This is a genomic window from Pseudomonas orientalis (genome assembly GCF_022807995.1).
GTDB classification, from domain to species: domain Bacteria; phylum Pseudomonadota; class Gammaproteobacteria; order Pseudomonadales; family Pseudomonadaceae; genus Aquipseudomonas; species Aquipseudomonas orientalis_B.
This window is the reverse complement of the sequence record NZ_CP094351.1, coordinates 3124492-3355177: the sequence shown is the minus strand read 5'-3', so window position 1 is coordinate 3355177 and position 230686 is coordinate 3124492. Positions and strand designations below refer to the sequence as shown.

Annotated in this window: 174 protein-coding genes, 6 pseudogenes and 2 riboswitches (2 of these 182 running past the window's edge); of the genes and pseudogenes, 78 read left to right on the top strand and 102 right to left on the bottom strand. The window is 61.8% G+C overall.

The genetic code is table 11. The annotated features are described in order from the left end of the window. The 3 genes from MRY17_RS14865 to MRY17_RS14855 all read left to right on the top strand — a co-directional run. On the top strand, positions 1 to 13753 hold the 3' portion of the coding sequence (locus tag MRY17_RS14865) for a non-ribosomal peptide synthetase (RefSeq protein WP_243352386.1). It extends 719 nt beyond the left edge of the window; 13753 of the gene's 14472 nt are visible here — the last part of the coding sequence; the start codon falls outside the window, past its left edge; the stop codon is at positions 13751 to 13753. Between the two features lie 714 nt (positions 13754 to 14467). Then, entirely contained in the window at positions 14468 to 15619 is a 1152-nt protein-coding gene (gene macA / locus MRY17_RS14860; protein ID WP_181285242.1) for a macrolide transporter subunit MacA, read from the top strand. A 3-nt stretch (positions 15620 to 15622) separates the two neighbouring features. After that, positions 15623 to 17581 (top strand): MacB family efflux pump subunit, encoded by a 1959-nt coding sequence (locus MRY17_RS14855; RefSeq protein WP_243352385.1) that lies wholly within the window; start codon positions 15623 to 15625, stop codon positions 17579 to 17581. 404 nt (positions 17582 to 17985) lie between these two features. Here the strand turns inward: MRY17_RS14855 and MRY17_RS14845 are convergent. From MRY17_RS14845 to pvdM, 5 genes and pseudogenes are all read right to left on the bottom strand, one after another. Continuing rightward, a pseudogene (locus MRY17_RS14845) lies at positions 17986 to 18066 on the bottom strand (LuxR family transcriptional regulator); the annotation flags it as partial. Positions 18067 to 18530: 464 nt separating this feature from the next. Then, positions 18531 to 18611, bottom strand: a pseudogene (locus MRY17_RS14840) (LuxR family transcriptional regulator); the annotation flags it as partial. A 193-nt stretch (positions 18612 to 18804) separates the two neighbouring features. Continuing rightward, positions 18805 to 19677, bottom strand: coding sequence for a formylglycine-generating enzyme family protein (locus MRY17_RS14835; RefSeq protein ID WP_181284975.1), 873 nt, complete (start codon positions 19675 to 19677; stop codon positions 18805 to 18807). Between the two features lie 27 nt (positions 19678 to 19704). After that, on the bottom strand, positions 19705 to 20973 hold the full coding sequence (locus MRY17_RS14830) for an aminotransferase class V-fold PLP-dependent enzyme (RefSeq protein WP_243352384.1): 1269 nt from the start codon (positions 20971 to 20973) through the stop codon (positions 19705 to 19707). Continuing rightward, on the bottom strand, positions 20970 to 22331 hold the full coding sequence (gene pvdM / locus MRY17_RS14825) for a pyoverdine-tailoring dipeptidase-like protein PvdM (protein ID WP_243352383.1): 1362 nt from the start codon (positions 22329 to 22331) through the stop codon (positions 20970 to 20972). Before pvdM ends, MRY17_RS14830 begins: the two co-directional genes overlap by 4 nt. A 142-nt stretch (positions 22332 to 22473) precedes the next feature. On the opposite strand from pvdM, the gene MRY17_RS14820 reads away from it, so the two are divergent. Next, the gene (locus tag MRY17_RS14820) at positions 22474 to 24102 is read left to right on the top strand and encodes a PvdJ/PvdD/PvdP-like protein (RefSeq protein WP_181284972.1); all 1629 of its coding nucleotides are present in this window, start codon (positions 22474 to 22476) and stop codon (positions 24100 to 24102) included. Between the two features lie 249 nt (positions 24103 to 24351). Beyond that, positions 24352 to 24579 (top strand): hypothetical protein, encoded by a 228-nt coding sequence (locus MRY17_RS14815; RefSeq protein WP_243352382.1) that lies wholly within the window; start codon positions 24352 to 24354, stop codon positions 24577 to 24579. Positions 24580 to 24760: 181 nt separating this feature from the next. Here MRY17_RS14815 and MRY17_RS14810 read toward each other — a convergent pair whose 3' ends face one another. Next, positions 24761 to 25483: a pirin family protein gene (locus MRY17_RS14810; RefSeq protein WP_181284970.1), complete on the bottom strand. Its 723-nt coding sequence runs from the start codon at positions 25481 to 25483 to the stop codon at positions 24761 to 24763. Between the two features lie 183 nt (positions 25484 to 25666). On the opposite strand from MRY17_RS14810, the gene MRY17_RS14805 reads away from it, so the two are divergent. Next, entirely contained in the window at positions 25667 to 26617 is a 951-nt protein-coding gene (locus MRY17_RS14805) for a GlxA family transcriptional regulator (RefSeq protein WP_191956483.1), read from the top strand. A gap of 149 nt (positions 26618 to 26766) precedes the next feature. Beyond that, positions 26767 to 28218 (top strand): winged helix-turn-helix domain-containing protein, encoded by a 1452-nt coding sequence (locus MRY17_RS14800; protein ID WP_181284968.1) that lies wholly within the window; start codon positions 26767 to 26769, stop codon positions 28216 to 28218. Here MRY17_RS14800 and MRY17_RS14795 read toward each other — a convergent pair. After that, positions 28165 to 30936, bottom strand: coding sequence for an ATP-binding protein (locus tag MRY17_RS14795; protein WP_181284967.1), 2772 nt, complete (start codon positions 30934 to 30936; stop codon positions 28165 to 28167). The two genes, MRY17_RS14800 and MRY17_RS14795, sit on opposite strands and share 54 nt — an antisense overlap. Before the next feature lie 58 nt (positions 30937 to 30994). Continuing rightward, entirely contained in the window at positions 30995 to 31393 is a 399-nt protein-coding gene (locus tag MRY17_RS14790) for a helix-turn-helix domain-containing protein (RefSeq protein WP_181284966.1), read from the bottom strand. A gap of 204 nt (positions 31394 to 31597) precedes the next feature. On the opposite strand from MRY17_RS14790, the gene MRY17_RS14785 reads away from it, so the two are divergent. The 5 genes from MRY17_RS14785 (at position 31598) to MRY17_RS14765 (ending at position 36879) form a co-directional block, all read left to right on the top strand. Continuing rightward, entirely contained in the window at positions 31598 to 32503 is a 906-nt protein-coding gene (locus MRY17_RS14785) for a LysR family transcriptional regulator (protein WP_181284965.1), read from the top strand. Positions 32504 to 32730: 227 nt separating this feature from the next. Next, positions 32731 to 33321, top strand: a complete 591-nt coding sequence (locus MRY17_RS14780; protein WP_181284964.1) for an antibiotic biosynthesis monooxygenase — start codon at positions 32731 to 32733, stop codon at positions 33319 to 33321. Further along, complete coding sequence (locus MRY17_RS14775; protein WP_243352381.1) at positions 33318 to 35156, top strand: amidohydrolase; 1839 nt, start codon at positions 33318 to 33320, stop codon at positions 35154 to 35156. Before MRY17_RS14780 ends, MRY17_RS14775 begins: the two co-directional genes overlap by 4 nt. A gap of 27 nt (positions 35157 to 35183) precedes the next feature. Continuing rightward, on the top strand, positions 35184 to 35801 hold the full coding sequence (gene ycaC, locus MRY17_RS14770; RefSeq protein WP_057722054.1) for an isochorismate family cysteine hydrolase YcaC: 618 nt from the start codon (positions 35184 to 35186) through the stop codon (positions 35799 to 35801). Between the two features lie 196 nt (positions 35802 to 35997). Further along, positions 35998 to 36879, top strand: coding sequence for a LysR family transcriptional regulator (locus MRY17_RS14765; protein ID WP_243352380.1), 882 nt, complete (start codon positions 35998 to 36000; stop codon positions 36877 to 36879). Here the strand turns inward: MRY17_RS14765 and MRY17_RS14760 are convergent. Together MRY17_RS14760 and MRY17_RS14755 are read right to left on the bottom strand one after the other, a co-directional pair. Continuing rightward, the gene (locus MRY17_RS14760) at positions 36866 to 37903 is read right to left on the bottom strand and encodes an AraC family transcriptional regulator (RefSeq protein WP_243352379.1); all 1038 of its coding nucleotides are present in this window, start codon (positions 37901 to 37903) and stop codon (positions 36866 to 36868) included. The genes MRY17_RS14765 and MRY17_RS14760 overlap by 14 nt on opposite strands. Before the next feature lies 1 nt (position 37904). Next, the gene (locus MRY17_RS14755; RefSeq protein WP_181284960.1) at positions 37905 to 38819 is read right to left on the bottom strand and encodes a GGDEF domain-containing protein; all 915 of its coding nucleotides are present in this window, start codon (positions 38817 to 38819) and stop codon (positions 37905 to 37907) included. Positions 38820 to 39199: 380 nt separating this feature from the next. Here MRY17_RS14755 and MRY17_RS14750 point away from each other — a divergent pair, with 380 nt between their 5' ends. The 5 genes from MRY17_RS14750 (at position 39200) to MRY17_RS14730 (ending at position 45610) form a co-directional block, all read left to right on the top strand. Continuing rightward, on the top strand, positions 39200 to 41713 hold the full coding sequence (locus MRY17_RS14750) for a TonB-dependent receptor (RefSeq protein WP_243352378.1): 2514 nt from the start codon (positions 39200 to 39202) through the stop codon (positions 41711 to 41713). An 81-nt stretch (positions 41714 to 41794) separates the two neighbouring features. Further along, positions 41795 to 43660, top strand: coding sequence for a phytase (locus MRY17_RS14745; protein ID WP_124423335.1), 1866 nt, complete (start codon positions 41795 to 41797; stop codon positions 43658 to 43660). A gap of 47 nt (positions 43661 to 43707) precedes the next feature. Then, positions 43708 to 44400 carry a protein TolQ gene (gene tolQ, locus MRY17_RS14740; protein ID WP_181285757.1) on the top strand — a complete coding sequence of 231 codons (693 nt, stop codon included), beginning with the start codon at positions 43708 to 43710 and terminating at the stop codon, positions 44398 to 44400. A gap of 14 nt (positions 44401 to 44414) precedes the next feature. Next, positions 44415 to 44861, top strand: a complete 447-nt coding sequence (gene tolR / locus MRY17_RS14735; protein WP_065952812.1) for a protein TolR — start codon at positions 44415 to 44417, stop codon at positions 44859 to 44861. Then, the gene (locus tag MRY17_RS14730) at positions 44858 to 45610 is read left to right on the top strand and encodes an energy transducer TonB (protein WP_181285755.1); all 753 of its coding nucleotides are present in this window, start codon (positions 44858 to 44860) and stop codon (positions 45608 to 45610) included. Before tolR ends, MRY17_RS14730 begins: the two co-directional genes overlap by 4 nt. Before the next feature lie 42 nt (positions 45611 to 45652). Here MRY17_RS14730 and MRY17_RS14725 read toward each other — a convergent pair whose 3' ends face one another. From MRY17_RS14725 to MRY17_RS14710, 4 genes are all read right to left on the bottom strand, one after another. Then, positions 45653 to 46993, bottom strand: coding sequence for an LLM class flavin-dependent oxidoreductase (locus MRY17_RS14725; RefSeq protein WP_191951838.1), 1341 nt, complete (start codon positions 46991 to 46993; stop codon positions 45653 to 45655). Between the two features lie 10 nt (positions 46994 to 47003). Continuing rightward, positions 47004 to 47978, bottom strand: coding sequence for an ABC transporter substrate-binding protein (locus tag MRY17_RS14720; RefSeq protein ID WP_181285753.1), 975 nt, complete (start codon positions 47976 to 47978; stop codon positions 47004 to 47006). Between the two features lie 83 nt (positions 47979 to 48061). After that, positions 48062 to 49645, bottom strand: a complete 1584-nt coding sequence (locus MRY17_RS14715; RefSeq protein ID WP_191951837.1) for a rhodanese homology domain-containing protein — start codon at positions 49643 to 49645, stop codon at positions 48062 to 48064. Next, on the bottom strand, positions 49642 to 50253 hold the full coding sequence (locus MRY17_RS14710; RefSeq protein ID WP_181285751.1) for a cysteine dioxygenase: 612 nt from the start codon (positions 50251 to 50253) through the stop codon (positions 49642 to 49644). Before MRY17_RS14710 ends, MRY17_RS14715 begins: the two co-directional genes overlap by 4 nt. A gap of 212 nt (positions 50254 to 50465) precedes the next feature. On the opposite strand from MRY17_RS14710, the gene MRY17_RS14705 reads away from it, so the two are divergent. The 4 genes from MRY17_RS14705 (at position 50466) to MRY17_RS14690 (ending at position 55963) form a co-directional block, all read left to right on the top strand. Then, positions 50466 to 51371 (top strand): LysR family transcriptional regulator, encoded by a 906-nt coding sequence (locus MRY17_RS14705; RefSeq protein ID WP_191951836.1) that lies wholly within the window; start codon positions 50466 to 50468, stop codon positions 51369 to 51371. 490 nt (positions 51372 to 51861) lie between these two features. Next, the gene (gene metE, locus MRY17_RS14700; protein WP_243352377.1) at positions 51862 to 54150 is read left to right on the top strand and encodes a 5-methyltetrahydropteroyltriglutamate--homocysteine S-methyltransferase; all 2289 of its coding nucleotides are present in this window, start codon (positions 51862 to 51864) and stop codon (positions 54148 to 54150) included. A 50-nt stretch (positions 54151 to 54200) separates the two neighbouring features. After that, complete coding sequence (gene zapE / locus MRY17_RS14695; protein WP_243352376.1) at positions 54201 to 55310, top strand: cell division protein ZapE; 1110 nt, start codon at positions 54201 to 54203, stop codon at positions 55308 to 55310. A gap of 161 nt (positions 55311 to 55471) precedes the next feature. Then, positions 55472 to 55963, top strand: coding sequence for a GNAT family N-acetyltransferase (locus MRY17_RS14690; protein ID WP_181285278.1), 492 nt, complete (start codon positions 55472 to 55474; stop codon positions 55961 to 55963). A 102-nt stretch (positions 55964 to 56065) separates the two neighbouring features. On the opposite strand, the gene MRY17_RS14685 is transcribed toward MRY17_RS14690, so the two are convergent. From MRY17_RS14685 to MRY17_RS14670, 4 genes are all read right to left on the bottom strand, one after another. After that, positions 56066 to 56278, bottom strand: coding sequence for a hypothetical protein (locus MRY17_RS14685; protein ID WP_181285277.1), 213 nt, complete (start codon positions 56276 to 56278; stop codon positions 56066 to 56068). 143 nt (positions 56279 to 56421) lie between these two features. After that, positions 56422 to 58659: a TonB-dependent siderophore receptor gene (locus tag MRY17_RS14680; protein ID WP_243352375.1), complete on the bottom strand. Its 2238-nt coding sequence runs from the start codon at positions 58657 to 58659 to the stop codon at positions 56422 to 56424. A 128-nt stretch (positions 58660 to 58787) separates the two neighbouring features. Further along, positions 58788 to 60530 (bottom strand): phosphoethanolamine transferase CptA, encoded by a 1743-nt coding sequence (locus tag MRY17_RS14675; RefSeq protein ID WP_181285275.1) that lies wholly within the window; start codon positions 60528 to 60530, stop codon positions 58788 to 58790. Positions 60531 to 60684: 154 nt separating this feature from the next. Further along, positions 60685 to 60861 (bottom strand): DUF6026 family protein, encoded by a 177-nt coding sequence (locus MRY17_RS14670; RefSeq protein ID WP_274597942.1) that lies wholly within the window; start codon positions 60859 to 60861, stop codon positions 60685 to 60687. A gap of 259 nt (positions 60862 to 61120) precedes the next feature. Between MRY17_RS14670 and gnd the strand changes: the two genes are divergently transcribed. From gnd to MRY17_RS14655, 3 genes are read left to right on the top strand one after another with little or no spacing between them, the layout of a single operon-like run. Continuing rightward, a complete protein-coding gene (gene gnd / locus MRY17_RS14665; RefSeq protein WP_181285273.1) occupies positions 61121 to 62104 on the top strand; it encodes a phosphogluconate dehydrogenase (NAD(+)-dependent, decarboxylating) in 984 nt (327 codons plus the stop codon). After that, positions 62101 to 63624, top strand: coding sequence for a glucose-6-phosphate dehydrogenase (gene zwf, locus MRY17_RS14660; RefSeq protein WP_191951832.1), 1524 nt, complete (start codon positions 62101 to 62103; stop codon positions 63622 to 63624). Before gnd ends, zwf begins: the two co-directional genes overlap by 4 nt. Next, a complete protein-coding gene (locus MRY17_RS14655; RefSeq protein ID WP_191956499.1) occupies positions 63621 to 64445 on the top strand; it encodes an HAD family hydrolase in 825 nt (274 codons plus the stop codon). The genes zwf and MRY17_RS14655 overlap by 4 nt, the downstream gene beginning before the upstream one ends. Before the next feature lie 52 nt (positions 64446 to 64497). On the opposite strand, the gene MRY17_RS14650 is transcribed toward MRY17_RS14655, so the two are convergent. Beyond that, complete coding sequence (locus MRY17_RS14650; protein WP_181285270.1) at positions 64498 to 64758, bottom strand: hypothetical protein; 261 nt, start codon at positions 64756 to 64758, stop codon at positions 64498 to 64500. Between the two features lie 328 nt (positions 64759 to 65086). Here MRY17_RS14650 and MRY17_RS14645 point away from each other — a divergent pair, with 328 nt between their 5' ends. Beyond that, the gene (locus MRY17_RS14645) at positions 65087 to 66412 is read left to right on the top strand and encodes a sigma-54 dependent transcriptional regulator (protein ID WP_181285269.1); all 1326 of its coding nucleotides are present in this window, start codon (positions 65087 to 65089) and stop codon (positions 66410 to 66412) included. A 587-nt stretch (positions 66413 to 66999) separates the two neighbouring features. Here the strand turns inward: MRY17_RS14645 and MRY17_RS14640 are convergent. From MRY17_RS14640 to MRY17_RS14610, 7 genes are all read right to left on the bottom strand, one after another. Further along, the gene (locus MRY17_RS14640; RefSeq protein ID WP_181283610.1) at positions 67000 to 68301 is read right to left on the bottom strand and encodes a hypothetical protein; all 1302 of its coding nucleotides are present in this window, start codon (positions 68299 to 68301) and stop codon (positions 67000 to 67002) included. Between the two features lie 49 nt (positions 68302 to 68350). Then, positions 68351 to 69094: a hypothetical protein gene (locus MRY17_RS14635; RefSeq protein WP_181283609.1), complete on the bottom strand. Its 744-nt coding sequence runs from the start codon at positions 69092 to 69094 to the stop codon at positions 68351 to 68353. Positions 69095 to 69131: 37 nt separating this feature from the next. Further along, a complete protein-coding gene (locus MRY17_RS14630) occupies positions 69132 to 69812 on the bottom strand; it encodes a C39 family peptidase (RefSeq protein WP_181283608.1) in 681 nt (226 codons plus the stop codon). A gap of 60 nt (positions 69813 to 69872) precedes the next feature. Next, positions 69873 to 70610 carry a hypothetical protein gene (locus tag MRY17_RS14625; protein WP_243352374.1) on the bottom strand — a complete coding sequence of 246 codons (738 nt, stop codon included), beginning with the start codon at positions 70608 to 70610 and terminating at the stop codon, positions 69873 to 69875. Between the two features lie 69 nt (positions 70611 to 70679). Next, the gene (locus tag MRY17_RS14620; RefSeq protein ID WP_243353945.1) at positions 70680 to 71231 is read right to left on the bottom strand and encodes an adhesin; all 552 of its coding nucleotides are present in this window, start codon (positions 71229 to 71231) and stop codon (positions 70680 to 70682) included. Further along, positions 71231 to 71680: a hypothetical protein gene (locus tag MRY17_RS14615; protein ID WP_191951828.1), complete on the bottom strand. Its 450-nt coding sequence runs from the start codon at positions 71678 to 71680 to the stop codon at positions 71231 to 71233. The genes MRY17_RS14620 and MRY17_RS14615 overlap by 1 nt, the downstream gene beginning before the upstream one ends. Positions 71681 to 71980: 300 nt before the next feature. Then, positions 71981 to 72976 (bottom strand): FecR family protein, encoded by a 996-nt coding sequence (locus MRY17_RS14610; RefSeq protein ID WP_243352373.1) that lies wholly within the window; start codon positions 72974 to 72976, stop codon positions 71981 to 71983. 148 nt (positions 72977 to 73124) lie between these two features. Between MRY17_RS14610 and MRY17_RS14605 the strand changes: the two genes are divergently transcribed. Beyond that, on the top strand, positions 73125 to 73394 hold the full coding sequence (locus tag MRY17_RS14605; RefSeq protein WP_191951826.1) for a PepSY domain-containing protein: 270 nt from the start codon (positions 73125 to 73127) through the stop codon (positions 73392 to 73394). Positions 73395 to 73414: 20 nt separating this feature from the next. On the opposite strand, the gene MRY17_RS14600 is transcribed toward MRY17_RS14605, so the two are convergent. Further along, positions 73415 to 78553, bottom strand: coding sequence for a dermonecrotic toxin domain-containing protein (locus MRY17_RS14600; RefSeq protein ID WP_243352372.1), 5139 nt, complete (start codon positions 78551 to 78553; stop codon positions 73415 to 73417). 172 nt (positions 78554 to 78725) lie between these two features. Between MRY17_RS14600 and MRY17_RS14595 the strand changes: the two genes are divergently transcribed. Then, on the top strand, positions 78726 to 79757 hold the full coding sequence (locus tag MRY17_RS14595; protein ID WP_243352371.1) for an Ldh family oxidoreductase: 1032 nt from the start codon (positions 78726 to 78728) through the stop codon (positions 79755 to 79757). A 32-nt stretch (positions 79758 to 79789) separates the two neighbouring features. On the opposite strand, the gene MRY17_RS14590 is transcribed toward MRY17_RS14595, so the two are convergent. Then, positions 79790 to 80110, bottom strand: coding sequence for a DUF883 family protein (locus tag MRY17_RS14590; RefSeq protein ID WP_124358238.1), 321 nt, complete (start codon positions 80108 to 80110; stop codon positions 79790 to 79792). Between the two features lie 163 nt (positions 80111 to 80273). Here MRY17_RS14590 and MRY17_RS14585 point away from each other — a divergent pair, with 163 nt between their 5' ends. Beyond that, positions 80274 to 80528, top strand: coding sequence for a hypothetical protein (locus tag MRY17_RS14585; RefSeq protein ID WP_003190904.1), 255 nt, complete (start codon positions 80274 to 80276; stop codon positions 80526 to 80528). Here the strand turns inward: MRY17_RS14585 and MRY17_RS14580 are convergent. Next, entirely contained in the window at positions 80521 to 81420 is a 900-nt protein-coding gene (locus MRY17_RS14580) for a LysR family transcriptional regulator (RefSeq protein ID WP_181283601.1), read from the bottom strand. The genes MRY17_RS14585 and MRY17_RS14580 overlap by 8 nt on opposite strands. Before the next feature lie 91 nt (positions 81421 to 81511). On the opposite strand from MRY17_RS14580, the gene MRY17_RS14575 reads away from it, so the two are divergent. Continuing rightward, positions 81512 to 82438 carry a carbon-nitrogen hydrolase family protein gene (locus tag MRY17_RS14575; RefSeq protein WP_243352370.1) on the top strand — a complete coding sequence of 309 codons (927 nt, stop codon included), beginning with the start codon at positions 81512 to 81514 and terminating at the stop codon, positions 82436 to 82438. A 476-nt stretch (positions 82439 to 82914) separates the two neighbouring features. Here the strand turns inward: MRY17_RS14575 and MRY17_RS14570 are convergent, their stop codons facing one another. Both MRY17_RS14570 and MRY17_RS14565 read right to left on the bottom strand, forming a co-directional pair. Beyond that, positions 82915 to 83376 (bottom strand): LEA type 2 family protein, encoded by a 462-nt coding sequence (locus tag MRY17_RS14570; RefSeq protein WP_243352369.1) that lies wholly within the window; start codon positions 83374 to 83376, stop codon positions 82915 to 82917. A 12-nt stretch (positions 83377 to 83388) separates the two neighbouring features. Further along, the gene (locus MRY17_RS14565; RefSeq protein WP_191951804.1) at positions 83389 to 84819 is read right to left on the bottom strand and encodes a nucleobase:cation symporter-2 family protein; all 1431 of its coding nucleotides are present in this window, start codon (positions 84817 to 84819) and stop codon (positions 83389 to 83391) included. Between the two features lie 232 nt (positions 84820 to 85051). On the opposite strand from MRY17_RS14565, the gene MRY17_RS14560 reads away from it, so the two are divergent. Further along, on the top strand, positions 85052 to 86677 hold the full coding sequence (locus MRY17_RS14560) for a methyl-accepting chemotaxis protein (RefSeq protein WP_181283718.1): 1626 nt from the start codon (positions 85052 to 85054) through the stop codon (positions 86675 to 86677). 630 nt (positions 86678 to 87307) lie between these two features. On the opposite strand, the gene MRY17_RS14555 is transcribed toward MRY17_RS14560, so the two are convergent. The 9 genes and pseudogenes from MRY17_RS14555 to MRY17_RS14515 all read right to left on the bottom strand — a co-directional run bounded on the left by MRY17_RS14555 (position 87308) and on the right by MRY17_RS14515 (position 95693). After that, positions 87308 to 88285 (bottom strand): 2-hydroxyacid dehydrogenase, encoded by a 978-nt coding sequence (locus MRY17_RS14555; protein ID WP_191956903.1) that lies wholly within the window; start codon positions 88283 to 88285, stop codon positions 87308 to 87310. Continuing rightward, positions 88282 to 89580, bottom strand: a complete 1299-nt coding sequence (locus MRY17_RS14550; RefSeq protein WP_181282752.1) for an MFS transporter — start codon at positions 89578 to 89580, stop codon at positions 88282 to 88284. Before MRY17_RS14550 ends, MRY17_RS14555 begins: the two co-directional genes overlap by 4 nt. Before the next feature lie 45 nt (positions 89581 to 89625). Then, positions 89626 to 90567, bottom strand: a complete 942-nt coding sequence (locus MRY17_RS14545) for a sugar kinase (protein ID WP_181282753.1) — start codon at positions 90565 to 90567, stop codon at positions 89626 to 89628. Beyond that, entirely contained in the window at positions 90560 to 91342 is a 783-nt protein-coding gene (locus MRY17_RS14540) for a sugar phosphate isomerase/epimerase family protein (RefSeq protein ID WP_181282754.1), read from the bottom strand. Before MRY17_RS14540 ends, MRY17_RS14545 begins: the two co-directional genes overlap by 8 nt. A gap of 84 nt (positions 91343 to 91426) precedes the next feature. Continuing rightward, complete coding sequence (locus MRY17_RS14535) at positions 91427 to 92488, bottom strand: LacI family DNA-binding transcriptional regulator (protein WP_181282755.1); 1062 nt, start codon at positions 92486 to 92488, stop codon at positions 91427 to 91429. A gap of 107 nt (positions 92489 to 92595) precedes the next feature. Continuing rightward, entirely contained in the window at positions 92596 to 93183 is a 588-nt protein-coding gene (locus tag MRY17_RS14530; protein WP_181282756.1) for a LysE family translocator, read from the bottom strand. Positions 93184 to 93234: 51 nt separating this feature from the next. Beyond that, a pseudogene (locus tag MRY17_RS14525) lies at positions 93235 to 93924 on the bottom strand (helix-turn-helix domain-containing protein); the annotation flags it as partial. Continuing rightward, a pseudogene (locus MRY17_RS14520) lies at positions 93921 to 94544 on the bottom strand (efflux RND transporter permease subunit); the annotation flags it as partial. The pseudogenes MRY17_RS14525 and MRY17_RS14520, both read right to left, overlap by 4 nt. A 6-nt stretch (positions 94545 to 94550) precedes the next feature. After that, on the bottom strand, positions 94551 to 95693 hold the full coding sequence (locus MRY17_RS14515; protein WP_191951797.1) for an efflux RND transporter periplasmic adaptor subunit: 1143 nt from the start codon (positions 95691 to 95693) through the stop codon (positions 94551 to 94553). 289 nt (positions 95694 to 95982) lie between these two features. Here MRY17_RS14515 and MRY17_RS14510 point away from each other — a divergent pair, with 289 nt between their 5' ends. Further along, the gene (locus MRY17_RS14510) at positions 95983 to 96684 is read left to right on the top strand and encodes a response regulator transcription factor (RefSeq protein ID WP_124358253.1); all 702 of its coding nucleotides are present in this window, start codon (positions 95983 to 95985) and stop codon (positions 96682 to 96684) included. 3 nt (positions 96685 to 96687) lie between these two features. Beyond that, entirely contained in the window at positions 96688 to 97989 is a 1302-nt protein-coding gene (locus tag MRY17_RS14505; protein ID WP_057722191.1) for an ATP-binding protein, read from the top strand. Here MRY17_RS14505 and MRY17_RS14500 read toward each other — a convergent pair whose 3' ends face one another. The 3 genes from MRY17_RS14500 to MRY17_RS14490 all read right to left on the bottom strand — a co-directional run bounded on the left by MRY17_RS14500 (position 97990) and on the right by MRY17_RS14490 (position 99798). Continuing rightward, positions 97990 to 98664, bottom strand: coding sequence for an anti-sigma factor (locus MRY17_RS14500; protein WP_243352368.1), 675 nt, complete (start codon positions 98662 to 98664; stop codon positions 97990 to 97992). After that, positions 98661 to 99191, bottom strand: a complete 531-nt coding sequence (locus MRY17_RS14495) for a sigma-70 family RNA polymerase sigma factor (RefSeq protein WP_181282762.1) — start codon at positions 99189 to 99191, stop codon at positions 98661 to 98663. Before MRY17_RS14495 ends, MRY17_RS14500 begins: the two co-directional genes overlap by 4 nt. 85 nt (positions 99192 to 99276) lie before the next feature. Continuing rightward, positions 99277 to 99798, bottom strand: a complete 522-nt coding sequence (locus tag MRY17_RS14490) for a DUF3455 domain-containing protein (protein WP_243352367.1) — start codon at positions 99796 to 99798, stop codon at positions 99277 to 99279. A 192-nt stretch (positions 99799 to 99990) separates the two neighbouring features. Between MRY17_RS14490 and MRY17_RS14485 the strand changes: the two genes are divergently transcribed. Then, entirely contained in the window at positions 99991 to 100776 is a 786-nt protein-coding gene (locus tag MRY17_RS14485; RefSeq protein WP_181282764.1) for a sulfite exporter TauE/SafE family protein, read from the top strand. A gap of 597 nt (positions 100777 to 101373) precedes the next feature. Here the strand turns inward: MRY17_RS14485 and MRY17_RS14480 are convergent. Together MRY17_RS14480 and MRY17_RS14475 are read right to left on the bottom strand one after the other, a co-directional pair. After that, on the bottom strand, positions 101374 to 103500 hold the full coding sequence (locus tag MRY17_RS14480) for a TonB-dependent receptor (protein ID WP_243352366.1): 2127 nt from the start codon (positions 103498 to 103500) through the stop codon (positions 101374 to 101376). Between the two features lie 92 nt (positions 103501 to 103592). Continuing rightward, on the bottom strand, positions 103593 to 103982 hold the full coding sequence (locus tag MRY17_RS14475; protein ID WP_243352365.1) for a DUF2946 family protein: 390 nt from the start codon (positions 103980 to 103982) through the stop codon (positions 103593 to 103595). Positions 103983 to 104075: 93 nt separating this feature from the next. Here MRY17_RS14475 and MRY17_RS14470 point away from each other — a divergent pair, with 93 nt between their 5' ends. From MRY17_RS14470 to MRY17_RS14460, 3 genes are all read left to right on the top strand, one after another. Further along, positions 104076 to 104513: a DUF3995 domain-containing protein gene (locus MRY17_RS14470; protein ID WP_191951795.1), complete on the top strand. Its 438-nt coding sequence runs from the start codon at positions 104076 to 104078 to the stop codon at positions 104511 to 104513. A gap of 82 nt (positions 104514 to 104595) precedes the next feature. Then, complete coding sequence (locus tag MRY17_RS14465; protein ID WP_181284934.1) at positions 104596 to 104925, top strand: hypothetical protein; 330 nt, start codon at positions 104596 to 104598, stop codon at positions 104923 to 104925. A gap of 88 nt (positions 104926 to 105013) precedes the next feature. Beyond that, positions 105014 to 105241 carry a hypothetical protein gene (locus MRY17_RS14460; protein WP_181284935.1) on the top strand — a complete coding sequence of 76 codons (228 nt, stop codon included), beginning with the start codon at positions 105014 to 105016 and terminating at the stop codon, positions 105239 to 105241. A gap of 310 nt (positions 105242 to 105551) precedes the next feature. Here MRY17_RS14460 and MRY17_RS14455 read toward each other — a convergent pair whose 3' ends face one another. Beyond that, the gene (locus MRY17_RS14455) at positions 105552 to 105914 is read right to left on the bottom strand and encodes an NUDIX hydrolase (protein WP_181284936.1); all 363 of its coding nucleotides are present in this window, start codon (positions 105912 to 105914) and stop codon (positions 105552 to 105554) included. 124 nt (positions 105915 to 106038) lie between these two features. Between MRY17_RS14455 and MRY17_RS14450 the strand changes: the two genes are divergently transcribed. Both MRY17_RS14450 and MRY17_RS14445 read left to right on the top strand, forming a co-directional pair. Continuing rightward, the gene (locus MRY17_RS14450) at positions 106039 to 107016 is read left to right on the top strand and encodes a Gfo/Idh/MocA family protein (protein ID WP_191956908.1); all 978 of its coding nucleotides are present in this window, start codon (positions 106039 to 106041) and stop codon (positions 107014 to 107016) included. A gap of 47 nt (positions 107017 to 107063) precedes the next feature. Continuing rightward, a complete protein-coding gene (locus MRY17_RS14445; RefSeq protein WP_191951793.1) occupies positions 107064 to 107693 on the top strand; it encodes a ribonuclease T2 family protein in 630 nt (209 codons plus the stop codon). 48 nt (positions 107694 to 107741) lie between these two features. Here MRY17_RS14445 and MRY17_RS14440 read toward each other — a convergent pair. Next, positions 107742 to 107849, bottom strand: a pseudogene (locus MRY17_RS14440) (transcriptional regulator); the annotation flags it as partial. A gap of 585 nt (positions 107850 to 108434) precedes the next feature. On the opposite strand from MRY17_RS14440, the gene MRY17_RS14435 reads away from it, so the two are divergent. After that, positions 108435 to 109022, top strand: a complete 588-nt coding sequence (locus MRY17_RS14435; RefSeq protein ID WP_243352364.1) for a LysE family translocator — start codon at positions 108435 to 108437, stop codon at positions 109020 to 109022. Here MRY17_RS14435 and MRY17_RS14430 read toward each other — a convergent pair. The 8 genes from MRY17_RS14430 to gloB form a co-directional block, all read right to left on the bottom strand. Further along, positions 108964 to 109857, bottom strand: coding sequence for an AraC family transcriptional regulator (locus MRY17_RS14430; protein ID WP_243352363.1), 894 nt, complete (start codon positions 109855 to 109857; stop codon positions 108964 to 108966). The genes MRY17_RS14435 and MRY17_RS14430 overlap by 59 nt on opposite strands. Before the next feature lie 17 nt (positions 109858 to 109874). Beyond that, positions 109875 to 111476 (bottom strand): ABC transporter ATP-binding protein, encoded by a 1602-nt coding sequence (locus MRY17_RS14425; RefSeq protein WP_181284942.1) that lies wholly within the window; start codon positions 111474 to 111476, stop codon positions 109875 to 109877. A 1-nt stretch (position 111477) separates the two neighbouring features. Further along, on the bottom strand, positions 111478 to 112497 hold the full coding sequence (locus MRY17_RS14420) for an ABC transporter permease (RefSeq protein ID WP_191951788.1): 1020 nt from the start codon (positions 112495 to 112497) through the stop codon (positions 111478 to 111480). Between the two features lies 1 nt (position 112498). Beyond that, positions 112499 to 113575 (bottom strand): microcin C ABC transporter permease YejB, encoded by a 1077-nt coding sequence (locus tag MRY17_RS14415; RefSeq protein WP_124358723.1) that lies wholly within the window; start codon positions 113573 to 113575, stop codon positions 112499 to 112501. After that, on the bottom strand, positions 113576 to 115414 hold the full coding sequence (locus tag MRY17_RS14410) for an extracellular solute-binding protein (protein WP_191956910.1): 1839 nt from the start codon (positions 115412 to 115414) through the stop codon (positions 113576 to 113578). It abuts the gene before it with no gap. After that, on the bottom strand, positions 115411 to 117240 hold the full coding sequence (locus MRY17_RS14405) for an extracellular solute-binding protein (protein WP_243352362.1): 1830 nt from the start codon (positions 117238 to 117240) through the stop codon (positions 115411 to 115413). The genes MRY17_RS14410 and MRY17_RS14405 overlap by 4 nt, the downstream gene beginning before the upstream one ends. Before the next feature lie 211 nt (positions 117241 to 117451). Further along, the gene (locus tag MRY17_RS14400) at positions 117452 to 118852 is read right to left on the bottom strand and encodes a transglycosylase SLT domain-containing protein (RefSeq protein WP_191951785.1); all 1401 of its coding nucleotides are present in this window, start codon (positions 118850 to 118852) and stop codon (positions 117452 to 117454) included. A 98-nt stretch (positions 118853 to 118950) separates the two neighbouring features. After that, complete coding sequence (gene gloB / locus MRY17_RS14395) at positions 118951 to 119718, bottom strand: hydroxyacylglutathione hydrolase (protein ID WP_181284947.1); 768 nt, start codon at positions 119716 to 119718, stop codon at positions 118951 to 118953. Positions 119719 to 119783: 65 nt separating this feature from the next. Between gloB and MRY17_RS14390 the strand changes: the two genes are divergently transcribed. The 5 genes from MRY17_RS14390 to MRY17_RS14370 all read left to right on the top strand — a co-directional run bounded on the left by MRY17_RS14390 (position 119784) and on the right by MRY17_RS14370 (position 124833). Further along, positions 119784 to 120542 carry a class I SAM-dependent methyltransferase gene (locus MRY17_RS14390; RefSeq protein ID WP_243352361.1) on the top strand — a complete coding sequence of 253 codons (759 nt, stop codon included), beginning with the start codon at positions 119784 to 119786 and terminating at the stop codon, positions 120540 to 120542. Between the two features lie 31 nt (positions 120543 to 120573). Then, positions 120574 to 121026 (top strand): ribonuclease HI, encoded by a 453-nt coding sequence (gene rnhA, locus MRY17_RS14385; RefSeq protein ID WP_003173571.1) that lies wholly within the window; start codon positions 120574 to 120576, stop codon positions 121024 to 121026. 67 nt (positions 121027 to 121093) lie between these two features. Beyond that, positions 121094 to 121834 carry a DNA polymerase III subunit epsilon gene (dnaQ, locus tag MRY17_RS14380; protein ID WP_163001637.1) on the top strand — a complete coding sequence of 247 codons (741 nt, stop codon included), beginning with the start codon at positions 121094 to 121096 and terminating at the stop codon, positions 121832 to 121834. Between the two features lie 153 nt (positions 121835 to 121987). Further along, positions 121988 to 124243 (top strand): Orn/Lys/Arg decarboxylase N-terminal domain-containing protein, encoded by a 2256-nt coding sequence (locus tag MRY17_RS14375; protein ID WP_243352360.1) that lies wholly within the window; start codon positions 121988 to 121990, stop codon positions 124241 to 124243. Between the two features lie 8 nt (positions 124244 to 124251). Beyond that, positions 124252 to 124833, top strand: coding sequence for a GNAT family N-acetyltransferase (locus tag MRY17_RS14370; RefSeq protein WP_124432525.1), 582 nt, complete (start codon positions 124252 to 124254; stop codon positions 124831 to 124833). A gap of 8 nt (positions 124834 to 124841) precedes the next feature. Here MRY17_RS14370 and MRY17_RS14365 read toward each other — a convergent pair whose 3' ends face one another. Then, entirely contained in the window at positions 124842 to 125750 is a 909-nt protein-coding gene (locus MRY17_RS14365) for a LysR substrate-binding domain-containing protein (RefSeq protein WP_181284950.1), read from the bottom strand. Between the two features lie 182 nt (positions 125751 to 125932). On the opposite strand from MRY17_RS14365, the gene MRY17_RS14360 reads away from it, so the two are divergent. Further along, positions 125933 to 126271, top strand: coding sequence for a hypothetical protein (locus MRY17_RS14360; RefSeq protein WP_191951781.1), 339 nt, complete (start codon positions 125933 to 125935; stop codon positions 126269 to 126271). Positions 126272 to 126318: 47 nt separating this feature from the next. Here MRY17_RS14360 and MRY17_RS14355 read toward each other — a convergent pair whose 3' ends face one another. After that, entirely contained in the window at positions 126319 to 126555 is a 237-nt protein-coding gene (locus tag MRY17_RS14355; protein ID WP_065885254.1) for a hypothetical protein, read from the bottom strand. 227 nt (positions 126556 to 126782) lie between these two features. Between MRY17_RS14355 and MRY17_RS14350 the strand changes: the two genes are divergently transcribed. Beyond that, positions 126783 to 127340, top strand: coding sequence for an NADPH-dependent FMN reductase (locus MRY17_RS14350; RefSeq protein WP_181284951.1), 558 nt, complete (start codon positions 126783 to 126785; stop codon positions 127338 to 127340). A 42-nt stretch (positions 127341 to 127382) separates the two neighbouring features. On the opposite strand, the gene poxB is transcribed toward MRY17_RS14350, so the two are convergent. From poxB to MRY17_RS14310, 8 genes are all read right to left on the bottom strand, one after another. Next, a complete protein-coding gene (gene poxB / locus MRY17_RS14345; RefSeq protein WP_243352359.1) occupies positions 127383 to 129107 on the bottom strand; it encodes a ubiquinone-dependent pyruvate dehydrogenase in 1725 nt (574 codons plus the stop codon). Between the two features lie 117 nt (positions 129108 to 129224). Further along, positions 129225 to 130781, bottom strand: a complete 1557-nt coding sequence (locus tag MRY17_RS14340) for a type VI immunity family protein (protein ID WP_243352358.1) — start codon at positions 130779 to 130781, stop codon at positions 129225 to 129227. Positions 130782 to 130783: 2 nt separating this feature from the next. Continuing rightward, positions 130784 to 131662, bottom strand: a complete 879-nt coding sequence (locus MRY17_RS14335) for a VRR-NUC domain-containing protein (protein ID WP_243352357.1) — start codon at positions 131660 to 131662, stop codon at positions 130784 to 130786. A gap of 10 nt (positions 131663 to 131672) precedes the next feature. Then, the gene (locus MRY17_RS14330; RefSeq protein WP_243352356.1) at positions 131673 to 133226 is read right to left on the bottom strand and encodes a type VI immunity family protein; all 1554 of its coding nucleotides are present in this window, start codon (positions 133224 to 133226) and stop codon (positions 131673 to 131675) included. A gap of 1 nt (position 133227) precedes the next feature. After that, positions 133228 to 134106, bottom strand: coding sequence for a VRR-NUC domain-containing protein (locus MRY17_RS14325; protein WP_243352355.1), 879 nt, complete (start codon positions 134104 to 134106; stop codon positions 133228 to 133230). Then, the gene (locus MRY17_RS14320; RefSeq protein WP_243352354.1) at positions 134106 to 136472 is read right to left on the bottom strand and encodes a type VI secretion system Vgr family protein; all 2367 of its coding nucleotides are present in this window, start codon (positions 136470 to 136472) and stop codon (positions 134106 to 134108) included. The genes MRY17_RS14325 and MRY17_RS14320 overlap by 1 nt, the downstream gene beginning before the upstream one ends. Before the next feature lie 36 nt (positions 136473 to 136508). Then, positions 136509 to 137219 carry a type IVB secretion system protein IcmH/DotU gene (gene icmH / locus MRY17_RS14315; RefSeq protein WP_243352353.1) on the bottom strand — a complete coding sequence of 237 codons (711 nt, stop codon included), beginning with the start codon at positions 137217 to 137219 and terminating at the stop codon, positions 136509 to 136511. A gap of 281 nt (positions 137220 to 137500) precedes the next feature. Continuing rightward, positions 137501 to 138724, bottom strand: coding sequence for an NADH:flavin oxidoreductase/NADH oxidase family protein (locus MRY17_RS14310; protein WP_243352352.1), 1224 nt, complete (start codon positions 138722 to 138724; stop codon positions 137501 to 137503). A gap of 71 nt (positions 138725 to 138795) precedes the next feature. On the opposite strand from MRY17_RS14310, the gene MRY17_RS14305 reads away from it, so the two are divergent. Next, on the top strand, positions 138796 to 139200 hold the full coding sequence (locus MRY17_RS14305) for a MerR family transcriptional regulator (RefSeq protein WP_181284958.1): 405 nt from the start codon (positions 138796 to 138798) through the stop codon (positions 139198 to 139200). Positions 139201 to 139352: 152 nt separating this feature from the next. Here MRY17_RS14305 and MRY17_RS14300 read toward each other — a convergent pair whose 3' ends face one another. Next, positions 139353 to 139847 carry a DUF934 domain-containing protein gene (locus MRY17_RS14300; RefSeq protein ID WP_104503205.1) on the bottom strand — a complete coding sequence of 165 codons (495 nt, stop codon included), beginning with the start codon at positions 139845 to 139847 and terminating at the stop codon, positions 139353 to 139355. Further along, complete coding sequence (locus tag MRY17_RS14295) at positions 139831 to 141489, bottom strand: nitrite/sulfite reductase (RefSeq protein ID WP_065933525.1); 1659 nt, start codon at positions 141487 to 141489, stop codon at positions 139831 to 139833. The genes MRY17_RS14300 and MRY17_RS14295 overlap by 17 nt, the downstream gene beginning before the upstream one ends. A 425-nt stretch (positions 141490 to 141914) precedes the next feature. On the opposite strand from MRY17_RS14295, the gene MRY17_RS14290 reads away from it, so the two are divergent. Continuing rightward, complete coding sequence (locus tag MRY17_RS14290) at positions 141915 to 142982, top strand: ABC transporter substrate-binding protein (RefSeq protein WP_243352351.1); 1068 nt, start codon at positions 141915 to 141917, stop codon at positions 142980 to 142982. Here the strand turns inward: MRY17_RS14290 and MRY17_RS14285 are convergent. Both MRY17_RS14285 and MRY17_RS14280 read right to left on the bottom strand, forming a co-directional pair. Continuing rightward, a complete protein-coding gene (locus MRY17_RS14285; RefSeq protein ID WP_181285290.1) occupies positions 142979 to 143197 on the bottom strand; it encodes a DUF2970 domain-containing protein in 219 nt (72 codons plus the stop codon). The two genes, MRY17_RS14290 and MRY17_RS14285, sit on opposite strands and share 4 nt — an antisense overlap. Before the next feature lie 61 nt (positions 143198 to 143258). Next, a complete protein-coding gene (locus MRY17_RS14280) occupies positions 143259 to 148091 on the bottom strand; it encodes a hypothetical protein (protein ID WP_243352350.1) in 4833 nt (1610 codons plus the stop codon). Positions 148092 to 148566: 475 nt separating this feature from the next. On the opposite strand from MRY17_RS14280, the gene MRY17_RS14275 reads away from it, so the two are divergent. Together MRY17_RS14275 and MRY17_RS26430 are read left to right on the top strand one after the other, a co-directional pair. Further along, positions 148567 to 149499 (top strand): NEL-type E3 ubiquitin ligase domain-containing protein, encoded by a 933-nt coding sequence (locus MRY17_RS14275; protein ID WP_279308331.1) that lies wholly within the window; start codon positions 148567 to 148569, stop codon positions 149497 to 149499. Next, the gene (locus MRY17_RS26430; RefSeq protein WP_279308330.1) at positions 149496 to 149909 is read left to right on the top strand and encodes an NEL-type E3 ubiquitin ligase domain-containing protein; all 414 of its coding nucleotides are present in this window, start codon (positions 149496 to 149498) and stop codon (positions 149907 to 149909) included. The genes MRY17_RS14275 and MRY17_RS26430 overlap by 4 nt, the downstream gene beginning before the upstream one ends. A gap of 143 nt (positions 149910 to 150052) precedes the next feature. On the opposite strand, the gene metH is transcribed toward MRY17_RS26430, so the two are convergent. The 3 genes from metH to MRY17_RS14260 form a co-directional block, all read right to left on the bottom strand. Further along, the gene (gene metH, locus MRY17_RS14270) at positions 150053 to 153763 is read right to left on the bottom strand and encodes a methionine synthase (protein WP_243352349.1); all 3711 of its coding nucleotides are present in this window, start codon (positions 153761 to 153763) and stop codon (positions 150053 to 150055) included. A gap of 285 nt (positions 153764 to 154048) precedes the next feature. Next, entirely contained in the window at positions 154049 to 158413 is a 4365-nt protein-coding gene (locus MRY17_RS14265) for an SET domain-containing protein-lysine N-methyltransferase (protein WP_243352348.1), read from the bottom strand. A 36-nt stretch (positions 158414 to 158449) separates the two neighbouring features. Next, positions 158450 to 158629, bottom strand: a complete 180-nt coding sequence (locus MRY17_RS14260; RefSeq protein ID WP_243352347.1) for a hypothetical protein — start codon at positions 158627 to 158629, stop codon at positions 158450 to 158452. Between MRY17_RS14260 and nfuA the strand changes: the two genes are divergently transcribed. Further along, the gene (gene nfuA, locus MRY17_RS14255; protein WP_003190728.1) at positions 158628 to 159212 is read left to right on the top strand and encodes a Fe-S biogenesis protein NfuA; all 585 of its coding nucleotides are present in this window, start codon (positions 158628 to 158630) and stop codon (positions 159210 to 159212) included. The two genes, MRY17_RS14260 and nfuA, sit on opposite strands and share 2 nt — an antisense overlap. A 109-nt stretch (positions 159213 to 159321) precedes the next feature. On the opposite strand, the gene cobM is transcribed toward nfuA, so the two are convergent. The 4 genes from cobM to MRY17_RS14235 are packed head-to-tail and all read right to left on the bottom strand — an operon-like array spanning position 159322 to position 161435. Continuing rightward, positions 159322 to 160071 (bottom strand): precorrin-4 C(11)-methyltransferase, encoded by a 750-nt coding sequence (cobM, locus tag MRY17_RS14250; RefSeq protein WP_243352346.1) that lies wholly within the window; start codon positions 160069 to 160071, stop codon positions 159322 to 159324. A gap of 40 nt (positions 160072 to 160111) precedes the next feature. Next, a complete protein-coding gene (locus MRY17_RS14245) occupies positions 160112 to 160534 on the bottom strand; it encodes a cobalamin biosynthesis protein (protein ID WP_181285294.1) in 423 nt (140 codons plus the stop codon). Continuing rightward, on the bottom strand, positions 160531 to 161235 hold the full coding sequence (locus tag MRY17_RS14240; protein ID WP_191951773.1) for a CbtA family protein: 705 nt from the start codon (positions 161233 to 161235) through the stop codon (positions 160531 to 160533). Before MRY17_RS14240 ends, MRY17_RS14245 begins: the two co-directional genes overlap by 4 nt. A gap of 11 nt (positions 161236 to 161246) precedes the next feature. Beyond that, positions 161247 to 161435: a CbtB domain-containing protein gene (locus MRY17_RS14235; protein WP_104503193.1), complete on the bottom strand. Its 189-nt coding sequence runs from the start codon at positions 161433 to 161435 to the stop codon at positions 161247 to 161249. Positions 161436 to 161533: 98 nt separating this feature from the next. Beyond that, a riboswitch (cobalamin riboswitch) is annotated at positions 161534 to 161759 on the bottom strand. Positions 161760 to 161911: 152 nt separating this feature from the next. On the opposite strand from MRY17_RS14235, the gene MRY17_RS14230 reads away from it, so the two are divergent. From MRY17_RS14230 to MRY17_RS14210, 5 genes are all read left to right on the top strand, one after another. Then, the gene (locus MRY17_RS14230; RefSeq protein WP_243353944.1) at positions 161912 to 163384 is read left to right on the top strand and encodes a M10 family metallopeptidase C-terminal domain-containing protein; all 1473 of its coding nucleotides are present in this window, start codon (positions 161912 to 161914) and stop codon (positions 163382 to 163384) included. A 32-nt stretch (positions 163385 to 163416) separates the two neighbouring features. Continuing rightward, positions 163417 to 163615: riboswitch (cobalamin riboswitch) on the top strand. A gap of 92 nt (positions 163616 to 163707) precedes the next feature. After that, positions 163708 to 164769, top strand: a complete 1062-nt coding sequence (gene cobW / locus MRY17_RS14225; protein ID WP_181285297.1) for a cobalamin biosynthesis protein CobW — start codon at positions 163708 to 163710, stop codon at positions 164767 to 164769. 2 nt (positions 164770 to 164771) lie between these two features. Further along, on the top strand, positions 164772 to 168533 hold the full coding sequence (gene cobN, locus MRY17_RS14220) for a cobaltochelatase subunit CobN (RefSeq protein ID WP_243352345.1): 3762 nt from the start codon (positions 164772 to 164774) through the stop codon (positions 168531 to 168533). After that, complete coding sequence (locus MRY17_RS14215) at positions 168533 to 169531, top strand: ATP-binding protein (protein ID WP_181285299.1); 999 nt, start codon at positions 168533 to 168535, stop codon at positions 169529 to 169531. The genes cobN and MRY17_RS14215 overlap by 1 nt, the downstream gene beginning before the upstream one ends. Positions 169532 to 169584: 53 nt before the next feature. After that, on the top strand, positions 169585 to 170187 hold the full coding sequence (locus MRY17_RS14210; protein WP_181285308.1) for a vWA domain-containing protein: 603 nt from the start codon (positions 169585 to 169587) through the stop codon (positions 170185 to 170187). Positions 170188 to 170296: 109 nt separating this feature from the next. Here the strand turns inward: MRY17_RS14210 and MRY17_RS14205 are convergent, their stop codons facing one another. After that, positions 170297 to 171244 carry a DUF1853 family protein gene (locus MRY17_RS14205; RefSeq protein WP_191951769.1) on the bottom strand — a complete coding sequence of 316 codons (948 nt, stop codon included), beginning with the start codon at positions 171242 to 171244 and terminating at the stop codon, positions 170297 to 170299. A 156-nt stretch (positions 171245 to 171400) separates the two neighbouring features. On the opposite strand from MRY17_RS14205, the gene MRY17_RS14200 reads away from it, so the two are divergent. The 6 genes from MRY17_RS14200 to pepN are packed head-to-tail and all read left to right on the top strand — an operon-like array spanning position 171401 to position 177901. Continuing rightward, positions 171401 to 172291, top strand: coding sequence for an NAD(+) kinase (locus MRY17_RS14200; protein WP_057725186.1), 891 nt, complete (start codon positions 171401 to 171403; stop codon positions 172289 to 172291). Next, on the top strand, positions 172291 to 173262 hold the full coding sequence (locus MRY17_RS14195; RefSeq protein ID WP_181285301.1) for a metallophosphoesterase: 972 nt from the start codon (positions 172291 to 172293) through the stop codon (positions 173260 to 173262). The genes MRY17_RS14200 and MRY17_RS14195 overlap by 1 nt, the downstream gene beginning before the upstream one ends. Next, positions 173259 to 174128, top strand: coding sequence for a rhomboid family intramembrane serine protease (locus MRY17_RS14190; protein WP_181285302.1), 870 nt, complete (start codon positions 173259 to 173261; stop codon positions 174126 to 174128). The genes MRY17_RS14195 and MRY17_RS14190 overlap by 4 nt, the downstream gene beginning before the upstream one ends. 14 nt (positions 174129 to 174142) lie before the next feature. Beyond that, on the top strand, positions 174143 to 174403 hold the full coding sequence (locus tag MRY17_RS14185) for a YeaC family protein (RefSeq protein WP_065895393.1): 261 nt from the start codon (positions 174143 to 174145) through the stop codon (positions 174401 to 174403). Beyond that, positions 174400 to 175230, top strand: coding sequence for a DUF2797 domain-containing protein (locus MRY17_RS14180; RefSeq protein ID WP_243353941.1), 831 nt, complete (start codon positions 174400 to 174402; stop codon positions 175228 to 175230). Before MRY17_RS14185 ends, MRY17_RS14180 begins: the two co-directional genes overlap by 4 nt. Positions 175231 to 175243: 13 nt before the next feature. After that, complete coding sequence (pepN, locus tag MRY17_RS14175) at positions 175244 to 177901, top strand: aminopeptidase N (RefSeq protein ID WP_243352344.1); 2658 nt, start codon at positions 175244 to 175246, stop codon at positions 177899 to 177901. A gap of 724 nt (positions 177902 to 178625) precedes the next feature. Here the strand turns inward: pepN and MRY17_RS14170 are convergent. The 7 genes from MRY17_RS14170 to MRY17_RS14140 form a co-directional block, all read right to left on the bottom strand. After that, complete coding sequence (locus tag MRY17_RS14170; protein WP_243352343.1) at positions 178626 to 179027, bottom strand: cupin domain-containing protein; 402 nt, start codon at positions 179025 to 179027, stop codon at positions 178626 to 178628. Between the two features lie 82 nt (positions 179028 to 179109). Continuing rightward, on the bottom strand, positions 179110 to 180543 hold the full coding sequence (locus MRY17_RS14165) for a PLP-dependent aminotransferase family protein (RefSeq protein WP_243352342.1): 1434 nt from the start codon (positions 180541 to 180543) through the stop codon (positions 179110 to 179112). A gap of 69 nt (positions 180544 to 180612) precedes the next feature. Continuing rightward, the gene (locus tag MRY17_RS14160) at positions 180613 to 181380 is read right to left on the bottom strand and encodes an SDR family oxidoreductase (RefSeq protein WP_191956822.1); all 768 of its coding nucleotides are present in this window, start codon (positions 181378 to 181380) and stop codon (positions 180613 to 180615) included. 22 nt (positions 181381 to 181402) lie between these two features. Next, positions 181403 to 182470 carry a phosphotransferase family protein gene (locus tag MRY17_RS14155; RefSeq protein ID WP_243352341.1) on the bottom strand — a complete coding sequence of 356 codons (1068 nt, stop codon included), beginning with the start codon at positions 182468 to 182470 and terminating at the stop codon, positions 181403 to 181405. A 129-nt stretch (positions 182471 to 182599) separates the two neighbouring features. Further along, complete coding sequence (locus MRY17_RS14150; RefSeq protein ID WP_191951765.1) at positions 182600 to 183553, bottom strand: 2-hydroxyacid dehydrogenase; 954 nt, start codon at positions 183551 to 183553, stop codon at positions 182600 to 182602. 100 nt (positions 183554 to 183653) lie between these two features. Beyond that, the gene (locus tag MRY17_RS14145) at positions 183654 to 184178 is read right to left on the bottom strand and encodes a cysteine hydrolase family protein (protein WP_181285202.1); all 525 of its coding nucleotides are present in this window, start codon (positions 184176 to 184178) and stop codon (positions 183654 to 183656) included. A 255-nt stretch (positions 184179 to 184433) separates the two neighbouring features. Beyond that, positions 184434 to 184877, bottom strand: a complete 444-nt coding sequence (locus tag MRY17_RS14140) for a hypothetical protein (RefSeq protein WP_191951763.1) — start codon at positions 184875 to 184877, stop codon at positions 184434 to 184436. Positions 184878 to 185151: 274 nt separating this feature from the next. On the opposite strand from MRY17_RS14140, the gene MRY17_RS14135 reads away from it, so the two are divergent. Continuing rightward, complete coding sequence (locus tag MRY17_RS14135) at positions 185152 to 186429, top strand: serine/threonine transporter (RefSeq protein WP_181285204.1); 1278 nt, start codon at positions 185152 to 185154, stop codon at positions 186427 to 186429. A gap of 229 nt (positions 186430 to 186658) precedes the next feature. Here MRY17_RS14135 and acnB read toward each other — a convergent pair whose 3' ends face one another. Further along, on the bottom strand, positions 186659 to 189268 hold the full coding sequence (gene acnB / locus MRY17_RS14130) for a bifunctional aconitate hydratase 2/2-methylisocitrate dehydratase (protein WP_243353940.1): 2610 nt from the start codon (positions 189266 to 189268) through the stop codon (positions 186659 to 186661). A 396-nt stretch (positions 189269 to 189664) separates the two neighbouring features. Between acnB and MRY17_RS14125 the strand changes: the two genes are divergently transcribed. Beyond that, positions 189665 to 190135 carry a DUF1289 domain-containing protein gene (locus MRY17_RS14125; RefSeq protein ID WP_243352340.1) on the top strand — a complete coding sequence of 157 codons (471 nt, stop codon included), beginning with the start codon at positions 189665 to 189667 and terminating at the stop codon, positions 190133 to 190135. 134 nt (positions 190136 to 190269) lie between these two features. Here MRY17_RS14125 and MRY17_RS14120 read toward each other — a convergent pair whose 3' ends face one another. Beyond that, on the bottom strand, positions 190270 to 191133 hold the full coding sequence (locus tag MRY17_RS14120; protein ID WP_181285206.1) for a universal stress protein: 864 nt from the start codon (positions 191131 to 191133) through the stop codon (positions 190270 to 190272). Between the two features lie 145 nt (positions 191134 to 191278). Between MRY17_RS14120 and MRY17_RS14115 the strand changes: the two genes are divergently transcribed. Then, positions 191279 to 191881 (top strand): tRNA-(ms[2]io[6]A)-hydroxylase, encoded by a 603-nt coding sequence (locus MRY17_RS14115; RefSeq protein WP_243352339.1) that lies wholly within the window; start codon positions 191279 to 191281, stop codon positions 191879 to 191881. On the opposite strand, the gene MRY17_RS14110 is transcribed toward MRY17_RS14115, so the two are convergent. Continuing rightward, complete coding sequence (locus MRY17_RS14110; protein ID WP_181285208.1) at positions 191837 to 193036, bottom strand: MFS transporter; 1200 nt, start codon at positions 193034 to 193036, stop codon at positions 191837 to 191839. The two genes, MRY17_RS14115 and MRY17_RS14110, sit on opposite strands and share 45 nt — an antisense overlap. A gap of 157 nt (positions 193037 to 193193) precedes the next feature. Here MRY17_RS14110 and MRY17_RS14105 point away from each other — a divergent pair, with 157 nt between their 5' ends. Beyond that, a complete protein-coding gene (locus tag MRY17_RS14105) occupies positions 193194 to 193901 on the top strand; it encodes a winged helix-turn-helix domain-containing protein (RefSeq protein ID WP_243352338.1) in 708 nt (235 codons plus the stop codon). Next, positions 193902 to 195203, top strand: a complete 1302-nt coding sequence (locus MRY17_RS14100) for an ATP-binding protein (RefSeq protein WP_243352337.1) — start codon at positions 193902 to 193904, stop codon at positions 195201 to 195203. Between the two features lie 16 nt (positions 195204 to 195219). On the opposite strand, the gene MRY17_RS14095 is transcribed toward MRY17_RS14100, so the two are convergent. Beyond that, on the bottom strand, positions 195220 to 199245 hold the full coding sequence (locus MRY17_RS14095) for a hypothetical protein (protein WP_243352336.1): 4026 nt from the start codon (positions 199243 to 199245) through the stop codon (positions 195220 to 195222). A 184-nt stretch (positions 199246 to 199429) separates the two neighbouring features. After that, positions 199430 to 200587: a class C beta-lactamase gene (gene ampC / locus MRY17_RS14090; RefSeq protein WP_375154679.1), complete on the bottom strand. Its 1158-nt coding sequence runs from the start codon at positions 200585 to 200587 to the stop codon at positions 199430 to 199432. A gap of 125 nt (positions 200588 to 200712) precedes the next feature. Here ampC and MRY17_RS14085 point away from each other — a divergent pair, with 125 nt between their 5' ends. Then, positions 200713 to 201585, top strand: coding sequence for a LysR family transcriptional regulator (locus MRY17_RS14085; RefSeq protein WP_181285213.1), 873 nt, complete (start codon positions 200713 to 200715; stop codon positions 201583 to 201585). Positions 201586 to 201623: 38 nt separating this feature from the next. On the opposite strand, the gene yghX is transcribed toward MRY17_RS14085, so the two are convergent. After that, complete coding sequence (gene yghX, locus MRY17_RS14080; RefSeq protein WP_191951755.1) at positions 201624 to 202511, bottom strand: YghX family hydrolase; 888 nt, start codon at positions 202509 to 202511, stop codon at positions 201624 to 201626. Between the two features lie 69 nt (positions 202512 to 202580). After that, positions 202581 to 203471, bottom strand: a complete 891-nt coding sequence (locus MRY17_RS14075) for a DMT family transporter (RefSeq protein WP_243352335.1) — start codon at positions 203469 to 203471, stop codon at positions 202581 to 202583. 87 nt (positions 203472 to 203558) lie between these two features. Here MRY17_RS14075 and MRY17_RS14070 point away from each other — a divergent pair, with 87 nt between their 5' ends. Continuing rightward, a complete protein-coding gene (locus tag MRY17_RS14070) occupies positions 203559 to 204884 on the top strand; it encodes a PLP-dependent aminotransferase family protein (protein WP_243352334.1) in 1326 nt (441 codons plus the stop codon). 29 nt (positions 204885 to 204913) lie between these two features. Here MRY17_RS14070 and MRY17_RS14065 read toward each other — a convergent pair whose 3' ends face one another. Then, the gene (locus tag MRY17_RS14065; RefSeq protein ID WP_191951754.1) at positions 204914 to 205345 is read right to left on the bottom strand and encodes a nuclear transport factor 2 family protein; all 432 of its coding nucleotides are present in this window, start codon (positions 205343 to 205345) and stop codon (positions 204914 to 204916) included. Positions 205346 to 205501: 156 nt separating this feature from the next. Between MRY17_RS14065 and MRY17_RS14060 the strand changes: the two genes are divergently transcribed. Then, on the top strand, positions 205502 to 205708 hold the full coding sequence (locus MRY17_RS14060; RefSeq protein WP_065885299.1) for a DUF6434 domain-containing protein: 207 nt from the start codon (positions 205502 to 205504) through the stop codon (positions 205706 to 205708). Positions 205709 to 206278: 570 nt separating this feature from the next. On the opposite strand, the gene MRY17_RS14055 is transcribed toward MRY17_RS14060, so the two are convergent. Next, positions 206279 to 207985 (bottom strand): amidase, encoded by a 1707-nt coding sequence (locus MRY17_RS14055; RefSeq protein WP_243352333.1) that lies wholly within the window; start codon positions 207983 to 207985, stop codon positions 206279 to 206281. A 120-nt stretch (positions 207986 to 208105) separates the two neighbouring features. Between MRY17_RS14055 and MRY17_RS14050 the strand changes: the two genes are divergently transcribed. Next, positions 208106 to 208414, top strand: coding sequence for a DUF2834 domain-containing protein (locus tag MRY17_RS14050; protein WP_181285597.1), 309 nt, complete (start codon positions 208106 to 208108; stop codon positions 208412 to 208414). 105 nt (positions 208415 to 208519) lie between these two features. Here MRY17_RS14050 and MRY17_RS14045 read toward each other — a convergent pair whose 3' ends face one another. Continuing rightward, positions 208520 to 209731 carry an MFS transporter gene (locus tag MRY17_RS14045; protein WP_057725219.1) on the bottom strand — a complete coding sequence of 404 codons (1212 nt, stop codon included), beginning with the start codon at positions 209729 to 209731 and terminating at the stop codon, positions 208520 to 208522. 97 nt (positions 209732 to 209828) lie between these two features. Here MRY17_RS14045 and MRY17_RS14040 point away from each other — a divergent pair, with 97 nt between their 5' ends. After that, positions 209829 to 210650 (top strand): AraC family transcriptional regulator, encoded by an 822-nt coding sequence (locus MRY17_RS14040; RefSeq protein ID WP_243352332.1) that lies wholly within the window; start codon positions 209829 to 209831, stop codon positions 210648 to 210650. Here MRY17_RS14040 and MRY17_RS14035 read toward each other — a convergent pair. Beyond that, positions 210643 to 211830, bottom strand: coding sequence for an MFS transporter (locus MRY17_RS14035; RefSeq protein ID WP_243352331.1), 1188 nt, complete (start codon positions 211828 to 211830; stop codon positions 210643 to 210645). The genes MRY17_RS14040 and MRY17_RS14035 overlap by 8 nt on opposite strands. A 169-nt stretch (positions 211831 to 211999) precedes the next feature. Between MRY17_RS14035 and MRY17_RS14030 the strand changes: the two are divergent. Continuing rightward, positions 212000 to 212922: pseudogene (locus MRY17_RS14030) on the top strand (AraC family transcriptional regulator N-terminal domain-containing protein). Here the strand turns inward: MRY17_RS14030 and MRY17_RS14025 are convergent. The 5 genes from MRY17_RS14025 to MRY17_RS14005 form a co-directional block, all read right to left on the bottom strand. Beyond that, on the bottom strand, positions 212897 to 213403 hold the full coding sequence (locus MRY17_RS14025; protein ID WP_181285602.1) for a GAF domain-containing protein: 507 nt from the start codon (positions 213401 to 213403) through the stop codon (positions 212897 to 212899). The pseudogene MRY17_RS14030 and the gene MRY17_RS14025 sit on opposite strands and share 26 nt — an antisense overlap. A gap of 52 nt (positions 213404 to 213455) precedes the next feature. Continuing rightward, positions 213456 to 214958, bottom strand: a complete 1503-nt coding sequence (gene proP, locus MRY17_RS14020) for a glycine betaine/L-proline transporter ProP (protein ID WP_065885310.1) — start codon at positions 214956 to 214958, stop codon at positions 213456 to 213458. A 212-nt stretch (positions 214959 to 215170) separates the two neighbouring features. Continuing rightward, entirely contained in the window at positions 215171 to 216580 is a 1410-nt protein-coding gene (gene mapR, locus MRY17_RS14015) for a GntR family transcriptional regulator MpaR (protein WP_191956840.1), read from the bottom strand. Between the two features lie 165 nt (positions 216581 to 216745). Beyond that, a complete protein-coding gene (gene ccoG, locus MRY17_RS14010) occupies positions 216746 to 218155 on the bottom strand; it encodes a cytochrome c oxidase accessory protein CcoG (RefSeq protein WP_243352330.1) in 1410 nt (469 codons plus the stop codon). Between the two features lie 245 nt (positions 218156 to 218400). Then, positions 218401 to 218640 (bottom strand): DUF3203 family protein, encoded by a 240-nt coding sequence (locus MRY17_RS14005; protein ID WP_065950383.1) that lies wholly within the window; start codon positions 218638 to 218640, stop codon positions 218401 to 218403. Positions 218641 to 218761: 121 nt separating this feature from the next. On the opposite strand from MRY17_RS14005, the gene MRY17_RS14000 reads away from it, so the two are divergent. Further along, positions 218762 to 219253, top strand: coding sequence for an MgtC/SapB family protein (locus tag MRY17_RS14000; protein ID WP_181285605.1), 492 nt, complete (start codon positions 218762 to 218764; stop codon positions 219251 to 219253). Here the strand turns inward: MRY17_RS14000 and MRY17_RS13995 are convergent. Next, the gene (locus MRY17_RS13995; RefSeq protein WP_191951747.1) at positions 219231 to 219407 is read right to left on the bottom strand and encodes a hypothetical protein; all 177 of its coding nucleotides are present in this window, start codon (positions 219405 to 219407) and stop codon (positions 219231 to 219233) included. The genes MRY17_RS14000 and MRY17_RS13995 overlap by 23 nt on opposite strands. Before the next feature lie 207 nt (positions 219408 to 219614). On the opposite strand from MRY17_RS13995, the gene MRY17_RS13990 reads away from it, so the two are divergent. The 4 genes from MRY17_RS13990 to MRY17_RS13975 all read left to right on the top strand — a co-directional run bounded on the left by MRY17_RS13990 (position 219615) and on the right by MRY17_RS13975 (position 229133). Further along, positions 219615 to 221603 carry an alpha-1,4-glucan--maltose-1-phosphate maltosyltransferase gene (locus tag MRY17_RS13990; RefSeq protein WP_243352329.1) on the top strand — a complete coding sequence of 663 codons (1989 nt, stop codon included), beginning with the start codon at positions 219615 to 219617 and terminating at the stop codon, positions 221601 to 221603. Between the two features lie 145 nt (positions 221604 to 221748). Beyond that, positions 221749 to 225096, top strand: a complete 3348-nt coding sequence (gene treS, locus MRY17_RS13985; protein ID WP_243352328.1) for a maltose alpha-D-glucosyltransferase — start codon at positions 221749 to 221751, stop codon at positions 225094 to 225096. Then, a complete protein-coding gene (gene glgB, locus MRY17_RS13980; RefSeq protein ID WP_191951744.1) occupies positions 225093 to 227330 on the top strand; it encodes a 1,4-alpha-glucan branching protein GlgB in 2238 nt (745 codons plus the stop codon). The genes treS and glgB overlap by 4 nt, the downstream gene beginning before the upstream one ends. 675 nt (positions 227331 to 228005) lie before the next feature. Next, positions 228006 to 229133 (top strand): GGDEF domain-containing protein, encoded by a 1128-nt coding sequence (locus MRY17_RS13975; protein WP_191956364.1) that lies wholly within the window; start codon positions 228006 to 228008, stop codon positions 229131 to 229133. Here the strand turns inward: MRY17_RS13975 and MRY17_RS13970 are convergent. Then, positions 229112 to 230686, bottom strand: the 3' portion of a protein-coding gene (locus MRY17_RS13970) for a GAF domain-containing protein (RefSeq protein WP_191956363.1). It continues 636 nt past the right edge of the window; only the last 1575 of its 2211 coding nucleotides appear in the window; its start codon lies beyond the right edge, outside the window; it ends in the stop codon at positions 229112 to 229114. The genes MRY17_RS13975 and MRY17_RS13970 overlap by 22 nt on opposite strands.

Here is a 230686-nt window from a genome sequence, read left to right as displayed (position 1 = left end):
GATGCTGCTGTTTCATCATATGGCCCTGGACCACAGCGCGCTGGACGTAGTGCGCCATGAACTGCAGGCGCTGTTGCAAGGCCGTGGCGAACAGTTGGGCCAGCCCATCCCGTTTCGCAATTACGTGGCGCAGGCGCGGCTGGGCGTCAGCGAGCAGGAGCACGAGGCGTTTTTCCGTCAGATGCTCAGCGATATCAGCGAGCCGACCTTGCCTTTCGGTCTGCAGGATGTGCAGGGCGATGGCCGCGATATCGTCGAAGCGGATTTGCCGCTGTCGGCAGCGCTCAATCAACGTATCCGCGAGCAGGCACGCCAACTGGGCGTCAGTGCCGCGAGCGTGTTCCATATGGCCTGGGCGCAGGTGCTGAGCGTGCTGGCAGGCAAGCAAAGTGTGGTGTTCGGTACGGTGTTGATGGGGCGCATGCAGGGCGGTCAGCAGACCGACAGAGCGCTGGGGATTTTCATCAATACGTTGCCGTTTCGGGTGGATGTCGGTCATGCGGATGTGCGCACGGGCATCAGGGACACCCATGCACGGCTGACGACGTTGCTGCGCCATGAGCACGCACCTTTGGCGTTGGCCCAGCGCTGCAGCGGAGTGACTGCGCCTACGCCTCTGTTCAGTGCGTTGCTCAATTACCGGCACAGTGGTTCCGGCAACCAGGCCGAGGCTGTGGCGGCATGGAAGGGCATCGAAATGTTGAGTTCGCAGGAGCGCACCAACTACCCGCTGACCCTGAGCGTGGATGACCTGGGCGATAGCTTTATCTTGCGTTTGCTCGCCTGCCCCCAGGTCGACCCGCACCGCGTTTGCGCCTACCTGCAAACCGCCCTGGAAAACCTGGTGAGTGCGTTGGAACAGTCGCCGCACACCGCGCTCAACCAACTGCCGGTGGTGCCGCTGGCCGAGCAGCGCCTGCTGCTCGAGCAGTTCAACGCAACCCAGGCGGTGTTCCCCCAGGGCAGCACCTTGCACGCGCGCATCGAGGCCCAGGCCGCGCTGACGCCGGACGCCATCGCGGCGGTCTGCCTGGACCGCACGCTGAGCTACGCCGAACTCAATCAGCAAGCCAACCTGCTGGCTCATCATCTGCTGGCGCTGGGGGTCAAGCCCGATGACCGCGTGGCCATCGTCGCGCGCCGTGGCCTGGACACCCTGGCCGGCTTGCTGGCGATCCTCAAGGCCGGCGCCTGTTATGTGCCGGTAGATCCGTCCCACCCGGCCGAGCGCCTGAGCTATCTGCTCAGCGACAGCGCCCCGGTGGCCGTGCTGACCCAGCACGCGTTGCTCGAGCGCCTGCCGGATCTGGACGTGCCGGTGATCAACCTGGACCGCTACACCTGGCAGCACCACTCGGCGAGCAATCCCGACGTGGCCATGACGGCGTCGAACCTGGCCTATGTGATCTACACCTCCGGCTCCACCGGCCTGCCCAAAGGGGTGATGGTGGAGCACCACACCGTGGCCAATCTGGTGGACTGGCATTGCAGCGCCTTTGACCTGCGCGCCGGGCGGCACACCGCCAGCGTGGCCGGCTTCGGCTTTGATGCGATGGCCTGGGAAGTGTGGCCGGCGCTGTGCGCGGGCGCCACCTTGCACCTGCCGCCGGCCCGCGACGGCGCCGAGGATGTCGACGCGCTGCTTGCCTGGTGGTGCGCGCAGCCGCTGGACGTGTGCTTCCTGCCGACGCCGGTGGCCGAGTACGCCTTCAGCCAGAACATCGAGCACCCGACCCTGCGCACGCTGTTGATCGGCGGCGACCGCCTGCGCCAGTTCGGGCGTGCGCAGCGCTTCGAGCTGATCAACAACTACGGCCCCACCGAAGCCACGGTGGTCGCTACCGCCGGCAAGGTCGAGGCGGGCCAGCCGTTGCATATCGGCAAACCCATCGCCAATGCCAGGGTGTATCTGCTGGACGAGCAGCTGCGCCCGGTGCCGCTGGGGGTGGCGGGCGAACTGTATGTAGGCGGCAAGGGCGTGGCCCGCGGTTACCTCAACCGCCCGGAGCTGACCGCCGAGCGTTTCCTGCGCGACCCGTTCAGCAGCGGGCGCATGTACCGCACCGGCGACCTCGCGCGCTGGCTGCCCGACGGCAATCTCGAGTACCTGGGGCGCAACGATGACCAGGTGAAGATCCGTGGCATGCGCATCGAACTGGGGGAAATCGAGACCCGGCTCAACCAGCTGCCGGGTATTCTGGAGGCGGTGGTGCTGGTGCGTGAGGAGCGGTTGGTGGCGTATTTCACCGAAAGCCCGCAACTGGATGCGCTGGCCGTCGCTGATATCCGTGCGCACCTGGTGGCCCATCTGCCGGACTATATGGTGCCGGTCGCTTTCATGAAGCTCGACACGCTGCCCTTGACCGCCAACGGCAAGCTCGACCGCCAGGCTCTGCCGGCCCCCGATATGGCCGCGGTATTCAGCCGCGAGTACGAGACGCCGCTGGGCGAGATCGAAAGCGTGTTGGCGCAGATCTGGGCCGATGTGTTGCAGGTGGAGCGGGTCGGGCGGCGCGATCACTTCTTTGAGCTGGGCGGGCATTCGCTGCTGGCCATGCGCATGGTGTCCCAGGTGCGCCAGCGCCTGGGGGTGGAGCTGGTGCTGGGCGACCTGTTCGCCAACGCCGAACTGGCGGCGGTCGCTCAAGTGCTGGCCCAGGCGGGTCGCAGCACCTTGCCGGATATTCTGCCGGCCAATCGCGGCGAGGATGTGCCGCTGTCATTCGCCCAGCAGCGCCTGTGGTTTCTGGCCAACATGGACGGCGGCAACAGTGCCTACAACATTCCCATCGGTCTGGCCCTGCGTGGGCAATTGCACGTGCAGGCGCTGCAAAAGGCGTTGGCCTGTATCGTCGGACGCCATCACACGCTGCGCAGCCGTTTTGTCCGGTCAGGCGATGACACTCAGGTGTTGACCGTGCCTGGCGACGAAGAAATGCCGCTGCAATTGCAGGACCTGCGTCGTCAGCCCGAGCCGCAACAGGCCCTGGACGCGCTGATCCGCCACGAGGCCTCGGCGACGTTTGACCTGGAGCGCGGCCCGCTGCTGCGCGGGCACCTGGTGATGATGGCCGACGATCATCATGTGCTGCTGCTGACCTTGCACCACATTGTTTCCGATGGCTGGTCCATGGGCGTGCTGACCCGCGAGCTGATGGCGCTGTACCAGGCGTTCGTCCACGGCCAGCCCGACCCGCTGCCGCCGTTGACGATCCAGTACGGTGACTTCGCCATTTGGCAACGTTTGTGGCTGAGCGGTGAAGTGCTGCATCGCCAGAGCGATTACTGGCAGCGCGTGCTGACGGATGCGCCGGCCGTGCTTACTCTGCCCACTGATCGTCCACGTCCGGCGCAGCAGGACTACGCCGGCAGCAGCGTCGAGGTGCATGTGGACGAGCGCCTGACCGCCGGCTTGAAGGCTTTGAGTCAACGCTATGGCGTCACGCTTTACATGACCCTGTTGAGCGCCTGGGCAGCGCTGATGGCACGGTTGTCCGGCCAGCAGGACCTGGTGATTGGCTCGCCGGTGGCAAACCGGACGCGCAGTGAAGTGGAAGGGCTGATCGGTCTGTTCGTCAATACCCTGGCCCTGCGGATCGATACCTCGGGTGAACCGAGCACCGAAGCGCTGCTGGCACGGGTCAAGGCGGTGTCGCTGGCGGCCCAGTCCCATCAGGATCTGCCGTTCGAACAGGTGGTGGAGATTACCCAGCCTGTGCGCAGCCTGGCCCACACGCCGCTGTTTCAGACACTGCTGGCCTGGCAGGACGCCAGTGTGCCCACCCTGACCTTGGGCGATCTGGTGATTGAGGGGGTGGCTCAGCAGAGCCTGTTCGCCAAATTCGAGCTGACCCTGGACCTCGGTGAAGACCAGGGCAGGATCCGGGGTGCGCTGCAATACGCTGTCGCGCTGTTCGATGAGGTGACGGTGCAGCGCTACGTCGGCTACTTCACCCGCCTGTTGCAGGCCATGGTCGCCGACGACCGAGCGGTGCTGGCCCATGTGCCGCTGATGGAGGAACCTGAGCGTCAGCGCGTGCTGGTGGACTTCAATGCGACCTCGATGCCCGGCAACGTCGAGCCTACCGTGCACGGGCTTGTCGCCGCTCAGGCCGAACGCACACCCGATGCCATCGCGGCCAAGGCCGGTGAGCAATACCTGACCTATGCCGAACTCGACAGGCAAGCCAGCCATCTGGCAAATCACCTGCGCGGCCTGGGCATCAAGCCCGATGACCGCGTGGCCATCGTCGCCCGGCGCGGCCTCGACACCCTGGTCGGGTTGCTGGGGATCCTCAAGTCCGGCGCGTGTTATGTACCGGTCGATCCCGCGCATCCCGCCGAGCGCCTGGCCTATCTGCTCAGCGACTGCGCGCCCGTGGCCGTGCTGACCCACCGCGCGCTCCTGCCAAGGCTGCCGGCCCTTGAGGTACCGGTAATCGAGCTGGATGGCGCTGACTGGCTTGCTCCCACGCAACCTCATCCCGAAGTTGCTGCCGGCGCGTCCAATCTGGCCTATGTGATTTACACCTCCGGCTCCACCGGCTTGCCCAAAGGTGTGATGGTGGAACACCACAGCGTGGTGAATCTGGTGGACTGGCACTGTCGTGCTTTCGACCTGAGTGCCGGGGGCCATACGGCCAGTGTCGCCGGCTTCGGATTCGATGCGATGGCCTGGGAAGTCTGGCCGGCGCTGTGCGTCGGCGCGACCCTGCACTTGCCACCGGCCCATGACGGCGTCGAGGATGTCGACGCGCTGCTCGCCTGGTGGTGCGCGCAACCGCTGGACGTTTGCTTCCTGCCGACGCCGGTCGCCGAGTACGCCTTCAGCCAGCACATCGAACATCCGACGCTGCGTACCTTGCTGATCGGTGGCGACCGCTTGCGCCAGTTCACCCGCCCGCTGCGTTACGCACTGGTCAATAACTACGGGCCCACCGAAGCCACAGTGGTCGCCACCTCCGGCCGGATCGAGGTCGGCCGGCCGCTGCATATCGGCAAGCCTGTCGCCAATGCCACGGTATACCTGCTCGACGACCAGCAGCGCCCGGTGCCGCTGGGGGTGACCGGAGAATTGTATGTCGGCGGCAAAGGCGTGGCGCGCGGTTACCTGAACCGCTCGGAACTGACCGCCGAACGCTTCCTGCATGACCCGTTCAATGAGGGACGCATGTACCGTACCGGTGACTTGGCGCGTTGGTTGTCCGACGGCACCCTTGAGTACCTGGGGCGCAACGACGATCAGGTGAAAATCCGTGGTGTGCGCATCGAACTGGGTGAAATCGAAACCCAACTCAACCAGTTGCCGGGTATCCAGGATGTCGTGGTGCTGGTATGTGATGAGCGGCTGGTGGCGTATTTCACCGCGCATCCGTCGGCAAGCCCCTTGGCTGCCGGTGATATCCGTGCGCACCTGGTTGCGCGCCTGCCGGGCTACATGGTCCCGGCCGCTTACGTGCGGCTCGATGCGCTCCCGCTGACGGCCAACGGCAAGCTCGATCGCAAGGCCCTGCCAAAGCCGGACCTGTCGGCGCTGTTTATCCGTGAGTACATTGCGCCCGAGGGTGAGCTTGAAAGCGTGCTCGCGCAGATTTGGGCCGATGTGTTGCAGGTGGCGCAAGTAGGCCGGCGCGACAACTTTTTCGAGCTCGGCGGTCACTCGCTGTTGGCCATGCGCATGGTGTCCCAGGTGCGTCAGCGCCTGGGCATAGAGCTGCTGCTGAGCGATTTTTTCGCCAATGCCGAACTCAGCGCCGTCGCCGCCGTACTGGCCCAGTCCGGTCGCAGCACTTTGCCGGATATTCTGCCGGCCAGTCGCGAAGAACACGTCCCGTTGTCGTTCGCCCAGCAACGTCTGTGGTTCCTGGCGTTGATGGAAGGCGCCAATACCGCCTATAACATTCCCATCGGCTTGCGACTGCGCGGGCAATTGCATGTGCAGGCGCTGCAACGCGCCTTGGCACGTATCGTTGCGCGACATGAAACCCTGCGCAGCCGCTTTGCCCAGCAGGGTGACGACGCCCGGGTGCTGATTGCACCGCCTGAAGAGGTGTTGCCGCTGCAACTGCAGAACCTGCGGCGTCACTCCCAGCCTCAGCAGGCCTTGGACGCATTGATCCACGGCGAAGCCTCGGCTCCGTTCGACCTGGAACAGGGTCCGCTGATACGTGGACGCCTGGTGGCAATGGCCGACGATCACCATGTGCTGTTGCTGACCCTGCACCATATCGTTTCTGATGGATGGTCCATGGGCGTGCTCACCCGGGAGCTGATGGCGCTGTATCAGGCCTTCAGTCATGGCCTGCCCGACCCGTTGCCGCCACTGCCGATCCAGTACGCCGATTTTGCCGTGTGGCAACGGCGCTGGCTGAGTGGCGAGGTCCTGAACCGCCAAAGCGCTTATTGGCAGCAAACCCTGGCTGGCGCGCCGCCGTTGCTGTCCCTGCCTACCGATCGCCCCCGCCCGGCGCAGCAGAGCTATGCCGGCGATACGGTCCAGGTGCGCCTGGATGAACGTCTGACCGCCGGGCTCAAGGCGTTGAGCCAGAGGCACGAGGTGACGCTGTACATGACAGTGATGAGCGCCTGGGCGTCACTGCTTGCACGCTTGTCCGGTCAGCACGACCTGGTGATCGGCTCGCCGGTAGCCAACCGTGCGCGCAGTGAGGTGGAGGGGCTGATTGGCTTGTTCGTCAACACCCTTGCCGTGCGCATCGACACTTCCGGCGAGCTGAGCACCGAGGCACTGCTGGCGCGGGTCAAGGCGGTGACACTGGCCGCTCAGTCTCACCAGGACCTGCCGTTCGAAAAAGTCGTGGAGATCCTCCGGCCGCTGCGCAGCCTGGCCCATAGCCCGATATTCCAGGTGCTGCTGACCTGGCAGGACAGCAGTGCACCGGCGCTGGCCCTCGGCGACCTGACGCTGGAAGCGATCGTGGAGAATAGTCACTTTGCCAAGTTCGATCTGGCATTGAGCCTGGGCGAAGTCGACGGCTGCATACTGGGCACTCTGGAATACGCGGTGGCCTTGTTCGATGAGGCGACAGTGCAGCGTTACGTCGGCTACCTGATGTGTCTGTTGCAGGTGATGGTCGAAGACGACCAGGCGGTGCTGGAGCATGCGCCGTTGCTGGGCGCGCGCGAGCGTCAGCAGGTGCTGGTTGATTTCAACGCTACGGCAGTCGACTACAACCTCGACCAGACCCTGCATGGCCTGTTCGAAGCGCAGGTTGAACGCACGCCGGATGCGATTGCGCTCAAGGCCGGCACGCAGCAATTGACCTATGCCGAACTCAATAGCCGGGCCAACCAATTGGCTCATCACCTGCTGGCGCTCGGTGTGCAGCCGGATGCCCGCGTAGCCATCTGCGCAGAGCGTGGCCTGGACATGGTTATCGCCCTGTATGCGGTGCTCAAGGCCGGCGCGGCCTATGTACCGCTGGATCCGGCATATCCCCAGGAGCGGATCGCCTACATGCTGCAAGACAGTGCACCGCAGGTGGTGCTCGCCCAGGTCGCTACGCGTGGTTTGCTGGGCGAGGTGCCGGTGCTTGAACTGGACCAGCCGTGCTGGCAGCACCAGCCGCACGACAACCCCGCAGTACGCGGTGCAAGCGCTTATGTGATCTACACCTCAGGCTCCACCGGGCAGCCCAAGGGGGTGATCAACGATCATGGCGGGGTGGTCAACCGCCTGCTGTGGATGCAGGACGAATACGGACTGACCTGCGACGACGCAGTCCTGCAGAAAACCCCGTTCAGCTTTGACGTGTCGGTGTGGGAATTCTTCTGGCCGTTGTCCACCGGTGCTCGGCTGGTAATGGCGCGTCCCGGCGGTCACAAGGACCCCGCTTACCTGTGCGAGGTCATCGAAGGTGAAGCGATCACGACGCTGCACTTTGTGCCGTCAATGCTCGATGTCTTCCTTGCCTATGGCGATGTCAGCCAGGTAGCGGGCCTGCAACGCGTGATGTGCAGCGGTGAAGCGCTGCCAGGCAGCCTGGTGCGGCGCTTCAAGCAACAACTGCCGGGCGTCAACCTGTATAACCTGTACGGTCCGACTGAAGCGGCGGTGGATGTGACGGCGTGGTGCTGCTCACCTTGCGAAGTGCCGGACAACACGCCCATCGGAAAACCGATCGCCAACACCCGCATGTACGTGCTGGACACGCAGATGCAGCCAGTGCCCCTGGGCGTGGTGGGCGAGTTGTTCATTGGCGGCGTACAAGTGGCGCGGGGCTACTTGAACCGTCCTGAACTGACGGCCGAGCGCTTCCTCGATGACCCGTTTACCGAGGGACGCTTGTACCGTACCGGTGACCTCGGCCGTTATCTGCCCGACGGCACGCTCCAATACCTGGGACGCAATGACGACCAGGTGAAAATTCATGGCTTGCGCATCGAACTGGGGGAAATCCAGGCGCGACTGACCGAGCACCCCGCAGTCAACGAAGCGGTGGTGGTGGCCCGTGAGCAACGCCTGATCGCTTACTACACCGCCGACGCTTGCGACATCGATGCGCTGCGCAGTCATGTGGCGCAACAGCTTCCGGCGTTCATGGTGCCGGCTGTGTTTGTGCACCTGGACGCATTGCCGCTGAGCCCCAACGGCAAGCTCGATCGCAAGGCACTGCCTGCGCCGGGCGTGGAGTCAATGAGCGTGCGCGACTACGAAGCGCCAGAGGGCGATACCGAAATCGCCTTGGCCAGCGTATGGGCCGAGTTGCTGGGGGTGGAGCGCATAGGGCGCCAGGATAACTTCTTCGAGCTGGGCGGGCATTCATTGATGGCCGTGAGCCTGGTAGGGCGCCTGCGGCGCCTCGGGTTGTCGGCGGACATGAACGTGCTGTTCAGCCAGCCGACGTTGGCGGCCCTGGCGGCGACCCTGGGCGGCAGCCGGGAAGTATCCGTACCTGCCAATGGCATCGCCGCCGATTGCGACGCCATCACGCCGTCCATGCTGACGCTGGCGCGCCTGGATCAGCCGGCCATCGACCGTCTCGTCGCCGCCATCCCCGGCGGGGCCGCGAATGTGCAGGATATCTATCCGCTGGCCCCGTTGCAGCAGGGAATTCTGTACCACCACCGCGCGGTGCAGGAGGACGACGTGTATGTGCTGCAGGCGCACTTTGCCTTCGACAGCACGGCACGCTTGCACGCATTTGCCGAGGCATTGCAGGCGGTGATCCGGCGTCATGACATCCTGCGTTCCTCGTTCCATTGGGACGGCTTGCAAGAGCCGATGCAAGTGGTGTGGCGTGAGGCGTCCCTGCGCGTTGAGAAAGGGCCGTTGCCGCAGCGCCTGGACCTGGCTCAGGCACCGGTGATGCGCCTGGTCTACACCGAGGAACCGCAGCGCGTGGTGGCCACTTTGCTGTTTCATCACTTGGTGATGGACCACGTGACCCTGGGCATCCTCAAGCATGACATGCAGGCATTCCTGAGTGGCAAAGGCGATACGCTGAGCGCACCGGTGCCGTATCGCAATTACGTTGCCCAGACCCGCCTGGGCATCACCGACGAAGAGCATGAGGCGTTCTTTCGCGACATGCTCGCCCAAGTCGATGAGCCGACCTGCCTGTGCGAGCTGGGCCCGGTTGAGCAGGTGCAAAGCCTGCTCGATCATGCGCTGAGCCAGCGCCTGCGTACGCAGGCACGTCGGGCCGGTGTGAGCGCTGCCAGCGTCACGCACCTGGCCTGGGCCCTGGTCATGGGCAAGGTGGCCGTGCGCGAGTCGGTGGTGTTCGGCACCGTGATGCTGGGCCGCCTGCAGGGCGGCGAAGGTGCCGAACGGGCCATGGGGGTCTTTATCAATACCTTGCCGCTGCGCGTCGACCTGGGTGAACACTCGGTGCGGGGTGCGCTGCGCGACACTCACGCGCGTCTGGCGCAGTTGCTCAAGCACGAACACGCGCCCCTGGCGCTGGCGCAACGTTGCAGCAGCGTGCCGACGGGTACGCCGTTGTTCAACGTGCTGTTCAACTATCGTCACAGTGCCGAGGTGCCCGGCGCGCCAAATGACGATGCAGCAAAGGCATGGCAGGGTATCTATTTGCTCGAGGGCGAAGAGCGCTCCAGCTACGGCCTGTCGATGAGCGTGGATGACCTGGGCGACAGTTTCAGCCTGAGCGCCGCGGGGCAGGGCGCGCGGCGCCTTTGCGCTTACCTGGCCACGGCGCTTGAGCAGATGGTGACGGCGTTGGAGGACACCGTCGACAGCACCATCAGCGCTGTGTCGATCCTGCCGGCTCACGAACGTCGACAATTGATCGAGGACTTCAACGCTACCGCCCGCGAATTCCCCCGCGCACATACGGTGCAACGCCTGTTCGAGGCCCAGGCCGGGGCTCGTCCCAGTGCGCTGGCAGTGGTGCATGGCGAACAGCGCGTGAGCTACTTTGACCTGAACATTCGCGCCAACCGCCTGGCCCATCACCTGCTCGGGCTCGGCGTGCGCGCCGGGGACAGTGTGGCGATTCTGCTGCCACGCGGCGTGGACTTGATAGTCGGCCAACTGGCCGTGTTGAAATGCGCCGCCGCCTACGTGCCGCTGGATATCAACGCCCCTGCCGAGCGCCAGGCTTTCATGCTGCAGGACAGCGGCGCGGTGCGGCTGTTGACCCGCAGCGATATAGCCGTTGATTACCCGGCTCAACGCCTGGACCTCGATACCCTGACCCTCGATGCACAACCTGACCACAACCCCGACCTGTCGCAATCGTCGGACAGCGTGGCCTACCTCATGTACACCTCCGGGTCGACCGGCACGCCGAAGGGCGTAGTGGTGCCTCATCGTGGCATCACCCGGCTGGTCATCAACAACGGCTATGCGGATTTCAACGCGGGTGATCGTGTGGCATTTGCCTCCAACCCGGCCTTTGACGCCAGCACGATGGATGTGTGGGGGCCCTTGCTCAACGGCGGGCAGGTGCAGGTCATCGATCATTCCATATTGCTCGATCCGGTGGCGTTTGGCGCTGCGTTGGAGGGGGCGACGATACTGTTCGTCACCACGGCGCTGTTCAATCAGTACGTGCAACTGATACCCGATGCGCTGGCGGGGTTGCGCATCCTCCTGTGCGGCGGCGAGCGCGCTGATCCGGCAGCGTTCCGCAGTCTGTTGGCGCGGGCACCGGCACTGCGTCTTGTGCATTGCTACGGGCCGACGGAAACCACCACTTACGCGACCACCCATGAAGTGCGCGCACTCGCCGACCACACGGACAGCGTGCCGATCGGTCGACCGATTTCCAATACTCAGGTGTATGTGCTGGATGCGCAGTTGCAGCCGGTACCATTGGGCGTGACCGGTGAAATCTGCATCGGTGGCGACGGCGTGGCCCTGGGGTATTTGAATCGTGCGCAATTGAGCGCCGAACAGTTTGTGCAAGACCCCTTCAAGCCCGAGGCCCTGATGTACCGCACCGGCGACCTGGGTCGCTGGAACGCGGACGGCTTGCTGGAGTGCGTGGGTCGCAACGATGACCAGGTGAAAATTCGCGGTTTTCGTATCGAGCTGGGCGAGATTGAAGCACGCCTGGCCACCCACGCCGCCATTCAGGAGGCGGTGGTGCTGGCCCGTGAAGACGCCCCGGGCGACAAACGCCTGGCGGCCTATTTCACCTGGGCGGCAGAGCCGGTTGGCATCGACAGCCTGCGTGCCCATCTGCAAGAGCAACTCCCGGACTACATGGTGCCGTCAGCCTATTTGCCACTGGAGCGGTTACCGCTGACGGCCAATGGCAAGATCGACCGTAAAGCCTTGCCGGTCCCAGCGCTGCAAACCCTGGCTGGCCGCGTGTTCGAGCCGCCTCGCGATGCAGTGGAGCACAGGCTGGCTCAGCTATGGGCCGACGTGCTCAAGCTTGAGCAGGTCGGCCGCGATGACAGTTTCTTCGAGCTGGGCGGTCATTCCTTGCTTGCCATTCGCCTGGTCGGCCTGATGGAGGAGGCGGGTCTGCAGGTCAGCCTGGCCGAGCTTTTTGAACATGTCAGCGTGGCGAACGTGGCCTCAATGTTGCGCGAGCGTGACGAGCAGGCCGCGCGCAGCACCACGGTGGTGACCGTGCGCAGCAGCGGTGCCCAGCCGGCATTGTTCCTGGTGCACGAGTTCAGCGGCATGGACGTGTATTTCCCGGCGCTGGGTCAGCACCTGCCGGGTGACTACCCGATCTATGGTCTGCCGGGCCTGGCGCTGGGCGAGTCGCACCTGAACACCATGGAGGGCTTGGCGGCGCGCCTGGTCGGTTTGATTCGCGAGATCCAGCCGCACGGACCCTATCGTGTGGCGGGATGGTCGTTCGGCGGGGTGCTTGCCTATGAAGTGGCCATGCAACTGTTGGGGCTGGACGAAACCGTCGCGTTCCTTGGCTTGATCGACACCTTCGTGCCGCGCATGACCGATCAGGGCAAGGCGCGCTGGGAAGGGCCGCAGGCGCTCAAGCAGCATTTGCTGCTGCAGTGCACGGCACATTGGACCGTACAAGGAGGCGTGCATGAAGTGGCGAGATTGGCGCAGCTGGAAGCAGACACTCAACAGCTGGACCTTGCGGGCCTGCTGCAATGTTGTCGCGATGAAGGTTTGCTATACCCGCAAATGGCGGCGGCCGCGGACGCCGACTTGATGAGTTTCATCGAGCGGGAAGTCGGGCACGGGCATGCGCTGGCGCATTACAGCCTGTTCCCGCTGCCGATTCCGGTGCATCTGTTCAGCGCCCAGGAACGGCCGACCGAACTGTCGCGGCGCAGTGAGTCGTTGGGCTGGGAGGACGCGCTGGCATCCGGGCAATTGCGCCAGATTGAAGTGCCCGGCAATCACCAGAGCATGATGCAGGCGCCGCATATCCGCAGCCTGGGCGCGGCCATGTCCCAAGCATTGGCTGAGTCTTTACCGGTGATGGAAGCGGCGCATCAGCCCTTGCTGCGTATCCAGGGCGGCAAGACTGGGCATGCGCCGGTGTTCTGTGTACCGGGGGCGGGCGACAGCGTGACCGGCTTTGTCGGCTTGAGCGAGGCGCTGGGGCGCGACTGGCCGTTGTATGGCTTGCAGCCGCGTGGGCTGGACGGTGAAGCGGTGCCGCACAGCCAGGTGGAAGCGGCCGCGCAGTGTTACCTGACGGCGCTGATTCAGGAGTGCCCGGCGGGGCCGGTGCACCTGGTCGGGCATTCGTTTGGCGGCTGGGTCGCGCTGGAAATGGCGGTGCGCCTGCAGGCGATGGGGCGTCAGGTGGCGTCGTTGACGGTGATCGACAGTGAGTCGCCGGGGGGCAATGGCGTGGTGGGGCGGCCGTATACCTCGACGGCGGCGCTGTTGCGGTTGATCGAGGCGATGCAGTTGGCGGCCGGGAAGTCCCTGGGCATTGACCCGTTGGATTTCGCCGCGAGCGATGAGGTGGCGCAGCGCCAGGCGTTGCATGCCGGGATGGTCGGGGTTGGGTTGTTGCCGGCGCGGTCTGCCGGGGATGCGATGGTCGGCCCGGCGCGAACTTATGCGGCGGCGTTGCGTACGGTGTATCGGCCGCAGGCGCGGTACGACGGGGTGGTGCGCCTGGTGCTGGCGCGGGACCCGGCGCTGGATGCGGCGGGCAATCAGCGTGAGCAGGGGTTGATGATCGAGGGGTGGCGGGGTCAGGGGCGTGGGTTGCAGGTTTGGTATGGCGGGGGCAATCACTTCACTTTGCTCAAGGCGCCGAATGTGTTGGCGTTGGCCAGGTGGTGGGTTGAGGGTGTCGGGGTTGGGGAGGTGGTGTCTTGACGGCCGCCAAAGGTGGGAAGGGGCTTGTTCCTGATACGCCTCGGTCCAAATGTGGGAGGGGGCTTGCCCCCGATGGCGGCCTCTGGGCCGACCGGGATGTTGGATTGGACCGGGTACATATCCGCGGCCTGTCAGCCGACGGTTACCCATCTGATACACCTCGGTCCAAATGTGGGAGGGGGCTTGCCCCCGATGGCGGCCTCTGGGCCGACCGGGATGTTGGACTAGACCGGGTACATATCCGCGGCCTGTCAGCCGACGGTTACCCATCTGATACACCTCGGTCCAAATGTGGGAGGGGGCTTGCCCCCGATGGCGGCCTCTGGGCCGACCGGGATGTTGGACTAGACCGAGTACATATCCGTTTCTGCGGTCACGGCTGCTATGGGTTCCGCTCTTACAGCGGCTCACTTTTGAAAAGCGCAAAAGTAAGCAAAACGCTCTTGCCCCACCACTCGGCACCTCGCCTGGGCTCGGTGTGCCCTCTCTCCGGCTTGAATCCGTGGGCCGCCGCAATGGGCCATCCATGGCCCAGTGCGGCTAACCCGGCGTCCTGCCGGGTTGCCCACGGATTCAAGCCTGCGTTCGGCCAGCGTGGTTTAACGGGGCGCCCAGGATCAAAAGCCAGATCAAGATCAAGAGCGACTCGCTGCGCATCGTGGTTAGGGTTTGGATACCCGTGCTCAATCAAAAAGCTCAATTTTATGGTCATTTATGCAAACGTCTAAGTTACGCAAAATCGGGATATTCGCAGTCGTGGCGATCGCCATCGGCTTGATCATTTACACCGTCAAGGCGCCTGCCGACGCGCCCCAGTACCTCACCGCCACGGTTGAACGCGGCGATATCGAAAACGCGGTTCTCGCCACCGGCCTGCTGGAGGGGGTCAAGCAGGTCGATGTCGGCGCGCAGGTTTCCGGTCAGTTGAAGTCGCTCAAGGTCAAGGTGGGTGACAAGGTCAAGAAAGGCCAGTGGCTGGCCGAGATTGATCCGCTGATTCTGCAGAACACGCTGCGCAAGGCCCAGGTCGACGAGGAGAATCTGCAGGCTCAGCGCCGCGCTACGGCGGCGCAGGTCAGGCAGGCCAGGTCGGTGTATGAACGCTACAAGGGCTTGCAGGCCGATGAGTCGGTGTCGCGCCAGGATTTCGAAGACGCCGAGTCGACCTTCCAGGTGCAGCAGGCCAATCTGCTGTCGCTGGATGCGCAGATCAAGAGCGCGCATATCCAGATCGACACGGCCAAGGTCAACCTGGCCTATACCCGCATCAACGCGCCCATCGACGGCGATGTGGTGGGTATCGTTACTCAGGAAGGCCAGACGGTCATCGCCAACCAGCTGGCGCCGGTGCTGCTCAAGCTGGCTGACCTGGACACCATGACGGTCAAGGCCCAGGTGTCGGAAGCGGATGTGATTCACATCAGCCCCGGCCAGCAGGTGTACTTCACCATTCTCGGTGAGGCCGACAAGCGCTATTACGCCAAACTGCGTGGCACTGAACCGGCACCGCAGAATTTTCTGGAAACCCAGACCGCCGGCACGCCCAAGCAGAATACGGCGGTGTTCTATAACGCGCTGTTCGATGTGCCCAACCCCGATCACCGTCTGCGCATCGCCATGACCGCCCAGGTGCGTATCGTGCTCGACACCGCCGAGGCTGTGCTGATGGTGCCGGTGGCGGCGTTGGGCGCGCGCAATGCCGAGGGCGGCTATGCAGTGCGGGTGTTGGATGCCAAGGGCAAGGCGCAGGTGCGTGAGGTGAAGACCGGCATCAACAACAACGTCAAGGTGCAGATCCTCGACGGCCTGGTCGAGGGCGACAAGGTGGTGATTGGCGACGCCTCGCCTGCCGTGGCGGGGAATTGAGCCATGACTCAACCCCTGCTGGAGCTCAAGGGCATCACCCGCAGTTTCATGGCTGGCGAGCGCGAATTCATCGCCCTCAAGGGCATTGACCTGACCATTCACGCCGGGGAAATGCTGGCGATCATCGGCGCCTCGGGTTCGGGTAAATCGACGCTGATGAACATCCTCGGCGGCCTGGATTACGCCACCGCCGGCAGCTACAAAATCAACGGCATCGAAACCCGTTCCCTGGGCGATGAGCAATTGGCGGAACTGCGCCGCGATTACTTCGGGTTTATCTTCCAGCGCTATCATCTGCTGGCGCATCTGAGTGCCTTGCACAACGTGGAAATGCCGGCGATCTACGCCGGTATCCCGGAAAGCCAGCGCCACAGTCGCGCGCGGGAGTTGCTCGCGCGCCTGGGTCTGTCGGGGCATGTCACCCATCGGCCGAGTCAGTTGTCCGGTGGGCAGCAGCAGCGCGTGAGTATCGCCCGGGCCTTGATGAATGGCGGCGAGGTGATCCTGGCCGACGAACCCACCGGTGCCCTCGACACCCACAGCGGCAAGGAGGTGATGCGCATCCTCGCCGAGCTGCACGCGGCCGGGCACACGGTGATCATCGTCACCCACGACCCCAAGGTGGCGGCCAATGCCCAGCGTATCGTCGAGGTGTGCGACGGTGAGATCGTCAGCGACAAGGCCAACGAACGTGTCGATCTGGATCTGCCCCACGAAGCGCCAATCGAGCCCCGGCGCAGCGGCGCGCGACGCCTGGTGGCGAGCCTGGGGTTGTTCAAGGAAGCCTTCAATATGGCCTGGGTCGCGCTGGTTTCCCACCGCATGCGCACCTTGCTGACCATGCTCGGCATTGTCATCGGCATCACCTCGGTGGTGTCGATCTCGGCCATCGGCGAGGGCGCCAAGCGTTATGTGCTCAAGGACATCCAGGCCATCGGCAGCAACACCATCGATATCTTTTCCGGCACCAGTTTCGGTGACAGTCGCGCCTCCGCCATCGAGACCCTGATGCCTGCGGATGTGGACGCGTTGAACCAGCTGTATTACGTCGACAGCGCCACGCCGATGGTGGGGCGCAACCTGTTGCTGCGCTTTGGCAATATCGATGTGGATGCCCAGGTCAACGGCGTCAGCGACCGCTACTTCAAGGTCAAGGGCCTCAAACTCGAAGTCGGTATCGCCTTCAGTGAAAGCGATGCACGGCGTCAGGCGCAGGTGGTGGTGATCGACCACAACACCCGGCATCGCCTGTTCGGGCCGAACGTCGACCCCCTGGGCCAGGTGATCCTGGTCGGCAACCTGCCGTGCACGGTGATCGGGGTGACGGCGGACAACAAGAACCTGTTCGCCGCCAGCAAGGCGCTGAACGTGTGGGTGCCGTATGAGACGGCCGCGGGGCGCCTGTTGGGGCAGCGCCATCTGGACAGCATCACCGTGCGTATCAAGGACGGCCAGCCGAGCAAGGTGGTGGAGGACAACGTCAACAAGCTCATGCTGCAACGCCACGGCACCAAGGACTTCTTTACCAACAACCTCGACAGCATCATGCAGACGGTGCAGAAAACCAGCCGTTCGCTGGCGCTGCTGTTGTCATTGATCGCGGTGATTTCGTTGCTGGTGGGTGGCATTGGCGTGATGAATATCATGCTGGTGTCGGTCACCGAACGTACCCGCGAGATTGGCATTCGCATGGCGGTAGGGGCGCGGCAATCGGATATCCGCCAGCAGTTTCTGGTGGAGGCGGTGATGGTGTGTCTGATCGGCGGGATTATCGGTATCTCGCTGTCCTATGCCATCGGCTACTTGTTCTCGCTGTTCGTGAAGGAGTGGGAGATGGTGTTTTCCCTGGGTTCGATCATCACCGCGTTTGCCTGCTCGACGCTGATCGGCATCGTGTTCGGCTTCGTGCCGGCACGCAATGCGGCGCGGCTGGATCCGATCGAGGCATTGGCTCGGGATTGATCTCTTTCGGTCGCTGGAGATCAAATGTGGGAGGGGGGCTTGCCTTCGATGGCAGCGTGTCAGTCAATGCATAGGCAAGCTGATACTCCGCTATCGGGGGCAAGCCCCCTCCCACATTTTGACCTGTGTCGGCTTAGAGACTGGTGTTGTTGTCGGTGGCGTACATCCACCGCAACAACGAATGCCGCCCGCTGATGCCCAGCTTGATCGCGGCTTCATACCGACGCGCAATGCGGCGCGGCTGGACCCGATCGAGGCATTGGCTCGGGATTGATCTCTTTCGGTCGCTGGAGATCAAATGTGGGAGGGGGCTTGCCCCCGATGGCAGCGTGTCAGTCAATGCATAGGCAAGCTGATACACCGCCATCGGGGGCAAGCCCCCCCACATTTTGACCTGTGTCGGCTTAGAGACTGGTGTTGTTGTCGGTGGCGTACATCCACCGCAACAACGAATGCCGCCCGCTGATGCCCAGCTTGATCGCGGCTTCGTGCCGACGCGCAATGCGGCGCGGCTGGACCCGATCGAGGCATTGGCCCGGGATTGATCTCTTTCGGTCGCTGGAGATCAAATGTGGGAGGGGGGCTTGCCCTCGATGGCAGCGTGTCAGTCAATGCATAGGCAAGCTGATACTCCGCTATCGGGGGCAAGCCCCCTCCCACATTTTGACCTGTGTCGGCTTAGAGACTGGTGTTGTCGTCGGTGGCATACATCCACCGCAACAACGAGTGTCGCCCGCTGATGCCCAGCTTGCGCGGCTTCGTGCCGACGCCCAATGCGGCGCGGCTGGACCCGATCGAGGCATTGGCTCGGGATTGATCTCTTGCGGTCGCTGGAGATCAAATGTGGGAGGGGGCTTGCCCCCGATGGCAGTGTGTCAGTCAATGCATAGGCAAGCTGATACTCCGCTATCGGGGGCAAGCCCCCTCCCACATTTTGACCTGTGTCGGCTTAGAGACTGGTGTTGTCGTCGGTGGCATACATCCACCGCAACAACGAGTGTCGCCCGCTGATGCCCAGCTTGATCGCGGCTTCGTGCCGACGCGCAATGCGGCGCGGCTGGACCCGATCGAGGCATTGGCCCGGGATTGATCTCTTTCGGTCGCTGGAGATCAAATGTGGGAGGGTGGCTTGCCCCCGATGGCAGCGTGTCAGTCAATGCATAGGCAAGCTGATCCTCCGCTATCGGGCGCAAGCCCGCTCTCACAATGGATTGGTGTATGGCTTAGAGATCGCGCACTACGCGAAAGCCAATCCAGTCACCGCGCGTCTGCGGGTAGATGTTGTTGCGGTTGCCGGAACGGGAAAATACCGGCGCCTCGCCCCAGTCATTGCCGCGAATCTGGTACGACGCGCAGTTCGGTTCCATCCAGGCACTGCCGTCAGTCGGCGCGCCGACGTAGTTCGGGTGTTCACAATCGGCAACCCGCTCATAAACGTTGCCGTGCATGTCGTACATGCCGAACGCATTCGGCGGATAGCTGCCCACCGGTGATGAATAGCTGTAACCGTCCGCCGGGCCGTAGGTGTTGGCGTGCCTGGCGATGCTGTAGCCCTTGCCCTCGTCGAACGGGAAGGGGAACGGACCGCTGGTGCCGGCGCGGGCGGCGTATTCGCGTTGGGCTTCGCTGACCATGTGGTACTGCTGGCCGGTCTTTTTCGATAGCCAGGCCACGTAATTCTTGATGTCGTCCATGTCCATGCACACCGCCGGCTGGCGCGGGCCCTGGGGGTAGCGCGGCTTGCCGGCGATGCATTCACGGCCGGGACGGTCATCGCCATTGGCGATTTTCACCCCGGTCTGACGCACGTAGCTGTCCCATTCTCCGGCGGTGACGTGGAAGCGGCTCATGGCGAAGGGCTTGGCGAAGGTCACTTCATGCATCGGGCCTTCGTCGGGCTCGCGGCCGACTTCGTCTTCCGGGGTGCCCATGGTGAAGGTGCCTGCAGGCAAGACCACCATTTCCGGGCAGTCCTTGCAGTCCTTGAAGACTTTTCCAGGTTGCGGTGCCGCCGCCTGGGCCAGGCCGGGGAGCAGGGCGCCGCACAGTGCGGTCAGCGCCAGGGCCGTCAGGGGTTTGAGTCGAAATGGCGTCATGGGAGCGTCTCGTTCAAATAAAAAGGGTCACAGCCGTTGGCTCAGCAGCGCCATGAAGCGCTGGATGTCATCCGAGCTGTTGAGCAGGCCGGGAGAGGTGCGGATCACCGGCCCGACATCACGGTCCACGGCGTCGATTACCACACGGTTTTTCATCATGTAGCTGGCCACCGCATCGCAGCCCCGGCCCTTGACCCGAAAGAAGGTAAAGCCTGCCGATAGTTCAGGGCTGCGCGGCGTGACCAGTTCTATCCGCGGATGCGCCAGCAGTTGCTCTTTAAGCTCGGTGTTGAGTGCATGAATACGCGCCTGCACCCGCGCCTTGCCCAATTGCAGGTGCAGCTTGAAGGCCTCGTCGGCGGCCCAGCGATGCTCGAACGCGTGGTAGCCGCCGGGCGTCATGATGGTGGCGAAATCCTTGTCTTCGGAGAAGGTCGGCACCATTGGCGTGACGTAGGTATTGTCGGGGCTGCGAGCGCACACCAGGCCGGTGCCGCGCGGGCCGAACATCCATTTATGGGTACCGGCGATGAAGAAATCGCAGTGCATGGCGGGGAAGTCGAGGTTTTCCACGCCGAAGCCGTGCACGCCGTCGACCACATAGAGAAGACGGTCGGCATCGTCGCGGTTGCGGTTGTATTCATCGACCAGTTGGCCGATTTCGCTGATCGGCAATTTGACACCGCTGCCCGACTGTACCCAGGTCATGCCCAGCACGCGGGTGTTGGGGCGAATATTGCGCTGGATATTGCCCAGCACTTCATCGGCGGACACGCGGCTGGCACTGTCGAACAGCCGGATGCGGCGTACCTGGGTGCCTTCCCTGCGCACGCGAAAATCCAGGACGTTCTGCGTCGCGTAATGCTCATGCTCGGTGGTGAGGATTTCCTGGTCGGCGCGCACCTTGATCCCGCCGTAAATCATCGCCAGCCCCTCGGAGGTGCTGCCGGTCAGGGCGATCTGTGGCGGTGTGGCGTTCAGGTAGCGGCCCGCCCACTCACGCACCTGGCCTTCGCGTTTCCAGGTTTCCTGCAGGTCCCAGTCCATCGCCCGGCCGGGGTTGCGGTCGATCTGCGCGCGGTAGCGATCGATGGCCTCGCGCACCGGCCTGGGGTGCGACGCCACCAGGAAGTTGGAAAAATGCAGGTAATCCGGGTCCTGGTTGAACAGCTGTTTGAAGTCCGTCCATGGGTCGTTCGTGGCGGCGGCCAGCGCCTGGGGAATCAGCGTGTTGCCCAGCGGCAGGCTAGCGGCCAATACGCCGGCCTGTTTGAGGAATGTACGGCGGTCGGTCATGGACTGACTTCTTGATGGGCCAAGGGTTTGGCGGCTTTGCGGACCTGCTCCCACACCCGCAGGAAGTTGCCTCCCCACAGCTTGGCGATATCGGCTTCGGAGTAACCTCGCTGGATCAGCTCGGCGGTGACGTTGCGCACCTCACCCACGTTCTCCCAACCCTGCAGGCCGCCGCCGTCGTTGAAGTCCGATGCGATGCCGACGTGGTCGATGCCGATCTTGCGCACGGTGTAGTCGATGGCGTCGCCCCAGTCCTTGAGGGTCGCCTTGGGTTCTTCTTCGAGAATCGCGTACAGCTCGCTGGCGTACTGGCCGAAGCGCTGTTCGGGCCATGCGGCGATGATCGCATCGCCCGGCATCAGGGCCATCGCCAGGTTCGGCAGCGGCGGCAGGTCGAAGCGGGCGCGCAGGGCATTGAGCTTGTCCTGGGTCGGCTGGCTCAGCGGACGCAGGTAGGCGGGAAAGCCCACCACCTGCACCACACCGCCGCTGCGCTTGATCAGTTGCAGTTCCTTGTCGCTGAGGTTGCGCGGGATGTCCACCGACGCGCGGGGGGCCGAGTGGGACGCCACCATCGGCGTACGGCTCAACTGCGCGACCTGTTCCAGGGCCTTGGTCGACATCTGCGACACGTCGATGATCACGCCCAGATCATTGAGGCGCTGCACCGCCTGCTGGCCGATGGGCGACAAGCCCTCGAGGGCGTCGGTGGTGTCATTGAAAAACGGCAGCGGGCGCGACGAATCCGACCAGGCGTTATTGCCGATGTAACTGAAGCCGAACATGCGCATGCCGCGCGCCGCCCACAGGTCCAGCTGGTTCAAGTCATTACCCAATGGGTAGGCGTTGAGCATGCTGATGAAGATCGCGAACTTGCCTTCGCCGTGCAGGCGGCGCATGTCGTCCGGGCTGTAGGCAATGCCGACCTGGTTGGGAAAATCGCGGACCATGCCGGAGATGATCTTGTAGCGCACCTCCTGCTCATGGCGGGCTTCCTCGACAAAGCCGTCGGTGGGTTTGTGCGGGGCGTTGGGGCCGTTCCAGATTTCCGGCCAGCCGAAAATGGTCAGGGCCGCGCCGGATAATCGCCCGCGCGCCGCCTTGGCCAGGTCGAACTGGCCGCTGCCGTCCTTGTCGGCTTCATTGCCGGCGGTGCCGAAATCCATGGGCACGGTGATATGGCTGTCGAACGACAACAGGCGGTCCTGCATTTCATTGGCCTGCTTGATCACCTCCAGCGGGTAGCCGGCGTTGCCCTTGAACCAATGATCCCAGACCAGAAAGCCGGCCCCGGCAGTGACCGCCAGTGCCAGCGGCAAGCCGATATACAGCGCCTTTTTCGAACGTGGTTTTGTCATTGCCATCTCAGTCAGTTGAGGCCTTTGCTATCAGGGAAGAACGAGCGATGACCGGGGAAATTTAGCGGGCGCTGCCCTGGCGGTAAATTTCCCCTTGTTGCAAACGTTCTAGCTCTGATTAAGCCGTTTCCTAAGGTAGACAATGACGATCTCTCGACGTGGGTTCATCGCAGGCCTGGCGCTGACCGGCGCGGCGGTGCCCGCGGCCTTTTATGCCCATCGCGAGCTGACGCGGGAAGAAGAATTCCCGGTCACCCCCGGCGAAGCCACGGTAGACCTGGCCGACACCCAGGGCCAGCACCTGGCGAACACCTTGCGCGGTGTGTGGAGCCTGCGTCTGGAAGGCCGCGATGCCGGCCTCAGGGGCTTGCCGTCCCACGGCCTGGAACTGCTGTTGGACATCGCCCCCCGTGGGCGCGGCTTGCGCGGTTACCTGGACACCGCCGAGAACCTGCGGGCCGACGGCGAGCCGCGCTACCGCGTATTGGGCGATCTGCTGACGGGCGAGGGCGCCTTGCTGTACTGGCGGCTGATCGACCGCGATTCGGCGGCGGGCATCCCGGCCTACGAATTCAAGATGACCCTTGATGAAGTCTGGGCCGACTTCGGCAATGCCGGCAGCGGCACCCTCAGCGGGCAGATCCTCGACCTTGAACGGCCCCTGGCGTTGACCGAGCGCGACAACCGATTCATCGCCCACAAGCAGCTGTTCCCTGAAGCCCGCCAGCGTATCGGCCTCAACCCGACCTTGCTGGCCTGGCTGATTGCTCCCGAACATCGCCTGTTTCACCAGCTGTGGCATGCCACCCGTGACCAATGGCACAAGCTGTCCGAGGACAAGCGCGAGGCCCTGCGCGGCATCGGCTGGCAACCGGGGCCGCGTGGCCGGGAGCGCGATGCACGGGGCAAGCTCAAGGACCGTAACGGCTCGGGCATCGACTTTTTCTTCATGCACCGCCATATGCTCGGCACTGCCCGCTCCATGCAGGACCTGCCATCGTGGCCGCATTTCCCCGAGCCCCAGCCGGCGCTGGAGCGCGATCGCCAGGGCTTCGTGCGTTATTTCAATAACCACGACGGCTTTGCGCTGCCGCCCTGCTGGTCGGCGCCGGATGACGCCGATTACACCCAGTGGGTCAGCGACATCAAGGCTGCCGAGACCTACCACAGTAATTTCCAGGTGTGGGAATCCCAGTACCGCGACCCACGCTACCTGGCCAGGCTGACCCTGGGCCAATTGGGCTCGGAGATGGAGCTGGGCCTGCACGACTGGCTGCACATGCGCTGGGCTTCTGTGCCGCGCGACCCGTCCAACGGCGCACCGGTGCCGTTTGCCCGCGACCCTGCGGACTTCGCCGCACGCTGGTACGCACCAGAGAACGACTTCCTCGGCGATCCGTTTTCATCCCACGTGAACCCGGTGTTCTGGCACTTCCACGGCTGGATCGATGACCGCATCGAAGACTGGTTCCGCGCCCACGAGCGCTTCCATCCGGGCGAAGTCACCCGGCTTGAGGTCAACGGCGTAGCCTGGTTCGCACCGGGACGCTGGGTTGAAGTGAGCGATCCCTGGCTCGGCCCGGATACCCACGGCTGCAGCACCACGCCGGGACTGCAGCAGGGCCGCTCGATGGAAATGGACCCGGAAATCATGAAACTGGCCCTGCGCATCACCTTCGGCGCCGATGAGGAGCGGCTCAAGGGCCTGTTCAAGCGCGTGCCGCAGCGGCCCTGGTATGCGCGACATTTGAAGGTCAAGCGCCAAGCGTAAGGTTTACCCGCATACCTGTGGCGAGGGAGCTTGCTCCCGTGACGGCTTCCCGGTCGACACGGGCTGTGTGAGTGGGCAGGTTCAGGACTGCTGCGCAGTCCCACGGGAGCAACCTCCCTCGCCACACAGTGAGGCAACTGACACCTGCACGTTAGTGTTTGCAAACCTGCTTCAAAGCACAAATCGGAGACGAAAAAAAACCGGCTGATCAGGCCGGTTTGGGGTTCCCTTCAACAGCAGGGGTTATACGTGGTTGCTCAGCAGGCGTTCAGCGCCGCCCTCGGCCAGGCCACGTTCCTGCAGACGATCCGCACCGCCCTCAGCCAGGCCACGTTCCTGCAAGCGGTCAGCACCACCTTCAGCCAGACCGCGTTCCTGCAGACGATCCGCGCCACCTTCGGCCACACGGGTTTCAATCATGCGATCGGCGCCGCCTTCAGCGACTACCGGGTGGGCGAAAGCGTTTGCAGCGAGTAACGAGAAAGCGAGGCTAAGCAAGAGTTGGCGTTTCATGAGGGTGTGCTCCAAGTGTTTTAGTCGGGTGCCGTTTGGCATGGGTTTGATGTTACGCGTCGCATTTTTTAAGAGAACTTCATTGCGCTGATGGTGACTATCGATGCCAGCGATGGTCCCGCTCACGGGGCCATTACTGCGACCGTCATGGCATCTGCGGCACTTCATTGGGGCGCAGGTCAAACACCAGCACCTCGGCGTCCTCGCCGTGGCTGAGGCGAATCTGGCGCTCGTCCCGTACGCGCACGCCGTCGCCTTCCTGCAAGCGCTGGCCATTGAGTTCGACGCTGCCGCGCGCCACATGGATGTAGGCGTAGCGATCCGGTGCCAGGTCCAGTTGCGCGCTTTCATCGCCATCGAACAGCCCGGCATATACCCGCGCATCCTGGCGCACATTCAACGAACCGTCGGCGCCATCCGGCGAGATGATCAACTGCAGGCGTCCGCGTTTTTGCGCCTCGCTGAAGTGCTCCTGCTGATAGCGCGGCTTGGCCCCGGCTTCATTCGGCACGATCCAGATTTGCAGGAAGTGCACGCCCAGGCGCTGACTGTGGTTGAACTCGCTGTGGGCCACGCCGCTGCCGGCGCTCATCAGTTGCACATCGCCGGGGCGGATCACCGAACCGGTGCCCAGGGTGTCCTTGTGTTCCAGGGCGCCTTCGAGCACATAGGAGAAAATCTCCATGTCACGGTGCGGGTGCTGGCCGAAGCCTTTGCCGGCGGCGACGCGGTCGTCATTGATCACCAGCAGGTCGGAAAAACCCTGTTCCTTGGGGTTCCAGTAGTTGGCGAAGGAGAAGGTGTGGAACGACTTCAACCAACCGTGATTGGCGGCGCCGCGTTCGGAAGCTTTGCGAAGGGTCAGCATGGTCCAGTCCTCAAGTGAGCGCGGGGCTGCGAGATGCAGGGCGCTTGCGTTGAGAAGAAGGTTAATGGTTAACGGTATATTCATTAAGAAGATGAAATCTGAATAACTGTCCCTTATGAGTTGACAGTTAAAGGCATGCCATAATGCCCGTCGCATTCCCTTCCCGATGGACGTTTCCCGCTTATGAAAACCGTGGCCATGGCGCTGTTCCCGGACTTCCTGCTGCTCGACATGGCCGGGCCGCTTGAAGTGTTTTCGATTGCCAACCGCTACCTGCCGGTGGCCGACCACTACCGCATCCTGACCATCGGCACCGAGCCCGGGCCGTTGCGCGCCTCCAATGGCGTCACAGTGCAGACCGATCTGCTGCTGGAGCAGGCCCAGGCGGCCTATGACGTGCTGCTGGTACCGGGCGGCCCGGGTGCCTATAACGAGTGCCATCCCGCGCTGCTGCCCTGGCTCAAGGCGGCCGCGCCAAAGGCTCGGCGTTTCGGTTCGATCTGCACCGGTGCCTTTGTGCTCGGGCACGCCGGCTTGCTCGACGGGCACCGCGTGACCACCCACTGGCATTACACCGAGCGCTTGATCAAGGCGTTCCCCAACGCCATCGTCGAGACCGATCGCATCTACCTGCAGGACCGGCGGTTGATCACTTCGGGCGGCGTCACGGCCGGTATCGACCTGGCCCTGTCGATTGTCGCCCAGGACCATGGCAAGCAGGTGGCGGTGGACGTGGCCAAGGTGCTGCTGGTGGTGATGAAGCGCCAGGGTGGCCAGGCCCAGTTCAGCCCGATGACCGCCGCCGTGGCGCCCCAGGAAACCGCGATCACTCGAGTGCAGCACCATGTGCTGGCCCATCTCGAACAACCCTTTACCATCGAGTCGATGGCCGAACTGGCCGGCATGAGTGCGCGTCACTTTGCGCGGCTGTTCGCCAAGGACGTGCAGATGACGCCCATGGCGTTCCTGCAAGGCGCACGCATCGACCGTGCCCGGCAGTTGCTGGAAACCACTGACCTGCCGCTCAAGACGGTGGCGTTCCACGCAGGCTTCGGCAGCGTGCGGCATATGCGCTTTCTGTTCAGTGAAAAGCTCGGCCTGAACCCTACCCAATATCGACAACAGTTCAGTTAACGACACAATGTCCGTCTGAGGCACCCGATTGTCCGTATCGCTCCCCGTGCCAGCATTGTCCTGTCACCGCCAACTGGCAAGATAACGCCGAGCCCACGGAAAAGGATGCGCAGGCACTCAAGCACGGGTGTTTCAGCGCTGTTACGGACATGAATCATGCTGCGGCGGTGAGCTTTGGCCCCTATACGTTTCATCGGCACCAGCGTCTGGTCAGCAAGGCCGGCTGGCCGGTGCCGCTGGGCGGGCGCGCCCTGGATATCCTCGCCGTGTTGCTGGAAGCGCCGGGGCACTTTATCAGCAAGGCGACCTTGATCGAACGGGTCTGGCCCGACAGCGTCGTCGAAGACAATAACCTGCGCGTGCACATCGCCGCGTTGCGTCGCGCCCTCGATGTGCAACCTCTGATCCTCAATCATCCGCAGCGCGGGTATTGCTTCGCGGCGCCCGTGCACGGCGCGCTGCCGACACTGGCGGCACAGCACAACCTGGCGGCGCGGCTGAGCCCGGTGGTCGGTCGCGATGAGCTGCTGGGCGTGCTGGTGCGGCGCATGGCCGGGCAACGGCTGGTGACCCTGACCGGAGTGGCCGGCATCGGCAAAAGTACCCTGGCCCTGGCGCTGGCCGAGCGCGTGTTGCCACGCTATCGGGACGGGGTGTGGTGGGTTGACGTGAGCGACTTGCGCACGTTGGGCGAACTGCTCGGGCACCTGGCCACGCTATTACAGTTGGACCCGGCCGACAGTCTCGATGAGCTGTGCCGACGATTGGCCGCGCGCCGGTTGTTGCTGGTACTCGATGGGGCCGACCTGCTGCTCGGTGCCTGCCGCAAGCTGCTGCGCGCGCTGCACCAAAGGGCGCCCGAGGTCAGCGTGCTGGTCAGCAGCCGCGAGGCCTTGCTGGCGCCGGGCGAATGCCTCGTGCGCGTGCCGCGGTTGGGCGTGCCGCCCCCCTCGGTGCTGGGCAGTGTCGAGCAGGCCATGGCCTGTCCCGCCGTGCAACTGTTCGTCGCACGGGCGCGCGCCAGTCAGCAGGGTTTTGTGTTGCGGCCCCAGGAATTGGCGGCGTTGCGCGATATTTGTCGGCGCCTGGACGGTATCCCGTTGGCCCTCGAACTGGCGGCCGCCCAGGTCGACGCGCTGGGCGTCAGCGGGGTGCAGCGGCAATTGCGCACCGGCCTGCACGGACTGAGCCGTGGCCGTCGCACGGCAGTGGAGCGCCATCGCTCACTGAGTGCCGCGCTGGACTGGAGCTACCAGCGCCTGAGCCTGCCGGAGTGCTGGCTGTTTCTGCAGCTGGGCCTGTTCAAGATGGCAGTAACCCTGCCCACCTTGAATGAACTGGTCAGCGGTACCGAGCTTGAACACGCCGATTTGTCTTACCTGCTGGCGCGTCTGGTCAACCTGTCGCTGCTCACCATCGAGCCTGGCCTGGGCCCGACGCGCTATCGCCTGCTCAATTGCGTGCGCAGTTATGCCCTGGCGCAACTGCGCGATCCGCGTCAGGTAGAGCGCCTGCAGCAAGGCTACGGGCAGTGTCCGGGTGGGTTTTCAGGCCCGCCGTTTGTCCTGCAACTCATCGAGCAGGCGGCGTACGCGCAGTAGATCGCGGGTGGCGAAGCCTTCGGTAAAGCGAGCGTAGATGGGCTCCAGCAAGTCCCTGGCGGCTTGCCTGCGCCCTTGTTGCTGCCACCGTTGCGCCAGGCAGCCCGCGCAGCGCAACTCCCAGGCCAGGGCCCCTTGCTGGCGCGCCAGGCCGAGGGCTTCGAGCAGCAGCGTTTCAGCGCCGTGGGTATTACCCTCGAGCGCCGCCTGCCCGGCGTACACCCGTAGCACTTCCGGGGCGCACCAGCCCGCCGCACCGCTGCGCGCGCGTTGCATGCCCGGCTCATCGACCTGACTCATGCCAAAGGTGACCAGGGTATCCTCGATCAGTCCCAGGCCCTGTAGATCCTGGTTGCTCTGGATACCGGCGTAGTGCCCGGCCCAGGTCTGGAACAGTTGCACCGAATGCTTGTGCGCCTGCTCAAGCAGCAGGCGCTGCATGGCGTGGGCCTCGTCGTCGGCACCGTTGTAGCGAGCGATCACCACACCGGCCAGGGCGAGGGTGTAGCAGATCGAGGTGCCGTGGTTGATCTGCAGCGCCAGCTCCAGTGCCTGGCTTGCGGTGCGCCAGGCGCGATCGGGGAAGCCCTGTAGCCAAAGGATACGCGCCAGTAAGGTCAGGGAGGCGACGCTCTGGTCGTATTGCACGCCAACGCCATGGGCGAAGCGGTTCATGTGGCCGCTGTGGCTCATGCGCTGCAGCACCTGCTCGGCCTGGTGTCGGGCCAGTGCCTGATTGCCGGTGTAATGCTGGGCCAGGGCGCGCAGGCGCTGAGTGCTCAGGTCCAGCAGCGGCTCGGTACGCGGGTCGAGGCGATCAAATTGCAGGCTCTGTTCCAGCGCCTGGCCATAGCGCCCGGCGCACAGGTTCACCGCCATATGCCCGGAGACCGCACGCAACTGGCCGGCCAGGTCCTGGCGCTCTTCGGCCAGGCGTGCGGCACCGACAAACGCTGCAATGGTCTGCGGCGCGGCGCCCAGGGCGTGGTAGGAGAGGCTGCCCAGGGCCAATTGCAGCTGCAGGGTCAATTGCGTACAGGGCACCTCGACCTGATCGATCAGTGCCAGCGCCTTGTCCACGTAACCGGCATGCTCGCGCAGCAGTGACAGTTCCTGCCACAGGGGCATCGCACTGACCGTCAGGCGGATCGCCAGCAAGTGCCCCGTGGCGTCGGCAAACCCCCAGTCGAGGGCGGCGCGCACGTCTTCGCGCAGCGGTGCGTAGCGCTCGATCCAGGGCTGGGTGGCGATCAGTTCCCAATCGCCCTGGGCCTGTTCCATCAGCGCCAGGCAGCGCGCCGCGTGGCGCTCGCGCGTGGCCTGCAACTCACCCGCCAGGCTGAGTTTTTCCAGGGCGTAGGTGCGGGTGATATCCAGCAGGCGATAGACCATCTCGTCCTCGCCGGCGTCCACATTCAGCAGCGACTTGGCTACCAGGTGCGTGATGGACCCGAGCACTTCGGCCGGGGCGATGTGTTCTCCGGCGATCACCGCCGCCGCGCTGACCAGGCTGAAGCCGCCGCGAAAGACCGCGAGCCTTCGCAGGCAGATTTTTTCGCATTCGGTGAGCAGGTCAAAGCTCCAGTCGAGCGTGGCCCGCAGGGTTTGCTGGCGGGGCAGGGCGCTGTGTCGTCCGCGGGTCAGCAGGCGCAAGTTGTCTTCCATCTGCACCAGCAGCCCCGACAAGCCAAAACGCTCGATCTGTGCCGCCACCAGTTCGATCGCCAGGGGAATACCGTCCAGGCGCTGGCAGATATCGATCGCCAGCGGCAGTTCGGCATCGCTGAGGCTAAAGCTGTCGTGATGGGCCATGGCCCGCTCGATCAGCAACTGCATGGCCGGGTAACCGAGGGCCTGGGCGCGGTTGCCGGTGGCGGGCGGGCAGCTCAACGGCTCCAGGCGTTGCACGGCTTCACCCTCGGCGCGCAGGGCTTCGCGGCTGGTGGTGAGGATGTGCAGGTGCGGCGCATGGCGCAACAGGGTTTCGCTGATCAGGGCGATGTCGTCGAGCAGGTGCTCGCAGTTGTCGATCACCAGCAGCAGCTGGCGTGCCTGCAGGCTGCGGGCGAAGCTGACCAGTTGCGTGCTCTCCCCAGGTGCGACGCCAAGCAGGGCGGCGAGGTTGGGCAGGATCATCGAGGCGGCACTGAGCGGCGCCAGGTCGAGCAGATGAATACCATCGCGGTAATGCCCGATCAGCAACTCCGCGACGCGCAGAGCCACGGTGGTCTTGCCGATGCCGCCGGCACCGGTCAGGGTGATGAAACGTTGCTGCGGCAGTTGCTGCACCAGCGCATCGATCAGGGCCTGACGGCCGATCATGCGCGTGCGCCGCAGCGGCAGGTTATGGCTGGGGCGCTGGGGCGCGCCGTCGATGGGTAGCGTCATCGGTTCGATGCTCAGTGGCGCGACAAAACTGTAGCCGCGCTGGGCGACCGTGACGATATAGCGCTGCCCGGCCTGGCCGTCGCCCAGGGCCTTGCGCAACGCGGCCATGTGTACCCGCAGGTTGCCGTCCTCCACCACACTTTTGGGCCAGACCCGGGCGATCAGTTCCTGCTTGCTCACCACATTGCCGGCGTGTTCCAGCAGGATCAGCAGAATATCCACCGCCCGCCGTCCCAGGCGCAGCGGGCGACCGGCCTCCAGCACCAGGCGCTCGCGCGGATGGATGCGGTAGGGGCCGAAGTGCACGGCCTGGTCGCTCAAATCATTCATGGCTGCCCGGGTTCAAAAGTAAATGATGGGCCAGCATATTCCAGGTGCTTGAAGACCACTAGGCTGCGATCACCTCGGGCTTGGAGCGCGAGTGGTGGTTTCGCCAGGTCATCGGGTTCACGCCTTCACTGCGGGTGAACATGTGACAGAAGTGCGCCTGGTCGCAAAAACCGCATTCCAGGCTGATTTGCGTAAGGCTCAGGGACGAGCCGGTGATCAGTTCCTTGGCGCGCAGGATGCGCTGCTGGCGAATCCACTCCTGGGGCGAGACCCCGGTGGAACACTTGAAGGCGCGGGAAAAGTGGCTGCGCGACAAGGCGCAAGCCTGGGCCAGCTCGGTAATGCTCAGGCTTTCGCCGAGGTTGGCGAGAATCAGCTGTTTGGCGATGCGTTCGCGCCGGTGGCACAGGCCTCCGGTGGCGGATAGACGAGGGGTATATTGCTCGAGTCGGGCCATGACAAATATCCGCAGTCGATGGGAGCGTTCCCGTTGAATGGATGCAGTGTAGACGCCGCTCATCTTGTTGCCGGACCGCCTGGCTGACGAGTTAATCGTTGTTAATTTCGCCAGGTGCGGGCGTGGAAAAGACAGCACAGCTATGCAATCCAAGGCGTTGCGGGCATGCTTCCCTGACCCCCTGCAAACCGTCCGGATACCGCCATGAATCGCAACGACCTGCGCCGCGTCGACATGAACCTGCTGGTGATTTTCGAAGCCCTGATGTTCGAGAAGAACCTGACCCGGGTCGCCGAGAAGCTCTTTATGGGCCAGCCGGCGGTGAGCGCGGCACTGGGCCGCCTGCGCGATCTGTTCGACGACCCGTTGCTGCTGCGTAACGGCCGCGGCATGGAGCCCACGCCACGGGCGGTGGCGATACTCAAGGAGCTGCAACCGGCCATGGACACCATTTCGGGCGCGGTCAGCCGCGCCAAGGATTTCGACCCCTCCACCAGCTGCGCGGTGTTTCGCATCGGCCTGTCCGACGACGCCGAGTTCGGGCTGTTTCCGCCGTTGCTCAGTCGCCTGCGCGAAGAGGCGCCCGGCATCATCGTGGTGGTGCGCCGGGCCAATTATTTGTTGATGTCGGCGTTGCTGGCCAGCGGCGAGATCTCGGTGGGCGTGAGCTATACCACCGAGCTGCCGGCCAACGCCAAGCGCAGGAAGCTGCGCGATATTCCCTGCAAGGTGCTGCGCGGGGATGACGGCGAGGCGCCACTGACCCTGGACGATTACTGCGCCAGGCCCCATGCCATGGTGTCGTTCTCGGGCGACCTGAGCGGCAACATCGACCTGGACCTGGCACGCATCGGCCGCTCGCGGCGGGTGGTGCTGGCGGTGCCGCAGTTCAGCGGGCTGCGCGCATTGCTGGCGGGTTCGCAGATCATTGCGACGGTGCCCGACTACGCGGCGTGCGCCTTGACCGAGGGCTCCCGCCTGCGGGCCGAGGACCCGCCGTTCGCGATCGATGCGGCAGAGCTGTCGATGGTGTGGAGCGGGGTGCATGACAATGACCCGGCCGAGCGCTGGCTACGCGGGCGGATTGCCGAGCATATGGCGGCGAGTTGACTGCCAAGTGACTGTCGGTGACCCCCTGTAGGAGCGAGCTTGCTCGCGAAAAACGTACAGGCGCCGCGTTCATTCAGGAAGCACGCTTTATCGTTGACGTTTTTCGCGAGCGAGCTCGCTCCTACAGAGGGCAAGCACCCTCCCACAACAGCACATACATCCAATTCCCCACCGCCTCAGCCCGGCAAACTTCCCCCATCGCTCAATCCTGCGGGGAACACCCAACCATGGATCCAACACCCAACACCAGCCCCGACGAAGTCGTCACGCTGGTCGTCAAGCACCGGGTCAAGCCCGGCCGTGAAACCGAGTACGAAGCCTGGCTGCGCCGCATCGTGCGTATCGCCGGCGAACGTCCCGGTCACCTTGGCGTCGACGTGGTGCGCAGCCAGCAGAGCGGCATGGCCCTGTTTACCTGCGTACTGCGCTACCGCTCCACCGACGCCCTGGAGTTGTGGCTCGAATCCCCGCAACGCCAGGCCTTGATCGACGAAGCCGCGCCCATGCTGGCCGACGGCGACCAGACCGAAATCGGCGCCGCCAATGAATTCTGGTTCGCCCCCCAGGCCGACGGCGCCGTCAAGCCGCCGCGCTGGAAGCAGGCGGTGGTGAGCCTGTGTGTGATCCTGCCGCAAACCCTGCTGCTGCCGTTTATCTGGGGGCCGATCCTGCGGTTGCACCCGTTTCTGTCCAACTACGTGGTCTCCACCTTCCTGGTCACCCTGACCATCGTGCTGCTGGTGGTTTATCTGCTGATGCCGGCTGCCACCCGCCTGTTCGCTCCCTGGCTTGAAGCCTCTGTAAAGGAAACCCTATGAACGCCGATCTGATTCTGTTCAATGGCCAGTTCCACACCGTGGACCGGGAAAACCCCCGCGCCAGTGCCGTCGCCATCCGTGACGGGCGCTTCGTCGCCGTGGGCACCGACGGTGAAGCCATGGCCCTGCGCGGCAGCGGCACCCAGGTCATCGACCTCAAGGGCCGCACCGTGATTCCCGGCCTCAACGACTCGCACTTGCACCTGATTCGTGGCGGGTTGAACTACAACCTTGAACTGCGTTGGGAAGGCGTGCCGTCCCTGGCCGATGCCTTGCGCATGCTCAAGGACCAGGCCGACCGTACCCCCACGCCGCAGTGGGTGCGCGTGGTGGGGGGCTGGAACGAATTCCAGTTCGCTGAAAAGCGCATGCCCACCCTGGAAGAACTCAACCAGGCCGCCCCGGACACCCCGGTGTTCGTGCTGCACCTGTACGACCGCGCCTTGCTCAACCGCGCCGCACTGCGGGTGGCGGGCTACACCAAGGACACGCCGAACCCGCCGGGCGGTGAGATCGTGCGCGACAGCAACGGCAACCCCACCGGCATGCTGGTGGCGCGGCCCAACGCGATGATTTTGTATTCGACCTTGGCCAAGGGCCCGAAACTGCCCCTGGAATATCAGGTCAACTCCACCCGCCAGTTCATGCGTGAACTCAATCGCCTGGGCCTGACCAGCGCCATCGACGCCGGCGGCGGTTTCCAGAACTATCCCGACGATTACGCGGTGATCGAGCAACTGGCCAGGGACCAGCAGTTGACGGTGCGCATCGCCTACAACCTGTTCACCCAGAAGCCCAAGGAAGAGCTCAGCGACTTCAAGAACTGGACCGGCAGCGTCACCCTGCATCAGGGCGATGACTACCTGCGCCACAACGGTGCTGGCGAGATGCTGGTGTTCTCCGCCGCCGACTTCGAAGACTTCCTCGAACCGCGTCCGGACCTGCCGCTGACCATGGAGCAGGAGCTCGAACCGGTGGTCCGCCACCTGGTGGAACAGCGCTGGCCGTTCCGCCTGCACGCCACGTACGACGAATCCATTTCGCGCATGCTCGACGTGTTCGAGAAGGTCAACCGCGACATTCCGTTCAATGGCCTGCCGTGGTTTTTCGACCACGCCGAAACCATCACCCCGAAAAACATCGAGCGCGTGCGTGCCCTCGGCGGCGGCATTGCGATCCAGGACCGCATGGCGTTCCAGGGCGAATACTTCGTTGAACGCTACGGCGCCAAGGCCGCCGAAGCGACGCCACCGATCAAGCGCATGCTCGCCGAAGGCGTACCGGTAGGCGCGGGCACCGACGCCACGCGGGTGTCGAGCTACAACCCGTGGACGTCGCTGTACTGGATGGTCAGCGGTCGCACCGTGGGCGGCCTGGAACTGCACGCCGAAGGCCTGCCGCGCCTCACCGCGCTGGAGCTGTTTACCCACGGCAGTGCGTGGTTCTCGTCCGAGCAGGGCAAGAAGGGCCAGATCAAGGTGGGTCAATTGGCCGACGTTGCGGCGTTGTCGGCGGATTTCTTCAGCGTCGACGAAGAAGCCATCAAGTGGATCGAGTCGGTACTGACCGTGGTCGGCGGCAAGGTGGTGTATGGCGCCGGCGACTTCGAAGATTACGCACCGCCGCGCGTTCCGGTACTGCCGGACTGGTCGCCGGTGGTCAAGGTGCCGGGGCACTGGCGCCCGACTTCAGCGTTGCAGGCTCAAGTTCACCACTGCAGCGGCCCCTGCGGCGTGCATGCCCACAGCCATGAAAAAGCCCGTCTTTCCAGCGTGCCGGTCAGCGACTTCCAGGGTTTCTGGGGTGCGTTCGGCTGCTCGTGCTTTGCCTTCTGATTGTCACTACCCAAAGGAGTTACCCGCATGACTTATTCGCGCTTGAACAAAGATGACGCTGTTGTACTGCTGGTCGATCACCAGACCGGCCTGATCTCGCTGGTGCAGGATTTCTCCCCCAACGAATTCAAGAACAACGTGCTGGCCCTGGCCGACGTGGCGAAGTTCTTCAACCTGCCGACCATCCTCACCACCAGCTTCGAAAGCGGCCCCAACGGCCCACTGGTGCCGGAACTCAAGGCACTGTTCCCGGACGCGCCGTACATCGCGCGCCCTGGCCAGATCAACGCCTGGGACAACGAAGAGTTCGTCAAGGCCGTCAAGGCGACCGGCCGCAAGCAGATCATCATTGCCGGTGTCGTGACCGATGTGTGCGTTGCATTCCCGACCCTGTGTGCCCTCGATGAAGGCTTCGAGGTGTTCGTGGTCACCGACGCCTCCGGCACCTTCAACGAAACCGTGCAACAAGCGGCCTGGGCGCGCATGACCGCCGCCGGTGCGCAACTGGTGAACTGGTTCGCCGTGGCCTGCGAGCTGCAGGTGGACTGGCGCAACGACATGGAAGGCCTGGCCAACCTGCTGTCCCCGCGCATTCCCAACTACCGCAACCTGATGAACAGCTACTCGGCGTTCACCGCCAAGTAACTCGGTCTCAAAGCTGTCGATAATCCCTGTGGGAGGGGGCTTGCCCCCGATTGCGGTGCAACAGTCACAATTGCTGTGTCTGAACCACCGCTATCGGGGGCGAGCCCCCTCCCACATTTGATTGTGTTTCACATTGGGTTTGTGGTGTGACCACTGACCGGTTATAAAACAGCCCATCGTCCACCGAGAAGCGACAATGAACCCCTTCGAAGACATGCGCCTGTTCTGCCAGGTCATGGAGTCCGGCAGTTTTACCGCCGCCGCCGAGCAACTGGGCCTGTCCAAGCAGTTCGTCAGCCGTCGCCTGATCCAGCTGGAAGACCGCCTGGGTGTGCGCCTGCTCAATCGCTCCACGCGCCGCCTGGATGTCACGCCGCTGGGCCAGAGTTACTACGAATCGGCCTTGCGTTTGCTCAATGATGTCGAGCAAGTGGAGCAGGGCATCGCCGGCCAGAACAGCGAGCCGCGCGGCACCATTCGCCTCAGCGCGCCGCTGTCGTTTGCCATGGCGCATTTGGGTTGCCTGCTGCCGCTGTTCCTGCAGCGCTATCCCGACGTGGCGGTGGAAGTCGACCTCAGCGACCGCCCGGTGGACCTGATCGGCGAAGGCTACGATCTGGTGCTGCGCATCGGCACCCTGGAAGATTCCACCTTGATCGCCCGGCGTATTGCCAGCATCCCGCGCGTCTACTGTGCCAGCCCCGATTACCTGGCCCTGCACGGTACGCCGCAAAAACCCGATGACCTCGCCGATCACGATTGCCTGCCGTACGGGCACGGCCGCCAGGTGCAATGGCGTTTCAAGGGCAAGCTGCAAGCGCTGAATGTGAGCGGGCGCATGCGCGTCAATAACGGCGATTTGCTGCGCGATACCGCGATTGCCGGCCTGGGCGTGACCTACCTGCCGACCTTTATCGTCGGCGATGCGTTGAAGGACGGCCGCCTGGTCAGCGTACTGGACGACTTCGCCCCCGAAGCCCTGACATTGTCGGCAGTGTACCCCCAGCACCGGCAGAGCTCGCGGCCAGTGCAGGCGCTGGTCGAATTCCTGCGCGAGCGTTTGGCTAGCGGCTGCTGAACAACTGCCGGATCAGGTTGGGCGTGCTGCCGGTCCAACGCTTGAACGCGCGCCGAAAGTTCGCCGCATCGTTGAAGTTCAGGTAGGCGGCCACCTCGTCGTTACTCAGTCCCTTGACCTGATACAGGTGCAACGCCATGTGCTTGCGCACCCGGTCCACCTGTTGCTGATAGCCGGTGTCGTGCTTGTGCAGCTTGCGCTTGAGGGTGGCCGGGCTCATGGCGAAGGCCAGTGCGGCCTGCTCCAGGCTGGGCGGCTGGCGCACGTGCTCGCGCAGGTAGTCGTTAAGGCTGTCGAGAAAGCTGGCGGCAAAACCCAACTGTTCGATCTGTTCGCGGGCGTGCTGGCGCGCCACCTGGCCGGCCGTGGCCGAGGCGCCGGGCCAGGCGCGGGTGAGGTACTCGCGCGGCAGGCACATCATGTCCAGCGGGCGTTCGAAGCGCGTCTGTTCGCCCAGGTGCACCCAGTATTGCTCTACGTACCGCGGCTCGGCATGGCTGAAGCTGCACACCCACGGCAGGCGCTCGCCGCCGAGCCATTGGCTCATGGCAACCAGCGCGGTCATGCTCGCTTCGAGCAAAAAGCGCCACTGCTCGCCGGCGCCGCAACTGTCCAGCCAGTACAGGTAGGCGTGGTGCTCATCCAGCTCCAGATGCGGCGTGACCAGCGGGCTGAGCAGTACGTGCTGCTGGATCAGGATCTCCAGCGCCTGGTGCAGGTTCTGCGCATGCCCCAGGGCATGGCTGGCCGCGCCGTAGTGGCCGGGCAGCAGGCGCTGGCCAAACAGAAAACTGCTGTCATCGGCGTCCAGCAGTTTGCGGCTGTTGCCGATCAGACCGAGCAACTGCTGCGGGCTCAAGTGGGCGTCGCCGGCCAGGATGTCCTCATGGAACAGCCCGGTGCCGCGCAGCAGGCGATGGCTGTCGATGTCCCGGGACAGGGCCAGGTCGATCAACGTAGCGGGTTGGTGATGGCCGGGAATGAAGCGGCTGTCGCGTTCATACCAGTTGGCTTTCACCGCCATATCAGGCGCTTTTCGCCAGGGGTTGCTTGGCCCGCGCCAGCGCCAGGTTCAGGCGCTTGAGCAGGTCGTGGGGCGGCTCGTCCAGGGCCATCACCACCGCCGTGGTCGCCGCCAGTTGCAGGCGCTCGCCCTGTAGCCGGGTTTTGTGCGCCAGGCTCTGCACCGCCTGCTGCAACTCAAGCGCCAGCCCCTGGGCCTGGCGCTCGCCGGTGTTGGGCAGCAGCACCACAAAACGGTCGCCGGCCAGGCGGCATAACAAATCCTGACGGCGCAGGTTGAGCAGCAGCACATGGCTGACCGCCTGCAACACCGCATCGCCTTCGGTATGCCCATAAGCCTGGTTGACGGCGGCGAAGCGGTCCAGGTCCAGGACCAGCAGCGACAGCGGTTGCTGCTGGTCGCGGCTGTCGTGCAGGCTCTCCTGGAGTTGGCGCTTGAGGTAGTCGGCACCGGCCAGGGGCGTGAGTTTGTCGAACAGCCGATGCTCGCGAAACAGCCGCTCGCGCTTTTCCATCTGCGCGCTGATCGCCAGTTGTTCGCGATGCCAGTGGTAGATGCCGATGGTCAGCAGAATCATGCCCACCGGCATCGGCCCCGACTCCAGCCAGTGATCCCAGGTGATGCTGTCGGGCAGGCGGATGAACTCGTCGAGGCTGTCGATCCACCAGGAAAAGAAGATGCACGACAAACCCAGTGCCAGGTAGTTTGTGACCCGTCCGGCGGGCCGGCTTTTGAGCACCAGGCCCAGCCAGATCAGCGCGAGCAGCGCCGAACCGCCTTCGCCGACGATATCCAGCCACACCCATTCACTGACGCTTTTGAGCTCGCCGCAGGCCAGGTGCAGGATCAGCCCGAGGTTGGCTGCGATCAGCAGCAGGGCGAGTTTCCAGCGGTGGGGTTTGAGCACGCGAAACATGGCTGCGGTCCTTGGACAGGTAAGCGATGGACGCCAGCACAGCAGATGCATGTGACGGTTGGATGACGGTGGGGGAGGGTCGAATCAGCTCACATCAACGGGCGATGAAAATCAAAAATGTGGGAGGGGGCTTGCCCCCGATAGCGGTGTGTCAGCGGCAAATAAGCTGGCTGATAGACCGCTATCGAGGGCAAGCCCCCTCCCACAAGGGATCTCCACAAGTCATATCAGCTCATTCCAGGTCAATAGTCCCCGCAAAGCCGCGATTTACGGGCCTCGCCGCCCAACGCTGTCACAGAACCGTCATCCCCCACCCCTAGCTTGCCCTCCCAGTTGCCGGGCCCCTTGCCTGGCGCCAACGGATTCTTGGGGAGGGTTTCATGTACAAGCGCACCGGGCTCGTCAGCTTCACGCTTACCGCCTTGGCCCTGGCAATCGCCTGCGAGCGGCTCAACGCTGCCGAAGCGGCCGCCACCGAGCATGTGGATGTGGTCGGGCAGGCCGCCGCCATTGGCAGCGCCCTCAAGGAGCAACGCGTCTCCGACAGCATCAAGAGCGTGGTGCATGCCGACGGTGTGGCCCAGTTGCCGGATGAAAACGTCGCCGAAGCGGTGCAGCGCCTGCCGGGGATCAGCGTCGAACGTGACCAGGGCGAAGGCCGGTTTGTCAGCGTGCGCGGCCTGGGGCCGGACCTCAACAGCGTGACCATCAACGGCACTCTGGTGCCCTCGCCCGAAAGCGAGCGCCGCGCCGTGGCTCTCGACGTACTGCCCTCGGAACTGGTGCAGTCGCTGTCGGTGATCAAGACGCTGACGCCGGACATGGACGCCAACTCCCTCGGCGGCACCGTCGACGTAAAAAGCCTGTCGGCGTTCGACCACAAGGGCCTGTTCTACACCGGCAGCACCGAGGCCAGCTACGACAAGAACACCCGCCAGACCAGCCCGAAATTCTCCGGCGCCGCCAGCAACCGCTTCAGCCTTGGCGAGGGTGTCGAAAATTTCGGCGTGGCCGCGGCCCTCAGTTGGCAGAAGCGCGATTTCGGCTCGGACAACGTCGAAACCGGCGGCGCCTGGGACTTTCGCAACGGCGCCAGGCTCAACGAGTTCGAGCAGCGCGACTACGACATCAGTCGCGAGCGCGCCGGTGGCGGCCTGAACTTCGACTACACGCCCGATGACCTGAGCAGCTACTACCTGCGCACCCTCTACAGCCGCTACAAGGACACCGAAACGCGCAACGCCGCCAGCCTCGAATTCGCGGAACCACAAGCGCCGGGCGAACTGGGCGAGGCCGACGGCAAGCGCAAGCTCAAGAACCGCGAAGAAACCCAGCAGATCCAGTCCTACGTGTTCGGCGGCGAGCGGATGCTCGGCCTGTGGACCTTGAGCGGCCAGGCCGGTTACAGCCGCTCCAGTGAAGACAGCCCGGCGCATATCGCCGGCGCCACCTTCGACGGCGGTGACTTCGCAGGCAGCGGTTTCTACGACAAGGCCAAGCCACGCCCGATCATCGGCAGCGGCTTCTACGACGCCGGCAATTTCAGCCTCGATAAAGTCGACTGGGAGAAACAGCACACCCAGGACACCGAGAAAAACCTGCGCCTGGACCTGGCCCGCGATTATGACCTGAGTGGCTACGCTTCCCAGTTCAAGTTCGGCGGCAAGGTCAGCCGCCGCCATAAAGACAACGACCTGGAAGCCTGGGCCTACAAGGACCTGGATGAACAGGGCTTCACTGACGAGCAGCTCAACCTCACGCAGTTCCAGAAGGGCAACGTCGATTACCGTCTCGGCCGCTTTGGCCCAGGCATCAGCGCGGGCAATATCCGCCAGTTGATCGGTGGCCTCAACCGTGATGACTTCTACGACCCGACCGAATCGCGGGTCAACGACTTCACCATCCGCGAGGACATCAACGCCGGCTACCTGATGAACACCGTCGACATCGACGACTGGCGGTTCATTGCCGGGATGCGCTACGAGGGCACCGAATTCGACGCCAAGGGCACCGGCGCCACGGACGGTCAGTTCAGCACCACCGAGACCAAACGCCGTTATCACCACTGGTTGCCGGGCCTGCACGCGCGCTACCAGATCGACAAGAACACCCAGGTGCGTGCCGCCTGGACCAAGTCCGTGGTACGCCCGACCTTTGGTCAACTGGCCCCAGGTTTCGTGATCGACGATGACGAAGCCACCTTCGGCAACCCGGACCTCAAGCCCCTGGAGTCGAGCAACCTGGACCTGGGCATCGAACACTTCATGGGCCGCGCCGGTACCGTGTCGGCGTTCGTGTTCTACAAGGACATCCAGAATTTCGTCTACAACACCGACGTCGCCGGCACGGGCGCCTGGACCAACTTCGCCGAGGCCCACACCTTTGCCAACGGTGACAGCGCCAAGCTGTATGGCCTGGAACTGGCCTACTCACAAAAATTCGACTGGCTGCCTGCGCCGTGGAACGGCCTGCTGATCGGCGCCAACAGCACCTTCAGCCGCTCCAGCGCGGACATCGAGGGCTTCGACAGTGCCGGCGGGCGCAACCGCAAGCGCAACATCAGCCTGCCCAACCAATCGGACAGCGTCGGCAATCTGATGCTGGGCTGGGAAGACGAGAAACTCAGCCTGCGCCTCTCCGCCAACTACAAGTCGGCCTACCTGTACGAGCTGGCGTCGATCAACGACAAAGCCCATGACCTGCATGTGGATGCGCAGACCTTCGTCGATTTCAGCGCGCGTTATTCGCTGAGCAAAAACCTGCAAGTGAGCTTCGAGGCACAGAACCTGACGGATGAGTCGTACTTCGTCTACACCGGCCACCGCAGCTACAACGGCCAGTACGAAGAGTACGGGCCCACTTACAAGCTGGGCCTGACCTTCACCCATTTTTGAATTCAACCCATTCCCAATGTGGGAGGGCGCAAGCCCCCTCCCACAGTGGATCTTCACCGTATTCGAAGGATTTGCCTGTTCATGAGAACTTCCAGGCTGTACCTGCTGATCGCGCTGGTCATCAGCGCTAATGCATTCGCCACTGACCTGCCGCTGACCCCCTGGGCGCCGGGCCTGAATGCCGAGGCTGTGGCATTCCTGCCCAACCGCACCGACCGTGTGGTCGCCAGTACCCGCGATGGCCTGTTGCTGCTTGACGAAAAAGGCGCCGAACTGGCCCGATTCAACGGCAATTTCAGCAGCCTTGACAGCCGCACCGCTGGCAACCGATCGCTGGTCACCAGCCTCGACAACGATCGCCAGCAGGCCGTGTTGATCAGCCTTGATGTCGCCGGCAAGGCCTGGGGCAAGCCGCTGTATCTGCCCACCCGCGACTTCCCGGTGAACGGCCTGTGCCTGTACCGCGATGCGGCGGCCAATCTGTTCGTGTTCCTGGTGGGTGAGGAGGGCAAGGGCGAGCAATGGCTGGTGGGCAGTGGCGCGACGCTGCTGGCCCAGGCGCAGCGCGTGCGCGGCCTGCCGCTGCCGCCGTCGGCGCAGTTCTGTCAGGTGGACGATGAGGCCGAGCGCCTGCTGGTGAACGAAGCAAACGTCGGCTGGTGGGCCTACCCGGCGCACCCGGAAGCCGAGGTGAAACGCACGCCCGTGGCGCTGTTCGACAATCCCGGGCGCGAAGCGGGCGCCATGGCGCTGATGCCGGGTGGGCTGGTGGCACTGGACCCGAAAACCGCTCGCTTGCATCTGTTCCAGCAGACCGGCGAACGCTGGGCCGAGCAATCGAGCCTGACCTTGCCGGGCCTCAAGGAGCCGGAGCAACTGGCGATCAACGGCCGGCAGCTGTTGGTGCGCGATGATGACAGCGGCCTGCTCTACCAGGGCCAACTCGACTGGCAGGCCACGCCGGTACCGGCCGCCCCGGGGCTGGCGCAGGTCACGGCTCTGCGCCAGACCGAGCCGGTGAGTCGCCAGGGCGATGCGGCGGATGACCCGGCCATCTGGATTCACCCGCACACACCCGCGCACAGCCGCGTATTGGGCACCAACAAGAAGCAGGGCCTGCTCGTCTATGACCTGGACGGCAAGCTGCTGCAGGAACTGGCGGTCGGGCGCCTGAACAATGTCGACGTACGCCCCAACTTCAAGCTGGGCACGCAGACCGTCGACCTCGCGGTCGCCAGCAATCGCGATCGCAACAGCCTGAGCCTGTTCAGCATCGACCGCCAGAGCGGCGAGCTGCAGGAAGCCGGCGAAGTGCCGACGCCGCTCAAGGAGATCTACGGCATCTGCCTGTTCCAGCCCGCCGGCGGCGAGCTGTATGCGATTGCCAATGGCAAGGACGGCACCTTCCTGCAATACCGCCTGAGTGCGCCGACCGGGCGTGTGCAGGGCGAGCTGGTGCGCCAGTTCAAGGTCGACAGCCAGCCGGAAGGCTGCGTGGCCGATGATCAACGCCAGCGCTTGTTCCTGGGGGAGGAGGACGTCGGCGTGTGGGCGCTGGATGCCCGCGCCGACCAACCTGCCACGCTGACCAGCGTGATCAAGGTCGGCGCGCAACTGCACGCGGATGTCGAAGGCCTGGCGCTGTACCAGAGCGTCGCGCGGGATTACCTGGTGATATCGAGCCAGGGCAATGACAGCTACCTGGTGCTGGATGCCGAGCCGCCGTTCGCCGTGCACGGTGCCTTTCGCGTCGGCTTGAACGCCGCCGCCGGCATCGACGGGGCCTCCGAAACCGACGGCCTGGAAGCCACCGCCATCAACCTGGGCGGACCGTGGAGCCAGGGCATGCTGGTGGTGCAGGACGGGCGCAAGCGCATGCCCGAGCAAGCCCAGAACTTCAAGTTCGTGCCCTGGGCCGAGGTGACCCGCGCGCTGAAATTGCCTTGAGCTGTCATCACGCAGTCATCCGTTTTTAATCGAATAGGAGTTTCACCATGCACGCGACGATGGAACATATGACGATCTGGAGCTTGATCAGCGATGCCAGCCTGTTGGTCAAGGCGGTGATGATCACTTTGCTGCTGGCGTCCCTGCTCAGTTGGTACCTGATCATTCGGCGCGGCAGTGTGCTGCGGCGCCTGGAGCGGCAATTGAATGATTTCGTGGCGCGCTTTCGCGTCGCATCGGACTTGCAGCCGCTGTACCACGACGCCGTGCTGGCGGGCGAGGGCGGTGTTGCGCCGATCTTTATCGCCGGTATGCAGGAATACCAGCACCTGCACACCCATGACCCTGCGGTGCTCGAAGGCGTGGAACGTGCGCTGCAGGTGGCAATCACCGAGCAGGAGCTGGAGCTGGAAAAGGGCCTGCAGTTTCTTGCGACGGTGGGTTCGGTCAGCCCCTATATCGGGTTGTTCGGCACTGTGTGGGGCATCATGAATTCGTTCCTGGGCTTGTCCCAGGTACAACAGGCCACCTTGTCCACGGTGGCGCCGGGGATTGCCGAAGCCTTGATCGCCACGGCCATTGGCCTGTTTGCGGCGATTCCGGCCGTGATCGCCTATAACCGTTTTGCCGCGCGCAGCCAGACCCTGCTCACCCGCTACTACGCCTTCGGCAACGAACTGCAAGTGCGCCTGCATCGCGCCCTGCGCGGTACCTCAATCAACCTGGCCGTGGCCGCCTGAACAGGAGCGAACCTATGTTGACCAGGCCGCAACGCAAACACGGGCCCAAGGCCGAGATGAACGTGGTGCCCTATATCGATGTGATGCTGGTGCTGCTGGTGATCTTCATGGTCACCGCGCCCATGCTGACCCAGGGCGTGAAGATCGAATTGCCCAAGGTCGCCGCCGAGGCGCTGGCCACCGACACCCGCCAGCAAATCCTCACGCTGTCGGTGAAGGCGGACGGCGGTTACTACTGGAACCTGGGCGGCGAACTCGACACCCGGCACCAGACCGACAGCGCCGTGAGCCTGGAAGACATGGGCGCCAAGGTCATGCAGGTGGTGGCGGCGCGCAGCGACACCCAGGTGTATATCCGCGCTGACGACAACGCCGGGTACGGTCGCGTGGTGGCCGCCATGGCGGTGTTGCAAAAGGGGGGTGTCACCCACCTGGGGCTGGTGACCGAGGCCCCCCAATGACCGCGATGATCATGCACGGTGCGACGCGGGCGCAGATGCCGGACAGCGACGGGCTGTGGCGCAACAGCCTGGCGGCAGGCCTGGCCGTGGCGCTGCATGTGGCGGTAGCGGCGGCGCTGATGCTGGGCTGGTCGCCGGAAAAACCGCAGGCAGACGCGCCGAGGGTGATGCACACGCAGTTGGTGATGATGCCGGCGCCAGCGCCTGAGCCGGTAGCCCCGCTCACTCCCGTAGCGCCTGAGCCTGTTGTTGTCCCTGTACCGGCCAAACCAACGGTTGACCCGCAGATTCAGGCGCAAAAACTTGAGAAAGCCGCCCTGGCGCGCAAACGGGTCGAAGCGCAGAAAATCGAACAGCAGCGCCTGGCCGCCGAGCAACGCAATCGGGAGCTGGAGCAGCAACGTCTGAACCAGGAGCGTGTGGCTGCTGAAAAAGCTCGAGCCGCCGTGCCCGTGCCCGCACCTGCGGCGGCGTTCGACAGCCGCCAATACCAGCCCTTGAGCAAGGAAGCACCGGACTACCCGGAGCGCGCGCTGGACAAGAACATCGAAGGCGACTGCTCGGTGGAATACACCGTCAATCCCCAGGGCCGGGTGGAAAACCCCAAGGTACTGGACGGCTGTCACCCATTGTTTATCCGGCCCTCACTGGCGGCGGCGAACACCTTTCGCTATCAGCCGAGGATCGTCGACGGCAAGCCCGTCGCCGTACCGGCGGTGCGCAACACCTTCCACTACCGCATAAAATGAGATCCACCAGTACCCCGATAAAACTGTGGGAGGGGATAGTGGTCAGGCCAGGGCGTTTTCGGCGGCTTCAACCGAGCTGTAGCGGTTGGCCGGCACTTGCAGGCCGAGGTTGTCGCGCAGCGTCTGCCCGCTGTACTCGGTACGGAACAGCCCACGCTGCTGCAACACCGGTACCACCAGCTCCGTGAAGTACTGCAAGCCATCGGGCAGCACCGAGTTGATGATGAAACCATCGCTGGCACCCGCCTCGAACCAGCGCTGGATCGCATCGGCGACCTGTTCCGGCGTGCCGACAAAATCACGCCTGGGCCGCGAGAACCGCAGCGCCACTTCACGCAAGGTCAGGCCTTCGTCCCTGGCCAGTTGCTTGATGCGTTCGGAGCCGCCTTGCTGGCTGTTGGCACCCAGGTCGCCCAGTTCGGGGAACGGTGCGTCAAGCGGGTATTGGCTGAAGTCATGGTCATTGAACGGACGGCCGAGGGCGACGATCGCATCTTCCACGCTGACCAGCTCCACCGCCTGCTGGTACCGGCTTTCCACTTCGGCGGCATCGCGTCCCACGATCGGCCGGATACCCGGCAGGATCGACAGGCTGTCGGCATCCCGCCCGAAGCCCCTGGCGCGGCGTTTCAAATCGGCCGTATAGGTTTTGGCCTCGTCGATGTCCTCGACATGCACAAAGATCGCGTCGGCGTTCTGCGCGGCAAAGTTGCGCCCGTCTTCGGAGGTGCCGGCCTGGAAAATCACCGGCTGGCCCTGGCGCGAACGCGCGATATTCAGCGGGCCCTTGACCGCGAAGAATTCGCCCTTGTGGTTGAGTGCATGCAACTTGTGCGGGATGAAGAATTCGCCGCTTTGCTTGTCATAGGCAAAGGCGTCGTCCTCCCAGGAGTCCCACAGGCCCTTGACCACCTTCAGGTGTTCCTTGGCGATGCGGTAGCGCACGGCGTGAGGCGGGTGTTCGGCCTTGCCGAAATTGTCGGCGGTGCCGCTCAGCCACGAGGTGACCACGTTCCATCCGGCGCGGCCGCCGCTGATATGGTCCAGCGAGGCCAACTGGCGCGCCACCTGGTAGGGCTCGGTATAGCTGACAGTCACGGTGGCGACGAGGCCGATATGGCTGGTCAGCGCGGCGAGGGCCGACAGAATCGTCAGCGGTTCGAAGCGGTTGAGGTAGTGCGGGCTGGATTTGGTGTGGATATGCAGGCTGTCGGCGATAAACACGAAGTCGAACCGGGCGGCTTCGGCCAATTCGGTCTGCTGCCTGTAAAAGCCGAAATTCGTACTGGCGTCGGGCTGCGCCTGTGGGTGGCGCCATTCGCCCCAACCGTGGCCGACACCGTGCACCATGGCTCCGAGTTTCAATTGACGTGGCTTGCTCATGGGCTGCTCCTTAGCGTGAGGCTTGGGAATTGGGGGCGCGCAGGGCGTTGAAGCGTTTGTCGAAGCCTTGCGACACGTCGATATGCCGGCTCAACAGACCTTCCTTCTGGTAGGTGTCGGCGGTGGCTTGCAGGCCGCTGATCACGCCGTCGTCGATCAGTACCGGCGACAGACGGGTGTCCTTGGCCACTTCGATGTGCACGGCCAACGGCAGGCCGGTGATTTTGGCCTGGGCGGCGGCGTACTCGTCGGGGTGGCGGTTGGCCCAGGCGTAGGCGCGGTCAACCCGGGCGACGAAGTCATCCAGTTGCACGCGCTTGTCGGCAATGGCCTGGTCGGTGGCGGCGAAGTACAGGTGGTTGCTCAACAGGTGTTTGCCGCTGACCAGCACACGGGCGTTGCTTTGCGAGGTGACCACGGTGGTGTATGGGTCCCAGGTGGCCCAGGCGTCGGCGGTGCCGTTATCCAGCACCAGCCGCGATTCGGCGGGCAGCAGGAAGATGAACTGCACATCCTGTGAGGTCAGGCCTGCGCTGGCCAGGGCCTTGATCGCCAGGTAGTGCCCGATCGAGCCGCGCCCGGTGACGATCTTCTTGCCCTTGAGGTCGGCGGCGGTCTTGATCGGCGAATCCTGCGGCACCAGCAGGGCAGTGGTGTTACGCCCTTCGGCGTGGATGATGCTGATCACTTTGAGCGACGCACCGGCGCCGAGGGCGAACACATAGGGCGCATCGCCCAGGGCGCCGACATCCACCGCACCGGCATTCAGCGCTTCGCCCAGGGGCGAGGCCGAGGGGAATTCCGACCACTTGATCTCGTACGGTACGTTTCGGGTTTCGCCCGAGGCTTCCAGCAGCGCTTTGATCGTCGACTTCTGGTTGGCCACGCGCAGGGGTTGCAGGTCGGCGGCGTGGGCGTTGCCGAGCAGGCCGAGCGCCAGGGCGCCGCCCAGCAACAGGCGCTTGAATGGGGTAGTAAACGGCATGGGACAGACTCCAGGCGTTGGGTAAGGGAAGGTGCCTCCGCCTGGAGAAGGGGTCGGATTTCCGGGAACGGTGCAGCAGTGGATCAGATCACGTAGAAACCGTGGGTGGCGTCGCGCGCCAATTGCTCGACCAGGCCGAATTCCCAGTCCAGGTAGGCCTGCATGGCTTCCCGCGGGTTATCGGTGCCTTCGTAGGGGCGGCGGTAGCGGTCGATGCGCGGTGAGGCAAGATGGCGCTCACCTTCTTCCAGCGGCAGTTGCGCGGCGATCCAGGCGGCGGTGCCGTCCTGCAACAGGAACACCTGCCTGCCGGTCAACGCTTCGACTTCGGCCACCGCCAGGCGCGCCAACTGGCTGCTGCCGCAGGTCAATACGTAGCGCTGCGCAGTGGGCACCCTGGTCAGCGCTTCGGGCAATTGCGCGCGCAGCACCCACCAGGCACCGGGGATATGACGTTTCACGTAATTGGCGCTGGCGGTGAAATCCAGCACCACGGTGTCGCCATGGTCAAGCCACTCGGCGAGTGTCTGCGCACTGATCAGTTCGGCCTGGGGCGGTGCGGGCACCGGGGCGACCCAGGCGCCTTGTGCGCTGAAATGCGTGTCTTGCAGTTCGTCCAGCACAAAGACTTCCCAGCCCAGTTGAGCGAGCCAGGACGCCGACATGTTTGCGCGCACACCGTCATCGTCCACCAATACCAGGCGCGCGCCACGCACGCTGGCAACGTGGTCGGTTTCCTGCACCAGTTGCCCGCCCGGTGTGGAGCGGGCGCCGGGCAGGTGGCCGGCTGCGAATTCTTCCGGGGTGCGCACGTCGAACAGGTAGGTGGTGCGTGTCTCATCCTGCTGCCAGCGTTGCAGTTCATCGAGGGTTACACGGCCGACTCCAGCCTTGTCGGCCACGCCGCGCGCCTGGTGGGCGGCGAGCCGGCGATTTTCTTCAGCGGTCGGCGCAAAGCGGCGCGCCTGGCCATGGGCGAGTGCTTGCCCGGCCAGGGTCCAACCGATGGTGCCATTGCGCAGCGCCGACACCGGGTTGGCCACGCCGGCGTTGATCAACGACTGGGTGCCGATAATGCTGCGGGTACGCCCGGCACAGTTGACGATAATGCGCGTGGCCGGGTCCGGGGCCAGTTCACGGGCGCGCAGCACCAGCTCGGCACCCGGCACGCTGATGCCGGTGGGGATACTCATGGTCTGGTATTCATCGAAACGCCGCGCATCGAGCACCACCACATCGGCCTGGCTGTCGAGCAGCGCCTGGACTTCCTCGGCCGCCAGGGACGGCGTGTGGCGCTGGTTTTCCACCAGTTCGCCAAAGGCTTTGCTTGGCACATTGACGTCGATAAACAGCTCGCCACCGGCCTGGCGCCAACCCTCAAGCCTATCCTCAAGCAGGCTGACCCGCGTGTAACCCAGCGCAACCAGGCGCTCGGCGGCGCGTTCGGCCAATCCTTCACCGTTGTCGTACAGCGTAACCTGGGTATCGCGGCGTGGAATGCGCGAATACACCTCCAGTTCCAGCTTGGACAGCGAGATATTCGCGGCAAACAGCGGATGGCCTTGGGCAAACGGCGCTTCCTCGCGCACGTCTACCAGGGCGACTTCCTCACGGTTCAACAGGGCCTGGCGAATCTGGGCAAAGCTGCGGGTCGGTACGGTGCTCATAGGGCAGGGCTCTTTTCTTTGGACAGGTCCCAGATATTCGGGAGGTAGGCGTTGGAATAACCGGAGATGAACAGTTTCTCGCTGCCGTCGGGTTGATACACCGCACGGCGCACCGCGCCGATGTTGGCGCCGTACGCATGAATGCTGATGGACACCTGGTCATCGTGGGCATTGCTCACCTGATGGATATCACCGACCTTGGGCGACACCGCCTCGACCTGGCCCGGCCGCAGGTGCACCGGTGTGCCCTCGGCAACCAGCGCGCCATCGGCGGTGCGGGCAAACCCCTGGGAAAACTCCGCGCCGCGCAACATGCCGATCAACCCCCATACCCGATGATCGTGAATCGGCGTGCGTTGCCCTGGCCCCCAGACAAAACTGACGATGCTGAAGCGCTGGCGCGAATCGGCGTGCAGCAAAAATTGCTGGTAGCGCTCGGGGTCGGGTTGGGCGAACGCGTCGGGCAGCCAGTCGTCATGGCTGACCAGTTGCGCCAGCAGCTTGCCGCCACGGTGCAGCAGGTCGCCTTCGCGCGGGTTGCCGTCGATCAGCTCAGCTAAGGCGCCAATAAAGGCGCGCAGTCTCTCGGGGTGTCGGGCCTGGCTCATGAACATTCCATTGGCGGTATTGATGGCCTTATCTAAGCATAATGTTAATGGTTAATATGCTATTTTTTAATGATTAGCTTATAGCTGCAGGTAATTTAGAACCGCTCTGCATGGTGTTAGACGTTATCGATCACAGGGCGGGCTATCCAGACCCGGTTGTGCCCACTATGCTTACCACACATCTTAATGACTGTTCTCTATGTGCGGCCCAAATGAAAATTGACGATATCGATGCCTTTGTCGAAGTGATTCGTTGCCAATCCATCAGCCATGCCGCCGAGTCGTTGCAATTGACCCAGCCGGCCATCACCCGCCGTGTGCAGAACTTCGAGCAGGCGCTGGGGGTGGAGTTGTTCGACCGCAACACCAAACCCCTCAAGCCCACGCTGATCGGTACCCGGGTGTATGAGCAGTGCCGGCTGATCCTGCGTGAAATGGATGCGCTGCGCGAGTTGGTCGCCACCGATGCACCGCCCACCGGCGTGCTGCGCCTGGGTGTGCCGCAGACCATCGGCGACGTGGTGCTGCTCGATGCGCTCAAGCACCTGCGCACCGAGTACGCCGACCTGCGCGCCCAGGTGGCCACGGGCTGGGGCAGCCAATTGGTGGGCAAGATCGAACGCGGCGAGCTGGATGCGGCGGTGGCGTTGTTCCCGGCGGGCAAGATCTTTGCGGACACTGTCGTCGGTGAGTCCATCGGCAAGATGGAACTGGTGGTGGTGTGCGCCAGGGCGCAGCTGCCGAAAAAACCGTGCAAGCTTGCCGATGTGTACCAGCACGGCTGGGTCCTCAACCCGGACGGGTGCGGCTTTCGTGCCGGCTTGCAGCGCACCCTGGCGGATCAGGGGCTGGCCTTGCGGGTCAACCTGGAGACCTTTGGTACTGAGTTGCAACTGGGGCTGGTGGCGGATGGGCTGGGCCTGGGCCTGGTACCACGGCCGTTGCTCGAGCGCAGTGCCCACCGCGAACAACTGGCCGTGATGCCGTTGAAGGATTTCAAGCCGGTGATGGATCTATGGCTGATCTATCCGCACTTCCTCGGCAACCTGCAAGGGCCGGTGGATGCGTTTGGCAAATGGGTGGCCGATTCACTGCACAAGATCCGCAACGCGGCCTGAACCCCCCGGGAGCTTGCTCCCTTCACGGTGTCCCAAGCTTCCCAACTGAGACGCCTCGGTCCAAATGTGGGAGGGGGCTTGCCCCCGATGGCGGCCTCAGGACCGACCAGGATGTTGGATCAGATCGAGTACATATCCGTTTCTGCGTCACGGCTGCTATGGGTTCCGCTTTACAGCGGCTCACTTTTGAAAAGCGCAAAAGTAAGCAAAACGCTCTTGCCCCACCACTCGGCACCTCGCCTGCGTTCGGCCAGCGTGGTTTAACGGGGCGCCTAAGATCAAAAGCCAGATCAAGAGCGACTCGCTTCGCATCGTGGTTACGGTTGGGCGCTACAGCATTGCGTTGCTGTCTGAACGGCTGTTGAAGCGAGCAGCAGTATCCATTCTGTATGAATGAATTTTGTATTCATCTCGAGAAAAATGAGTTTGTCTCACTATCGCCGCGTCCCGACAATGACTGCCATAAATATCGACATTGGAGATAACAGTCATGGCAGTCGCTCATTCCCTCGGATTCCCGCGTATCGGACGCGACCGTGAACTGAAAAAAGCGCAGGAAGCGTTCTGGAAGGGTGAGCTTGACGAAGCCGGTTTGCGCGCCGTGGGGCGTGACTTGCGCAGAGCCCATTGGGATCTGCAGAAACAGGCCGGCATCGAGCTGCTGCCCGTCGGTGATTTCGCCTGGTATGACCAGGTGCTGACCCATTCGCTGATGTTCGGTGTGATTCCGGAGCGGTTCCGCCCGGCCGATGGCCAGGCTACGCTGCAGACGTTGTTCGGCATGGCCCGTGGCGTCAGCGACACGTGCTGCGCCGGTGTTCATGCCCAGGAAATGACCAAGTGGTTCGATACCAATTATCACTACCTGGTGCCGGAGTTCAGCGTCGATCAGCAATTTCACCTGGGCTGGGACCAGTTGTTCGAGGAAGTCCAGGAAGCCCGCGATTTGGGGCATACGGTCAAGCCGGTGGTGATCGGCCCGCTGACGTACCTGTGGCTGGGCAAGGCCAAGGGCGCAGAGTTCGACAAGCTCGACCTGCTCGACCGCCTGCTGCCGCTGTACGGCCAGATCTTCCAGCGCCTGGCCGAGCTGGGCGTGGAGTGGGTGCAGATCGACGAGCCGATCCTGGTGCTGGACTTGCCGCAGGAGTGGAAGAACGCGTTTGAGCGCGCCTACAACCTGATCCAGCGTGACCCGTTGAAAAAGCTGGTGGCCACCTACTTTGGCGGCCTGGAAGAAAACCTCGGCCTGGCCGCCAATCTCCCGGTCGACGGGCTGCACATCGACCTGGTGCGCGCGCCGGAGCAATACCCGACCATTCTTGATCGCCTGCCGGCTTATAAGGTGCTGTCCCTGGGCGTGGTCAATGGCCGTAACGTATGGCGGTGCGACCTGGAAAAAGCCCTGGCGACGTTGCAACACGCCCAGGAAAAACTGGGTGATCGCTTGTGGGTCGCGCCGTCCTGCTCACTGCTGCACAGCCCGGTGGATCTTGCGCGTGAAGACCAGTTGGACGCCGAGCTGAAAAGCTGGCTGGCCTTTGCCTTGCAAAAGTGCGCGGAAGTCGCGGTACTGGCCCAGGCTGTCGACCAGCCCGAGGCGCCCGCGGTGCTGGCCGCGCTGGCTCACAGCCGCGCGGTACAGGCTGCGCGCGCCGCTTCGCCGCGTATTCACAAGCCCGCCGTGCAAGCGCGCGTTGCCGCGATCAGCGCGAACGACAGCCAGCGCCAATCGCCCTTTGCCCAGCGTATCGAGACACAACGGGCCGGCCTCCACCTGCCGCTGTTTCCCACCACGACCATCGGTTCGTTCCCGCAAACCGCGTCGATCCGCCTGGCGCGCCAGTCGTACAAGGCCGGCAAGTTGAGCGAAGCCGAATACGTTGAAGCAATGCACAGCGAGATCCGGCACGCGGTCGAGGTTCAGGAAAACCTCGGCCTGGATGTGCTGGTACACGGTGAAGCCGAGCGTAACGACATGGTCGAATACTTCGCCGAGCAATTGGACGGCTACGCGTTCACCCGCTTCGGCTGGGTGCAGAGCTACGGTTCGCGCTGTGTGAAACCGGCGCTGATTTATGGCGACCTGAGCCGTCCGAAGGCGATGACGGTGGAGTGGATTCGCTATGCCCAGGGCCTTACGCACAAGGTGCTCAAGGGCATGCTGACGGGTCCGGTGACCATGCTGATGTGGTCGTTCCCACGCGAAGACGTGAGCCGCGAGGTGCAGGCCCGGCAGTTGGCCCTGGCGTTGCGTGACGAAGTGCTGGACCTGGAAGCCGCCGGCATCCGCATCGTGCAGATCGATGAAGCCGCGTTCCGCGAAGGTTTGCCCTTGCGCCAGGCACACTGGCCGCATTACCTGGACTGGGCCACCGAAGTGTTTCGCCTGTGCGCCTGCGGCGTGCGTGACCAGACGCAGATCCACACCCACATGTGCTACAGCGAGTTCAACGATGTGATCGAGTCCATCGCGGCGATGGATGCCGACGTCATCACCATTGAGACCTCGCGCTCGGACATGGCGTTGCTCGATGCGTTCGAAGCCTTCGACTATCCCAACGACATCGGCCCTGGCGTCTACGATATCCACTCGCCACGGGTGCCGGAGGTGGCGCAGATGGTTGACTTGCTGCGCAAGGCGGCCAAGCGGATTCCGGCCGAGCGATTGTGGGTGAATCCCGATTGCGGCCTGAAAACCCGTGGCTGGCCGGAGACTGAGGCGGCGTTGATTCACATGGTTGCAGCGGCGCGTCAGCTGCGTGCGCAACTGGGCTGAGGGCGAAGAATGCGCGGCTGAGGTTCGCGTTGTGCGTCATACTGGCGCCCATGACTTTCGACTCTCCGTTCGCCGCTTATCAACACGCTATCGCCCGGCAGGGCTTCGTGCCCGACGATGCTCAACGTCGGGCGGTAGACGCCTTGCAAACCTGTCACCAGGCGTTGCACCTGGGTGTTTCGCCGATTACGGGTGTTTACCTGTGGGGCCCGGTGGGGCGCGGCAAGACCTGGCTGATGGACCAGTTCCATCAAAGCCTGCGCGTGCCCGCGCGCCGTCAGCATTTTCATCACTTCATGGCCTGGGTGCACCAGCGCTCGTTCCAGCTCACCGGTACCCGGGACCCGCTGCAGGCGGTGGCGCGGGAACTGAGCCGGGATGTACGTGTACTGTGCTTCGACGAGCTGTTCGTCAATGACATCGGTGACGCAATCATTCTTGGTCGCCTGTTTCAGGTGATGTTCGAGGAGGGCGTGGTGATGGTCTGTACTTCCAATCAACCCCCTGAGCAGCTGTACGCCGACGGTTTCAACCGCGAGCGTTTCCTGCCGGGTATCGAGGCGATCAAGCGGCATATGCAGGTGATGGCGGTGGACGGCGGTGAGGATCATCGTTTGCATCCAGGTGTTGGCCTGCAGCGCTATTGGGTGAATCAGCCCGATGCACTGGCCACGCTGTTCGGGCAGTTGAGCGACGGGCAAACGGTCAGCGAGGGGAGGGCGGTAAGCGTGGGGCATCGCACGATTACGGCGGTGCAGGCCAGTGACGCGGTACTGTGGTGCCGCTACGCCGAACTCTGCGAGCAGCCCTTGGCCGCGATGGATTTCATGCTGTTGTGCGATCGTTTCAAGGCCATCCTGCTGGGGGAGGTGCCCAACCTCAGCGCACAACAGCGCCCAGGTCGCATTGCCCGTGGTACCGAAGACGGCGCCGAGCGCGTGGCTGCGGGGGATCGCCAATTGCCGGAGTTGTCCAGGCACGATGACAGCGTGCGGCGCTTTATCGCGCTGGTGGATGAATGTTACGACCGCAAAGTGCCGTTGTTCATCGAGGCCCGGGTGCCGCTGGAACAGCTTTATACCGAAGGTTATCTGGCGTTTCCTTTTCGTCGCACCATGAGCCGCTTGCGGGAAATGCAGCTGCAGCGTTTCGGCGCCTGAGCGCCCCGGTTTCACCGTGTTTGAGGCATTGGATGCGTGCAATCTACGCGCTTTCTGTCAGACATTTGTCGTTAATCTCCTTCATCTAATACCGACTCCATGCTTACAATCGTCCCCTTCAAAGGGAATCGGTTCCCTGGTTGTCGTTATCGAGGAAGGAAATGGACACCCCAGACATCCTGGTGCTGCAAGCCAGCTATACCAACGCCGTGCACGCCGAGGCCATCGGCGTGCTGCTCAACCATTATGCTCAAGACCCGATGGGCGGCGGTCACAGTTTGCCGACTGATCTGTTGCAGCAGCTGCCTGCGGAACTGGCCAAGCGCCCCCATGCGTTCAGTGTGCTGGCGTTCGTTGGGGGTGTCCCGGCCGGTCTGGTCAATTGCTTCGAGGGGTTTTCGACGTTCGCTTGTCGGCCCCTGGTCAATGTCCACGATGTGGTGGTGGCGCAACCGTTTCGTGGTTTGGGCTTGAGTCAGAAGATGCTGCAGAAGGTCGAGGAAATCGCACGGCAGCGCGGTTGCTGCAAGATCACCCTGGAAGTGCTCGAAGGCAATGCGCTGGCACAGTCGGCGTACCGCAAGTTCGGTTTTGACGATTCGGTATCTGATCCCGCCCATGGCCGCATGTTGTTCTGGAACAAGCCGCTGTAATAAAGGTACCGCAAAAAAAGGCGCCATTGAATGGCGCCCAATAAAACCTTTGCCAAAGGAGCGGATTGGCACAGGGTACTTGCGGATTAACTCAGCGTTAAATCAACTGTTGGGTTGAGCGGGTTCGGCAGTGGTGGTTTTAACCGGTTTGCCATCGGCGGACACAACTTGCTGTTCTGCCTTGCCATGATTGGTTTCCTGGATGAAGCTGAAGTTGTTGTAGAACTCTTTCGAGCGCTCTGAACCGCCCTCTGCAAAGGCGGCGGCGGAGGCCAGGGTCATCAGGCTGGCAAGCATCAGTGTGGAGAGTTTCATTACAGTGTTCCCATTAAGAGTGATAGGTGTCCGGTCACTCCATGATCAGATCGTGGGGCGACTATGGCGTTATCCTATTAAGTGGGAATTAACGGAACTCGCCCGCGAAGTTAACGTTTTTGTTAACTTCGCAGGGCAAAGTGTTATAGCCTCCAGTCAAGTGCCAGCGTGACCGAGCGCGGATCGCCCCAATACACGCCATTGTAAAAACCGACGCGCTCGTAGTATTTCTTGTCAAACAGGTTATTGACGTTAATCGATGCCGTCAGTTGTTCGTCGAACTGGTAGCGCGACATCAGGTTGACCACGCTGTAGCCCTGTTGCTCGATCTTTGCCCGCGTGGTGATCAAGTTGCCTTTGTCATCGCGTACGCCCGTGGGCCGGTTGCCGAAGTCAAAGATGTCACTCTGCCAAGTCACCGCGCCGCCCACGGTCAGGTTGCGCCAGGCTCCCGGCAGGCGGTAAGCGCTGGATATTTTCAGCAGGTTCAACGGCTGGCCGGTATTGTTGCGCTGGCCTGCGCCGTTCACCGAGTGGGTGTAGGTGTAGCCTGCGGTCAGGTTCCAGTCCGGCGCAATTTCCCCGGCCGCTTCCAGCTCGAAACCTTTTACCTTGTTACCCTTGCCTCCGGACTTGTAGTACTCCTCGCCAGTGATCGGGTTGGGCGGCACCGAGTCATCGCGCTCGGCGACGTTGTCCTGGGTGCTCCAGAAATACGCGGCCGCCAGGTTCAGCCGCTCGTTGAGCACGCTGCCCTTGAGGCCGACCTCATAGTTGCTGCCCAGCACCGGCTCCAGGTACTTCTTGTTGACGTCCCTCGCGCTTTGCGGCTTGAAGATGTCGGTGTAGCTCGCGTAGACGGTGTACTGCGGCGTGATGTCGTACAGCAGCCCGGCGTAAGGCGTCCACATATCGTTGTGGGTCTGGCCGGTTTTGCCCGATGCGGTCAGTTGATCGTTGACGTCGTATTGGGGGGTTGCGCTTTCCAGCTCCCAACTGCCATAGCGGCTGCCGAGTACGGCATGCAGACGGTCAGTCAGGCTCAGGCGAGTGGCGAGGTAGCCGGCCTTCTGTTGTTTCTTGCTGTGCTCGCCCTTGAGGTCGGTGACGTCATCGGTGAACTTGCCGATACCGCCCATGTGCTTCCAGTCCTCGATGGTGTAGTAACCTTTGGGCAGATTGCTGCGCATGAAGGGCGAACTGTCGCGCTGCGCCGCCTCGCCGTAGCCCATCATCAGCTGATGTTCGCGGCCCAGCAGCGCGTAGCTGCCGGCCAGGTTGAGGTCGATGGCTTCCATTCTCGAGGTGCCGCGCATATGGCTGGCCCAGGCGGTCATGCCGCTGCGGTCGGCATTGGGGAAACCCGCGCCGCCGTAGTACACCTTGCCATCGGTATCGCTCTGGCGATGGGTGTAGGCGGCCTTCAGGTGCCAGTCGCCCCCGAGGCGATGATCGAGGGTGGCGAAGGTGGTCTTGTCGGTCAGCGGCCAGGAACTCCAGTGCGCGGCCATATTGGTGGAGCGCGACAGCCCGGCCTTGCCGCCCTGGCTGTTCCAGTAAGGCACGGTGCCCCAGGACGTGCCTTGGACCTGCTTGTCCTGGTAATCAAAGCCTACGGCCAGCACGGTGTCGTCGGACAGGTCGCCCTCGAGAATGCCGTAGCCGACCGCGCGCTGCAGTGCATAGTTGTCGCGAAAGGATTGGCTGTCTCGGTAGGCCAGTACGCTGCGTCCGCGCAGCCTGCCGTCGAAGGCCAGCGGGCCACCGACGTCGAGATAGCTGTAGTAGTTGTCATGGGTGGCGCCGCTGATCCCGGTTTTCGCCTGCCATTGGGCGGTAGGGCGCTTGCGCACCATGTTGACGGTGGCCGAGGGGTCGCCCGCGCCGGTGGTCAGGCCGGTGGCGCCGCGCACCACTTCGATACGGTCGTAGATGATGGTATCGGCGTCGCTCTTCATGAAGCCGAAGGTGTTGAGCATCCCGTCAATCTGGAAGTTGTTGATGCCGTAGCCACGGGAGGTATAGGACACGCGATCCGAGTCATTGTGCTGGACGTTGATGCCGGTGGTCTGGCGCAACACCTCGGTCAGGGTGTTGAGATTGAAATCATCCATCTGTTGGCGTGTGATCACCGAGATCGATTGCGGGGTTTCCTTGACGGACAGGTTCAGGCGCGTGGCGGTGTTCATCGAGCCTGTAATGTAGGCGCCGGTGTGCTCGGTGGTCGTGCCCAGGCCTTCGGCGGTCACGCGGGTAGCGCCCAGTTCGAGGGCGCTGGCGGGGGCTTGTTCAGGGTCGGTTTCGGCCAGCAGTTCAGGGCTTAGCGCAAGGCTGAACAGGCCCAGGGTAACGCTGATGGAACGGGTAAAAGGCGCGAGCATCGCGGCAAACTCCTTGTCGTCTCTGAGGCCGCCCCGGAAGGGGCGGGTATGGCTCAAAGACGAAAGGAGGGGCGGAACTTTAGGCTTAAACGAGAATGATTGTTATCTTTGTGTTTCAAGCCTCTCGGTTACTTGACCACCACGTCGGTGCTGTCGGCCTTTTTCGGTTTGATCAAACTGAAATCGATCAAGGCTTTCTGCTTGGTCTCGTAGGGGTTGCCGATCAGCAAGGGGCGCGGCTTGAAGCTGTCGCTGACCAGGCTTTTGCTGTGGTCCAGTTCATCGAAACTCAAACCGGCCAGGTCCGCCCAGGTGTGGATCAACTGCGAGCTGCTGTAAGGCCGCTGCAGGTCGCCGGCGAAGCTCCAGTCGTGGCTTTCGCGCCACTTGGGTGAGGCGTAGGCCATGAAGGGAATGGTGTACATCGGCGCGGTCGGCTTGCCTTCGTTGCGGCCCAGGGTGTCGTGGCCGGCCGAGTCGAACACGTCTTCGCCGTGGTCCGACAGGTACAGCAGGAAGCCGTTGGGATCGGTCTTGGCGTAGTCCTTGATCAGGCTCGACACCACGAAGTCGTTGTACAGCACCGCGTTGTCGTAGCTGTTATAGGTCGGCAACTGGGCGTCGCTGACGCCCGGCGGCACACCCTGGCGATCGGTGAACTTGTCGAATGTCTGCGGATAGCGGTACTGGTAGCTCATGTGCGTGCCCAGCAAGTGCACCACGATGAACTTGCGTTCGGCGGTATCGGCCAGGGCCTTGGAAAACGGCGCCAGTACGTCGCCGTCGTATTGGCGGGCGTTCTGGTTGCGGTTGTTGTTCAGGTACACCTGCTCGTCGGCCTGTTCGGAAAAGGTCGTGAGCATGGTGTTGCGCTTGGTCATGGTCTGCTGGTTGGTGATCCAGAACGTCTTGTAGCCGGCCTGTTTCATCACGCTGACGATCGACGGTGTCTTGAGGTACAGGTCCGGGTTTTCTTCGTCGGCGAAGGTCAGCACCTGCTGCAGCGCTTCGATGGTGTAGGGGCGCGGGGTGATGACATTGTCGAACACCGCCAGTTGGTCGCGCAGCTTGTCCAGTTCCGGCGTGGTATTGCGCGGGTAGCCATAGAGGCTCATGCGCTGGCGGTTGGTGGACTCGCCGATCACCAGCACCAGGGTGGACGGCTGGCCGGCCATGCTGTCCTTGAGGTTTTTCAAGGGCGGGATCTGGCTGGCACTGGTCAGCATGCCTTGCATGTTGTCCAGCTGTTCGGTGTAGCGGCGGTAGGCGACAATCATCTGCCAGGGCACGGCCGGTTCTATCCGGGTTTCGAAGCGGTCAATGGCCTGTTCCATCGTGTCACTGGTGGCGATCTGCTTGACCAGCGGGTAGCCGACAATCGCCAATACGATGGCGATGGCCGCGACGATCGACTGGCCGCGCGGCAAGTACACCGGGCGCAGGCGTGTCCACAGGAACACCGCGAAGGCCGTGTGGGCAAGGAACGCCAGCACGATCCACCAGGCAAAGTACTGGGTGGCGTATTCGCCCGCTTCAGAAATGTTCGACTCGAACATGATGAAGATGACGCTCTGGGAAAATTCCTGCTGGTAAATAAAGAAGTAACCCAGACTGGCCATGGAACAGGCCCACAGCACCACGCCGATCACGGCGGCAAGCACCCGGGTTTGCCGGGGGAACAGCAGCATCGGCGCCAGCCACAGCGCACTCATGAAGAATGCCTGGCGGAAACCACTGAAGCCGGACGTGCCGGTCAGTTGGATAAGCAGTTGGGTAATACCCGAGAAATACCAGAAAAACAGGAATAACCAGCCAAGGCCGGCCCAATCAAAGCCTTTCGCAGTCGTCGTGCTGCGTTTGAACATCGCCATCCAGCGCCCCATCAGAAAATGATCGTCGCGCACAGGCGCGCGACATCGGGCCGCTCAGAACGTGAGCGGCATCGCGGGCGGGAGTATCGGGACAGGCGTGTGAAAACTTTGTGAGTTTTCCGTAAGTATTGCCTTACAAACTCACCAAAGGCGTTCAGCAGAGTGCGGGTTTGGCGCCGGACGGCAGTTCCAAGTGGGCCTGGAGGTGTGAACGCAGGCGCAGGACTTCCTGTTGCAACTGATCGCGCTCGTCCTTCAACTGGCGCAATTCATCGCGGCGGATGCTGACGTAGAGGGTCTGTGGCGGTCGGGTCATCTGTGCTGTGCTCATTGCTTGCCTCGCAAATAGCCGGGTAGATCGCGCCGCCGAAAAAGGTGAGCGGCAGCAGTCGTGGCAAGTTTGAATTCTTTTTCACGGCAAGGGAACTTTTTTATTTTTGGTGGTCGTGTGACTTTTGCCGCCGTGATGGTGAAACGATGGCAACTTTTTTGCCATGAAACTACACGGATCCGCTCTGGACTAACCCTCATTAGCCTCATTGCGCTATAAACTATGTCACACATTTTTTAGCAGTTAGGAGCATCAGCACATGCAACTGGGGATTATCGGACTAGGCCGCATGGGCGGTAACATTGCGCGGCGCCTGATGCTCAATGGGCATACCACCGTTGTATATGACCGTAACGAAGCCTTTGTCAAAGGCCTGAGCGAAGAGGGCGCCACCGGCGTCGCCGACTTGAAGGCCCTGGTGGCCGGCCTGCAAAAGCCTCGCGCCGTGTGGGTGATGTTGCCGGCGGGCGCGCCCACCGAAGACACCATCAATGAATTGAGTGGGCTGCTGGAAAGCGGTGACGTGATCATCGATGGCGGCAACACCAATTACAAGGACGACGTGCGTCGCGGCAAGGCCCTGGCGGAAAAAGGCCTGCACTACGTCGACGTCGGCACTTCCGGCGGCGTGTGGGGGCTGGAACGCGGCTACTGCATGATGATCGGCGGCGATGTGGAAACCGTGCAGCGCCTTGATCCCATCTTCAAGAGCCTGGCGCCCGGCATCGGCAGCATTCCACGCACCAAGGACCGTTCGCCCGCCGCCGACCCACGTGCCGAGCAGGGTTACATCCATGCCGGCCCGGCGGGCTCCGGTCACTTCGTCAAGATGATCCACAACGGCATTGAATACGGCATGATGCAGGCGTTTGCCGAAGGTTTTGACATCCTCAAGACCAAGAATTCGGAGAACCTGCCCGAAGACCAACGCTTTGACCTGAACGTGGCGGACATTGCCGAAGTCTGGCGCCGTGGCAGCGTGGTGTCGTCGTGGCTGCTGGACCTGACCGCCGATGCCCTGGCGACCGATCCGAAGCTGGACGGCTATTCCGGTTCCGTGGCCGACAGCGGCGAAGGTCGTTGGACCATCGAAGCGGCCATGGAGCAAGCGGTGCCGGTGCCGGTACTGTCGACGTCGTTGTTCGCACGTTTCCGTTCGCGCCAGCAGAGCACCTACGGTGACAAAATGCTGTCTGCCATGCGCTTCGGCTTTGGCGGCCACGTGGAGACTTCCAAAAAATGACCGCCAACGGCAAGAAACCCAAGGCCGAACCCGCTCCACCGACCACGCTGTTTCTGTTTGGCGCCCATGGCGACCTGGTCAAGCGCCTGCTGATGCCGGCGCTGTACAACCTGAGTCGCGACGGGCTGCTTGGCGACGGCCTGCGTATCGTCGGCGTTGATCACAACGCCATCAGCGACGCGGACTTTGCCAAGAAACTGGAGGACTTCATTCGCACCGAGGCTGCCGGCAAGGTGCGGGGTAATGCCGACAATGCCCTGGACCCGCAGTTGTGGGCCCAGTTGGCCAAGGGCATCAGCTACGTCGAGGGCGACTTTCTCGACGACAGCACCTACGCCGATATCGCGCAGAAAATTGCCGACAGCGGCACCGCCAACGCGGTGTTCTACCTCGCGACTGCGCCGCGCTTCTTCAGTGACGTGGTGCAACGCCTGGGCAGCGCCGGCTTGTTGAACGAAACTGAGGAAGGTTTTCGTCGCGTAGTCATCGAAAAGCCCTTTGGCTCCGACTTGGCCACTGCCGAAGCCTTGAATGCGTGCCTGCTCAAGGTGATGAGCGAAAAGCAGATCTATCGCATCGACCACTACCTGGGCAAGGAAACGGTGCAGAACATCCTGATCAGCCGTTTCTCCAACGTGCTGTTCGAAGCGTTCTGGAACAATCATTACATCGACCATGTGCAGATCACCGCTGCGGAAACCGTCGGGGTGGAGACCCGGGGCAATTTCTTCGAAAAAACCGGCACGCTGCGGGATATGGTGCCCAACCACCTGTTCCAGTTGCTGGCCATGGTCGCCATGGAGCCTCCGGCAGCCTTCGGCGCCGACGCGGTGCGCGGTGAGAAGGCCAAGGTGGTCGGTGCCATTCGCCCGTGGTCCCTGGAAGATGCGCGGGCCAACTCCGTGCGCGGCCAGTACACCGCCGGTGAAATCGCCGGCAAGCAACTGCCGGGCTACCGCGAAGAAGCCAATGTCGCGCCGGACAGCAGCACCGAGACCTTTGTCGCGCTCAAGGTGATGATCGACAACTGGCGCTGGGTCGGCGTGCCGTTCTACTTGCGCACCGGCAAGCGCATGAGCATCCGCGACACCGAGATTGTGATCTGCTTCAAGCAGGCGCCGTACGCGCAATTTCGCGATACCGACGTCGATGAGCTCAAGCCCACCTACCTGAAGATCCAGATCCAGCCGAACGAAGGCATGTGGTTCGACCTACTGGCCAAAAAGCCCGGGCCGACCCTGGAGATGGCCAATATCGAGTTGGGGTTCGACTACAAGGACTTCTTCGAGATGCAGCCGTCGACCGGGTACGAAACCTTGATCTACGACTGCATGACCGGCGATCAGACCCTGTTCCAGCGTGCCGACAACATCGAGAACGGTTGGCGTGCGGTACAGCCGTTCCTGGATGCGTGGAAGGAAGACGACGGTATCCAGGCCTACAAGGCCGGCGAAGATGGCCCGGCGGCGGCGGACGCATTGCTGGCCCGTGATGGCCGCGCCTGGCACAGCCTCGGATGAGTGATGCAGCGATTCATCCCATCCGTTTTATCCTCAGTGACGTGGACGGTACCTTGCTGCATCCGGATCACAGCCTCAGCCAGCGCACGGCCGATGCGGTTCGCGCGTTGCGTGAGGCAGGTGTGCTTTTCAGCCTGGCCAGCGGGCGCCCGCCCAAGGCCATGATGCACTTGATCGAGACGTTCGGGATCGACGTGCCGGTGGCGGGCTTTAACGGTGGTACGTTGATCAACCCGGATGGCAGCATCCTGGTGGCCCACCATCTGCCGGCGGAAGCGGCATTGGTGACGCTGGCGCTGTTTTCGGCCGAACCCGATGTGGAAGTCTGGGTGTTCGCCGACGGCGACTGGCTGCGCCGTGACCCGCCAGGGCCGATGGCGCAGCGCGAAGCGGAAGGCCTGGGGTATGGGCCGGTGGTCGTGGAGAGTTTCGAGCCTTACCTGGACCGGGTCGACAAGATCGTCGCCGCGAGCAATAACACCCAGTTGCTGGTGGAGCTGGAAGCGCGGTTACATCCCAAGGTGCAGGGCCTGGCCCAGGTCTCACGTTCGCAACCGGTTTATCTGGATGTGACGGCGATGCTGGCCAATAAAGGCGAGGCCTTGAAGACTCTTGCGGCGCACCTCGGGGTGGAGCTTGCGCAAACGGCGGCCATTGGTGACGGCGGCAACGACCCGGCGATGTTCCATGTAGCCGGGTTATCGATCGCCATGGGCCAGGCGGAAGACACCGTCAAGCGTCAGGCCAGCGTGGTCACCGGCAGCAATGTCGAGGACGGTGCTGCCGAAGCGTTCGAGCGATTTATACTCGGCGCACGATAAGTAAGTGCAACTTCCGATCACTCTAGTGCAGTGCTCGGAAGTTCCCCCTCACTTACTTGGGCATCGCCCATTTCTGCAACTGATAGCCATCTTTGTCGAGCTCGGCACGCGCCTGCAACAGCAAGTCTTCCAATTGCGCCGGGTCGGTATAGGTGTTCGATGACAGCTGTTTGCTGCCGATGCGGGTGTTGGTGCGGTCGATGACGCTCAGGCTGAGGGCGCCATGACCATCGTGCCAGGCCACGCATTGGAAGGGCTGGAAAGCACGGTCTGCAATCAAAAGAGCTTCGTTGATGCGCAGCGGAGCGTTCATGTGTGTCGTCTCTCTCTATGCCCATTCAAGTGAATATCGGCGGTTGGGCTGACCGCGCGGTGGGTTACTTGTATTGATGCACGATGGTGGGGTACGGGTCACATGCTAGAGCGATAATTTTTAACTTTCCCTGACGGGCGTCATGTAAGCGGCTGTTTTGAAAGCGGAACTAACGTTTGGCAAACGAGCAACTTTTTACGAGTTGATGGCTTTTTGCTCGCGGTTATAGCGAAAGGGTACAAGCGCGGCGTCAATATTTTGATATGTTTCCATTAGGTCGCTATAAACTATTGTTTCTATTAAATAAAACTGACGCCAAGGAATAGTCATGCTTGTGACGCCTGCACAACGCCGCCTCTTGGTCGTCGACCCCTGCGAGGATTGCCACGGGTTACTGCCCGGCTTGCGCACGGTCGGTTGGGAAGTCGACAGCTGTGCCCTGCAAGCCGTGGGCGAGCGTTCCTGCGATGTGGGCCTGCTGCGGTTGCAGCCTTGTCATCTGGAACGTCCCGAAGCGGTCAAGGAACTGATTGGCCGCAGCGGCACCGAGTGGATCGCCGTACTCAGCCAGGATGTACTGCGTCTGCAGAACGTCGGGGATTTCGTCTGCGAATGGTTCTTTGACTTCCACACCTTGCCGTTCGACGTGTCGCGGGTGCAGGTCACCCTCGGGCGCGCCTTTGGCATGGCGCGTCTGCGCGGCAGGGGGCATACCCCGGTGGGTGGGCCTGAGCATGAGTTGCTGGGCGATAGCCGCCCCATCCGCGAGCTGCGCAAATTGTTGTCGAAGTTGGCGCCCACTGAATCGCCGGTACTGATTCGTGGAGACAGCGGCACCGGCAAGGAATTGGTGGCCAAGACGCTGCACCGGCAATCCCAGCGACACGCCAAGCCGTTTGTGGCGATCAACTGTGGGGCGATTCCTGAACAGCTGATCCAGTCGGAACTCTTCGGTCATGAAAAGGGCGCTTTCACCGGTGCACATCAGCGCAAGGTCGGACGCATCGAGGCCGCCCACGGTGGCACGCTGTTTCTTGATGAGATCGGCGATCTGCCGATGGAGCTGCAAGCCAACCTGTTGCGGTTTCTCCAGGAGAAACAGATCGAGCGTGTCGGCGGCAGCCAGCCCATTCCGGTGGATGTGCGAGTGCTGGCCGCCACCCACGTTGACCTGGAGGCCGCGGTCGAGAAGGGCACCTTTCGCGAGGACCTGTATTACCGGCTGAACGTGCTGCAAGTCGTCACCGCGCCCCTGCGTGAGCGCCATGGCGACGTGGCGATGCTGGCCAATCACTTTTCGCGCTTCTATAGCCAGGAAACCGGTCGCCGCCCGCGCAGCTTCAGCGAAGCGGCCTTGGTGGCGATGGGGCAACACCTGTGGCCGGGCAATGTGCGTGAGTTGGCCAACCGCGTGCGCCGTGGCCTGGTACTGGCCGAAGGACGCCAGATCGAAGCGGTTGACCTGGGGTTGCAAGGCGCGCAGACCGCTTCGCCACCGATGGCGACACTGGAAGATTACAAGCACCGCGCCGAGCGTCAGGCGTTGTGCGATGTGCTCGACCGGCACAGCGACAACCTGAGCGTCGCGGCCCGGATGCTGGGCGTTTCCCGGCCGACATTTTACCGGTTGCTGCACAAACACCAGATCCGCTAGGGACCTCTGTGGGAGGGGGCTTGCCCCCGATAGCGATGTGTCAGTCGCTGATGCATTGACTGACTCTACGCATCGGGGCATAGGCCACACACCGCTGTAGCCGGTAACCACGATGCGAAGCGAGCCGCTCTTGATCTTGATCTGCTTTTGATCTTAGGCGCCCCGTTAAACCACGCTGGCCGAACGCAGGCTTGAATCCGTGGGCAACCCGGCAGGACGCCGGGTTAGCCGCACTGGGCCATGGATGGCCCATTGCGGCGGCCCACGGATTCAAGCCGGAGAGAGGGCACACCGAGCTCAAGCGAGGTGCCGAGTGGTGGGGCAAGAGCGTTTTGCTTACTTTTGCGCTTTTCAAAAGTGAGCCGCTGTAAAAGCGGAACCGCCAGTCGGCGTTACCGCAGAAACGGATATGTACTCGATCTGATCCAACATTCTGGTCGGCCCTAAGGCCGCCATCGGGGGCAAGCCCCCTCCCACATTTGGACCAGGATCGGCACAACATCCTGGTCGGCCCTGAGGCCGCCATCGGGGGCAAGTCGAATCGTCGCACCGCCCCCTCCCACATTTAAAAAGTGTTTACCTCTCGATCAAAAGTAGTACGGGAATTTCAGGCTGAACGTAAAGTCCGGCGCATCATCGGTCATCCCGATCGCCAGGTTCGGCACGATGGTCAGGTTGTCCGACGCGGCAATCGTCATGCCGACGTTGAAGTAGCCTGCATTCGCATCACTGGAGACCACCGACTGCCAGTCGCCGCCGTCCGGCTTGAGCTTGCTTTTGCGCTGCACCAGGTCGGACACCGAGAACGACATGCTCATCCTCTCGTTGAGCGCGAACGCTACGCCGACACCGAACTGGAAGCTGTCGCCCAGGCGCACCTTGCCCCCCACCTTCTGGTTGACCTCACTGCTGATGTCGTCGAACGAGTCTTCGAAGTTGTGGGTGTACGACAGAGAACCGAACAGCACTGCAGGGTCGAAGGTCTTGACCAGGGAAATGCCCGGTGTGACCGACCACACGCCGTTGCCCGTCGGCAGGTTTTCCGGCAGGTAGAGGTTGTCGTTGTTGGGTTGCCTGACCAATTTGATGCCAAACGGCTCTTTACCCGTAGGCGCCTTCACCCGTACCGACACCACGGCATCCGGCAGGGTAGGGGTTTCATCGAGGAACTTGTAGGCCACGCCGAAGTTGACGTCGCCGATGGTGGGGTCGCGGGTCACCGAAGCTTCGGATGTGGCCGTGGCATCGTTGCCGGCGCCGCCGGACTGATAGGTCGACTCGCGGTAGACCACCGGCACGTTGAGGTCGAACTGCCAGCGGTTATCGACGTTGTAGCGGCCGGTCAGGTCCAGGGTCCAACTGTCGGATTTGATCCGGTCCAGGTTGATGTTGCCGAGGAAGATCGAGTCCAGCGCCAGGAACCCGTTGAGGGTCAACTGGCGGGCGTCGTAACGGGCATAGGTGATGCCGGTTTCGACACTGAGCTTGCCATTGCCGAAAAAGCCGCTGGCTTCGTTGTAGAGGTTACTGACGCTTTGTGCCGGGGCCGAGTCATCCTTGAGCGCCTGGCCGTAGGAACTGCCGCCGCCTCCCGCACCACCTGACGCCGCTGCCGCACCCGTACCTGCGACGGCCGTAGCACCTTTCCTGAAGTCGGCGGGGGATTTGGCCAGGCGCCTGGGTTCCGGCGTGGCCGGTTGATCTTCTACCTGGCGTACACGCTGTTCCAGCACGGCCAGGGCCTTTTGCTGCACGTCATAGCGTTGCTTGAGTTCCAGGAGTTCCCGCTTGAGGGATTCGATATCGGCATCCTGCGCGGCATACAACATGGATGCGGGCAAGAGCGTACTTAAACAGATCACCGCGCGGAGCGATAACGATCGATGCATGAAATAAGCCGTCCTGTTTCAATGCGTAAGTGTCGAGGGTCAGCGTGGTTCAATAACCGAGCGTGCGCAGGCCTTTGAGTGGGTCCAGGTTGCAGTTCAATGCGCCGTTGTTCAAACCGTTCACGTTCATTACGACGTTGAGTTGGGTCATGTTGCTGACGAAGTTGGCATCGCCTGTCAGGACCGTGCCTTGCAGCACATTCCCGCCGCCGATCTGCTGCAGGCTGTTGCCCTGGTTGTGGTTGGCCTGGATCGCCATTTGCAGGCTGCCGTTGTTGGCCGACACGCTGACATGACCGGCCTTGCTCTCGCCGGTGACCGTGCCGCCGGCCACCAATACCTGCCCGGACTGCACGGCATTGGCAGGGGCAAAACCGTCCTGGGTGACGTTGATCCCGACGTTGTTGTAGGCGGTGTTGCCATCACCGGCGGTGCGCACGCTTTGAGTCACGCCCTGGCCGCTGGTCAGGCCGGCTCCGCCGATCACATTACCGCTGCCGGCCGTGGGCGTTCCGGAACCCGCAGCACCGGAGGTTTGCACATAGAACTGTGGGGTGATGGTGGTCTTGTCCAACTGCATGCTGGCCTTGCCGGTAATGCTGTCGCCGACCGCATTGGTCCAGGTGCTGCTCATGACAATGCCGAAGCTGATGATTCGCCCCGGCATCACGTAGCGGCCGCGCAGCTCAGCCATTTCCGAGTCCTTGAGTTCGATCGGTTTGAAACCCGACGACGCATAAACGGGCATCGAGGCTGCCAGACACACAACCGTCAGCCAACGGGACGTGTTCATCTTTTGCTCCTGGAGCGTCCTGCCCCTTATTGCGCTTCTAAAAAAAGTCGCTCTGGATGAAACCGAAATCCATCAGCTCGGCGTCGCCTACGGGTCGGAACTCGTTCAACTGGTTCCTGGCGGTCAGCGGTGCAGGCGGGTCGAGCAGCACGTTGGCCTTGTCGTAGCCTTCACCCAATACGGCGAAGACGATGCCATTCCAGCCCCTGACGAAATCATCCCGCGAATAGCGCTTGTGGCCCAGCACCGGGTCGCCGACATACACCCAGTCCTTGTCGGCCCGCTGCATCACTACAAAGTGCTTGTAGCCACGGATTTCCAGCAGCACCACCACCGGGATTTTCACGGTGACCAGGGTGTCCGGGGCGATCCTGTAGCCCCGGGCGCGCATGCCGATGCTTTCGAGGTAGCGCTTCATGTCCAGCATGGAAAAGCCCTGGGTACGCACCAGGTCCTGGTCGGCATTGACCAGCATGCCCTTGATGAGGTGGTCTTCGTCGACGTCCAGCCAATAGGCCTGGCGCAGGATGGTGGCGAGCGCCGCAGCGCCACAGCTGAAATCGGTTTTCTGTTCCACCAGGTTGGCGAACCGGCGTTCACGGATGCTCTCGACCTTCTTGAAAATCACCGCACTGCCGGGCATGGCGGAGATCGCCATGGTGCCCGCCAAAGTGGGGCCAGTGAGCAACATCAGGAGGGTGAGGGTCGCGAAGCGCATGATCGACTGACCTGTTGGACACTGGAATAAAAAGGGCCTTGTTGCCAAGGCCCCGTTGGATCAGAAACGCACGCCGCTGGAGCAGACGCTGCAACCTTGACCGATCGACAGGCTGTTGCTGCCCTGGTTGCCCGCGCCCGATTGCAGGTTTACACCCACGTTGCCGGAGTTGCGGTTAACCGAGTTGTCGAGGCTTGAGTTGTTGGATACGTATTGAGGCTTGCCGTAGCCATGGCTGCTGACGGCGGTATTGAGATAGCTGTTGTTGAGCGAGCTCTGCTCGGTATTGGAGGCCGCAGCGATGTTCTTGCCGTCAGCGGTGGTGATTGCCAGGTTGTTTTTACCTTGGTTGCCTTGGCCGGCCTGGCCGTTGTAACCCACGTTGCCGGAGTTGCCGTTGACCGAGCTGTCCAGGGAGGCGTTGTTTTGCGTGCCTTTGTTGATGAGGTTGTTATTGGTGCTGGCTTGATTCACATCGATCACGGCGAACACGCTGGCAAAGTCGCCTTTGGCACTGGAGATGGCGCCCGCGTTATCCGCCTGGTTGCCCGAGCCCGACTGTACGTTGACGCCCACGTTACCGCTGTTGCCGGTGACCGAATTGTCGGCCGAGGCGTTGTTTTCGGTGTTGCTGTCGTCGAATTTGTTGTGTTCGCTTTTTTGCACATCAGTGACGACGGCGGCGACGGTACCGGTGGGTTGAGGGGCTGGATGCCAGCCACCACCCGCTTGAGCTGCGGCAGCCATGAGCGCGGCGAGAGCGAAAACCAATGGTTTGAGCGCCATTTGAGGTTTCATGGTGTTTCTCCTTGCTTCTAATTAGTTGGGTTAAGTGTTGGTACGGTCTAACGAACGCCTATCAAGCAGTTACTTGATAGTGATGCCCAGGGTGTTAGCCACTCGGTTCCCCACCCCGGCACTCTGGTTCACCTGAATCACTCCTCGGCTGCCGGTGAAGGCCTGGTCGCTGGTGACGACCTGGCGGCTGCCAGTGGTGGAGGTGGACCCTGAGTCGGTTGCCAGCGTCGTCGTGTTCTGTTGCAACAGGACGCTGTCATCGATGCTTTGCGGGCCAGGATTGAGGCTGATCCGCACCGCATTGATCGATTGGTTATTGGCCCCGGCCGACTGGTTGATGCCCAGCACGCCGTTGCCGTTGGTAAAGGAGGTGCCCAGGATCGCTGCCTTGGCGTTCAAGGACGGGTCGACGTTGCCGTGGAGCTTCTGGATATTGACGGTGGTGGCCTGGCCACCCAGGACAATGGAGCGGCTGTTGGACAGTTGTTGCCGGTTGCCGGCTGCCTGGTTGATCGACACAACACCCTCGTACTGTCTGCCGCTGCCATCGATCACGGCGGTGTTGTCGGCCATACTCGCCGCGCTGCCCAGCAGGGCGAACATCAACAGGAGGCGCTCCATCATTTGCCCCCCAGCATGCTGCCGATGTTGTTCAACGGGGCCATGCCGCGCTGGATCGAATCACTGATCTGCCCGCCCATTGCACTGCCGGCGCCGTGGCCGGCGGCAGCGCCACTGCCCAGGGTCGACATGCCGGTTTGCGTGGCACCCAGGCCCGACAGATTGGCGCTGGGCTGCACGGAGCGCGCCAGGGTCGATCCGCTGCTGATGCCGCCGATGTCCAGGTCGCTGAGTTCGCCGGACATGGCACTGATCACTTCTTTGCTGGGGTTGGCGTTGGCCGTGTTGGGGTAGGGGTCCGGGAGCGAGGTGCGCCCGTACATATGCCCTTGCACGGCGCGCCCCGTCACGATCACGCCGTCACCCGCCTGGCTCGGCAGGCTGGCGCCGGCACTGAGCACGCAACTGATCAGTAGTGCGTTTATCCAGGCATGAGTGAATGTGTTCACGGCGGCAGTCCTTGTTATTCATGCTGACCCTAAACAGCGTTGTCAGGGACAGAGCAGAACGCGTGCCGGTTTTGATTTTTTCCGTGGATTCATGAGGTTGCGGTTTTCGCCGACGAATTCGCCGACGGCGGTGTTTCAACCGTGACACAGTTGTTGCCCGCTGCGGTATGCCCTGACGCTCGCGCCCGTTGTATCAGCGATGGAACAGTGTCCATGACAAAACGATGAATCCGTCCCCGCTGGGCGATTCAAGACCGTTGAGTGTTTCAAAAGTGGACAGATAACGCGGCAGGCGCAGGCTCAGCCCTTGGGCGTTTTACGCGGAATGGCGTTGAGTACCGGGTTGCCGTCCTGATTCTGGGTCAGGTAGACCGGCAGTACCTTGGGCAGGGAGGGGATGAGGTTGTTGACTTCACTGAGATTGTAAATACCGCCAATGCGGATGCTCCCGGTGCCCGCGTCCGCCAGCATCGCGGGTTTGTCCAGGTATCGGTTGATCAGCGGCAGCGCATCGGCCAAGGCCAGGTTATCGAGCACCAGTTTGCCCGTGCGCCATGCCAGGGCCGTGTCATCGGGTTTGATGGCCGCCACGCGCGGGGTGGCGTCGCCCCGTTGGTAACTGGCCTGCATCCCCGGGGTCAGCGGCACGCTGCCATGCACCGAGTCGCTGGCGATCTGCACCGAGCCTTCAAGCAACATTACCCGCACCTGGTCGGCATAGGTCCAGACATTGAACTGGGTACCCGTCACTCGTACCTGCCCCTCGCCAGCCTGCACGATAAAGGGGTGATCGCTGTCATGGGTGACCTTGAAAAACGCTTCACCCTTTTTCAGGCTGACCTGACGCCGGTCCTTGTAATTGCTGTAGACCAGCTCGGTACCCAGATTCAATTCCACCTGGCTGCCATCGCCCAGGGTAACCTTGCGCAAGCCATTGGTCGCTTCGTAGTGTTTATAGGCGCTGGGTAACCAGCCGGCTTCCCAACCGGTAAAGGCGGCCAGTGGCAAGGCACCCAGGCAGATGGCGGCGGCGACCGCGTAAGTGCGCCAGCGCTTGCGCGGCTTGTACGGCAACCCGACCGGTGCCGGCGTGTCGCGCGGCAGATGATCGGCCACGTCCCAGACTTCCAGCATCGCCGCGTATTCGAACGCATGCAGCGGATGAGCGTCGTGCCATTTTTCAAACGCCTGGCGCTCAGCGGCCGAGCAATCCTCGGCATGCAGGCGCATGCACCAATGCGCGGCGGCGTCGGTAATGGCGTCGTACTCGGCTTCTGAAAGGGACTGTTCGCTCATTGACTCATCCTGATTTCCCGCATTCTAACCTTCTGAGGCACGCGGCGAGAACAGCATCATGGCGATTGCACATCAATTGGAACTTATTCTTGTTTGAGTGCGCCTAAAAATTCAGGAAATAACCTGTCGTCAACTATGGAGTACCAACATGTTGAAGAAAACCTTAGCTGCCCTGTGTGCCACTACCGCCTTGCTGAGTGCCGGCGCTGCCCTGGCAGACAAGCCGGGCGCGGGCTGGATCACCATTGAAAAAGCCATTGAAGTGGCGAAGACCAAAGCGGGCTATGTCGAAGTCTACGCCGCTGAAGCGGACGACAACGGCTATTGGGAAGTCAAGGGCCGCAAATCCGATGGCACCGTCTACGAAGCTCGTATCGACGGCGCTTCGGGCAATATCCTGCGTGATCAGAAAGACTGATCCGCCCGCTGGGGGCCTGCTCAGGCCCCCACATCAAGCATGCGCCCCAGGTGCGTAATCAGGTAAGTGACTGAGTCGGCGTTGGACAGAATGACCTCGATGCGTTTGTCGATATTGCTCATGAAGATCTGCCGGGCCTCGGTCAGGGTCTTGGCCCCCGTTATCTTCAGGACTTTGCGCTTGAGGTAGTGGGTAGTGGTCAAGACGCCGTAATCCTCCCAAGTGTTGGATATGTCATCCCATGTCTTGAACAACATACTGGCCGGCGTCAGGGTGGAGAGTGCGGTGGTCTGCAAATCGTCCTGGCGTGTCTTCACCGCCTGAGCACCCGGCTTAGCTATATCGATCAGGTCGCGGAACGGTTCCATGCTGCGCAGGTAGGCGATGTCTTCGGTCTCGAGTCTCAAATGCGTCAGCTCATGAATCAGCGTGCAAGCCCTGGCGTGAGCAAACATGTCGAAGGGTGCATTCAAAATGTTGGCGTATTCCGCCAGGTCCGGATCGAAGAAACGTTCGAACAAAAACACTCTGCGCTCACTGTCATCGACAAGGACCATCGCATAGTCATTCGTGGGGTCCTTCATGCTTTCACCGCTGACAAGACGCATTGAGTCAGGGCTGATCAAAGTGGGGTCGCTTAACTCATCCAGTATCCCGTCGATGAGGTTTTCAATTTTCTTTACCTGCTCCGAAGTCAGGTTGATAGTGCCGAACAGGTCGCATAAAAACAGGCCGACTCGGCTATCAGGTGTGAGCAGCTCTGCGAAATGCTGGATGTTGCGCTTGCAGTTGACGGCGTAGTAAGTCGCCACATTCAACGCTTCGTCCACAGCTTGGGCTTTCCAGCTCGATAATGCGGCAATCGCCTTTATGCCCTGCGCTTGAATATTGATCTCGCGCCGTTGGGCCCGTTGCGTTTTGTGACGCGTCCAGGCCTGGCCGAAGCGGGGCTTGTGCAGGCTCAGGTCCAACACCCATTGGCCATCTGAATTGCGCCCCACATAGGGGCCCTGCTGATCGTTGTTCTCCAGGCGCCAGTGATCCCTGGTTTTCTTCACCGGATATACCTTGCCTGCCAGCGGTACATAGTCTTTGGCGCTGGCCTTAGCCTTGTAGACGTGGGTAGAGGTGTCCAGCTCCAGGTCCTTCAGGGCAATGTCGTAGTCCTCCAAACGCTGCAATCGTGTCCGCGAGATCGCGGTGACGTCGTGCAGTCCGGGGATAATGGCTGTGGGCAGTTTGCCCTGCGGCAGGTCGACGACTTCAGCGTCACCGGGGGGCGGGGTTTCGCTGCCGTCGAGCTCGCTGTACAACGCGGCCATTTGCACCACGGCCAGGATGAAATCCTTCATCGCGGCTTTCCACTGATGCAGTTGCAGTGCTTCCATTGAGCGCTTGACCAGCGTGTAGCTGCGCCATACCACCAGCGGATAGGCGAGTTTTCCCGCCATGAAGTGCACGGCCGTCGGAATGCCCTTGCCGAACAGGCTGACTGCGTTATCCCAGAGCAGCTTTGAGCCTCTTTCGAACTGGCAGGCGAGCATTTTGAGCAGGATCAGCGTGTTCTCGCTGAACAGAAAATGCAGCAGATTGCCGGTTACCGCGGATGAGGCAAGGCCGATATCCGAGGTGCGATAACGGTTGCTTTTGAGCAAGTGGCGGTAAACATCCTGGTGCGGATCCTCCAAGTGCTGGATGACCCATTCCTGCAGTTCTCCCGGTCTTTCCACTTCATCCAGCAGCGCTTGCTCGCTGTCGTACTGCTTGAGCACATGGTGTTCACTGTAAGGCGCATATAACACCACCGGACCGGTATTTTTATTTTCGCCGCTGATCAGGTACATGCCCAGCACCTTGGCGGCAGCGGCGCCCGCGGTCGCCACCAACTCCAGGGGCCGTATCAGCGTCGATGCGCCTGCCAGCGCCGCACGTGCCAGGGTGTCAGGCATGTCGAATACCTGCTGGACCAAGCCCAGCGCCTCGGTTGACAGACGTTCTTGCAGATGTTGCTCGTGGGCGTAGTGCAATACCTGCCATGGCAATTGCCGGCAGAACCGGCGCCGACGTTGGCGTGCAGCCTCTGTGCGGGTGTCCAGCTCGGTTTGCAAGCGCTTCTGGTAGACCGATTTCAAGTCCAGCTGCCGGACCATCTGGATCACGGCGCTGGCATCCAGAGTGTTGGGCAGCGCCATGGCGGTGCGCGAGCGCGGGCGGATAATCTGACTGTTCAGGTCCGGCCAGTGGCGCAAGGCAAAATCGGTCAGGCTGCAGGTGTGGAGATCGAGGGCCTGGTGCACGGGAATCAGTACGTCGTCGGGGCTGATGGTGTGCTTGGGGAAGCGAGCCTGGAGCAGCTTCAGCAAGGCGGAAAAGGTGTGCTCGCGAATGGTTGGAATGCCATGCAGGTAATCCTCCTCTTCCGGAGCACTGTTGCGGTATTGCTCAAGCAGTTCTGCATGGTAAATCTGCTCTTTGGCGGGCGCCATTGCCAGCCACACGGGCAGCAGTTGTTGGGTGATCATTGCTTCGGCCAGCGCCTTGGCCCGTCCCAGATTGGTGGGGGCAGGCATCTCCAGGATTGCATCCAGGCGGTCCTGCGCTGCGCGCGCGGGCAAGTCCATGGTCAGCAATTGGTCCACCGCGTCCATCACATTGTCGCCGTAGGCCTTCAGGCGATCGTCCAGCAGGTTATCGTCAATGCGCAGAAGGGCGGCCAGGCGATACACTTGATGGGGCTCGCGCTGGGATAATCGCAGGTTTTCCAGCAGTGTCAGCCGTTTGACCGGGTGTGCCAGGCGCTGGGTAAGTGCGTCGCGCAGGGCTGTAACCGAAGGAAAGACCTCATGACCACGCCGGGGTGACCACAGGATCGCCTGGCCCGAATTCCTGGGGTCGAGGCCGCCTCGCTCGGTCAGTACGAACAGATTGGCCAGCGGCAGCAACGCATCGGACGTGCCCTGGTGCAATGCCAGTGCATAGGCATCCGGGAGAAACCCATTGATCCCATGACGGGTCAGGCGCGCCAGGCTGTCGGTGCGCAGGACCGCATCGAGAATGGCATGGCTGCCGGTCGGCAGGGTCTTGCCCAGCAATCGCAGGTCAGCCTCGCTGCGCAAGCCCAGCAGCATCGAGTGCGCGTGTTTATCGCGGGTGTTGTGCAGAAACAGGCGCGGCAGGTCACGCAGCTCGTGGTCGGCAAATAACGTCAACACCCGTTCGATCAGGTTGTTGAAAGTCTTGAGGGTCATGTTATTGAGCTTCAGGGCGACACCCTGGCTGCGTTTCTCGTAAAACCCCGTCCTGGAAGACACAGGAAGCGGCTCGCTCTCCGAGCCCAGGCGCTCGATGAAATGTTCAACCATGCTCAGGGACGATACGGGCGGTCGCTCTTCGCGCTGCTGGGCACTGGAGGGGTAAGTGTTGATAAAGACGTCATCGGCCTTGAGGTCCAGTTGTCGCGTCTGCAGTTCCGTGTCCAGGGCCAGGGCGACCATGCTGCGCAATGTCGGGTGTTTCAAGCGTTCGATGTTCAACCCGTCCTCGGCAGCTTGCAGGCGCTGCTGGTGCAGCTTGGCGCGCTCGGCCTGTACGGTGGAGGGGCGGCCATTGCCACTGCTGACGGGGTGTATCGTCCAGCGCCCATCGGTGTCCAGATCCGCCAGGCGACTGTCGAGCATGGTGCGGATGTCCAGGGCGTAATCGAGCAATGCTTCCAGGTCCAGCTGGCCGGCGCTGCTGCGATACAGGCCCAGGGCATGGTTCATGTTGCTGATCTGCTTGGTGATGATGTCTTCGATCATGCCGGTGAACACATGGCCGCTGACGGGGCGTGCGGCAATGTTTATCTGGTCCAGGCCGATAAAGGTGTCGCGCTCGTCCAGGGACAGGAAATTGAGCAGTTCGTCTTCGTGTCCGGCCGCCGTGAGCATGGTCAATAGCGTGTCTTTGAGGTCATCCAGGTCCTGGAGCACCTGCAGACCACGGGACTGGGTGTAAAGGTAGGCATGGCTTTCATGCAGCATCAGCGTACTGGCCAGTTCCACGTAGTGCTGGTAGGGCGCATAGACGCGCACTTTTTCCACGCTCAGCTCGCCAGCGTAGGCGTTGCGCGCATCCTGGTCGCTGAGCAGCAGAGCCTGGAGCATGTGGCTTTCATCGGCGCTGAGGATGCCGCTCTGGCGTTTGAGCAGCACATCGAGACGGAACTTGTCGGCCAGCACTTGCGCAAACAGCGCCAGGCGCGAGGTTCCATTGTCGATGTCTTCGTTCCAGTAGGTCTGCAGCAGACTGTCGAGCAGTTTGGACAGCGTGCCGGAGGTCTGCTCGACAAGCATTTCCCATTGCTCGCTGTCTTGCTGGAACTGCGTCTGGTTGAAGTAGGTGGTGACATGCCGGGGGTTGATGAATTCGCGGGTTTGCCCCAGAGGCCAGGCATGTTTCACATAAAACTGCAGGAACGCCTCACGTAGCGTCAGGGAGTCGATCCAGCGTCGGTCGGTATCCGTCGGGCGCTTGATAAAACAGTTTACCCGCGTTTCCCGTTGATCCAGGCCAGGGAAGTAAGGACGCGCCATGATTCCGAGAAGTGTGTCGAGCATGTCGGACAGGGTGGGGGTCTTCTGCAAGTGTTCAAGCACTGACTGCACGTTGGCCTTTTGGCAGGCCTGCAGGGCTTGTTGCTGGGCTTCCATGACCGCCCCCGGGATCAGCGAGGTCGTCAGTGTCAGGACGCTTCCCGCCGGCAGGCTGTCGCGCTGCGCAATCGACAGAAAGCCGAGCAACGCCACGCGCTGCACCGAGTCTGCAAGCGCCTGGCTGACCTCGGCGAGCAGCGCGGCATGGCTGTCAAACACCTGGATACCGCCATAGGGTGTATACAGCAGGGCTTTGTCACCGTCCGGGCTGGGGCTCATCGCAAACGCGCCGGCGAGCGCAATCGCAGTCTGCCCCGGTCTATTGATCAACAGCTCTTCGACGCGCATCGGATGGGTCTGCAGGCGCGTGTCCTGGCGGCTGGCGTCACTGGCGTAATACACGCCGTGCAGCCATTCCAGGTCCTTGACGGTAAGCCCCAGGGCGCGTTCGCGTTCGCTCAATACCGAGCGATTGACGGGCAGCAGGAATTCGTCAAAAAAATACGGCGGGGTAACACGGGTCATCGCCTGTTTCCAGCGTGAATAGGGACACACAGGGTAGGCAGGCAGCCGTGGTGGGCGGGGGCTAACTATTGAGTCACGCCGTCAGTTGACAGTGAGCGCTGTGGGTGGTGTTTAATCGACGGTCTGGATGTCCATTCGTTGCCCCCTTCCAATCATAAAAACGGAGCTTCAAATGTCTGCGCAGTCTCCGACAGTTGCCCCAGCCTTCATCAGCTTCATTGAGTTGGTGGGGCTGCTCCAACAGATTTTCGTCCGGCACGGCACCTCGCCGGAAGTGGCGAAGATCCTTGCACAGAACTGCGCGAGCGCCGAACGTGATGGCGCCCACAGCCACGGTATCTTTCGCATCCCGGGTTATCTGTCGACCCTGGCCAGCGGCTGGGTCGATGGAGCGGCCGTGCCCACGGTCAGCGATGTGGCGTCAGGCTTCGTACGGGTCGATGCCGGCAATGGTTTTGCCCAGCCGGCCCTGGCGGCGGCGCGTGGGTTGTTGGTGAGCAAGGCTCGCAGCGCCGGTATTGCGTTGCTGGCAATCCATAACTCCCATCACTTTGCCGCGCTGTGGCCGGATGTCGAGCCCTTTGCCGAAGAGGGACTGGTGGCGCTCAGTGTGGTCAACAGCATGACGTGCGTGGTACCCCATGGTGCCGACCGGCCACTTTTTGGCACCAACCCCATCGCCTTTGCTGCGCCCCAGGCCAATGGCGCACCGATCGTGTTCGACCTGGCCACCAGTGCCATCGCCCATGGCGATGTGCAGATCGCTGCGCGCAAGGGTGAACGCCTGCCGCCCGGCATGGGCGTGGACAGCCTGGGCCAGCCCACCCAGGACCCGAAGGCGATTCTTGAAGGCGGCGCGCTGTTGCCGTTTGGCGGGCACAAGGGCTCGGCGTTGTCGATGATGGTCGAGTTGCTGGCGGCGGCGTTGACCGGCGGCAATTTTTCATTCGAATTCGATTGGACTGACCACCCGGGCGCGCGTACGCCCTGGACCGGCCAGTTACTGATTGTGATCGACCCGAGCAAAACGGCCGGGCAAAGCTTTGCCGAGCGCAGCCAGGAACTGGTGCGGCAGATGCATGCGGCCGGGTTGCGGCGGTTGCCGGGAGATAGGCGCCATCGCGCACGGGCGAAGTCGCAGGAAACAGGGATAGAACTTGGGGCGCAGGATCTACGGCAGCTTCAAGAGTGGGCTGCCGGTTGAACAGGGCTGCACCTTGGCGCAGCCCTGACTGATCAGTTACGACGACCGAGCAGCAGGCCTACCACCAGGCCAAAGCCTGCGGAAATGGCCACGGTCTGCCAAGGGTGACCACCGATGTAGGTTTCGGTGGCGTCTACCACCGGCTTGCTGCGCTCACGTACATTGGACACCGAGTCCAGGGCTTGCTTGAGTTTGATGGCAACCTGCTCACGCAGGGTTTCACCTTCCTCGCCCACCAGGGACGCGCTGCTCTTGAGCAGTTTGTCGGATTCTTCGATCAGCGAAGTCAGTTCGCTGAAGGCTTGATCCTTGATTTGTTCTTCGACGGATTGAGCGGCGGTTTTGCGGGCCATGTGTGACTCCTTGCAAAGTGAATGTGGCAGTGAACAATGGAGTGTCGGGCGCCGGCAAAAGTTGCAGTTATTTTGCTGGCCGTCCATTTGCGGCAAAATCCAAATCGGGTCCTTTGGACCTACAGTGTAAGATGTCCTTTATTTGTGCAGCAGGTAATTCACCATGAGCTTCAATCTCGCCAACAAGACCCTCGCCGAACGCGCCGAGCTGGAAGATGAAAAGTCCCGTCTCTACGACCTGTGGCAAACCAACCTGGGCAAGGCCAAGGGCGAAGCCGCCCGGTTGTTCGGCGAGCGCGCCAAGCGCAAGGGCAAATGGGCCGAATGGGTGCGTGCCGAACTTGACGGCATGTCGCCGCCGGAGTTCTCCAACATGGTGCGCAGTGAGGTCAACAAACTGATGGCCGCCGCTAAGTAAAGCAGGCCTGGATCACCTCACGCACCTTCAACAACAAGGGGTCAAGCTGGGCCTGGGTACGCCAGCCCAGCTCCACCGGATAGCGCGGCAATGCCAGCGGGCAGGGCAGAACGCGCAAGCCGGTCAGGCCGGCGATGGCATCGGCGGCATGCCCGGGAATCGTCGCCACCGCCGTGCTGCCCTTGAGCAGGAATGCCACGGCGGCAAAGTGGCTGGTGGACGCACACACCTGGCGGCTCAAGCCGTGCGCCGCCAAGCCCTCATCGGTAATGCCGATAAACCCGCCGGACGACACCAGCACATGCTCGCGCGCGACGAACTCCGTCAGGTCGATGTGTTGCTGGCTGGGCGCCAGGCTGTCCGGGTCCACCAGGCAGCGGTAGTCACCTTCGCCGAGCACTTGCCGGCTCAGGCGCCGCTCGGCAAAACCGCCGGCGCTGATGGCCAGGTCCAGGCTGCGGTCGAGCAGGGCGTCGGCGACAATCTGGCTGTGGGTCTGGCGGAAAATCACCCGCAACTTCGGCAGGCGCTGCGCGACGCTGTCCATCAGACGACGGCCATAGGCAATCTCGAAGTCATCCGACAGCCCCAGCACCACGGAGCGGCCTTGATAATTCGGGCTCTGCGGGTGGATCATCGCCAGGCTTTGCCGACAACGGTCCAGCGCTTCGCTGATCAGCGGTTTCAATTGATTGGCGCGCGTCGTCGGTGCCAGGCCACGTCCCGTACGCACAAACAACTGATCGTCGTACAGCTCGCGCAACCGCCGCAGACCGGCGCTGATTGCCGATTGGGTGACGCCCAGGCGCAACGCCGCGCGGCTGGCGCTGGACTCGTCATGCAGGGCTTCGAAGGTTTTGAGCAGGTTCAGGTCAACCTGGGCGATATTCATCTGGCTCATATCATTTAGCACTGAGGTGGGCTTTATTCATGATCGGCCCTGGTCGGAGAATGGGCAACCCCCCTGACTTGGAGTGACTGTGATGTCCGTTTCTACCGTGGCTGCTTTACAAATTGGCTCGCTGCCGGGCGGCAAGGCCGAGACCCTCGAACAGATCCTCGCCTACGAGGGCGAAATCCAGCGCAGCGGCGCGCAATTGGTGGTAATGCCTGAGGCGCTGCTGGGCGGCTATCCCAAAGGTGAAGGGTTCGGTACTCAATTGGGGTATCGCCTGCCCGAGGGTCGTGAAGCCTTTGCGCGCTATTTTGCCAATGCTATCGATGTACCCGGCGTCGAGACTGACGCACTGGCCGGGTTATCCGCGCGCACCGGCGCCAGCCTGGTGCTCGGCGTGATCGAGCGCAGTGGCAGCACTTTGTATTGCACCGTGCTGTATTTCGAGCCCACGGGCGGGCTCGTGGCCAAGCACCGCAAGCTGATGCCCACCGGCACCGAACGGCTGATCTGGGGCAAGGGTGATGGCTCCACGTTACCGGTGGTCGACACGGCGGTAGGGCGCATCGGCGGCGCGGTGTGCTGGGAAAACATGATGCCGCTGCTGCGCACGGCCATGTATGCCAAGGGCGTGCAGGTATGGTGCGCGCCGACCGTGGACGAGCGCGAGATGTGGCAGGTGAGCATGCGCCACGTGGCTCATGAAGGGCGCTGCTTTGTGGTGAGCGCCTGCCAGGTGCAGGCCTCGCCCGAGGCGTTGGGCGTGGACGTTGCCAATTGGCCGGCGGATCGTCCGTTGATCGCCGGTGGCAGCGTGATCGTCGGGCCGATGGGCGACATTCTTGCCGGGCCGCTTGTGGGTGAAACGGGGCTGTTGACGGCGCGGATTGATACCGATGAGTTGGTGCGGGCACGCTATGACTATGACGTAGTGGGGCACTACGCCAGGCCGGATATTTTTGAGTTGACGGTGGACGAGCGCGCCAGGCCGGGTGTGCGCTATATCACTGACTGAACGCGGTTAAAAGTGTGGGGGGGCTTGCCCCCGATGGCGGCCTCAGGGCCGACCAGGATGTTGGATCAGACCGAGTACATATCCGTTTCTGCGGTAACGGCTGCTATGGGTTCCGCTTTTACAGCGGCTCACTTTTGAAAAGCGCAAAAGTAAGCAAAACGCTCTTGCCCCACCACTCGGCACCTCGCTTAGGCTCGGTGTGCCCGAACGCAGGCTTGAATCCGTAGGCCGCCGCAATGGGCCATCCATGGCCCAGTGCGGCTAACCCGGCGTCCTGCCGGGTTGCCCACGGATTCAAGCCTGCGTTCGGCCAGCGTGGTTTAACGGGGCGCCTAAGATCAAAAGCCAGATCAAGATCAAGAGCGACTCGCTGCGCATCGTGGTTAGCGTTGGCCGCTACAGAGTTGTGTAGATACCTATGCTCATCGGGGGCAAGCCCCTCCCACATTTGATCTTCAGCGTTTGTTGCCCGTCGTTCACCAGGTGGCGGTGTTGGGCAAATCCAGCGTGCCATGTTCCACAAAACGCATCGTCCCGAACACCCCGCCCGCCAGCTTGCCGCGCAGCACATACGGCAGGTTATTCAGGCTCTGGGTCTGGCTCAGGCCCAGGGTCTGGCGCAACACCGAAAACGCCGAAACACTCACCGGCACCATCAGTACCGTCTCGGAGAAACGCGGGATGCTGCCTGTCTGATCACTGACCCCTGACGCCAGTGGCCGGCCATTGACCTCCAGGTCCAGGGCCACGCCGTTGTAGTCGATCGCCGTTTCATTGGGGTTCTGCACCCGCAGCTTGACGGCGAAGCGCACTTCCAGGTCCTGGCTTTGCAGCGGTTCGATGCCGACCACGTTGATGTTGACCGGATCGCGGTTGGGGAACAGCGCGCAGGCGCTCAAGGTCAGCAACAACAGCGATAGAACCATGAGTTTGCGCATCTGAAAGAGCCTCTAGCGTTTGGTGACGTCCGGGTCCTGCATGACCTTGAGGGTCGAGGACTCCGGATCGAATTCATCTTCTTCCAACTCTATGAACTCTTCGGGCAGGAAAATGTTCAGCAGGATGGCACAGAACGCCCCCACGGTAATCGGCGACTCGAAGATGTTGTGCAGCGCCTTGGGCAAGTCGCGCAGCACTTCGGGCACGGCGGCAACGCCCAGGCCCATGCCTAAGGAAATCGCCACGATCAGTACGTTGCGCCGATGCAGCCCGGCTTCGGCGAGGATCTTGATGCCGGCCACGGCCACGGTGCCGAACATGATCAGGGTCGCACCGCCCAGCACCGGCTTGGGCATCAGTTGCAGCACCGCGCCGATCATCGGGAACAGCCCCAGCAGCACCAGCAGGCCGGCGATGAAGTAGGCCACGTAGCGGCTGGCCACGCCGGTCAGTTGGATCACGCCGTTGTTCTGGGCAAACGTCACCATCGGCAGGCTGTTGAAGGTGGCCGCCATCGCGGAGTTGAGGCCGTCGGCGAGCAGGCCGGACTTGATGCGCTTGATATACAGCGGTCCCTTGACCGGCTGCTGGGAAATCATCGAGTTGGCGGTCAAGTCACCGGCGGCTTCGAGCGGCGAAATCAGGAAGATCACCGCCACCGGGATAAACGCCACCCAGTCGAACGAGAAGCCGTACTTGAACGGCACCGGCACGCTGATCAGCGGCACCTGGGGCAGGGCGCTCATGTCGACACGCCCCAGCCACCAGGCCACGACAAAGCCCAGGGTCAGGCCGATCACGATCGAACCCAGGCGCAGGAACGGGTTGTCGAAGCGGTTGAGCACCACGATGGTCAGCAGCACCAGCGCCGCCAGGCCCATATTGCTCGCAGCGCCCAGATCGCCGGCGCCGAAACCGCCGGCCATGTCGGTCACCGCCACCTTGATCAGCGACAAGCCCATCAAGGTGATGATGGTCCCGGTCACCACCGGGGTGATCAGCTTGCGCAGCTTGCCGATGAACTGGCTGAGCACCACTTCGATAAACGCTGCGAAAAAACAGATGCCAAAGATCGTTGAAAGGATTTCATCGGTACCGCCGCCCCGCGCCTTGACCATGAAGCCGGCGCTGAGAATCACACTGATAAAGGAAAAACTGGTGCCCTGCAGGCATAACAGGCCCGAGCCGATGGGGCCGAACGTGCGCGCCTGCACGAAGGTGCCGAGCCCCGAGACGAACAACGCCATGCTCACCAGATACGGCACTTCGCTCTCCAGGCCCAGCACGCCACCGACGATCAGCGTCGGGGTGATGATGCCGACAAAGCTCGCCAGCACGTGCTGCAAGGCGGCAAATAGTGCCGCCGTGAAGTGCGGACGGTCTTCCAGGCCGTATATCAGGTCGGATTTATAGCGCGGGCGGGGGGCTTGAGCGTCAGACAAAATGAGGGCTCGGGTCGGAAAATGGAGGCGCAGGATGCCAGAAACGGCCAGTCGTCAGAAGTGTAATAAATTATTTATAAAGCGCCCTGCATAAAACTTCGACATCAGCCGATACCCCGTATAGGCCCACCTAACCATTCTAAAACGGGCGGCCAAGGTCTGGGCAGTGCGTTGGCGCTGACGGATCGATTCGCGGCAGACGCTGGCAACATCACTTCTGAGAGTCCCCCTTATGTCCCTCCGTCATTTGAATATTGCCCCTCGCGCCTTTCTAGGGTTCGCCTTTATCGCAGTCCTGGTGGTCATTCTGGGGGTGTTTGCGGTCAACCGCATGACCCTGATGCGCCAGGCTTCGCTGGATATGAGCACCAATCAGTTGCCCAGCGTGACGTACCTGGGGCATATGACGGAAAACGTGCTGCGCATGCGTATCCTGTCCTTTCGCGTGCTGGTCAACCGTGAGCCGGCCGCCCTGCAGGAAGCCGAAACCCGCATCGGCGTGCTGGTCGACAAGGTCAGGGCGGCGCAGACCCAATACGCCGCCTTGCCGGCAGGGGCCGAGGAGGCGGTGCTGTACAAGGCATTTGCGACCACCCTGGATAACTACGTCAAGGCCCAGGCCGACATGATCGCGCTGTCCAGGCAAGACAAGGTCGATGAAACGCGCGCCTTGATCAACAGCCGCATCAAGGAAGGCACCGACCAGATGGGCGAGCAGTTGAACAAACTGATCGCCCTCAACGCCGCCGGCGCCAAGGCTGCCGATACCCAGGCCGAACACAGTTACGAGGCCGCCATTACCGGCGTCATCGTGGTGTCGGTCGCCGCTGCGTTGCTGACGGTGTTGCTGGCCTGGCTGCTGACCCGCAGCATCGTCACGCCGTTGCGCAAGGCCGTGCAAGCGGCTGAAAGCATCGCCAACGGCAATCTGACGACAGCGATCGAGGACGACGGCAAGGACGAACCGGCGCGCTTGCTCAGTGCCCTGGCGAGCATGCAAACCAACCTGCGCCAGACCATCCAGCACATTGCAGGCTCGGCCACGCAGTTGGCGTCGGCTGCCGAAGAGCTGAGCGCAGTCACCGAGGAAGCCTCCAAAGGCCTGCAGCAACAGAACAATGAAATCGACCAGGCGGCCACGGCGGTCAATGAAATGACGGCTGCGGTGGAGGAGGTGGCGCGCAATGCGGTGTCCACGTCCGAAGCCTCCGGCCAATCCAACCAGGCCGCGCGGGAAGGCCGCGACCGGGTAGTGGAGACGGTCGGGGCGATCCAGACCATGACCCAGGACGTGCAAAACACCGCGGCCATGATCGAGGGTCTGGCGGCGCAAGGGCGCGACATCGGCAAGGTACTCGACGTGATCCGCGCGATTGCGGAGCAGACCAACCTGCTGGCGCTCAACGCCGCGATCGAAGCCGCACGCGCCGGTGAAGCCGGGCGCGGCTTTGCGGTGGTGGCGGACGAAGTGCGGGCATTGGCCCATCGTACGGCCCAGTCGACCCAGGAAATCGAAAAAATGGTTGCCGGTATCCAGAACGGCACCGGTGAAGCGGTGCAATCGATGCAGCAGAGCAACCAGCGTACCCAGAGCACCCTGGAGATGGCCCGCGCCGCCGGTGTGGCGCTGGAGCAGATCACCCAGTCGATCAGCCTGATCAACGAACGCAACCTGGTGATCGCCAGCGCATCCGAAGAGCAGGCTCAGGTATCGCGCGAGGTGGACCGCAACCTGGTCAACATCCGTGACCTGGCGACGCAATCGGCGGCGGGCGCCAACCAGACCAGCGCGGCCAGTCATGAGTTGTCGCGCTTGGCGGTGGATCTGAACGCGATGGTGGCCAAGTTCGTTATCTAAATCTGAAATACGGTTCAAATGTGGGAGGGGGCTTGCCCCCGATGGCGGTGGGTCAGTTAGCTCTGTTGTAGCTGACACACCGCCATCGGGGGCAAGCCCCCTCCCACATTTAGTCCGCGGCTGTCTACACAACTCAGTAGCGCCAACCGTAACCACGATGCGAAGCGAGTCGCTCTTGCTCTTGATCTGCTTTTGATCTCAGGCGCCCCGTTAAACCACGCTGGCCGAACGCAGGCTTGAATCCGTGGGCAACCCGGCAGGACGCCGGGTTAGCCGCACTGGGCCATGGATGGCCCATTGCGGCGGCCCACGGATTCAAGCCGGAGAGAGGGCACACCGAGCCCAAGCGAGGTGCCGAGTGGTGGGGCAAGAGCGTTTTGCTTACTTTTGCGCTTTTCAAAAGTGAGCCGCTGTAAAAGCGGAACCCATAGCAGCCGTTACCGCAGAAACGGATATGTACTCAACCCAATCCAACATCCCGGCCAGCCCTAAGGCCGCTATCGGGGGCAAGCCCCCTCCCACATTTGGGCCGGGATCGACACAAAATCCTGGTCGGCCCAGAGGCCGCCATCGGGGGCAAGTCGAATCGTCGCACCGCCCCTCCCACATTTGAACCCTGTTGTCAGGGCGCTATTGTTTCCAGGCGTCTGCGTTCACCAGATTCTGTGGCCGCTCTCCGGCCAACGCCTGCAACAGATTATCCACCGCACACCTGGCCATCGCCTCCCGCGTCTCATGGGTCGCGGAGCCGATATGCGGTGTGGCCACCACGTTGTTCAAGCGCAGCAGCGGGGACGCGTGATCGAGCGGTTCTTTCTCGAACACATCCAGGCCGGCCGCGCGAATGGTGCGTTGTTGCAACGCCTCCACCAGCGCTGCTTCGTCCACCACCTTGCCCCGTGAGATGTTGATAAAGATCGTCTCCGGCCCCATCAGCGCGAACTCCTCGGCACCGATCAACTTCTCGGTCTCGGCGGTGAGCGGCAAAGTCAGGCAGACAAAGTCCGCCTCCTTGAGCAAATCGTGCAGGCTGCGGTACTGCGCGCCAAAGCGGGCTTCTACCGCAGGCTTGGGTGAATGGCTGTGGTAGATCACCGGCATACCGAAGCCAAAGTGCCCGCGTTGGGCCAGGGCTTCGCCGATACGTCCCATGCCGATGATGCCCAGGGTCTTGCCGTGCACATCGCTGCCAAAGTGTGCCGGGCCGATGTTCTTGCTCCATTGACCGGCGCGCACCATATCGGCCAGTTCCACCACGCGCCGGGCGGTCGCCAGGATCAGCGCAAAGCCGGTGTCGGCGGTGGTTTCGGTGAGCACGTCCGGCGTATTGCTGAGCAGGATGCCGCGCTGGGTGAGGTAGTCGATATCGTAGTTGTCGACACCTACTGAGACGCTCGCCACCGCCTCCAGCTTCGGCGCCAGGTCGAGCAGCCCGGCATCCAGGCGCAGGCTGGCGCCGAGCAGCCCGTGGGCGCCGGGCAGGGCGTCGCGCAGTTGGGTAAGGCCGGTCTCGTCCAGCGCGTCGATCAGCGTCACATCGGCCTGCTCATGCAGGCGCGCCATCAACGGCGCAGAGAGTTTTTTATAGAGAACCACAGACTTTTTCATTGAGCTTTCACCTTCAACTCGAGGGTAGGCATCGGCGCGCGTACACGGTCGCTGGCGCCGGGCTTGAGGAAAATCGTCAGCACCACCGACAGCAGCAATGCACCGCTCATCAGCAGGTACGAGGCGCCGGGCGAACCGGTGCTGCTATTGAGGTAGCCCACCAGGTAGGAGCCGCCGAACGAACCCAGCGCGCCCATGCTGTTGATCAGCGCCATGGCGCCACCGGCGACGTTGGCCGGGAGGATTTCCGGGACGATGGCGAAGAACGGGCCATACGGCGCATACATGCACGCGCCGGCAATCACCAGCAGGGTGTAGGACCACCAGAAGTGTTCCGCGCCGAGCGCGTAAGAGGCGTAAAAGGCAATCGAGGCAATCAACAGCGGCGGCCACACGAAGCGTTTACGCTTTTGCAGCTTGTCCGAGCCCCACGAGACCACCAGCATGCCGATCACGGCGGCAAGGTAGGGCAGCGCCGAGAGCCAGCCGGCCTCGACCATGTCCATTTGCAGCCCGGCCTTGAGGATCGATGGCAGCCACAATACGAAGCCATACACGCCAATGCTCCAGCAGAAGAACTGCAGCGCGAGGATGATCACTTTGGGCGAGCGGAACGCTTCGGCATAGTTCTTCACCGCCTTGATACCGACCTGTTCGGCGGCCAGGGCACTTTCCAGGCTTTGCTTTTCGCTGTCGCTCAGCCACTTGGCGTCCTTGGGACGTTCATCGGCCAGCTTCCACCAGATAAACGCCCACAGCACCGCTGGCAAGCCCTCGATGATGAACATCCAGCGCCAGCTGAAATGCTGCACCAGGTAGCCCGAGACCACCGACATCCACAGCATGGTCACCGGGTTGCCGAGGATCAGAAAGGTGTTGGCCCGCGAGCGTTCGGCGCGGGTGAACCAGTGACACAGGTACACCAGCATCGCCGGCATTACCGCCGCTTCGACCACCCCGAGCATGAAGCGAATCACGATCAGCATGTAGGCGTTGGACACGACGCCCGTCAGAGTGGCCAGGCCGCCCCACAGGATCAGGCTGACGAAAATCAGCTTCTTGACGCTGCGCTTCTGCGCGTAGATCGCCCCCGGCACCTGGAAGAAAAAGTAGCCAAGGAAAAACAGCGCGCCGAGCAGGGACGACATGCCGGGCGTGATCATCAGGTCTTCGGCCATACCGGAGGCTGCGGCGAAACCATAGTTGGCGCGGTCCAGGTAGGCCAGGCTGTAAGTGATAAACACGATGGGCATGATGTACCACCAACGACGGGTGGCGAGTTTCACGGTTTCCATAAGGTGGCTCCTGAGCTTGTTGTAGTTGTGGCAACAGGTAGTGGGTCAAGCAACGGATCGGTTGGGTAATTCGGCACGGGTGGGCAACCCTTCCATATCGCCGCGACTCTGGACGGCGCGGCTGCCGATCCAGTTGCCGCGTTGTACCGCCTCGGGAAAGCTGGCGTTTTCCAGAAGGGCGCTGATCATGCCCACGGCAAAACCATCGCCGGCGCCCACGGTGTCGACCACCTTGTCGACGCGCACGGCGGCGACAAAGCCCTGGTCCATCTGGGTGCGGTAGTAGGCGCCATCGGGCCCGAGCTTGATCGCCACGGCTTCGGCGCCCTGGTCAAGGTAGAACGCGGCGATATCAGCCGGGTCATCGAAGCCAGTGAGCAGGCGGCCTTCGCTGAGGCCCGGCAATACCCAGTCCGCCAGGCCGGCCAGGGCGTTGATTTCGCGGATCATCCGCGCCTGGCTGGCCCACAGGGAGGGGCGCAGGTTCGGGTCGAAGGACACGCTGCGCCCGGCCTTGCGCATCTGTTTCATCAATTCCACCGACAATTGGCCGGTGGCCTCCGACAATGCCGGCGGAATCCCGGTGGCATGCAGATGGCGCGCCTGCAGCAGTGCCGGGCTGATGTCCGCCATCGACAAATGGCTGGCGGCCGAGCCTTTGCGGAAATACTCCACCTGGGGATCGGCGCCGGATTCTTCGCGGGACTTGAGCTGAAAGCCAGTGGGGTGCAGCGGGTCGACGGTTACATGGCGGCAGTCCAGGCCTTCGTTGGCCAGGGTGTCGACCACGAAGCGCCCGAGGGAGTCGTTACCCACCCGGCTCAGCCACGCGACATTGAAGCCCAGGCGCGACAGGCCAATCGCGACATTACTGTCGGCGCCCGCAATGCGTTTGTGAAACTGACTAACCTGGGCCAGATCGCCGGTCTGCTCGGCGACAAACATCGCCATGGTCTCGCCAAACGACAGGATATCGATCTCAGACATGGGCATTCTCCACGCGGGGTTGGCCCAGGCGGGCGAGGGTAGCGACCTGTTGCGCGGTGACGTCGACCAGGTCATCGCCCTGCAGCGGAAATTCCACCGCCCGGGTAATACCTTGAGTCATGTGCGTGAGCAGTTGTTCCCACAGATGCAGGTCGGTGGCGCCGGGCGGCAGGGCCACCAGCTTGCCATCCGGGCGACGGGCGACGGCCTTGCAGTGCAGGTAGTCCACATGTCGGCCCAGCAGGCGCGCGGCGGTAAGGGCGGACTGGTCCTGCCACTGCCAGTTGCCGATGTCGAAGGTCATCCTGACCGGCAGGCCCAGGCGTTCGACCTCGGTGAAGAAGCGTTGCATCGGCTCGATCCGGCCGCCGTGCAGGGTCTGGTCGTTTTCCACCAGCAGCTTGACCGCATGGCGATCGAGCAGCGCTTGCAGGCTCTCCAGGTCGTTGGTGTCGGTGAAGTAACCCAGGGAAACTTTCAGCCAGCCCGAGCCAAAGGCCTGGGCTCGGTCGAGGGTGGCGGCGAGGTCTGGATTGGGCTGGGCACGGCCGGCCACCCAGAGTTCCAGGGGGGAGGAAAACACCGACTCCAGGCCTTGCTCGGCGGCGGCCCGGGCCAGCGTGTCGGGCTGTTCGGTGGTGAGCAGTTCTTCACGCCATTCGATGCGCCGGGCACCGGCGGCGCTCAGCAGCGTGACAAAACTCAATTGGCCCTGCTGGCGGACCAGCTCGGCGCCGTAGCTGGAAAGGCTGATGGAGACGGGGTATTCATGCATTGTTGTTTACCTCTGAAACCGGTTTCATTTTTATGCGCAGAACAAAATGTGGGAGGGGGCTTGCCCCCGATAGCGGTGGGTCAGCTACAGATAAGCTGACTGACATGCCGCAATCGGGGGCAAGCTCCCTCCCACAGGGAGTTGGGTAGAGCCGCGAATGATCAGTTGGGGCAGGAAATCGAGGGTACGGGTGGGAGCTGTGTCGCCGCGCAAGCGCTTGAGCAGGCAGTCGAACGCGGTGGCGCCAATCGCCTCGGTGGGCTGGGCGAGGGCGGTGATGCCGTTGCCCACCAGTGGGTACCAGTCCAGGTCATCCAGGGCGATCAGGCCCACATCATCGAACAGCTCGCAGCCCAATGCCTTGAGCGCCCGTGTACAGGCCAGCGCGGCAACACCGTTGGCGCAAAACAGCGCCTTGGGGCCGGGCTTGGTCAGAAAGACTTGCAGGCGGCTTTCCAGCGCGCCATCGAGTTCAACCACGGCACCGGTCAAGCCCGGGCGCCGGGCGATTTCGGCATTGAAACTGTCCAGGCGCTCCAGGCGTGAACTGGTGCCATCGGTGGCTTCGCTCACCAGCAACAGGTTGCGGTAACCCTGTTGCTCCAGGTGCTCCACCGCCATGCGCACCGCCGCTGGATTGTCCAGGCCCACCAGGTCGCTGTGCAGCGGCTCGACCTTGCGATCCACCAGCACCAGGGGCATTTCCCGTTGCAGTTCCAGCAGTTGGTCGAGGTGATGGCCGAGGGTGTTCACGATCAGCCCTTCGATGTTGTACGAACGCAGTGCCGCCAGGTGCTGGCGCTCCTGCTCGTCATCGCGGTCGGTATTGCACACCACCAGGCTGTAGCCGTGCTGGCGGCAGGCGGTTTCGACGCCGTGCATCACGGCAATGGAGTAGGGGTTGCGAATATCGGCCACCAGCATGCCGATCAGGCGCGTGCGCCCGCGTTTGAGACCGCGGGCCATCTGGTTGGGGCGGTAGCCGAGTTCAGCGATCGCCTGCTCGATCCGCAGGGCGATGGCGTCGGAGAGCAGGGCGCGGTCGTCGCCGATAAAACGCGACACGCTGGCTTTGGAGACACCGGCGCGCTCGGCGACATCAAGCATGGTCACGCGGCTGCGCTGGGCGGCAGAAAAGTTGTTCACGGTGATCGACCTTCTATTTTTATTGGAATCGCTGAAACCGGTTTCAGGAAACCATCAAATGAGGAAAGTCGTCAAGTTGTTGTAGGACAAAGTCAGATAGCCGGCGTCTACACCATCACACCCAGCCAGGTCGCGACCAGCAGCAACAAGGCCATGCCCCGGTTGAAGCGCTGCATGGCCCTGGCTGAACGAAACACCCGTGACGATCCGATGCCGAGCAGTGCCCACGTACCAAGGCAGGGCAGGGAGATCAGGAAAAAAACCAGGGACAGGGCCATTACCTGGCTCTGGCGCTCCTCACCGTTGCCGGCAAATACGCTCACGACTGCCAGGGCCATCATCCAGGTTTTGGGATTGATCAATTGCAGCGCGGCGGCGCCGATCAGGCCAAGGGGCTTTTCGACGGTGCCCACTTCGATGGCTTGGGCGGGCGCGCTGAAGATTTGCCAGGCCAGGTAAGTCAGCCAGGCGACGCCGATCCATTGCATGGCGGTCTGTATTTTGGGCAATTGCACCAGGGACTGGCCGAACCCGGTCCCCACCAGCAACACAAGGCCGGCAGCCCCGGCGCAAGCACCGAAAATGATCGGCAGCGCGGCTCTGAAGCCATAGCGTGCGCTATTGCTCAGCACCAGGATATTGGTGGGGCCGGGGGTGATAGAGGCAACAAAGGCGAACACGATAAACGCCAACATGACAGGAACTCCAAAAACAATCGGTGGAGTCCATCTTCACCAGCCTGCACGCTACCTGTCTGGAAGATTTGAGCAACGCTTGCGGTACGCGGCGGGCGTGAGGCCGTAGGCGCGTACAAACCAGCGGCCCAGGTGGCTCTGGTCGGCAAAACCCAGGGCAGTCGCCACATCCGCCGGTTGCTCGCCCCTGGCCAGCAAATGCCGAGCGCGGGCCAGGCGCAGTTGCACCAGGTAGGCGTGAGGCGGCAGGCCGAACGCGCTCTTGAAGGCGCGACTGAGGCGGAAGCGGTCGACACCGCAGGCCAGGGCCAGTTCGTCCATGCCGACATCGACGTGCAGGTGGGCATGCAGGTATTCCCGGGCCTTGTGCGCCACTTGCGGCAAGCGCGGGTCTTCGCGGTAGCGGGTGCGCCAGTAGAGTTGGCCGGTGAGCCGCTCCAGCAATTGGTCCATGGCGCGTTGCCGCACGATGCGCAGCTCGCCGCTGTGCAGGGTCTGGAAGGCCTGGCTGGTGGCCAGGGCCAGGCGCTGATCGCTGGTCAAGGTGCTGGCGAAACTCAACTGGCTGTCGAGCGGCGCCTCTTCGAACACCGCACTCACTTCACGCGCCAACCAGTGCGGGTCGAGGTAGAGCATGTGATAGGTGAAGCCGTCCGGGGTGGGCGCATCGCCGTCGTGTAACTCACCGGGTTCCACCAGGAACACCTGGCCGGGCACGCTGTTGTGGCGCGTGCGCCGGCACTGATTGCGGCATTCACGTCGGCCGGCGTGAGGTTGAAGCCGATCAGCTTCTGCGGGTCGATCCAGATGCGCATGGCGCGCTCGGCGCCATACAGCTGGGCCTTGCCTACCCCGTCCAGGCGCTTGAGTTCGTTCATCACGTTGCGCGCCAGGTAATCGCTGAGCGCCACGTCATCAAGCTTGCCGTCGTTGGACGTCAGCGTCACCAGCAGCAGGAAACCGGCCGAGACTTTCTCCACCTGCAAGCCTTGTTGCGTCACCGCTTGCGGCAGGCGCGGCTCCACCGCCTTGAGACGGTTTTGCACATCCACCTGGGCCATTTCCGGGTTGGTGCCCGGTTGGAAGGTGGCGGTAATGGTCGCCGAACCCAGGCTGCTCTGGGACTCGAAATACAGCAGGTGATCGGCGCCATTGAGCTCCTGCTCGATCAGGCTGACCACGCTTTCATCCAGGGTCTGGGCCGAAGCGCCAGGGTACACCGCGTAGATTTCCACCTTGGGCGGCGCGACGTTGGGGTATTGGGCCACCGGCAATTGCGGGATCGCCAGGAAGCCGGCCAGCAAAATGAACAAGGCCACCACCCAGGCGAAAATCGGGCGGTCGATAAAGAACTGCGGCATGGCGGGTTATTCCTTTACGAGCGGGCTGTCGTCCACTTCAACTTTTTCGCCGGGGCGTGCATGTTGCAGGCCCTCGACGACAATGCGGTCACCGGGCTTGAGGCCGCTGCTGACGATCCAGCGATCCTCGATCACCGCGCCCAGCTCAACCGGCTGCTGGCGCACGGTCTGCTCGCCGTCCAGCACCAGCACCATGGGGATGCCGGCGCTGTCGCGGGTGATCGCGCGTTGCGGCACGCTCAGGCCTTGCCTGTCGACCGCCTGTTCCAGGCGTACCCGTACAAAGCTGCCGGGCAGCAGGTCGAGGTCCGGGTTGGGAAACTCGCTGCGCAGAATGATCTGCCCGGTGCCCGGATCGACGCTGATCTCGGCGAACAGCAACTTGCCCGGCAACGGGTACAGGCTGCCGTCATCCTGGATCAGGGTGGCCTTGGCCTGGTCCTGGCCGACCTGCTTCAGACTGCCGGCACGGAAGGCACGGCGCAGGTCATTGAGCTCGCGGGTCGACTGCGTCAGGTCGGCGTGGATCGGGTCCAGTTGCTGGATGATCGCCAGCGGGGTGGCTTCGTTCTGGCCGACCAGCGCACCTTCGGTCACCAGGGCGCGGCCGATGCGCCCGGAAATCGGTGCGGTCACGGTGGCGTAGCCCAGGTTCAACCTGGCGCGCTCGACGGCGGCCTTGTTGGCGGCGACTTCGGCGTTGGTCTGGCGCAGGGCGGCGCGGGCGTTGTCGTATTCCTGGCCGCTGATGGCGTTGCCTTCTACCAACTGGCTGTAGCGCTGCTCCTGCAGGCGCGCCTGGAATGCATTGGCCTCGGCCTTGCTCAGGTTGGCCTGGGCGCTGTCCAGGTCGGCCTTGAAGGGCGCCGGGTCGATGCGAAACAGCACGTCGCCCTGTTTCACGTCATGGCCTTCATTGAACACGCGTTGCATCACCACCCCGGCCACCCGTGCGCGCACTTCGGCAATGCGCGGCGCAGCGATGCGCCCGCTCAATTCGCTGGTGATAGACAGCGGCTTGGCCTGCAGCGTCTCGATGCGCACTTTGGCCAGGGGCATTTGGGGCGCCTCGGCTGTGGACTGGTCACACGCGCCCAGCGCCAATGTGAGGGCCAGCAGGCAAAACGGCGCAAACAGATTCTTCGACATGCTCTTATCCCAATATTGACTGGCGCATCCTAAGGTCACCTGCGCCGTGGTGCTGTGAAGCTGTGTAGGTCGTGTGTGAAGAAATGTAAGGGTCGGCGCGCGGGGCGCTGAGGGCGTATATCCTTGCACAACCTTGCTTGCAATGAAGATCAAATGTGGGAGGGGGCTTGCCCCCGATGACAGGGTGCCAGTGGACTTTTGATTAGCTGACACACCGCTATCGGGGGCAAGCCCCCTCCCACATAGGATTTGTGTACGACACTTCACTGTATTTTCTGGAAACACCTTCATGCCCAACATCCTCCTGGTGGAAGACGACGCCGCACTCTCAGAGTTGATTGCCAGCTACCTGGAGCGCAATGGCTACCACGTCAGCGTGCTCAGCCGTGGCGACCTGGTCCGTGAACGGGCGCGGCTGAACCCGCCGGACCTGGTGATCCTCGACCTGATGCTGCCCGGCCTCGACGGCCTTCAGGTGTGCCGCCTGCTGCGTGCGGACTCGGCGGGCCTGCCGATCCTGATGCTCACGGCCCGTGACGACAGCCACGATCAGGTCCTGGGCCTGGAAATGGGCGCCGACGATTATGTGACCAAACCCTGTGAGCCTCGCGTGCTGCTCGCCCGTGTGCGCACCTTGCTGCGCCGCAGCAGCCTGTCGGAGCCGCAGGTGGCCAGCGACCGTATCATCATGGGCAACCTGTGCATCGACCTGTCCGAGCGCACCGTGACCTGGCGCGAGCAGGCGGTGGAGCTGTCCAGCGGCGAGTACAACCTGCTGGTGGTGCTGGCGCGGCATGCCGGTGAAGTGCTCAGTCGCGACCAGATCCTGCAGCGTCTGCGCGGCATCGAGTTCAACGGCACCGACCGTTCGGTGGACGTGGCCATCTCCAAGCTGCGCCGCAAGTTCGACGACCACGCCGGTGAAGCGCGCAAGATCAAGACGGTGTGGGGCAAGGGCTACCTGTTCAGCCGTTCCGAGTGGGAATGCTGAGCCATGTTCCGTGTCCTGCTGCGCCTCTACCTGATCACCATCGTCACCTACAGCGCGGCGATTTACCTGATCCCCAAGCTGGTGATCCAGCTGTTCGAACACCGCTATATGGCCTACAACGTCGAACAGTCCCGTGGCCAGCAAAGACTCATCGTCAAGCAATACCTGCGCGCGCCGGTGGAGCGCTGGTCGCAGGTCACCGAGCAACTGAGCCGCGACTTCGCGCCGTTGAAGGTGCAATTGCTGCTGCGTCAGGATGCGCGCTACACACCGGCCGAGGAGCAATTGCTGGAGCAGGGCAAGCCGGTGATCCGCCTGGGCGAGTGGGGCTGGATGGAGGAAGTCAGCTCGCCGATCAACGAGCAGTTCGCGGTCAAGCTGATCATCCCGCCGGACCCGCTGGACATGAACCTGCTGTACTGGTCGATGAACGTGCTGGTCGGCGCTGCGCTGCTGGCCTGCCTGCTGGTATGGTTGCGCCCCCACTGGCGCGACCTGGAGCGCCTGAAAAGCACCGCCGCGCAGTTGGGCAAGGGCAACCTGGGCGAACGCACGCAGATTGCGCCGAGTTCCAGCATCGGCAGCCTGGCGGCGGTATTCGACACCATGGCCAATGATATCGAGCACCTGTTGAACCAGCAGCGCGACCTGCTCAACGCGGTGTCCCACGAACTGCGCACACCGCTGACCCGCCTGGATTTCGGCCTGGCCCTGGCGCTGTCGGAAGATTTGCCCGCAGCCAGCCGCGAACGTCTGCACAGCCTGGTGGCGCATATTCGTGAACTGGATGAGCTGGTGCTGGAATTGCTCTCCTACAGCCGCCTGCAAAACCCGGCGCAGTTGCCCGAGCGCGTGGAGGTGGTGCTGGATGAATTCATCGACAGCGTATTGGGCAGTGTCGACGATGAACTGGAAAACCCCGATATCGTTATCGATGTGGCGCTCGACTGCGCGCTGGAGCGCTTCAGCCTTGATCCGCGCCTGACCGCCCGCGCCCTGCAGAACCTGTTGCGCAACGCCACGCGATACTGCGACAAGCGCATCCAGGTCGGCGTCAAGGTCTGCCCCAAAGGCTGTGAAATCCGCGTGGATGATGACGGCATCGGCATCCCGCCGGACCAGCGCGAACGCATCTTCGAGCCGTTCTATCGCCTGGACCGCAGCCGCGACCGCGCCACCGGTGGTTTCGGCCTGGGCCTGGCGATCAGCCGACGCGCCCTGGAAGCCCAGGGCGGCACCTTGACCGCCGAAGCGTCACCGCTGGGCGGCGCGCGGTTTCGCGTGTGGTTGCCTACCGCCGATTGATCACAGCACCTTGACCGCGCGGCCGATGGCCTGGATCGGCCCGGTCGGTTTGCCGGTGGGAGAGCCGCTCGGGTCTTCCAGCGTCAGTTCGAACAGCTGATTCGGCGCCAGCGGCGGGAGCTTGTCCAGGGGCACCGACAATGTCTGCCCCGGCTTGACCAGCCCCAGGGACACCGGTCCCTGCCAGCCATCGGCCTTGGTCCAGAATTGCAGGGCCTTGTCGGCCGGCACCTGCATCACACCCAGCGGAATCAACTGGATCCGCTGGTTATCGCTGGCCTGGATCACCCAACCAGGGGCCTGGCTTTGCGGCGCCATCAGCACCACCAAAAAGCTGGGTTCGGCCATGGGCGGGCGTATCAGCAGCAGCGCGCTCAGGACCACGGTTGCCATCAACCCCGCGGCGGCCAGGCCGCGCCAGAGCGACAGCCAATCCCACCACGCCACGCCTTTGTGCGGTGCTGCGAGACGGCGTTCGATACGCCGCCATAACTGCGCGGAAGGGCGCACCGGTTGCGCCAGCGCCGTCAGGGGCAACAGGCGTTGCTCCCAGGCGTCCACTGCTGCGCGCAGTGCTGCATCGTGCTTTAGACGTTGCCGGACTTCGCTGCGCTGTTCGGCGGGCAGGGTGCCCAGCACGTATTCACCGGCCAGCTCATCTAGTGTGTCGTTCATGCCATGCACTCCCGCAAAGCGGCAAGGCTGCGTTTGATCCAGGCTTTGACGGTGCCCAGAGGCGTGCCCAGTTTCTGCGCGATTTCGTTATGGGAATAGCCGTCCACATAGGCATGCAGGAGGCAACTGCGGCGGGCCGGGTCGAGTCGCTCCAGGCAGGTGTGGATCTGCCCGGCGCGCGCGGCGAATTCAAAGCTATCGGCCGGTTCAGCCAGTGGCTCGTACTGATCATCCAGCGGCACCACGCGCCCGGCATTGCGCACGCCATCCAGGGCCAGATGCCGAGTCACGCTGAATACCCAACCGCGTGCAGAGCCTCGACCGGGATCAAAACTGCGCGCGCCGTGCCAGATTTTGATGAAAGCGTCATGCACGATGTCTTCAGCCTGCGCCTTGTTCCGAGTGATCCGCAGCGCCACGCCGAGCAAGCGGCTGCTGTCATGCTCATAGAGCTGGTGCAGGGCGCGGTGATCGCCACGGGCGCAGGCCAACAGGCACATTTCGTAATCAAAGGTGATTTCAGCCAAACCAACACTTCCTGCTACTGAGTGAACGACCGTCCTGTGCAGGAGCGAACGCTCGCTCCTGCATGGCCAGCGTAGCCGAGTTTGCTCAGTTGGCTGTCCAGAAGATGTAATCGGACTGGTACTTGACCTTTTCCTGCTGGCCCTTGTTCGAGGCGGCGCATGGTGTGCCGGGTGCGACTCCGCCCTTGAGCGCAACCCGCTGTACATAAGTCACGCCGCTCATCGCACCCTTGCCCTCGGCCGGATTGGCCTTGACCAACTGATAGGGCAGGTTGCCCGGGCTCGACGGTGCCACGGCCAATTGCGTGCCGGTGATCTTTGAGCCGTCCTGGGCCTGCCAGGTGGCGGGCGGGCCGAAGTAACTGCCCACGGCCTTGCCGCTACGGTCGTTGAGCACTGCTTTGGGGCCGACGAAGGTCCATTCGGTCTGGCCAGCGGCGTTGGCCTTGTCGCGGCATTCATAGGTGATTTCGCCGACACCTGTGGTTTCCATCGTCACCTTGTGGCCATCCGGCACCTTGATGCCGTCGGGCACACCGGTCTGTGCAAAGGCGGACGGTGCGGCGATGAGCAAACCGGTCAAGCAAAGCAGCGCTTTAACGTGCATGGTGTTTCTCCATTGGGTAGAACAGCGGGGTTACATCGACTACTACGCAGGAGGCACACCGATTGGATGCAGAGTCGTGCAAAAAAAATCGAGATTTAAAAAATGCATAAAGTCAGATCATATTGATATAAGTGGTTATAAGAAAAATCGCTATCCTGCGGCCAGAAATTTATAAGGCCGCAGGTAGCTGTAATGGATGTGGGTAATGTGGGTTTCGTGGTTGCCGGCCTCATTGTAGGTTTTATCGTGGGCATGACGGGCGTCGGTGGAGGCTCGCTGATGACGCCGATCCTGTTGTGGTTCGGCATCAATCCGGCCACCGCCGTGGGTACTGACTTGTTGTATGCCGCCATCACCAAGTCCGGTGGGGTGCTGGTGCACAGCAAGAACAGGAACATCGACTGGACCATCACTGGCTGGCTTACCCTGGGCAGCGTGCCGGCGGTATTGCTGACTCTGTGGTTCCTCGCCAGCCTGCACACTGACCCCAGCGCGATGAATGCAGTGATCAAGCAGGCGCTGGGCGTGGTGTTGCTGCTGACGGCCCTGGCGATCCTATTCAAGCAACGCTTGCTGGCGTTCGCCCAGCGCCATGCCGGCGACGACTACCATATGCGCCCGCGCAATCTGAATGCGCTGACCGTGGTGACGGGCGCGGTGCTCGGCACCATGGTGGCGCTGACGTCGATCGGCGCCGGCGCGCTGGGGACCGTGGCGCTGTTTATCCTGTATCCGTTTCTCGCCACGCGCCGCTTGGTGGGCACCGAGATCGCCCATGCTGTGCCGCTGACGCTGGTGGCGGGGCTGGGCCATGCGAGCATGGGCAATATGGATTGGCATCTGTTGGGTTTTCTGCTGATGGGCTCGCTGCCGGGTATTTATCTGGGCAGTCACATGACTGGCAGGATTCCGGACGGTGTGCTGCGTCCGTGTCTGGCGGTGATGTTGATGGCGGTGGGCTACAAGCTGGCGTTCTAGGATGGACGCGGTCCAGTGTGGGAGCGGCTTTGCTCCCCGTGGCGGGCCAGTGGCCTATTGCTATCTGACTGATGCACCACAATCCAATGTCCACTGTGGGAGGGGGCTTGCCCCCGATGGCGGCCTCAGGGCCGACCAGGATGCTGGATTGACCGAGTACATATCCGTTTCTGCGGTCACGGCTGCTAATGGTTCCGCTTTTACAGCGGCTCACTTTTGAAAAGCGCAAAAGTAAGCAAAACGCTCTTGCCCCACCACTCGGCACCTCGCCCAGGCTCGGTGTGCCCGAACGCAGGCTTGAATCCGTGGGCCGCCGCCACGCGCCATCCATGGCGCGGGGCGGCTAACCCGGCGTCCTGCCGGGTTACCCACGGATTCAAGCCTGCGTTCGGCCAGCGTGGTTTAACGGGGCGCCTGAGATCAAAAGCCAGATCAAGATCAAGAGCGGCTCGCTTCGCATTGTGGTTACCGCTGGCTGCTACGGTCTGGAAAGTGGTGTAGATACCTGTGCCCTGATAGCAGTCAGCCAGACACGGATGTGTAAGCTGGCACACTGCAGTCGAGGGCAACCCTTTCCATATTGCTTGCATTTGAGCTTTAGAATCGGGTTTGTACGGCCACCTCGAACGTTCGCGGTGAGCCGAGATAATACGCCGGTGACACGTGGGCGAATTCGGCATACACCTCATTGGTCAAGTTGCGCACCCGGCCGGTTATCGAGGTATGCGTGTCCACTTTATAGCGCAGAAAACTGCCGAACAGCGTGTAGGCCGGCACCGTCTGGGTGTTGGCGTTGTCGGCATACACCTGGGCCACGTAACGCGCGTCCACACCGCCTTGCCAGTCCTCGGAAACGTCATAGGTCAGCCAGAGGTTGCCCACGCGCTCGGGTACGTTGGTCGGCGTGTTGCCTTTACGTGACACCACCGTACCGCTGGCGGTTTTTTCGTTGAAGTCATCGTATTGCGCATCCACCCAGGCGAAGTTGCCTTCAGCCAGCAATCGGGGGGTGATGCGCAGCGAACCGGCCAGCTCGATGCCCCTGGATGATTGCGCACCCACGGGAATGCTGCGGGTCGGGTCCTGTGGGTCGGTCACGGCAAAGTCCTTGCGCTCGATCCTGTAAGCGGCAAGCGTGGCGGCGCCACGACCCTCAAGGTAGTCGAACTTGCTGCCTATTTCCCATTGCTTGCCGGTCGATACGTCGAACACTTGCGTCGTGGTGCTCGGCTGTTCGGCAGCGGTGCTGTATTGCACGTAGACATTGGCGGATGGAATGAACTGGTAGGTCAAACCCACGCGTCCGGTCACCGGCTCCCAACTGCGCTTGAGATGCCTTGGGTTGGAGGCTGTCACCGTCCTATGGTTGGTGACGTCCAGGTCGATGGCGTCATAACGCAGGCCGGTCAGCAGCGACAACGTGTCGGTCAAACCCAGGCGGTTTTCCACGAACAGCGCCTTTGTGATCACTGCGCTGGTCTTGTCTTTGATAAAACCAGGCCGGGTGCCGGGGATGTCATAAAAGTGGCCTGGGTTATAGCCGTTCGGGTCCACCGTACTGTTGCCCGGCACGTTCAACGGGCTGTTGGTGGTGCTGTTGACCTTGTATTCCAAGCCCCCGGACCAGATGGTGGCCAGACCGAAGACAGCGTCCTCATGGCGCAGCTCGAACTGGTTGCCGTTCTGCTCACCCTGATGGCGCACCTGATATGCGGTCGAACGGTTCACCGCGCTGTTGTCGGCATTGTACTGGTAGGTTTCCAGGTTGCGGTAATCGCGCTGGCTGTCGAGGTGGTAGAGAGTGTTTTTCAAGGTGGTACTGTCGTTGATCCGGTAATCGATGATCGAGCGTGCCCAGATCGTGCGCTGCTCGTAGCGACCGTCTGCGACGTTGTAGTTGTTGAAACGGTTGTGCCTGTCGATCTTCAACTCGCCGGCCTTGGGATTGAGCACCGGGGTGCCCCAATAGGGGCTGTCTTCGTGCTCGTCCTGATATTCCAGGGCCAGGGTATGGGACAGGTCCGGGGTCAAGTCGCTGAGCAGGGAAAATGCAACGCTCCAGGCCTCGCGCTGGTCGCGGTCGATATAGCTGTGCCGGGTGTTGCGGCTCACATCCAGGCGCGCGTAATGCTGCACCTCGGCCCCGGGTTCGGTGAGCGCATGGTTGAGGCCTAGCGCCAGTCCGGCGGTGTCATGGCTGCCGTACGTCAACTGGCCGTCGACGGCTTGTTCCTCCCGGCTGGCCAGTCTGGTCACGTAGTTCAGCGAACCGCCCACGGAGCCTGCGCCATTGATCAGGGAGGAGGGGCCGCCGACCAGTTCGACACGGTCGTAGATCCACGCATCCACCGGCCGCGCCAGACCGGTGGCGACGTTGATACCGTTGAACATCTGGGTGATCTGGCTGCTGGTGAAGCCGCGGTAAGAGACGAATCCCCCAAAACCCGGTGGCGCGCTGGCGTTGACGCCGGGCAGGGTATTGGCCGCATCGCGAAAGGTCTTGGCGCCGTGGCGCTCGATGTCGTTGCGCGTGGCGATGGCCACCGACGCCGGGGTTTGGCGCACGCTCAATCCCAGCCGCGACGCCATGCCGCTGGATTGATCCAGGGTCAGGCCGGCATCGCGGGTTTGCTCGCCTTCGATAGTGGTAGGGGCCAGCTCAAAGGCCGGGGCGCAAACAGGCAGGCAGCCGCACAGGCCCGCCAGCAAGGGTAAATGTTTCATGATCGAATCCTGAAAACTTGGCGTGAAAGCAACGCACGGCCGCGGGCATTCCCTGAGGAAGCAGTGGTCAGTGCAGAGGGACAGCGCAGGGATCAGGCAGAGGCGGGCGGCGCGCGTGGGTTGGCCGCGGGCCAGGTGAAGCGGGCAGGCATGTCGGCGGCGAGAACAACGGCCGCAGGTGGGGCGTGCGGTTGTGGCAGCACCGCTATATTCAAGTGACTGCTGAGCGCGGGGCCCGTACCGCCGGTGGAGCACAGCGGGCAACCGAAGGCCTTGGCCAGGGTTGGCAGGCGCTCATCAGTAGAGTTCGACTGCACGGGTGCCTGGGTGCGCGGGTCCAGCGTACAGAACTGGCCGCTGATGCCGTTGAGCTGCATCCCGACCATCTGCCCGTGCCCGATGCTGCAGGCAAACACATTGAACAGGACGCAGCAATACAGCATCCAGGCAATGAGCGAGCGGTCGGTGCGGGCGAGTTTCATGGGGCGGCACTTTACCATCACCTGCCGATGAAATACCTGCAAAAAATAGCCAGGCGTCTATGCTCATTCCCACCATTTCTGGGAGAGCCCGCCATGAGCTTCGTCGTTGCGCGCTGGATCGTCGGGATTTTCACCTGTATCAGCATGGTGCATTTGTACTGGGCCGCCGGCGGCAAATTCGGCAGCCTGGCCGCCATACCGCAATTGCCTGGCGAATTCGCCGACGGGCCACGGCCTGCCTTCAAGCCCTCGGCGCTGGGTACGTTCCTGGTTGCGATGGGGTTGGTGGCGATTGCGCTGCTGGTCTGCCTGCGCGCCGGTCTGTATTTTTCGCCGGTGTCCCATGGCGCGCTGCAATGGGGGATCAGTGCGATTGCCGTGGTGATGTTTGCCAGGGCGATCGGCGATTCAGAGCTGGTGGGGTTCTTCAAGAAGGTGGTGGGCTCTAGGTTCGCCAGGTTGGATACTTACTTTTATTCGCCGTTGTGCCTGGTGTTGGGCGCCGGCTTATTGGTAGTGGCGTGGGCATGAGATAAGGCAATCTGATGGCCCCCCTGTAACAAAATTCTCGCCAGAATCGCTTTTATTTTCAGGTGGTTAGGTGAGAAAGCCGATGCGCACTGTTGGAATCATGCTGGTTGCTTGCTCACTGGTCGGCGGCGCGGCGGCCGTGCAGGCCCGGGAGCTGCGCGAGGGCGACAAATATATGTGCAGCTGGGGCGCAGGCACGGCCGCCAGGGCCCAGGAACTCAAGCTTTCCGGCGTGTCGCTGTACGCCGCACGGCAGAAGATCCAGACCCTCAAATTCAATAAATCGTGGATGCGCATGATGGCCATGGGCATTACCGAGCAGACCTATGACAGCCGCTCACGGCTCAAGCCCGAGGCGATTCGCCAGAGCTTCTACCAGGACTGCCTGCGCTATAAAGTGGCGCGCAAATAAGCGTCTTGCGCAGGGAGGTTTACAAATCCACGACAAATGCCGTGTATGTATTTGCATACAATCGCGTCCTTGATCAGGAGGCGATAGCTTGCGCAATTTCGTAGTGGGAGTGCTGGGGCTTGCAGCGCTGCTGGGTTTCTACTTTGTACAACTCAACGCCGAAGCAGACCGTCAGCGTGAAGCCACCGCCGAGCAGTTGGCGTTGTGCCTTCATCTGAAGCGCGTCGCCGGCGCGACCGCTTCAACCCAGGTCGAACTTGGAGAGGCGTGCCGGCAATTGAATATGGAGTTTCTGAACAGTGTAAAAGTCGAATAAGTAATAACCTTTATTTATAAGTGGATAAGTTCGACGGCAGGCCGCAACTTGCACCAAAAAGTGGCATCAACAGCCTTCTCACCTTAAAAAACATGTGGTTATTGAACGACTTACAACGGTTTAATCCGACGAAAGGAATAAAATAATCTTGTGAGCCGATTTTGCACTCGCTACTATAGCCGGGCGTTCACCTCCCACGGTTTATGCATTTTTAAATCCCAAGTTTCCATCAGCTACTTGGGATTTTTTTTGCCCGTAATTTGATCTTTGCACTACCGTATGGGCAACGCTCATCAGTCAGACCGCCGCATCAGAGGCGGCGCAGAAAGGACTTGACGATGTGCCGCGTGGCGTCGGTGGTGTCCAGTTCGTCGAGTACGCCGTAGGCGTACCACTGGCATTCGACGATCTCGTTGCACGGTCGTGCCTCGTCGACATTCACCACCGAGGCCTCGAACACATGATGCACGGTGTCGCGGGCCTTCAGCTCCTGCAAGTACAGCAGGCTGTCCACGTTCAACCCCGTTTCTTCTTCCAGCTCGCGTTCCGCGGCGCCCACCGGGCGTTCGCCACGCTCTACCTTGCCGCCCGGCAATGCCCACTTCGCTCTGGCCTTGCGCACGAAGAGGATGTGCCCTTCGTGTTCGCAGATGACTGTGGCCCGTATTTTCATCGTTTATACCTGCTACGGGATAGTTGTCATAAAAGTGTAATGCAATTGTCATGCTAAGTGGTTATGGCGCACCGCAGCGTGTATGTGGATACTGCCCGATTGATGAAATGAACGAGGAGGGCAGATGAGCACCGTACGTTGGGGCATGATCGGCTGTGGCAGTGTGACCGAATTGAAGAGTGGACCCGCTTTCTACAAAGCGCCAGGTTCGGCCCTGGTGGCCGTGATGGGGCGCCGCGAGGAGGCCGCACGCGATTATGCGACACGCCATGGCATTGCCCGCTTTTACACAGATGCCCAGGCCCTGATCGACGACCCGGAGGTGGACGCGGTGTACATCGCCACGCCACCCGACAGCCACCTCGAATACAGCTTGATGGTGGCGGCGGCAGGCAAACACTGCTGCGTCGAAAAACCGATGTCGTTGAACGCCGAACAGAGTGCGCTGATGCAACGCACCTTCGAGCGCGCCGGGCTGCATCTGTTTGTCTCCTACTATCGGCGCTCATTACCGCGCTTCCAGCAGGTGCGCACCTGGTTGCAGGAAGGCCGTATCGGCGAGTTGCGTCATCTGACCTGGACCCTGTGCAAGCCTGCGGCGCCGGCCGATACCAACCCGGGGAACTGGCGCACTGATCCGGCCATTGCCGGCGGTGGTTATTTTGCCGACCTGGCCAGCCATGGCTTTGACCTGTTCCAGTACCTGGCGGGCGATATCGTCGAGGTCTCGGGCTTTACCGCACGACAGGCCGGGCGCTATGCGGCCGAGGACGCAGTCACCGCGTGCTGGACCTTCGCCAGCGGCGCATTGGGCATGGGCTGCTGGAACTTTGTCGCAGACCGCCGCGAAGACCGGGTCGAGCTCATCGGCAGCCGTGGGCGCATCACGTTCGCGGTATTCGAAGACCAGCCGCTGCGCCTCGAAGGGGAGACCGACGAGGTGCTGGAGGTGCCTTGCCACGCGCATATCCAATGGCACCACGTACTGGCAATGAATGCCCATATTCGTGGCGAGGGCAAACACCCTTCGCTGGCGATCGAGGCGTTGAAGACCGATCGCATCCTCGACAAGGTGTTACAACGTTACTCCCAACACCCGTAGTCGTCGCGATAGCGTGATGCTTCACTTTTATTGAGAAGGATATCGCGATGAAATACTGGATGCTGTTGTGGCTGTTGATCGTCGCTGGCGCGACGGCGGCGCCGCGCAGTCAAGGGCTGGCGGGGGAGTTTGATTTCTATGTGTTGTCGCTGTCATGGTCGCCGACGTTTTGCCTGACGCATCCGAACAATGAACAGTGTTCGGGCAAGGGCTACGGGTTCGTGCTGCATGGATTATGGCCGCAGTACGCCAAGGGCGGGTGGCCGGCCTCCTGCGCGCCGCAGTTGCCGTTGAGCGATGAAGCGATCGTCAAGGGCGCCACGCTGTTCCCCACGCGTGCGTTACTCAAGCACGAATGGGCGAAACATGGCACCTGCAGCGGGCTTGAGCCGATGGAGTATCTGGACAAGTCCGATACGGCGCTGGGCGTGGTTGTCATTCCACAACAACTGCAGCCGTTCAATACGCCGTCGTCATTATCGGCCAGCGAAATCGAGGCACTGTTTCGCGACAGCAATCCACGCATGGGCAACCACGGGATGGCCGTCATCTGCAAAGGCAAGGTGCTGTCTGAGGTGCGGGTATGCCTGACCAAGGACCTGGCCTTTGCCGGTTGCCCGCGCAGTGTGAAAAGCCAGTGCCGGGATGGCGATATTCGCATCCCCACCCAGCGCTGAGCAGGCTTGAACACGTCGGATGGGAGCTATGCAGAGCAACGGCGTTTTTCAAGGCTGCATCGCGATCCGATAGCGCTCATCGAAATCGTCTGCCAACTGCGCAAGGGTCACATCGCCCAGGCGCTTCAAAAGCAGGGGCTGGGGCTGTTCACCGGCGTGGTGGACGAGTAGCCCACCTTCGAGGCATAGGTATCTATACAGCTCTGTAGAACTGTAACCACGATGCGCAGCGAGTCGCTCTTGATCTTGATCTGGCTTTTGATCTTAGGCGCCCCGTTAAACCACGCTGGCCGAACGCAGGCTTGAATCCGTGGGCAACCCGGCAGGACGCCGGGTTAGCCGCACTGGGCCAGGGATGGCCCATTGCGGCGGCCCACGGATTCAAGCCGGAGAGAGGGCACACCGAGCCCAAGCGAGGTGCCGAGTGGTGGGGCAAGAGCGTTTTGCTTACTTTTGCGCTTTTCAAAAGTGAGCCGCTGTAAAAGCGGAACCCTAAGTAGCCGTTACCTAAATAACGGATATGTACTCGGTCCGATCCAACATCCTGGTCGGCCCAGAGGCCGCCATCGGCGGCAAGCCCCTCCCACATTTGGATCGTGGAGTGGGGGCGCATTTTTCGTTGATCAGTCAAGGCTGATTGGGCGCGGTGCTACGAGGCAAAAGGTCATTTTGTTCAATACGCTGAATCTTTATCCCTTTATCGTGATCCCGACTTCGTTTGGCATCACATAAGGAACTGCAATGAGCTTGACTCTTTCCATGGCCGCCTTCGCCCTGGCCACGTCCATCACGCCGGGACCGGTCAATGTGGTCGCCTTGAGTGCCGGTGCGCGTTTCGGGTTTGTCGCCAGCCAGAAACACGTGTTCGGTGCAGCCGTCGGCTTTACCTTGTTGCTGGTGCTGATCGGCCTGGGGCTGCATGAAGTGCTGCTGCGCTGGCCGATCCTGGTCCAGTTGATCCAGTGGGGGGGTGTGGCGTTCCTGCTGTATATGGCCTGGAAGCTGACGGTGGACGATGGCCGCCTGGGCGCCGATGCCGGCGCCACTGCGCCGTCGATGCTGTACGGCGCGGTCATGCAGTGGCTCAATCCGAAAGCCTGGTTGGCGTGTGTGGCGGGGATGGGCTTGTTTGTGGGCGATGGCGACGCCGGGCAGGTGTGGCTGTTTGCGGCGCTTTACCTGGTGATCTGCTACCTGTCGGTGGCGTGTTGGGCTTACGCTGGAACTTTTCTGCGGCGCTACCTGCACAATCCCAAGGGGGTAAGAGTCTTCAACCGCTCCATGGCCGCGTTGCTGGTGGCCAGTGTGGGTTATTTGTTGATGGCTTGAGGGTTTCGCGGTATTGCCCCGGCGTGGCGGCGAAATGCTGTTTGAACGCACGCTGGAAATGCGCCTGGTCGGCAAACCCGGCGGCCAGGGCGACATCGGCGATCAACTCGCCATTGCGCAGTTGGGTGCGGGCGAACTGAATGCGGCGGTTGACCAGAAAGGCATGGGGCGTCAGCCCGTAATACTGCTTGAAGGCGCGGATCAGGTAGGACGGCGACAGCTCGGCCGCGCGGCAGATGTCCTCCAGCTTCAAGGCCTCGGTACAGTGTTCACGGATGTAGTCGGCGGCCCGCTCCAGCTTGTGATTGACCTCCCGCACGGATGTGAGTGAAGGGTTCAGGCGCTGCTGCACGTCACTGAAGTAACCCACCAGCGCGCTCTGTTTATGCAGCAGTTCGGCGCGCTCATCCACCAACACCCGGTACAGCGCCAGCAAGCCGCTGTACAACGACCGGTCCCGCGTATGGGGCGTGTTGAACGGGCGGTAACCCAGGTCGTTAATGAAACCCAGCTGATGCTGCAGATCGGTCAGCCAGGGCGTGTCCAGATAGAGCATATGGTAGGACCAATGCTCGTTTTCGATGGGATTGCACGCATGCACGTCACCGGGGTTCATCAACACCACGGCGCCGGCGCTGATCTGGAAGGTCCGTTCGCCATAGTGGTAATAGCTGCGCCCGGCGGTGATGGCGCCAATGGAGAAATGTTCATGGGCGTGTCGGGTGTAGGTGACCTTGCGCCCATCGGTAATGGTGCGCGCCTCGATGAACGGCAAGCGCTCGTCACGCCAGAAACGCGGCGAATGCGCAGGGTGAACGGGGCTCCTCAACGACATGGCGATAGCTCCTGCCGTTACGCGGGCACCAGAAAGGCCGCTTCCAGCAATTGCCGAGTATAGGCATGTTGCGGGTTGGCGAAAATCGTCCCGGCATCCCCTTGCTCCACGACCTGGCCCTGCTTGACCACCATCAACTGATGACTCAGCGCCTTGACCACCGCCAGGTCATGGCTGATGAACAGGTAGGTCAGGTTGTACTTGGCCTGCAAGCCGCGCAGCAATTCCACCACCTGGCGTTGCACCGTACGGTCCAGCGCCGAGGTCGGTTCGTCCAGCAGGATCAGGCGTGGTTTGAGCACCAGGGCGCGGGCGATAGCGATGCGCTGGCGCTGGCCGCCGGAAAACTCATGGGGGTAGCGGTGCCGCGATTGCGGGTCCAGCCCGACCTCCCTGAGCGCGGCAATGATCGCAGCTTCCTGTTCGGCCGGCGTGCCCATCTTGTGAATGCGCAGCCCTTCACCGACGATCTCGCTGACGCACATGCGTGGGCTCAGGCTGCCGAACGGGTCCTGGAACACCACCTGCATTTCCCGGCGCAACGGGCGCACCTGCTGCTGGGTGAGGCGGTCAAGCTGCTGGCCTTCGAAGCGAATCCCGCCCTGGCTGCCAATCAAGCGCAGGATCGCCAGGCCCAGGGTGGATTTGCCCGAGCCGCTTTCACCGACAATGCCCAGGGTCTGCCCCTGGGCCAGGCTGAAGTTGATGCCGTCCACGGCCTTGACGTAATCGACGGTGTTGCGCAGAAAGCCTTTCTTGATCGGGAACCAGACTTTCAGGTCGTCCACTTCCAGCAGCGCTGGCCCGACGGCATTACCGGCCGGCCCGCCGCTGGGCTCTGCCGCGAGCAGTTCCTGGGTGTAAGGGTGTTGCGGCGCCTGGAACAGCGTCTCGCAGTCGGCCTGCTCGACGATGCAGCCCTGTTGCATCACACACACGCGGTGAGCGATCCGGCGGACCAGGTTCAGGTCGTGGCTGATCAGCAGCAACGCCATGCCCAGGCGCGCCTGCAGTTCCTTGAGCAGTTCCAGGATCTTCAGTTGCACCGTCACGTCGAGGGCCGTGGTCGGCTCATCGGCAATCAGCAGTTCCGGCTCGTTGGCCAGGGCCATGGCGATCATCACCCGCTGGCGCTGGCCGCCGGAAAGTTCGTGGGGCAGCGCCTTGAGGCGTTTGTGCGGCTCGGGGATGCCCACCAGTTCCAGCAGTTCCAGGGTGCGCCGGGTGGCGACCTTGCCGGTGAGACCCTTGTGCAGGCCGAGCACTTCGTTGATCTGTTTTTCGATCGAGTGCAACGGGTTCAGCGAGGTCATCGGCTCCTGGAAGATCATCGCGATGCGATTGCCGCGAATATGCCGCAGGGTCTTTTCCTTGAGCGTCAGCAGGTCTTGGCCGGCGTAGCTGATGGTGCCGGACGGGTGCCGCGCCAGAGGGTAGGGCAAGAGGCGCAGAATCGAATGCGCCGTCACCGATTTGCCCGAGCCGCTTTCGCCGACCAGCGCCAGGGTTTCGCCGCGCTTGATATCGAAGCTGACGTGATTGACCACGCGATGCTGATGCTCGCCCGTGACGAACTCGACACTGAGGTCGCGGATTTCGATCAGATTGTCCTGATTCATCTCATTTCCTCGGGTCGAAGGCATCGCGAGCGGACTCGCCGATAAACACCAGCAGGCTCAACATGATCGCCAGCACGGCGAACGCGCTCATGCCCAGCCACGGCGCCTGCAGGTTGGATTTGCCCTGGGCCACCAGCTCGCCCAGTGACGGCGAGCCGGCCGGCAGGCCGAAACCCAGGAAGTCCAGGGCGGTGAGGGTGCCGATGGCGCCGGTGAGGATGAACGGCATGAAGGTCATGGTCGAGACCATCGCGTTGGGCAGGATATGGCGGAACATGATCGCGCCGTTCTGCATGCCCAGCGCACGGGCCGCGCGCACGTACTCGAGGTTGCGCCCGCGCAGAAACTCGGCGCGTACCACGTCCACCAGGCTCATCCACGAGAACAGCAGCATGATGCCCAGCAGCCACCAGAAGTTGGGCTGCACGAAGCTGGCGAGAATGATCAGCAGGTACAGCACCGGCAACCCGGACCAGATTTCCAGGAAGCGTTGCCCGGCCAGGTCCACCCAACCACCATAGAAACCCTGCAGGGCGCCGGCGATCACGCCGATGATCGAGCTGAGCACGGTCAGCGTCAGCGCGAACAGTACCGACACGCGAAACCCATAGATGACCCGCGCCAGTACATCGCGGCCCTGGTCATCGGTGCCCAGCAGGTTGACGCTCGACGGCGGCGCCGGGGCCGGCACTTTCAGGTCGTAGTTGATGCTCTGGTAGCTGAACGGGATCGGCGCCCACAGGGTCCAGGCATCCTTGGCCTTGAGCAGTTCCTGGATGTACGGGCTCTTGTAGTTGGCTTCCAGGGGGAACTCGCCGCCGAAGGTGGTTTCCGGGTAGCGCTTGAGCGCCGGGAAATACCAGTCGCCGTCGAAGTGCACGGCCAGCGGCTTGTCGTTGGCGATCAACTCGGCGCCCAGGCTCAGCACGAACAGGCTCAGGAACAGCCACAGCGACCACCAGCCACGCTTGTTGGCCTTGAAGCGCTCGAACCGGCGGCGATTGAGGGGGGACAGATTCATCTCAATGCTCCCGGCTGGCGAAGTCGATACGCGGATCGACCAGGGTGTAGGTAAGGTCGCCGATCAGTTTTACGATCAGCCCCAGCAGGGTGAAGATAAACAGCGTACCGAATACCACCGGATAGTCGCGGTTGATCGCCGCCTCAAAGCTCATCAGACCCAGGCCATCGAGGGAGAAGATCACTTCCACCAGCAACGAGCCGGTGAAGAAGATGCCGATAAAGGCCGAGGGGAAACCGGCAATCACCAGCAGCATCGCGTTGCGAAACACATGGCCGTAGAGCACGCGGTGATTGGTCAGGCCCTTGGCCTTGGCGGTGACCACGTACTGTTTGTTGATCTCGTCGAGAAAGCTGTTCTTGGTCAGCAGGGTCATGGTGGCGAAGTTGCCGATCACCAGGGCGGTCACCGGCAGGGCCAGGTGCCAGAAGTAATCGAGGACCTTGCCGCCCCAGCTCAATTCGTCGAAGTTGTTGGACGTGAGCCCGCGCAAGGGGAACCAGTCCAGGTAACTGCCGCCGGCAAACACCACGATCAGCAGGATGGCGAACAGGAACGCCGGGATCGCATAGCCGACGATGATTGCCGAGCTGGTCCACACGTCGAAGTGACTGCCGTGGCGCGTGGCCTTGGCGATGCCCAGGGGGATCGACACCAGGTACATGATCAGGGTGCTCCACAACCCGAGAGAGATGGACACCGGCATCTTCTCCTTGATCAGGTCGATGACCTTGGCGTCACGGAAAAAACTGTCGCCGAAATCCAGTCGGGCGTAGTTCTTGACCATGATCCACAAGCGTTCCGGCGCCGACTTGTCGAAACCGTACATTTTCTCGATTTCCTTGATCAGCGCCGGGTCCAGCCCCTGGGCGCCCCGGTAGCTGCTGGAACCGGCCACCGACACTTCGGCGCCGCCACCGGCAATGCGGCTGGTGGCGCCGTCAAAACCCTCGAGCTTGGCGATCATCTGTTCCACCGGGCCCCCTGGGGCGGCCTGGATGATCACGAAGTTGATCAGCAGGATCCCGAACAGCGTGGGGATGATCAGCAACAGGCGACGAACAATATAGGCCAGCATTCAATCGCCTCCGCTCGCCGCTTCGGCGCTTTGCGTGGTGTCCAGGGGAACGGCCGGTTTAACGTCCGGCTTGGCCCACCAGGTGGCGGTGCCGACGTCATAGCGCGGTGAGATTTTCGGGTGGCCGAGGTGGTCCCAGTACGCCACGCGGAAGGTCTTGATGTGCCAGTTGGGGATCACGTAATAGCCGAACTGCAGCACGCGATCCAGGGCCCTGGCGTGGGCGATCAGGCTTTTGCGCGAATCGGCGTCGATCAGTTGCTCGACCAACTGGTCGACGGCGGGGTCCTTGAGCCCCATGTAGTTGCGGCTGCCCGGTTTGTCGGCGCTGGACGATTTCCAGAATTCGCGCTGCTCGTTACCCGGTGAAGTGGATTGCGGAAAGCTGCCCACCAGCATGTCGAAATCCCGCGAGCGCAGGCGGTTGACGAACTGCGACACGTCGACCCGGCGGATCACCAGGTCGATACCCAGGTCGGCCAGGTTGCGCTTGAACGGCAACAGGATGCGCTCGAACTCGGTCTGGGCCAGCAGGAACTCGATGGTCACCGGTTTGCCGGTGGTGTCGACCATTTTGTCGTCGACGATTTTCCAGCCGGCCTCCTGCAGCAACTGATAGGCCTGGCGCTGCTGCGCACGAATCATGCCGCTGCCGTCGGTTCTGGACGGCTCGAAGGCCTGGGTGAAGACTTCGGCGGGGATCTTGTCGCGCAGCGGTTCAAGAATGGCCAGTTCATCCGGGCCGGGCAAGCCGGTAGCGGCCATTTCCGAGTTCTCAAAGTAACTGCGGGTGCGGGTGTAGGCGCCGTTGAACAACTGTTTGTTGCTCCATTCGAAATCCAGCAACAGGCTGATGGCCTTGCGCACCCGTACGTCCTGGAACATCGGTTTGCGCGTGTTGAACACGAAACCCTGCATGCCGGTGGGGTTGCCGTTGGGGATTTCCTCCTTGATCAAACGGCCTTGGGTCACCGCCGGAATGTTGTAGGCGTTGGCCCAGTTTTTCGCGCTGAACTCCAGCCAGTAGTCAAACTGCCCGGCTTTCAAAGCTTCGAGGGACACGGTGCTGTCGCGGTAATAATCGGTGATACGGTTATCGAAATGATAGAAGCCCTTGGCCACCGGCAGGTCCTTGGCCCAATAATCCTTGACCCGCTCGTAGCGAATCATGCGCCCGGCCTTGACCTCGGCCACCTTGTACGGGCCGCTGCCCAGCGGTATTTCCAGATTGCCTTTGGAAAAGTCGCGGCTGGCCCACCAGTGCTTGGGCAGCACCGGCAATTGCCCGAGGATCAGTGGCAGCTCACGGTTGTTGGTGCGCTTGAACTTGAACAGCACCCGCAGCGGGTCTTCGGCGATCACTTCATCGACGTCGGCATAGTAGGTGCGATAGAGCGGGGTGCCGTCCTTGATCAGGGTCTGGAAGGTGAACACCACGTCTTCGGCGCGGATCGGGTGGCCGTCATGGAAGCGTGCCTCGGGACGCAGGTAGAAGCGCACCCAACTGTTGTCCGGAGCCTTTTCGATCTTGCCGGCCACCAGGCCGTATTCGGTAATGGGCTCGTCCAGGCTCTGCATGGCCAGGGTGTCGTAGATCAGCGGCAGATTGTCCGCAGGCACGCCTTTGCTGATGTAGGGGTTGAGACTGTCGAAGCCGCCCATGGCCGATTCGCGAAAGGTACCGCCTTTGGGCGCGTCGGGGTTCACGTAGTCGAAATGCTTGAAGTCGGCGGGGTACTTGGGGGGCTCGTTATAGAGCGTCAACGCATGTTGCGGGGCGGCCTGGGCCGCGCTGCACAGCAACAGGCCGGCCAATACAGTACTGCGCAAGGACATCATTGGGCTTTCTCCGAAGCTTTCAGCCACCACGCGCTCAAGCCCAGGCTATAGGGCGGCGTGGTAACGAAGGCGAACCGATTGCGGTACGCCAGGCGATGATAGTTGAGGTACCAGTTGGGAATGCTGTAATGCTGCCAGAGCAGCACCCGGTCCAGGGCGCGACCGGCGGCCAGTTGTTCTTCGCGGGTCTTTGCCGCGAGCAGTTGTTCGAGCAGGTGATCGACCACGGGGTTGGCGATGCCGGCGTAATTCTTGCTGCCCTTGATCGTGGCCTGGCTGGAATGGAAGTACTGCCATTGCTCCAGCCCTGGGCTGAGGGTCTGGTTGAGGGTGACCAGGACCATGTCGAAGTCGAACTGATCCAGGCGTTGCTTGTACTGTGCGCGGTCCACGGTGCGCAGGCGCGCGTCAATGCCGATGCTGTTCAGGTTTTCGACATAGGGTTGCAGGATGCGCTCCAGGTTTGGATTGACCAGCAATATCTCGAAGCGCAGCGGCTGGCCGTCCTTGTCCAGCAGGCGCTGGCCCGACAACTTCCAGCCCGCGTCGCGCAGCAGCGCAAGGGCATGGCGCAGGGTGTCGCGAGGAATGCCGCGTCCGTCGGTCTGCGGCAGGCTGAACGGCTGGGTGAAGAAGTTGGCCGGCAGCTGGTCGCGGTAGGGCGAGAGCATCAGCCATTCGTGGCCCACCGGCAGGCCGGTCGCCGAGAATTCGCTGTTGGGGTAGTAGCTCAGGGTGCGTTTGTAGGCATTACTGAACAATGTGCGGTTGGTCCATTCGAAGTCGAACATCATGCCCAGCGCTTCGCGCACCTTGGTCTGGCTGAATGTCGGCCGCCGCGTGTTCATGAACAGGCCCTGGCTCTGGGTCGGGATCTGGTGGGCGATCTGCGCCTTGATGACCTCGCCACGGTTGACCGCCGGAAAGTTGTAGCCATTGGCCCAGTTCTTGGCCTGGTGCTCGATATAGATGTCGAATTCGCCGGCCTTGAAGGCTTCGAACGCTACGTCGCTGTCGCGGTAGAACTCCACCTCGACCTTGTCGTAGTTATAGAAGCCCTGATTGACCGGCAGGTCCTTGCCCCAGTAGTCCTTGACCCGTTCGAACACCAATTGGCGGCCTGGCGTGACCTTGCTGATGCGGTATGGACCACTGCCCAGAGGCGGCTCGAAGGTGGTGGCCTTGAAATCGCGGTGCTTCCAGTAATGTTGCGGCAACACCGGCAACTCGCCCAGGCGCAGGATCAGCAACGGGTTGCCGGCCCGCTTGAATACAAAGCGGATGCGGTGGCGGTTGAGTACATCCACCCGCGCCACTTCCTGCAGGTTGGTGCGGTATTGCGGATGGCCTTCGGTCAGCAGGGTGCGGTATGAAAACGCCACGTCATCGGCGGTGATTGGCTGGCCGTCGTGGAAACGCGCCTGCGGGCGCAGGTTGAACACCACCCAACTGCGGTCCTCGCTGAACTCCACCGACTGGGCGATCAGCCCGTAGCTGGAAGTCGGCTCGTCACCGGAGGGTGCGTACTGGCCGGTGCCGACCATCAACGGCTCGTTGAGCTCGTTGACGCCGTACTGCAGGAAGTTGGGGGTGGAAACCGGGCTGGAGCCCTTGAAGGTGTAAGGGTTGAGCGTATCGAAGGTGCCAAATGCCATGACCCGCAAGATGCCGCCCTTGGGCGCTGCAGGATTGACCCAATCGAAGTGGGTAAATTTGGCCGGGTACTTGAGCACGCCGAACTGCGTATAACCATGGCTTTCGGTAATCGTCGCATTCGCGGCAAAGCTCAAGGCCAGACTTATCAGTAGAAGGAGGGGACGCTTCAAGTCAGAGATCCGATCCAGGCGGCTTGGGCTTTATGATCGGTACAGTAACAGCTTGTTCCGGATGGAAAAAGGCTGCTGAAATCACTGAGTACCCAATGTGGGAGGGGGCTTGCCCCCGATAGCGGTGTGTCAGTCGATATAGGGGCTGACTGGCCCACCGCAATCGGGGGCAAGCCCCCTCCCACATGAGTTCCTCGGTATTTCTGAGGCCTCAGCGCGGGCCCGACACCACCAGCATCTGCCCGGGCTTCAACGCTTGGCCGGTACGCGGGTTCCAACGCTTGAGGTGTTGCATCTCGACGTTGAAACGCTTGGCGACCATGTACAGCGAGTCGCCTTTCTTGACCTTGTACTGCACCGGTTTTTTCGCGGCGGCTTTGCGTGTGTCCTGCATCACCAGGGTCTGGCCGACCTTGAGCGCCTGGCCGTTGAGCTTGTTCCAGCGCTGCAGGTCATGCACATCTACCTTGTTGGCCTTGGCGATCAAGGTAAGGTTGTCGCCGGTGCGCACCTTGTAGCTGCGGGTACGCCCGGCAACCGCCTTGGTCTCGACCTCGTCGAACACCGGCTTCTTCGGGCGCATGCTCAGCAATTCTTCCGGCTTCATCGTCGAAAGGGTGCTGGTCAGGAGCTGGGCCTTGGAGGTGGGCACCAGCAGATGCTGGGGGCCGTCCAGGGTGGTGCGTTGTTTCAAGGCCGGGTTGAGCTGGAACAGTTCGTCTTCGTCGATCTCGGCCAGCGCGGCAACCCGCGACAGGTCCATGCTTTGCTTGACTTCAACCACTTCGAAATACGGCGTGTTGGCGATCGGGTTCAGGTTGACGCCGTAGGCCTCGGGCGCCAGCACCACCTGGGACAGTGCCAGGAACTTGGGCACGTAGTCCTTGGTTTCCTGGGGCAGGGGCAGGTTCCAGTAGTCCGTTGGCAGGCCGAGCTTCTCGTTGCGCTCGATGGCCCGGCTGACCGTGCCTTCGCCCGCATTGTAGGCCGCCAGGGCCAGCAGCCAGTCGCCGTTGAACATGTCATGCAGACGGGTCAGATAGTCCAGGGCGGCGGTAGTGGAAGCGGTGATATCGCGGCGTCCATCGTAGGCGCGGGTCTGGCGCAGGTTGAAGTAGCGCCCGGTGGAGGGGATGAACTGCCACAAGCCGACCGCATCGCTGCGTGAATAGGCCATCGGGTTGTAGGCACTTTCGATCACCGGCAGCAGCGCCAGTTCCAGGGGCATGTTGCGTTCTTCAAGGCGTTCGACGATGTAATGAATATAGAGGCTGCCGCGTTCTCCGGCGTTCTCCAGAAAGGAGGGGTTGCTGGCAAACCACAGGCGCTGTTGCTCGATGCGTGGGTTGACGCCGACACCGTCCTGCAATTGAAAGCCCCGACGCATACGCTCCCAGACATCCTGGGGCACTTCGGGGCTGGGCTTCTCTGAGAGCCAGATAGGTTTTTGCTTGATCTTGGCAGCAAGATTGGGTTTGGGTTGCACGGTGGATTGTGCAGCGTAATGGGTCGATTGGCAGCCCGCCAGAGTTGCGGAAACGGCCACCGCCACGGCTTGAGCCAGGCGGGTCAATGCGTCTGAAGAAATGGATTTACGAATAGATGACGACATTGGCTGGAAGTAAGTTCCGGGCAAAAATGTCGGGCGATTCTAGAAAGCGCTTTGGTTCCGGTCAACCATTCAGAAATTTCGTATCAGATCGCTTCAGCTTAGAACTTATCTTTCCAGGCCCTCAAGCTAGCAAACACCTCGGCCCCAGAGCGGTTGTCGCGGCCGTTCCGTTCGTCCGCTTTTTGTTTAACGGATGTTTCAGAGGTGCGCAGAAAAGGGTTAGTACGTTTTTCAAGCGCCAGGTTGGAGGGCAGCGTCATCTCGCCACGGGCCCGTAACTGGGCGACCTGCGCCACCCGTTCTGCGATGTCGGCGTTGTGCGGTTCCACGGCTTGGGCAAACTTGAGGTTACTTTGTGTGTATTCGTGGGTGCAGTACACCAGGGTGTCGGGGGGCAGGGCGGCCAGGCGCTCGAGCGAGGTATGCATCTGCTCCGGAGTGCCTTCGAACAGGCGACCGCAACCGGCGGCAAACAGCGTGTCGCCACACAGCAACACGCCCTGATGGTAATAAGCGATATGGCCGAGGGTGTGGCCGGGCACTGCGTACACGGCGAAGTCCAGGCCGAGCACGATGATGCGGTCGTTGTCCTGCAAGTCGACGTCCCGTGCCGGGATGTTTTCGTTAGCTGGGCCGTAGACCTTGGCACCCGTGAGCTTTTTGAGTTGCTCGACACCGCCGACATGATCATGGTGATGGTGAGTGACCAGGATGTCGCCGAGTACCCAGGCCGGGTTCTGCTCAAGCCAGGCAATTACCGGCGCGGCGTCACCGGGATCGACCACGGCGCAACGTTGGGTTCGCTCATCCTGTAACAACCAGATGTAGTTGTCGGTGAAGGCGGGTAGAGCACTGATCTGTATCATTCTTCGATTCGCCAAGTTGAACACATTGGTGCATCTTAGAACGTCTAGGCGAGTTGGAGAATGCAATGACTGATAAAGCGTTCGCCCAGGCCGATCCCGAGTGGCTGGCCCTGATCAGCGCAGCCCGTGAATGGCTGTCCGGGCCGATTGGGCAGTTTTTGCTGGAAGAAGAGCGGCGCATGCTCGAAGACGAGCTGGGTCGGTTCTTTGGTGGTTACCTGGTGCATTACGGGCCGTCGGCCGACACGCCGCCATCGGCGCCGCAGGTGCAACGCAATGTTCGCCTGGGGGCGCCATTGCCAGGGGTGGAGATCGTCTGCGAGGAACAGGCCTGGCCCTTGAGCGAACACGCCGCCGATGTGGTGGTATTGCAGCACGGGCTGGATTTCTGCCTGTCTCCCCACGGTTTGCTGCGCGAAGCGGCGAGCAGCGTGCGCCCCGGTGGCCATCTGCTGATTGTCGGCATCAACCCGTGGAGCAGTTGGGGGCTGCGCCACGTGTTTGCCAATGATGGCCTGCGCCAGGCGCGCTGCATCGCGCCTTCGCGGGTGGGCGACTGGCTGAACCTGCTGGGCTTCGCGCTGGAGAAACGGCGCTTCGGGTGCTATCGTCCGCCGCTTGCGAGTGCCAAGTGGCAGGGCCGCCTTGCCGGTTGGGAACGACGGGCAGGGGCCTGGCAGCTGTCGGGTGGCGGCTTCTATTTACTGGTTGCACGCAAGATCGTGGTCGGGCTGCGACCGGTGCAGCCAGTGCGCCGCGAACCCCTCGGCAAGCTGGTGCCGATGCCGCTGGCCAAGGTCAACCGCGAACAAGGCGAACCGTAAAACCTCTTTTTGATTTCAGGCCGAATAACCGATGACCGATAGTGTAGAACTCTTCACCGATGGCGCCTGCAAGGGCAACCCCGGCCCCGGCGGCTGGGGCGCATTGCTGGTGTGCAAGGGCGTGGAGAAGGAGTTGTGGGGCGGCGAAGCCAATACCACCAATAACCGCATGGAGCTGATGGGCGCCATTCGCGGCCTCGAAGAACTCAAGCGGCGCTGCAACGTCCTCTTGGTGACCGATTCGCAATATGTGATGAAGGGCATCAACGAGTGGATGGTCAACTGGAAAAAACGCGGCTGGAAAACGGCAGCCAAGGAGCCGGTCAAGAATGCCGACCTGTGGCAACTGCTCGACGAACAATGCAACCGCCATGACATCACCTGGAAATGGGTGCGTGGGCATATCGGCCATCCAGGCAACGAGCGCGCCGACCAACTGGCCAACCGCGGCGTGGATGAAGTGCGCGGCTACAAGCAGAGCTGAGGCCGGTTGACGTGTTAACATCGCGCCCTTTGACCTACACACCGTTGAGAGCTGAACCCTGATGGCCATCCGATCCGTTGTACTCGATACCGAAACCACCGGCATGCCGGTGACCGATGGTCACCGGATCATCGAAATCGGCTGTGTCGAACTGATGGGTCGTCGGCTGACCGGTCGTCACTTTCATGTCTACCTGCAACCGGACCGCGACAGTGACGAAGGCGCGATCGGCGTCCACGGCATCACCGACGAATTCCTCAAGGGCAAGCCGCGCTTTGCCGAAGTGGCCGATGAGTTTTTCGAGTTCATCAACGGTGCCCAACTGATCATCCATAACGCGGCGTTCGACGTCGGCTTCATCAATAACGAATTTGCCCTGATGGGGCAGATGGACCGCGCGGATATTTCCCGGCACTGCTCGATCCTCGATACCCTGATGATGGCCCGTGAGCGGCACCCCGGCCAGCGCAACAGCCTCGACGCCTTGTGCAAGCGTTATGGCGTCGACAACTCCGGGCGTGAACTGCACGGCGCCTTGCTCGACTCCGAGATCCTGGCCGACGTTTACCTGACCATGACCGGCGGGCAGACCAGCCTGTCGTTGGCCGGTAATGCAACCGATGGCAGCGGTTCGGCGGAAGGCTCGGGCAATCGCCCTTCGGAGATCCGTCGCCTGCCGGCCGACCGCAGGCCCACGCCTGTCATCCGTGCCAGCGAGCAGGATCTGGCCGAGCATGTCGCGCGGTTGGAAGCGATTGCCAAGGCGGCCGGCGCGCCGGCGTTGTGGACCCAACTGACGCAACAATAATCCTGGCACAACGCAATCAAGGTGGGAGGGGGCTTGCCCCCGATTGCGGTGTGTACGATCAACAGTTGATCCCCGCCTTCTTCGAAATCTTCATTCGCCACATTCGCTTCCAGCCTCTACCCTGAGTGCAAGCCCTCAGGAGTAGGCGCGCTCATGTACAAAGACCTGAAGTTTCCCGTCCTTATCGTGCACCGTGACATCAAGGCCGACACCGTTGCCGGTGACCGGGTTCGAGGCATCGCCAGGGAGTTGGAGCAGGAGGGCTTCAGTATCTTTTCTGCCGTGGACTACGCCGAAGGGCGGTTGGTGGCGTCTACCCACCATGGCCTGGCGTGCATGCTGATCGCAGCGGAAGGCGCCGGGGAAAACACCCACTTGCTGCAAAACATGGTCGAGCTGATCCGCCTGGCGCGGGTGAGGGCGCCCAACCTGCCGATCTTCGCCCTGGGCGAGCAAGTCACCCTGGAAAACGCCCCGGCTGACGCCATGAGCGAACTCAACCAGTTGCGCGGCATTCTGTATCTGTTCGAAGACACCGTACCGTTTCTGGCGCGCCAGGTCGCCCGCGCTGCGCGCACCTACCTCGATGGCTTGCTGCCGCCGTTCTTCAAGGCCCTGGTGCAACACACCGCCGACTCCAATTACTCATGGCATACCCCGGGCCATGGCGGTGGCGTGGCCTATCGCAAAAGCCCGGTGGGGCAGGCGTTTCATCAGTTCTTCGGGGAAAACACCCTGCGCTCGGACCTGTCTGTTTCCGTGCCAGAACTGGGCTCGCTGCTCGATCACACCGGGCCCCTGGCCGAAGCCGAAGCCCGCGCCGCGCGCAATTTCGGCGCCGACCATACGTTCTTCGTGATCAACGGCACCTCCACCGCCAACAAGATTGTCTGGCACTCCATGGTGGCCCGCGATGATCTGGTATTGGTCGACCGCAATTGCCACAAGTCGGTGCTGCATTCGATCATCATGACCGGCGCGATCCCTTTGTACCTGTGCCCGGAACGCAACGAACTGGGCATCATCGGCCCGATTCCCTTGAGTGAATTCAGTCCCGAATCAATCCGCGCCAAGATCGCTGCCAGCCCACTGGCCCGTGGCCGCCCGGCGAAAGTAAAGTTGGCGGTGGTGACCAACTCCACCTACGACGGCCTGTGCTACAACGCCGAATTGATCAAGCAGCAGTTGGGCAACAGCGTGGAGGTGCTGCACTTCGATGAGGCCTGGTATGCCTATGCGGCGTTCCACGAGTTTTTCGCCGGGCGCTACGGCATGGGCACGTTGCGCACACCGGACAGCCCGCTGGTGTTCACTACGCACTCCACCCACAAGTTGCTGGCCGCCTTCAGTCAGGCGTCGATGATCCATGTGCAGGACGGCGGCGCGCGGCAGCTGGACCGCGACCGCTTCAACGAAGCGTTCATGATGCATATCTCCACCTCGCCGCAATACAGCATCATCGCCTCCCTGGACGTGGCGTCGGCGATGATGGAAGGCCCGGCGGGTCGTTCGCTGTTGCAGGAAATGTTCGACGAGGCCCTGAGTTTCCGGCGTGCGCTGGCCAACCTGCGTCAGCATATCGCTGCCGATGATTGGTGGTTTTCCATCTGGCAGCCACCCTCGGTGGCCGGTATCGACCGGGTCGCCACGGCCGACTGGCTGCTGCACCCCCAGGACGACTGGCATGGTTTTGGCGATGTGGCTGGAGATTATGTGCTGCTGGATCCGATCAAAGTCACGCTGGTGATGCCCGGCCTCAACGCCGGTGGCGCCTTGAGCGATTGCGGGATTCCCGCCGCTGTGGTCAGCAAGTTTCTCTGGGAGCGCGGCCTGGTGGTGGAGAAAACCGGGCTGTATTCTTTCCTGGTGTTGTTCTCGATGGGCATCACCAAAGGCAAGTGGAGTACCTTGCTCACCGAGTTGCTGGAGTTCAAGCGCAGCTATGATGGGAATGCCAGCCTGGCCAGTTGCCTGCCCTCGGTATATGCCCAGGGCCCGATACGTTATCAAGGCTTGGGGTTGCGCGACCTGTGCGACCAGTTGCACAGTTGTTATCGCAGCAACGCGACGGCCAGGCATCTCAAGCGCATGTACACGGTGTTGCCCGAGATCGCGATGAAGCCGGCCGATGCCTACGATCAGTTGGTCAGGGGAGAAGTGGAAGCCGTTTCCATCGATGCCTTGCCAGGACGCATCGCAGCCGTGATGCTGGTGCCCTATCCGCCTGGTATTCCGTTGATCATGCCGGGCGAGCGCTTTACCGAGTCAACGCGTTCGATCGTCGATTACCTGGCGTTCGCCCGTACGTTCGATAGCAGTTTTCCCGGCTTTGTCGCTGATGTGCATGGGCTGCAACATGAAGATGACGGCAGTGGTCGTTGTTACACCGTCGATTGCATCAAAGGTTAAGGAACGTTATGCAAGCTGTCATGAACCCGAAGTATCCAGGGCTCAGTGTGCGAGTCGCCGATGAAGGCTTCGACGCTTATGTATGGGGCAATGACTTCAGTTTCGAAGTCAGTGCCTATGGTGTGCCGCAGATGGACAAGCGCGTCGATCAGTGGCCGGTGGAGCGCATCCTGCCGTACCGCAAGTGCTATGGCATCGACCCGGAAGAGTTCGCCAGCTTTCGCAACGCGCCTGACAGTGCGATCTTCATGGCCTATCTGGATGATCGCGCGGTCGGGCACGTTGTGGTCAGTACCAACTGGAACGGCTTTGCCCATGTCGACGAGTTGGCGGTGGCGCTGCCTGCGCGGCGTCACGGTGTGGCCAAGGCGCTGTTGGATGTGGCGCAGTTCTGGGCACGCAAGAAAAACCTGCCGGGCATGATGCTCGAAACCCAGAACAACAACCTGGGTGCCTGCCGCCTGTATGAGCGTAGCGGCTATGTAATGGGGGGAATCGATCAACTGCGCTATCGCGGGATCGATCCGCAGACCCGTGAAGTGGCGATTTTCTGGTATCGGCTGTTCAAGACTGAAGTCAACTCGATCTGAGACCGCGTCTACATAGGTTTCATGTCGTTGGCTAACAGGGTTTCGGCCTGTTGCGTCACGATCTCCAGCAGCGCGCTCAGGGCCGGTGACGGGGCTCCGTCCTGCAGGGTCAGTGCATACAGGCTGACACTGATCGGTGGCGAGATCGGGCACACATCCAGCCCCGCTTCCCGTGCACCGCAGGCGGTGAACGGGTCGACCACCGCCAGGCCTTCGCCGGCTTCGACCATGCTGCGCATCATCTGGTACGTCTGTACGCGCGTCTGCACCACCGGCAAGGGGCGCAAAGCTTGCAGCTTGGCATCCAGCAGGCGGCTCAACGGGTCCTGGCCCTCCAGGCCAATCATCGACTGTCCCGCCAGGTCCTGCAGCGCGATGTACTTCTGCCTGGGTTTGAGCCAGCCATGGGGCGCGAGCAATTGCAGTTTGCCCTGGGCCAGCACGCTGCTTTGAATGTGCGGGTGTTCCGGATCATGCAGGCTCAGGCCTACATCGGTTTCATGCAGCAACAGGCTGCGCACGATCTCCCGGGTCGGCTGGCTCGACAGGTTGCACGGCGTGTCCTGGAACCGTCGGCGCAGCAGGGCGATGCTGTGGGGCAACAACTGGTTAGCCAGCGGCGGGGTGCACAGCACACGCAAAGTTGGCGCGTGGTGATGTTTCAAGCGGCTGGCTAGGCGCTGTATCGGCTCCAGCGCTTCGTACAGGGGCGCGATGTGTGTCTGCAACTGCAGGGTTTCACGGGTGGCTTGCAGGCGCCCGCGTACACTGGCAAACAGCATGAAGCCCAGCTGCAGCTCGGCATCCCTGAGGGTGGCGTCCACTTCGCCCACAGGGAGTTGCAACCACTCGGCGGCCGTGCCGAGGTGTCCGGTCTGCAAGATGGCCTGAATCACTTCGATATGACGTAAACGCATGGCCGGAGTCTATGTGCAGCGCGTTGGGGATTCAATGGCGCAGGCCTTTGTGCGCAAAAAAGACCGTGCGCGTCGCTCCGGCCTATGGCGTTGCGCCACGACCCTACTAGAATGCTGTGTCTGATCAGCAACGACCAATGCCGGCGACCCGGTACTTACAACAAAAACAGGTCTGGTCTCAAATGCCTCTACCCTCGACGCTCTTCGGGGTAACGGCCAAGCAACTCCTGGTCCTGGTGACCGTGGGGGGCATGGCGGCTTACTTCTTCAATAATCACGTCGAACACGCACCGGAGGACCTCGCACTTGAAGCGTTTATTCGCTCCCAGGAACAGGTCGGCGAGCAGGTGGGCGCCGTGGTCGGTATCACGTTGATCAGGCAGGTGCAGGCCTATCCCGCTTACGACCGGCCGGGCTACACGCGCTCGATGTATGCAGTTGAGGGGGAGAGAGGGCAGGTGGTGGTAACGCTCAAGCAAGGTGAGCAGGGCATTGAGGTGACGCAAATCCATAGTCCTTAGCATCCCCTGCCCAGTCGCCTGGACCGGGCAGGAGTCAAGGCTAATTCTTAGGAGGCGAGGGTGGTCTTCGATTCGCGTACGAGGATCGTGCCCGATTGAACCAATCTGAACTCATCACCTTCCAGCTTCTCCATCCGGTCGCCAATGGCCAGCTTGTAGGTGGTGGTAGGCGCCGAGCCAGCCAGGTCGCCGTGCGCCGGGTTGGATTCCTGGAACTCATGCACCGAATACACGCGGCCTTCCGCGTCTCTGGCATGAAACTGTCCGACTAGTACTGCTGCCATCTGTTTAGAACCTCTGGAGATAAACACTCGATTTGCGGTTCTGTAGACCGTCAGGGAGCGGGGTAGTTTACCTATAAGAAAAAAATACTATTCGTTTAAAATTTCAGACGTTTCCCACGCATGAAGTTGCACGGCAACTTTTGCGGCATTCTCAAAACGCGCTGGTGCGAGCGAGGTGAAATCTCTATAACTACAGGCTCCTTTAGTCAGACATCGGGGAAACCTCAATGAGCAAGGTCTACACGATTGCCGTCCTGGTTGGCAGCTTGAGAAAAGACTCGATCAACCGCAAGGTCGCCTTGGCCCTGGCCGAACTGGCGCCTGCCAACCTGAAGCTGAACATTGTGGAAATCGGCGATTTGCCGCTCTACAACGAGGACATAGAGGGTGCAGCCGCGCCGCAAGCCTACAGCACTTTCCGTCAACAGGTGAGTTCATCCGACGCGGTGCTGTTCGTCACGCCCGAATACAACCGTTCCGTGCCTGCGCCGTTGAAGAATGCCATCGACGTGGGGTCCCGCCCGTATGGGCAGAGTGTCTGGGGCGCCAAGCCAGGAGCGATCATCAGCGTGTCGCCAGGCGCCATTGGCGGCTTTGGCGCCAACCATCACCTGCGCCAGTCCCTGGTGTTTCTTGACGTGTGGTGCATGCAGATGCCGGAAGCCTACCTGGGCGGAGCGGGCAGTGTGTTCGATGAGGCGGGCAAGCTGTCCGAGAAGACCAGGCCATTCCTGCAGTCATTCATCGACGCCTACGGCAAATGGGTCGAAAAGCTAAAAGGCTGAATGGATAGCGTGGGAGGGAGCCAGCTCCCTCCCACCGTTGGATCAACGCAGCCAGTTGGTGCGCGCCAGTTCGATCACTTCATCGCCACGCCCGCTCATCACCGCCTTGAGCATGTACAGGCTGAACCCCTTGGCCTGTTCCAGCTTGATGCTCGGCGGCATCACCAGTTCCTGAGTGGCGGTCACCACATCCACCAACACCGGGCCATCATGGGCCAGCGCGCGGCGCAGGGCCGGCTCCAGGTCTTCGGATTGCTCCACGCGAATGCCCAAAATGCCCATCGCATTGGACATGGCCGCGAAGTCCGGGTTTTTCAGCTCCGTGCCGGTGTCCAGGTAACCCGCCGCCTTCATCTCCATGGCGACAAAGCCCAGGGACGAGTTGTTGAACACTACGAGTTTGACCGGCAGTTGCAGTTGCGCCAGGGAAATGAAATCCCCCATCAACATAGTGAATCCACCATCGCCGGACATCGAGATCACCTGCCGACCCGGGAACGCTGCCTGTGCGCCGATGGCCTGGGGCATCGCGTTGGCCATGGAACCGTGGTTGAACGAGCCGATCAGGCGGCGCTTGCCGTTCATCTTCAGGTAGCGCGCGGCCCACACGGTCGGTGAACCGACATCGGCGGTGAAAATCGCATCGTCATCGGCCAGCTCGCTGAGCAGGCGCGCCACGTATTGGGGGTGGATCGGTCGATCCGCTTTGGACGGTTGCGCCAGATCATCCAGGCCCTGGCGGGCTCTTTCGTAGTGCTTGAGGGAAGTTTCGAGGAAGCTGCGATCGGTCTTGCGGGTCAGGCGCGGCAACAGCGCACCGATGGTCTCACTGACATCGGCCGCGATGCCCAGGTCCAGGGTCGCGCGTCGACCCAGGGCCTGGGGATCGCGGTCAACCTGGATAATTTTGGCGTCGGTCGGATAGAACTGACGGTAAGGGAAGTCGGTGCCGAGCATGATCAGCGTGTCGCAGTCGAGCATCGCGTGGTAGCCGGAGCTGAAGCCAATCAGGCCGGTCATGCCCACATCAAAAGGATTATCCCATTCCACATGCTCCTTGCCGCGCAGCGCGTGCACCACCGGCGCGCCGAGGGTGTCGGCCAGCGCCACCACCTGGTCATGGGCACCGGCGCAACCGCTGCCGCACAGCAGCGTGACTTTTTCACTGCTCTGGAGCATATCGCTCAAGCGCTGCAGATCGGCCTCTGCCGGCAACGTGCGCGGTGCATGCAGCGCCGGCCATGGCTTGAGCTTGTCTTCCACCTCCAGCAGCGACACGTCCCCCGGAATCACCACCACCGCCACGCCCCGATTGAGGATCGCCGACCGCATGGCGCGATGCAGCACATGGGGCATCTGCTCGGGGTTGCTCACCAGCTCGATAAAGTGGCTGCACTCCTTGAACAGTTCCTGGGGGTGGGTTTCCTGAAAGTAATTCAGGCCAACTTCCGAGGATGGAATTTGCGCGGCAATCGCCAGCACCGGCACATGGTTGCGATGGCAGTCGAACAGGCCATTGATCAAATGCAGGTTGCCCGGCCCGCAACTGCCGGCACACACGGCCAACTCACCGGTGGCGGCGGCCTCAGCGCCGGCGGCGAACGCAGCCACTTCTTCGTGGCGCACATGCATCCACTCGATGCTGTCCATGCTGCGCAGGGCGTCGGTGAGGCCATTGAGGCTGTCGCCGGTCAGGCCCCAGATGCGCTTGATACCCGCCTGTTCAAGGGTGGTCGCCAACTGCCGGGCCAGGTTGATTTTCGCCATGAAGAACTCCAATCGTCAGTGAGGTTGAAAAACTGCTGATCAGTAGGGGACAGTTCAATCCTGGCGAATGCTCCGCGTTTAATGTGAAGATTGAGTCATGCTTGCGCGATCAGTGAATCAAATCTGCACCAGCCCTAGCCAGCGCCAGACAACTTTTTCACCGTCCACGTGCGGCATCAGGGCGGCGTAATCGAATAGCCGCTCGGTACCGGGTTTGTAGTCGCACACCCATTTACCCGGATAAGGGCAGGTTTCACCGCTGCGTGCACGCATGCCGCTGACGGTCCACAGCCAGCGTACGCTCTGGCTTTCATGCCACGGCAGGCGTTCATTCAACTGGACGGTGCACTCCATGCAGCGATCCGTCTCCATTTCCCAGCGGCCAGCGCGCGGGGCGGGTTCGCCACTGTAGGCGTGCCGGGCTGGCTCTGGGGGTGTTTGATCGGGATCGCGCTGCCACAGTGCCAGGCTGTTACTGGATTGCTGGGGGAGCGTTGGCAGCATTTCGCCTTGCTTGAACTCGCGACGCGAACCAGCAACGCCGGGTACAAGCCACCAGCCGGCTTGAGTGCATGTCATGCCTGCAACCATGCTAAGCGGTTGGGAGGCTTGGGCGGGGGCGGACGGCTTTGGCTTGATCAGTCGATGTGTTGGCGCCGGCCAGTCGCTGTCGGCATCGAAACGTGCCATCCAGCGTCTGCTGTCGGCGTCGGTGAAGCGCTCATTCGGGTCGCCGTCCCATTGGCCGAAGCCCAATAAGCCTAGGTCGTCGTAACGAATGGGCTTGAGTAACCTGTTCAAAAGCATGGGCAGTTCGGGCACGCCGTGTTCGACGGGATATAGCTCCGGCTGTTCACCCAGCTCGATCCATTGGCCGCTGTGCAGTTCGGTGATGCTGATGCGGGGGTGGGTGAGTGCTTCGCGTAGCTGTTCACGGCTCAGGTCGAGTTTTTCGCGCCAGTGATCGGCCAGCAGGAAGGCCCAGGTTGGAGGGCGGATGCCGTTGGGTAGTTCGTCGCGCATGCCAAAAGGGTACTCGATGTCGAGCCCATAGAAAGCCGGGGTCAGCGCGCGCTCCCAAGTGGTAACTTCCGCCCGCGTGCCATATTCCATTGGGTTGGCCATGGCGAAACCGCTGTAGACCTGATGAGCCTTGAGCAGATCAATGGTCTTGAACACGAACTGGCGCCAGGCGGTGCGGTTGTCCAGCCACCACTGCCAGCGGTAATAGAACGAGACTGAGGAATAATTGGTTCTGGTTCCCTCAGCCTCGAGCCGACTGCGCCAGAAATGACCTGCCGTCGTCGGGGAAGAGGCATGGTTTGCTTCATCTGTGAACCAGAAAGCGAAGGTTAGGCTCGGATGGGCCTCTATAGCCTGCTTGCGCAGCTCAGGTTCCTCCTCGGGGTAAGGATGAGGGCGTTCTGCATCCGGATGTATGGTCATGGTGTAAGGGTGGCCGAGTAGTTGCTCGAAGGCTTCGTGGATATCCACCATCAATAGAGCGACATCCCGATGGTCGTCACGGGAGGGATGGAAATAGAAGCTTATGAAAGGGCTGACGCTATGACGGGCTACCTCATCAGTACCCCAGTCGGTGTTGGGCCACTCTTTAAGCTCTGCAATAAACTCATCACGCTCTTCTTCATCAAATAGTCTATGAGTGGTACTCACGTCTATCTCCTGTTTTTGTTGCCTTTGATTGTTGAGCTGTTCTTCTCATCTGCTGCGAAACCAACGCAATCTTCCGGAACCCGAAGCAGTGCAACTTTTTCCTTGCCGACTTTGTGTGGATTGACGCCTGTTTGCGGTGTCATGAGCCGGACGTAATCATTCAGTTGTTCTTCCCTCGCCCAATCCCCCGGAAACTTGATCTCTACCGCCGCAAACACATTCTCGATTTCAAACGGCTCCTGCCGGTACTCAACGACCACCAGGTCCGGCGCAAGCAAGCCCTTGGGCCGTGGCCAAAAAGGCTGCACGGCACTTCCAAAGCGCTTGGGCCGCGTGGCCGGATCACCCAACAACGCCTTCCTGCTGCTGCCGTTGTAGTTGGGTTCCGCCTTGAGCGGGCTGCGCCATGCCAGCGCTTCGTCGACGGCCTCGAAAAACAACGAGGCGGTGAACTGCTTGAGGGCGATCTCGATGGTGATTTGCACCGTATCGCCGGCGATTTTCTTGCGTATACGACGCGGCACCTTGATCGGCATCTGCAACGCAACGGCGCAGACCTGGCTGATCGCCGGGCGAAAAGGCACCTTGCGTTCGATGTATTCCTTGAACGTGATGTTTTCCTGGCCTCGTCGGGACACCGTGCTGTTGCCACCGCGATCCACCACGGCAAAGGTCGAACTCTTGACCTCGATTTCGCGGGTCATCGCTTCAATGGTGTCGCGAAGGGTTTGCTTGATCTGCTTCCTGCGCTCGGCAATTTGCAAGGCGAGCTGGGCCAGCTCGGCGGCGGTCTTGGTATTTTCGAACGCTTGATTGGCCCGATAGGCGCGGTAGGCACCGTCGATAATCCGGGCGACCGCGGGGGCTAGGGGACCGGGCATCAGTCGAGACTCATATCTGCACCAGCCCCAACCAACGCCACACGACTTTCTCATCATCAACCCGAGGCATCAGGGCGGCGTAATCGAATAGCCGCTCGCTGCCCGGTTTGTAATCGCATACCCACTTTCCGGGGTAAGGACAAGTTTCACCGCTGCGTGCACGCATGCCGCTGACGGTCCACAGCCAGCGTACGCTCTGGCTTTCATGCCGCGGCAGGCGTTCATTCAACTGGACGGTGCACTCCACGCAGCGGTCAGATTCCACCTCCCAGCGGCCAGCGCGCGGGGCGGGTTCGCCACTGTAGGCGTGCCGGGCTGGCTCTGGGGGTGTTTGATCGGGATCGCGCTGCCACAGTGCCAGGCTGTTACTGGATTGCTGGGGGAGCGTTGGCAGCATTTCGCCTTGCTTGAACTCGCGGCGCGAACCAGCAACGCCGGGCACAAGCCACCAGCCGGCTTGAGTGCATGTCATGCCTGCCACCATGCTAAGCGGTTGGGAGGCTTGGGCGGGGGCGGGCGGCTTTGGCTTGATCAGTCGATGTGCTGGCGCCGGCCAGTCGCTGTCGACATCGAAACGTGCCATCCAGCGTCTGCTGTCGGCGTCGGTGAAGCGCTCATTCGGGTCGCCGTCCCATTGGCCGAAGCCCAATAAGCCCAGGTCGTCGTAACGAATGGGCTTGAGTAACCTGTTCAAAAGCATGGGCAGTTCGGGCACGCCGTGTTCGACGGGGTAAAGCTCGGGCTGTTCACCCAGCTCGATCCATTGGCCGCTGTGCAGTTCGGTGATGCTGATGCGGGGGTGGGCGAGTGCTTCGCGTAGCTGTTCACGGCTCAGGTCGAGTTTTTCGCGCCAGTGATCGGCCAGCAGGAAGGCCCAGGTGGGAGGGCGGATGCCGTTGGGTAGTTCGTCGCGCATGCCAAAAGGGTACTCGATGTCGAGCCCATAGAAAGCCGGGGTCAGCGCGCGCTCCCAAGTGGTAACTTCCGCCCGCGTGCCATATTCCATTGGGTTGGCCATGGCGAAACCGCTGTAGACCTGATGAGCCTTGAGCAGATCAATGGTCTTGAACACGAACTGGCGCCAGGCAGTGCGGTTGTCCAGCCACCACTGCCAGCGGTAATAGAACGAGACTGAGGAATAATTGGTTCTGGTTCCCTCAGCCTCGAGCCGACTGCGCCAGAAATGACCTGCCGTCGTCGGGGAAGAGGCATGGTTTGCTTCATCTGTGAACCAGAAAGCGAAGGTTAGGCTCGGATGGGCCTCTATAGCCTGCTTGCGCAGCTCAGGTTCCTCCTCGGGGTAAGGATGGGGGCGTTCTGCATCCGGATGTATGGTCATGGTGTAAGGATGGTCGAGCAGTTGCTCGAAGGCTTCGTGGATATCCACCATCAATAGAGCGACATCCCGATGGTCGTCACGGGAGGGATGGAAATAGAAGCTTATGAAAGGGCTGACGCTATGCGAAGCGAGCTCGGTGCCAGATTCAGAGTTTGGCCACTCTTTCAATAATTCGATAAAAAGATCCTTTTCTTCAACGGTAAACATCTGATGAGTTGTGCTCATATTATTTCTTCTTCCTGGTCTGCTCATTGGGGGTAGATTTTTTCTCATCCGCGTCAAAGCCAATGCAATCTTCCGGAACCCGAAGCAGCGCAACTTTTTCCTTGCCGACTTTGTGTGGATTGACGCCTGTTTGCGGTGTCATGAGCCGGACGTAATCATTCAGTTGTTCTTCCCTCGCCCAATCCCCCGGAAACTTGATCTCTACCGCCGCAAACACATTCTCGGTTTCAAACGGCTCCTGCCGGTACTCAACGACCACCAGGTCCGGCGCAAGCAAGCCCTTGGGCCGTGGCCAAAAAGGCTGCACGGCACTTCCAAAGCGCTTGGGCCGCGTGGCCGGATCACCCAACAACGCCTTCCTGCTGCTGCCGTTGTAGTTGGGTTCCGCCTTGAGCGGGCTGCGCCATGCCAGCGCTTCGTCGACGGCCTCGAAAAACAACGAGGCGGTGAACTGCTTGAGGGCGATCTCGATGGTGATTTGCACCGTATCGCCGGCGATTTTCTTGCGTATACGACGCGGCACCTTGATCGGCATCTGCAACGCAACGGCGCAGACCTGGCTGATCGCCGGGCGAAAAGGCACCTTGCGTTCGATGTATTCCTTGAACGTGATGTTTTCCTGGCCTCGTCGGGACACCGTGCTGTTGCCACCGCGATCCACCACGGCAAAGGTCGAACTCTTGACCTCGATTTCGCGGGTCATCGCTTCAATGGTGTCGCGAAGGGTTTGCTTGATCTGCTTCCTGCGCTCGGCAATTTGCAAGGCGAGCTGGGCCAGCTCGGCGGCGGTCTTGGTATTTTCGAACGCTTGATTGGCCCGATAGGCGCGGTAGGCACCGTCGATAATCCGGGCGACCACGGGGGCTAGGGGACCGGGCATCAGTCGAGGTCTCCCCTGTGTTGATCCAGAAAGTTGTCGGGGAAAATAGCGGCGGCTTCGATGGGTGAGCCTTCATCATCGAGGGCCACCAGATACGACTGCCAGGTCTCGGTGATTTGCTGGTCGTCGCGCATGATGGCCTTGTGGGCCTGCACGGGTCTGGATGCCTCGGTCACCGTCCACTCAGTTGCGCCCAAGGGACAGGTCAGGCCTTCAGCAAGGAGCGTTGCGCCATCGGTGACGCGATATCTATAGCCTGCAAAAGCACGTTGATCGTTCTTGAGTAACGTGTAGCGCCCCAGGAACGGCCCTGGCGGTACCGCAGATTGTGGTGGAGTGCCCAGTGGATTGCCCGTACCGACCGAATCTGTGGTCACAGGACCTCTGATCCTGATGGCAAGTCCATCGAGCGTAATGCCATTGCCATCGATAGTGATGCTGCCACCCGGCGCTCTCAGTACAAGGCGCTCGCCCGTTGCCACATCGAACACGCGGGTTGTTTGCTCAATGCGTTGTCCTGCTCGGAGGCGGTAACGGTTGCCCACGGATAGCTCAACATTGCCGCCAATCTGAGTGTCATGGTCAGCAGCAATCCTGTCATGTCGATTGTTGGCGATTTCTTCGACTCGGTTCCCACCAATGCTGATGTGATGGTTGCGCCCCAGGTTGTCTGTTCGATCACGGCCCACTTCCAGATGCACGTCCTGAACGACCACAACGTGCTCGTCGTTGCCAACGTGTTCGCTGCGGTCATGGCCGATCTCAATACGCTCGTTATGCTCGACCTTTTCGCTTCGGTCGTTACCTACGAAAGTGGTGTTGTTGTGCTTGATGTGAACGTTCTTGTCTTTTTCGGCATGGATAAACACTTCTTCCTGGCCGAGTTCATCCTCAAAGCGCAGCTCATTGAAGCCGGAGCCCTTATGCGTACGGCTTTTGATGGTCATGCGTGTTTTGTGCTTGGGCAGTTCATACGGCGGCAGGTTGGTCTCGCGATACGCACGGCCGGTGGCGATCGGCTGGTCCGGGTCGCCGTCGAGATAGCTGATGATCAGTTCCTGCCCGACTCGCGGTATCGCTATCGCGCCCCAGGTCGCCCCGGCCCAGCCTTGAGCCACACGAATCCAGCACGAACTGTGATCGTTGTTTTTGTCAGCGCGATCCCATGGGAACTGCACTTTCACCCGGCCCCATTCATCGCAGTAAATCTCTTCCCCTGGCGGCCCAACCACCGTGGCAATCTGCGGGCCGTCGATGCACGGTTTGTCGCGCAGCGGGGCTTTCCAGTCGGAGGTCCAGCGGATGGCGCTGGCGGTCATTTCATAAGAGGTGCCGTGGCCGCTGCCGAACGCCTCCTCCTCCAGACTGGTGTGCTGTTTGCCTTGGTGGGTGATGGCGACGGTACGCCAGCGGTCGTTGAAGTCTTCGCGGGGATGCTCGTTGAGGTCGAACGCCAGCCCCGGTTGCAGGCGCGCGTCGTCGCCGGCCAGGTGCGCCAGTTTGGCGTCATTGCGCAGGGCGGTCAGCCGGGTCTTGGTGAAGGGTTTGCCGGCGATGTCGCGTTTGTAGCGGCCGGGGTAGTCGTAGCGCTCGTAGTCCTTGCGCTGGTTTTTCAGGTCCTGGTCGCCGGTGGCGGTGTGCTGTTGGTCGTAGCGCGGGTGGGTGAAGGTGTAGTCGCGTTGTACCTGGCGGGCGGTGCGTACTTGTTCGGTGTAGTGGAAACGGGTCAACGCCGGTTCCGTGGCATCGCCGCCCGCCATGGGTTGGTAGATCACGGGGCAATGTGTGTGCGTGCCGATGGTGCCGAGGCCGCCGACGCGGTCGGTGAGGACGAGGGTGTGGCCGTCGTCGCGGTGTTCGAAGGTATAGAGCAGGCCTTCTTCAGCGGCGAGGCGGGCGATGAAATCGAGGTCGGTTTCGCCGGCCTGTACACAGTATTCGCGGGGCTGATGCTCGAAGCAGATTTCGCGGCGGATGTCGGTCAGTCGATGCTCGGCAAGTACGCTGGTGATGATGTCGGGCACGGTCTGGCCCTGGAAGATGCGCCAGTTGGAACGCAGGTCGAAACGCGCCAGGGTCGGTTCGATGACGGCGGTGTAGCGGGTGCGACGAAAACCGGTGTCGCCCTGGGTGAACAGGCTGACCAGGCCGTGGACGTAGCGTACTGGGGTTTCGCCACGCCAGATGGTGAACAGCCCATCCAGATCCAGCACGCGATTGAAGTCGATAGCGCAATTGTGGCTGGCCAATTCCAGGGTGAGCTTGAACGGCTGGGACAAGCCTTCTTGAAGGCTGAAGGACACCACATCGAAGACGTCGCCTTTCAAGGGTTCGAAGGTAAAACGCAGGTCATTTTGGCGTGGCATGGCGGCCTTCCTGGTCGGCTATGAATGAACAAGGCGCTACATCGCGAGGATTTTGTTCAGGGATACCAGTACTTCCTGAGTGATAGCATCCAGGCGAATGGAGTAGATCGTGTAGGCGACCGTCAGCACCACGGCGGCCATGGCCCATGGCGTCCACAGAGGCCAGGTGCGTTTGATTCGGTAGTTGCGCGGCGCGACGTTTTTCAGCGGGTCGGTCAGGCGCTTGGGCGTTTCTCCGCGCAGGGGCCGTAAAAGGCCGTGCAGTTGGTCGATGATTTTCTGTATTTCGTCATCGCCCTTGGCGTGGGCACCGTATTTGCCCTTCAGGCCGGTGATCAGGCATTGGTACATGAACTCCAACACATGTTGGTATCTGGCCGCTTCGGGAATCATGTTATTCATCACGGTGAAGAATCGCTCCCCGCCCCAGGTCTCATGATGAAAGGTATTGAGAAGCGAGTCCTGGCTCCATTCTGAAGATTTCCCCCATGGAGTGCCCATGACCACTTCATCCACTAACAAACAAAGGCTGTAGGAGTAGGCCTTGAGCATGCCTGCGTCGTAGTCGAGCTGGTTGACCTCCTCCATGATTGCAGTGATATGGCTACGCACCGCCTGGTAAAGCGCAGGTACATTGTCATGCTGATCCAAGCGACGCAGGCGAATAACCAACCCGATAAGGGGCGTGGCCGCATCGCACAGCGGGTTCCAGGCCACGCCGCGTATGTCGAATTCGGGGTCCGACAAGAGCGCAACGATGTCAACCGAGGCCGGAGTTTCCGGCCTGGTTAGCTGCGCAGGCGCAGTACGGGGTTGAGGGGCTTGGGTGTTGTATGGTTCCGACATGAGGCAGGCCCTGTTCTAAGGTATTGCTATTAGAAACTTCGGGTTCATGCCTTGTCATGTCGGACGGGTTCGCTTCGTTTCGTGGCTTTTGGATGTAAGAAGTATCTCTATTTCAATGCGTTTGATGGGGATGTTAACGATAGTGCCGGGCCTGTCAGGTAATGCCGTAGCTCGTTTGCCAGCTAAGGCCGCATGCTTGCGCGGTACTGCCGCGTACGGCGCGCCGTAAACCATTGGTCACACGCCAGCGCCAGCCACGGAGCGATCTTGGCATTGGGCAGGCGCCCGCGGCTCAGGCGGCGCATCTGGTCGCGTACCACGGCCAGGGTGGCGAGGGCGGCCAGGGGCTTGCGTTTCCAGCTGATCGGCTTGAGCTGCGGGTTGAGGTCGCGACCCTCGCGCCAGTGTTTGATCAGTTGCGGCTCCAGGGTCAGGGCGGTGGCGATGCCGGCCATGGCAATGCCGCTGTCGAGGACTTGCTGCACGACGGGCAGGCGGCGGATACCACCAGTCACCATCAGCGGCATCTTGGCGATGGTGGCCAGTTCCTCGGCGAACTCCAGGAAGTAGGCTTCGCGGGCCAATGTGCGGCCGTCCCGTGCTTCGCCTTGCATGGCCGGCGCTTCGTAGCTGCCACCGGACAATTCCAGCAGGTCGATGGGCAGCGGGTTGAGCATTTCGACCACGGCGCGCGCATCGGCGGCATCGAACCCACCGCGCTGGAAGTCGGCGGAGTTGAGTTTTACGGCCACGCAAAAGGATGGGCTGACGCTGGCGCGCACGGCATGGATCACCTCAAGTAACAGGCGTGCACGGTTTTCCAGTGAGCCGCCCCAGCGGTCGGTGCGATGGTTGCTCAACGGCGAGAGAAACTGACTCAGCAGGTAACCGTGGGCACCGTGGATCTGCACCCCGGTAAACCCGGCTTTCTCGGCCAGGCGGGCGCTGGTGGCGAAGCGTTGGATCACGTCTTGGATATCGTCTTCGGTCATGGCCCTGGGCTTGGCGAACATTCTCGAAAAACTGCCCAGGTCCAGCGCAATGGCAGATGGCGCCAGTGCCTGCTGGCCCAGGTTGGCCATGGTCTGGCGTCCCGGATGGCTGAGCTGCACCCAGAAATGCACGCCCTTGGCTCGCGCCACGTCGGCCCATTCGCGAAAGCTCTCCAGGTGCTGCTCGTTCTCCAGCGCAACGCCGCCGGGGCCGGTCATGGCGCGGCGGTCGATCATGACGTTGCCGGTGAGCAGCAAGCCGGGTTCACCCTCGGCCCAGGTCTTGTACAGCTGCTTCAGTTCGGGGGAGGGGGCCTGATTGAGATCGGCCATGTTTTCTTCCATCGCCGCCTTGGCGATGCGGTTGGAAATAACCTGGCCGTTGGGCAGTTGCAGGGCTTCAAAGGGTGACATGGGTTGACTCCTGAGCGGGGGAGGCCTCAGACTAAGCTTAAAGTTAACTTTAATGTCAAGCGGACGTTTCGATGAATATTGGTGAACTGGCAAAACAGAGTGGGTTGGCGGCGTCGCGCATCCGTTTTTATGAAGCGGAGGGGTTGATCAGTCAGGTGGGGCGCCAAGCCAATGGCTATCGGCGCTATGCCCCTGAAGCGCTGCAAACCCTGCAATTGATCCAGAGCGCGCAACAGGCAGGATTTACCTTGCAGGAACTCAAGGCGTTGATGCCCGCGCCGGGGGAGCACAAGCGTGAGGAATTGATCGAGGCATTGGAGCGCAAGGTGGCGCAGATCGAGGTGATGCAGGCGCAGCTGGCTCATAACAAGACACAGTTGCTGGGGGTGATCGATGCGGTGCGGGCCCAGCCAGAAGGGGTGCCTTGCTCCATGGGGCAGAAGCAGGTGCTGGCGTCGATTAATCTGCAATCTTGAAGTTGCTGGATTTGTAGGAGCGAGCTTGCTCGCGAAAAACTCACAGGCACCGCGTTCATTCAGGAAGCACGCGTTATCGTTGACGTTTTTCGCGAGCAAGCTCGCTCCTACAGAGGGCCGTGTTAGGGCAAGCCCCCTCCCACATTTTTTACTCAGCGGCGGCGGAATAGCGGTAGTGGCTCGTCCGTTGCAGCCTGGTACGTCACCGAAAAGTCCTTGAGGCTTTCCAGCGCTTCGTACGGGTCTTTGTCGGCGCGCAAGGCGAAGGCATCGAACCCGCAACGGCGCAGGTAGAACAACTGGTCGCGCAGCACATCGCCAATTGCGCGCAGTTCACCCTTGTAACCATAACGCTCACGCAGCAGGCGCGCGTTGGAGTAGTTGCGCCCGTCGGTGAAGGCCGGGAAGTTCAACGCGATAACCTGGAAATGCTCGACGTCTTCACCTATCTCTTCGGCTTCTTCATCGGCGTCCAGCCACACACCCAGGCCGCCGTCGCGGGCCTTGAGAGCGTGGCCGTGTTCGCGCCACAGGGCCAACGGTACGATCAGGTCATCGCAGTTGGAGATGCCGTCGAAGCTCGCGTCCTTGGGCAGCAGGTGCCAGGTTTCGTCGACGACTGCGTTGTTCTTAATGATTCGCTGCATAGACGCGCTCCTTGAACAGGTCGATGCCGATGCGCTGGTAGGTGTCGATGAAACGCTCATCTTCGGTGCGCTGTTCGATGTACACGTCGATCAGCTTGCCGATCACCTCGGGCATGGCTTCCTGGGCAAACGACGGGCCGAGGATCTTGCCCAGGCTCGCATCGCGGCTGGCGCTGCCACCCAGGGACACTTGGTAGAATTCTTCGCCTTTCTTGTCCACGCCCAGGATGCCGATGTGGCCGACGTGGTGGTGACCACAGGCATTCATGCAACCGGAAATGTTCAGGTCCAGCTCGCCGATATCAAACAGGTAGTCCAGATCGTCGAAACGGCGCTGGATCGATTCGGCAATCGGGATCGACTTGGCGTTGGCCAGGGAGCAGAAATCGCCGCCCGGGCAGCAGATGATGTCGGTCAGCAGGCCAATGTTCGGCGTGGCAAACCCGCCTTCGCGCAGCTCGCCCCACAGGGTGAACAGTTGGCTCTGTTCAACGTCCGCGAGAATGATGTTCTGCTCGTGGGAGGTGCGCAGTTGGCCGAAGCTGTAACGCTCGGCCAGGTCGGCAACGGCGTCGAGCTGCTTGTCGGTGATGTCGCCAGGGGCAACACCGGTGGGCTTGAGCGACAGGGTCACTGCCACATAGCCCGGCTGCTTGTGCGCCAGGGTATTGCGCGTACGCCAGCGGGCAAAGCCAGGGTGCTGTTGATCGAGTGCAGCGAGCTCGGCGTCCTGATTGGCCAGGGCCTTGTACTCGGGGTCGACGAAATGTTTGGCGACGCGATGCACTTCGGCTTCGGTCAGGGTGGTCTGGCCGCCGCGCAGGTGTTCCATTTCGGCATCGACTTTCTGGGCAAACACCTCAGGGGTCAGCGCCTTGACCAGGATCTTGATCCGGGCCTTGTATTTGTTGTCACGACGGCCGTAGCGGTTGTAGACCCGCAGGATGGCGTCGAGGTAGCTCAACAGGTCCTGCCATGGCAGAAACTCGTTGATGAACGCACCGACCACCGGCGTACGGCCCAGGCCGCCACCCACCAGCACGCGGAAACCCAGCTCGCCGGCAGCGTTGTGCACCGGCTCCAGGCCGATATCGTGCACTTCGATAGCCGCACGGTCCGAGGTCGAGCCATTGATGGCGATCTTGAACTTGCGCGGCAGGTAGGCGAATTCCGGGTGGAAGGTGGTCCACTGACGCACGATCTCGCACCACGGGCGCGGGTCGATCAACTCGTCGGCGGCGACGCCGGCAAACTGGTCTGTAGTCACATTGCGCAGGCAGTTGCCGCTGGTCTGAATGGCGTGCATCTGCACGGTGGCCAGTTCAGCCAGGATGTCCGGCACATCTTCCAGGGCCGGCCAGTTGAACTGCACGTTCTGGCGGGTGCTGATGTGGGCATAGCCTTTGTCGAAGTCGCGGGCGATCTTTGCCATCATCCGCGCCTGGCGCGACGTCAGTTGGCCGTAGGGCACGGCCACCCGCAGCATCGGCGCAAAGCGCTGCACATAAAGGCCATTTTGCAGGCGCAGGGGGCGGAACTCTTCTTCGCTCAGTTCACCTGCCAAGTAGCGTCGGGTCTGATCACGGAACTGCTTGACGCGGTCCTCGATGATGCGCTGATCGTATTCGTCGTATACGTACATATAGGTCCTGTTCTCGGCAAATCTGCGCGCACGGCCGCGCACTCCCAACGGAGCCGGCGCACGATACCAGTTTGCGTATATGCGCAAAAGTGATGTTTGGGTATATGCAAATAACCAAACTGACTAATGAGAACCGTTGTCGCCATACCCACATTTGTCATAGGGACAACTTTGGTCTTTACTGTGATCGAGTCTTAGTGCAGTCACCTATAAAACCGACAAGAGGCGATGCGATGAGCAATTCCACCAAAGCCCGTAAACCCGACAGTACCGTGGATGCCTGGGCCATTTTATTTTTGATCATCCTGGTGGTGGGAACCGCCGTGTTCTGGGTCAGCCACCAGTAAAGCAGCAGGTTGATTGAGTCTCGATTGAATATCTAATTGCCACTAGCATGGCGTTCTATATCCAAGGTTCAGGCAACCATGTTGAAGGTGCTGATGGCGTGTGTGTGGTTGCTGGGGTCGGCGTACGGGGCAATCGGCCAGGCTGCGTCGGTGGTGTTTCTCAACCCTGGCCGGTCTTCGGAAACCTTCTGGGTCAGTTACGCGCAGTTCATGCAGGCCGGTGCCAAGGACCTCGGCCTGGATTTGCGTGTGCGCTATTCCGAGCGCGACAACCAAGTCACCTTGGCCCATGCGCGGGAGGCACTGCAGGGTAGTGAGCGGCCCGATTACCTGGTGCTGGTCAATGAACAGTATATCGGCCCGCAAATCATGCGCCTGGCCCAGGGCAGCGGGGTGAAGTTACTGATCGTCAGCAGCGCGCTGACGCCCGACCAGTTGCAGCTACTGGACGCCTACAACAACACCGGCTTGATCGGCACGATGGTGGCCGACGACGAGCAGGCGGGGTACCTGATGCTCACCGACTTGTTGCGCCAGCATGGGCCGGTCGCCCCAGGTGCAACCCTTGATCTGCTGGCATTTTCCGGCGCCAGGACCACGCCGGTCGCGCAGTTGCACGTGCAGGGCATGCAGCGTGCCCTGGCCGAGCACCTCGAAGTGCGGCTGCGCCAGTTGGTCTACGGTGAGTGGAGCCGCCAGCGCGCCTTCGAGCAGGCCAGCCAACTGTTCAAACGCTACCCGCAGACCGCGCTGGTCTGGTCGGCCAATGATGAAATGGCGCTGGGTGCCATGCAGGCCCTGCAAGACAGTGGCCGCGTCCCCGGCGAAGACGTGTCGTTCAGTGCCGCCAACAGCTCACCGCAGATTCTCGCGGCACGCCTTGATGGGCGCCTGAGTACCCTGGTGGTGGGGCATTTCACCCTGGGTGGCTGGGCAATGGTGTTGATCCATGATGAGGCCAAGGGGGTCGATATCGGCGCCCGTGGCGGTCGCAACCGCCAGCAAGCGTTGTTCCAGTTGATCGACGCCGCCCAGGCACGCCGGCTATCGGGCCCCCTGCCATCGGTGGATTTTCGCGCATTGTCAGCGGTGGGCAAGCCCGCGTCCTACCGTTACCCATTCAGCCTGCAACTGTTGCTGCGTTAAACCCCGGCCAGGTGCAGCACCAGCTTGACGATGCCAAACAGGGTCAAGGCAAACACCGCGGTGAACAGGATGCCCAGCAGCACAAAGTGGCTGGGCTTGCCGTGGGTGAAGTCGCGGGCGCGGTTCTTGCCACTCTGTACACCAAAAGCCGCTGCCATGACGCTGTGCAGCATCTGCCAGAAGGTAGGTGGTTTGTTGTCAGTAGGCTCGTCCATACAGCCCTCGTCTGCAAGGTGTTCCTAGAGAGCATAGACAACCCGACGGCGTCTGCTCATGTCACAGTACCTCCAGCCCCAGAAACAGCTCCTGGTCCAGCGGCGGCCTGATTTCGGCTTTTTCCAGGTTCACCACCGCGCGGTTGTCGGCGCGTGCCTGTTCGATCAGTTCTCTGCGGGTAAACCGGCGCTCGGCGATGGTTTTCAAATGGCCGAATGCAGGTGTGGAGGGCGGGGTATCGGCGGCGGGGTAGTGGAAGTGGGCGTACCACAACACAGTTTCTTCGCCCCGTTGGCCCGCATTGATCCGGTTTTTGTCGCGGATGGCATACTCCGTCAAAAAGTCACCGGCCTTCAAATTGACACGGCTGCGTTCCAGGTTGATATCGACAAAGCCATGACGCCATAGATAGGCGACATTGGACGCATTGGGGCGCTGCAGCTTATACCCTTCTGCGCACACTTTGCGGGCTTGCTGCGTCGCGGCGTTGGCCTCGGCCAGATAAGCATTGCGCAGTGTCATACCCTCGCCATTGGCCTTGTGATCACGCATGAGTTCCTCGGCAAGGGCTTGAAACTTTGCTGCATGCTGGCTCAGCATCACATCCCACTCATGTGGGTCGAGTACGTCGCGTCGGCTGGGATCCTCAAGCTTGCGCTGTTGGAAGCGAATGCTTGCATCGATACCCGTGCGTTCGTCCCTGACGGTTTGCCCCTGCGCCTTGATCATCCTCAACGTGCGCACTGCAGACACAGTGGGCTGCGGAGGCCGCGCAGGTTCCACGATGTTCCAGACACCTTCATTGGGGTGTTCATGATAAGTGGCGACGGTTTGCCCGGTGAGGGGGTTCTTGATGTCAACGAAACTGCCTTCGACACCAGGCTCGCTCGGGCGCAGGTCACCCACAAGCGTTTCCTGGTTGCGGGTTCTGATGACTCGGCGGCTGGCGGGTCTTTGCCGGGCGGCGCGATTGGCGGGGCGCCTGGGGACAAAGCCCTCTTCAGACAGGATCAACTCGGCCAGTTGCGCCTCCAGCGCAGTGCGGGCCAGGCTGAACTGCTCCAGGAACGAGGTTCTATATTCTTCTCGCACAAGCTCGGAACCCATTTCAGATAACGCATTAACGGCGTTTTCCAGACGACCGTACTGCTGGAGTGCATCCCTGAGTACATCCATTTGTTCGGCCGGTGAGTAACCGCTGGTGGCGAGCACGTCGGTATGAGTGAGTATGGAAGCGGTCGCTCGGCGATCGGTGAGCACTTCAAGGAAAGGGTGCTCCTTCGGGCTATCGGTGTCGCGGGTGCGGTCGATGATCAACTCAACAAACGCCAACAACAGATGCTGCTCTATAACACGCGAAGAAATCGTGTTTTTGGAGGTGATTTTGCTTGAGAGCTTATCCCGCATTGTCGGGCTGGCCTGTTGCAAAATGGCCTCCGTTTTTTCTGCAACCTTGACCATTTCCTTGAGCAGTTTCAGCCGCTGTGTTGCACCGCTGATGAACTGCTCATAGGCGTCCGTGACGTGGTTGGGCAGTTCTGTGTCGACCCTTAGCAGTAGCTCGGCAAGGCTTTCGCCGCGCCCGGTTTGCAACGTGTTTTGAATCTTCTGATACAGCGTTGAATATGAAAATAATAAGTGGTCGTAAATGTTCTCGGTCGCGATATCTCGTGCCTGTTTGTATTGAGCCTGCGTCCGGTCCAGTTCCAGCAGTTCTCGGGCCACTGCCAAGGAATTTTCCTGCGTCAAAAGATACTCTTGCGTGTTTTCATGATAATTGTCGACGGCGATGTTCCAAGCAATTGCAGCACGTGCTGCCGAACGTTGTCTTTGTTCATGACGCTCAACGATTCTGGGGCGCAGGGCGGGAAGTAATGCAGGGCTGTCGAGCCTTTCCCAGTCAGCTCGCAAGGCTTGCTTGTGTTCGATGAGTTGGGCCTTGGCGTGTTTCACTGCATCGTTAAGCTGTTGCGCCTGGGGCGTCAGTGCACCTGCCTCGATGCTGAGGGCCTCCAATCCTGAGCTCAGTTCCTCCAGTTTTTCCTTGCGTTTTTTTTGCCAATCACTCAACCGTTCCCTGGGCATACCCCCTTCCAGCCTGGCATGCCGGTCGAGCCGCCAATGCCCCTGGCCATCGCTGATCAACCGAAAGCCTGGGCGTTGCGGGTGCTGTGGATGCACCAGGTAGACCTCGTTGAACCCCGGCACTACGCTTACCTGGAACAGCAACCCGCCGACGCTGGCATGCCAGGTCTCGTTGATGCGGAAAAGCCCCTTGAGCGCACCGCTTGGCTGCGCAGCCGGTAGGCTGTCGGGCCAGGGTACATGCACGTCGACGAGCGCCTTGAGTAACTTCGCACTGGCTGTGGGGCTGGCGAGCGAGCGGCTGAAATCCAGGGCGGTATGGCCGGTAGCCGGGGGCTCGCCGGGCAATGCGACCGGACCATCACGCACCACCGCGGTGCCCGGCGCGTGAGGTAGGCCGGCAGTGCGCCGCCAGGTTTCCAGGTGCAGCGCATGCTCCTGTGCGCCAGGTTTCGCCAATGGCCGCGCCGAGGGCGAGGCGGCGTGCAACAGCACCATCGCGGTGTTGAGCAAAAGATCAATCAGCGCCAGCTCGCGGGTGGTCGGGTCGTCGCTGTCCAGGCCCGCCAAGTCCTGGGCCAGGCTGCTGACCAGCACCATGAACCAACCCACCAGCATCGCCGGGCCCCTTACCAGTGGCAGCAACAGGGTGTTGAACAGCAACCAGGCGCCTTGCATCACAATGGCCCAGCGGCTTTCGCTGTTGGACACCGACTCGCGGTCTGCCAGGTCTACCAGGGCTCGCGCCGTGCTGCCGAACAGGTGATTGAGCAATTGCCCGTTGACCTGCGACTGCAACCATTCACCCGCACCCTCATCGACGGCCAGGGTGGCGGGCTCGGGTTTTTCAGGCACGTTGAACTCGTCTCCAGGCAGGAAACGAATCAGGTGAGGTTCGCGGATGCCACCGTTATCGTAGATCGGGCGGGCCTTGTCGCTCAGCCAGATCAACACGCTGTCTTGCAAGGCGCCCGGGCTGGACAGGGCCTTCAGCAGCGCCTGGCGGGTGGGGAACTCATGCAGCGCGTCGGCATACAGTGGCTGATACAACAGATGCGGGCCAATACTGGCATCACGCGGTTCGATGATAAACGCGTTGCTGACTTCATCAGGCGTCGCGCCGGCCTTGCGGCACAGGGCCAGAGGGCGCAGGACGATCTCTTGGCCGTCAACAAAGCGATCCAATGGGGTTGGCTCCATCAACGCTTTCACATAGCGATAGCCCGTGATACTGATGCCGTGCTGTTGGCGGATCTTGTATTCAAGCGCCTGCATCGGCAATTTGACCTTCAGCTCACGGGTAAACAGCGCTTCGCGCCGTCGGGCATCCACGGTGTCGGACAGCAGCGTATCCTTGATCTTTTGCGGATAGGCGGTGCCGATATCGACACGCTGAATCAAACCCGTGGTGCCCAGCAAATAGTCCTCGGTGAGCCAGTTTGGCAAGGCGCTTGTGCCTTTGGCGCTGACGGTCAGCGTACCGCTTGGCTTGCCAGCGAGGTTCTTGACAGCCAGTTCCGTCAGCGACATGCGCACATGGCTGATGATCCCGGCGCCGCCTGGATAGCCGGCACCCATCGTGAAGTCCAGCACCACCTCGTCAGGATCATAGTCGCCGTGGTCAGTCTGCATCTGTGCGCGCAAGGCGGCGCGGCTGAAGCTGTGGAGGTCCTCAATGCCTTCGTTGAACGAACCACCCTGGTTGAGTTGCAGCACCTGCGCCATATCCTGCAGGTGGCGGTGGTAGGCAAAGCGATCGGCGCTGTCGGCCTGGTTGAGCCAGTCCGGCAATTGGTCGCGTACTTTTCGCAGCAGTGCAACGGCAGGGCTCGGCACCTGGGTAAAGAAAATCGCCGGGTCGGTGAGGGTTTCCAGGCGCCTGCCCAGGGCGGTTTCCTCTTGCCCCTGGAACGTCAGCGTCGCGAGGTCTTCCAATTGTTGGTTGAGGATCAAGCCGGCTTGTTGTTCGAAGACGTTACCGTTCGGTTCGTTGCGCCGCCAGGTCAGGCTATCGAACGCAAAGCGCTCGCGCATCCTCGTCGCCCAGGCTTCGCCGAAGGTATCGATGGAGTCAAAGGCTTCGATATTCCCCGCCACGCTGCACGCCAGCACCTGTTTATCGCGCACCAGAAGCAGGTCGGGCGTCAGCAGGCGCGCTTCTTTGCCGGCGCTGTGGAAGGTGTTTTCGATGAAGAAGACATAGGTGGCGGGGGTAGAACGGGGCAGGCGCTCCTGCAATACCGGCCAGGCGGCGACAACCGTCAGCATGTCACGTTGGGTTTGATTCAAGGTGGATTGGCGCGCTGCTGCCGCAGTCATTTGGCCGTTGAGAAACTCGGCCAACCATTGCCAGCGGCTGCTGCCATGGCTGTCGGTTTCACTCCAATAGTCCGCCAGGTCATGCTGCCAGTGCAGGAACAGCGACTCGGGCAGGTCATCAAGGATGCGTGCGATGACCTGCATGTCGATCAGTGCCGGCGCCTGTGGCTTGAGGATCTTGGGGGCTTGCTGGGTCAGGTAGTAAGGCAGTTCGCGTTGTGGGTGCAGGTCCAGCGGTTGCGGGTTCAATGCATGGGCTATCGCCACTTCCATCAACGAGGGGTAGGTGTAGTGCCCCTCGGGGTGAGGGGTGGCCAGCTTGACCGCGCGCAGGTCCAGTTGCAGCGTGGGGTAGTGTTCCAGAATGCGCTTGCGCAGGGCATTGAACACCACCGAATACAGGGCCGGGCGCGTGGCGAAGCGGGCATGGACCGCCTGGGCGGGCAGTTGCTCAAGGGCTGTGAAGGGCGAGGGGGTTGGGTTGGGCATGCGAAGTCCTTTGTCTGTATTGATTCAAGGGGGCGGCTCTACGGGCCGACCAGCGCTAGCAAATCCAATTCCGTCACGTTGCGGACGGTATAGGGATACCGCCGCTACTGCGTGACCCCGCCCGCGCGACATATGCACCTCTTGAGGGGACGGCCCGCGTGATGTGCTGACACTCCATTTCAAAGGAGTGACACGATGGCTGATGCAACCCAACCTTCTTGCCTTGGCTCAAGAGCCCTGGGGTATTTCCGCCGGCGGAAACCGCCGCGTCGTTATCTCGGTATTTATTGCCTTGGTGGGAGGTGGAGGACAAACCTGCCAGTCTCGTCGTACAGCTTCGTCGCCTTAACGCCAGCCTGAACGATGAGCAAGCGGCGGCCAGCAACTTGAACGGCTGGAACTGGCCACCAACCTGTTCACGCAGACGCCCTCCCTGCCAACCCAGGCGAGCGCCGAACGCTTGCGCTGGCTGGACATGAGCCACAACGACCTGGAAGCTTTCGATGCAAGCGCGTTCAGTCGCCTTGAGACATTGGACTTGAGCTACAACAGCCTTTCCACATGGCCTGAGGGGGTCTTGGCCGCCCCACACCTGACCCGCTTGGACTTGAGTGGCAACGTGTTGACCCACTTGCCGCCCGGCCTGCTCAGTGGTGCCCATGATGCTTTGGTGGCAGGCACCGATTTGTCGGGCAACCCTACCTTGACGCCTGCTACTCGAGAGGAGCTGTACCAGTACGCCAATACGCACCGACTGACAACGTTAATGGGGGTTCGCCGGGCAGAGCTTGACGCCTGGCATCAACGCTTCCAGGCCGGATCCGACAGCGACTCGGATTCTGGTTCCGATCCCGATTCGGACGACGACTCGGACGGTGATTCCGACGACGATCAGGGGGCGGACGTCGAGCCTGTGGAGGCGCTGCCCGAGCCGCAGCACATTGTTGCCCCGGCATCGCTGGAGCCCTGGCTGGAGGGTTCCACCCCTGGGCAGATAGCACCACGCACGGCGTTGTGGGACCAACTGGCACAAGCCCCTGACCACGAGCGTTTCTTCTGGTTGATGTCGAGCCTGCGCCTGACCTCGGAGTTCAACTTCAACCGAGCCAGCCTCACGCAGCGGGTGTGGGATGTGATCGAGGCCGCCACCGCAAACGCGGAGTTGCGCAGCCTGTTGTTCGCCGAGGCTGAAACCCACGGCACATGTATCGATGGGCGCATCCTTACCTTCAGTCAAATGGAAGTGCGTGTATTCGAACATCGGGCCTTGCACGGCATCCCGCTGCAAAGGCCTGATCTGAGAGGGCGAGCGCTGCTGGATTTATCGTGGCAGTTGTTCCGGCTCGACCGGGTCGATCAATGGGCCGAAGCGTCGGCCACAGGCCTGGACCGGGCCGAGGACGCTTGAGGTATCGCATTGGCTTGACCCGTGGCTGGCCCGATGGGTTGGAGCTGCCTGGGCAACCGGAATACATGGCGTTTGGTCGCCCGATCGAGGGCGCCCAGCGAGCGCAGATCCAGGCGAATATCAGCGCCCTTGAAAGCACCGACGAGTTCGTTGAGTACCTGATCGCCCAGGATCATTGGGTTCGTTACCTGAACGAGCGCTACCCCGAGCAGTTAGATGCGCTTAACCAGGAATTTGCGCGACGATATGAAGCGCTGGAAGACGACCATGCCGAGCGCGGCGATGCCCAGAGCCTGCGTCGTTACGAAGAAGCGCTAAACCAATTGCAGATCGAACGGGCGACCGCGCGTAACCTCAAGTTGATGCAGCTGTCGCGCATGGAGATGCAACGCCTGGCCAGCATCCGCTGAGGACTAATGTGGGGCTTGCTCGCGAAAGCCAGCTGTAGGAGCGAGCTTGCTCGCGAAAAACGTCAACGATCACGCGTGCCTGCTGAATGAGCGCGGCGCCTGTCAGTTTTTCGCGAGCAAGCTCGCTCCTACAATAAGCCTTTTTAGTTGTCGTAACCCAGGTTCGGCGCCAGCCAGCGTTCGGTCACGGCCAGGTCCTGGCCTTTGCGTGCGGTGTAGCTGGTGACCTGGTCCTTGTCGACCTTGCCCACGGCAAAGTACTGCGCCTGTGGGTGGGCGAAGTACCAGCCACTGACCGCCGCCGCTGGGAACATCGCATAGTGCTCGGTAAGGAACACACCGCTGCGCCCGGCCTGCATTTCGCGGGCCTCGGGGTCCAGCAGTTGGAACAGCTGGGCCTTCTCGGTGTGGTCCGGGCACGCCGGGTAACCGGGGGCAGGGCGGATGCCGCGGTATTGCTCCTTGATCAGCGCCTCGTTGTCCAATTGCTCGTCCCTGGCGTAACCCCAGTAATTCTTGCGCACTTGCTGGTGCAGCCATTCGGCGCAGGCCTCGGCCAGGCGGTCGGCCAGGGCCTTGACCATGATCGAGTTGTAGTCGTCGCCCGCGTCCTGATAGGCCTTGGCCACTTCTTCGGCGCCGATGCCGGCGGTGGTGATGAACCCCCCGATGTAGTCGGTCACGCCGCTGTCCTTGGGCGCCACGAAGTCGGCCAGGGAGAAGTTCGGTTTGCCGTCGGTCTTGATGATCTGCTGGCGCAGGTGATGCAACCGGGCAATCGGCTGGCCGTCGTCGCCATAGACCTCCAGGTCATCATCCTGCACCTGGTTGGTCGGCCAGAAACCGAACACCGCGCGGGCGCTGATGAGTTTTTCGTCGATCAGTTTCCTGAGCATTTCCCGGGCATCGGCATACAGCGCGGTGGCGGCTTCACCCACCACTTCGTCGGTGAGGATGCGCGGGAATTTGCCGGCCAGGTCCCAGGAGATAAAGAACGGTGTCCAGTCGATGTACTCGGCCAAGACGTTGAGGTCGATATTGTCCAGCACCTTGGCGCCGGTAAAGGTCGGCACCACTGGCGTGTAGCCGCTCCAGTCAAACTGCGGCTTTTTGGCGATGGCCGCCGCGTAGCTCAAGCGCTCGGTGCGGGCGCTGCGGTTGGAGGTACGCTCACGCACGTCGATGTATTCCAGGCGGGTCTTCTCGACGAAACCGGCCTTCAGTTCCTTGGACAGCAACTGCGTGGCCACGCCCACGGCGCGGGAGGCGTCGGTGACGTAGATCACCGCATCATTGCTGTACTTGGGCTCGATCTTCACCGCCGTGTGCGCCTTGGAGGTGGTAGCGCCACCAATCATCAGCGGCAGGTGGAAATCCTGGCGCTGCATCTCGCGGGCCACGTGCACCATTTCGTCCAGGGACGGCGTGATCAGGCCGGACAGGCCAATGATGTCGCATTTCTGTTCCTTGGCCACCTGCAGGATTTTCTCCGCAGGCACCATCACGCCCAGGTCGACGATGTCATAGCCGTTGCAACCCAGCACCACGCCGACAATGTTCTTGCCGATGTCATGCACGTCGCCCTTGACCGTGGCCATCAGAATCTTGCCCTTGGCTTCGGGCTTGTCGCCTTTTTCCAGCTCGATGAACGGGATCAGGTGCGCCACCGCCTGCTTCATCACGCGGGCGGACTTGACCACCTGGGGCAGGAACATCTTGCCGGCGCCAAACAGGTCGCCGACGATGTTCATGCCGGACATCAGCGGGCCTTCGATCACTTCGATCGGGCGCGCGAACGACAGGCGCGATTCCTCGGTGTCTTCGACAATATGGGTAGTGATGCCCTTGACCAGCGCGTGTTCCAGCCGCTTGTTCACCGGCCAGCCGCGCCATTCTTCGGTCTCGGCTTCCTTGACGCTGCCGTCGCCCTTGTACTTGTCGGCAATCGCCAGCAGGGCGTCGGTGCCGTCCGGGGTACGGTTGAGCACCACGTCTTCCACCGCATCGCGCAGCTCGGCCGGGATCTGGTCGTAGATCTCCAGCTGGCCGGCGTTGACGATACCCATGGTCAGGCCGTTGCGGATCGCGTACAGCAGGAACACCGAGTGAATCGCCTCGCGCACCGGGTTATTGCCACGGAAGGAGAACGACACGTTGGACACGCCACCGGAAGTCAGCGCGTACGGCAGCTCGTCACGGATATAGGCACAGGCGTTGATGAAGTCGACGGCGTAATTGTTATGTTCCTCGATACCGGTGGCGACCGCGAAGATGTTCGGGTCGAAGATGATGTCTTCCGGTGGGAAGCCAACTTCATTGACCAGGATGTCGTAGGAGCGTTTGCAGATTTCTTTCTTGCGCGCTTCGGTGTCGGCCTGACCGGCTTCGTCGAAGGCCATCACCACCACGGCCGCGCCGTAGCGCTTGCATAGCTTGGCGTGATGAATGAACTGCTCCACGCCTTCCTTCATGCTGATGGAGTTGACGATGCCCTTGCCCTGGATGCACTTGAGGCCGGCTTCGATCACTTCCCACTTGGAGGAGTCAATCATGATCGGTACGCGGGAGATGTCCGGTTCGCCGGCGATCAGATTGAGGAAGGTCACCATGGCCTTCTTCGAATCGAGCATGCCCTCGTCCATGTTGATGTCGATTACCTGGGCGCCGGCTTCCACCTGCTGCAGGGCGACTTCGAGGGCTTCGGTGTAGTTGTCTTCACGGATCAGCCGGGCGAATTTGGCTGAGCCGGTGATGTTGGTGCGCTCGCCGACGTTGACGAACAACGAGCTGCGATCAATGGTGAACGGCTCCAGGCCGGACAGTCGGCAGGCTTTGGGAATGTCCGGGATCGGGCGCGGCGCATAGCCGGCCACGGCCTTGGCGATGGCTTCGATATGCCCCGGCGTGGTGCCGCAGCAGCCGCCGACGATATTCAGGAAGCCGCTCTGGGCGAACTCCTCGATAACCTTGGCCGTTTCCGATGGCAGTTCGTCGTACTCACCGAACTCGTTGGGCAGGCCGGCGTTGGGGTGCGCCGACACATGGGTGTTGGCCTTGTTCGACAACTCTTCCAGGTAGGGGCGCAGTTCGCTGGCGCCCAAGGCGCAGTTCAAGCCCACCGAGATCGGCTTGGCGTGGGCCACGGAGTTCCAGAACGCTTCGGTGGTCTGGCCCGACAGGGTGCGGCCGGACGCATCGGTGATGGTGCCGGAAATCATGATCGGCAATTCGATACCCAAGGCTTCGAACACGCCTTGCACGGCGAAGATCGCAGCCTTGGCGTTGAGGGTGTCGAAGATGGTTTCGATCAGGATCAGGTCGGCGCCGCCTTCGATCAGGCCCTGGGTGGCCTCGGTGTAGTTTTCCACCAGTTCATCGAAGGTCACGTTGCGGTAGCCGGGGTTGTTCACGTCCGGCGACAGCGAGCAGGTACGGCTGGTCGGGCCAAGTACACCGGCGACGAAACGCGGTTTGGCCGGGTTTTCGTGGGTCTTGGCGTCGGCGACTTTACGCGCCAGGCGTGCGCCTTCGACGTTCAGTTCATAAGCCAATTCTTCCATGCCGTAGTCGGCCATGGAGATGCGCGTGGCGTTGAAGGTGTTGGTCTCGAGAATGTCCGCACCGGCGTCCAGGTAGGCCTTTTCGATACCGCCAATGACATCGGGGCGTGTCAGCACCAGCAGGTCATTGTTGCCCTTGACGTCGCTTGGCCAGTCGGCGAAACGTTTGCCACGGTAGTCCTGTTCCTCGAGCTTGTAGCTCTGGATCATCGTGCCCATCCCACCGTCCAGGATCAGGATACGTTCCTTGAGGGCGTGGTGAAGGGCTTGCAGACGAACACTACGATCGGACATGGGACTACTCTGGTCAGGCATTACGGAGGGCATGAATGATAACAAACCTGTGCCGGATTTGAGCATGCGGGATTCTGCATGAATATCGCTCATGTTGGCGGCAGTCGTGGCCCGGTAGAATCATCGCCACTTTCAGGCGGCACGCCTTGAATCGGATCATCGCGCTGGACGCATAGGCCAGGTACGAGGTGTTGGAGAAGGGCACGCATCGCAGGCTCAACCATTGGTTTGGCATTGAGGGTGCGCCACCCCTCAGGCAGAAGCATCAGGACTATCGTATGGGGGTCAGGGCTTCATGTACTTCCAGTAGGCTTTTCCATAGTCCATCAGCAACTCGGTCCCTGCAGGGATATCTCGCCAAGCGATCAAAAAGACCATGTATTTGCCTACATACAGTGCGCCGACATTTTCAATGCCGACGTCGGGCAGGTTCGGCACATTGACCGCATTGATCAGGCTCAGCGTACTGCTGTTACCGTGGCCGCTGATAGTCGCGCCATGAGTGTAGGTCTGGAATAAATACGTGCCGACGGCCGCCTCACCCTTTTCCAGTATCTCGGTATTGATCGAGGCTTGATCCAGGTGCAGCTTGCCGGTGTACGGCCCAAGGACATCGAAGCGTTTTATATCGGTTCGGGCTACGACTGACAGGCCGCGCTCTGGGCCATCCGACAGTTTCTTGACCTCCAGCAGTCGATCAAGGCGGCGATGATGGCTGCCCTCCTTGGCGATCCATTCACGAATGCTTTTGGTCGCCGCCTCTTTGACTTCGACATGCTGCAGGCCGGTGAACTCGTCAAAAAAATGATTGGCGTCGGTAATCTCGATGTTTTGCAGCGGGCCCTCAAGCTCAAGGGTCAAGCTGCGCCGGATATCCTTCGGGTCCTGCAGTATCGGCGCGTTATTATTGATTTTGTGATCAAAAGAGGCCGTGATAGAGGTGGATCGGCGCCGCGTGGGTGTGGTGTCGTCATCGATGCGCGGACGTTTTGAACTACCTGCTGTGGGCGCCGCCGGCCGTTTCCTGGAGAGCGGCTGGTCCTGCGGGCTCCTTTGACCGAAAAGCCACCTGTCTTTACCGGCGCGGGTCATGCTGCCATTGTCATTGACATAGTGGCTCCAGATGACCGGGTTGAGGTTGTTCTGCTCGACAAATGCGAGCATGGAAACCCTTGAGTTGGTGGCGTTGTAGTGCTTGCTCCACTCTTGCAGGTGCTCGGGCTTCAGATCGTCGAACGCCTCACCTCTGGCGTATTTGGCGAGTACCTCGCCAGGCGCTCGATAGCTGCCATCGATGTTTACATGCTCGGCAAACACCAGCGGGTCCAGGTTATGGTCAGCCGCGAAGCCTTCAAGGGTGAGGCTGTTGCGCTCGCGCTGGGACGCCTTGCTCCAGTGCTCCATATGATCGTAAGTGATGCTGGTACGGGCGGTTCCCGCGCGGTCCAGCATCTTTCGTCCCCTGGGGGTCAGGGTATTGCGGCTGTTGACGAATTGCCGAAAGGCGCTGGGGTCCAGGTTGTAGGTGCTGATGAAGTTGTACATGGTTGCTTTCAGCGCATCTTCACTGGCTTCGGTCCATTTCAACAGCACCGAGGGCGTCACCACGCCGGGCATATCCGGTGCGCCTCCGGTGAGCTTGATCCGGACTGAATACCAATGTCCTGGCTCCACCGAGGACAGCGTGATCGACAAATCCCGGTTGGTCTTTGGATTGACCAATACGATCGAAAAGCTGTTGTCTGCGCCGGCGGCAGTCTCCTGAATGAACCCGTAGGAGTTGTCGCGCACCTGGTACACCGCGATCTTGCCCTTGTCATCGACATTGCAGATGAACTTCTGGTTGTAGTCCGCTCGGGAAAAGATGCCGCGCGCGTCGGGCTTGAGGCCCCTGATCAATTCGGGGTCGACCGCGTACTGCCGGATCAACGGGCTGCTGTTGCTGAGGACCGTGATCGGCTCTCGAAAGCGCGGCCCGAAGGCTTTGTTGGAGGCGGTATCGATCAAGCGATAATCCGGCGCGTCGAGGCTGCCGACGTTGCGCATCGGGATATTGGCAAAGCCGTCAACGGTAAACAATTGATCGCCCGCCTGGAGCGGTTTCCAGCTGTCGGGATCGACCGAGCGCATATGCCTTGCGACGATATTCCCATCACGCAGTTGGGCGATACCCCGTTTCGCCTGGCGCATCAGTTTGTGGCCCAGCTTGAGCAGGCCGAAGCGCGCCAGCCTGAGCAGGCTGGGCAGGCTGGGCAGGGCGGCCAGTGGGTTGAGTTCCTGAAGCGTGGCAATCACCAGTTTTCCCGTCAGTTTAGCGAGTTTCGGCATCGCCAGGCGCAGCCCGGTTTTGCCCGCCTGGACAAGCAAGCGAGTAGAGCCGGCCACGTACCGCCCCACCGGCAAAGCGAACGCCACAATGTCGATGAACAAGCTGGCAACGCCGGATTTGATGCGTTGGGGATCGCCGGAAGCGATGTCGTCGATACCGCCCCAGAACGGCACGAATATCTTGCCCCAGAACGCCAAATCTTCGAGGACCTCTGCGCCGATGTTCACTTCTCGCGTGTCTTTGCGGGTTTTTTCCAGCAGGGCTTGCTCGTCGCAGAAAAACAGCTCGCGGGCGATCATGCTCGCCAGTGCTTCACTGCGCGGCGCATACAATGTGCTGGGAGCGAAGGATGTGAGGCGCGGGCCGAACAAGTCGATGGCAGGCAATGTTTCGCCAACTTGTTCAACGATCAACTCGGCCTTTTTGCCAGGCCTGGGGACTTTGTTCTCGCGGTAGGCCTCGCGATCGAAGGGTACTTCAGTGGCCAGCCTGTATTTGTCCCAACTCATGGCGTCCCGTAGCTCTGTCACTTTGCCGTTCAGCGGCAGAGTTTTGATATCGCGACGTCGACGAATCAGGCCCGCGAGGGGGAACACCTCGATGTAGAGGGGATTGAGAGGATTGCGGGGCTTTACGATGCGCAGAAGGAAACCTGTTCGGTAGCGAACGGCGTCGGCCTTGCGCTTGGTTTCATATTCGACAGGCACCTTGTCCAGGGCTTCTCTTAATGAGTACACCGTGATCTCGTCCTGATCCACATCCAAGGTCGCGCTGCCAAGGTGTGCAAGCAATGACTGGATCAGGACCTTGTAGGCGTTTCTGGGTAGATCAAGCGCGGTATGGAAGGCTTTGGCGTATTCGGTATCCGACGCAAAGCGCCAGCGACTCGGCAGATTGAGCGCGAGGTTCTGAACCGCGTTGAACATTTCGTACTCATGCTGCTCCAGCGCGGTGACAGCTTGGGTGAGTTCCTCACGGGAGTGGCCCGAGGTTCGGCTGGCAATCAGGCCGTTGGCCTGTGCCCATTGCACGGTAGGGCCCAGCTTGGCTGCAGCGACCAGTGCCTGCTGTTTGACGTCATCGCCACTGGCGCGAAAATGTTCTGCCGCCAGGTTGAGCAATTGTTCGAAACTCATGTGGCGCGATGAGCCGGGTGCAATCGCTTCGGCCAGCACAAAACCGCTTCGAAAGTTAACCCAGGTACTGGCGGCGGCGTAGGGCAGGTCATCGGGGATATCGGCTACCCAGACTTCACTGGCGACGTGGGCCTTGACGACACACACTGCCAATTGCGCCGCGTCAGTACTGATCGACAAATTGTGGTGATAGCGGCTGATCAAGTCCTGGCGGATCGACTTATAAGACGCCCCCGGAGTGATGAATAACTTCAATTCGTTATCTATCGTCGAGTCGGGGTTGGGGATGACTGTCAGCCACAGTGCACGCCACAGCAACTTCACCAGCACCGGTTGGGGGCAGGTTTCGTCCTTTTGACTGCCATACCAGTCCAGCGCCCGGGCGATGCGCTCGGCCAGCGCCAGGTTCTCGGGGCTATTGAGCAGTTGCTCAAGCAATACGGTTGGCGTGGTGGTGAGCATCTCCTGCTGTGGGGCGGTAAACGTGTCAGGCAATACGTGGCGGAACAGCGATTGGCGGGTTTGTGTTTCGATCTCGCGAATAACCTCCTTGATCTTTTGGTCGGCAGGCGCATCCAGCAGGTGCTCCAGGTCGCTGAGGTTGCCTTCGTGTCCGAGTTTTCTGAGGGTGCGGTGTTCCTGCAAACCGCAGAGAACCGCTTTCCATTGCTCGTCTGTTTTGGGCAGTGCCGGAATGATCGAGTAGTACTTGAGCACCAAGTCAAACCGTACCGAGCCATCGCTTTTGAGGCCGTTACCCACGCGCCGGTTGATATCCAGTAACACGTCGGCGTCGATGTACCAATAAGTGGGCATATGGCGCAGGATCACCGAATGGTCGGCGATGTTGAACGTTTCGGGAGGGTCGGGTATCGGTGACCGCGCGCTGCTGAACAGGGTTGAGAGCAGGTCGTAGAGAAAGTCCCGGCCCGGAATGGAGTCATCCGGTTCGGGCTTTTCCCGCAGGAACTGCTGAAAGTCCTCATCGGCTTCCAGTTTTGCCAGCACCCGGAAAGCTTCCTTGCACTCGCGATTCAGTTCGGAATCGGCTGGAGGGTGGTAGTAAACCTCGGCGGCGGACAATGAGCCTGAGCTTTGTGCCGTCGCGAAATCAATCAGGTGGTCCAGATGCGCTTGCTGTTCAGGCAAACCTTTGAAATAGAAATCCTGCAAAGCGTTATTCATTCAATCCTCACAACCCATAGTTCAAGAGGATTCACTTTATTCAGCCAGCTTTTGCAGGAGGCCTATATAAATACGTACAGGCTGTGGCAGGAAGCGGGCAGGGCCGCCAGTGCCTTTGGTCAGCAGGATCAGGTCTTTCCCGACAAAAATACTCGGACTTTGTACCTGCGTAATAATTTGGCGTAAACTGCGGGCAAGCCTGTGAGGAGTTTCCATGACTGCCATAACCATTACCGACGCCGCCCACGATTACCTGGCCGACCTGCTGTCCAAGCAGAACACCCCGGGTATCGGCATCCGCGTCTTTATCACCCAGCCCGGCACCCAGTACGCCGAGACTTGCATTGCCTATTGCAAGCCTGGCGAAGAGAAGCCTGAAGACACCGCCCTGGGACTCAAGAGTTTCACCGCGTACATCGACGCCTTCAGCGAAGCCTTCCTTGACGACGCGGTAGTCGACTACGCCACCGACCGTATGGGGGGGCAGTTGACCATCAAGGCGCCGAACGCCAAGGTGCCGAACGTCAATGCCGACAGCCCGGTCAACGAGCGCATCAATTACTACCTGCAAACCGAGATCAACCCGGGGCTGGCCAGCCATGGTGGTCAGGTGAGCCTGATCGACGTAGTGGACGACGGTATCGCCGTGTTGAAGTTCGGTGGCGGTTGCCAGGGCTGCGGCCAGGCGGACGTGACCCTGCGAGAAGGCATCGAGCGTACGTTGCTCGAGCGCATCCCGGAGCTCAAGGGTGTACGTGACGTGACTGACCACACGCAGAAAGAAAACGCCTACTACTGAGTAAGGTGTTCACTGCGAACATAAAAAACGGCGCCCGTGAGCGCCGTTTTTTATCGTTTAACTTCAAGGATTTGCAGAATATTCCTAGCGCAGAACATTTTGACCGCGTTTATCCGGGGCGATAGAGGTGAGCATGGCCGGCCCGGTAAAGCGATGACTCGCTGAAGCTGTCATTGGTCAGCACGCGGCCCACCAGGATCAGCGCGGTACGCCGGAAACCTTTTGCTTCAACCTTGGCCACAATATCCTCAAGCGTGCCAACGACCCAGTCCTGGTCCGGCCAGGTCGCCCTGTGCACCACGGCAATCGGGCAGTCCGCGCCGTAGTGTGGCAGCAGTTGGGCAACGATGTGTTCCAGATGACTGACCCCCAGGTGAATCGCCATTGTGGTGCCGTGTCGTGCCAGGCTGTCGAAATCCTCACCGGCGGGCATGTTGGTTTTATCGGCGTAACGGGTCAGGATCACGCTTTGAGCGATATCCGGCAGGGTCAGTTCGGTTTCCAGTAAGGCCGCGCACGCCGCTACCGCCGTGACCCCCGGAATGATCTGGAATGGGATGCCCAGCTCACGCAAGTGACGGATCTGTTCGCCGATCGCGCCGTACAGGCTGGGGTCGCCTGAGTGCACGCGTGCGACGTCATGACCTTTGGCATGGGCCGCCTTGATCAGTTCGATGATCTGTTTCAGGTGCAATTGGGCGCTGTTGACTACCTGCTGCGCCTGATGGCCTTCCAGCACTGCGGCGGGTACCAGCGAGCCTGCATAGATGATCACCGGGCAACTGCGAATCAACCGCTGGCCTTTGACGGTGATCAGTTCAGGGTCGCCGGGGCCTGCGCCGATGAAGTAAACGGTCATGCAAGATTCCTGTTGGAGTGCCCGCGAGCATGAACAATGCTCAAGATCGGGTGCGGTGATTATCCGGGCTGTGGTCGACGCCAGCCAATGCAAAGGTAGCCTGCGCGCTTTTACGGCGAGTGATCAGCAGTCGGGCAGGGGCGCCGGCGAGGTGCTCGGCCAGGGCCAGGGCGGCGCTTTCGGCAACCCCATGACACTGAGTATGGGCAAACGCGACGGCGGATTTGTGGCTCAAGCGGTCCTCATAGGCGCTCAGGTGCTCGGCACTGAAACACAGCAGCGGCACATTCAGGATCTGAGCCAGTGCCAAAAGCCCTGGCTCAGCCTGTTTGCGCTCGATACTCGCCAATGCGCTGATGCGCCGGCGGTCGATTCCGACCTCGGCGAGGGCGCTGTCAACCAGCGCCAGCAGGGCCTGAGCACCACAGCCGCGCTGACAGCCCAGGCCGACGACCAGGGTCATGCCGAGTAGGATTCGTCGCGGTGACGGCGGAACAGCCAGGCGCTGATCAAACCCAGGGCCAGCCAGAACGCAACGTTGGTCAACTGCGACGCGATCTTGAACCGGGTTTCGAGGGCTTGTGGTGCCAGCATCGAATGCACCTCGGGTTGCGGAGCGCCGATCACGTGGGGCACAACAAGAATTGCCACACCCAGCACTTTCAGCAACCCGTTGCGCCCGAACACCAGCAACGCAATGCCCGCAGCCGTCGAGGCGGCGGTGCCGGCCCACCAGATCTGGCGCTGTGCCAGGTCTGCGGCGGCGGTGCCCGGCAACTCCGGCGGCAGGCCCAGGGTGGGAGCCAGTACAAAGGTTGCATAACCGGCCAGGCCCCACAGCAAACCTTGGGCGGTGCGGGTGGGGGCACGCAGGGTATAGAGCCCGGCCAGCATCAGCGCAAACCCGACCGCCACTACCAGGTTGCCACCGGTGGTGGACAACACGCGTTGCCAGCCGTCCTGCGGCTCCCAGGCCTGGGCGTCATGGGCGTGTGCAGGCGTGCCGGCCGCGTTTTCATGCGCAGCCTCGGCGGCTGACGGGGCCTTTTCGAAAGTTTCGGCCTGCAAAATCAGCGGAGCGACCCAGAAACTTTGCAGCAGCGTCAGCAACAGGGCAGCCAAAAGACCGGTGAAACCCGCAGTTTGCGCGATACGCTTGATCATCTCGGCAGGCCTCAGTGGCACGGGAAAGCAGCGCTGTGGCGCGTATCGTGGGCGGCGTTGTGCACCGCCTCGATATGCGAGAAGCCGGCAAAGTACACCAGGCACGCGCCGAGGATCGACGCGCCTATGGCGGCGGTCAGGCGTTGACTCAGGCTGGAGGTGCTGCTGGCGGCGTGCGAGGTGCTGCGGATGATCGACATGGCGCGTCCCTTTCAAGTGTCTTGAGTGAAACGAGCGCATGCAAACGCCGCGAGCCAGGCACGCAGCGTTCTGAACAGCGCCCGCCCACCGCGGGTTTGTTATCTGAATGTGTTCGGGCCGGTCTCCGGGCTTGCAAGGGGCGGCTCTGAAAGAGCCTCCGGACAAGCATCTCCTTCCCATGCACATGCACAGTGGATTTGACGCTTCGCTCGCTTACCGTTGCGGGGGCAGCACCGGACTGCTCATGCCCTCGATCAAGCAAGGCATGGGTCACCGGTTTCCCGTTTCACCCTGTGAAGGGCACCCGAAACATACTGCATAGGAAAACACGCGTATCACTGGCTCGTCAATTAAGGCGAGTCCCGGCGGTGGGGGCGGCAGCAACGGGCAGCCCGGAGCAATATTTCCAATTGGTTTTGCGAAGGCGTCGCGCTTTATTTGCCGTAGTGCTTGTTGGAAGGTAAGCGTCGTGGAAATGGACATCATCGAAAGTGGAGGCTTATTTATGACGAATGTATCCCGAGGCAATGTCAGTCCTGGCTATCTTTACCAATCTGCCGATCAATTACCCAACTCACCCCAGGCGACGCAGTCTCAACCGCCTGACGCCAATGCGCCTGCAATGTACGACGTCACTGCGCGCGCCGACGATCCGTATTATCGCGCCGGCTCGCGCAAGCCTTCACGCTCTCTGGATGAAATGGCTCGCCATATTGACCGGCGTGGTCGAAGGTTGCATGACAGCAACGGCGACGGGGTGTTGCGTCTCTCTTATACGTTCAATGAAGCCTCAGCCAATGAGAGCAAGTTCAACGACACTCAAAAAGACCAGGCCCGGCGCGCCATGCAGTCCTGGGCCGATGTGGCAAACATTACGTTTGACGAAGACACTGTTGGGGCTGAAGGTCGCCTGCGGTTTGTCAACGACAAGACACCGGCCGTTGCGGATGCCGTTTTTTTGCGCTATCAGGCGCGCATTCGGGTGAACTCCGGTTATGCAGATAATCGCGCGCCGACGGTTAACGGCTTTGAACGCCAGACGCTCACCCATGAGATAGGCCATACGCTGGGCGCCGCGCATACCGGCGATTATGATGCCACCCGTGGGCCTGTCGCTTATGAGACGCACGCCGCTTACGCGCAAGACAGTCGTGCCTATTCCGTCATGAGCTATTTCGCTCCGGGCAATACGCACCATGACTTCAATGGTCAATACGCCTCTTCGCCGCTGATGGCCGATATTGCCTGGTGTCAGCGGGTGTACGGGGCCAACCACCACACTCGCAATACCGATACCACCTACGGGTTCAACTCCAATACCCAGCGGGACGACCTGTCATTGAATTCGTCGCGCGACGGTGCTGTCTTCTGCGTCTGGGATGGCGGAGGCAACGATACGTTGGATTTCTCCGGCTATCATCAGAACCAGGTGATCAACCTGCGCGCCCAGTCGTTTTCCGACGTAGGGGGCATGAAGGGTAATGTTTCCATCGCCAAGGGCGTCGTCCTGGAAAACGCCATCGGCGGTTCTGGCAATGACGTACTGATCGGAAATGACGCCGACAACCGTCTCAAGGGCGGAGCCGGCGCGGACCGCATGCGAGGGGGGGCAGGCAGCGACACGTTCGTATACGACAATGCCGGTGATTCGACGTTATATGCGCCTGATCAGTTAGTAGACTTTGTCAGCGGTCAGGACATCATCGATATTTCCTCGCTGTTGCGCAGGCATTCCATCGACTCGCTGACATTCGTCAGCCAGCTCACCGGGCGGGCAGGCGAGGTGGGCGTGGGCTACGATCCGCAGACGAACGAGTCATGGGTAGTGCTCGACCTGACCGGCAATGGCGAAATTGATTTCTACCTCGAGAGCCGCGGCCAAATCGGGCATGCCGACATTGTGGGTGATGTGCCGGTGAGCTATCGCTATGCGTACGCTGTCGCTTGAGCATGGAGCATTGACCGCCGGCCACGCACTGCGTAGCCTTGCCTGCTCGAGGTTCTTCGGCTGCGGTCGAAGCTAAGAAGGGAACGCGGTACAAGCCGCGGCTGCCCCCGCAACTGTGAAGGGTTCACCTGACTGCAATGCCACTGCCGATACGGTGGGAAGGCGCAGCCGGCGCCGGTCTTAGACCTGCAAGCCCCAAGCCAGGAGACCTGCCTCGCAATCGATTTTCAATTCAACCGGGCGGGGTGATCCGGTGACGAAACCTGCTGCTGCGTGCCGTCGCAGAGCCTGTCGTCCCGTATGCCCGCCCCAAAGGGCATCCGATGAAAACACTGGCCAAACTCCCCGTCACCATCGTTACCGGTTTTCTCGGCTCGGGTAAAACCACCTTGCTGCGCCATATGCTCGACAACGCCCAGGGCCGTCGCATTGCGGTGATCGTCAACGAATTCGGCGAGCTGGGCATTGACGGTGAAATCCTCAAGCAGTGTTCCATCGGTTGCACCGAGGAAGAAGCCAATGGCCGCGTGTATGAGCTGGCCAATGGCTGCTTGTGCTGCACCGTGCAGGAAGAATTCTTCCCGGTGATGCGCGAGCTGGTGGCCCGACGCGGCGACCTTGACCATATCCTCATCGAAACCTCCGGCCTGGCCCTGCCCAAACCTTTGGTCCAGGCCTTCCAATGGCCGGAAATCCGCAATGCCTGCACCGTGGACGCGGTGATCACCGTGGTCGACAGCCCGGCCGTGGCCGCCGGCACCTTCGCCGCATTCCCTGATCAGGTCGACGCCCAGCGCAAGCTCGACCCGAACCTGGATCATGAATCGCCCTTGCACGAGCTGTTCGCCGACCAACTGGCCAGCGCCGACCTGGTGATCCTCAACAAGGCCGATCTGATCAGCGCCGAAGACCTGGCCCGGGTGCGCCTGGAAGTAGCCGAGGAGCTGCCGCCGGCAGTGAAAGTCATCGAAGCCAGCAGCGGCCGCCTGCCACTGGACGTGCTGATCGGCCTGGGCGCCGGTTCCGAGGAGCATATCGACGCGCGCCACAGCCATCACGACCATCACCACGACGGTGAGGACGACCACGACCACGACGCTTTCGACTCCATCTCCATCGACCTGCCTCAAGCCGACGAAGCCCTGTTGCTCGACGCCCTGACGCAGTTGGTGGTGCAGCACGGCATCCTGCGCATCAAAGGCTTTGCTGCGATCCCGAACAAGCCGATGCGGCTGCTGATCCAGGGCGTGGGCACGCGCTTCGACAAGCACTTCGACCGTGCCTGGGGCCCGGAAGAGACACGCACCACGCGCCTGGTGCTGATCGGCCAGGAACTGGATGCCGCCGGCCTCGAAGCGCAACTGCGCGCCGCCCTCAGCGTTTAACCATGCACCTGCTCAGGACCCAACCCGGTGGCTTCGTCGCGGACGACAATATCGCCGACCTTGGCCAAACCCCCGCCGAGCTGGTAATCCTGTGCAGCGGCGATTCCAGCCTGGCGCTGCTTGCCGAAGCGGCGCAGCAACTGCCCGAGGATTACCCCGGCCTGCGCCTGGCCAACCCGATGCAGGTGCAGAACCACGCCTCGGTCGACCTGTACGTCGATGAGGTGTTGCGCCACGCCAAGGTCATCCTGATTTCCTTGCATGGCGGCATCGGTTATTGGCGCTACGGCATCGAGCGCCTGGTGGAACTGGCCGAGCGCGGCGTCACGCTGATCCTGGTGCCGGGAGATGATCGCCCGGACCCGGAACTCAGCGGTCTGAGTACCGTCGGCGCGGCGCAGCGTGACCGGCTGTGGCAGTTCCTGCGCCAGGGCGGCCTGGGTAATGCGCTGGATTTCTATCGCTGCCTGGCCAGTGGCTATCTCGGGCGCGACTACCCATGGACCGAGCCGCAAAGCTTGCCGCGTACGTCGATTTATCACCCGCATACGGCCAACGCCGAGCTTGAGCACTGGCAGGCGGATTGGCGCGCGGACTTGCCGGTGGCGGCGGTGCTGTTCTACCGCTCCCATTTGCAGGCCGCCAATACCGGGTTTATCGATGTGTTCTGCCAGCGTTTGCAGGCGGCGGGCCTCAGCCCGTTGCCGATAGCGGTGGCCAGTTTGAAAGAGCCCGGTTGCCTGGCGGTGGTTGAAGACTGGCTCGATCAAGTACAGGCGGCGGTGATCCTGAACACCACCGGCTTTGCCCAATCGAGCCCCGAAGCGCCGCATCTGCGCCCGTTTCGCCGCAATATCCCGGTGATCCAGGCCATCTGCGCCCAGGATAACCAGCCCGGCTGGCAAGTCAGTGCACAAGGCCTGGGCCCCCGCGATTTGGCGATGCACATTGCCTTGCCGGAGCTGGACGGGCGCATCATCAGCCGGCCGATCAGCTTCAAGGACCTGGCCTGGCGCAGTGAGCGCAGCCAGTCGGACGTGGTGTGCTACCGCGCCGCGCCCGAGCGCATGGATTTTGTCGCCGAACTGGCGCGCCGCTGGGTCGAGCTGGCGCGACTGTCGAATGCGCACAAGCGTGTCGCGTTGATCCTGGCCAACTATCCAACCCGCGACGGCCGCATCGGCAACGGCGTGGGCCTGGATACGCCGGCGGCGGCGCTGAACATCTTGCGCGCGTTGCAAGCAGAAGGCTATCCGGTGCCGTCCACCTTGCCGGACAGCGGCACCGCCTTGATCCACGCCTTGCTGGGCGGCGTCACCAATGACCTGGACAGCCTCGACCTGCGCCCCTGCCATCAGAGCCTGAGCCTGGACGATTATGAAGCGATGTTCCAGCGTCTGCCCGAGGCCAATCGTCAAGCCGTGCTGGAGCGCTGGGGCACGCCGCATCAGGACCCGATGTGCCGCGACGGCCGCTTGATGATCGCCGGCCTGCGCCTGGAACAGACCTTCATCGGGATTCAACCGGCGCGGGGTTATCAGGTTGATCAGAGCGCGGTGTATCACGACCCTGACCTGGTGCCGCCCCATGGCTATCTCGCCTTCTACTTCTGGCTGCGCCAGACCTACGGCGCCCATGCCGTGATTCATGTGGGCAAGCACGGCAACCTCGAATGGCTGCCGGGCAAGGGCGTGGGCCTGTCGGAAAACTGTTGGCCGGACGTGCTGCTCGGCCCGCTGCCGAATATCTACCCCTTTATCGTCAACGACCCGGGCGAGGGCGCCCAGGCCAAGCGGCGCACCCAGGCGGTGATCATCGACCACTTGATGCCGCCGCTGACCCGTGCTGAAACGTACGGCCCGCTGCGCGATCTGGAATTGCTGGCCGACGAATATTACGAAGCGCAGTTGCTCGACCCGCGACGCGCGCTGGAATTGCAGAAAGACATTCTCAAGCTGGTGCGCGAAACCCGTATCGACCAGGAACTCGAGCTGGACGGCGAGGCCGATGCCGACGTCTGGTTACCGCGCCTGGACACCTACCTGTGTGACCTGAAGGAATCACAGATCCGCGACGGCCTGCATGTCTTCGGCGAGTCGCCGGCGGGACGCTTGCGTATCGATACCTTGCTGGCCTTGCTGCGCATTCCCCGTGGCGATGGACGTGGCGCGCAATCGAGCCTGTTGCGGGTGCTGGCCAAGGCGTTCGAGCTGGGCTTCGATCCTCTGGACTGCGCGCTCGCAGAACCGTGGACCGGGCGTCGGCCCGAGGTGTTGCGCAAGATCGACGCGCAGGCGTGGCGCACCGCCGGTGACACCCGCGAACGTCTGGAACTCTACGCGACGCGCTTGATCGAGCAGGCGTTGCAGGGGCCGCTGGAGCAGTTGGAGCAAGCCGGTTGGGAAGAGGTTAAGGCAGTGGTCGAAAGCCTGCGCATTGTCGTGGCGCCGCGCCTGGACGCCTGCGGCCCGGCAGAAATGCGCGGCCTGCTGGACGCCCTGGGCGGTCGCTTTGTGCCGGCAGGTCCCAGTGGAGCGCCGAGTCGCGGCCGCCTGGATGTCTTGCCCACGGGGCGCAACTTCTTCACCGTGGATGTGCGCAACCTGCCGACCACCACGGCTTGGCGCATCGGTTTCCAGTCGGCCAATCTGTTGCTTGAGCGGCATCTGCAGGATCACGGCGATCATCTGCGCCAGTTGGGCCTGTCGGTGTGGGGCACCGCCACCATGCGTACCGGTGGCGACGATATCGCCCAGGCCATGGCGCTGATGGGCGTGCGCCCGGTATGGGCCACCGGCAGCCAGCGCGTGGATGACTTCGAGATTCTGCCGATCAGTCTGTTGGATCGTCCGCGCGTCGACGTGACGTTGCGCGTGTCCGGCTTCTTCCGCGACGCGTTTGCCAACCTGATCCGCCTGTTCGATGCGGCGGTGCAGGCGGTGGCGGCGCTGGACGAGCCGGATGACATGAACCCCCTGGCCGCCAAGGTGCGCAGCGAGCGCCTGGCGCTGCTAGAGTCGGGCCTGGACGCAGAGGCCGCGGCGAAACAGGCCGGTTGGCGCATTTTTGGCGCCAAGCCAGGCGCCTATGGCGCGGGCGTGCAGGGTGCGATTGACGGTCGCCTGTGGCAGAGCCGCGAGGACCTGGCCGAGGTCTACCTGAACTGGGGCGGTTACGCCTATGGCGGCGCCGACGAAGGCACCGCCGCCCGTGGGCAATTCGCCCAGCGCCTGAGCCAGGTGCAGGCGGTGCTGCAGAACCAGGACAACCGCGAGCACGATGTGCTCGACTCCAACGATTACTACCAATTCCAGGGCGGCATGCTCGCCGCCGTGGAAACCTTGAGCGGCGCCAAGACCGCCAGCTATCACGGCGATCACAGCCAGCCGGACCTGCCCAGGATCCGCACCTTGAAGGAAGAGCTCAATCGAGTGGTGCGTTCCCGTGCGGCCAACCCGAAGTGGATCGAAGGCGTGAAGCGTCACGGCTACAAGGGCGCATTCGAAATGGCTGCGACCGTGGACAACCTGTTCGCCTTCGACGCCACCACCGCACTGATCGACGATCACCAATACGCGCTGCTCGCCGACGCCTATTTGCTCGACCCTGACACTCGCGCGTTTGTGCAACAGCACAACCCCGACGCTTTGCGCGACATGACCGAGCGCATGCTCGAAGCCCAGCAGCGCGGCCTGTGGCAAGCGCCCGGCGCCTACCGCGAAGCCTTGGAAAACCTGTTGCTGGATATGGAAGAAGACAGCTGATGACTGATATTGCGCATTTCCCGCTGGCCGCCGTGGTCGGTGCCGATGAGCTGAAACTCGCGCTGTGCCTGAACGCCATTGATCCGAGGATCGGTGGTGTGCTGATCGAAGGTCCGCGCGGCATGGCCAAGTCCACCCTGGCCCGTGGCCTGGCGGACCTGCTCGGCAGCGGGCAGTTTGTTACCTTGCCCCTGGGCGCGACCGAGGAGCGCCTGGTCGGCACCCTGGACCTGGACGCCGCGCTCGGCGAGGGCCGTGCACAATTCTCGCCCGGCGTGCTGGCCAAGGCTGACGGCGGCGTGTTGTATGTCGATGAAGTCAACCTGCTGCCCGATCACCTGGTCGACCTGCTGCTGGATGTGGCCGCCAGCGGTACCAATCTGATCGAACGTGATGGCATCTCCCATCGGCATGCGGCGCGGTTTGTGCTGATCGGCACGATGAATCCGGAAGAGGGGGAGTTGCGCCCGCAACTGCTCGACCGCTTTGGTTTCAACGTGGCCTTGAGCGGGCAGACATTGCCGGCCGAGCGTGGCCAGATCATCCGTCGCCGCCTGGATTTCGACAGTGACCCCGTCGCGTTCTGTGAACGGTGGGCCGAGCCGCAAGCCGCTTTGCGCGAACGCTGCATCCAGGCGCGCGCGCGCCTGGACCGTATCGAGCTGGATGACCAGGCCCTGGCACAAATCACCCAGCGTTGCTTTGCCGCCGGCGTGGACGGGATGCGCGCCGACCTTGTGTGGCTGCGCGGTGCCAGGGCCCATGCCGCCTGGCGCGGGGCCGGGGCCATCGCCGAGCAGGATATAGACGCCGTCGCCGAATTTGCCTTGCGTCATCGACGCCAGGAGCAGGCCCCGGAGGCCAGCCCGCCCAGTCAGGCCCAAGCCCCGCAATCCTCGAACCCTTCGCCCGGCCAGGGCCAATGGGGCGATATGCCTGCGCCGGCCCTGCCCACCGGCGCCCGCCGTGATGTTCCCGCCTGGCCAAAAAAGCCCTAGGCATTCGCCCTCGACCTGACGCGGGGGCGGATGCGCGGCCCCAGGCAGGGCGACTGGACAACGGCAGGCAAGGCAAGGCGCGCAGCGCGGGACAGGGCCGGATCAACTGGCCGGGCACTTTGCTCGGTGGCAGGCCGCAGAATCGTGAAGATTTACGCTGGCAGCTGCGCAGTCACTCTGCCCATGAACTCTGGCTGGTGATTGTCGACGCCTCGGCTTCGACTCGCCGGCACCGGGCATTGAGCGATGCCAAGGGCTTGTTGGCGCAGTTGTTCGATGACGCCTATCGTCAACGGGCACGCCTTGCCTTGCTGACGGCCAGCGGGCAGTCGCCGAAGTGGCAGGTGCAGGGCTTGAAAGCGGCAAAAAGCCTGGCGCACTGGCTGGAACAGCTGGGCGCCGGAGGGGGGACGCCATTGCTGGCAGCCCTGACCGAGGCGGGGCATTGGCTGGTGGCGCGGCGCAAGCGTTATCCGGCTGAGCAGCAGCGCTTGCTGGTGATTACCGATGGGCGGCTCAAGGTGATCGACGGGTTGCCGCTGTTGGCGTGTCCGGGATGGCTGGTGGATATCGAGCGTGGGCCGATCAGGTTGGGGCGGGCGAGGGCGCTGGCTATGGGATTGCAGCTGGATTATCGGCATATCGATGATGAGTAGTGCCTGAGACGCCGCCATCGGGGGGCAAGCCCCCTCCCACAGGGGAACGCATTCCAAATGTGGGAGGGGGCTTGCCCCCGATGGCGATCTTCAATACACCACAGATTTATCAGCCTGCCCCCGGCACATTCGGCCAAAGATCCGCCACCAGAAACAACCGCTCCGCTTCCTCCCAATCCTCACCGTTCTCCACCAGCCGCACCAGCAACTGCGCCGGCGCCATCGGGTCCAGGTCTGCCAGCCAGCCTTCCATCTGCTCCTCACTCCACACCTCATCCGCCGGGTAATGCGCCGGCGCCAGCCACGCATGCCGGGGCAGGGGTTGCCAGCGGCCGGCGGGGCGGGTACTGACAAAGTCCTGCCAATCGCGTTGATGCAGCCAGCGCCCGCGCAAATGCTGCGGGTGGGCGCCGAGGGGCGGGTCGGCCTGGCCCGGCCATGGATAAAGCAGGTACCCGCCCAGCCACAGGTGCGCATCGAACTCCTGGATATCCAGCGTCGCCAGGGCCTCGCGGCTCTCCGGGCGCGCCGAGATCGGTAGTTGATGCTGGGCCAGGTGCGTCAGTTTGCGGTCCAGCCGGTCGTGGCAGCCGGGGCCGAGCCATTGCGCGGTGTCCTGGCCATTGCCGTCCTGTGGACCAAGATAGAGTTTGATCGCCAACTCCAGGTGATGCACGCCATCGCGGTCGCGCAGCAGCATATCCAGCTCGCCCAGGGTGTGCCCGGCACGGCGGATCGGCAGGTTCGCCGCCAGCAGCTCCACGCCGGGGGCATGCTGCACGGCGAACTGCCACAGGCGCTCATAATAGAGGCCCAGGCGCCGAGTGCGCGACAGGCTCAGCCAGTGCTGCAATGCGCGGCTGTCCTGATCGAGCGCACCTAACCAGGCTTCGAGCAAATGCGGCGCCTGGACCCAGTCGCTGCCCGCCAGCGGGTGGCGTTGCGGCCACGGCGTCTGTGCGAGCATTGGAGGCGCCAGCATGACCCACGCCAGGTCGCGCACCTCGGGGTGGCGCAATTGGCGGGGCAGGGCATGCAGGTCAGGGAACAGAGTCATGGTGCGAGCATAGCCTCTTGAGTTGCGTGCGGGTGCCTGGGCGTTGCCTGAGAACCATTGTCATCACAGGCCTGCGGCGACAAAGGATTTTGCCTGAAGCGGCCTTTCGCCCATAATCCTTTCTTTTTGCCACACCCCTATGCCCGCAGGAGCCCCATGGAGCAATTTCGCAATATCGGCATTATCGGTCGCCTGGGCAGTACCCAGGTGCTGGACACCGTCCGCCGGCTGAAAAAATTCCTGCTGGAACGCCACCTGCATGTGATCCTCGAAGACACCATCGGCGAAATCCTGCCGGGCCACGGCCTGCAGACCTCTTCGCGCAAAATGCTCGGCGAAGTGTGCGACATGGTCATCGTGGTCGGCGGCGACGGCAGCCTGCTCGGCGCGGCCCGCGCCCTGGCGCGGCATAACGTGCCGGTGCTGGGGATCAACCGGGGCAGCCTGGGGTTTCTCACCGATATTCGCCCCGACGAGCTGGAAGTCGAAGTGGCCAAGGTGCTCGACGGCCATTACCTGGTGGAAAACCGCTTCCTGCTGCAGGCCGAAGTGCGCCGCCACGGTGAGGCCATCGGCCAGGGCGATGCCCTCAATGACGTGGTGCTGCATCCCGGTAAATCCACACGGATGATCGAGTTCGAGCTGTATATCGACGGCCAGTTCGTGTGCAGCCAGAAGGCCGACGGCCTGATCGTCGCCACGCCCACGGGCTCCACCGCGTATGCGCTGTCGGCCGGTGGCCCGATCATGCATCCCAAGCTTGATGCCATTGTGATCGTGCCGATGTATCCCCATATGTTGTCGAGCCGGCCGATTGTGGTCGACGGCAACAGTGAGCTGAAGATCGTGGTGTCCAAAGACATGCAAATCTATCCGCAAGTCTCCTGCGACGGGCAGAACCATTTCACCTGCGCCCCCGGTGACACCATCACCGTGAGCAAGAAAGCCCAGAAGTTGCGCTTGATCCATCCACTGGACCACAACTACTACGAAGTGTGCCGCACCAAGCTGGGCTGGGGCAGCCGCTTGGGGGGTGGAGGCGACTGATGCTCGATCCCGCGCGTAGCTACGACCTGATTGGTGACGTGCACGGTTGCGCCCACACCCTTGAGCACTTGCTCGACCGGATGGGGTACCACAAGCAGGGCGGCACCTGGCGCCATCCGTCGCGCATGGCAGTGTTTCTCGGCGATATCATCGACCGCGGGCCACGCATTCGCGAAGCGCTGCATATCGTCCACGACATGACCGAGGCCGGCCAGGCGCTGTGCATCATGGGCAACCATGAGTTCAATGCGCTGGGGTGGACCACGCCGGCACCGCCGGGCAGCGGCAAGCAATTCGTGCGCGAGCACAACCCGCGCCATGCACGGCTGATCCAGGAGACGCTGACCCAGTTCGAACAGTACCCGGCCGACTGGCACGACTTCCTCGGCTGGTTCTACGATATGCCGCTGTTTGTCGACGCCGGGCGTTTTCGCGTGGTGCATGCCTGCTGGGATGAGAGCTTTATCCAGCCGCTGCGCGCGACCTTCCCGGATGGCTGCATCGATCAGCATTTCCTGCAGGCCGCCGCCGTTCCCGGCAGTTTTGCCTGCAACGCGTTCGATCGGCTGTTGCGCGGCACCGACATGCGCCTGCCCCACGGGCTCACCCTGACCGGTGGCGATGGGCTGACGCGCTCGTTCTTTCGCACCAAATTCTGGGAAGACGACCCGAAAACCTACGGCGATATTGTGTTCCAGCCCGACGCCTTGCCCGAACCGGTGGCGCGCACGCCGTTGTCGTCCACTGAAAAGAACGCCCTGCTGCGCTATGGCGTCGATGAGCCATTATTGTTCGTCGGTCATTACTGGCGCAGCGGCAAACCGGCGCCGATCCGCCCGAACCTGGCCTGCCTGGACTACAGCGCCGTGCTGTACGGCAAGCTGGTGGCGTATCGCCTGGACCAGGAAACCCGGCTGGATCCGCATAAATTCGTCTGGGTCGACGTTGAGCGACCTGAGGTTACCCAATGAGTACCGTGGCTGTATTGCGCCTGCCCCTGAGCGTCGACCTGGGCGGTTTTGTCAAGTTGCTGCAACGCATGCAGGTGCCCCATCGCGTCAGCGAGGAGGCGGGCGAACAAGTGCTGTGGGTGCCCGAGACCATCAGCGACGACGTGCGCGTGTTGTACCAGCGCTTTCCCGCCGGCGACCCCGACCAGCAGCTGGATATTCCCGAGCAGGCGCCGGTTGCGCGTCCCAGCTTTATCCAGCAGGTGCGGCATAGCCCGGTCACGGCACTGGTGCTGCTGGCAAGCCTGATCGTGGGCGCGGTGACGCTGCTCGGCGAAAACCTGCAAACCATGGCCTGGCTGACGTTCCTGCCGTTCCGCGTGCTGGGCGAGTACATCCAGTTCACGCCATTGGCCGACAGCCTGGCGTCCGGGCAGTGGTGGCGGTTGGTCACGCCGATGCTGATTCACTTCGGCATCCTGCACCTGGCCATGAACGGCATGTGGTACTGGGAGCTGGGTCGACGCATTGAAGCGCGCCAGGGCGGTATCAACCTGCTGGGCCTGACCCTGTTGTTCAGCCTGGTTTCCAATTACGCGCAGTACTTTTACGGCGGCCCGGGCCTGTTTGGCGGTTTGTCCGGCGTATTGTATGGCCTGCTCGGGCATTGCTGGATCTTTCAGTTACTCGCGCCCAACCCGGCTTATCGCCTGCCCCGTGGGGTGCTGGTGATGATGCTGGTGTGGCTGCTGCTCTGCCTGTCGGGGCTGGTCTCGATGATCGGCTTCGGTGAAATCGCCAACGCGGCCCATGTGGGCGGCCTGGTTATCGGTTGCCTGACCGGTTTGCTCGGCGGGCTGTACAACCGCCGCAAATCGTCTATTTGATAAGGAAGAGCCTTATGTCCTCTTTTGCTGAAATGATCGAAAACATCACCCCGGACATCTACGAGAGCCTCAAGCTCGCCGTGGAAATCGGCAAGTGGTCCGACGGCCGCAAGCTCACTGCCGAACAGCGGGAGCTGTCGTTGCAGGCGATGATCGCCTGGGAACTGCAGAACCTGCCCGAAGACCAGCGCACCGGCTACATGGGGCCGCAGGAATGCGCGTCGAAATCGGCACCGGTGCCGAACATCCTGTTCAAGTCGGATGCGATCCATTGATTGAAATCGGTCGTGGTGCAGTCAGTAAAATGTCGGCAGAACTCGGTGAGCCGACCGTTCAATATGCGTTTCGCCTGGGCGACACCGAGGTGCCGGTCAACCCGTTGATCGGCACCCATATTCGCCTGGAATACCTCGGTGCCATTCATTGCAGCCATTGCGGCCGCAAGACCAAAACCAGCTTCAGCCAGGGGTATTGCTACCCGTGCATGACCAAGCTGGCCCAGTGTGATTTATGCATCATGAGCCCCGAGCGTTGCCATTACGACGCAGGCACTTGCCGCGATCCGGGCTGGGGTGAAACATTCTGCATGACCGACCATGTGGTCTACCTGGCCAACTCGTCGGGGATCAAGGTCGGCATCACCCGCGCCACGCAGTTACCGACCCGCTGGCTTGATCAGGGCGCCAGTCAGGCGCTGCCGATCATGCGCGTGGCCACGCGCCAGCAGTCCGGCTTTGTCGAAGACCTGTTTCGCAGCCAGGTGGCCGACAAGACCAACTGGCGTGCGCTGCTCAAGGGCGACGCGCAGTCCGTCGACCTCAAGCAGGTACGCGATGAACTGTTTGCCGCCTGTGCCGAAGGCTTGCTGGGTTTGCAGGAACGCTTTGGCCTGCAGGCCATCCAAACCATTGCCGACGTCGAGCCGATCCAGATCCGCTATCCGGTCAAGCAGTATCCGGCCAAGATCGTCAGCTTCAACCTGGACAAGAATCCGATTGCCGAAGGCACGCTGCTGGGAATCAAGGGCCAATACCTGATCTTCGACACCGGCGTGATCAATATTCGTAAATACACGGCCTACCAGCTCGCCGTGCATCAGTAGAAGGATGCCACCCATGCGCACCGAACAACCGAAGATGATTTACCTGAAGGACTATCAGGCGCCGGACTACCTGATCGATGAGACGCACCTGACCTTCGAGTTGTTCGAGGACCACAGCCTGGTCCACGCGCAACTGGTGATGCGCCGCAATCCCCAGCGCGGCGCCGGGCTGCCGCCTTTGGTGCTGGATGGCCAGCATTTGGAGCTGTTGAGCGTCAATCTGGCCGACCAGCAGTTGACGGACGCTGACTACCAGTTGACCGACAGCCACCTGACCGTGCAGCCCACGCGTGAAACCTTCACCCTCGACACCACGGTCAAGATCCACCCGGAAACCAACACCGCTCTGGAAGGCCTGTACAAATCCGGCGGCATGTTCTGCACCCAATGCGAGGCCGAGGGTTTTCGCAAGATCACTTACTACCTCGACCGTCCCGACGTGATGAGTGTGTTCACCACCACGGTGATCGCCGAGCAGCACCGTTACCCTGTGCTGCTGTCCAACGGCAACCCGATCGCCAGCGGCCCCGGCGAAGACGGTCGGCACTGGGCGACCTGGGAAGACCCGTTCAAGAAACCGGCCTACCTGTTTGCCCTGGTGGCCGGCGACCTGTGGTGTGTCGAAGACAGCTTCACCACCATGACCGACCGCGAGGTCGCGCTGCGTATCTACGTCGAGCCGGAAAATATCGACAAATGCCAGCACGCCATGACCAGCCTGAAAAAATCCATGCGCTGGGATGAACAAACCTACGGCCGCGAGTACGACCTCGACATCTTCATGATCGTGGCGGTGAACGACTTCAACATGGGCGCCATGGAGAACAAGGGCCTCAATATCTTCAATTCCAGCGCCGTGCTGGCCCGCGCCGAAACCGCCACTGATGCTGCGCACCAGCGCGTCGAGGCCATCGTCGCCCACGAATACTTTCACAACTGGTCGGGCAATCGGGTGACCTGCCGCGACTGGTTCCAGTTGTCGCTCAAGGAAGGCTTCACCGTATTCCGCGACTCGGGCTTCTCCGCCGACATGAACTCGGCCACGGTCAAGCGCATCCAGGACGTGGCTTACCTGCGTACGCATCAATTCGCCGAGGATGCCGGGCCGATGGCCCACGCGGTACGCCCGGACAGCTTTATCGAGATCTCCAACTTCTACACCCTGACCGTGTACGAAAAGGGCTCGGAAGTGGTCGGCATGCTCCACACCTTGCTCGGCGCCGAGGGCTTTCGCAAAGGCAGTGACCTGTACTTCGAGCGCCATGATGGCCAGGCCGTGACCTGCGACGATTTCATCAAAGCCATGGAAGATGCCAACGGCGTCGACCTCACCCAGTTCAAACGCTGGTACAGCCAGGCCGGCACGCCGCGTTTGGCGGTGAGCGAGTCCTACGACGCTGCGGCCAGGACCTACAGCCTGACGTTCCGTCAGAGCTGCCCGCCAACCCCGGACAAGGTGGAAAAGCTGCCCTTCGTAATCCCGGTCGAGCTGGGCCTGCTGGACGCCAAGGGCGCCGGAATCGCCCTGCGCCTTGCCGGCGAAGCGACGGCTGGCGCTACCTCCCGAGTGATTTCGGTGACCGAAGCCGAGCAGACCTTCACCTTCGTCGACGTCGCGCAAAAACCGTTGCCTTCATTGCTGCGTGGTTTCTCCGCACCGGTGAAACTGAGCTTCCCGTATGACCGCGACCAACTGATGTTCCTAATGCAGCACGACAGCGACGGTTTCAACCGCTGGGACGCCGGCCAGCAATTGTCGGTGCAGGTGTTGCAGGAGCTGATCGGCCAGCACCAGGCAGGCCAGCCGCTGAAGCTCGATCAGCGCCTGATCGACGCGTTGCGCACGGTATTGAGTGATGAAAGCCTGGACCAGGCCATGGTCGCCGAAATGCTCTCGCTGCCGAGCGAAGCCTACCTGACCGAAATCAGCGACGTGGCGGATGTGGATGCCATTCACGCTGCCCGTGAGTACGCCCGCAAGCAACTGGCCGAGAACCTGTTCGAAGGCCTGTGGCTGCGCTACCAGGCCAACCGCGATCTGTCCCGGCACACCCCGTACGTGGCCGAGGCCGAGCACTTTGCCCGGCGCGCCCTGCAGAACATCGCGTTGTCGTACCTGATGCTCAGCGGCAAACCTGAAGTGCTGGCGGCGACACTGGATCAGTTCGACACCAGCGATAACATGACCGAACGCCTGACGGCCCTGGCTGTGCTGGTGAACTCACCGTTCGACGCGGAAAAAGCCCAGGCCCTGGCGGTGTTTGCCGAGAACTTCAAGGACAACCCGCTGGTCATGGACCAGTGGTTCAGCGTGCAGGCCGGCAGCACCCTGCCGGGCGGGCTGGCGCGGGTCAAGGCGTTGATGGAGCATCCGGCGTTCACGATCAAGAACCCGAACAAGGTGCGCGCGCTGATCGGCGCCTTTGCCGGGCAGAACCTGATCAACTTCCACGCGGCGGATGGCTCGGGCTACCGTTTCCTGGCGGACCTGGTGATCCAGCTCAATACGCTGAACCCGCAGATTGCTTCGCGCCAATTGGCACCCCTGACGCGCTGGCGTAAATACGACGCCGCCCGGCGAGCGCTGATGAAGGCGGAGCTGGAGCGCATTCTTGGCTCGGGCGAACTGTCCAGCGATGTGTTCGAGGTGGTCAGCAAGAGCCTTGCTTGACCTGGCTATCTTCCTGAAGATGGGGGCCAATGTGGGAGGGGGCTTGCCCCCGATGGCGGCCTCTGGGCCGACCAGGATGTTGGATTGGACCGAGTACATATCCGTTTCTGCGGTCACGGCCACTTAGGGTTCCGCTTTTACAGCGGCTCACTTTTGAAAAGCCGGAATGCCGGCCCAGTCAAAAGTAAGCAAAACGCTCTTGCCCCACCACTCGGCACCTCGCCTGGGCTCGGTGTGCCCTCTCTCCGGCTTGAATCCGTGGGCCGCCGCAATGGGCCATCCATGGCCCAGTGCGGCTAACCCGGCGTCCTGCCGGGTTACCCACGGATTCAAGCCTGCGTTCGGCCAGCGTGGTTTAACGGGGCGCTTAAGATCAAAAGCCAGATCAAGATCAAGAGCGACTCGCTTCGCATCGTGGTTACGGTTGAGCGCTACAGAGTTGTGTAGATACCTATGCCCCGATAGCGGTGGGTCAATGGGCTTATTCAGTGACTGACACGCTGCCATCGGGGGCAAGCCCTAATGCCAGTCAGTTAAGCGTAGACCGCCCTCCGTAGGAGCGAGCTTGCTCGCGAAGAACGTCGACGATAACGCGTGCTTCCTGAATGAACGCGGTGCCTGTGAGTTTTTCGCGAGCAAGCTCGCTCCTACAAAAAGCCTTAACTGACTGGCTTGGGGCAAGCCCCCTCCCACATTGATCAGAACGGGATTACCAACGTGCCGCTTATGGGGCAAGCGGCGTCAACACCTCGGCCTTGTCATCCAGCACCATCACCACCAGCAGCCTGGCGGGCCGGGTCTGGCTGGCGTTGCTCGATTCGAAGTGCCGCGAGCCGGCGGGCTCGTAGAACGAGTCACCGGCCTTGTAGGTAATGGCTTTCTCATCGTTGACCCGTGAGGTGATTTGGCCTTCCAGCACATACGCCACGGCGGTACCGGTGTGGCTGTGGGGCACGGTGGCTTGGCCGGGAGCGTAGTCCACGGTAAGCATGATGGTTTTCTTGCCGGGCACGTTGGCCAAGGCGTGCTCCTGCAACACCTTGAGCGTTTCCTCGTGGTACACAGGTTCGTGGGCGTAGGCATTGAGCGAGGCCAGTATCGAGGCAATGGCGAGCAGTCGTTTCATGAGGGGTTCCACATAGTTCGAGACCCGTTCACCGTACGCCCGGGGGCTTGGTCGACCAATGACCAATCCTGCGCAAAACCGCCTAGCCAATTTGCCGCAGAATGTCGCGGACCTTGTCCAGCGCCGGGTCGATATCGAGGGTTTCGATGGCGCCGAAGCCGAGAATCAGCCCCGGGCGTGGTGCCGTGTCGTGAAAAAACACATCCAGCGGGTAAAGCCCCACCTGCGCCTTGCGCGCCAATTCCATCAGCAGCGGGATATCCACCGGCACCTTGCACAGCGCGGCCAGATGGAACCCGGCCACCGTCGGCACCGCCTCGAACCAGGGCGACAGGTCACCCGCCAGGCGCTGCAGGATGCGCTCACGGCGCCCCGCATACACGCTGTGGCAGCGGCGAATATGTTTGAGCAGATAGCCTTCGCTGATGAACTTGGCCAGCGCCCATTGCGGCAGGGTCGAGCTGTGCTGGTCGGTCAGTTGCTTGGCCTTGAGGACCGCGCCATGGATCGCCGGCGGCAGCACCGCGTAGCCCAGGCGCAACTCGGGCAACAGGGTTTTGGAAAAGGTCCCGACGTAGGTCACCACGCCTCGCGTGTCCATGCTTTGCAGGGAGTCGGTGGGGCGGCCTTCGTAGCGGAACTCACTGTCGTAGTCGTCTTCGATGATGATCGCGCCGAGGGCGATGGCGCGGTCGAGCAGGGCCTCGCGCCGCGCCGGGCTCATGGGCATGCCGAGGGGGAACTGGTGGGACGGCGTCACATAGATCAGGCGGGTGCCATCCGGGATCTGGTCGACCTGGATGCCCTGGTCATCGACCGGTACGCTCGCGACCCTGGCGCCCATCGCCACGAACAACTGGCGCGCCGGGCTGTAGCCGGGGTCTTCCATGGCGACGATGCTGCCCGGCTCGAGGACCACGCGGGCGATCAGGTCCAGCGCTTGCTGGGCGCCATTGGTCACCACAATGTCAGCGGCGCGACCTTTCACCCCCCGGGAAAAAGCAATATGCCCGGCGATGGCCTCGCGCAGCGCCGGCAAGCCTTCCGGTTGGCTGTAGAAACCACTGTTCCGGGCGATGCGGCGCAACGCATCCAGGGTGCAGCGTCGCCATTCTTCCTGGGGGAACTGATTGCGCGTGGTGGCCCCGCCGATGAACTCGTAGCGCAGGATCTCATCGCGGGCGGGATGATGCATGGGCGAGGGCAACGCCGCCCATTTGCCCAGGTTGGCGGCGCAGGCCAGGTCGGTGGCGGTCTGCACGCGGTCGGGCCGGGGCGCCCACGCATTGACGAAGGTGCCCCGGCCAATCCGGCCGACCAGCAGGCCTTCATATGTCAGGGTGGCATAGGTGTCCGACACGGTTTTGCGCGAGACCCCCAGTTGCTCGGCGAGCAGGCGGCTGGGCGGCAATTGCGCGCCGGCTGAAAGTCGCCCGCCGGTGATGGCTTCGCGCAGTTGCTGGTAAAGCTGGGCAGCCAGGTCCTTGCGGCCGTTGATGACGAGGTGCAGTTCCATGTTTCATCCCGGGACAGATCGATCTGCGCCAAGGTTACGCGCAAATCGATCTGAAAAAACCAGGCGGGATCAGGACAGGAAGCCACCGTCCACATTCAACGACACCCCGGTGGTGTAACTGGACGCATCGCTGGCCAGGAACAACACGGCACCGGCCATTTCGCTGGGGTCGGCGACGCGCTTGAGCGGGATCTGCGCCAGGGCCATCTTCAGGATCGCGTCGTTCTTGACCAGCGCCGAGGCGAACTTGGTGTCTGTCAGGCCCGGCAGCAGCGCGTTGCAACGGATGCCGAACGCGGCGCATTCCTTGGCGAACACCTTGGTCATGTTGATCACGGCGGCCTTGGTCACCGAATAGATGCCCTGGAATACACCCGGGGAGATGCCGTTGATCGAGGCGACGTTGATGATGCTGCCGCCGCCGTTGTCGCGCATCAGCTTTCCGGCTTCCACCGACATGAAGAAATAGCCGCGGATGTTCACATCGACGGTCTTCTGGAACGCACCGAGGTCGGTGTCCAGCACGTTGCAGAACTGCGGATTGGTCGCGGCGTTGTTGACCAGGATGTCCAGGCGGCCGAACTGTTCACGGATACCGGCGAACACCTGGGCGATCTGCTCCATTTCGCCGATATGGCAGGCCACCGCAGTGGCCTTGCCGCCGTCGGCGATGATCGCGTCGGCAACGTGCTGGCAGCTTTCCAGTTTGCGGCTCGAGACAATCACGTGGGCGCCTTGCTGGGCCAGCAACTTGGCGATGGCTTCGCCGATGCCACGGCTGGCGCCGGACACGAAAGCAATCTTGCCGTCGAGGTCGAACAGGTGGGTCTTGGACATGAGCGGTTCCTTGTGATTGTTATCAGAGGGCGGATTTGCCGATGACCGCCAGGCTCATCTGCTCCAGCAGCGTGTTCATGTGAATGAACTGGGCAAAGCGTTTGTCCTGGGTCTGGCCGTGGAAGAAGCGGTAATAGATCTGCTGCACGATGCCGGCCAGCCGGAACAGGCCGTAGGTGTAGTAGAAGTCGAAATTGTCGATCCGGATGCCTGAGCGCTCGGCGTAGTAGTCGACGAACTGGCGGCGGGTCAGCATGCCGGGCGCGTTACTGGGCTGGCGACGCATCAACTGCACGGGGGCGGGGTCGGCGGCTTCGATCCAGTAGGCGAGGGTGTTGCCCAAGTCCATCAACGGGTCGCCGAGGGTGGTCAGTTCCCAGTCCAGCACGCCGATGATCTGCATCGGGTTGTGCGGGTCGAGGATCACGTTGTCGAAGCGATAGTCGTTATGCACGATGCTGGAGGTCGGGTGGTCGGCCGGCATCTTGTCGTTGAGCCAGGCGCGCACGGCTTCCCAACGGGGGGCATCGGGGGTCAGGGCTTTTTCGTAGCGCTCGCTCCAGCCACGGATCTGGCGTTCCACATAACCTTGCGGCCTGCCCAGGTCGGCCAGGCCGCAGGCGTTGTAGTCGACCTGATGCAGTTCGACGAACTTGTCGATAAAGCTTTTGCACAGGGCTTCGGTGCGTGTCGCGTTCAGGCCCAGCTCTGCAGGCAAGTCAGAGCGCAGGATGATGCCGTTGACGCGCTCCATCACATAGAACTCGGCGCCGATCACCGACTCGTCGGTGCAATGCACGTAGGCCTTGGGGCAATAGGGAAAGCCGTCTTTGAGCTGATTGAGAATGCGGTATTCGCGGCCCATGTCATGGGCGGACTTGGCCTTGTGGCCGAACGGCGGGCGACGCAATACGAATTCCTGGCCAGGGTATTCCAGCAGATACGTCAGGTTCGACGCGCCGCCGGGAAACTGGCTGATCTTGACCGTGCCGTGCAGGCCGGGAATATGGGCCTTGAGATAGGGATCGATCAGGCTGGCATCAAGTTCTTCGCCGGGGCGAATCTGGGTCGATTGGTCGTTAAGCGCCATGCTTATCCCTTCTGCTTATTTTAAAGGCCTTGGACTATTGGCTAATCTAATGTGGGGCGCCGCCCATCGACAAGGTCGGGGCGGCTTTATAGGCTAGCGTGTTGAAGCAGGATCAGCGTGCCTGATCGGTCATTTATCGGGCGCCGGCAATGCTACCGGCGTAAGTACCGGGCGGCCGGCGAAGTATTCCACCAGATTGTCGGCGACCCGTTGCACGGTATCGTGGGTGGCTTCCGGCGACAGGCCGGCCACATGCGAAGTCAGCACGGTATTGCCCAGGCGCTTGAGGGCGTCGGGCACCTTGGGTTCGTCGTCGAACACATCCAGCGCAGCGCCGCCGATACGTCGCTGTTCCAGCGCAGCCACCAGATCGGCGGTAACCACTACGCTGCCGCGGCCGATGTTGACCAGGAAGCCATTCGGCCCCAGAGCGTCGAGGGCGTGGCGATCGATCAGGTGGCGAGTGCCGGCGCCGCCGGGCGTGGCCAGGATCAGGAAATCCGAGGTGCGCGCCAGTTCCACGGCGGTTGAACAATAGGTGTAATCCACATCATCGCGAGGTTGACGGTTGTGATAACTCACCTCCATGCCAAATCCCAGGGATGCGCGCCTGGCGATCTCCAGGCCCACGGCGCCCAGCCCGAGAATTCCCAGCTGCTTGCCGCCCAGGGAAGGGCGCATCACCTTCGGCCATTCGTCGCGGCGCACGGCGGCGTCCGTCTGGGGGATGCCGCGCACCAGCGAGAGCAGCAACGCCATGGCATGGTCGGCCACCGACGGCGCATTCACACCTGCACCATTGGTCACCACGATCCCACGGTTGGCTGCTGCCTGCAGGTCTACATGCTCATAACCGGCACCGATCACGCAAATGATCTCCAGCAGCGGCAACGCGGCGATTTCTTCGGCATACAGCCCCAGTGGACCACGGGTCAATACCGCCTTGATCTGCCCGCCGTGGGCCTTGATCGCCTGCGCGCGTTCAGCGGGTGTCGGCGCCAGGATTACATGGAAATCATTGCTCTCGATGATTTGCAGGTATTCGTTGATGGTTTCAACCAGGACCAGAACGGTGTTAGGCATCGCAAGGTTCTTCCCTAAATACTCGAGTGCCTGAGTATGCGGGATTTGTCGGAAGGAGCGTAGGGCGCCGTAGGAGCGAGCAAGCTCGCTCCTGGAGCATTCAAAAACCGACTTCGACGGCGCGCATGCGCTTCACAAAGCCACCGGCCAAGGTCTCATTGTGATGATCGATGATCGCCTCGGCCGTTAACGCCGGGGTATCCATGCAAGTATGGGCGTCCTCCGGCAGCACCACCGAGAAGCCCATCTCCACCGCTACCCTGCAGGTGGTATCGACACAAAACTGGGTTTTCATGCCCACGATCACCAGCTCATCGATCTGCGCCTGAACCAGTCGTTGCGCCAGGTCGGTACCCAGAAAGCAGCTCGGACGGGTCTTGTTGAACAGATAGTCGCGGGATTCGTCGACCTCAAGACCGCCCCACAGCTGCCAGAGCGGGCTGCCGGCTTCAATGGGCGAACCGGCGGGGCCGGTGTGGCGTGCGACCAGGATGGGCGCGTTGGCGGTGCGGGCGCGCTGGATCAACTGGTTGATGGTATGCAGCACCCGTTCACGTTCGAAGGGTTTTTGCGGTCCGTCGTACAAGCCTCTTTGCATATCGATGATCAAAAGGGCGGCTGCCATGGTCTTGCTCCTTGTGAGTGCCGGGTGGCGGAGCAATAAAAAAGCCCCGTCCATTGCTGGCGGGGCTTTGGGTGACTTCAGGGTGTCTTTAGATGAACCACCCACAGCAACCGTACGACCCGCCGTCAGCGGTCGTAGTGGTGGTGCGGGTGAGGAACATTTCAATAAATATCATGCCCGGATCATGCCGGGACGCGCGCGAGGCTGTCAACGGGCGTGTGCGGGTTGTCCCCGACCTCGGCTTTTTAATCGGTATTACTGAGCAGTGGTCTGCCGTGCCTGGGCTTGCTCTCTTTGGGCGATCGGCATGAAATCGTACGTTGGATAAAATTCAGTCTCGTAGACACCCCAGGCGGTGTTCTCGATGGCGAGGTTGACTTCAGCCAGGCGCGACGCCGGCAGGCGCAGGACGATGACTTGTCCGATGCCCATGGTGATATTCCAGCTTACGACCTCCACCCCGGCAGGCGGGAACACGGTGTGAAACTCCTGTTTGGCAAGTTGGGCTTTCAATGTGCTGAGGGGCCGTGATTGATCGTGTTTAAGAAATACGGTCAACATGATCGCGTTATCGGGCGTAACGGCAGCAATATTCGCCCCTGCGGGTGGTTTGGTCTGGGCGGTGCCCGCGCCTGGTAACAGAGTGATGATTAACAGTGCAGGTAGCAATGTGAACTTGAACAGGTCGCGAATATTCATCGTGAAGCACCTTTATTGTTGGTTGATTGAGTGGCGCCTAACGATGGCAACGCAGCTCTACGTGATAAAGCGGACAGCATCTGAGTTTGTTGTCGGACCGTTCTTTAATGTGCAGATTTCGGAGGTGCTGGCAGTATCAGCGCATTGCCATTCCTCAGCTAAGCCTTTGCTTATTCTCAATAATCCCGGACAATCGCGCCCCTGTTGAGGTCGGGGCGCTGCCTGTCAGGTTTTCTGACTCGTTCCGGCCGTGTGAATGCGGAGATCCGACCGGATGAATGATCAGGCCAATAGCGTCGACGAACGCTATGCAACGACACCTGCAACGCTCACAAGCTGGAGCCGCCAGGACACCACCTGGATGCTTGGGCTGTTCGGCACCGCCATCGGCGCCGGTACTTTGTTCTTGCCGATCAATGCGGGCCTGGGGGGCTTCTGGCCGCTGGTGATCCTGGCGTTGCTGGCCTTCCCGATGACATTCTTTGCTCACCGTGGGCTGACCCGTTTCGTCCTGTCCGGCCGTGAAGGTTCCGACATTACCGACGTGGTCGAAGAACATTTCGGTCTCAAGGCCGGCGCCTTGATCACCTTGCTGTACTTCTTCGCGATCTTTCCGATCCTGCTGATCTACAGCGTGGCCCTGACCAACACCGTCAGCAGTTTCATGGAACATCAACTGCACATCATGCCGCCGCCGCGAGCTGTCCTGGCGTTTGTGCTGATCCTGGGCCTGCTGGCCGTGGTGCGTTGCGGTGAGCAGGTGATCGTCAAGGCCATGAGCCTGATGGTGTATCCGTTTATCGTGGCCTTGCTGTTCCTCGCCGTCTATCTGGTGCCGCACTGGAACGGCGGCATTCTCAGCACCGCCAGTGAGGTGCCGGCGCCGTCGGCGTTGCTCAATACGCTGTGGCTGGCGATTCCGGTAATGGTGTTCTCGTTCAACCATTCGCCGATCATCTCGGCCTTTGCCGTTGACCAGAAACGCCAGTACGGCGCACACGCCGAAGAGCGCAGTTCACAGATTTTGTCCCGCGCGCACCTGTTGATGGTGGCGATGGTGCTGTTCTTCGTATTCAGTTGTGTGCTGACCCTGTCCCCGGCGCAGTTGGCCGAGGCGAAGGCGCAGAACCTGTCGATCCTGTCGTACCTGGCCAACCATTTCGATAACCCGACCATTGCCTTCGCCGCGCCGTTGATTGCGTTCGTGGCGATTGCCAAATCGTTCCTGGGTCACTACATCGGCGCCAGCGAGGGCCTCAAGGGCCTGGTGCTCAAGACCGGTCGCCGTCCGGCCGCCAAATCGCTGGACCGCATGACCGCTGCCTTCATGCTGGTGGTGTGCTGGATCGTCGCCACGCTGAACCCGAGCATTCTCGGCATGATCGAGACCCTGGGCGGGCCGGTGATTGCGTCGATCCTGTTCCTGATGCCGATGTATGCGATCCGCAAGGTGCCGGCGATGGCCAGGTACCGTGGGCAGGCGTCGAATGTGTTTGTCACGGCGGTGGGGTTGGTGGCGATTACGGCGTTGGTGTATTCGCTGGTTGCGTAAAGTCCGATACGGCCTTCAAGAGCTACAAAGATCCAACTGTGGGAGGGGGCTTGCCCCCGATAGGGGAGTATCAGTCACTTGTGAGTTGACTGAACCACTGCTATCGGGGGCAAGCCCCCTCCCACATGTGTTTTATGGTGTTGCTGATACTTTATTCCGGGCATAAAAAACGCCGCGTACCTTGCGATACGCGGCGCTGCTTACGCTGTATAGCTACATCAACACACCATCAAGCTTGAATCACCGGGATGTTGGCGCTTGCCGCGATCTTGCGGAACTCGGCGATCTGGTCGAAGTTCAGGTAGCGGTAGACGTCACTGGCCATGGTGTCCAGTTTCGCCGCGTAACCCATGTACTCCTCGACGGTCGGCAGGCGACCCAGGGTAGAAGCCACTGCCGCCAGCTCGGCCGAAGCCAGGTAGACGTTGGCGCCATCGCCCAGACGGTTCGGGAAGTTACGGGTCGACGTCGATACCACGGTCGAATTCGGTTCTACGCGTGCCTGGTTACCCATGCACAGCGAGCAGCCCGGCATTTCCATGCGCGCGCCAGCCTTGCCGTAGATGCCGTAGTAGCCTTCTTCGGTCAGTTGGTGAGCGTCCATCTTGGTCGGCGGCGACAGCCACAGACGGGTTGGCAGCTGGCCCTTGACCTGCTCCAGCAGCTTGCCGGCCGCGCGGAAGTGACCGATGTTGGTCATGCACGAGCCGATGAACACTTCGTCGATCTTCTCACCGGCAACGCTGGACAGCAGACGGGCGTCGTCCGGGTCGTTCGGTGCGCAGAGGATCGGCTCGTTGATTTCCGCCAGGTCGATCTCAATGATTTCGGCGTATTCGGCGTCGGCATCGGCTTCCATCAGCTCCGGATTGGCCACCCAGGCTTCCATCGCTTGGGCGCGACGTTCCAGGGTGCGTGCATCGCCGTAGCCTTCGCCGATCATCCAGCGCAGCAGGGTGATGTTGGAGTTCAGGTACTCGGTGACGGAGTCTTTGGACAGCTTGATGGTGCAACCGGCAGCCGAACGTTCGGCCGAGGCGTCGGACAGCTCGAACGCCTGCTCCAGCGTCAGGTCATTCAGGCCTTCGATTTCCAGGATACGGCCGGAGAAGGCGTTTTTCTTGCCTTTCTTCTCTACGGTCAGCAGGCCAGCCTGGATCGCGTAGTAAGGAATGGCATGCACCAGGTCACGCAGGGTGATGCCAGGCTTCATTTTGCCCTTGAAGCGCACCAGGATCGATTCCGGCATGTCCAGTGGCATTACGCCAGTGGCAGCGGCGAACGCCACCAGGCCGGAACCGGCCGGGAACGAGATGCCCATCGGGAAACGGGTGTGGGAGTCACCACCGGTACCCACGGTGTCCGGCAGCAGCATGCGGTTCAGCCAGCTGTGGATGATGCCGTCGCCTGGACGCAGCGATACACCGCCACGGGTCATGATGAAGTCAGGCAGGGTGTGGTGGGTGGTCACGTCGATCGGCTTTGGATAGGCCGCGGTGTGGCAGAACGACTGCATCACCAGGTCGGTTGAGAAGCCCAGGCATGCCAGGTCTTTGAGTTCATCACGGGTCATCGGACCGGTGGTGTCCTGGGAGCCCACGGTGGTCATCTTCGGTTCGCAGTAGGTGCCAGGGCGAACGCCTTTGCCTTCCGGCAGGCCGCACGCCTTGCCGACCATTTTCTGCGCCAGGGTGAAGCCCTTGCCGGTGTCGACAGGTGCTTCAGGCAGCTTGAACAGGTCGGTAGGGCCCAGGCCCAGTTCGGCACGGGCCTTGTCGGTCAGGCCGCGACCGATGATCAGCGGGATACGGCCGCCGGCGCGCACTTCGTCCAACAGCACCGGGGTCTTCATTTCGAAGGTGGTGATGACTTCGTCGGTGCCGTGTTTGCAGACTTTGCCAGCATGGGGGTACAGGTCGATCACGTCGCCCATGTTCATGTTGGAGACGTCGAACTCGATTGGCAGTGCGCCGGCATCTTCCATGGTGTTGTAGAAGATGGGAGCGATCTTGCTGCCGAAGCAGAAGCCGCCGGCGCGCTTGTTCGGCACGTAAGGGACGTCGTCGCCGAAGAACCACAGCACGGAGTTGGTCGCGGATTTACGCGAGGAACCGGTACCGACCACGTCACCGACGTAGGCGATCGGGAAGCCTTGGCCGCGCATCTCTTCGATCTGCTTCATCGGGCCGGTCTTGCCTTGCTCGTCCGGCACGATGCCTTCACGGGCCATCTTCAGCATGGCCAGGGCGTGCAGCGGGATGTCGGGACGTGACCAGGCATCCGGCGCGGGGGACAGGTCGTCGGTGTTGGTTTCGCCGGTAACCTTGAACACACGCAGGCTGATCTTGTCGGCCAGGGTAGGGCGGTTGCGGAACCACTCGCCGTCAGCCCAGGACTGGATCACGCCCTTGGCGTGTTCGTTGCCGTTGCGGGCTTTTTCCGCCACGTCGTGGAAGGCGTCGAACATCAACAGGGTGTGCTTGAGCTGGGCGGCCGCGACAGGCGCCAGCTCGGCGTCGTCCAGCAGCTCGACCAGCGTCACGATGTTGTAGCCGCCTTGCATGGTGCCAAGCAGTTCAACCGCGCGCTTTTTGTCGATCAGGGGGGAGGTGGCTTCGCCTTTGGACAGGGCGGACAGGAAGCCGGCCTTGACGTAGGCAGCTTCGTCAACGCCTGGCGGAATGCGGTTGGTGATCAGGTCAACGAGGAATTCTTCTTCGCCAGCCGGAGGATTTTTCAGCAGCTCGACCAGGCCTGCGGTTTGTTCGGCGTTAAGCGGCTGGGGAACGATACCCAGGGCGGCACGCTCTTCGATATGTTTGCGGTAGGCTTCAAGCACAGTTATTACCCTCATCAGTGGTCCCACGGGACGCTCATCCAGGAATGACCGGCACGCGTGCGCTCGGGGGCTTTTTGGGCCGCAAAGCCAGCGCTGCCGGCATTCCTTACAGAAGCTGCTTTCAAAGTTTTACGCCTGCAGAACGGAGCTGATGAGGGTTGGCGCAAGCATTGACCTACCGGGGTCAAACCTGCGCCAACACCGTTCTGAAGGAACGACTGTGCTCGTGACGCTTTGAAAACAGCTTCCAGCGGATTATTGGCGCCTTACAAGGCCGGGTGATTCTACGGCAAAAAAAATCTAAAGGTAAGTTGCGTCGCCAAGTTTGCAGGGTGATCAACCTTAGACAAAGGGCTAACATGGCGCACTGTTTCGCTGATTTGCGTGTTTTCGCCCATGCCCAACCAAACCATCAAGACCCCCTGCGTCGGCCTGTGCTCCACGGTCTACGGCGATCTCGTGTGCCGTGGCTGCAAGCGCTTTCACCATGAGGTGATCCAGTGGAATGGCTATAACGAAGAAGAGAAACGCGCGGTCTGGCTCAGGCTTGAACAGTTGCTGGTGCAGGTGATGGCCGGCAAAGTCGAGGTTTTCGACCCCAAGATGCTGCGTGGGCAGTTGGAACAGCGCAAGATTCGCTTTGTGCCGCATCAGTCCGAATATTGCTGGGCCTACCAGCTGATTGCGCGCGGGGCGCGGGTGATCAATAACCTGGAGGCCTACGGCATGGTGCTGTTGCCGGAATTTCGCGATTGGGCGCTGCCGCAGCTGCGTGACGCCATTGACCGGGAGTTCTTTATTCTGTCCGAGGCCCATTACCAGCGCTATATCGCACCGGGCTTCCTGAAGGATGCATTCGCTGGCTGACAATACAGCTCCAAAGTGTGGGAGGGGGCTTGCCCCCGATGGCTGAGTATCAGCTACCAGATGCATTGGCTGACACACTGTCATCGGGGGCAAGCCCCTCCCACATTGGGTTCTCGGTGCCTGAAGGAGCGATGTCAGGACTTGGTGGCGAGTTCTTCCAAATGATCCATCAGTGTCTGCGGCTTGAGCACCAGCACGTCGCTTTCCACCGCATCGAGCACCACTTCCGCCGTATTGCCGATCAACGCCCCGGAAATCCCGGTACGCGCCACGGTGCCGATGATAGTGACCGCCGCTTGCCATTTATGCGCCGCGAAGGGAATCAGCACATCCGCCGGCCCTTCCTCGATATGCAGGTGTGCATCATTCACGTCGAATTCGGCCTGGAAGGCTTTGCATTGCTCGCGATAACGCGCCGCGATGGTTTCCCTGAGCTGGAAGGTCGGGTCCGCCGCCGACAGCATCGGCGATGGATGTGCGCTGATGACATGCAATTGCGCCTTGGCCAGGCTGGCGATATCGAAACCGTGGTCGATGATGGCGTTGTGCAGCGAGCGGTGCTCACTGTCGGTATTGCCCACGTCGATGGCCGCCAGAATCACCCGCTCGGCCCAGGGCGTTGCCGTCTTGACCAGCAGCACGGGCGTTGGGCAGTAGCGCAGCAGTTTCCAGTCCGCCGGGGTCAGCAGCGCCTTTTTCAACGGGCTGTCGGGAACGTGCTGCTTGATCACCAGCCCGCAGCCTTCGGCCTGCTGCACCTCGATAATGGTTTCGTGCAGGCTGTCGTTCCAGGCTTGCTCGGTGCTGACGCTATACCCATCCTCCTGCAGGCCGGACTTGAGCAGACTCAGCAGCGCCGAATGCTCGTGCTTTCTGTCACAGACCAGCAGATGCAAGTGCGCGCCGGTGACCCCGGCGATCAGCTTGGCGCGCTTGAGGGCCAGGCTTTCGGAATGCTCGGGCTCGATGACCACCAGGATGCTGCGGATGGCTTGCATGGTCGGATCTCCAGGAAGGGGCTGCAACAACTATAGTTGCTGCTGGCCTGGCGTCATCTTGATGTACATCAAGGCCCATGGCTGGCGGTCTGCGGCGGGGTCGGTATAATCGGCGCCCCTTTGCGATCCTTTGCCCGTGAGCCCGATGATCCTGCCCGAAATCCACGAATTCCTCGGCTGCCGCACCCCTGATGCCTGGGTGCAGGCCGCGCTGGCCGATCAGGACACTCTGCTGATCGATCACAAGAACTGTGAATTCAAAGCCGCCAGCACCGCCCTGAGCCTGATCGCCAAGTACCACGGCCATGTCGACCTGATCAATATGATGTCGCGCCTGGCCCGGGAAGAGCTGGTGCATCATGAGCAGGTCATGCGCCTGATCAAGAAACGCAAGGTCGAGCTGCGTCAATTGTCCGCTGGCCGTTACGCCTCGGGCTTGCGCAAGGTGGTGCGCAACCATGAGCCGGTCAAGCTGGTGGACACGCTGGTGGTGAGTGCCTTTATCGAAGCGCGCAGCTGCGAGCGTTTCGAAGCCCTGGTGCCGCATCTGGACGAAGAACTCGGCAAGTTCTATTTCGGGTTGCTCAAAAGCGAAGCCCGGCATTTCCAGGGCTACTTGAAATTGGCGTACCAGTACGGTGACGCCAAGGACATCGCCCAGGTGATCGAGCGGGTCAGGGCGGCCGAGCATGAACTGATCGAGTCACCCGACGTTGAGTTCCGCTTTCACAGCGGCGTGCCAGCCTGAAGCCACTGCCATGCCGATCAAGGCGCTGATCCCGGTCAGCACCAGGATTACCGCTTGCGTGCCAAGCGGCGCGGCCAGCACGGCAATCATCAGGCCCGCCAAGGGCTGGGCCAGGTTGTTGAGCAAGGTGATCACCCCCACCGTCTTGCCGAAATCCTGCACCGGAATGACCCGCTGACGCATGCTGCGCATATACACGTTGAACATTTTGTCGAAACCGGTCACCAGCAGGAAGCCCACGATGTACGCCCACAAGCACGGGCTGATGGCAGTCATCAGCGCGCCGACGACAATCATCAAATACGACAGCCCGCCGAGCACCTTCAGCGCCAGGGTCGAACGCGCCAGGTAAAACAGAATCACGAGGGTAACCACCGCGCCAGCGGCTTGCAGCAGGGCGTAGGCGTCCTTGTCCGCCGCGTATTGCCCGGTGACCATCGCCGCCGAGGTGGCCAGCGTGACCCCGACAATCAGGTTCACACCGACCGCCAGGGTAATGATGCGTTTCAACTCCACCCGGTTACGGATGTGGCCGAAGGCGGTACGCAAGGGTTGCAGCCAGAGACCCGAGTGTTGCTCATGGACAGGCAGGTGCACCGTGGTGTTGCGCTGCCAGATCAGCATCGCCAGGTCCGCCAGCACAAACAGCACGGCAATCCCCAGCACTGCCCAAGGCCACGGCCAGACCTCCAGCATCAGTGCCGCCACCAAAGGCCCGAGCACCAGGCCGCTCTGGTCGGCGATCTGCGAATAGGACAAGGTTTTGGCGTAGGTGTAGTGCTGGAAGATGTGCGGCATCACCACTTCCCGCGCCATGATGCCCTGGGTGGTCAATACCCCGCACAACGCGGACAGCATCACCAGCCACTGGATACCGTCGAACAGCCCATACAGCGCCACCGCCACCGCGCAGGCTGCGGCCCGATACACCTGGCTGATATGCAGGATGCGCACGGGGGAAAACCGGTCGCACAAGGCCCCGCACACGGGAAACGCCAGGTAGCGCGGCAGCGATTCGACAAAGAACGCCAAGCCCGCCCACGACACGCTGCCGGTGGTCTGGAACACCACCAGCGGCACGATGAATAGCAGGATCTGGTCCGCCAGCCGCGACAGGAACAGTGAAACGAAGAACGCCAGGTAATCCCTGCGCATATGACTCCCTATGAATGGCGTAAAAAAGTGCAGGCTATTTGTTAAAAACTCTTAAAAGCATGAAGCTTCGTGGCACGGTACGCGGCCGCCGCTCCCGTCCACCAGCTTGCCACCTATACTGCCGGCCTTTCAATCTGCGTTCGTACACTGGGAACTTATGGAAAACCTGGGTCAGGGCAAGGTCCTGCTCGTCGAGGACGACGAGAAGCTGGCAGGGCTGATTGCGCATTTTCTGTCACAACATGGTTTCGCCGTGCGGGCGGTGCACCGGGGCGACCTGGCCTTGACCGCGTTTCTGGCGTTCAAGCCGAATATGGTCGTGCTCGACCTGATGCTGCCGGGCCAGAGCGGGCTGCACGTGTGCCGCGAAATTCGTGCTGTGTCGGATACGCCCATCGTGATCCTGACGGCCAGAGAAGACGACCTGGACCATATTTTGGGCCTGGAGTCCGGCGCTGATGATTACGTGATCAAACCGATCAAACCGCCGGTATTGCTCGCACGTCTGCGTGCCCTGCAGCGTCGCCAGGTGCCCGAGCCCGTGGTGCGCGGCGCCCTGGCGTTCGGCCGGTTGTCGATCGATCGCAGTTGCCGGGTGGTCAGCCTGGGCGATGACAAGATCGACCTCACCACCATGGAGTTCGAGTTGCTGTGGCTGCTGGCGAGCAACGCCGGCACCATTCTTTCGCGCGACGACATTTTGAACCGGATGCGCGGTATTGCCTTCGATGGCCTGAATCGCAGCGTCGACGTGTATATCAGCAAACTGCGCGGCAAACTCAATGACAACCCGCGTGAGCCAGTGTGCATCAAGACCATCTGGGGCAAGGGCTACCTGTTCAATCCGTTCGCGTGGGAGCTCTAGATGCTGCGCCTGTACCTGCGCCTGTATGTGATCCTCGCGCTCGGCCTGGCCGGGTCGATCTGGCTGGTCAATTACGGCCTGGACGCGTACATGCCCGAGTCCAACGAGACCTATAACCGAGAGGCCTTGCGCGGCCCGGCGTGGGCCCTGGTGGAACAACTGCGGCCGGTGCGGGGAGCGGCGCGACAGGCACGCCTGGATGAGCTGCAACCGCATTACGGCTTGCGCCTGAAACTGGTGCAGCGCGACGCCCAGCACCTGAGTGAGCGCGAGCATAAGCTTTTGGCGAGTGATCAAGTGGTGGTGCGCGAGGACTTCATGAAGTTTCTCGCGCCTATCGACGACGGCCCGCAATTACTCGAGATCCAGCTGCCGGAAGAACCCAAATGGCTGTACCTGTGGGCCTATGGTTTCCTCGGCATCAGCCTGGCCATCGTGCTGTATTTCTGGGTGCGTCCGCACTGGCGTGACCTGGAGCACATTCGCCTGGCGGCGCAGCGCTTTGGCGACAATGACCTGGGCTCGCGCATCCTGTTGCCGCGCCGTTCCACCGTGCGCGCACTGGCCGGGCACTTCAACCAGATGGCCGAGCGCATCGAAAGCCTGATCGCCAACCAGCGCGAACTGACCAACGCGGTGTCCCACGAACTGCGCACGCCGATTGCGCGCTTGTCCTTTGAACTGGACCAGCTCAGGCAGCAGGCCGATCCGCGCCAGAGCCGCCAACTGATCGCCGATATGTACGCCGACCTTGGCGAGTTGGAAGAAATGGTCTCCGAGCTATTGACCTACGCCAGTCTGGAGCGCGGCGCGACCCAGGTGACTCGCGAGGATATCGAGGCCCACAGCTGGCTGGACAGCGTGATCGGCAGTGTGGCGCTGGAGGCGGAGGCGGCGGGTGTGCAATTGTCGCTGCGCACCTGTGAGGTCGATTTTATTCAGATCGAACCGCGCTTCATGGCGCGGGCGGTGATCAACCTGCTGCGCAATGCGATCCGTTATGCCGATTGCCGCGTGGAAGTGTCGCTGGTGAAGTTCGGCAGCGGCTATGAAGTGCAGGTCAATGATGATGGCCCAGGCGTGCCGTTGGACGGCCGCACCAAGATCTTCGAACCTTTCCTGCGCCTGGACACCAGCCGCGACCGCCGCACGGGCGGGTTTGGCTTGGGCCTGGCGCTGGTCAAGCGGGTCTGCCAGTGGCATGGCGGGCAGGTGCAAGTGCTGGATTCGGAGTGGGGCGGGGCGTCGTTTCGGATGACGTGGGGGTATGCTGATCAGGCTAATAGAAATGCCAGTCTCTAGAGACTGGCATTTTTTATCAGCGCGTGAACCAGCGCGGTTGATAGTTAACGACGCCGTCTACGATGACCGGCGGTTGGTTGACTTCAGCAATGTTGACTTTAATCGTTGCGCCATGATTTTTTTTCACGCCGACAGTGATTTTATTGACGAATTTCTTTTTGATTTCGTTATCCGCAAGAAAGTCGAGGGTCTTCGCGTCAGCGCCCGTATTTGATAGTGCAAAATTTTTGTGTTCTAAATTACGTTGCGTGGTCACGTAGGTTGAACCTGGATCCAAGCTTACCGTTCCTTCAAACGCCTTGACAGGTTTCCCAATTTCCTTTTGAAACAAACGCCCAAAAGCTCTACTTCTACCTTCGCCTGCATGACATACCAGCAGCCGCACGGTATCGTATTGTGAGGGGAACACATTCTTGCTTTTCAACAAGGCAACCAAGTCCTTCGCGTTATAAAGTTTGTCGTCCACAACAACGTGGGTACCATTGCCGGTAAGCTTGTCAAACCAGTCTCGCCCGTGGCCATGGGCAACGATATTCAGGCGTTTGAGTTTCCTCTTGGAGCGACTGTAAATATCCTCATAAGTATGAATTTCATTGCCGATCATCTTCAGATCCTTCATCGGGCCGCCGAGCTGAATCACGTTATCGCGCCCCAGCGCCGTATCCAGCGCACGCTCTGCGCCGGTAAGGCTACTGCGACTGGTACCGGGCACTGCATTATCAACCTGCGTGTGGGGCGTGAAGTTCTCCAGCGGTTTCCCATACGTACGGTTTTTAACCGGATCGAATGCGTGGATTTTTCCGGTTTTTTTGTCCAGCTTCGCGGGCGCAGAGAAAGTTGCACCGCTCTTCCTGTAAGTACCCTCCGAGATATCGGGCCGGGTGGGGGATTTCGAGAGATCGTAGCGCCCCGTACGCCCGCGCAATAGCCGGTCGAAGTCAGTCGCTGGTGTCGATGAAGTGAGCGCCCGCGAGCGATTGAAGAGACGGTCGCCAAAGACCTGGCGTGTGCGCTTGGCGGCGGACCCCAGGGTTTTTATCCCCTTGAACCCACCGCCCAGGCCGCCGGTGGTGGCGTACATGACGCCGTCGAATATAAGCCCGGATGCCACGGCCAGCCAGTCGCCCTTGACTACGTTCCTGACCAGATTCACACCAGGTATCGACCCCAGCACCAGTTCCTTGCTGTGTTCGAACTCTTCATCTTCTTCGCTGAACCGTGTGGTGTGACGGGTTGCGCTCACCCACTCATCAAGCGGGCGATTGCCAAAGGTATGACGGGCCAGAAGCTCGCCGAGAAATTGGCTGCGGGCGCTGGTGTACGAGGCGGGGACGGCCCCGTCCCCAGGCGTGGTGGCGTCGAGGCTGCCGGTCACGCCCGCCGGAACCTTAAAGGGCTCGATGGCGGTGTTGGAGAATTTGTCGCCGCCGATAATGCCGGCTGGCTGGCGGGCCCAGTCGCCTTGCAGGCCGGGCTTGAAGTCGCTTAATGGTTTCAACGTGTTCTGTTGCGGGCAAAATTCATAGGCCTTGACGCTTTCGCCATGGGTGGCCCGGACGATCAATGAGCGCTTGTCGCTCGCCTGTTCCGGGAACGGTTGGTCGTGATTGATATTGCCTGCCGGGGTGTAGCTGGTGTGTTTGATGACGGCGCCCTCGATGAAGAGGTCGAGTTTGCCGAATTCCAGATGCTGACGGTCTTCGATCGGCAGTTGCGCGATCAGGTGTTTGGTCAGGTTGACCAGGCCGTTGGTCCGGCTTTGCTGATAGCTTGCCAGCGCCTCGCGATGCCGGGACTTGATGTCGGGCAGATCGGCCAACAGTTTGATCGTGCCATCCGGCACCTTTGAGGTGTCGAGTGAATACCAAGTGTTATCGTTCTTAAGCTTCGGCGCATGCTCTGACAGGTACATGTCCAACAACGAGTAAGGGCCGGTATTGACGTGCAAAGGCCCGTCGTTGAGTGCGTTATTGGTTCTGGACTGGGGGTTGGTAATGACCGCAGCTTCAAGCGGGACATTTTTTATGTGCTGTCCGAGCACCTCCAATGCCATCGACTTTTGCAGGGGCACAGGTGCGTTCACCTCCTGCGTAATCTTCTTCAGCCCGCTCATGACTTCACTGAAGGTCGTGTGCGCAGCGTTCAGCTGTTCGGTCGAATACTCACCCGTCGCCGAGGGTTTGAGTACGCCATAGGCCAAGGCCCAGTCAATGACCGCAGCCTGCTTGACCTCATTGAGCAAGGTTTGATCGTCATCACCGATCGGGTTGACTTCGCCATACTTGACCACCTCGGCAAAGCTCATCAATGAACTGCTTCCCGGTTGCTTCGCTTCGATATAGGCCACCGTGGCTTTCAGGCTGAACCAGGTCGGTGAGCCATAGGTCACGTCTTTGGGGATGTCCTTGACCTGAAGCTCCGGCGCCGCGCTCGCCAGTAGCAGATGCGCGGCCACGGGCGCCATCTCTTGCGAGGCACGCCGGGTCTGCACCAGATGCTCGACCAGCGCTTGTTTGATGGTGTCGAGCGGTTTTCCGTGGAAGGCTTTATCCGCCAGATCGAATCCTGCGGTGTGATTGGCTTTTTTGGGTGTATCCAGCCAGGTTGGCGCGTCCAGCCCCAACAGCATGGCGGCCAGTACCCAGTCGGAACTGTCGGAGTTTTCGGCGGCGCCCATTTTTTTCTGCAGCGAGGCTTCCAGTTCCCTTGCCTTTGGCGATGCAAGTATCTGGCGCAGCACATGGGCAGGGTTGCGCAGTTCGGTGCTTGTCCAGTGTCGATTTTTAGTCAGGTAATTGAATGCATCTGTCTTTTTCCACGCGCTGAGACCTGGCAATTGCAGGTTGTTGTACGCAATGTGGGAATAAAGCTCCCTTTGCTCGGACGCGCTGACGGGCGCTTCCCAACCCAATGCTCCGGTGTAATTGCCATGGGGCGGCGCTGCAGGTTCCGTTTGCCTGAGGACGTCTATCAGGTTGAGGATTTCTGCTCTGGTCTCAGGGATTTTACCGAACTTGTCATGGATAAATCGCTCCAGTGTCACCTTGTCTTCGGGTATGAGTTGCTCATCCTGGAAGTACCAGGACGACGGATCTATTTGAAGGTGGGTGCCTTTGAGCAGGTCCTTGACTCTGGCTTTCTCAGCACGTTCGGTCGCCTCGGGTGTGGGCAGTGTGGTGATGGAGTAGGGGCGGGTTTCATCTGGCTCAGTGTCGGCGTCGATCAGGTCCAGAACGTTGCTCAACTGTTGGAACAGTCGGTTGTCGTTACACATGTCGCCCAAGGTTTTCTGTTGGTGCTCAAGCTCTCCCTCGGCGCGCATCTCGAGCTGCGCCGTCGACAGTGAGTTGTCCGCGGCGGGAAACGAATCTGCCTGCTTGAGCTGATTGGATCGTTGAACGGCGAGTTGCTCGGTGGAGGTCAGCACCTCGCCATAAAAGCTGGCAACCTCTCTGATCGAGGCAGGGCGTTCAGCGTGCACGCTGGACGATGCCCGGCCGACTGCAGGCACCTCAAGTGAATGGCCGTTTGGCGACAAGGTGTTGGCGGCCTGCATGATGAGTTGCCACGTGTGCGGCAGCGTCTTGCCCTGGCCGGCCGCGAACAATACCCAAGACGCCTTCTCACTGGGTGAGGTTGGCTTGAGCGAGGCGACGATATGCGCCTGTGAGACGCCGTCGGCAGGGGCGATGCGGATAGGTTTGGATCGATCGATATTATTGGCGCCGGCCCACTGCTCGAAGTCGGGGCTCGCCAGCAGGGCGTCGAGTTGCTGGCGCCATTGCCCGAACGTGGAGTCTGGAGGCACGGGCAATTGCGGTTCCGCGCCATCGGCAGTCTCCACCAGCGCATCGGCGTAAGCCGCCGAGAGCGCCATGTCAGCTTTGTAACGCGGGGTTTTTTTGATCAGTTCCACCCACGCGGGCACGTCGGCGCCGGGTCCTGAAGGTGGCGCAGGTACCGTCGCAGTGCCTGCAGCAGCAGACACGGGTGTCTCCTGCATGGTGGGGCTGGGAATCGGGGGTTGAGAAATTGCCGGCATGAATGACCTCCAGGAAGACGACGATCGCTGCCGCACGCTTCTTACGTGCAGCAGCGATGATTCGTCGCAGGAGGCAAGCGCAACGTTCCGGGCTGAGTTATTTCATGGTACTTCCCCGGTGACGCCGGCCCGTTCGGTCTGGTCAGGCATTCAGAGAGTCGAGGCCTTGCTCAGTCACTCGGATTCATGGGTCCATGGCACGCAGGATTGAATGGGCCACTTTCACCCGCTCTTCATTCGGGTAATTCTTATTGGCCAGGATCACTACGCCCATTGTCCTGCTCGGTACGTATGCCACATAGGCGCCAAAGCCACGGGTCGAGCCGGTTTTGTTGAACAGCACATCGGCCGGTTGTACCTCCGGCGCTGGCAACCAGGTGACTGTGTGCGGCTCCATGGCCATCGGCGTGGAGTTTCCGTCGATCAGGGTTTGCAGCTTGACCGGGTACGCGTAGTACTCCCAGCCCAGTGCCTGGGTGGTGGCGCCGACTCGGTAGTAGCCGGTCTGGACGTTCGCAATGGCCTGCTGCAGCGGATTTTCCAGGCCGGCCGGGTTGAGGTTCGCTTCAACGTAGTGGAGCAGGTCTGCGGCACTGGTCTTTATGCCGTAGGCTTCGCTGTCCAGGGCGCCCGGAGCGACACGTACCGGTTTGCCGTCAGGGCCATAGCCCTGTGCATACAGGCCGCTCTGCTCGGCGGGCACGTTGACGAAGGTATGGTTGAGTCCGAGCTTGGGCAGCAGCGTGTTCTGCATCAAGGTATCGAACGGCTGCCCAAGACTCTGTGCGGCCAGGTAGCCGAACAGCCCCAGGCTGGGGTTGGAATACAAACGCCGGACACCTGGCGTGAAGTCGGGTTTCCACTGTTGGTAATAACCGATCATGCGCTGTGCAGTGTCCGCCTCGGCGGGAAATTGCAGCGGTAGGCCCCCGGCGGTGTAAGTGCCCAGGTTGAGTACGCTGATGTGATCGAATATGGCGCCTCGCAATGCTGCCAGGTAGTGGCTGGCAGGGTCTGACAGCCTGAGCTTGCCCTGCGCCACGGCGTACCCGGCCAGTGTGGCGGTAAACGTCTTGCTCACCGACCCCACCTCGAACAGTGTGTTTTCGGTGACGGCACGTTTGGCGTCCTCGTCGGCCATGCCGTAACTGAAGTATTGCCTCTCGCCGTTTTTCACCACGGCGACCACCAGGCCGGGAATGGACTGCTGTTGCATCAAGGGCTTGACGCTGGCATCCACCACCGCACGCAGGTCGGTGGCGGCCAGGCAGTCGCCGGCGGCGATAAATAACGCAAGGGTGGTGAATTTACGCACTGCGGACAGGTTGTGTTGGGGCATCATTAGCGCTTCCATGAATGTGATCGACTCAATGAACAGCCTGCGCAGGCGGGGCAAATCTAAACAGTTTGTCGACATTGGACAAAGGATCATATCTCGCGCCAGCCATTAGAAAATCTGGGGTCACCATGTTGCGTTCTCATTTGCCCCTCAACGCGTTAAGAGCGTTCGAAGCATCCGCCCGGCACCTGAGCTTCACCCGAGCTGCAATCGAGCTATGTGTGACTCAGGCGGCGGTCAGCCACCAGGTCAAAAGCCTGGAGGCGCAACTCAATGTCACATTGTTCAAACGCCTGCCTCGCGGGCTGATGCTTACGCGTGAGGGCGAAACCCTGTTGCCGGTACTGCGCGAATCGTTCGACCGCATTGCCCATACGCTGGGCCAGTTCGAGGCAGGGCACTATCGCGAGGTGCTGGCGGTCGGCGCGGTCGGTACCTTTGCGGTGGGCTGGCTGTTGCCGCGCTTACCGGATTTCCAGAGCCGCTACCCGTTCATCGACGTGCGCCTGTCCACGCACAACAACCGCGTCGATGTCGCCGCCGAAGGCCTGGATTACGCGATCCGTTTCGGCGCTGGCGCCTGGCACGGCACCGAGGCCTGCCAACTGCTTGAGGCCCCGCTGAGCGTGCTGTGTGTGCCGCACCTCGCCGAACAGCTGCACGCGCCGGCCGACCTGTTGAAACATACGTTGCTGCGCTCTTACCGCGCCGATGAATGGAGCCTGTGGTTCCAGGCCGCCGGTCTGCCGGCAGACACCCTGGTGCCGCGCAGTATCGTGTTCGATTCGTCGTTGGCGATGATGGACGCGGCGCTGCTGGGCATCGGCGTGGCGCTGGCGCCGGCGCGGATGTTTGCGCGGCAATTGGAGAGCGATGTGATTCGCCAACCCTTCGAGGTGGCGATCAACACCGGCAGTTACTGGCTGACGCGCTTGCAGTCACGGGCCGAAACGCCTGCAATGCTGGCGTTCAAAGGATGGTTGCAGAGGAGTGCCGTCTGATGTGGAAGGGCAGTTGCCCTTCCACAGGTTGATTGTGTCTAAGCGAGGTACTTGCGAAACCACCCCAGTGTGCGCTCCCAAGCGAGATTTGCCGCCGCCTCGTCATAACGTGGCGTCGAATCATTATGAAAACCGTGATTGGTGCCCTTGTAGATATACGCTTCGTAGGTGGTACCTGCGGCTTTCAGTGCCTGCTCGTAGGCGGGCCAACCCTCATTGATGCGCGTATCCAACTCACCGTAGTGCAGCATGATCGGTGCCTTGATGCGCGGCACATCCCTGGCCTCGGGCTGGCGGCCGTAGAACGATACGGCCGCGCCCAGTTCCGGGTAGGCGACTGCCGCCGCGTTGGTGACGCCGCCGCCATAACAGAAACCGGTAATGCCGACTTTGCCGGTGCTGCTGTCGTGGTGCATCAGCCATTCGATGGCGGCGAAGAAGTCATTCATCAGCTTGGTCGGGTCGACGGTTTGCTGCAGGGCCACGCCTTTTTCATCGTTGCCGGGGTAGCCGCCGACGGAACTCAGGCCGTCCGGCGCCAGGGCGATAAAACCGGCCTTGGCCAGGCGCCGCGCGACGTCTTCGATATAGGGGTTCAGGCCACGATTCTCGTGCACCACCACCACCGCAGGTAATTTACCGACGGCCTTGGCCGGCCGCACCAGATAGCCACGCACCGTGCCATTACCCTTGGGCGACGGATAGGTGATGTAGTCGGCGACGATATCGGGATCGGTGAATTTCACCTGTTCGGCCAGCGCATAGTTGGGGCTCAGGGCGGCGAGCAGGGCCGACGCCGTCAGGCCACCGAAGGTGAACAGCGCGGCGCGGTCGAGAAATTCGCGGCGGTTGAGCTTGCCGTGGGCGTAGCCGTCGTAGAGTTCCAGCAGTTCAGGCGCGAAGTCCTTGGCGGTGAGACGAGTCATCGGTGCAGTCCTCGATTAGCGGTATGGCGGGGGACGACACTTCTGTTTAGCAGGCCTTGGGCCGTAGCGCTAGCGCGCGAACCTTTTGGCCCCTGCCACGCACCCGATCACCGCCACCGTGACCAGCAGCATGCCCAGGCTGACCTGCTCATGCAGCAGGCCCGCCGCCAGGGCCAGGCCAAAGAACGGTTGCAGCAGCTGCAACTGGCCGACCGCGGCGATGCCACCCTGGGCCAGGCCGCGATACCAGAACACAAAGCCGATCAACATGCTGAACACTGCGACGTAACCCAGACTCAGCCAGGCCGGCAGGCTGATGCCGGTGAACGAGGCGGGCGCCAGCAGCGCGCTCAACGGTGCGACGACCGGCAGCGACATCACCAAGGCCCAGCAAATCACCTGCCAGCCGCCGAGGCTGCGCGACAGCGTGGCGCCCTCGGCGTAGCCCAGGCCGCAGACCAGCACTGCCAACAGCATCAGCAGATCCCCGGCGGGCGCGGCGCTCAGGCCCTGGGCGAAGGCATAACCCATCACCAGCGCACTGCCCATCAGCGAAAACAACCAGAACACCGGCCTGGGCCGCTCACCGCCGCGCAGCACGCCGAAGATTGCCGTTGCCAGCGGCAGCAGGCCGATGAAAACAATGGAGTGCGCCGAGGTCACGTATTGCAGCGCGAGCGCGGTCAGCAGCGGAAACCCGATCACTACGCCGAGCGCGACGATGACCAGGGGCGCCCATTGTTGACGGGTGGGGCGTTTTTCCTTGAACAATCGCAGCAGGCACAACCCCAGGACGGCGGCAAGTGTCGCGCGGATCATGGTCAGGAATACCGGGTCGAACTCCATCACCGCCAGGCGCGTGGCCGGCAACGATCCGCTGAAAATCAGCACGCCGATAAAACCGTTGATCCAGCCCTGGGTGCGGGTGTCCAGGGTGCTGAGCGGGGAGGTGCGTTCCATGGAATTCGTCCGAAAAGGGAAGTTGCGTAGGGACCATCCTAGGGTTGAAGATTGTGGCAATCAAAAAATTGTCATGGATACACCACTATGCCGCGCGCCCGTTACAAGTTGCTGGTCGATACGTTCGCAGAAGGCATTCGCTCGGGGCAAATGCCGCCCGGCACACGCTTGCCCACGCACCGCCAACTCGCCGCCGACCATAGGCTGGCGCTGGCCACGGCAAGTCGCGTGTACGGCGAATTGGAGGCCATGGGGCTGGTCAGTGGTGAGACCGGACGTGGCACCTTTGTGCGCGAGATAGCGTTGCCGCCGGGGCAGGGTAGCGGGCAGATGCCTGTGGCGACCGGCATGCTCGACCTGAATTTCAACTACCCCTCATTGCCCGGCCAGGCAGACCTGCTGCGCAACGCACTGCGCCAGCTGGCGTTGTCGGGCGACCTTGAAGCGCTGTTGCGTTATCAACCCCATGCCGGCCGCCCGCATGAGCGCGCGGTGGTCGCGCGGCACCTGTTGCATCGCGGGCTGGCGGTGCAGGCCGAACAGGTGTTGCTGGTCAGCGGTGCCCAGCACGGCTTGGCGGTCACGATGATGGCGCTGCTCAAACCTGGCGACGTAATTGCCGTCGACGCATTGACCTATTCCGGCTTGAAGGTGCTGGCCGAGACCCTGCACCTGGAAATCGTCGCGATCCCGGCCAGCGCCACCGGCCCGGACCTGGATCACCTGCAGGCCCTGTGCCGCACGCGCCTGGTGCGTGCGGTCTACAGCATACCGACCGTGCATAACCCGCTGGGCTGGGTGATGAGCCTGGCGCAGCGCGAGCGCCTGGTGGCGATAGCCCGAGAGCATCAGTTGATGATCATCGAGGACGCCGCCTACGCCTTTCTCGCCGAACACGCACCGCCGCCGCTGGCGACGCTGGCGCCTGAGCGGACGGTGTATGTCGGTGGGTTTTCCAAGAGTGTCGCCACGGGATTGCGCGTGGGTTTTGTCGCGGCACCTCTGGCTTGGGTCAAGTACCTGGAGCGCACCCTGATGGCAACCACCTGGAACGTACCGGGGGTGATGAGTGCGATCGCCGTGGCCTGGCTCGAAGACGGCACCGTTGCGCGGCTGGAGGCGCAAAAACGCGAAGACGCCCAGGCGCGGCAACGGGTGGCGGCGCAAGTGCTCACGGGGCTGAGCTATATCAGCCATCCTTCGTCGTATTTCCTGTGGCTGCCGCTCACCGAAGACGCCCGCGCCGATCAGGTGGCCATGAGCTTGCAGCGCGAGGGTATTTGCGTGTCCACCGCCGAACCCTTTGCCGTCTCCGCCCAGGTGCCCCATGCGTTGCGCCTGGCGCTGGGGTCGGTGTCGATGACGGCGTTACGTGAGGCACTGACGACGGTGCGCAGGGTGGTGCAATGGTGAGCCGTGGCTGAACGGCTCACCGGCATGGGTCAGTATTTATAAGCCTGACGACCGATCAGCAGCCATTTGCCTTGCTGCTTCTGCCAGACCTGGAAGTTGTCGATATCGGTCGGCACTTCCACGCCACTGTTCACCGCCAGGGCGTGGAAGTGGTTGCGCACCAGTGCGGTGTCGCCGTTCAGGGTGATGGTCTGGTTTTGCATTTCCAGGGTCTTGAACGCGCTGGTATGGGTTTCCAGATCAGCGATGAACTGCGCCTTGTTCTGCACCTTGCCGCTGGAATGACCGTAGCTGAGGGTGTCCGAGGTCAATGCGTGAAGTTGCTTGAGATCCAGGTGCAACATGGCTTGGGTAAGCTGGTCGACCGCCTGGGCCACCTCCTTCTCGGCGGGAGCCGGCGCGGCTGCGAGGTAGCCGGAGAACAGGCACAGAAAAGCGATCAGCACTTTGAGGTTGGGCATGGGTGTTTCCTTGTTGTTGTGGGTGTAGATACGACGAGGTCTGTCGTCGTACAACCATGCATTAATTGCAAGGGAGAAGGAAAGTGAAATTTCGCTCAGAACCGACCTCCTTTGAGGTTATGTTGGTGACCGGCATCCCCATCCGCGAGGCATAACATGGAATTTGACTGGCACAGTGGCGTCATCACCCGCGCCACACCCGTAACCCCGAGCTACAGGAATACCCAGAACGTGCGCCGCTTCATGCTTGAACACTGCGGCCCGGCGTTCAAGTTCAACCGTCCATTCATGGCCTGGATACGCAACGGCGCGCCCAAGACACTGGGCGATGTGGTGGACGAGTGGCAGCGTCGCACTGCTTGAGGTGAATACAGCAAAATCGTACACCGCTGTCTGTAGGAGCGAGCTTGCTCGCGAAAAACGTCAACGATACCGCGTGCTTCTTGAATCAACGCGGCGCCTGTGCGTTTTTCGCGAGCAAGCTCGCTCCTACACAAAGCAGCCGCCCCACCCGTAACCACGATGCGCAGCGAGCCGCTTTTGATCTTGATCTCAGGCGGCCCGTTAAACCACGCTGGCCGAACGCAGGCTTGAATCCGTGGGTAACCCGGCAGGACGCCGGGTTAGCCGTACTGGGCCATGGATGGCCCATTGCGGCGGCCCACGGATTCAAGCCGGAGAGAGGGCACACCGAGCCTAAGCGAGGTGCCGAGTGGTGGGGCAAGAGCGTTTTGCTTACTTTTGCGCTTTCAAAAGTGAGCCGCTGTAAAAGCGGAACCTATAGCAGCCGTTACCGCAGAAACGGATATGTACTCGATCTGATCCAACATTCTGGTCGGTCCTGAGGCCGCCATCGGGGGCAAGCCCCCTCCCACAGGAGATTTGCGCTAACTGACCGGCATTAGCGCAGCCCCCTCCCACCTTAGACGGTGCTCAATCGGCCAGCGGTGGTGTCCGTGGTGGAATCAGGCGTTTGCTGCCAGTGGCTTCAAACGCCGCGGCAAAGCGCAGCAGCGCCGAATCGTCATAGGCTCTACCTGCAAACGTCAGCCCTGCGGGCATGCCGATATCCGCCATCACGCCCATCGGGACGGTGACGGTGGGCACGCCAAGGTGGCGAATGGCGAGGTTGCCGTTGGCCACCCATACGCCATTGCTCCAGGCGATATCGGCGGAGGCTGGGTTCACATCGGCATCGGCCGGTCCGACGTCAGCCACGGTCGGAAACAGCACCGCGTCGAGGCGCAGGGTGTCCATCCAGTCTTCCAGATCCAGGCGACGGGTTTGCTCGAGGCCGCGCAAGCCGTCGGGCAAGGTGCTGATCTCGTTCCACGGTGTGATCCCGCGCTGGGCCATGCGCACGTATTCATCCATGCCGGCGGCCAGGTCATCTTCGCGGTTGGGCAGGGTGCCGGGGTCGTGGGGGAAGATGTTCGGGCCGTCGACATCCGCCAGGCGGTTCAGGGCCGGGTCGCCGTTGGCGCGCAGGAAGTCATCAAAGGCCCAGGCCGACAGTTCCCACAATTCATCGTGCAGAAATTGCCTGGACACCAGGCCACGGGTAAACACCGTCGGCGCGCCGGGGCGGTCGCCTTCGCAATTGGACACCAAGGGGAAATCCACCTCGATGACTTCGGCGCCGGCGGCTTCCAGGGCCTGGCGCGCGGCTTGCCACAGTTCGATCACCGAGGCGCGGGTGTGGATCTTCTGCCCGGTCGGCCCGCCGATTCCCGGTTTTTCGCTGGTGCCGGCCTCGGGGTCGGCGTTGATGTACATGCGCGGCACACCGAAGCGTTTGCCGGCGAGGGCCGCGCTGCCTGTGGCCAGTTCGGCATAAGACGCCGGGCGTACCGCGCTGGCGCGGGGGATTGGCACCCAGGGTTGCAGGCGCCACAGGTCGCCACGGGTGTCCAGGTCGTCGGCGACCACCACGTCGAGCACTTCCAGCAGGTCGGCCATGGTGCGCGCATAGGGCACGACCACGTCCATGGTCGGGGTCAGCGGCCAGTTGCCGCGCACCGAGATCACCCCACGCGAGGGCGTGTACGCACACAAGCCGTTGTTGGAGGCCGGGCCGCGACCGCTCGACCAGGTTTCTTCAGCCAGGCCAAAGGCGGCGAAGCTTGCCGCCGTCGCCGTGCCGGCGCCGTTGGACGAACCCGAGGCGAACGGTGCGGTGAGGTAAGCGGCGTTGTACGGGCTTTCGGCACGGCCATACACACCCCGTTGCATGCCGCCGTTGGCCATGGGCGGCATATTGGTCTTGCCCAGGCAGATGGCGCCGGCGGCGCGCAGGCGCTCGATGGTGAATGCATCGCGCTGCGCGACCAGCTTGGCGAACGCAGGGCTGCCGGATGCCGCCGTGAGGCCCTTGACCAGGTAACTGTCCTTGGCGGTATAGGGAATGCCATCCAGCGGCCCTAGGGTCTGGCCTTTGGCCCGGCGTGCATCGGACGCCTCGGCTTCGCTCAAGGCTTCGGGATTGCGCACCACCACGGCGTTCAGCGCGGTAGCGGTCTGCGGGCCGTCATAGGCCTCGATTCGCGCCAGGTAGGCCCGGACCAGTTCAACGGCAGTGGTCTGGCCGGATTCAAGCGCAGCGCGCAATTGGGCAATGGAGACTTCGGTAACTTGCATCACGTTTTTTCGCCGCCTTCAAGTGGGGGTATGGCGGCAGTCTACGGACAGATATTTGCCAGTGCCAGCTTACTGCCAAGGTAAGCTGCCTGATCATCCACATTGCGCTCCAAGGAGGAGAACATGCCCAGACCCTACGTTGCCCTGGCCGGTTTGATCGGCTTTTCGTTGTACACCGTGGCGACGATGCTGACGGCCGAGCAATCGCTCATTGCGTTCGGCCAGGAGCTGATGTCGCGGCCGGACACCGCGCAGGTGGTGATCGACCTGTACCTGATGGCGATACTGGCGTGTGTATGGATGTACCGGGACGCGCGCGGGCGAGGGCGCTCCGTGGCCTCGTTGATCCCCTATTTCCTGCTGACGGCGGTGTTCGTGTCGGTGGGGCCGCTGTTGTATATCGTCGTCAATGGGTTCACGCGACGTACCTGACGACAGATGCCAATGTGGGAGGGGGCTTGCCCCCGATAGCGATGTGTCAGTCGGCATCTACTTGACTGAAACACCGCCATCGGGGGCAAGCCCCCTCCCACAGAGTCAGACGCCTTTGGTCGAAGGCAAAAAGATCGTCAGGATGCCCGCCAACGGCAGGAACGAGCAGATTTTGTAAACGTATTCGATGCCGTGGTGATCCGCGAGCAATCCCAGCAGTGCCGCACCGATCCCGCTGAAACCGAACATCAGGCCGAAGAATATCCCGGCGATCATGCCCACATTGCCCGGCACCAGTTCCTGGGCGAACACCACGATGGCCGAGAATGCCGAGGCGATGATGAAGCCGATGACCACGCTGAGTACGGCGGTCCAGAACAGGTCGACGTAGGGCAGGGCGAGGGTGAAGGGCGCGGCGCCGAGAATCGAGAACCAGATGACTTTCTTGCGGCCGATCCTGTCGCCGATCGGCCCGCCCGCGAAGGTGCCTACGGCCACGGCGCCGAGGAACAGGAACAGGTACATCTGAGAGCTGGCGACCGACAGCTGGAATTTCTCGATCAGGTAGAAGGTGAAGTAGCTGGTCAGGCTGGTCATGTACCAATATTTGGAGAACACCAGCAGCGCCAGCACTACCAATGCAAAGGTCACCCGGCCTTTGGACAAGCCGTGGGTCGGCTGACTGCCTTGCTTGAGCTTGAACAGGTTGAGGTGGTGACGGTACCAGCGGCTCAAGCCATACAGCACGAGGATCGCGAATACCGCGAACAGGCCGAACCAGGCGATATGGGACTGGCCGTAGGGAATGATGATGGCCGCCGCCAGCAACGGGCCGAAGGCGCTGCCGGTGTTGCCGCCGACCTGAAACGTCGATTGGGCCAAACCGTAGCGGCCACCGGAGGCCAGGCGTGCCACGCGGGACGTTTCCGGATGAAACGTCGACGAGCCGACCCCCACCAGCGCCGCCGCGAGCAGGATCGCCGGGAAGCTGCCGACGAATGCCAGCATCAGGATGCCTATCAAGGTGCAGACCATGCCCGCCGGCAACAGCCAGGGTTTGGGGTGACGGTCAGTGTGATAGCCGATCCACGGCTGCAGCAAGGAGGCGGTCAGTTGGAAGGTCAGGGTGATCAGGCCGACCTGGGTGAACGTCAGGCCATAGTTGGCCTTGAGCATCGGGTAGATCGACGGCAGCACGGCCTGGATCAAGTCATTGATCATATGCGCCAGGGCACAGGCGCCGAGCACGCGCATGACCAGCGGGCTTATCTGGGGCGCAGTGGTTGCAGCGGCGGGTGTCGCGGTGAGGGTCGACATGCAGGCATTCCATACAAGGCAGCGAACAGGGGCAGACAGTACGTGAGCTGACGGCTCATTTCTAATTGTTTCGGGCACTATGCTAGAGTCGACAAAAATGCCTGTCTCGCGAAATTCGGGCAGGAAACATCGCAAAAAGGGCAAAACCATCAAATCCCTCGACAAATTCCTCCAGGAGATCGATGAAGGCGATTGGGCCGTCATCAGCTCGGCCACCGATTACCCGGAAAACTGGGTGATTCCCGAACACAGCCACAATAAGCATCAACTGCTGTATGCCATTGGCGGCGTCATGGTGGTGTATTCGGCCTTGAACCAATGGACGGTGCCGCCCAATCGCGGCTTCTGGATGCCCTTTGGGCATGTGCATGCGCTGCGCTGCGTGGGCACCTTGAAGATGCGCAGCGTGTTTGTGCGCCCGGACAGCTTTCCCAATCTGCCGGCCGAGCCGAAGACGGTCACGGTTTCGCCGCTGTTGAGTGAATTGATCAAGGTCTCGGTCAGCCTGAAACCGCCCTACGCAGAAGACTCACGCGACGCCCGGATCATGCGCCTGATCCTGGATGAGCTGGCCATCCTGCCTGCGCTGCCATTATCCCTTCCGCAGCCTGTCGACCCACGTATCCACCACATCTGCCAGTCCTTGCAGCAAGACCCCGGCGATGCCTCTACTGTCGCCGATTGGAGCGCGCGCCTGGAGCTGGATCAAACCACCATCCAGCGCCTGTTCCGCCGCGAAACCGGTATGACCTTCGGCCAGTGGCGCCAACAGGCTCGCCTGCTTTTGGCGCTGGAGCGCATTGCGGTGGGCGAGAAAATTATCGACGTGGCCTTTGAGCTGGGCTATGAAAGCCCGAGCGCCTTTACCAGCATGTTCAAGAAACAGTTTGGCAAGACGCCGAGTCATTTCTTCAAGTAGCGCTGCTGACGACACGTGCAGGCGCTGACCGACGTGATGCCAGGTAAGCCGGCAGCGTGGCGACCACCAGCAATCCCGCACTGAGCTCAAAGGTCGCCCGGTAGCCGCTCAGGTCGAAGGCCGCGCCGCCGACCGTAGCGCCCGCGGCAATCGCCAGTTGGATGATGGCAACCATCAAGCCGCCGCCTGCCTCGGCGTCGTCAGGCAGGGTTCTCGACAACCAGGTCCACCAGCCCACCGGTGCGGCGGTCGCCACCAGGCCCCAGGCGCCCAGCAATACGGTGGTCATGCGGGTTGAATCGCCGAACTCCAGCAATGCGACGGCGATGCCGGCCATGATCAGCGGGATGGTCATCAGCGTCGGGTACAGGCTGCGCTTGAGCAAACCTTCAATCAGGAACGTCCCCGCCAGACCCGCCAGGCCAAGCACCAGCAGCATCAGCGAGAGTGTGGACACGTTGACCCCGGTGACACTTTCCAGGAACGGGCGCAGATAAGTGAACAACATGAACTGGCCCATGAAGAACAGGCTGATGGCCGCCATGCCCAGAGCCAGCGTCGGGTTTTTCATCAAGCGCAGCGCATTGCCGGTTTTTGCCTCGGCCCGGTTCTTCAGGGTTGGCAGGCTCAGCAGCAGCCAGACCCATGCGATAGCCGCCACTGGCACCACACAGAAAAACGCCCCGCGCCAGCCGATGATCCCGCCGAGAAAGCTGCCCAGCGGCGCCGCGATCACCGTGGCCAGCGCGTTGCCGCCGTTGACGATGGCCAAGGCGCGCGGCACCCGGGCCTGTGGCACCAGGCGCATCGCCGTGGCCGCCGACAGCGACCAGAAACCGCCAATCGCTACGCCGATCAACGCACGCCCGAGCATGAACACCGGGTAATTGGGGGCGAATGCCACCACGCTGCCCGAGACGATCATCAGCAGCGTCAGCGCCATCAGCAGGCGTTTGCGGTCCACCCGCGCGGCAATCGAGGCGATCACCAGGCTGGTGAGCAGGGCAAACACCCCGGACACCGAAATGCCCTGGCCGGCCTGGCCCTGGGTGATATGCAGGTCAGCGGCCAGTGGGGTCAGCAGGCTTACCGGCATGAATTCGCAGGCGACCAGGGCGAATGCTGCCAGCGACATGGCGAGTACGGCGCCCCAATGGCTTGTGGAAGGTGTATCGGACATCGTATGAACCCATCGTTGTGCAAATGGCTTGCACATTTTCCCGGCGAACCCAGGTACTCCATAGTTCGATCCAGCGGATTACTTGCCTGATCCTCTGAGTCTTGAGGCTTGCCAATGACAACCATCGCAGGCACGGGTAACGTTCAGTGAGAAAACAACCGAGCCTGCCATGACCCATCCCTGCCTGCCTTTGGAATCACTGGTGCAATGCATCGATTCACGCACCCCTTCGCCTGGCGACTTCCTCACGTCGATACCCGGCCTGGGCTTTTACCGGCGTGAACAGCCGGCCGCACGGTAGTGTGCATGGTCGAACCGAGCATCGTGCTGGTGGTGCAGGGCAAGAAACAGTTGTGGGTCGGCGGTGAGGGCTACCCCTACGACATGTCACGATTCCTGGTGACTTCGCTGGATATCCCGGCCAACTCCGAAGTGCTGGCCGCCAGCGCCGAGCAGCCGTGCCTGGGGCTGACGTTCAAACTCGACCTGCGCATGCTGGCCGAGCTGATTGCCCAGGGCGATCTGCCACGCACCCGTGAGCGCGCGATGATGAAGGGCGTTGGCATTGGCAAGGTGACGGGCGACATGCTGGCGGCGTTCGCGCGCCTGGTGGCGCTGCTCGATGAGCCCGAAGCAATAGCCGTATTGGCGCCGCTGATCCAGCGCGAGATTCACTTTAGGTTATTGCAGAGCGACCAGGCTGGCCGGCTGCGCCAGATCTGCTCAGTGGACGGGCAGGGCTATCGGATCGCCAAGGCCATCGATTGGCTGAAACTGAATTTCGATAGCGCACTGCGCGTGGAAGAACTGGCGGCGCGTGTGCAAATGAGCGCGGCCACTTTTCATCATCACTTCCGTCAACTGACCTCGATGAGCCCGTTGCAGTATCAGAAATGGTTGCGCTTGAATGAGGCTCGACGGTTGATGTTGAACGAGCACCAGGACGTGTCCAGTGCTGCGTTCAAGGTTGGCTATGAAAGCCCGTCGCAGTTCAGCCGTGAGTACAGTCGGCTATTCGGCGTGCCGCCCAGGCGCGATATCGCTGCGCTGCGGGGTGGGGCGGGTTTCAGCGATCTGCCGGGGTCAAGTTAGCGTAGAAGATGCAGCCGATCAGTCGGGCGAACAGGCTCAGGGTTTCCGGCAGGTTGGGATCGTCGAACAGCATGGTGCGTGAATCCAGCGCGCACAACGCACCGAACAGGCGCCCGTCAGGCAGGAAAATCGGCGCGCCGGCATAGCTTTCGATGGCGTATCGCTTGACCACCGGGCGTGAAGCAAAGCGGCCGTCCTGGCTCACCTGGGGCACGAACAACGCTTGAGGATTGACGCAGAACTCACTGCACAGGGTGGTTTCCAGGTCGAGCACGTCGTCTACGTAGATGCCCATCTGCATTGGGTCGTAGGCCGAGCACACCACCCAATCCTGGTCGGCGAATTTGGCGATGCCGGCAAAGCGCATCCCGGTGAGGCGGGTAACGAGTTTAAGTATGTTGGTGCTCGCTTCGATTTCCGCGATGGCCGCGCGTTCGTCGGCGCTCAGGAGATCGTGTGCAGAGGTGACGCTTGGAACCATGTGATCACTCCAATATGCGTGGCCGCGGGCCGCGACCACGCACAGTCAGGTCTTAATTAATCCGTGGGTGCTGCTGCACCAGGTTTTCCCGCTTGGCTTGGAGGGCTGCAATCTCGGCATCGATGTCCTCGATCTTCTGCTCGATATTGTCATGATGCTCCTGCAGCAGTTCCTTGGCTTCTTCCATATCGGAAGCCGCCGGGGCCGCGCCACGCAGGGGTTTATTGGCGGTTTCCTTCATGGTCAGGCCGGTCACCAGGCCCACCACGGCGAATACCATCAAGTAATAAGCCGGCATGTACAGATCGTTGGTGCTTTCCACCAGCCACGCCACCGCAGTGGGCGTGACACCGGCAATCAGTACCGAGACGTTGAACGCGCTGGCCAATGCACTGTAGCGCAGATGTGTAGGAAACATAGCTGGCAGCGTGGAGGCCATTACGCCGATAAAGAAATTCAGCACGATCGCCAGGATCAGCAGGCCGCTGAAGATCAACCCGGTCTTGCCGCTGGTAATCAGCATGAACGCCGGAATCGACAGGCACAGCAGGCCGATACTGCCGGCGATGATGAAGGGCTTGCGACCGATCTTGTCGCTGACAAAACCGATGAACGGCTGCACGAACAGCATGCCGACCATGATTGCGATGATGATCAGCACGCCGCTGTTTTCGGCGTAATGCAGGTTGTGCGACAAGTAGCTGGGCATGTACGTGAGCAGCATGTAGTAGGTCACGTTGGTGGCCGCGACGATGCCGATGCAGGTCAGCAGGCTGCGCCAGTGCTTGGTGGCGATCTCCTTGAACGACACCTTGGGGCCGTGACTGAGGCCTTCGCGGTCACCCTGTTCGAGCTTGTCGACATGCTGCTGGAAGGCCGGGGTTTCTTCCAGGGCATGACGCAGGTACAGGCCGATGATGCCCAGCGGCAGCGCCAGGAAGAACGGCAGGCGCCAGCCCCAGGCCTCGAATTCCGCCTCGCCGAGCACCGTGGAAATCAACACCACCACGCCGGCGCCCAGCACGAAGCCGGCAATCGAGCCGAAGTCCAGCCAACTGCCCAGGAAGCCGCGTTTGCGGTCCGGGGCGTATTCGGCGACGAAAATCGACGCGCCGGTGTATTCACCGCCCACCGAAAAACCCTGGGCCATTTTGCACAACAGCAACAGGATCGGCGCCCAGATACCAATCGACGCATAGCCTGGGATCAGGCCGATGGCGAAGGTGCTCAGGGACATGATCACGATGGTGGCGGCCAGGACTTTCTGCCGCCCGTATTTGTCACCCAGAGCGCCGAAGAACAGGCCGCCCAATGGACGGATCAGGAAGGGTACCGAGAAAGTGGCCAGTGCAGCGATCATTTGTACGCTGGGGGACGCGTCCGGGAAGAACACCTTGCCCAGCACATAGGCGACAAACCCATAGACGCCAAAGTCGAACCATTCCATGGCGTTGCCCAAGGCGGCGGCGGTGATCGCCTTGCGCATCTTGTTGTCGTCGACAATGGTGATGTCGTTCAATCCGATCGGACTGACGCGTTTCTTACGTAATTTCATGCGGGTCACTCTAGACGCTGAACGGGGAGGTGCCATCGCTGCGATGGCACCGCTCTGTCAGTTCAGATACAAGCGGACACGAAATAATTCACCCATCGGCAGATTTTTTCTCACGGCGGGCGCCGCACGCGTCAGCAAGGCCGCGCAGATGGGGGCGCCGTGATGAGCAAGCCTGCGTAGCACGGCACCTGGCAAAGCCGTCAATTTGACCCTCAAAACGAGCGCACAATCCGCCCCAGCGTCTCCATCGCCTTCTCCGATGCTTCGGTCCACGGGCTACCGTAGTTCAAGCGGATGCAGTTGCGAAAGCGTCGGGTCGCCGAAAAGATCGGCCCCGGCGCGATGCTGATGCCTTGCGCCAGGGCCATCTGAAACAGTTTCAATGAGTCGGTTTGCTCCGGCAGTTCCAGCCACAGGAAATACCCGCCGGCCGGCTGGCTGACCCGGGTCTGCGCCGGGAAGTAACGGGCGATGGCGGCGAGCATCGCGCTTTGCTGTTCTTCCAGGGCGTAGCGCAGTTTGCGCAGGTGCCGGTCGTAGCCGCCGTGTTGCAGGTAGTCGGCAATCGCGGCCTGGGCCGGCATCGACGGGCACAGCGAGGTCATCAGTTTCAGGCGCTCGACCTTCTGCGCGAAGCGACCGGCCGCCACCCAGCCGACGCGGTATCCCGGCGCCAGGCTCTTGGCAAATGAGCCGCAGTGCATCACCAGCCCCTCGGTATCGAAGGCCTTGGCTGGTTTTGGCGCGTGCTGCCCGTAATACAGCTCGGCATACACATCGTCTTCGATCAGCGGTACCTGGTGGCTGCGCAGCAGTTCCACCAGCGCCTGCTTCTTTTCTTCCGGCACCGTCGCGCCCATGGGGTTCTGGAAGCTGGTCATGCTCCAGCAGGCCTTGATCGGGTAACGTTCCAGGCTTTGCGCCAGGGCGTTGAGGTCGATGCCGTCGCGCGGGTGCACGGGGATTTCCACGGCCTTGAGTTTCAGGCGCTCGAGCACTTGCAGGCAGGCGTAAAACGCCGGCGCTTCGATTGCTACCAGGTCGCCCGGCTCGGTCACGGCCTGCAGGCACAGGTTCAGCGCTTCGAGGGCGCCATTGGTGATCAGCAATTCTTCCATGGGCAGCATCAGGCCGCCGACCATGTAGCGCAACGCAATCTGACGGCGCAGTTGCGGGTTGCCGGGGGACATGTCGGTGACCACCAGGCGCGGGTCCATCTCGCGTCCGGCACGGGCCAGGGAGCGGGCCAGGCGCGGCAGCGGAAACAGCATCGGGCTGGGGAAGGCCGAACCGAAGGGCACGGTGTTCGGGTCCTTGATCGAATCGAGCACCGAAAACACCAGCTCACTCACATCGACTTCGGTGGACTCGTGTACCTGCTCGCTCACCACCGGCTCGGAAAACGGGCTGGGCGCGTGGGTATTGACGAAGTAGCCGGAGCGCGGCCGCGCGCGGATCAGGCCGCGACGTTCCAGCAGGTAGTAGGCCTGGAACACCGTGGACGGGCTGACGCCGTAAGTCTGGCTGGCGTAGCGCACCGAAGGCACGCGCTGGCCGGGGCCGAGGACACCGGAGCGGATCAGTTCTGCGATGTCATCGGCGAATTTTTCGTAGCGTTTCATGGGGAGCCTTGAACGGTGTGTGCGCTGGGCAAATGTGGGAGGGGGCTTGCCCCCGATGGCGGTGGCTCAGTTGGTTATTCGGTGACAGATACACTGCAATCGGGGGCAAGCCCCCTCCCACATTGGATCTCTATACATTGGAGTTTTATGCATTCAAGCGGATTATCAGCGGTTCAATGGCGCGACAAAGCGGCTGTCGGCAGCGCTGTAGATCCACGGCTCATCGACATCCATCACCTTGAAGCGCAAAGTCTGTGAGCTGCTCGCCGGTGTATCCGCCAGCAGGGCCACGGAGACCGGCACATCCACGATTTCCCCCGGTTCCAGGCTGATCTCGGTCTTGCCTCGCAACTGAAAGCTCTCGGCATCCACCAGTTCCAGGCGATAGTCCTGGTGCTGCTGAGTCTTGTTGATGACCTTGAGGCTGTAGATGTTTTCGATCAAGCCCTCGCTGTTCTCGCGGAACAGGCCCCGGTCCTTGGTCACGTCCAGCGACACCATCGGCCGCTCGACCAAAGCCACCGCCAATGCGGCGAGCATGACCAGCAGCACGGCACTGTAGCCGATCAGGCGCGGCCGTAGCAGCCGGGTCTTGCCACCTTGCAGTTGATGTTCGCTGGTATAGCTCACCAGGCCACGGGCATAGCCCATTTTGTCCATGATCGAATCGCAGGCGTCGATGCAGGCCGCGCAACCGATGCATGCCATTTGCAGGCCATCGCGGATATCGATGCCGGTGGGGCACACCTGCACGCACAGTTGGCAGTCGATGCAATCGCCGAGGCCGACATCGGCAGGTGTCACCTCGCGTTTACGCGGTCCGCGGCGTTCGCCACGGGCGGCGTCATAGGCAATGGCCAGGGTGTCCTTATCGAACATTACGCTTTGGAAGCGCGCATACGGGCACATGTGCATGCACACCGCTTCGCGCAGCCACCCGGCGTTGAGGTAGGTGGCTGCGGCAAAGACCAGCACCCAGAACAGACTGACGCCGCCCAGTTGCCAGGTCAGCAGTTCAGCGGCCAACGGGCGGATGGGCGTGAAATAGCCGACAAAGGTCAGCCCGGTCAGCACGCTGATGCCCAGCCACAGCGCGTGCTTGGCCGAACGCCGTGCCAGCTTGTCCAGGCTCCAGGGCGCGGCGTGCAGCTTGATGCGTTGGTTGCGCTCGCCTTCAGTGATTTTTTCGCACCACATGAACAGCCAAGTGAATACGCTTTGCGGGCAGGTGTAACCACACCACACACGGCCGGCAAACACCGTGATCGCAAACAGGCCAAAGGCGCAGATGATCAACAGTGCCGACAGCAGAATGAAGTCCTGAGGCCAGAACGTTGCGCCGAAAATATGGAATTTGCTTTCGGCCAGATCCCACAGCACCGCCTTGCGTGCGCCCCAGTTCAGCCACACGGTGCCGAAAAAGGCCAGGAACAACAACGCGCCACCGCTCATGCGCAAGGTGCGGTAGAGGCCGGTGAAGCTGCGGGTATGGATCAAGTTAACGCGGGATACGGCCTTCACCTTCTTTGGGTGAATGGGCACAAGAGTTTCCACAGTGGGGATTCGTTCGCTCATGGTCGTTCGCTCATCAGCCTCCATCAGGCGGATGAACTATGGGCGGCGCACTGTTTGCGTAACAGACTCAGGTTGGCGGTTAAAAAGCGGATCAGATGGCGCGGGCCTTGATGCGAGACCTTGTAGGAGCGAGCTTGCTCGCGAAAAACCCACAAGCACCGCGTTTATCCTTGAAGCACGCGTTATCGTTGAGGTTTTTCGCGAGCAAGCTCGCTCCTACAGCGGCATGAGGGCATACAGATCAATTAAATGACCGAACCCGGTTCGTCGGCCTTTACATGCTGGCGCCCGTCATGGGCACCCGCGACGGTCAGCGCATCGGCCTCGGCCTCGGTGATGTAGATCCGTTCAGCCGCCAGTTCGACGTACGACATGGATTTTTCGGTGTCGGTCACGACAGTGACGCGGGTCGCAGGCACGCTCTGTTCCTGGCCGTTGTCATTGAGCGTGAAATAGCACAGCTGGTTGTCGATACGGATAGGCATACCGGTCTCCTTTTCATGGGCTCTGGTCATTTGTGAACCAGCGTTGCGTGAGGGTTCCACGCAACTGACTGACGGTCGCCGCTGTCCACTTCCTATCAATAATCACAAAAGGACAGCATCCATGGACGCTTGGCTACATGAAGCGTGGCAAACCCTGCAGGCTGAGTTTGCCGATATCGGCGACGCCAGGCAGCTGACTCAGATCACCGTGCGCCTGCTGATGGCGGCGCTCCTCGGCGGCATCCTGGGTTTTGAACGCGAGAGTAAGGGCAAGGCTGCCGGCGTGCGCACCCATATGCTGGTGGCGCTCGGCGCGGCATTGTTCGTGATGGTGCCACAGATGTCGGGCAATCAAGCCGATGCCATGAGCCGGGTAGTGCAGGGGGTGATTGCCGGGATCGGCTTTCTGGGGGCCGGCACCATCATCAAGGGCAAGGATGAGGACGCGGGTCACGTCAAGGGCCTGACCACCGCCGCAGGTTTGTGGATGACCGCTGCGATCGGGGTTTCGGCCGGTCTGGGTCGGGAATCGACAGCGGTCCTGAGTACGTTGCTGGCCCTGGCGGTGTTCAGCGTGATGCCAAAAATCGTCAGGCGGTTCGAGAAGGACTGACAATGACCGGTGGCATGCTGGTCGGCGGTTCCTGCACCGGTGGCGGTTCGTTCTCCGGCGGTTCCTTTTCCGGAATCGGCGCAGGCTCGGTGGGTGGCAGGGTCGGGTTGTCGATATTCGGGTCGGGCGTCTCTGCCGGGATCGGGATAGTCATGGGTGTGGCCTCCTTTGTGCTTTGCTCTATCGGTGGACAGCCAGGGGAGGGAATTGATTCCCCGCCCGGTGGCGGTATATCCGCCTGAACTTTTGCCCGGCGCCCAGGCTCGGACCTAATACGGGCCTGCTCAGAGAGAGCGCGCCGCCATCTTACGAATTCGGATCAAGCACAGAGCGTCCACTGGGCGTAAGGGGAATATGCTCGATGACTGCTGAAACACTGGTTCCAGAACATTCTTTATTGCCGTTGTCCCAGGCGCTGCTGTTACCCAGAATCGCGATTGAAAGCACCATGCCTGTGATCGACGGCGGCGAGTTTGCCGTGAAAGCGGTGGTGGGCCAGCAGGTCAATGTCACCAGCAAAGTGTTCGCCGATGGCCATGACAAGCTGGCGGTGCTGGTGCGATGGCGCCCGCTCGGGCAGGAAAACTGGCACAGCGTGGTCATGAATGATGTGGGCAACAATGGCTGGGAAGGTGCGTTCACCGTGACCACCCAGGGGCCCCATGAGTTCTGCATTGAAGCCTGGATCGATACCTTCGCCAGCTTCTGCTACGAGCTGCGGAAAAAGCATGAAGCCGGGGTGCCGGTCAGCCTGGAGTTGCAGGAAGGCCGCAGCCTGGTGCTGCAGGCCGCCGAGCGCAGTGACAATGAACTGCGCGACCGCTTGATGCTGCTGCACCACGAGCTCTCCGGCCTGCTGGAAACCGAACAGGTCGCGCAGTTCCTGCACCAAGACAGTGCACACCTGATGACCCAGGCCGACCACCGCGCCTATTTGAGCATCAGCACCGTTTACCCGATTGACGTGGAGCGCGAGCGCGCCCAGTTCGCCAGCTGGTACGAGCTGTTTCCGCGCTCGATTACAGATGATCCGGCCCGTCATGGCACCTTCAATGATGTGCACTCACGCCTGTCGATGATCCATGATATGGGCTTTGACGTGCTGTACTTCCCGCCGATCCATCCCATCGGCCGCAGCCATCGCAAGGGCAAGAACAATTCCCTGAACGCCGGCCCCGACGATCCCGGCAGCCCTTACGCCATCGGCAGCGAGGAGGGCGGACACGAAGCAATTCACCCGCAACTGGGTAGCCGCGAGGATTTCCGCCGCCTGGTCAAGGCCGCCGCCGACCACGGCCTGGAAATCGCCCTGGATTTCGCCATCCAGTGTTCCCAGGACCACCCGTGGCTCAAAGAGCATCCGGGCTGGTTCAACTGGCGCCCGGACGGCACGATCAAATACGCGGAAAATCCACCGAAAAAGTACCAGGACATCGTCAACGTCGACTTTTATGCGGCCGATGCGATCCCGGGCCTGTGGACCGAACTGCGCGATATCGTGGTGGGCTGGGTGGAAGAGGGCGTGAAAACCTTCCGCGTGGACAACCCGCACACCAAGCCGCTGCCGTTCTGGCAGTGGTTGATCAGCGATGTGCGCAGCAAATACCCGGAAGTGATCTTCCTGGCCGAAGCCTTTACCACCCCGGCCATGATGGCGCGCCTGGGCAAGGTCGGTTATTCCCAGAGCTACACCTATTTCACCTGGCGCAATACCAAGGCCGAGTTGAGCGAATATTTCACCCAGTTGAACCAGTCCCCGTGGCGCGAATGCTACCGGCCGAATTTCTTCGTCAATACGCCAGATATCAACCCAGGCTTTTTGCATGAGTCCGGCCGGCCAGGCTTTCTGATCCGCGCCGCACTGGCGACCATGGGCTCGGGCCTGTGGGGCATGTACTCCGGGTTCGAGCTGTGCGAGTCCGCGCCGGTGCCGGGCAAGGAGGAATACCTGGACTCGGAGAAATACGAGATCCGCCCCCGCGACTTCACCGCGCCCGGCAACATCATTGCCGAGATCGCCCAGCTCAACCGCATCCGCCGCCAGAACCCGGCGCTGCAGACGCACCTGGGGCTAAAGCTCTACAACGCCTGGAACGACAACATCCTGTACTTCGGCAAGCGCAGCGAGGACGGCAGCAATTTCGTGCTGGTGGCCGTCAACCTCGACCCGCACAACGCCCAGGAAGCGCACTTCGAACTGCCGCTGTGGGAGATGGGCCTGCCGGACGATGCCCAGACCCAGGGTGAAGACTTGATGAACGGTCATCGCTGGACCTGGTACGGCAAGACCCAATTTACTCGGCTGGAGCCGCAGATGCCGTTCGGCATCTGGCGCATCACTGCTTCCTAGGCCAGTGGAGACCAAAGTGTGGGAGGGGGCTTGCCCCCGATCGCGGTGTATCAGTCACCGAATAACCAACTGAGCCACCGCCATCGGGGGCAAGAACCTTCCCACATTGATCGCATTTGCGTCTGCAGCATTTCAGGAGTGTGCAATGGCGAAGAAACCCAAGGCAGCCACCTTTATCAAGGACCCGCTCTGGTACAAGGACGCGGTGATCTACCAGGTGCATGTCAAATCCTATTTCGACTCCAACAACGATGGCATTGGTGACTTTCCCGGACTGATCGCCAAGCTCGACTACATTGCCGACCTGGGCGTCAACACCATCTGGCTGTTGCCGTTCTACCCCTCGCCACGCCGCGACGACGGCTACGACATCGCCGAATACCGGGGCGTGCACAGCGACTACGGGACCATGGCCGACGCCAAACGCTTCATCGCCGAGGCCCACAAACGCGGGCTGCGCGTGATTACCGAGCTGGTGATCAACCATACCTCCGACCAGCACCCCTGGTTCCAGCGCGCGCGCAAGGCCAAGCCGGGCTCGGCGGCGCGGGACTTTTACGTCTGGTCCGATGACGACCAGAAATACGACGGGACGCGGATCATTTTCCTCGACACCGAGAAGTCCAACTGGACCTGGGACCCGGTGGCCGGCCAGTACTTCTGGCACCGTTTCTATTCGCACCAGCCTGACCTGAACTTCGATAACCCGCAGGTCATGAAGGCCGTGCTGTCGGTGATGCGCTACTGGCTCGACCTGGGCATCGACGGCCTGCGCCTCGACGCGATTCCCTACCTGATCGAGCGTGACGGCACCAACAACGAAAACCTGGCCGAGACCCACGGGGTGCTCAAGCAGATCCGCGCCGAAATCGACGCCAATTACCCTGATCGCATGCTGCTGGCCGAGGCCAACCAGTGGCCGGAAGACACGCAACTCTACTTCGGCGACCGTAAAGGCGACGATGGCGATGAATGCCACATGGCCTTCCACTTTCCATTGATGCCGCGCATGTACATGGCCCTGGCCCAGGAAGATCGCTTTCCCATCACTGACATCCTGCGCCAGACCCCGGAGATTCCTGCCAATTGCCAGTGGGCGATCTTTCTGCGCAACCACGATGAATTGACCCTGGAAATGGTCACCGACAAAGAGCGCGACTACCTGTGGAACTACTACGCCGCAGATCGCCGCGCGCGGATCAACCTGGGTATTCGCCGGCGCCTGGCGCCCCTGATGGAGCGTGACCGTCGCCGCGTGGAACTGCTCAACAGCCTGTTGCTGTCGATGCCTGGTACGCCGACCCTGTATTACGGCGATGAAATCGGCATGGGCGACAACATTTACCTGGGCGACCGCGACGGCGTGCGCACACCGATGCAGTGGTCCATCGACCGCAATGGCGGCTTCTCCCGCGCCGACCCGGCCAGCCTGGTATTGCCGCCGATCATGGACGCGCAGTACGGCTACCAGTCGGTCAACGTCGAAACCCAGGCCCAGGACCCGCACTCATTGCTGAACTGGACGCGGCGCATGCTGGCGGTGCGCAAGCAGTCCAAGGCGTTTGGCCGCGGCAGCCTGAAAATGCTGTCGCCGAGCAACCGCCGCATCCTGGCGTATACCCGTGAATACACCGGGGAGGACGGCCGCACTGAGATCATCCTGTGCGTGGCCAACGTCTCGCGCAGCGCCCAGGCGGCTGAGCTGGACCTGTCCGCGTTCGCCGGGATGGTGCCGGTGGAGATGCTCGGCGGTAACGCATTCCCGCCCATCGGCCAACTGAATTTCCTGCTGACCCTGGCCCCCTATGGCTTTTATTGGTTCGTGCTGGCGGCGGAAAACCAGATGCCCAGCTGGCATGTGGAACCGGCCCAGAGCATTCCTGACTTCACGACATTGGTGTTGAAAAAACGTATGGAAGAATTGCTCGAAGAACCCTGCCGTACCACCCTGGAACACACTTCGTTGCCGGCCTGGCTGCCCAAGCGCCGCTGGTTCGCCGGCAAGGACGCCAGCATCGACAGCGTGCATATCGCCTACGGCGTGCGCTTTGGCGATGCGCAGCACCCGGTCCTGCTCAGCGAGATCGACGTCACCAGCGCGGGCCAGACCAGCCGCTATCAATTGCCGCTCGGTTTCCTCGGCGAAGACCAGCTCACCAGCGCCTTGCCGCAGCAACTGGCCCTGGCCCGGGTACGGCGCGGCCGCCAGGTGGGGCTGGTCACCGACGCATTCAGCCTCGAGCCTTTTGTTCGCAGCGTGATTCAAGGCATGCAGTCCGGTACCGTGCTCAATTGCAGCGAGGGTGACCTGCGCTTCGAGGCGACTCCGCACTTGGCTGCGCTGCAATTGACGGATGAGTCCGCGGTGCGCTACCTGTCTGCCGAGCAGTCCAACAGTTCGGTGGTGGTGGGCGAGAGCCTGGTGCTCAAGCTGATCCGCAAAGTCAGCGCCGGGGTGCACCCGGAACTGGAGATGAGCGCCTACCTGACCGAAGCCGCTTACCCGAACATTTCTCCGCTGATGGGCTCGATGAGCCGGCGCGACGCCCAGGGCGAGGACAGTCTGCTGATGATTGCCCAAGGCTACCTGAGCAACCAGGGCGATGCCTGGAGCTGGACCCAGAACAACCTCGAGCGGGCCATCCGCGACGAGCTGGCCGAAGCGATTTCCGAACAGGAGCAGCACTACAACGCCCTGGGCGAGCTGGCCGATTTTGCCGGTCTGCTCGGCCAGCGCTTGGGCGAGATGCACGGGGTGTTGGGCGCGCCCACCCAGAACAAGGACTTCAAGCCTGAAGCCACCTCGCTCAAGGACACCCAGGCCTGGGCCAAGGACGTGGGCGCGCAGATCGAGCGTGCCTTGCAATTGCTCAAACTAAATCAAAGCCAGTTGAACCCTGCCGATCAGGCGTTGGTCAGTGAATTACTGGCGCAGAAAAAAGCCATCGGCAGCCACGTCCAGGCCTTGGCGAAAGCCACGCTGGGCGGATTGCGGATTCGCGTCCACGGTGACTTGCACCTGGGCCAGGTACTGGTGGTCAAGGGCGACGCCTATTTGATCGACTTTGAAGGCGAGCCGGCGCGACCGCTGCATGAGCGGCGCGGCAAGCACAGCCCGTACAAGGATGTCAGCGGTGTGTTGCGCTCCTTTGATTACGCGGCGGCCATGGCCTTGAATGTGCAGGGGGTTGATCAGTCGCCGCAGGCGCAGGTCGCACGGCAACGTGTGACCGAGCGCTACCTGAGTGAAGCGCGCCAGGCATTTACCCAGGCCTATCAGGCAGCGACGGCTACACTGGCGCATGACTGGCAGGATGCCAATGGCCAGGACGCCGCGCTGACCTTGTTCAGCCTGGAGAAGGCCGCGTATGAAGTGGCCTACGAAGCGGAAAATCGCCCGAGCTGGTTGCCGGTGCCCTTGCAAGGGTTGCACGGTTTGCTCAGCGGGCTTACACCTGAATCGACAACTGCACGCGGTGGGGAGACGTCATGAGTTTTACGCATAGAGAACCGCTGCAGCCCAAGCTGACTGCAATGCCGGCGTCCAAGGACGTCGAAGCGCTGGTGCGCGCCGAGCACCACGATCCGTTTTCGATCCTTGGGCCGCACGACGATGAGCAGGGCGGGCAATTTATCCGCGCGTTCCTGCCTGAAGCCCTGAGTGTCCAGGTACTGGCGCGTGACAGCGGCGAGCCGATCGGCAGCCTCGACGCGACCCAGGTGCCGGGACTGTTTGTCGGGCACTTCGGCACGCGTCAGGATTACCTGCTGAAGATCCAGTGGGCCGGCGGCGAGCAGATCACCGAAGACCCCTATAGCTTTAGCCAGTTGCTGCTGGGTGAAATGGACCTGTACCTGTTTGCCGAAGGCAACCACCGTGACCTGGGCAACTGCCTGGGCGCCCAGGTGACCACTGTGGACGGCGTGCAGGGCGTACGGTTTGCCGTATGGGCGCCGAATGCCCGGCGCGTTTCGGTGGTCGGCGACTTCAACATCTGGGACGGGCGCCGGCATCCGATGCGCCTGCGTCATCCTTCAGGCGTTTGGGAAATCTTCATCCCGCGCCTGCAACCGGGCGCGGCCTATAAATACGAAATTCTTGGCGCCCACGGCATCCTGCCGCTCAAGGCCGACCCGATGGCCCTGGCGACCCAGCTGCCGCCGGATACCGCTTCGAAGGTCGCCCCGCCATTGCAGGTGGACTGGCAGGACCATGAATGGATGCAGGCACGTGGTGACAAACAGAACGCCACCGCACCGCTGTCGATCTACGAGTTGCACGTCGGGTCCTGGCAATGCGAGCTGGACGAGGCCGGCGAGGTGTCACGCCAATATGGCTGGCGCGAACTGGCCGAGCGGCTGATTCCCTACGTACAGCAGTTGGGCTTCACGCATATCGAACTGATGCCGATCATGGAGCATCCTTTCGGCGGTTCCTGGGGCTATCAGGCCTTGTCCCAGTTTGCGCCGAGCGCACGCTTTGGCTCGCCGGAAGACTTCGCCTACTTCGTCGATGCCTGCCACCGGGCGGATATCGGTGTGATCCTCGACTGGGTGCCGGCGCATTTTCCCACCGATACCCACGGCCTGGCGCAATTCGACGGTACTGCGCTGTACGAATATGCCAACCCGCTGGAAGGTTTCCACCAGGATTGGGACACGCTGATCTACAACCTGGGCCGCACCGAGGTGCACGGCTTCATGCTGGCGTCGGCGCTGCACTGGCTCAAGCACTTCCACGTCGACGGCCTGCGCGTGGATGCGGTGGCCTCGATGCTGTATCGCGACTATTCACGCAAAGCCGGGGAGTGGGTGCCCAACCGCCACGGCGGTCGGGAGAACCTGGAAGCCATCGATTTCCTGCGCCACTTGAACGACGTGGTTGCGCTTGAAGCGCCGGGCGCGCTGGTGATTGCCGAGGAATCCACCGCGTGGCCTGGCGTGAGTCAGAGCACCCAGCAAGGTGGCCTGGGCTTCAATTACAAATGGAACATGGGCTGGATGCATGACTCGCTGCATTACATCCAGCAAGACCCGGTGTACCGCGCCCATCATCATAACGAGCTGAGTTTCGGCCTGGTGTATGCCTGGTCCGAGCGGTTCATCCTGCCGATTTCCCATGATGAGGTGGTGCACGGCAAGCACTCGCTGATCGACAAGATGCCCGGCGACCGCTGGCAGAAATTCGCCAACCTGCGCGCCTACTTGAGTTTCATGTGGATGCACCCGGGCAAGAAGCTGCTGTTCATGGGCTGCGAGTTCGGCCAGTGGCGCGAGTGGAACCACGACCAGCAACTGGACTGGTACCTGCTGCAATACCCGGAACACCGTGGGGTGCAGAAGCTGGTGGGCGACCTGAACCGCCTGTACCGCGAGGAACCGGCGCTGCACGAGCAGGACGACGCGCCCCAGGGCTTCCAGTGGCTGATCGGGGATGACGCCATCAACAGCGTCTACGCCTGGCTGCGCTGGAGCAAGGATGGCAAGGCGGTGCTGGTGGTCGCCAACTTCACCCCGGTGCCTCGTGAGGCCTACGCCGTCGGCGTGCCATTTGCCGGGCGCTGGAGCGAAGTGATCAACAGTGATGCCGATATGTACGCCGGGTCCAACTACGGTAATGGTGGTGCGGTACAGACCGTGGATGAACCTCGCCATGGGCAGCCGGTGTCGCTGTCGCTGAACTTGCCGCCCCTGGGTGTGCTGATTCTGCGGCCACAGGAGGTATAGAGATCCACACAACGCTGCAGCACCCAACCGTAACCACGATGCGAAGCGAGTCGCTCTTGATCTTGATCTGCTTTTGATCTTGGGCGCCCCGTTAAACCACGCTGGCCGAACGCAGGCTTGAATCCGTGGGTAACCCGGCAGGACGCCGGGTTAGCCGCACTGGGCCATGGATGGCCCATTGCGGCGGCCCACGGATTCAAGCCGGAGAGAGGGCACACCGAGCCTGGGCGAGGTGCCGAGTGGTGGGGCAAGAGCGTTTTGCTTACTTTTGCGCTTTTCAAAAGTGAGCCGCCGTAAGGGCGGAACCATTAGCAGCCGTTACCGCAGAAACGGATATGTACTCGATCTGATCCAACATCCTGGTCGGCCCAGAGGCCGCCATCGGGGGCAAGCCCCCTCCCACATTGGATCTCGCAGCGTCAGGTAGATACGCGTTGGCTGTCCGACTGTCATGGGAGCAAGCCCCCTCCCACATTGGATCTCGCAGCGTCAGGTAGATACGCGTTGGCTGTCCGACTGTCACGGGAGCAAGCTCCCTCGCCACAGGTCCGGCGTCGCATCATAGTTATTCAGATAGGAGCCTTAAACGCTCTAGCGCACAGGATCCTGTTGTCCGGGCTACTGGCAGGGTGCCACAATGGCGCCTCTGTCGGAGCAGCCAAACAGGCGAATTGCATGCATAGCCTTGGGCATGAACAAGATCCGGACCACGTCATCGAAGAGCAGGTACGAACCGACCGTTTGCATCAGCTGTTTCGACAGTCGTTCTCCGCCATTTCAGGCGCCTATCTGGGCGCCATCATGCTCTGCTGGCTGTGCTGGGAGCGTTTCGATCATCAGATTATCGTGGTCTGGCTGGTGCTGCTGGCGGGCTCGTCGCTGCTGCGCCTGCAACTGTTCCTGGAATGGTTCCGCTGCCCCAACAGCGAACGCACCACCGCGCGCTGGGAGCGTCGTTACTGGCTGACATTGATGCTGTCGGCGGGGATCTGGGGCGGCGGGGCACTGGCGGTGATGCCGGTCGATGACCGCATGTCCCAGGTGCTGGTCATGTTGTTTACCGTGGGCATGTCGGTCAGCGCGGTGTCCTGCTATTCCGCTTATCGCTATATGTCGCTGGGGGCCATGGGCCTGGTGCTGTTGCCCTGTACCCTGTGGCTGCTGTTCCAGCCGTCGCCGATGCAGGTGGGCGTGGCGGTGGCGGTGCTGGTGTTCTCGTGCTTTTTAGCGGGTGCCACGCGCAGACTCTCCGATGCCCTGGAAAAAGCCTTCCGCCTGACCCGACAGATGGAGCGTGCCCACACCCTTTCAACCCACGCCGCTCAAACGGACGAGCTGACCGGGCTGATGAACCGTCGTGCCTTTTTCGAGCGTGCCCAGGTACTGTACGCCCAGTGCCATCGCGCGCAGCAGCCGTTGTGTGCGCTGATGCTGGACATGGACCATTTCAAAAGCATCAATGACACCTATGGCCATCAGACCGGCGACCAGGTGTTGCGCCAGATTGGCGGTGTGATCAGCGCCTCGTTTCGCCAGGTCGATGTGTCCGGACGCCTGGGTGGCGAAGAATTCGCGATATTGCTGCCCAATACGTCCCTGGAAACCGCGCGCAGCATCGCCGAGCAACTGGTCCGGGCCATTGGCGACCTGCAGGCCGACCCGGTGCAGGGGCTCAGTGCAAGCCTGGGACTTGCATCGACCCACGACCAGGCGCTCGACCTGAATGGCTTGATGGACAGCGCCGACAAGGCGCTGTACCGGGCCAAGGCGTTGGGTCGCAATCAGGTCGCCGTGGCGGTCTGATCCTTGGTCATGGCCCTGGCCAACGCTCGCGCCACCTGTTCGGCGGAGTAGGGTTTGGCGAGGAACTCAAAGCCCTCGTACCCACTGTCCGCCAGTTCTTCGCTGTAGCCCGACACGAGCACCACCGGCAGGTCCGCACGGCGCTGGCGCAGCAGCTTGGCCATGGCGACACCGGTCATCCCTGGCATCACCACATCCGAGAAAACCGCGTCGAAGGCCTCTGCGTCTTTACCGGCAAGCGTCAGCGCCTGTTCGGCATTGGTGGCCCAGGTGGTCTGGTAACCCAGATCCTTGAGGATCTGGCTGGCAAAACGTCCCACCTCAAGGTTGTCCTCAACGATCAGTACATGCCAATGGGCAACGTCCAGCGGTGGCGTCAGATCTGGCTGTTCGTCCTGCGGCGGCGCGACTTCGCCTTCCACTTCCACTTGGGGCAGGTACAAGGTAAACACCGTACCCCGGCCGAGGTTACTGGATACATCGATATTGCCGTCCGATTGCTTGGCAAAGCCGAAGACTTGTGACAAACCCAGCCCGGTGCCCTTGCCCACGGCCTTGGTGGTGAAGAACGGCTCGAAAATGCGCTCGAAGGCATCGCCGGCAATACCGCTGCCGGTATCGGCTAGGGAAATACTGATGTGGGGCAGGGGCGACCCGGCGTCGCCACGGATGCTCGGCAGTGTTTGCTGGCCGACGACCTTGATGGTCAGGCTGCCCTGGCCGTCCATTGCGTCGCGGGCATTGAGGGCAATGTTGATCAATGCGGTTTCGAACTGGCTCGGATCGATGCGCGCAAAGCAGGGCTGATCGGGCAATTGCACCTGCACCTGAATGCGTGCGCCGGTGACGCTTTCGAGCATGTCGCCGATGTTGCGCACCCGCTGGCTGACGTCGAATACCTGCGGATTCAGCGGCTGGCGGCGGGCAAAGGCGAGCAGTTGGCTGGTGAGTTTGCTGGCCCGCTCGACGGTATCGGATACAGCCCACATGTAGCGTTGCCGGCGTTCTTCCGACAGCCCCGGCTGGCGCAGGAAATCCACGGATGAGCGAATGATCGTCAGCAGGTTGTTGAAATCATGGGCGACGCCGCCGGTCAGTTGGCCGATGGCCTCGAGCTTTTGCGACTGGCGCAGCGCGGCTTCAGCCTGGGCGAGGGCGAGGGTGCGTTCTTCCACGCGCTGCTCCAGGGTCGCGTTGAGTTCGGTATAGGCTGCAAGGCCCGCCCGCACTGCGGCATCGGCGCGCACGCGTTCGATATGCGCCCAGGAGCGCTCGGTGACTTCGCCCAGCAGTGCCAGGTCATAGGAGGACCAGTAGCGGGGCTGTTTGTCGTGCACGGCCATCAATGCGGTGAGGCGCCCATGTTTGATCAGGGGCATGCAGATGGTCGCCGTAACGCCGAGCGCCTGGAAATTCGCAGCTTCATGGGCCGGCAATTCGAGCTGGTTGTTGCAGATGACCAAAGGTTCGCCCGCCCGCAGGCAGGTCACCGCACGCTCACCGAACGCGGCCAGGCTGTAATGGCCAATGATGCTCGGTGAGCCCTGCGCCGA

What these genes read in the sequence shown, in the direction of transcription:
- MRY17_RS14555 (WP_191956903.1), bottom strand. Translation starts at nt 88,285, where the DNA reads ATGAAAAAGTCTGTGGTTCTCTATAAAAAACTCTCTGCGCCGTTGATG.
- MRY17_RS14720 (WP_181285753.1), bottom strand. Translation starts at nt 47,978, where the DNA reads ATGCCGTTTACTACCCCATTCAAGCGCCTGTTGCTGGGCGGCGCCCTG.
- MRY17_RS14285 (WP_181285290.1), bottom strand. Translation starts at nt 143,197, where the DNA reads ATGGACGAGCCTACTGACAACAAACCACCTACCTTCTGGCAGATGCTG.
- MRY17_RS14780 (WP_181284964.1), top strand. Translation starts at nt 32,731, where the DNA reads ATGGATCCAACACCCAACACCAGCCCCGACGAAGTCGTCACGCTGGTC.
- MRY17_RS14400 (WP_191951785.1), bottom strand. Translation starts at nt 118,852, where the DNA reads ATGTCGTCATCTATTCGTAAATCCATTTCTTCAGACGCATTGACCCGC.
- MRY17_RS14275 (WP_279308331.1), top strand. Translation starts at nt 148,567, where the DNA reads ATGAGCCACAACGACCTGGAAGCTTTCGATGCAAGCGCGTTCAGTCGC.
- MRY17_RS14795 (WP_181284967.1), bottom strand. Translation starts at nt 30,936, where the DNA reads ATGAATGATTTGAGCGACCAGGCCGTGCACTTCGGCCCCTACCGCATC.
- MRY17_RS14590 (WP_124358238.1), bottom strand. Translation starts at nt 80,110, where the DNA reads ATGGCCCGCAAAACCGCCGCTCAATCCGTCGAAGAACAAATCAAGGAT.
- MRY17_RS14065 (WP_191951754.1), bottom strand. Translation starts at nt 205,345, where the DNA reads ATGCCCAACCTCAAAGTGCTGATCGCTTTTCTGTGCCTGTTCTCCGGC.
- MRY17_RS14075 (WP_243352335.1), bottom strand. Translation starts at nt 203,471, where the DNA reads ATGGAACGCACCTCCCCGCTCAGCACCCTGGACACCCGCACCCAGGGC.
- MRY17_RS14035 (WP_243352331.1), bottom strand. Translation starts at nt 211,830, where the DNA reads ATGTCCGATACACCTTCCACAAGCCATTGGGGCGCCGTACTCGCCATG.
- yghX (WP_191951755.1), bottom strand. Translation starts at nt 202,511, where the DNA reads ATGACTCGTCTCACCGCCAAGGACTTCGCGCCTGAACTGCTGGAACTC.
- MRY17_RS14785 (WP_181284965.1), top strand. Translation starts at nt 31,598, where the DNA reads ATGAATCGCAACGACCTGCGCCGCGTCGACATGAACCTGCTGGTGATT.
- MRY17_RS14575 (WP_243352370.1), top strand. Translation starts at nt 81,512, where the DNA reads ATGTCCGTTTCTACCGTGGCTGCTTTACAAATTGGCTCGCTGCCGGGC.
- MRY17_RS14365 (WP_181284950.1), bottom strand. Translation starts at nt 125,750, where the DNA reads ATGCGTTTACGTCATATCGAAGTGATTCAGGCCATCTTGCAGACCGGA.
- MRY17_RS14070 (WP_243352334.1), top strand. Translation starts at nt 203,559, where the DNA reads ATGCCGCGCGCCCGTTACAAGTTGCTGGTCGATACGTTCGCAGAAGGC.
- MRY17_RS14450 (WP_191956908.1), top strand. Translation starts at nt 106,039, where the DNA reads ATGAGCACCGTACGTTGGGGCATGATCGGCTGTGGCAGTGTGACCGAA.
- MRY17_RS14215 (WP_181285299.1), top strand. Translation starts at nt 168,533, where the DNA reads ATGACTGATATTGCGCATTTCCCGCTGGCCGCCGTGGTCGGTGCCGAT.
- MRY17_RS14705 (WP_191951836.1), top strand. Translation starts at nt 50,466, where the DNA reads ATGAAAATTGACGATATCGATGCCTTTGTCGAAGTGATTCGTTGCCAA.
- ycaC (WP_057722054.1), top strand. Translation starts at nt 35,184, where the DNA reads ATGACTTATTCGCGCTTGAACAAAGATGACGCTGTTGTACTGCTGGTC.
- MRY17_RS14855 (WP_243352385.1), top strand. Translation starts at nt 15,623, where the DNA reads ATGACTCAACCCCTGCTGGAGCTCAAGGGCATCACCCGCAGTTTCATG.
- MRY17_RS14100 (WP_243352337.1), top strand. Translation starts at nt 193,902, where the DNA reads ATGCTGCGCCTGTACCTGCGCCTGTATGTGATCCTCGCGCTCGGCCTG.
- macA (WP_181285242.1), top strand. Translation starts at nt 14,468, where the DNA reads ATGCAAACGTCTAAGTTACGCAAAATCGGGATATTCGCAGTCGTGGCG.
- MRY17_RS14060 (WP_065885299.1), top strand. Translation starts at nt 205,502, where the DNA reads ATGGAATTTGACTGGCACAGTGGCGTCATCACCCGCGCCACACCCGTA.
- tolR (WP_065952812.1), top strand. Translation starts at nt 44,415, where the DNA reads ATGTTGACCAGGCCGCAACGCAAACACGGGCCCAAGGCCGAGATGAAC.
- MRY17_RS14110 (WP_181285208.1), bottom strand. Translation starts at nt 193,036, where the DNA reads ATGCGCAGGGATTACCTGGCGTTCTTCGTTTCACTGTTCCTGTCGCGG.
- MRY17_RS14040 (WP_243352332.1), top strand. Translation starts at nt 209,829, where the DNA reads ATGCCTGTCTCGCGAAATTCGGGCAGGAAACATCGCAAAAAGGGCAAA.
- MRY17_RS14655 (WP_191956499.1), top strand. Translation starts at nt 63,621, where the DNA reads ATGAGTGATGCAGCGATTCATCCCATCCGTTTTATCCTCAGTGACGTG.
- MRY17_RS14260 (WP_243352347.1), bottom strand. Translation starts at nt 158,629, where the DNA reads ATGGAAACTCCTCACAGGCTTGCCCGCAGTTTACGCCAAATTATTACG.
- MRY17_RS14170 (WP_243352343.1), bottom strand. Translation starts at nt 179,027, where the DNA reads ATGAAACGACTGCTCGCCATTGCCTCGATACTGGCCTCGCTCAATGCC.
- MRY17_RS14640 (WP_181283610.1), bottom strand. Translation starts at nt 68,301, where the DNA reads ATGCATCGATCGTTATCGCTCCGCGCGGTGATCTGTTTAAGTACGCTC.
- MRY17_RS13990 (WP_243352329.1), top strand. Translation starts at nt 219,615, where the DNA reads ATGACTGCTGAAACACTGGTTCCAGAACATTCTTTATTGCCGTTGTCC.
- cobM (WP_243352346.1), bottom strand. Translation starts at nt 160,071, where the DNA reads ATGACCGTTTACTTCATCGGCGCAGGCCCCGGCGACCCTGAACTGATC.
- MRY17_RS14410 (WP_191956910.1), bottom strand. Translation starts at nt 115,414, where the DNA reads ATGATGTCCTTGCGCAGTACTGTATTGGCCGGCCTGTTGCTGTGCAGC.
- MRY17_RS14610 (WP_243352373.1), bottom strand. Translation starts at nt 72,976, where the DNA reads ATGAGCGAACAGTCCCTTTCAGAAGCCGAGTACGACGCCATTACCGAC.
- MRY17_RS14540 (WP_181282754.1), bottom strand. Translation starts at nt 91,342, where the DNA reads ATGCATGAATACCCCGTCTCCATCAGCCTTTCCAGCTACGGCGCCGAG.
- MRY17_RS14600 (WP_243352372.1), bottom strand. Translation starts at nt 78,553, where the DNA reads ATGACCCGTGTTACCCCGCCGTATTTTTTTGACGAATTCCTGCTGCCC.
- MRY17_RS14150 (WP_191951765.1), bottom strand. Translation starts at nt 183,553, where the DNA reads ATGCCTAACACCGTTCTGGTCCTGGTTGAAACCATCAACGAATACCTG.
- MRY17_RS14510 (WP_124358253.1), top strand. Translation starts at nt 95,983, where the DNA reads ATGCCCAACATCCTCCTGGTGGAAGACGACGCCGCACTCTCAGAGTTG.
- MRY17_RS14355 (WP_065885254.1), bottom strand. Translation starts at nt 126,555, where the DNA reads ATGGCAGCAGTACTAGTCGGACAGTTTCATGCCAGAGACGCGGAAGGC.
- MRY17_RS14245 (WP_181285294.1), bottom strand. Translation starts at nt 160,534, where the DNA reads ATGACCCTGGTCGTCGGCCTGGGCTGTCAGCGCGGCTGTGGTGCTCAG.
- ampC (WP_375154679.1), bottom strand. Translation starts at nt 200,587, where the DNA reads ATGATGCCCCAACACAACCTGTCCGCAGTGCGTAAATTCACCACCCTT.
- MRY17_RS14425 (WP_181284942.1), bottom strand. Translation starts at nt 111,476, where the DNA reads ATGAATCAGGACAATCTGATCGAAATCCGCGACCTCAGTGTCGAGTTC.
- MRY17_RS14775 (WP_243352381.1), top strand. Translation starts at nt 33,318, where the DNA reads ATGAACGCCGATCTGATTCTGTTCAATGGCCAGTTCCACACCGTGGAC.
- MRY17_RS14505 (WP_057722191.1), top strand. Translation starts at nt 96,688, where the DNA reads ATGTTCCGTGTCCTGCTGCGCCTCTACCTGATCACCATCGTCACCTAC.
- nfuA (WP_003190728.1), top strand. Translation starts at nt 158,628, where the DNA reads ATGACTGCCATAACCATTACCGACGCCGCCCACGATTACCTGGCCGAC.
- MRY17_RS14790 (WP_181284966.1), bottom strand. Translation starts at nt 31,393, where the DNA reads ATGGCCCGACTCGAGCAATATACCCCTCGTCTATCCGCCACCGGAGGC.
- MRY17_RS14160 (WP_191956822.1), bottom strand. Translation starts at nt 181,380, where the DNA reads ATGTCCAAGACCCACCTGTTCGACCTCGACGGCAAGATTGCTTTCGTG.
- MRY17_RS14625 (WP_243352374.1), bottom strand. Translation starts at nt 70,610, where the DNA reads ATGAAACCTCAAATGGCGCTCAAACCATTGGTTTTCGCTCTCGCCGCG.
- MRY17_RS14310 (WP_243352352.1), bottom strand. Translation starts at nt 138,724, where the DNA reads ATGTCACCCTTTGAAGCCCTGCAACTGCCCAACGGCCAGGTTATTTCC.
- MRY17_RS14185 (WP_065895393.1), top strand. Translation starts at nt 174,143, where the DNA reads ATGTCCTCTTTTGCTGAAATGATCGAAAACATCACCCCGGACATCTAC.
- MRY17_RS14415 (WP_124358723.1), bottom strand. Translation starts at nt 113,575, where the DNA reads ATGCTGGCCTATATTGTTCGTCGCCTGTTGCTGATCATCCCCACGCTG.
- MRY17_RS14745 (WP_124423335.1), top strand. Translation starts at nt 41,795, where the DNA reads ATGAGAACTTCCAGGCTGTACCTGCTGATCGCGCTGGTCATCAGCGCT.
- metE (WP_243352377.1), top strand. Translation starts at nt 51,862, where the DNA reads ATGGCAGTCGCTCATTCCCTCGGATTCCCGCGTATCGGACGCGACCGT.
- MRY17_RS14835 (WP_181284975.1), bottom strand. Translation starts at nt 19,677, where the DNA reads ATGACGCCATTTCGACTCAAACCCCTGACGGCCCTGGCGCTGACCGCA.
- MRY17_RS14820 (WP_181284972.1), top strand. Translation starts at nt 22,474, where the DNA reads ATGACGATCTCTCGACGTGGGTTCATCGCAGGCCTGGCGCTGACCGGC.
- MRY17_RS14205 (WP_191951769.1), bottom strand. Translation starts at nt 171,244, where the DNA reads ATGACTCTGTTCCCTGACCTGCATGCCCTGCCCCGCCAATTGCGCCAC.
- MRY17_RS14050 (WP_181285597.1), top strand. Translation starts at nt 208,106, where the DNA reads ATGCCCAGACCCTACGTTGCCCTGGCCGGTTTGATCGGCTTTTCGTTG.
- MRY17_RS14280 (WP_243352350.1), bottom strand. Translation starts at nt 148,091, where the DNA reads ATGCCCAACCCAACCCCCTCGCCCTTCACAGCCCTTGAGCAACTGCCC.
- tolQ (WP_181285757.1), top strand. Translation starts at nt 43,708, where the DNA reads ATGCACGCGACGATGGAACATATGACGATCTGGAGCTTGATCAGCGAT.
- MRY17_RS14485 (WP_181282764.1), top strand. Translation starts at nt 99,991, where the DNA reads ATGGATGTGGGTAATGTGGGTTTCGTGGTTGCCGGCCTCATTGTAGGT.
- MRY17_RS13995 (WP_191951747.1), bottom strand. Translation starts at nt 219,407, where the DNA reads ATGACTATCCCGATCCCGGCAGAGACGCCCGACCCGAATATCGACAAC.
- MRY17_RS14530 (WP_181282756.1), bottom strand. Translation starts at nt 93,183, where the DNA reads ATGTTGGCGTTTATCGTGTTCGCCTTTGTTGCCTCTATCACCCCCGGC.
- MRY17_RS14360 (WP_191951781.1), top strand. Translation starts at nt 125,933, where the DNA reads ATGCCTCTACCCTCGACGCTCTTCGGGGTAACGGCCAAGCAACTCCTG.
- MRY17_RS14760 (WP_243352379.1), bottom strand. Translation starts at nt 37,903, where the DNA reads ATGGCGGTGAAAGCCAACTGGTATGAACGCGACAGCCGCTTCATTCCC.
- MRY17_RS14545 (WP_181282753.1), bottom strand. Translation starts at nt 90,567, where the DNA reads ATGTCTGAGATCGATATCCTGTCGTTTGGCGAGACCATGGCGATGTTT.
- MRY17_RS14230 (WP_243353944.1), top strand. Translation starts at nt 161,912, where the DNA reads ATGGACATCATCGAAAGTGGAGGCTTATTTATGACGAATGTATCCCGA.
- zwf (WP_191951832.1), top strand. Translation starts at nt 62,101, where the DNA reads ATGACCGCCAACGGCAAGAAACCCAAGGCCGAACCCGCTCCACCGACC.
- MRY17_RS14350 (WP_181284951.1), top strand. Translation starts at nt 126,783, where the DNA reads ATGAGCAAGGTCTACACGATTGCCGTCCTGGTTGGCAGCTTGAGAAAA.
- proP (WP_065885310.1), bottom strand. Translation starts at nt 214,958, where the DNA reads ATGAAATTACGTAAGAAACGCGTCAGTCCGATCGGATTGAACGACATC.
- MRY17_RS14605 (WP_191951826.1), top strand. Translation starts at nt 73,125, where the DNA reads ATGTTGAAGAAAACCTTAGCTGCCCTGTGTGCCACTACCGCCTTGCTG.
- MRY17_RS14330 (WP_243352356.1), bottom strand. Translation starts at nt 133,226, where the DNA reads ATGAGCACAACTCATCAGATGTTTACCGTTGAAGAAAAGGATCTTTTT.
- MRY17_RS14000 (WP_181285605.1), top strand. Translation starts at nt 218,762, where the DNA reads ATGGACGCTTGGCTACATGAAGCGTGGCAAACCCTGCAGGCTGAGTTT.
- MRY17_RS14325 (WP_243352355.1), bottom strand. Translation starts at nt 134,106, where the DNA reads ATGCCCGGTCCCCTAGCCCCCGTGGTCGCCCGGATTATCGACGGTGCC.
- MRY17_RS14165 (WP_243352342.1), bottom strand. Translation starts at nt 180,543, where the DNA reads ATGGAACTGCACCTCGTCATCAACGGCCGCAAGGACCTGGCTGCCCAG.
- MRY17_RS14115 (WP_243352339.1), top strand. Translation starts at nt 191,279, where the DNA reads ATGATCCTGCCCGAAATCCACGAATTCCTCGGCTGCCGCACCCCTGAT.
- pepN (WP_243352344.1), top strand. Translation starts at nt 175,244, where the DNA reads ATGCGCACCGAACAACCGAAGATGATTTACCTGAAGGACTATCAGGCG.
- MRY17_RS14135 (WP_181285204.1), top strand. Translation starts at nt 185,152, where the DNA reads ATGAATGATCAGGCCAATAGCGTCGACGAACGCTATGCAACGACACCT.
- MRY17_RS14690 (WP_181285278.1), top strand. Translation starts at nt 55,472, where the DNA reads ATGGACACCCCAGACATCCTGGTGCTGCAAGCCAGCTATACCAACGCC.
- zapE (WP_243352376.1), top strand. Translation starts at nt 54,201, where the DNA reads ATGACTTTCGACTCTCCGTTCGCCGCTTATCAACACGCTATCGCCCGG.
- MRY17_RS14645 (WP_181285269.1), top strand. Translation starts at nt 65,087, where the DNA reads ATGCTTGTGACGCCTGCACAACGCCGCCTCTTGGTCGTCGACCCCTGC.
- MRY17_RS14305 (WP_181284958.1), top strand. Translation starts at nt 138,796, where the DNA reads ATGAATATTGGTGAACTGGCAAAACAGAGTGGGTTGGCGGCGTCGCGC.
- MRY17_RS14570 (WP_243352369.1), bottom strand. Translation starts at nt 83,376, where the DNA reads ATGCGCAAACTCATGGTTCTATCGCTGTTGTTGCTGACCTTGAGCGCC.
- metH (WP_243352349.1), bottom strand. Translation starts at nt 153,763, where the DNA reads ATGTCCGATCGTAGTGTTCGTCTGCAAGCCCTTCACCACGCCCTCAAG.
- MRY17_RS14635 (WP_181283609.1), bottom strand. Translation starts at nt 69,094, where the DNA reads ATGAACACGTCCCGTTGGCTGACGGTTGTGTGTCTGGCAGCCTCGATG.
- MRY17_RS14375 (WP_243352360.1), top strand. Translation starts at nt 121,988, where the DNA reads ATGTACAAAGACCTGAAGTTTCCCGTCCTTATCGTGCACCGTGACATC.
- MRY17_RS14120 (WP_181285206.1), bottom strand. Translation starts at nt 191,133, where the DNA reads ATGCAAGCCATCCGCAGCATCCTGGTGGTCATCGAGCCCGAGCATTCC.
- MRY17_RS14580 (WP_181283601.1), bottom strand. Translation starts at nt 81,420, where the DNA reads ATGAATATCGCCCAGGTTGACCTGAACCTGCTCAAAACCTTCGAAGCC.
- pvdM (WP_243352383.1), bottom strand. Translation starts at nt 22,331, where the DNA reads ATGACAAAACCACGTTCGAAAAAGGCGCTGTATATCGGCTTGCCGCTG.
- MRY17_RS14750 (WP_243352378.1), top strand. Translation starts at nt 39,200, where the DNA reads ATGTACAAGCGCACCGGGCTCGTCAGCTTCACGCTTACCGCCTTGGCC.
- MRY17_RS14320 (WP_243352354.1), bottom strand. Translation starts at nt 136,472, where the DNA reads ATGCCACGCCAAAATGACCTGCGTTTTACCTTCGAACCCTTGAAAGGC.
- MRY17_RS14685 (WP_181285277.1), bottom strand. Translation starts at nt 56,278, where the DNA reads ATGAAACTCTCCACACTGATGCTTGCCAGCCTGATGACCCTGGCCTCC.
- ccoG (WP_243352330.1), bottom strand. Translation starts at nt 218,155, where the DNA reads ATGAGCGAACGAATCCCCACTGTGGAAACTCTTGTGCCCATTCACCCA.
- MRY17_RS14765 (WP_243352380.1), top strand. Translation starts at nt 35,998, where the DNA reads ATGAACCCCTTCGAAGACATGCGCCTGTTCTGCCAGGTCATGGAGTCC.
- MRY17_RS14435 (WP_243352364.1), top strand. Translation starts at nt 108,435, where the DNA reads ATGAGCTTGACTCTTTCCATGGCCGCCTTCGCCCTGGCCACGTCCATC.
- MRY17_RS14125 (WP_243352340.1), top strand. Translation starts at nt 189,665, where the DNA reads ATGCCCAACCAAACCATCAAGACCCCCTGCGTCGGCCTGTGCTCCACG.
- MRY17_RS14095 (WP_243352336.1), bottom strand. Translation starts at nt 199,245, where the DNA reads ATGCCGGCAATTTCTCAACCCCCGATTCCCAGCCCCACCATGCAGGAG.
- MRY17_RS14710 (WP_181285751.1), bottom strand. Translation starts at nt 50,253, where the DNA reads ATGAGCCAGGCCCGACACCCCGAGAGACTGCGCGCCTTTATTGGCGCC.
- MRY17_RS14390 (WP_243352361.1), top strand. Translation starts at nt 119,784, where the DNA reads ATGACTGATAAAGCGTTCGCCCAGGCCGATCCCGAGTGGCTGGCCCTG.
- MRY17_RS14805 (WP_191956483.1), top strand. Translation starts at nt 25,667, where the DNA reads ATGAAAACCGTGGCCATGGCGCTGTTCCCGGACTTCCTGCTGCTCGAC.
- MRY17_RS14830 (WP_243352384.1), bottom strand. Translation starts at nt 20,973, where the DNA reads ATGACCGACCGCCGTACATTCCTCAAACAGGCCGGCGTATTGGCCGCT.
- MRY17_RS14680 (WP_243352375.1), bottom strand. Translation starts at nt 58,659, where the DNA reads ATGCTCGCGCCTTTTACCCGTTCCATCAGCGTTACCCTGGGCCTGTTC.
- cobW (WP_181285297.1), top strand. Translation starts at nt 163,708, where the DNA reads ATGAAAACACTGGCCAAACTCCCCGTCACCATCGTTACCGGTTTTCTC.
- MRY17_RS14420 (WP_191951788.1), bottom strand. Translation starts at nt 112,497, where the DNA reads ATGAATCTGTCCCCCCTCAATCGCCGCCGGTTCGAGCGCTTCAAGGCC.
- MRY17_RS14475 (WP_243352365.1), bottom strand. Translation starts at nt 103,982, where the DNA reads ATGAAACTCGCCCGCACCGACCGCTCGCTCATTGCCTGGATGCTGTAT.
- MRY17_RS13975 (WP_191956364.1), top strand. Translation starts at nt 228,006, where the DNA reads ATGCATAGCCTTGGGCATGAACAAGATCCGGACCACGTCATCGAAGAG.
- MRY17_RS14730 (WP_181285755.1), top strand. Translation starts at nt 44,858, where the DNA reads ATGACCGCGATGATCATGCACGGTGCGACGCGGGCGCAGATGCCGGAC.
- poxB (WP_243352359.1), bottom strand. Translation starts at nt 129,107, where the DNA reads ATGGCGAAAATCAACCTGGCCCGGCAGTTGGCGACCACCCTTGAACAG.
- MRY17_RS14430 (WP_243352363.1), bottom strand. Translation starts at nt 109,857, where the DNA reads ATGTCGTTGAGGAGCCCCGTTCACCCTGCGCATTCGCCGCGTTTCTGG.
- MRY17_RS14195 (WP_181285301.1), top strand. Translation starts at nt 172,291, where the DNA reads ATGCTCGATCCCGCGCGTAGCTACGACCTGATTGGTGACGTGCACGGT.
- MRY17_RS14455 (WP_181284936.1), bottom strand. Translation starts at nt 105,914, where the DNA reads ATGAAAATACGGGCCACAGTCATCTGCGAACACGAAGGGCACATCCTC.
- MRY17_RS14045 (WP_057725219.1), bottom strand. Translation starts at nt 209,731, where the DNA reads ATGTCGACCCTCACCGCGACACCCGCCGCTGCAACCACTGCGCCCCAG.
- MRY17_RS14290 (WP_243352351.1), top strand. Translation starts at nt 141,915, where the DNA reads ATGTTGAAGGTGCTGATGGCGTGTGTGTGGTTGCTGGGGTCGGCGTAC.
- MRY17_RS14155 (WP_243352341.1), bottom strand. Translation starts at nt 182,470, where the DNA reads ATGGCGCTTAACGACCAATCGACCCAGATTCGCCCCGGCGAAGAACTT.
- MRY17_RS14500 (WP_243352368.1), bottom strand. Translation starts at nt 98,664, where the DNA reads ATGAACGACACACTAGATGAGCTGGCCGGTGAATACGTGCTGGGCACC.
- MRY17_RS14550 (WP_181282752.1), bottom strand. Translation starts at nt 89,580, where the DNA reads ATGGAAACCGTGAAACTCGCCACCCGTCGTTGGTGGTACATCATGCCC.
- MRY17_RS14810 (WP_181284970.1), bottom strand. Translation starts at nt 25,483, where the DNA reads ATGCTGACCCTTCGCAAAGCTTCCGAACGCGGCGCCGCCAATCACGGT.
- MRY17_RS14240 (WP_191951773.1), bottom strand. Translation starts at nt 161,235, where the DNA reads ATGATCAAGCGTATCGCGCAAACTGCGGGTTTCACCGGTCTTTTGGCT.
- MRY17_RS14335 (WP_243352357.1), bottom strand. Translation starts at nt 131,662, where the DNA reads ATGCCCGGTCCCCTAGCCCCCGCGGTCGCCCGGATTATCGACGGTGCC.
- cobN (WP_243352345.1), top strand. Translation starts at nt 164,772, where the DNA reads ATGCACCTGCTCAGGACCCAACCCGGTGGCTTCGTCGCGGACGACAAT.
- MRY17_RS14085 (WP_181285213.1), top strand. Translation starts at nt 200,713, where the DNA reads ATGTTGCGTTCTCATTTGCCCCTCAACGCGTTAAGAGCGTTCGAAGCA.
- MRY17_RS14755 (WP_181284960.1), bottom strand. Translation starts at nt 38,819, where the DNA reads ATGTTTCGCGTGCTCAAACCCCACCGCTGGAAACTCGCCCTGCTGCTG.
- MRY17_RS14490 (WP_243352367.1), bottom strand. Translation starts at nt 99,798, where the DNA reads ATGCACGTTAAAGCGCTGCTTTGCTTGACCGGTTTGCTCATCGCCGCA.
- MRY17_RS14140 (WP_191951763.1), bottom strand. Translation starts at nt 184,877, where the DNA reads ATGAATATTCGCGACCTGTTCAAGTTCACATTGCTACCTGCACTGTTA.
- MRY17_RS14595 (WP_243352371.1), top strand. Translation starts at nt 78,726, where the DNA reads ATGTCTGCGCAGTCTCCGACAGTTGCCCCAGCCTTCATCAGCTTCATT.
- MRY17_RS14025 (WP_181285602.1), bottom strand. Translation starts at nt 213,403, where the DNA reads ATGGTTCCAAGCGTCACCTCTGCACACGATCTCCTGAGCGCCGACGAA.
- MRY17_RS14370 (WP_124432525.1), top strand. Translation starts at nt 124,252, where the DNA reads ATGCAAGCTGTCATGAACCCGAAGTATCCAGGGCTCAGTGTGCGAGTC.
- gloB (WP_181284947.1), bottom strand. Translation starts at nt 119,718, where the DNA reads ATGATACAGATCAGTGCTCTACCCGCCTTCACCGACAACTACATCTGG.
- MRY17_RS14005 (WP_065950383.1), bottom strand. Translation starts at nt 218,640, where the DNA reads ATGCCTATCCGTATCGACAACCAGCTGTGCTATTTCACGCTCAATGAC.
- MRY17_RS14105 (WP_243352338.1), top strand. Translation starts at nt 193,194, where the DNA reads ATGGAAAACCTGGGTCAGGGCAAGGTCCTGCTCGTCGAGGACGACGAG.
- MRY17_RS14465 (WP_181284934.1), top strand. Translation starts at nt 104,596, where the DNA reads ATGCGCACTGTTGGAATCATGCTGGTTGCTTGCTCACTGGTCGGCGGC.
- MRY17_RS14560 (WP_181283718.1), top strand. Translation starts at nt 85,052, where the DNA reads ATGTCCCTCCGTCATTTGAATATTGCCCCTCGCGCCTTTCTAGGGTTC.
- MRY17_RS14200 (WP_057725186.1), top strand. Translation starts at nt 171,401, where the DNA reads ATGGAGCAATTTCGCAATATCGGCATTATCGGTCGCCTGGGCAGTACC.
- MRY17_RS14235 (WP_104503193.1), bottom strand. Translation starts at nt 161,435, where the DNA reads ATGTCGATCATCCGCAGCACCTCGCACGCCGCCAGCAGCACCTCCAGC.
- MRY17_RS14265 (WP_243352348.1), bottom strand. Translation starts at nt 158,413, where the DNA reads ATGAATAACGCTTTGCAGGATTTCTATTTCAAAGGTTTGCCTGAACAG.
- MRY17_RS14585 (WP_003190904.1), top strand. Translation starts at nt 80,274, where the DNA reads ATGAGCTTCAATCTCGCCAACAAGACCCTCGCCGAACGCGCCGAGCTG.
- MRY17_RS14620 (WP_243353945.1), bottom strand. Translation starts at nt 71,231, where the DNA reads ATGGAGCGCCTCCTGTTGATGTTCGCCCTGCTGGGCAGCGCGGCGAGT.
- MRY17_RS14675 (WP_181285275.1), bottom strand. Translation starts at nt 60,530, where the DNA reads ATGGCGATGTTCAAACGCAGCACGACGACTGCGAAAGGCTTTGATTGG.
- MRY17_RS14650 (WP_181285270.1), bottom strand. Translation starts at nt 64,758, where the DNA reads ATGAACGCTCCGCTGCGCATCAACGAAGCTCTTTTGATTGCAGACCGT.
- mapR (WP_191956840.1), bottom strand. Translation starts at nt 216,580, where the DNA reads ATGAAACGCTACGAAAAATTCGCCGATGACATCGCAGAACTGATCCGC.
- MRY17_RS14800 (WP_181284968.1), top strand. Translation starts at nt 26,767, where the DNA reads ATGAATCATGCTGCGGCGGTGAGCTTTGGCCCCTATACGTTTCATCGG.
- MRY17_RS14295 (WP_065933525.1), bottom strand. Translation starts at nt 141,489, where the DNA reads ATGTACGTATACGACGAATACGATCAGCGCATCATCGAGGACCGCGTC.
- MRY17_RS14145 (WP_181285202.1), bottom strand. Translation starts at nt 184,178, where the DNA reads ATGGCAGCCGCCCTTTTGATCATCGATATGCAAAGAGGCTTGTACGAC.
- MRY17_RS14670 (WP_274597942.1), bottom strand. Translation starts at nt 60,861, where the DNA reads ATGAGCACAGCACAGATGACCCGACCGCCACAGACCCTCTACGTCAGC.
- MRY17_RS14470 (WP_191951795.1), top strand. Translation starts at nt 104,076, where the DNA reads ATGAGCTTCGTCGTTGCGCGCTGGATCGTCGGGATTTTCACCTGTATC.
- MRY17_RS14190 (WP_181285302.1), top strand. Translation starts at nt 173,259, where the DNA reads ATGAGTACCGTGGCTGTATTGCGCCTGCCCCTGAGCGTCGACCTGGGC.
- MRY17_RS14630 (WP_181283608.1), bottom strand. Translation starts at nt 69,812, where the DNA reads ATGCGCTTCGCGACCCTCACCCTCCTGATGTTGCTCACTGGCCCCACT.
- treS (WP_243352328.1), top strand. Translation starts at nt 221,749, where the DNA reads ATGGCGAAGAAACCCAAGGCAGCCACCTTTATCAAGGACCCGCTCTGG.
- MRY17_RS14715 (WP_191951837.1), bottom strand. Translation starts at nt 49,645, where the DNA reads ATGAGCACCGTACCGACCCGCAGCTTTGCCCAGATTCGCCAGGCCCTG.
- MRY17_RS14725 (WP_191951838.1), bottom strand. Translation starts at nt 46,993, where the DNA reads ATGAGCAAGCCACGTCAATTGAAACTCGGAGCCATGGTGCACGGTGTC.
- MRY17_RS14300 (WP_104503205.1), bottom strand. Translation starts at nt 139,847, where the DNA reads ATGCAGCGAATCATTAAGAACAACGCAGTCGTCGACGAAACCTGGCAC.
- glgB (WP_191951744.1), top strand. Translation starts at nt 225,093, where the DNA reads ATGAGTTTTACGCATAGAGAACCGCTGCAGCCCAAGCTGACTGCAATG.
- rnhA (WP_003173571.1), top strand. Translation starts at nt 120,574, where the DNA reads ATGACCGATAGTGTAGAACTCTTCACCGATGGCGCCTGCAAGGGCAAC.
- MRY17_RS14445 (WP_191951793.1), top strand. Translation starts at nt 107,064, where the DNA reads ATGAAATACTGGATGCTGTTGTGGCTGTTGATCGTCGCTGGCGCGACG.
- MRY17_RS14480 (WP_243352366.1), bottom strand. Translation starts at nt 103,500, where the DNA reads ATGAAACATTTACCCTTGCTGGCGGGCCTGTGCGGCTGCCTGCCTGTT.
- MRY17_RS14515 (WP_191951797.1), bottom strand. Translation starts at nt 95,693, where the DNA reads ATGTCGAAGAATCTGTTTGCGCCGTTTTGCCTGCTGGCCCTCACATTG.
- gnd (WP_181285273.1), top strand. Translation starts at nt 61,121, where the DNA reads ATGCAACTGGGGATTATCGGACTAGGCCGCATGGGCGGTAACATTGCG.